The organism is Caulobacter sp. FG121 (assembly GCF_057809815.1).
In genome coordinates this window covers 597,551-825,378 of record NZ_JBMDKR010000001.1, presented here as the reverse complement: position 1 = coordinate 825,378, position 227,828 = coordinate 597,551, and the positions used below count along the sequence as shown (strand labels likewise).

214 protein-coding genes, 1 tRNA gene and 2 pseudogenes (2 of these 217 running past the window's edge) are annotated in these 227,828 nt (G+C 67.1%); 143 read left to right on the top strand and 74 right to left on the bottom strand.

The annotated features are described in order from the left end of the window. From ACODSL_RS04260 to ACODSL_RS04185, 16 genes are all read left to right on the top strand, one after another. Positions 1–1,563, top strand: the 3' portion of a protein-coding gene (locus ACODSL_RS04260; RefSeq protein WP_488899388.1) for a GMC oxidoreductase. It extends 129 nt beyond the left edge of the window; only the last 1,563 of its 1,692 coding nucleotides appear in the window; its start codon lies beyond the left edge, outside the window; the stop codon is at positions 1,561–1,563. Positions 1,564–1,568: 5 nt separating this feature from the next. After that, positions 1,569–2,297, top strand: a complete 729-nt coding sequence (locus ACODSL_RS04255) for a sugar phosphate isomerase/epimerase family protein (protein ID WP_488899387.1) — start codon at positions 1,569–1,571, stop codon at positions 2,295–2,297. A gap of 341 nt (positions 2,298–2,638) precedes the next feature. Further along, the gene (locus ACODSL_RS04250) at positions 2,639–3,118 is read left to right on the top strand and encodes a hypothetical protein (protein ID WP_488899386.1); all 480 of its coding nucleotides are present in this window, start codon (positions 2,639–2,641) and stop codon (positions 3,116–3,118) included. A 580-nt stretch (positions 3,119–3,698) separates the two neighbouring features. Next, positions 3,699–5,339, top strand: coding sequence for a methyl-accepting chemotaxis protein (locus tag ACODSL_RS04245; protein ID WP_488899385.1), 1,641 nt, complete (start codon positions 3,699–3,701; stop codon positions 5,337–5,339). Further along, a complete protein-coding gene (locus ACODSL_RS04240; RefSeq protein WP_488899384.1) occupies positions 5,339–5,623 on the top strand; it encodes an STAS domain-containing protein in 285 nt (94 codons plus the stop codon). Before ACODSL_RS04245 ends, ACODSL_RS04240 begins: the two co-directional genes overlap by 1 nt. Beyond that, complete coding sequence (locus tag ACODSL_RS04235; RefSeq protein ID WP_488899383.1) at positions 5,623–5,988, top strand: response regulator; 366 nt, start codon at positions 5,623–5,625, stop codon at positions 5,986–5,988. Before ACODSL_RS04240 ends, ACODSL_RS04235 begins: the two co-directional genes overlap by 1 nt. 10 nt (positions 5,989–5,998) lie before the next feature. Then, on the top strand, positions 5,999–8,203 hold the full coding sequence (locus ACODSL_RS04230) for a chemotaxis protein CheA (protein ID WP_488899382.1): 2,205 nt from the start codon (positions 5,999–6,001) through the stop codon (positions 8,201–8,203). 4 nt (positions 8,204–8,207) lie between these two features. After that, positions 8,208–8,675, top strand: coding sequence for a chemotaxis protein CheW (locus tag ACODSL_RS04225; RefSeq protein WP_488899381.1), 468 nt, complete (start codon positions 8,208–8,210; stop codon positions 8,673–8,675). After that, complete coding sequence (locus ACODSL_RS04220) at positions 8,672–9,544, top strand: CheR family methyltransferase (protein WP_488899380.1); 873 nt, start codon at positions 8,672–8,674, stop codon at positions 9,542–9,544. The genes ACODSL_RS04225 and ACODSL_RS04220 overlap by 4 nt, the downstream gene beginning before the upstream one ends. Then, entirely contained in the window at positions 9,541–10,569 is a 1,029-nt protein-coding gene (locus tag ACODSL_RS04215) for a protein-glutamate methylesterase/protein-glutamine glutaminase (RefSeq protein WP_488899379.1), read from the top strand. Before ACODSL_RS04220 ends, ACODSL_RS04215 begins: the two co-directional genes overlap by 4 nt. Before the next feature lie 3 nt (positions 10,570–10,572). Further along, positions 10,573–10,962, top strand: coding sequence for a response regulator (locus ACODSL_RS04210; RefSeq protein WP_488899378.1), 390 nt, complete (start codon positions 10,573–10,575; stop codon positions 10,960–10,962). Next, entirely contained in the window at positions 10,959–11,498 is a 540-nt protein-coding gene (locus ACODSL_RS04205) for a chemotaxis protein CheD (RefSeq protein WP_488899377.1), read from the top strand. Before ACODSL_RS04210 ends, ACODSL_RS04205 begins: the two co-directional genes overlap by 4 nt. A gap of 10 nt (positions 11,499–11,508) precedes the next feature. Continuing rightward, entirely contained in the window at positions 11,509–11,859 is a 351-nt protein-coding gene (locus ACODSL_RS04200; protein WP_488899376.1) for a DUF8776 family protein, read from the top strand. Positions 11,860–11,866: 7 nt separating this feature from the next. After that, the gene (locus tag ACODSL_RS04195) at positions 11,867–12,475 is read left to right on the top strand and encodes a response regulator (protein WP_488899375.1); all 609 of its coding nucleotides are present in this window, start codon (positions 11,867–11,869) and stop codon (positions 12,473–12,475) included. Continuing rightward, entirely contained in the window at positions 12,472–12,939 is a 468-nt protein-coding gene (locus ACODSL_RS04190; protein ID WP_488899374.1) for a chemotaxis protein CheE, read from the top strand. Before ACODSL_RS04195 ends, ACODSL_RS04190 begins: the two co-directional genes overlap by 4 nt. Before the next feature lie 52 nt (positions 12,940–12,991). Then, on the top strand, positions 12,992–13,126 hold the full coding sequence (locus ACODSL_RS04185) for a hypothetical protein (RefSeq protein ID WP_488899373.1): 135 nt from the start codon (positions 12,992–12,994) through the stop codon (positions 13,124–13,126). 50 nt (positions 13,127–13,176) lie between these two features. Here the strand turns inward: ACODSL_RS04185 and ACODSL_RS04180 are convergent, their stop codons facing one another. Then, on the bottom strand, positions 13,177–13,401 hold the full coding sequence (locus ACODSL_RS04180) for a hypothetical protein (protein WP_488899372.1): 225 nt from the start codon (positions 13,399–13,401) through the stop codon (positions 13,177–13,179). 141 nt (positions 13,402–13,542) lie between these two features. Here ACODSL_RS04180 and ACODSL_RS04175 point away from each other — a divergent pair, with 141 nt between their 5' ends. Further along, complete coding sequence (locus ACODSL_RS04175) at positions 13,543–14,742, top strand: CaiB/BaiF CoA transferase family protein (protein WP_488899371.1); 1,200 nt, start codon at positions 13,543–13,545, stop codon at positions 14,740–14,742. Positions 14,743–14,751: 9 nt separating this feature from the next. Here the strand turns inward: ACODSL_RS04175 and ACODSL_RS04170 are convergent, their stop codons facing one another. From ACODSL_RS04170 to ACODSL_RS04140, 7 genes are all read right to left on the bottom strand, one after another. Further along, positions 14,752–15,954 carry a hypothetical protein gene (locus ACODSL_RS04170; protein WP_488899370.1) on the bottom strand — a complete coding sequence of 401 codons (1,203 nt, stop codon included), beginning with the start codon at positions 15,952–15,954 and terminating at the stop codon, positions 14,752–14,754. After that, the gene (locus tag ACODSL_RS04165) at positions 15,935–16,795 is read right to left on the bottom strand and encodes a phosphate/phosphite/phosphonate ABC transporter substrate-binding protein (RefSeq protein ID WP_488899369.1); all 861 of its coding nucleotides are present in this window, start codon (positions 16,793–16,795) and stop codon (positions 15,935–15,937) included. The genes ACODSL_RS04170 and ACODSL_RS04165 overlap by 20 nt, the downstream gene beginning before the upstream one ends. Positions 16,796–16,860: 65 nt before the next feature. Continuing rightward, the gene (gene trhO, locus ACODSL_RS04160) at positions 16,861–17,823 is read right to left on the bottom strand and encodes an oxygen-dependent tRNA uridine(34) hydroxylase TrhO (RefSeq protein WP_488899729.1); all 963 of its coding nucleotides are present in this window, start codon (positions 17,821–17,823) and stop codon (positions 16,861–16,863) included. Positions 17,824–17,981: 158 nt separating this feature from the next. Further along, a complete protein-coding gene (locus ACODSL_RS04155) occupies positions 17,982–20,033 on the bottom strand; it encodes an alkaline phosphatase D family protein (RefSeq protein ID WP_488899368.1) in 2,052 nt (683 codons plus the stop codon). A gap of 271 nt (positions 20,034–20,304) precedes the next feature. Beyond that, the gene (locus ACODSL_RS04150; protein WP_488899367.1) at positions 20,305–21,072 is read right to left on the bottom strand and encodes an SDR family NAD(P)-dependent oxidoreductase; all 768 of its coding nucleotides are present in this window, start codon (positions 21,070–21,072) and stop codon (positions 20,305–20,307) included. 15 nt (positions 21,073–21,087) lie between these two features. Further along, entirely contained in the window at positions 21,088–21,858 is a 771-nt protein-coding gene (locus ACODSL_RS04145) for an SDR family NAD(P)-dependent oxidoreductase (protein WP_488899366.1), read from the bottom strand. Further along, complete coding sequence (locus tag ACODSL_RS04140; protein ID WP_488899365.1) at positions 21,855–22,796, bottom strand: VOC family protein; 942 nt, start codon at positions 22,794–22,796, stop codon at positions 21,855–21,857. Before ACODSL_RS04140 ends, ACODSL_RS04145 begins: the two co-directional genes overlap by 4 nt. A gap of 168 nt (positions 22,797–22,964) precedes the next feature. On the opposite strand from ACODSL_RS04140, the gene ACODSL_RS04135 reads away from it, so the two are divergent. After that, complete coding sequence (locus ACODSL_RS04135) at positions 22,965–23,588, top strand: TetR/AcrR family transcriptional regulator (RefSeq protein WP_488899364.1); 624 nt, start codon at positions 22,965–22,967, stop codon at positions 23,586–23,588. Positions 23,589–23,758: 170 nt separating this feature from the next. After that, positions 23,759–25,003 (top strand): alpha/beta hydrolase family protein, encoded by a 1,245-nt coding sequence (locus ACODSL_RS04130; RefSeq protein ID WP_488899363.1) that lies wholly within the window; start codon positions 23,759–23,761, stop codon positions 25,001–25,003. On the opposite strand, the gene ACODSL_RS04125 is transcribed toward ACODSL_RS04130, so the two are convergent. After that, complete coding sequence (locus tag ACODSL_RS04125) at positions 24,969–25,856, bottom strand: alpha/beta fold hydrolase (protein ID WP_488899362.1); 888 nt, start codon at positions 25,854–25,856, stop codon at positions 24,969–24,971. The two genes, ACODSL_RS04130 and ACODSL_RS04125, sit on opposite strands and share 35 nt — an antisense overlap. Before the next feature lie 224 nt (positions 25,857–26,080). Between ACODSL_RS04125 and ACODSL_RS04120 the strand changes: the two genes are divergently transcribed. From ACODSL_RS04120 to ACODSL_RS04100, 5 genes are all read left to right on the top strand, one after another. After that, on the top strand, positions 26,081–28,459 hold the full coding sequence (locus ACODSL_RS04120) for a TonB-dependent receptor (protein ID WP_488899361.1): 2,379 nt from the start codon (positions 26,081–26,083) through the stop codon (positions 28,457–28,459). A gap of 167 nt (positions 28,460–28,626) precedes the next feature. Beyond that, positions 28,627–30,072, top strand: coding sequence for an MFS transporter (locus ACODSL_RS04115; protein WP_488899360.1), 1,446 nt, complete (start codon positions 28,627–28,629; stop codon positions 30,070–30,072). 68 nt (positions 30,073–30,140) lie between these two features. Further along, a complete protein-coding gene (locus ACODSL_RS04110; protein ID WP_488899359.1) occupies positions 30,141–31,106 on the top strand; it encodes a phytanoyl-CoA dioxygenase family protein in 966 nt (321 codons plus the stop codon). 23 nt (positions 31,107–31,129) lie between these two features. After that, a complete protein-coding gene (locus ACODSL_RS04105) occupies positions 31,130–32,095 on the top strand; it encodes an aldo/keto reductase (RefSeq protein ID WP_488899358.1) in 966 nt (321 codons plus the stop codon). After that, positions 32,089–32,874 carry an alpha/beta fold hydrolase gene (locus ACODSL_RS04100; protein WP_488899357.1) on the top strand — a complete coding sequence of 262 codons (786 nt, stop codon included), beginning with the start codon at positions 32,089–32,091 and terminating at the stop codon, positions 32,872–32,874. Before ACODSL_RS04105 ends, ACODSL_RS04100 begins: the two co-directional genes overlap by 7 nt. 65 nt (positions 32,875–32,939) lie before the next feature. Here ACODSL_RS04100 and ACODSL_RS04095 read toward each other — a convergent pair whose 3' ends face one another. Both ACODSL_RS04095 and ACODSL_RS04090 read right to left on the bottom strand, forming a co-directional pair. Continuing rightward, positions 32,940–34,355: a mannitol dehydrogenase family protein gene (locus tag ACODSL_RS04095; RefSeq protein ID WP_488899356.1), complete on the bottom strand. Its 1,416-nt coding sequence runs from the start codon at positions 34,353–34,355 to the stop codon at positions 32,940–32,942. Then, the gene (locus tag ACODSL_RS04090) at positions 34,352–35,836 is read right to left on the bottom strand and encodes a UxaA family hydrolase (RefSeq protein ID WP_488899355.1); all 1,485 of its coding nucleotides are present in this window, start codon (positions 35,834–35,836) and stop codon (positions 34,352–34,354) included. Before ACODSL_RS04090 ends, ACODSL_RS04095 begins: the two co-directional genes overlap by 4 nt. Before the next feature lie 110 nt (positions 35,837–35,946). Here ACODSL_RS04090 and ACODSL_RS04085 point away from each other — a divergent pair, with 110 nt between their 5' ends. The 5 genes from ACODSL_RS04085 (at position 35,947) to kduD (ending at position 40,769) form a co-directional block, all read left to right on the top strand. Continuing rightward, complete coding sequence (locus tag ACODSL_RS04085) at positions 35,947–37,008, top strand: LacI family DNA-binding transcriptional regulator (RefSeq protein ID WP_488899354.1); 1,062 nt, start codon at positions 35,947–35,949, stop codon at positions 37,006–37,008. Positions 37,009–37,034: 26 nt separating this feature from the next. Beyond that, positions 37,035–37,658, top strand: a complete 624-nt coding sequence (locus ACODSL_RS04080; protein ID WP_488899353.1) for a Type 1 glutamine amidotransferase-like domain-containing protein — start codon at positions 37,035–37,037, stop codon at positions 37,656–37,658. An 80-nt stretch (positions 37,659–37,738) separates the two neighbouring features. Further along, positions 37,739–39,151 carry a glucuronate isomerase gene (uxaC, locus tag ACODSL_RS04075; RefSeq protein ID WP_488899352.1) on the top strand — a complete coding sequence of 471 codons (1,413 nt, stop codon included), beginning with the start codon at positions 37,739–37,741 and terminating at the stop codon, positions 39,149–39,151. 17 nt (positions 39,152–39,168) lie between these two features. Then, the gene (kduI, locus tag ACODSL_RS04070; protein WP_488899351.1) at positions 39,169–40,017 is read left to right on the top strand and encodes a 5-dehydro-4-deoxy-D-glucuronate isomerase; all 849 of its coding nucleotides are present in this window, start codon (positions 39,169–39,171) and stop codon (positions 40,015–40,017) included. Next, positions 40,014–40,769 (top strand): 2-dehydro-3-deoxy-D-gluconate 5-dehydrogenase KduD, encoded by a 756-nt coding sequence (gene kduD, locus ACODSL_RS04065; protein ID WP_488899350.1) that lies wholly within the window; start codon positions 40,014–40,016, stop codon positions 40,767–40,769. The genes kduI and kduD overlap by 4 nt, the downstream gene beginning before the upstream one ends. Before the next feature lie 81 nt (positions 40,770–40,850). Here the strand turns inward: kduD and ACODSL_RS04060 are convergent, their stop codons facing one another. Then, on the bottom strand, positions 40,851–42,068 hold the full coding sequence (locus ACODSL_RS04060) for a pectate lyase (RefSeq protein ID WP_488899349.1): 1,218 nt from the start codon (positions 42,066–42,068) through the stop codon (positions 40,851–40,853). Positions 42,069–42,461: 393 nt separating this feature from the next. Between ACODSL_RS04060 and ACODSL_RS04055 the strand changes: the two genes are divergently transcribed. The 3 genes from ACODSL_RS04055 to ACODSL_RS04045 all read left to right on the top strand — a co-directional run bounded on the left by ACODSL_RS04055 (position 42,462) and on the right by ACODSL_RS04045 (position 47,333). Further along, positions 42,462–45,449 (top strand): TonB-dependent receptor, encoded by a 2,988-nt coding sequence (locus ACODSL_RS04055; protein WP_488899348.1) that lies wholly within the window; start codon positions 42,462–42,464, stop codon positions 45,447–45,449. A gap of 103 nt (positions 45,450–45,552) precedes the next feature. Beyond that, the gene (locus ACODSL_RS04050) at positions 45,553–46,230 is read left to right on the top strand and encodes a bifunctional 4-hydroxy-2-oxoglutarate aldolase/2-dehydro-3-deoxy-phosphogluconate aldolase (RefSeq protein ID WP_488899347.1); all 678 of its coding nucleotides are present in this window, start codon (positions 45,553–45,555) and stop codon (positions 46,228–46,230) included. Next, complete coding sequence (locus tag ACODSL_RS04045) at positions 46,227–47,333, top strand: PfkB family carbohydrate kinase (protein ID WP_488899346.1); 1,107 nt, start codon at positions 46,227–46,229, stop codon at positions 47,331–47,333. Before ACODSL_RS04050 ends, ACODSL_RS04045 begins: the two co-directional genes overlap by 4 nt. Before the next feature lie 95 nt (positions 47,334–47,428). Here the strand turns inward: ACODSL_RS04045 and ACODSL_RS04040 are convergent, their stop codons facing one another. From ACODSL_RS04040 to ACODSL_RS04030, 3 genes are all read right to left on the bottom strand, one after another. Then, positions 47,429–47,671, bottom strand: coding sequence for a hypothetical protein (locus ACODSL_RS04040; RefSeq protein ID WP_488899345.1), 243 nt, complete (start codon positions 47,669–47,671; stop codon positions 47,429–47,431). A 76-nt stretch (positions 47,672–47,747) separates the two neighbouring features. Continuing rightward, positions 47,748–49,025, bottom strand: coding sequence for an MFS transporter (locus ACODSL_RS04035; RefSeq protein WP_488899344.1), 1,278 nt, complete (start codon positions 49,023–49,025; stop codon positions 47,748–47,750). Between the two features lie 15 nt (positions 49,026–49,040). Then, complete coding sequence (locus ACODSL_RS04030) at positions 49,041–49,886, bottom strand: 2-keto-4-pentenoate hydratase (RefSeq protein ID WP_488899343.1); 846 nt, start codon at positions 49,884–49,886, stop codon at positions 49,041–49,043. Positions 49,887–50,015: 129 nt separating this feature from the next. Between ACODSL_RS04030 and ACODSL_RS04025 the strand changes: the two genes are divergently transcribed. Next, positions 50,016–51,386 carry a pectate lyase family protein gene (locus tag ACODSL_RS04025; protein WP_488899342.1) on the top strand — a complete coding sequence of 457 codons (1,371 nt, stop codon included), beginning with the start codon at positions 50,016–50,018 and terminating at the stop codon, positions 51,384–51,386. A gap of 3 nt (positions 51,387–51,389) precedes the next feature. On the opposite strand, the gene ACODSL_RS04020 is transcribed toward ACODSL_RS04025, so the two are convergent. Continuing rightward, the gene (locus tag ACODSL_RS04020) at positions 51,390–52,934 is read right to left on the bottom strand and encodes a carboxylesterase/lipase family protein (RefSeq protein ID WP_488899341.1); all 1,545 of its coding nucleotides are present in this window, start codon (positions 52,932–52,934) and stop codon (positions 51,390–51,392) included. Between the two features lie 308 nt (positions 52,935–53,242). On the opposite strand from ACODSL_RS04020, the gene ACODSL_RS04015 reads away from it, so the two are divergent. From ACODSL_RS04015 to ACODSL_RS03990, 6 genes are all read left to right on the top strand, one after another. Further along, positions 53,243–54,217 carry an NHL repeat-containing protein gene (locus ACODSL_RS04015; protein ID WP_488899340.1) on the top strand — a complete coding sequence of 325 codons (975 nt, stop codon included), beginning with the start codon at positions 53,243–53,245 and terminating at the stop codon, positions 54,215–54,217. Positions 54,218–54,633: 416 nt separating this feature from the next. Further along, on the top strand, positions 54,634–54,822 hold the full coding sequence (locus tag ACODSL_RS04010; RefSeq protein WP_488899339.1) for a hypothetical protein: 189 nt from the start codon (positions 54,634–54,636) through the stop codon (positions 54,820–54,822). 321 nt (positions 54,823–55,143) lie between these two features. Further along, complete coding sequence (locus tag ACODSL_RS04005; RefSeq protein ID WP_488899338.1) at positions 55,144–55,746, top strand: TetR/AcrR family transcriptional regulator; 603 nt, start codon at positions 55,144–55,146, stop codon at positions 55,744–55,746. Continuing rightward, positions 55,743–56,933: an efflux RND transporter periplasmic adaptor subunit gene (locus tag ACODSL_RS04000; protein WP_488899337.1), complete on the top strand. Its 1,191-nt coding sequence runs from the start codon at positions 55,743–55,745 to the stop codon at positions 56,931–56,933. Before ACODSL_RS04005 ends, ACODSL_RS04000 begins: the two co-directional genes overlap by 4 nt. Continuing rightward, entirely contained in the window at positions 56,930–58,132 is a 1,203-nt protein-coding gene (locus ACODSL_RS03995) for an ABC transporter permease (RefSeq protein WP_488899336.1), read from the top strand. The genes ACODSL_RS04000 and ACODSL_RS03995 overlap by 4 nt, the downstream gene beginning before the upstream one ends. Beyond that, on the top strand, positions 58,125–58,832 hold the full coding sequence (locus ACODSL_RS03990) for an ABC transporter ATP-binding protein (protein WP_488899335.1): 708 nt from the start codon (positions 58,125–58,127) through the stop codon (positions 58,830–58,832). Before ACODSL_RS03995 ends, ACODSL_RS03990 begins: the two co-directional genes overlap by 8 nt. Positions 58,833–58,952: 120 nt before the next feature. On the opposite strand, the gene ACODSL_RS03985 is transcribed toward ACODSL_RS03990, so the two are convergent. Next, complete coding sequence (locus ACODSL_RS03985; protein ID WP_488899334.1) at positions 58,953–59,327, bottom strand: limonene-1,2-epoxide hydrolase family protein; 375 nt, start codon at positions 59,325–59,327, stop codon at positions 58,953–58,955. A gap of 114 nt (positions 59,328–59,441) precedes the next feature. On the opposite strand from ACODSL_RS03985, the pseudogene ACODSL_RS03980 reads away from it, so the two are divergent. Beyond that, positions 59,442–59,693: pseudogene (locus ACODSL_RS03980) on the top strand (transposase); the annotation flags it as partial. Between the two features lie 23 nt (positions 59,694–59,716). Here ACODSL_RS03980 and ACODSL_RS03975 read toward each other — a convergent pair. Further along, on the bottom strand, positions 59,717–60,793 hold the full coding sequence (locus ACODSL_RS03975; protein WP_488899333.1) for an AraC family transcriptional regulator: 1,077 nt from the start codon (positions 60,791–60,793) through the stop codon (positions 59,717–59,719). Positions 60,794–60,874: 81 nt separating this feature from the next. On the opposite strand from ACODSL_RS03975, the gene ACODSL_RS03970 reads away from it, so the two are divergent. From ACODSL_RS03970 to ACODSL_RS03930, 9 genes and pseudogenes are all read left to right on the top strand, one after another. Next, a complete protein-coding gene (locus ACODSL_RS03970) occupies positions 60,875–62,272 on the top strand; it encodes an acyl-CoA dehydrogenase family protein (RefSeq protein ID WP_488899332.1) in 1,398 nt (465 codons plus the stop codon). A 6-nt stretch (positions 62,273–62,278) separates the two neighbouring features. Next, positions 62,279–63,502, top strand: coding sequence for a thiolase family protein (locus tag ACODSL_RS03965; protein ID WP_488899331.1), 1,224 nt, complete (start codon positions 62,279–62,281; stop codon positions 63,500–63,502). Positions 63,503–63,514: 12 nt separating this feature from the next. Continuing rightward, positions 63,515–65,137 (top strand): AMP-binding protein, encoded by a 1,623-nt coding sequence (locus tag ACODSL_RS03960; protein WP_488899330.1) that lies wholly within the window; start codon positions 63,515–63,517, stop codon positions 65,135–65,137. A 33-nt stretch (positions 65,138–65,170) separates the two neighbouring features. Continuing rightward, on the top strand, positions 65,171–66,286 hold the full coding sequence (locus tag ACODSL_RS03955; RefSeq protein WP_488899329.1) for a saccharopine dehydrogenase family protein: 1,116 nt from the start codon (positions 65,171–65,173) through the stop codon (positions 66,284–66,286). Positions 66,287–66,355: 69 nt separating this feature from the next. Beyond that, positions 66,356–67,045, top strand: a pseudogene (locus ACODSL_RS03950) (IS5 family transposase); the annotation flags it as partial. 216 nt (positions 67,046–67,261) lie between these two features. Next, positions 67,262–69,772 carry a TonB-dependent receptor gene (locus ACODSL_RS03945; protein ID WP_488899328.1) on the top strand — a complete coding sequence of 837 codons (2,511 nt, stop codon included), beginning with the start codon at positions 67,262–67,264 and terminating at the stop codon, positions 69,770–69,772. A 16-nt stretch (positions 69,773–69,788) separates the two neighbouring features. Then, on the top strand, positions 69,789–71,219 hold the full coding sequence (locus ACODSL_RS03940; protein WP_488899327.1) for an MFS transporter: 1,431 nt from the start codon (positions 69,789–69,791) through the stop codon (positions 71,217–71,219). A 39-nt stretch (positions 71,220–71,258) separates the two neighbouring features. Further along, positions 71,259–72,299, top strand: a complete 1,041-nt coding sequence (locus tag ACODSL_RS03935) for a DUF7064 domain-containing protein (protein ID WP_488899326.1) — start codon at positions 71,259–71,261, stop codon at positions 72,297–72,299. Positions 72,300–72,397: 98 nt separating this feature from the next. After that, positions 72,398–73,066 carry a TetR/AcrR family transcriptional regulator gene (locus ACODSL_RS03930; protein WP_488899325.1) on the top strand — a complete coding sequence of 223 codons (669 nt, stop codon included), beginning with the start codon at positions 72,398–72,400 and terminating at the stop codon, positions 73,064–73,066. Between the two features lie 25 nt (positions 73,067–73,091). Here ACODSL_RS03930 and ACODSL_RS03925 read toward each other — a convergent pair whose 3' ends face one another. Then, the gene (locus ACODSL_RS03925; protein WP_488899324.1) at positions 73,092–73,499 is read right to left on the bottom strand and encodes a ribonucleotide reductase subunit alpha; all 408 of its coding nucleotides are present in this window, start codon (positions 73,497–73,499) and stop codon (positions 73,092–73,094) included. 99 nt (positions 73,500–73,598) lie between these two features. Here ACODSL_RS03925 and ACODSL_RS03920 point away from each other — a divergent pair, with 99 nt between their 5' ends. The 6 genes from ACODSL_RS03920 (at position 73,599) to ACODSL_RS03895 (ending at position 78,860) form a co-directional block, all read left to right on the top strand. Further along, on the top strand, positions 73,599–73,907 hold the full coding sequence (locus ACODSL_RS03920; protein WP_488899323.1) for a DUF2249 domain-containing protein: 309 nt from the start codon (positions 73,599–73,601) through the stop codon (positions 73,905–73,907). A 506-nt stretch (positions 73,908–74,413) separates the two neighbouring features. After that, on the top strand, positions 74,414–76,117 hold the full coding sequence (locus tag ACODSL_RS03915; RefSeq protein WP_488899322.1) for a phytoene desaturase family protein: 1,704 nt from the start codon (positions 74,414–74,416) through the stop codon (positions 76,115–76,117). 45 nt (positions 76,118–76,162) lie between these two features. Continuing rightward, complete coding sequence (locus tag ACODSL_RS03910) at positions 76,163–77,812, top strand: phytoene desaturase family protein (protein WP_488899321.1); 1,650 nt, start codon at positions 76,163–76,165, stop codon at positions 77,810–77,812. Beyond that, the gene (locus tag ACODSL_RS03905) at positions 77,809–78,132 is read left to right on the top strand and encodes a hypothetical protein (RefSeq protein WP_488899320.1); all 324 of its coding nucleotides are present in this window, start codon (positions 77,809–77,811) and stop codon (positions 78,130–78,132) included. The genes ACODSL_RS03910 and ACODSL_RS03905 overlap by 4 nt, the downstream gene beginning before the upstream one ends. Beyond that, positions 78,129–78,491 (top strand): hypothetical protein, encoded by a 363-nt coding sequence (locus ACODSL_RS03900; protein WP_488899319.1) that lies wholly within the window; start codon positions 78,129–78,131, stop codon positions 78,489–78,491. The genes ACODSL_RS03905 and ACODSL_RS03900 overlap by 4 nt, the downstream gene beginning before the upstream one ends. A 39-nt stretch (positions 78,492–78,530) precedes the next feature. Next, entirely contained in the window at positions 78,531–78,860 is a 330-nt protein-coding gene (locus ACODSL_RS03895) for a 2Fe-2S iron-sulfur cluster-binding protein (RefSeq protein WP_488899318.1), read from the top strand. An 87-nt stretch (positions 78,861–78,947) separates the two neighbouring features. Here ACODSL_RS03895 and ACODSL_RS03890 read toward each other — a convergent pair whose 3' ends face one another. Beyond that, positions 78,948–81,659: a nitrate/nitrite transporter gene (locus ACODSL_RS03890; RefSeq protein ID WP_488899317.1), complete on the bottom strand. Its 2,712-nt coding sequence runs from the start codon at positions 81,657–81,659 to the stop codon at positions 78,948–78,950. A gap of 244 nt (positions 81,660–81,903) precedes the next feature. Here ACODSL_RS03890 and ACODSL_RS03885 point away from each other — a divergent pair, with 244 nt between their 5' ends. Further along, positions 81,904–82,176, top strand: coding sequence for a hypothetical protein (locus ACODSL_RS03885; RefSeq protein WP_488899316.1), 273 nt, complete (start codon positions 81,904–81,906; stop codon positions 82,174–82,176). On the opposite strand, the gene ACODSL_RS03880 is transcribed toward ACODSL_RS03885, so the two are convergent. The 4 genes from ACODSL_RS03880 to ACODSL_RS03865 form a co-directional block, all read right to left on the bottom strand. After that, on the bottom strand, positions 82,173–83,270 hold the full coding sequence (locus tag ACODSL_RS03880) for a tellurite resistance/C4-dicarboxylate transporter family protein (RefSeq protein ID WP_488899315.1): 1,098 nt from the start codon (positions 83,268–83,270) through the stop codon (positions 82,173–82,175). The genes ACODSL_RS03885 and ACODSL_RS03880 overlap by 4 nt on opposite strands. A 400-nt stretch (positions 83,271–83,670) precedes the next feature. Beyond that, the gene (locus ACODSL_RS03875) at positions 83,671–86,793 is read right to left on the bottom strand and encodes an efflux RND transporter permease subunit (protein WP_488899314.1); all 3,123 of its coding nucleotides are present in this window, start codon (positions 86,791–86,793) and stop codon (positions 83,671–83,673) included. After that, positions 86,790–87,962: an efflux RND transporter periplasmic adaptor subunit gene (locus tag ACODSL_RS03870; protein WP_488899313.1), complete on the bottom strand. Its 1,173-nt coding sequence runs from the start codon at positions 87,960–87,962 to the stop codon at positions 86,790–86,792. Before ACODSL_RS03870 ends, ACODSL_RS03875 begins: the two co-directional genes overlap by 4 nt. 5 nt (positions 87,963–87,967) lie before the next feature. Beyond that, a complete protein-coding gene (locus tag ACODSL_RS03865) occupies positions 87,968–88,621 on the bottom strand; it encodes a TetR/AcrR family transcriptional regulator (protein WP_488899312.1) in 654 nt (217 codons plus the stop codon). A gap of 453 nt (positions 88,622–89,074) precedes the next feature. Between ACODSL_RS03865 and ACODSL_RS03860 the strand changes: the two genes are divergently transcribed. From ACODSL_RS03860 to ACODSL_RS03840, 5 genes are read left to right on the top strand one after another with little or no spacing between them, the layout of a single operon-like run. Further along, positions 89,075–90,280 (top strand): acyl-CoA dehydrogenase family protein, encoded by a 1,206-nt coding sequence (locus ACODSL_RS03860; RefSeq protein ID WP_488899311.1) that lies wholly within the window; start codon positions 89,075–89,077, stop codon positions 90,278–90,280. Between the two features lie 29 nt (positions 90,281–90,309). Next, on the top strand, positions 90,310–91,545 hold the full coding sequence (locus tag ACODSL_RS03855) for a thiolase family protein (protein ID WP_488899310.1): 1,236 nt from the start codon (positions 90,310–90,312) through the stop codon (positions 91,543–91,545). 9 nt (positions 91,546–91,554) lie between these two features. Then, positions 91,555–93,231 (top strand): AMP-binding protein, encoded by a 1,677-nt coding sequence (locus ACODSL_RS03850; protein WP_488899309.1) that lies wholly within the window; start codon positions 91,555–91,557, stop codon positions 93,229–93,231. 36 nt (positions 93,232–93,267) lie between these two features. Continuing rightward, a complete protein-coding gene (locus ACODSL_RS03845) occupies positions 93,268–94,101 on the top strand; it encodes a nitroreductase family protein (RefSeq protein ID WP_488899308.1) in 834 nt (277 codons plus the stop codon). Positions 94,102–94,112: 11 nt separating this feature from the next. Further along, a complete protein-coding gene (locus tag ACODSL_RS03840; protein ID WP_488899307.1) occupies positions 94,113–94,454 on the top strand; it encodes a 4Fe-4S dicluster domain-containing protein in 342 nt (113 codons plus the stop codon). A gap of 75 nt (positions 94,455–94,529) precedes the next feature. Here ACODSL_RS03840 and ftrB read toward each other — a convergent pair whose 3' ends face one another. From ftrB to ACODSL_RS03815, 5 genes are all read right to left on the bottom strand, one after another. Then, a complete protein-coding gene (gene ftrB, locus ACODSL_RS03835) occupies positions 94,530–95,243 on the bottom strand; it encodes a transcriptional activator FtrB (RefSeq protein ID WP_488899306.1) in 714 nt (237 codons plus the stop codon). A 355-nt stretch (positions 95,244–95,598) separates the two neighbouring features. Beyond that, a complete protein-coding gene (locus tag ACODSL_RS03830) occupies positions 95,599–96,084 on the bottom strand; it encodes a molecular chaperone TorD family protein (RefSeq protein WP_488899305.1) in 486 nt (161 codons plus the stop codon). Then, positions 96,081–96,632, bottom strand: coding sequence for a DOMON domain-containing protein (locus tag ACODSL_RS03825; RefSeq protein WP_488899304.1), 552 nt, complete (start codon positions 96,630–96,632; stop codon positions 96,081–96,083). The genes ACODSL_RS03830 and ACODSL_RS03825 overlap by 4 nt, the downstream gene beginning before the upstream one ends. Beyond that, entirely contained in the window at positions 96,629–97,669 is a 1,041-nt protein-coding gene (locus ACODSL_RS03820; RefSeq protein ID WP_488899303.1) for a 4Fe-4S dicluster domain-containing protein, read from the bottom strand. Before ACODSL_RS03820 ends, ACODSL_RS03825 begins: the two co-directional genes overlap by 4 nt. Further along, positions 97,666–100,605, bottom strand: coding sequence for a molybdopterin-dependent oxidoreductase (locus ACODSL_RS03815; protein WP_488899302.1), 2,940 nt, complete (start codon positions 100,603–100,605; stop codon positions 97,666–97,668). Before ACODSL_RS03815 ends, ACODSL_RS03820 begins: the two co-directional genes overlap by 4 nt. A gap of 123 nt (positions 100,606–100,728) precedes the next feature. Here ACODSL_RS03815 and ACODSL_RS03810 point away from each other — a divergent pair, with 123 nt between their 5' ends. Both ACODSL_RS03810 and ACODSL_RS03805 read left to right on the top strand, forming a co-directional pair. After that, positions 100,729–101,379 carry a TetR/AcrR family transcriptional regulator gene (locus ACODSL_RS03810; RefSeq protein WP_488899301.1) on the top strand — a complete coding sequence of 217 codons (651 nt, stop codon included), beginning with the start codon at positions 100,729–100,731 and terminating at the stop codon, positions 101,377–101,379. A gap of 60 nt (positions 101,380–101,439) precedes the next feature. Continuing rightward, positions 101,440–102,018: a DUF2478 domain-containing protein gene (locus ACODSL_RS03805; RefSeq protein ID WP_488899300.1), complete on the top strand. Its 579-nt coding sequence runs from the start codon at positions 101,440–101,442 to the stop codon at positions 102,016–102,018. Between the two features lie 71 nt (positions 102,019–102,089). Here ACODSL_RS03805 and ACODSL_RS03800 read toward each other — a convergent pair whose 3' ends face one another. Beyond that, positions 102,090–103,883 (bottom strand): pyridoxal phosphate-dependent decarboxylase family protein, encoded by a 1,794-nt coding sequence (locus tag ACODSL_RS03800; protein WP_488899299.1) that lies wholly within the window; start codon positions 103,881–103,883, stop codon positions 102,090–102,092. Between the two features lie 266 nt (positions 103,884–104,149). Here ACODSL_RS03800 and ubiT point away from each other — a divergent pair, with 266 nt between their 5' ends. From ubiT to ACODSL_RS03750, 10 genes are all read left to right on the top strand, one after another. Then, positions 104,150–104,623 (top strand): ubiquinone anaerobic biosynthesis accessory factor UbiT, encoded by a 474-nt coding sequence (ubiT, locus tag ACODSL_RS03795; RefSeq protein ID WP_488899298.1) that lies wholly within the window; start codon positions 104,150–104,152, stop codon positions 104,621–104,623. 45 nt (positions 104,624–104,668) lie between these two features. Then, entirely contained in the window at positions 104,669–105,619 is a 951-nt protein-coding gene (ubiU, locus tag ACODSL_RS03790) for a ubiquinone anaerobic biosynthesis protein UbiU (protein ID WP_488899297.1), read from the top strand. Further along, positions 105,616–106,521 carry a ubiquinone anaerobic biosynthesis protein UbiV gene (ubiV, locus tag ACODSL_RS03785; protein ID WP_488899296.1) on the top strand — a complete coding sequence of 302 codons (906 nt, stop codon included), beginning with the start codon at positions 105,616–105,618 and terminating at the stop codon, positions 106,519–106,521. Before ubiU ends, ubiV begins: the two co-directional genes overlap by 4 nt. Positions 106,522–106,653: 132 nt before the next feature. Continuing rightward, positions 106,654–108,357, top strand: coding sequence for a thiamine pyrophosphate-binding protein (locus ACODSL_RS03780; protein WP_488899295.1), 1,704 nt, complete (start codon positions 106,654–106,656; stop codon positions 108,355–108,357). Between the two features lie 96 nt (positions 108,358–108,453). Continuing rightward, on the top strand, positions 108,454–109,677 hold the full coding sequence (locus ACODSL_RS03775; RefSeq protein ID WP_488899294.1) for a phosphopentomutase: 1,224 nt from the start codon (positions 108,454–108,456) through the stop codon (positions 109,675–109,677). After that, on the top strand, positions 109,674–110,381 hold the full coding sequence (gene deoD / locus ACODSL_RS03770; protein ID WP_488899293.1) for a purine-nucleoside phosphorylase: 708 nt from the start codon (positions 109,674–109,676) through the stop codon (positions 110,379–110,381). The genes ACODSL_RS03775 and deoD overlap by 4 nt, the downstream gene beginning before the upstream one ends. A 124-nt stretch (positions 110,382–110,505) precedes the next feature. Next, on the top strand, positions 110,506–111,471 hold the full coding sequence (deoC, locus tag ACODSL_RS03765; protein ID WP_488899728.1) for a deoxyribose-phosphate aldolase: 966 nt from the start codon (positions 110,506–110,508) through the stop codon (positions 111,469–111,471). An 11-nt stretch (positions 111,472–111,482) separates the two neighbouring features. After that, positions 111,483–113,858: an aldehyde dehydrogenase family protein gene (locus ACODSL_RS03760; protein ID WP_488899292.1), complete on the top strand. Its 2,376-nt coding sequence runs from the start codon at positions 111,483–111,485 to the stop codon at positions 113,856–113,858. Then, positions 113,859–115,211, top strand: a complete 1,353-nt coding sequence (gene deoA, locus ACODSL_RS03755) for a thymidine phosphorylase (RefSeq protein ID WP_488899291.1) — start codon at positions 113,859–113,861, stop codon at positions 115,209–115,211. A 9-nt stretch (positions 115,212–115,220) separates the two neighbouring features. After that, positions 115,221–115,625, top strand: coding sequence for a cytidine deaminase (locus ACODSL_RS03750; RefSeq protein ID WP_488899290.1), 405 nt, complete (start codon positions 115,221–115,223; stop codon positions 115,623–115,625). A 244-nt stretch (positions 115,626–115,869) separates the two neighbouring features. Here ACODSL_RS03750 and ACODSL_RS03745 read toward each other — a convergent pair whose 3' ends face one another. Then, positions 115,870–116,922, bottom strand: a complete 1,053-nt coding sequence (locus ACODSL_RS03745) for a dipeptidase (protein ID WP_488899289.1) — start codon at positions 116,920–116,922, stop codon at positions 115,870–115,872. 529 nt (positions 116,923–117,451) lie between these two features. Between ACODSL_RS03745 and ACODSL_RS03740 the strand changes: the two genes are divergently transcribed. Beyond that, positions 117,452–117,706, top strand: coding sequence for a hypothetical protein (locus ACODSL_RS03740; RefSeq protein WP_488899288.1), 255 nt, complete (start codon positions 117,452–117,454; stop codon positions 117,704–117,706). Next, a complete protein-coding gene (locus ACODSL_RS03735) occupies positions 117,703–117,945 on the top strand; it encodes an RHS repeat-associated core domain-containing protein (RefSeq protein WP_488899287.1) in 243 nt (80 codons plus the stop codon). Before ACODSL_RS03740 ends, ACODSL_RS03735 begins: the two co-directional genes overlap by 4 nt. A 20-nt stretch (positions 117,946–117,965) precedes the next feature. On the opposite strand, the gene ACODSL_RS03730 is transcribed toward ACODSL_RS03735, so the two are convergent. Further along, positions 117,966–118,181, bottom strand: coding sequence for a hypothetical protein (locus ACODSL_RS03730; RefSeq protein ID WP_488899286.1), 216 nt, complete (start codon positions 118,179–118,181; stop codon positions 117,966–117,968). 457 nt (positions 118,182–118,638) lie between these two features. Between ACODSL_RS03730 and ACODSL_RS03725 the strand changes: the two genes are divergently transcribed. The 5 genes from ACODSL_RS03725 to ACODSL_RS03705 are packed head-to-tail and all read left to right on the top strand — an operon-like array spanning position 118,639 to position 123,094. After that, entirely contained in the window at positions 118,639–119,517 is an 879-nt protein-coding gene (locus tag ACODSL_RS03725; RefSeq protein ID WP_488899285.1) for a hypothetical protein, read from the top strand. Next, positions 119,517–120,938: a site-specific DNA-methyltransferase gene (locus tag ACODSL_RS03720; protein ID WP_488899284.1), complete on the top strand. Its 1,422-nt coding sequence runs from the start codon at positions 119,517–119,519 to the stop codon at positions 120,936–120,938. Before ACODSL_RS03725 ends, ACODSL_RS03720 begins: the two co-directional genes overlap by 1 nt. After that, positions 120,938–121,402 carry a DUF5681 domain-containing protein gene (locus ACODSL_RS03715; protein ID WP_488899283.1) on the top strand — a complete coding sequence of 155 codons (465 nt, stop codon included), beginning with the start codon at positions 120,938–120,940 and terminating at the stop codon, positions 121,400–121,402. Before ACODSL_RS03720 ends, ACODSL_RS03715 begins: the two co-directional genes overlap by 1 nt. Further along, positions 121,386–122,813 carry a phage terminase large subunit gene (gene terL, locus ACODSL_RS03710; protein ID WP_488899282.1) on the top strand — a complete coding sequence of 476 codons (1,428 nt, stop codon included), beginning with the start codon at positions 121,386–121,388 and terminating at the stop codon, positions 122,811–122,813. The genes ACODSL_RS03715 and terL overlap by 17 nt, the downstream gene beginning before the upstream one ends. A gap of 53 nt (positions 122,814–122,866) precedes the next feature. Then, positions 122,867–123,094: a hypothetical protein gene (locus ACODSL_RS03705; protein WP_488899281.1), complete on the top strand. Its 228-nt coding sequence runs from the start codon at positions 122,867–122,869 to the stop codon at positions 123,092–123,094. Here ACODSL_RS03705 and ACODSL_RS03700 read toward each other — a convergent pair. Continuing rightward, positions 123,085–123,354 (bottom strand): helix-turn-helix domain-containing protein, encoded by a 270-nt coding sequence (locus ACODSL_RS03700; protein WP_488899280.1) that lies wholly within the window; start codon positions 123,352–123,354, stop codon positions 123,085–123,087. The genes ACODSL_RS03705 and ACODSL_RS03700 overlap by 10 nt on opposite strands. A gap of 102 nt (positions 123,355–123,456) precedes the next feature. Between ACODSL_RS03700 and ACODSL_RS03695 the strand changes: the two genes are divergently transcribed. From ACODSL_RS03695 to ACODSL_RS03665, 7 genes are all read left to right on the top strand, one after another. After that, the gene (locus ACODSL_RS03695) at positions 123,457–124,314 is read left to right on the top strand and encodes a hypothetical protein (protein ID WP_488899279.1); all 858 of its coding nucleotides are present in this window, start codon (positions 123,457–123,459) and stop codon (positions 124,312–124,314) included. Positions 124,315–124,401: 87 nt separating this feature from the next. Next, the gene (locus ACODSL_RS03690; protein WP_488899278.1) at positions 124,402–124,593 is read left to right on the top strand and encodes a hypothetical protein; all 192 of its coding nucleotides are present in this window, start codon (positions 124,402–124,404) and stop codon (positions 124,591–124,593) included. A 112-nt stretch (positions 124,594–124,705) separates the two neighbouring features. After that, positions 124,706–124,951: a DUF3489 domain-containing protein gene (locus ACODSL_RS03685; RefSeq protein WP_488899277.1), complete on the top strand. Its 246-nt coding sequence runs from the start codon at positions 124,706–124,708 to the stop codon at positions 124,949–124,951. 4 nt (positions 124,952–124,955) lie between these two features. Beyond that, a complete protein-coding gene (locus ACODSL_RS03680; protein ID WP_488899276.1) occupies positions 124,956–125,099 on the top strand; it encodes a hypothetical protein in 144 nt (47 codons plus the stop codon). Continuing rightward, positions 125,096–125,566 carry a DUF2924 domain-containing protein gene (locus ACODSL_RS03675; protein ID WP_488899275.1) on the top strand — a complete coding sequence of 157 codons (471 nt, stop codon included), beginning with the start codon at positions 125,096–125,098 and terminating at the stop codon, positions 125,564–125,566. Before ACODSL_RS03680 ends, ACODSL_RS03675 begins: the two co-directional genes overlap by 4 nt. Beyond that, a complete protein-coding gene (locus tag ACODSL_RS03670) occupies positions 125,566–127,152 on the top strand; it encodes a recombinase family protein (protein ID WP_488899274.1) in 1,587 nt (528 codons plus the stop codon). Before ACODSL_RS03675 ends, ACODSL_RS03670 begins: the two co-directional genes overlap by 1 nt. A gap of 271 nt (positions 127,153–127,423) precedes the next feature. After that, positions 127,424–131,593 carry a DUF5979 domain-containing protein gene (locus ACODSL_RS03665; RefSeq protein ID WP_488899273.1) on the top strand — a complete coding sequence of 1,390 codons (4,170 nt, stop codon included), beginning with the start codon at positions 127,424–127,426 and terminating at the stop codon, positions 131,591–131,593. A gap of 382 nt (positions 131,594–131,975) precedes the next feature. On the opposite strand, the gene ACODSL_RS03660 is transcribed toward ACODSL_RS03665, so the two are convergent. The 3 genes from ACODSL_RS03660 to ACODSL_RS03650 all read right to left on the bottom strand — a co-directional run bounded on the left by ACODSL_RS03660 (position 131,976) and on the right by ACODSL_RS03650 (position 134,011). Next, positions 131,976–132,065: transfer RNA gene (locus ACODSL_RS03660), tRNA-Ser, on the bottom strand. A gap of 57 nt (positions 132,066–132,122) precedes the next feature. After that, positions 132,123–133,091 carry a hypothetical protein gene (locus tag ACODSL_RS03655; protein WP_488899272.1) on the bottom strand — a complete coding sequence of 323 codons (969 nt, stop codon included), beginning with the start codon at positions 133,089–133,091 and terminating at the stop codon, positions 132,123–132,125. Then, positions 133,061–134,011 (bottom strand): tetratricopeptide repeat protein, encoded by a 951-nt coding sequence (locus ACODSL_RS03650; RefSeq protein WP_488899271.1) that lies wholly within the window; start codon positions 134,009–134,011, stop codon positions 133,061–133,063. Before ACODSL_RS03650 ends, ACODSL_RS03655 begins: the two co-directional genes overlap by 31 nt. 117 nt (positions 134,012–134,128) lie before the next feature. Between ACODSL_RS03650 and msrA the strand changes: the two genes are divergently transcribed. After that, positions 134,129–134,782 (top strand): peptide-methionine (S)-S-oxide reductase MsrA, encoded by a 654-nt coding sequence (msrA, locus tag ACODSL_RS03645; protein ID WP_488899270.1) that lies wholly within the window; start codon positions 134,129–134,131, stop codon positions 134,780–134,782. Continuing rightward, positions 134,779–135,120: an MmcQ/YjbR family DNA-binding protein gene (locus tag ACODSL_RS03640; RefSeq protein WP_488899269.1), complete on the top strand. Its 342-nt coding sequence runs from the start codon at positions 134,779–134,781 to the stop codon at positions 135,118–135,120. Before msrA ends, ACODSL_RS03640 begins: the two co-directional genes overlap by 4 nt. 6 nt (positions 135,121–135,126) lie before the next feature. Here ACODSL_RS03640 and ACODSL_RS03635 read toward each other — a convergent pair whose 3' ends face one another. From ACODSL_RS03635 to ACODSL_RS03615, 5 genes are all read right to left on the bottom strand, one after another. Further along, positions 135,127–135,837: a DUF599 domain-containing protein gene (locus ACODSL_RS03635; protein WP_488899268.1), complete on the bottom strand. Its 711-nt coding sequence runs from the start codon at positions 135,835–135,837 to the stop codon at positions 135,127–135,129. A gap of 6 nt (positions 135,838–135,843) precedes the next feature. After that, a complete protein-coding gene (locus tag ACODSL_RS03630) occupies positions 135,844–137,175 on the bottom strand; it encodes an MFS transporter (protein WP_488899267.1) in 1,332 nt (443 codons plus the stop codon). A gap of 68 nt (positions 137,176–137,243) precedes the next feature. Further along, entirely contained in the window at positions 137,244–137,399 is a 156-nt protein-coding gene (locus ACODSL_RS03625; RefSeq protein WP_488899266.1) for a DUF3309 domain-containing protein, read from the bottom strand. Positions 137,400–137,464: 65 nt separating this feature from the next. Then, on the bottom strand, positions 137,465–137,641 hold the full coding sequence (locus ACODSL_RS03620; RefSeq protein WP_488899265.1) for a YegP family protein: 177 nt from the start codon (positions 137,639–137,641) through the stop codon (positions 137,465–137,467). 91 nt (positions 137,642–137,732) lie between these two features. After that, positions 137,733–138,107: a DUF983 domain-containing protein gene (locus ACODSL_RS03615; protein ID WP_488899264.1), complete on the bottom strand. Its 375-nt coding sequence runs from the start codon at positions 138,105–138,107 to the stop codon at positions 137,733–137,735. Between the two features lie 419 nt (positions 138,108–138,526). Between ACODSL_RS03615 and ACODSL_RS03610 the strand changes: the two genes are divergently transcribed. The 6 genes from ACODSL_RS03610 (at position 138,527) to ACODSL_RS03585 (ending at position 145,867) form a co-directional block, all read left to right on the top strand. Further along, on the top strand, positions 138,527–140,056 hold the full coding sequence (locus ACODSL_RS03610) for a L,D-transpeptidase family protein (RefSeq protein ID WP_488899263.1): 1,530 nt from the start codon (positions 138,527–138,529) through the stop codon (positions 140,054–140,056). After that, a complete protein-coding gene (locus ACODSL_RS03605; protein ID WP_488899262.1) occupies positions 140,053–140,709 on the top strand; it encodes a peptidoglycan L,D-endopeptidase MepK in 657 nt (218 codons plus the stop codon). Before ACODSL_RS03610 ends, ACODSL_RS03605 begins: the two co-directional genes overlap by 4 nt. Positions 140,710–140,723: 14 nt before the next feature. Next, the gene (locus ACODSL_RS03600) at positions 140,724–141,047 is read left to right on the top strand and encodes a hypothetical protein (RefSeq protein WP_488899261.1); all 324 of its coding nucleotides are present in this window, start codon (positions 140,724–140,726) and stop codon (positions 141,045–141,047) included. A gap of 148 nt (positions 141,048–141,195) precedes the next feature. Beyond that, complete coding sequence (locus ACODSL_RS03595) at positions 141,196–142,980, top strand: FAD-dependent oxidoreductase (protein WP_488899260.1); 1,785 nt, start codon at positions 141,196–141,198, stop codon at positions 142,978–142,980. Then, the gene (locus ACODSL_RS03590) at positions 142,977–144,815 is read left to right on the top strand and encodes a 2-oxoacid:acceptor oxidoreductase subunit alpha (RefSeq protein ID WP_488899259.1); all 1,839 of its coding nucleotides are present in this window, start codon (positions 142,977–142,979) and stop codon (positions 144,813–144,815) included. The genes ACODSL_RS03595 and ACODSL_RS03590 overlap by 4 nt, the downstream gene beginning before the upstream one ends. Beyond that, on the top strand, positions 144,812–145,867 hold the full coding sequence (locus ACODSL_RS03585; protein WP_488899258.1) for a 2-oxoacid:ferredoxin oxidoreductase subunit beta: 1,056 nt from the start codon (positions 144,812–144,814) through the stop codon (positions 145,865–145,867). The genes ACODSL_RS03590 and ACODSL_RS03585 overlap by 4 nt, the downstream gene beginning before the upstream one ends. Before the next feature lie 197 nt (positions 145,868–146,064). Here ACODSL_RS03585 and ACODSL_RS03580 read toward each other — a convergent pair whose 3' ends face one another. From ACODSL_RS03580 to lgt, 7 genes are all read right to left on the bottom strand, one after another. Beyond that, a complete protein-coding gene (locus ACODSL_RS03580) occupies positions 146,065–147,210 on the bottom strand; it encodes a glycoside hydrolase family 130 protein (RefSeq protein ID WP_488899257.1) in 1,146 nt (381 codons plus the stop codon). 50 nt (positions 147,211–147,260) lie between these two features. Then, a complete protein-coding gene (locus ACODSL_RS03575; RefSeq protein ID WP_488899256.1) occupies positions 147,261–149,678 on the bottom strand; it encodes a glycosyltransferase family 4 protein in 2,418 nt (805 codons plus the stop codon). A gap of 123 nt (positions 149,679–149,801) precedes the next feature. Next, positions 149,802–150,875 carry a mannose-1-phosphate guanylyltransferase gene (locus ACODSL_RS03570; RefSeq protein ID WP_488899255.1) on the bottom strand — a complete coding sequence of 358 codons (1,074 nt, stop codon included), beginning with the start codon at positions 150,873–150,875 and terminating at the stop codon, positions 149,802–149,804. A gap of 22 nt (positions 150,876–150,897) precedes the next feature. Next, positions 150,898–151,845: an alpha/beta fold hydrolase gene (locus ACODSL_RS03565; protein WP_488899254.1), complete on the bottom strand. Its 948-nt coding sequence runs from the start codon at positions 151,843–151,845 to the stop codon at positions 150,898–150,900. Between the two features lie 77 nt (positions 151,846–151,922). Next, positions 151,923–152,699, bottom strand: coding sequence for a peptidoglycan editing factor PgeF (gene pgeF, locus ACODSL_RS03560; protein WP_488899253.1), 777 nt, complete (start codon positions 152,697–152,699; stop codon positions 151,923–151,925). Beyond that, positions 152,696–153,760 carry a class I SAM-dependent methyltransferase gene (locus tag ACODSL_RS03555; RefSeq protein WP_488899252.1) on the bottom strand — a complete coding sequence of 355 codons (1,065 nt, stop codon included), beginning with the start codon at positions 153,758–153,760 and terminating at the stop codon, positions 152,696–152,698. Before ACODSL_RS03555 ends, pgeF begins: the two co-directional genes overlap by 4 nt. Then, a complete protein-coding gene (gene lgt, locus ACODSL_RS03550) occupies positions 153,760–154,602 on the bottom strand; it encodes a prolipoprotein diacylglyceryl transferase (protein WP_488899251.1) in 843 nt (280 codons plus the stop codon). Before lgt ends, ACODSL_RS03555 begins: the two co-directional genes overlap by 1 nt. A gap of 116 nt (positions 154,603–154,718) precedes the next feature. On the opposite strand from lgt, the gene ACODSL_RS03545 reads away from it, so the two are divergent. From ACODSL_RS03545 to proC, 3 genes are all read left to right on the top strand, one after another. Further along, complete coding sequence (locus tag ACODSL_RS03545) at positions 154,719–154,988, top strand: accessory factor UbiK family protein (RefSeq protein ID WP_488899250.1); 270 nt, start codon at positions 154,719–154,721, stop codon at positions 154,986–154,988. Between the two features lie 125 nt (positions 154,989–155,113). Beyond that, the gene (locus ACODSL_RS03540) at positions 155,114–155,623 is read left to right on the top strand and encodes a type III secretion system chaperone family protein (protein ID WP_488899249.1); all 510 of its coding nucleotides are present in this window, start codon (positions 155,114–155,116) and stop codon (positions 155,621–155,623) included. Positions 155,624–155,633: 10 nt separating this feature from the next. Then, positions 155,634–156,431, top strand: a complete 798-nt coding sequence (proC, locus tag ACODSL_RS03535) for a pyrroline-5-carboxylate reductase (RefSeq protein WP_488899248.1) — start codon at positions 155,634–155,636, stop codon at positions 156,429–156,431. Positions 156,432–156,544: 113 nt separating this feature from the next. On the opposite strand, the gene ACODSL_RS03530 is transcribed toward proC, so the two are convergent. Genes ACODSL_RS03530 through ACODSL_RS03520 form a run of 3 tightly spaced genes read right to left on the bottom strand, consistent with a single transcriptional unit; the run spans position 156,545 to position 159,070 of the window. Beyond that, positions 156,545–157,891, bottom strand: a complete 1,347-nt coding sequence (locus tag ACODSL_RS03530) for an ATP-binding protein (RefSeq protein ID WP_488899247.1) — start codon at positions 157,889–157,891, stop codon at positions 156,545–156,547. Continuing rightward, positions 157,891–158,583 carry a response regulator gene (locus tag ACODSL_RS03525; protein WP_488899246.1) on the bottom strand — a complete coding sequence of 231 codons (693 nt, stop codon included), beginning with the start codon at positions 158,581–158,583 and terminating at the stop codon, positions 157,891–157,893. The genes ACODSL_RS03530 and ACODSL_RS03525 overlap by 1 nt, the downstream gene beginning before the upstream one ends. A gap of 1 nt (position 158,584) precedes the next feature. After that, the gene (locus tag ACODSL_RS03520) at positions 158,585–159,070 is read right to left on the bottom strand and encodes a MarR family winged helix-turn-helix transcriptional regulator (protein WP_488899245.1); all 486 of its coding nucleotides are present in this window, start codon (positions 159,068–159,070) and stop codon (positions 158,585–158,587) included. An 80-nt stretch (positions 159,071–159,150) separates the two neighbouring features. Between ACODSL_RS03520 and ACODSL_RS03515 the strand changes: the two genes are divergently transcribed. Then, positions 159,151–160,038, top strand: coding sequence for a branched-chain amino acid aminotransferase (locus ACODSL_RS03515; RefSeq protein WP_488899244.1), 888 nt, complete (start codon positions 159,151–159,153; stop codon positions 160,036–160,038). A 42-nt stretch (positions 160,039–160,080) separates the two neighbouring features. On the opposite strand, the gene ACODSL_RS03510 is transcribed toward ACODSL_RS03515, so the two are convergent. The 5 genes from ACODSL_RS03510 to ACODSL_RS03490 all read right to left on the bottom strand — a co-directional run bounded on the left by ACODSL_RS03510 (position 160,081) and on the right by ACODSL_RS03490 (position 162,789). Further along, positions 160,081–160,470 (bottom strand): hypothetical protein, encoded by a 390-nt coding sequence (locus tag ACODSL_RS03510; protein ID WP_488899243.1) that lies wholly within the window; start codon positions 160,468–160,470, stop codon positions 160,081–160,083. 135 nt (positions 160,471–160,605) lie between these two features. After that, positions 160,606–161,001: a hypothetical protein gene (locus ACODSL_RS03505; RefSeq protein ID WP_488899242.1), complete on the bottom strand. Its 396-nt coding sequence runs from the start codon at positions 160,999–161,001 to the stop codon at positions 160,606–160,608. Positions 161,002–161,061: 60 nt separating this feature from the next. Next, a complete protein-coding gene (locus ACODSL_RS03500; RefSeq protein ID WP_488899241.1) occupies positions 161,062–161,493 on the bottom strand; it encodes a hypothetical protein in 432 nt (143 codons plus the stop codon). 131 nt (positions 161,494–161,624) lie between these two features. Beyond that, positions 161,625–162,002, bottom strand: a complete 378-nt coding sequence (gene folB, locus ACODSL_RS03495; protein WP_488899727.1) for a dihydroneopterin aldolase — start codon at positions 162,000–162,002, stop codon at positions 161,625–161,627. A gap of 40 nt (positions 162,003–162,042) precedes the next feature. Further along, positions 162,043–162,789: an SDR family oxidoreductase gene (locus ACODSL_RS03490; RefSeq protein WP_488899240.1), complete on the bottom strand. Its 747-nt coding sequence runs from the start codon at positions 162,787–162,789 to the stop codon at positions 162,043–162,045. Between the two features lie 169 nt (positions 162,790–162,958). On the opposite strand from ACODSL_RS03490, the gene ACODSL_RS03485 reads away from it, so the two are divergent. The 4 genes from ACODSL_RS03485 (at position 162,959) to ACODSL_RS03470 (ending at position 167,771) form a co-directional block, all read left to right on the top strand. Further along, complete coding sequence (locus ACODSL_RS03485; RefSeq protein ID WP_488899239.1) at positions 162,959–163,432, top strand: NUDIX domain-containing protein; 474 nt, start codon at positions 162,959–162,961, stop codon at positions 163,430–163,432. A gap of 34 nt (positions 163,433–163,466) precedes the next feature. Next, on the top strand, positions 163,467–164,414 hold the full coding sequence (locus tag ACODSL_RS03480; RefSeq protein ID WP_488899238.1) for an SMP-30/gluconolactonase/LRE family protein: 948 nt from the start codon (positions 163,467–163,469) through the stop codon (positions 164,412–164,414). A 103-nt stretch (positions 164,415–164,517) separates the two neighbouring features. Next, positions 164,518–165,957 carry an aldehyde dehydrogenase family protein gene (locus ACODSL_RS03475; protein ID WP_488899237.1) on the top strand — a complete coding sequence of 480 codons (1,440 nt, stop codon included), beginning with the start codon at positions 164,518–164,520 and terminating at the stop codon, positions 165,955–165,957. A 242-nt stretch (positions 165,958–166,199) separates the two neighbouring features. Beyond that, the gene (locus ACODSL_RS03470; RefSeq protein ID WP_488899236.1) at positions 166,200–167,771 is read left to right on the top strand and encodes a long-chain-fatty-acid--CoA ligase; all 1,572 of its coding nucleotides are present in this window, start codon (positions 166,200–166,202) and stop codon (positions 167,769–167,771) included. A gap of 4 nt (positions 167,772–167,775) precedes the next feature. On the opposite strand, the gene ACODSL_RS03465 is transcribed toward ACODSL_RS03470, so the two are convergent. Further along, positions 167,776–168,048 carry a type II toxin-antitoxin system RelE/ParE family toxin gene (locus ACODSL_RS03465; RefSeq protein ID WP_488899235.1) on the bottom strand — a complete coding sequence of 91 codons (273 nt, stop codon included), beginning with the start codon at positions 168,046–168,048 and terminating at the stop codon, positions 167,776–167,778. Then, positions 168,036–168,227 carry an antitoxin gene (locus ACODSL_RS03460; RefSeq protein WP_488899234.1) on the bottom strand — a complete coding sequence of 64 codons (192 nt, stop codon included), beginning with the start codon at positions 168,225–168,227 and terminating at the stop codon, positions 168,036–168,038. Before ACODSL_RS03460 ends, ACODSL_RS03465 begins: the two co-directional genes overlap by 13 nt. A 143-nt stretch (positions 168,228–168,370) precedes the next feature. Here ACODSL_RS03460 and ACODSL_RS03455 point away from each other — a divergent pair, with 143 nt between their 5' ends. The 3 genes from ACODSL_RS03455 to ACODSL_RS03445 all read left to right on the top strand — a co-directional run bounded on the left by ACODSL_RS03455 (position 168,371) and on the right by ACODSL_RS03445 (position 172,366). Beyond that, positions 168,371–169,336 carry an alpha/beta fold hydrolase gene (locus ACODSL_RS03455; RefSeq protein ID WP_488899233.1) on the top strand — a complete coding sequence of 322 codons (966 nt, stop codon included), beginning with the start codon at positions 168,371–168,373 and terminating at the stop codon, positions 169,334–169,336. 202 nt (positions 169,337–169,538) lie between these two features. Beyond that, positions 169,539–171,401 carry an AMP-binding protein gene (locus tag ACODSL_RS03450; protein ID WP_488899232.1) on the top strand — a complete coding sequence of 621 codons (1,863 nt, stop codon included), beginning with the start codon at positions 169,539–169,541 and terminating at the stop codon, positions 171,399–171,401. Between the two features lie 11 nt (positions 171,402–171,412). Then, the gene (locus tag ACODSL_RS03445; protein ID WP_488899231.1) at positions 171,413–172,366 is read left to right on the top strand and encodes an alpha/beta hydrolase; all 954 of its coding nucleotides are present in this window, start codon (positions 171,413–171,415) and stop codon (positions 172,364–172,366) included. Positions 172,367–172,559: 193 nt separating this feature from the next. On the opposite strand, the gene ACODSL_RS03440 is transcribed toward ACODSL_RS03445, so the two are convergent. Together ACODSL_RS03440 and nhaA are read right to left on the bottom strand one after the other, a co-directional pair. Further along, positions 172,560–175,103 (bottom strand): TonB-dependent receptor, encoded by a 2,544-nt coding sequence (locus ACODSL_RS03440; RefSeq protein WP_488899230.1) that lies wholly within the window; start codon positions 175,101–175,103, stop codon positions 172,560–172,562. A 186-nt stretch (positions 175,104–175,289) separates the two neighbouring features. Continuing rightward, positions 175,290–176,480: a Na+/H+ antiporter NhaA gene (gene nhaA / locus ACODSL_RS03435; RefSeq protein ID WP_488899229.1), complete on the bottom strand. Its 1,191-nt coding sequence runs from the start codon at positions 176,478–176,480 to the stop codon at positions 175,290–175,292. A 118-nt stretch (positions 176,481–176,598) separates the two neighbouring features. Between nhaA and ACODSL_RS03430 the strand changes: the two genes are divergently transcribed. The 4 genes from ACODSL_RS03430 to ACODSL_RS03415 all read left to right on the top strand — a co-directional run bounded on the left by ACODSL_RS03430 (position 176,599) and on the right by ACODSL_RS03415 (position 180,081). Further along, positions 176,599–177,162: an RNA polymerase sigma factor gene (locus ACODSL_RS03430; protein ID WP_488899228.1), complete on the top strand. Its 564-nt coding sequence runs from the start codon at positions 176,599–176,601 to the stop codon at positions 177,160–177,162. Further along, positions 177,149–177,532, top strand: coding sequence for a DUF6768 family protein (locus ACODSL_RS03425; RefSeq protein ID WP_488899227.1), 384 nt, complete (start codon positions 177,149–177,151; stop codon positions 177,530–177,532). Before ACODSL_RS03430 ends, ACODSL_RS03425 begins: the two co-directional genes overlap by 14 nt. A 105-nt stretch (positions 177,533–177,637) precedes the next feature. Continuing rightward, positions 177,638–178,609: a calcium/sodium antiporter gene (locus tag ACODSL_RS03420; RefSeq protein WP_488899226.1), complete on the top strand. Its 972-nt coding sequence runs from the start codon at positions 177,638–177,640 to the stop codon at positions 178,607–178,609. Between the two features lie 50 nt (positions 178,610–178,659). Beyond that, positions 178,660–180,081 (top strand): protein adenylyltransferase SelO, encoded by a 1,422-nt coding sequence (locus ACODSL_RS03415; RefSeq protein ID WP_488899225.1) that lies wholly within the window; start codon positions 178,660–178,662, stop codon positions 180,079–180,081. On the opposite strand, the gene ACODSL_RS03410 is transcribed toward ACODSL_RS03415, so the two are convergent. After that, positions 180,078–181,505, bottom strand: a complete 1,428-nt coding sequence (locus tag ACODSL_RS03410) for an amidase (protein WP_488899224.1) — start codon at positions 181,503–181,505, stop codon at positions 180,078–180,080. The genes ACODSL_RS03415 and ACODSL_RS03410 overlap by 4 nt on opposite strands. Positions 181,506–181,674: 169 nt before the next feature. On the opposite strand from ACODSL_RS03410, the gene ACODSL_RS03405 reads away from it, so the two are divergent. The 3 genes from ACODSL_RS03405 (at position 181,675) to ACODSL_RS03395 (ending at position 185,081) form a co-directional block, all read left to right on the top strand. Beyond that, positions 181,675–183,156 carry a flavin-containing monooxygenase gene (locus ACODSL_RS03405; protein WP_488899223.1) on the top strand — a complete coding sequence of 494 codons (1,482 nt, stop codon included), beginning with the start codon at positions 181,675–181,677 and terminating at the stop codon, positions 183,154–183,156. Positions 183,157–183,251: 95 nt separating this feature from the next. Then, positions 183,252–183,494 carry a hypothetical protein gene (locus ACODSL_RS03400; RefSeq protein ID WP_488899222.1) on the top strand — a complete coding sequence of 81 codons (243 nt, stop codon included), beginning with the start codon at positions 183,252–183,254 and terminating at the stop codon, positions 183,492–183,494. A 90-nt stretch (positions 183,495–183,584) separates the two neighbouring features. Continuing rightward, positions 183,585–185,081 carry a sulfatase-like hydrolase/transferase gene (locus ACODSL_RS03395; protein ID WP_488899221.1) on the top strand — a complete coding sequence of 499 codons (1,497 nt, stop codon included), beginning with the start codon at positions 183,585–183,587 and terminating at the stop codon, positions 185,079–185,081. A gap of 5 nt (positions 185,082–185,086) precedes the next feature. Here ACODSL_RS03395 and ACODSL_RS03390 read toward each other — a convergent pair whose 3' ends face one another. From ACODSL_RS03390 to ACODSL_RS03375, 4 genes are all read right to left on the bottom strand, one after another. Then, positions 185,087–185,443, bottom strand: a complete 357-nt coding sequence (locus ACODSL_RS03390) for a thiol-disulfide oxidoreductase DCC family protein (protein WP_488899220.1) — start codon at positions 185,441–185,443, stop codon at positions 185,087–185,089. 42 nt (positions 185,444–185,485) lie between these two features. Beyond that, positions 185,486–186,694, bottom strand: a complete 1,209-nt coding sequence (locus ACODSL_RS03385; RefSeq protein ID WP_488899219.1) for an amidohydrolase family protein — start codon at positions 186,692–186,694, stop codon at positions 185,486–185,488. A 105-nt stretch (positions 186,695–186,799) separates the two neighbouring features. After that, on the bottom strand, positions 186,800–188,497 hold the full coding sequence (locus tag ACODSL_RS03380; RefSeq protein ID WP_488899218.1) for a class I adenylate-forming enzyme family protein: 1,698 nt from the start codon (positions 188,495–188,497) through the stop codon (positions 186,800–186,802). A gap of 97 nt (positions 188,498–188,594) precedes the next feature. Beyond that, positions 188,595–189,035 (bottom strand): PaaI family thioesterase, encoded by a 441-nt coding sequence (locus tag ACODSL_RS03375; protein WP_488899217.1) that lies wholly within the window; start codon positions 189,033–189,035, stop codon positions 188,595–188,597. Positions 189,036–189,270: 235 nt separating this feature from the next. Here ACODSL_RS03375 and ACODSL_RS03370 point away from each other — a divergent pair, with 235 nt between their 5' ends. The 7 genes from ACODSL_RS03370 to ACODSL_RS03340 all read left to right on the top strand — a co-directional run bounded on the left by ACODSL_RS03370 (position 189,271) and on the right by ACODSL_RS03340 (position 194,494). Further along, positions 189,271–189,933 carry a helix-turn-helix domain-containing protein gene (locus ACODSL_RS03370; RefSeq protein ID WP_488899216.1) on the top strand — a complete coding sequence of 221 codons (663 nt, stop codon included), beginning with the start codon at positions 189,271–189,273 and terminating at the stop codon, positions 189,931–189,933. Between the two features lie 58 nt (positions 189,934–189,991). Further along, positions 189,992–191,173 (top strand): sensor histidine kinase, encoded by a 1,182-nt coding sequence (locus ACODSL_RS03365; protein WP_488899215.1) that lies wholly within the window; start codon positions 189,992–189,994, stop codon positions 191,171–191,173. Next, positions 191,166–191,771 carry a response regulator FixJ gene (gene fixJ / locus ACODSL_RS03360; protein WP_488899214.1) on the top strand — a complete coding sequence of 202 codons (606 nt, stop codon included), beginning with the start codon at positions 191,166–191,168 and terminating at the stop codon, positions 191,769–191,771. The genes ACODSL_RS03365 and fixJ overlap by 8 nt, the downstream gene beginning before the upstream one ends. 55 nt (positions 191,772–191,826) lie before the next feature. Then, complete coding sequence (locus tag ACODSL_RS03355; protein WP_488899213.1) at positions 191,827–192,234, top strand: response regulator; 408 nt, start codon at positions 191,827–191,829, stop codon at positions 192,232–192,234. Between the two features lie 53 nt (positions 192,235–192,287). Then, entirely contained in the window at positions 192,288–192,413 is a 126-nt protein-coding gene (locus tag ACODSL_RS03350) for a hypothetical protein (RefSeq protein WP_488899212.1), read from the top strand. Positions 192,414–192,510: 97 nt separating this feature from the next. Then, positions 192,511–193,620, top strand: coding sequence for a ferritin-like domain-containing protein (locus tag ACODSL_RS03345; protein WP_488899211.1), 1,110 nt, complete (start codon positions 192,511–192,513; stop codon positions 193,618–193,620). Positions 193,621–193,846: 226 nt separating this feature from the next. Next, entirely contained in the window at positions 193,847–194,494 is a 648-nt protein-coding gene (locus ACODSL_RS03340; RefSeq protein WP_488899210.1) for an OmpW/AlkL family protein, read from the top strand. Here ACODSL_RS03340 and ACODSL_RS03335 read toward each other — a convergent pair. Then, complete coding sequence (locus ACODSL_RS03335) at positions 194,491–195,237, bottom strand: Crp/Fnr family transcriptional regulator (RefSeq protein WP_488899209.1); 747 nt, start codon at positions 195,235–195,237, stop codon at positions 194,491–194,493. The two genes, ACODSL_RS03340 and ACODSL_RS03335, sit on opposite strands and share 4 nt — an antisense overlap. Before the next feature lie 81 nt (positions 195,238–195,318). Here ACODSL_RS03335 and ACODSL_RS03330 point away from each other — a divergent pair, with 81 nt between their 5' ends. Further along, positions 195,319–195,768 (top strand): hypothetical protein, encoded by a 450-nt coding sequence (locus ACODSL_RS03330; RefSeq protein ID WP_488899208.1) that lies wholly within the window; start codon positions 195,319–195,321, stop codon positions 195,766–195,768. Here ACODSL_RS03330 and ACODSL_RS03325 read toward each other — a convergent pair. After that, positions 195,765–196,025: a hypothetical protein gene (locus ACODSL_RS03325; RefSeq protein WP_488899207.1), complete on the bottom strand. Its 261-nt coding sequence runs from the start codon at positions 196,023–196,025 to the stop codon at positions 195,765–195,767. The genes ACODSL_RS03330 and ACODSL_RS03325 overlap by 4 nt on opposite strands. A 124-nt stretch (positions 196,026–196,149) precedes the next feature. Here ACODSL_RS03325 and ccoN point away from each other — a divergent pair, with 124 nt between their 5' ends. The 12 genes from ccoN (at position 196,150) to ACODSL_RS03265 (ending at position 210,132) form a co-directional block, all read left to right on the top strand. Continuing rightward, on the top strand, positions 196,150–197,793 hold the full coding sequence (ccoN, locus tag ACODSL_RS03320) for a cytochrome-c oxidase, cbb3-type subunit I (protein ID WP_488899206.1): 1,644 nt from the start codon (positions 196,150–196,152) through the stop codon (positions 197,791–197,793). Between the two features lie 10 nt (positions 197,794–197,803). Then, positions 197,804–198,547, top strand: a complete 744-nt coding sequence (ccoO, locus tag ACODSL_RS03315; protein ID WP_488899205.1) for a cytochrome-c oxidase, cbb3-type subunit II — start codon at positions 197,804–197,806, stop codon at positions 198,545–198,547. Positions 198,548–198,559: 12 nt separating this feature from the next. Next, entirely contained in the window at positions 198,560–198,715 is a 156-nt protein-coding gene (locus ACODSL_RS03310) for a cbb3-type cytochrome c oxidase subunit 3 (RefSeq protein WP_488899204.1), read from the top strand. Continuing rightward, positions 198,712–199,581: a cytochrome-c oxidase, cbb3-type subunit III gene (ccoP, locus tag ACODSL_RS03305; RefSeq protein ID WP_488899203.1), complete on the top strand. Its 870-nt coding sequence runs from the start codon at positions 198,712–198,714 to the stop codon at positions 199,579–199,581. Before ACODSL_RS03310 ends, ccoP begins: the two co-directional genes overlap by 4 nt. Before the next feature lie 7 nt (positions 199,582–199,588). Further along, on the top strand, positions 199,589–201,094 hold the full coding sequence (gene ccoG, locus ACODSL_RS03300; protein ID WP_488899202.1) for a cytochrome c oxidase accessory protein CcoG: 1,506 nt from the start codon (positions 199,589–199,591) through the stop codon (positions 201,092–201,094). After that, positions 201,091–201,576, top strand: a complete 486-nt coding sequence (locus tag ACODSL_RS03295; RefSeq protein ID WP_488899201.1) for a FixH family protein — start codon at positions 201,091–201,093, stop codon at positions 201,574–201,576. The genes ccoG and ACODSL_RS03295 overlap by 4 nt, the downstream gene beginning before the upstream one ends. 8 nt (positions 201,577–201,584) lie before the next feature. Next, positions 201,585–203,747, top strand: coding sequence for a heavy metal translocating P-type ATPase (locus tag ACODSL_RS03290; protein ID WP_488899200.1), 2,163 nt, complete (start codon positions 201,585–201,587; stop codon positions 203,745–203,747). After that, a complete protein-coding gene (ccoS, locus tag ACODSL_RS03285; protein ID WP_488899199.1) occupies positions 203,744–203,908 on the top strand; it encodes a cbb3-type cytochrome oxidase assembly protein CcoS in 165 nt (54 codons plus the stop codon). The genes ACODSL_RS03290 and ccoS overlap by 4 nt, the downstream gene beginning before the upstream one ends. Before the next feature lie 62 nt (positions 203,909–203,970). Then, a complete protein-coding gene (gene hemN / locus ACODSL_RS03280; RefSeq protein ID WP_488899198.1) occupies positions 203,971–205,353 on the top strand; it encodes an oxygen-independent coproporphyrinogen III oxidase in 1,383 nt (460 codons plus the stop codon). 132 nt (positions 205,354–205,485) lie between these two features. After that, on the top strand, positions 205,486–207,225 hold the full coding sequence (locus ACODSL_RS03275; protein ID WP_488899197.1) for an N-acyl-D-amino-acid deacylase family protein: 1,740 nt from the start codon (positions 205,486–205,488) through the stop codon (positions 207,223–207,225). 37 nt (positions 207,226–207,262) lie between these two features. Continuing rightward, on the top strand, positions 207,263–208,267 hold the full coding sequence (locus ACODSL_RS03270) for a zinc-dependent alcohol dehydrogenase family protein (RefSeq protein ID WP_488899196.1): 1,005 nt from the start codon (positions 207,263–207,265) through the stop codon (positions 208,265–208,267). Positions 208,268–208,362: 95 nt separating this feature from the next. Further along, positions 208,363–210,132, top strand: coding sequence for a carboxylesterase/lipase family protein (locus ACODSL_RS03265; RefSeq protein ID WP_488899195.1), 1,770 nt, complete (start codon positions 208,363–208,365; stop codon positions 210,130–210,132). A 9-nt stretch (positions 210,133–210,141) separates the two neighbouring features. On the opposite strand, the gene ACODSL_RS03260 is transcribed toward ACODSL_RS03265, so the two are convergent. Then, on the bottom strand, positions 210,142–211,101 hold the full coding sequence (locus ACODSL_RS03260) for a LysR family transcriptional regulator (protein WP_488899194.1): 960 nt from the start codon (positions 211,099–211,101) through the stop codon (positions 210,142–210,144). A gap of 153 nt (positions 211,102–211,254) precedes the next feature. On the opposite strand from ACODSL_RS03260, the gene ACODSL_RS03255 reads away from it, so the two are divergent. From ACODSL_RS03255 to ACODSL_RS03240, 4 genes are all read left to right on the top strand, one after another. Next, positions 211,255–212,334 carry an HlyD family secretion protein gene (locus ACODSL_RS03255; protein WP_488899193.1) on the top strand — a complete coding sequence of 360 codons (1,080 nt, stop codon included), beginning with the start codon at positions 211,255–211,257 and terminating at the stop codon, positions 212,332–212,334. Then, positions 212,331–213,866, top strand: a complete 1,536-nt coding sequence (locus ACODSL_RS03250; RefSeq protein ID WP_488899192.1) for a DHA2 family efflux MFS transporter permease subunit — start codon at positions 212,331–212,333, stop codon at positions 213,864–213,866. Before ACODSL_RS03255 ends, ACODSL_RS03250 begins: the two co-directional genes overlap by 4 nt. A gap of 4 nt (positions 213,867–213,870) precedes the next feature. Then, positions 213,871–215,307, top strand: a complete 1,437-nt coding sequence (locus ACODSL_RS03245) for an efflux transporter outer membrane subunit (RefSeq protein ID WP_488899191.1) — start codon at positions 213,871–213,873, stop codon at positions 215,305–215,307. 100 nt (positions 215,308–215,407) lie between these two features. Then, on the top strand, positions 215,408–216,286 hold the full coding sequence (locus ACODSL_RS03240; RefSeq protein WP_488899190.1) for a hypothetical protein: 879 nt from the start codon (positions 215,408–215,410) through the stop codon (positions 216,284–216,286). A gap of 3 nt (positions 216,287–216,289) precedes the next feature. Here ACODSL_RS03240 and ACODSL_RS03235 read toward each other — a convergent pair whose 3' ends face one another. Further along, complete coding sequence (locus tag ACODSL_RS03235; RefSeq protein WP_488899189.1) at positions 216,290–217,573, bottom strand: tyrosinase family protein; 1,284 nt, start codon at positions 217,571–217,573, stop codon at positions 216,290–216,292. Between the two features lie 308 nt (positions 217,574–217,881). Here ACODSL_RS03235 and ACODSL_RS03230 point away from each other — a divergent pair, with 308 nt between their 5' ends. After that, entirely contained in the window at positions 217,882–218,340 is a 459-nt protein-coding gene (locus ACODSL_RS03230; RefSeq protein WP_488899188.1) for a hypothetical protein, read from the top strand. A gap of 88 nt (positions 218,341–218,428) precedes the next feature. Here ACODSL_RS03230 and ACODSL_RS03225 read toward each other — a convergent pair whose 3' ends face one another. Further along, positions 218,429–218,899: a hypothetical protein gene (locus ACODSL_RS03225; protein ID WP_488899187.1), complete on the bottom strand. Its 471-nt coding sequence runs from the start codon at positions 218,897–218,899 to the stop codon at positions 218,429–218,431. Positions 218,900–219,158: 259 nt separating this feature from the next. On the opposite strand from ACODSL_RS03225, the gene ACODSL_RS03220 reads away from it, so the two are divergent. Further along, the gene (locus tag ACODSL_RS03220; protein ID WP_488899186.1) at positions 219,159–220,763 is read left to right on the top strand and encodes a flavin-containing monooxygenase; all 1,605 of its coding nucleotides are present in this window, start codon (positions 219,159–219,161) and stop codon (positions 220,761–220,763) included. Positions 220,764–220,768: 5 nt separating this feature from the next. Beyond that, entirely contained in the window at positions 220,769–221,695 is a 927-nt protein-coding gene (locus tag ACODSL_RS03215) for an oxygenase MpaB family protein (RefSeq protein WP_488899185.1), read from the top strand. A gap of 3 nt (positions 221,696–221,698) precedes the next feature. Here the strand turns inward: ACODSL_RS03215 and ACODSL_RS03210 are convergent, their stop codons facing one another. Continuing rightward, positions 221,699–222,502, bottom strand: a complete 804-nt coding sequence (locus tag ACODSL_RS03210; protein ID WP_488899184.1) for an enoyl-CoA hydratase/isomerase family protein — start codon at positions 222,500–222,502, stop codon at positions 221,699–221,701. 152 nt (positions 222,503–222,654) lie between these two features. Between ACODSL_RS03210 and ACODSL_RS03205 the strand changes: the two genes are divergently transcribed. Beyond that, positions 222,655–223,710: a phosphotransferase gene (locus tag ACODSL_RS03205; protein ID WP_488899183.1), complete on the top strand. Its 1,056-nt coding sequence runs from the start codon at positions 222,655–222,657 to the stop codon at positions 223,708–223,710. Between the two features lie 24 nt (positions 223,711–223,734). Then, positions 223,735–224,508 (top strand): SDR family NAD(P)-dependent oxidoreductase, encoded by a 774-nt coding sequence (locus ACODSL_RS03200; RefSeq protein WP_488899182.1) that lies wholly within the window; start codon positions 223,735–223,737, stop codon positions 224,506–224,508. 9 nt (positions 224,509–224,517) lie between these two features. On the opposite strand, the gene acuI is transcribed toward ACODSL_RS03200, so the two are convergent. Genes acuI through ACODSL_RS03185 form a run of 3 tightly spaced genes read right to left on the bottom strand, consistent with a single transcriptional unit; the run spans position 224,518 to position 227,237 of the window. Further along, positions 224,518–225,504, bottom strand: coding sequence for an acrylyl-CoA reductase (NADPH) (acuI, locus tag ACODSL_RS03195; protein ID WP_488899181.1), 987 nt, complete (start codon positions 225,502–225,504; stop codon positions 224,518–224,520). Positions 225,505–225,545: 41 nt separating this feature from the next. Beyond that, positions 225,546–226,616 carry a phosphotransferase family protein gene (locus ACODSL_RS03190; RefSeq protein ID WP_488899180.1) on the bottom strand — a complete coding sequence of 357 codons (1,071 nt, stop codon included), beginning with the start codon at positions 226,614–226,616 and terminating at the stop codon, positions 225,546–225,548. 3 nt (positions 226,617–226,619) lie between these two features. After that, on the bottom strand, positions 226,620–227,237 hold the full coding sequence (locus ACODSL_RS03185) for a glutathione S-transferase family protein (protein WP_488899179.1): 618 nt from the start codon (positions 227,235–227,237) through the stop codon (positions 226,620–226,622). A 178-nt stretch (positions 227,238–227,415) separates the two neighbouring features. On the opposite strand from ACODSL_RS03185, the gene ACODSL_RS03180 reads away from it, so the two are divergent. Further along, a protein-coding gene (locus ACODSL_RS03180) for a saccharopine dehydrogenase family protein (protein ID WP_488899178.1) crosses the window boundary here: on the top strand, positions 227,416–227,828 show its 5' end (the start). 745 nt of this gene lie beyond the right edge of the window; only the first 413 of its 1,158 coding nucleotides appear in the window; the start codon lies at positions 227,416–227,418; its stop codon lies off the right edge, out of view.

The window sequence follows — 227,828 nt, the reverse complement described above, 5'->3', positions numbered from 1 at the left end:
CACGATCTGGCGCTCAAGCTCCGCCGCCGGGACGACCAGATCCCCGAGGCCGAGCGGAACCTGCACTATCCCTATCACGTCGGGGTCTCCTACGCCTTGTTCAACTCCAACAAGGCCCTCTGGGCCAGCGATCACGACCACCCCTACGAGACCGTTCCCGGCAAGCCCTATCGATGGATCCGCGGCTATCAGCTGGGCGGACGGTCGCTGACCTGGGGGCGGCAGTCCTATCGCTGGGCGCCGCAGGACTTCCTGTCCAACCTGCAGGACGGACACGGCGTCGACTGGCCGATCCGCTACGAGGACCTCGAGCCCTGGTACGATCATGTCGAGGCCTTCGCCGGGATCAGCGGCGATTACGACGGCCTGGAACAGCTGCCGGACGGCGACTTCCTGCCGCCGTTTCCGTTCAACGACGTCGAGCTGGCCGCCAAGGCGCGGATCGAGGCGGACTACCCCACGCGCCGGATGATCATGGGCCGGACTGCCAATCTCAGCCGTATCGCCAAGGCCCAGATGGACGTCGGCCGCAAGCGCTGCGAACAGCATGTGAAGTGCCACCACGGCTGCCCGTTCGGCGCCTACTTCTCGAGCCAGGCGGCCACCCTGCCGGCGGCGCTCAAGACCGGCAATCTGACGGTCCTCACCGACCGGGTCGTCGAGAGCGTGATCCATGACCCCGCCACCGGCCGCGTCACCGGCGTGCGGACGATCAACCGGCTCGACAAGACCGGCGAGATCTTCGAGGCGCGGATCGTCTTCCTCAACGCCTCGGCGATCAACACCGCCGCCCTGCTGCTGAACTCGAAGTCCGAGGCCTTCCCACGCGGCCTGGCCAACGGCAGCGACCAGGTCGGCCGCAACCTGATGGACCATGTCAGCACCAAGCCGATCGTCGGCAGCATCCCCGGCTTCGGCGACGTGCCGTTCCAGAACGATCGGCCGACCGGCATCTACATCCCGCGCTACGCCAACGTCACCGAGGCGGACAAGCCCTACCTGCGGGGCTTCGGCATGCAGGGGGGCGCGGTCCGCTCACGCAACACCGAGGGCGCCGTTCAGGGTGTCGGCATCGGTGACGAGGACGAGGGCCACCGGGGCTGGCGCTTTTCGCTCCTGCCGTTCGGCGAGGTCCTGCCCGATCCCGAGAACCGGGTGACCCTGTCGACCACGCGACGGGACAGCTGGGGCGTTCCGGTGCCGATCATCGGCGCGACGCACGGGTCCAATGAATACGCCATGATGCGAGCGGCGGCGCGCGATGCGGCGGAGATGCTGGCGGCCGCCGGCTGCAGCGACATCACCGACTGGGAAGCGGCCAGCGAAGAGCTGACGCCCCCCGGCGACCGCATCCACGAGATGGGTACGGCGCGCATGGGCCGCGATCCGGCGACCTCGGTGTTCAATGGCTGGGGGCAGGCGCATGAGGCGGCCAACCTGTTCTGCTCCGACGGCGCCGTGATGGCCTCCAGCGCCTCGATGAACCCGTCACTGACCTACATGGCGCTGACCGCGCGCGCGGCCAACCACGCGGCTGATCTTCTCGAACAGGGAGGCCTGTGAGCCCCATGCGACCCATCGGTCTTCAGCTCTACACCCTGCGCAAGCCGTTCGCGGCCGATCCTCTCGGTACGCTCTCGCGCATTCGCGAGACCGGCTACGACGCGGTGGAATTCGCCGCGCCGCTGACGTCCGATTTCGCCGGTTACGCGGCGCACATGAAGGCCATCGGGCTGGACTGTCCCTCGGCCCATGTGGGCCTGGCCGACATGGCGGAGCAACCGGACGCCGTGTTGGCCATGGCCCGGACGCTGGGCTGCCGCTATCTGGTGATGCCGTTCGTGATGCCTGACCAGCGCGACTGGATGTTGGTCATTTCGACCCTGGGCGTCTTCGCCAGGCGGGCGCGGGAGGAGGGGCTGCGCGTCGCCTACCACCACCATGATTTCGAGTTTGAGGCGACCGATGGCGTCCGGCCCTTCGACCGTCTGGTGAGCGAGACCGATCCTGACTTTGTCGACTTCGAACTCGACGTCTACTGGCTGAAGAAGGGTGGCGAAGACCCCAAGGCCTTCATCGAGAAGATGTCCGGACGGGTGAAACTCATCCACCTCAAGGACATGGCGCCCGATGGCGGGATGGCCGATGTCGGATCAGGGACCTTCGATTTCGCGGCTCTGATCCAGGCGGCGGACGCCGCCGGTGCCGAGCACTATTTCGTCGAGCACGACTTCCCGCCGGCCCCCGGTTGGCCGAGCGTCGAGGCTAGCCTGGCGCATCTGCGGACCCTCGGCTGATCTCGGCAGACGACGTCTTCGAGACGTCCGCCAACGGCGATGCCCGGGGCGAGGCGCAGCGCGCCCACGCCCACACAGGCCGCGCCGGACGCAACGTCATCAAGTCGCCCCTTCACGTTAGGAACGGCGGGACCGGCGCGGCAGGAGGGTCGTTCACATAGAGGCGCCGCGCCGCGCGCTCAGCCCGGGTCTATTGCCCTCAAAGCGAGGGGCAACCGATTTGGGCCAAGAAATGACTGATTAGATTGATAAAAATCAATGTCGGCCAGGCCGGCCTCGCGTCATGGTTTCTGACGGGCCTGACTTTTCGCGTCCGAACCAGCCCGTGGTGCTTCGAGCGCATGTTGAATCAGACCAAGGTCAGCCACCTGTCGCCACCGGTGTCGGCCGTCAATTCCGTCGTGCGCGCCTCGGAAGGCTATTTCCTTCAGTTGGTGAAGCTGCTCAGCGAAATGACCGACGGCGATATCGTGAAGGGCGTACTGCTGGTCACGATCGTCTACGCCAACACCGAGATTATCCGGCGCATGGATGGCAATACCCATGCCTTTGCCTCCATCGACGAGATTCCGACGGACGACATGCGACAGCCCGTCAGCGTCTATGCCCTGTCGAAGAGTCTGGGCACGCCCTACGAAACCACACGCCGCTACGTGAACCAGATGGTTGAAGACGGGCTCTGCGAAAAGGCAGGGGCCAAGGGAGGGGTCATCGTCCCCGCCCGCGTTCTCTCCAGCGCCAGGGCCAGAGCGATCTCGACGCGGCATTTCGCGCAGTCGATGAAGTTCGTCGATCGGGTCAACGAGCTCTCCGGCCGCTGAACCCCGGCACGCGCAGCGTCCAGAAAGACCCTGCTCACCGTCCGCTTCCATACGGCGTCAGGTCCACCGGACGGTCTGGTTCCGGATGCACACGCTCAGATAGATCGCTGCGGCCCCTGAAGTCATGCCGGCGTGCCGCGTGAGTCCGGTCGGGAGCGTGCCGAGGGCCATTCAGGCGCTCGGCTCCTGAGTAAGGCAACCCCTGTAAACAATAGTTTTCCCGAGATGGCGCCTTGTGCTGCCAAGATGTCGCACCGGTCAATGTATTGGCCCGGACGCGACATATGAAATAAACGCGTTTCTGAGGGAAATTCTGTTCTTCCAAGGTCATCAGGGTCGGACATGGTTCCGCAGTGTCGGTCATTCAATCTCATTATTATAAACCCGGATTGGGTGCACTAAGCGCAAGGTGTGACCTGCGGTAACCCTTGGTTGCGCTACCCCCGCGCAGAAGGACTCGACTGGAGCGAAATCCGGCCCCTCGAACGGCGGTGAAGCCCTTTGGCCGATCCGCTCAACGAGCCCGTCAATCGCTTCCTGCAAGGCAATGGCCCGCGCCAGCTTTCGATCGGGGATTCCAATGGCAGACGACTACGCGCTCAATGAGAGGCTGAACTTCTCCAGACTGGACGGGCCGGCGCGGGAGACGCTGCGGTCTCTTCGTCCGCTGATCCAGCGAGAGATCAGGCCGGCGCTCGATGCCTTCTACAATCAGATGCGGAATTTCCCCGAACCCCGGAAGTTCTTCTCCAGCGACAGCCACATGTCGTCGGCGGCTGACCGCCAGTCCCAGCATTGGGATCTCATCGCGTCCGCCGACTACGGGGACTCCTATGTGCGCGGGGTACGCGCCATCGGCCAGGTCCACGCGCGGATCGGCCTTGAGCCACGCTGGTATATCGGCGGCTACGCGCTGCTGACGGAACATCTGACCAAGGCCATCATAAAGCAGGCTTGGCCGAAGAGCTTCGCGTTCGGAAAACAGACGACCGCGGAAGAGGCGGGCCAGCAGGTCGCCAGCTTCATGAAGGCGGTGCTGCTGGATATGGATTTCGCCATCTCGATCTACATCGAGACGATCGAGGCGAAGCGACAGGAAGAAGAGACAATCCGGCTCGCCGCGGAGGCGCAGCAGGCCCAGATTGTCGAAGCGCTCGGCCGGGCGCTGGCGGTGCTCTCGGACGGCGATCTGGTCTCGCGGCTCGACGCGGACGTTGCGCCGAACTTCCAGAAGCTCAAGGACGACTACAACGGCGCCATTGATACGCTGCAGGAAACGCTGCGCGCCGTGGCGGCCGCCACCGACGGCATTCGAACGGGCACCGATGAGATCGCGCTGGCGTCGGACGATCTCTCGCGGCGCACGGAGCAACAGGCGGCCAGCCTTGAGGAAACGGCCGCGGCGCTGGATGAGCTGACCGCCACCGTCAAGAAGGCCGCCTCCGGCGCGCGCCAGGCCTCGGAACTGGTGACGACCGCCCGCGGGGAAGCCGAGCACTCGGGGTCGGTCGTCCGCGAGGCTGTGTCGGCCATGGGGCAGATCGAGAAGTCCTCCAACCAGATCGCCCAGATCATCGGCGTGATCGACGAGATCGCCTTCCAGACCAACCTCCTGGCCCTGAACGCCGGGGTCGAGGCCGCCCGGGCCGGCGACGCGGGACGAGGCTTTGCGGTGGTTGCGTCCGAAGTGCGCGCCCTGGCGCAGCGGTCAGCGGAGGCCGCCAAGGAGATCAAGGCGCTGATCTCCGCAAGCTCGAGTCAGGTCGGCGAAGGCGTGAAGCTGGTCGGCGAGACCGGCGACGCGCTGCGACGGATCGTTGAACGGGTCGGCGAGATTGACGCCCTGGTGTCCGAGATCGCCGCGTCCTCGGCGGAACAGGCCACCGGCCTCAACGAGGTCAATACCGCCGTCAATCAGATGGATCAGGTGACGCAGCAGAACGCCGCCATGGTCGAGGAGAGCACGGCGGCGACGCATTCGCTCAAGTCCGAGACCGCCGAGCTGGCCCGTCTGCTTGACCAGTTCACGATCGGTGGCGGCTCGGGTCGGCAGTCCGCTCCGATCGCGCGGCCAACCCCCGTGTCCCGGTCACCTCAGTCCGCGCCAGCGGCAAAGCCGGCGGTGCTGGCGGCGCGAGAGCGGCTCAATGCCTTCCTCAAGCCCCGGACCAGCGGCGCGAACGCCCTGAAGACCGACGCTGAAGGCTGGGAGGAGTTCTGATGAACCCGGCCTGCATCGCACTTCCACAACAACTCGACGGGACGTCCGCCGCGTCGCTCCGCAACTCGCTGCTCGACGTCCGGGGGACACCGGTGGTGCTCGACGGCTCCGGCGTGACGCGTTTTGGCGCGCTGGGACTTCAGGTCCTGCTCGCCGGCGCGCGCACCTGGGCTGACGACGCCTGCAGCTTCGACCTCGTTGAGCCTTCACCGGCGCTCGCGCAGGGGCTGCGGCTGCTCGGGGCGACCTTCGCGACGGGCGCTGTCACGGGAACCGAAAGCTGATGACCCAAACCGTTCTCACGGTCGACGACTCCCGGACCATGCGGGACATGCTGCGGCTGGCGCTCGTCACCGCCGGCTATCGGGTCATCGAGGCCATCGACGGCGTCGATGGACTGCAGGTGCTGGCGGGCGAGACGCCCGACATCATCATCACCGATATCAACATGCCCAATCTCGACGGCTTCGGCTTCATCGAGGCGGTCCGGTCGGATGCGGCCTGGAAGGGCACGCCGATCCTCGTCCTGACCACGGAAAGCGATCCCGAAAAGAAGATGCGGGCGCGCGAGGCGGGTGCGACGGGCTGGATCGTCAAGCCGTTCAGTCCGGAAAAGCTCGTCAACGCCATCCGCCGCGTAGCCGCCTAGGGGATCCGACGTGGACGAAATGGAAGCCATCAAGGCGACCTTCTTCCAGGAATGCGAGGAACTCCTCGCGGACCTGGAGAGCGGTCTGCTGGCCCTGCAGGGCGGCATCGCCGACGATGACACGGTCAACGCGGTGTTCCGCGCCGTGCATTCGATCAAGGGCGGCGCCGGCGCCTTCGGGTTCGAAGGGCTGGTCCGCTTCGCGCACGTATTCGAGACACTGATGGACGCCGTGCGGTCGTCGAGGATGGCCGTCACGCCGACACTGGTGGCGGCCCTTCTGCGCGCCGCCGACATTCTGGCCGATCTGGTCGAAGGTGCGCGGGGCGGCGGTGGCGAGGGCGATGATCCCCGAACGCTCGACATGGCCGCCGAGCTTGACCAGCTGATCTCGGGAGGCGTGGAAGCCCGCGCGCCAACGCCGGTGCTTCCGGAACCGGATTTTGGTTTCCGCCCGCTCGCGGGTCCGCTGATCGACATCGAATTCTCGCCGCCAGCGACTGGGCTCTGGTCCATCTCCTTCACGCCCCGCCGTGCGCTGTTCGTGAACGCCAATGAGCCGGCGCTGTTGATCCGGGAGCTCGAGCGGCTGGGTCCGGTGGAAACGACGCTGGATGACTCGGCCATCCCGGGCCTGGAAGATCTCGACCCGGACGAGGCCTACCTGACCTGGAAGATCACCCTGACAACGAGCCAGGGTGAGGCCGCGATCCGTGATGTCTTCGACTTCGTCGACAGCGATTGCGACCTCACGGTTGCGCCGGGGGAAGCGCCGGTGGCGCCCGCCTTCGATTTCGCCGCCCTGATCGCGTCGGTCCAGGCGGAGCCGGTTGTTGAGTCCGGGGCGCCTGCCCCTGCGGCCTTTGTCGTCATGCCCGCCGTTGCGCTGGACCTCCCGGATGCGCCCCTTGTCCAGGTCCCGGCGTCCACGCCTTCCCCGGCTCCGCCTGCCAGGCCGGTCAACGCGCCCCAGCCGGAGCGCGCGGAGGCTCAGGGGTTTGCCCCGGCGGCGACGATCCGCGTCGACCCGGAGCGCATTGACCGCCTCATCGATCTGGTCGGTGAGCTTGTCATCAACCAGGCCATGCTGGCCCAACGGGTGTCCGAATCCGGACTGCCGCCGTCCAGCGCCGTGTCGGTCGGACTCGATGACCTTGAGCAGCTGACCCGGGAAATCCAGGAAAGCGTGATGGCCATCCGGGCCCAGCCGGTGAAGTCCGTGTTCCAGCGGATGCCGCGCCTCGTGCGCGAAACGGCGTTGATGACCGGAAAGCAGGTGCGCCTGACAACCGACGGCGAAAACACCGAGGTGGACAAGACGGTGATCGAGCGTCTCGCCGACCCGATCACCCACATGATCCGCAACGCCATCGATCACGGTCTCGAAACGCCGGAGGCGCGGGTTGCCGCCGGAAAGCCCGTCGAAGGTCACGTCAGGCTGGCGGCGCTGCACCGTGGCGGGCGGATCGTCATCGAGGTCAGTGACGACGGCGCCGGCATCAACCGCAAGCGCGTCCTCGCGATCGCGATCGAGAAGGAACTGGTGGCCGCCGACGCCCAGTTGACGGACGAGGAAATCGACAACCTGATCTTCCTGCCGGGCTTCTCGACCGCCGCGGCGGTGTCGGACGTGTCCGGCCGTGGCGTGGGCATGGACGTTGTCCGTCGGAGCATCCAGGCCCTCGGTGGTCGCATCTCGATCGTGTCCCGGCCGGGTGAGGGGTCCACCTTCACGTTGAGCCTGCCGCTGACGCTGGCCGTCCTCGACGGCATGGTCGTGGACGTTGCCGGCCACACCCTCGTGGTGCCGCTCACGGCGATCGTCGAGAGCCTCAGGCCGAGGCCCGACGAGGTTCGGCCGCTCGGGCCGACCGGCATGGTCCTGGCCGTCCGGGACGAGCATGTTCCGCTGCTGGATATCGGCTGTGTGCTCGGGTTCCGCACTATCGCGCCCCCGCCCAGTGAAAGGGTGGTCCTGCTGATCGAGACCGAGGACGGCGCGCGCGCCGCCCTCGTCGCCGACGCGATCCAGGGTCAGCGGCAGGTCGTGATCAAGAGTCTTGAATCCAACTATCGCCAGGTGCCCGGCATCGCCGCCGCCACCATCCTCGGCGATGGCCGTGTCGCCCTGATCCTCGACGTGGACGCCGTGGTGTCCATGCGCAGGCGTGATGCGAGCCGCCTCGTCGATTCATCCCTCATCGCTGCGGAATGACCCCATGACTGACCTCGTCACCCAGGTGAGCCACGACCAGATCGAGCTGATTTCCTTCCGCATCGGCGATCAGGAGTTCTGCGTCGACATCATGGCAGTCCGCGAGATCCGCGGCTGGGCGCCGGCCACCCCCCTGCCGCAGACACCACCCTACATGCGGGGCGTGATCAATCTGCGCGGGGCGGTCCTGCCGATCCTGGACCTTGCGGTTCGCCTCGAACTGCCCGCGACCGAGCCCTCTGCTCGCAGCGTGATCATCGTCATCAACGCGGACGGGCGGCTGGTCGGCCTGCTGGTCGACGCTGTCTCGGACATTCTGAGCGTCTCCCGGGATGCGATCCAGCCGACGCCGGACGTCGCCTGCGACCGTGTACGGAGCTTTGTCCGTGGTCTGATGTCGATCGAGGGGCGGATGATCAGCCAGATCGCCATCGATCGGATCATGCCCGATATCGAGGTGATGGCGGCATGAGCGCGCTGGCCCGGGCCGAGACCACCGACGTTCTGGTCAATGGCGAGTTTCCCTTCACGCGGACGGACTTCAGGACCGTGGCGTCGCTGCTCTACGGCATGGCGGGGATCACGCTGCCCGACAGCAAGGCGACGCTGGTCTATTCCCGCCTCGCCAAGCGCCTTCGCGTGTTAGGGCTGCCGTCGTTTGACGCCTACTGCGAGCTGGTGGCCAGCGACCGCGGGCTGGAAGAGCGCCAGTCGATGCTGGCGGCCCTGACCACCAACGTGACCCGGTTCTTCCGTGAACCGCACCATTTCGACCATCTGAGGTCAAAGGTGCTTGAGCCGCTGGCGTCCGCCGTAAGGGCGGGCAGGCGGCTGCGGATCTGGTCCGCCGGCTGTTCGACAGGCCAGGAGCCGTACACGATCGCCCTGACGGTTCTGGACGTCATTCCCGAAGCCGCAAAGCTCGACGTCAGGATCCTGGCGACCGACATTGATCCCAACGTGATCGCCACGGCGCGAGAGGCCGTCTATGCCGACGACCTGATTGAGGGCGTGCCACCGGCCCTGCGCAATCGCTGGCTGGACCGGCGCCCGGACGGGGCCTGGGCGGTCAAAACCACGGCGCGTGGTCTGGTCACGCCCAAGGTCCTGAACCTCATGGAGCCCTGGCCCATGAAGGGGCCGTTTGACGTCATCTTCTGCCGCAACGTCGTGATCTATTTCGACGAGCCCACGCAGGAGCGCATGTGGAGCCGGTTCGCGCCGCTGCTGGCCCCCGGCGGCCGTCTCTATGTCGGACATTCGGAACGGGCGGGCTATCCTGGGTCGACCCTGGCCAGCGACGGTCTGACCACCTACCGGGCCCCGGGAGAGCTGGCGTGAGCCGGGTCCGGGTCCTTGTGGTCGATGACTCCGCCACGATGCGCGGGTTGATTGGCGCAACGCTGAAGCGCGATCCCGGGATCGAGGTCGTCGGCTACGCCGCTGACCCGCATGAAGCGCGCGCCGCGATCAAGGCGCTGAATCCGGATGTGATCACCCTCGATATCGAGATGCCGAACATGAACGGACTCGAGTTCCTCGAGAAGGTCATGCGGCTGCGGCCGATGCCGGTTGTCATGCTGTCGACGCTGACCCTGGCGGGCGCCGACGCCACGCTTCGCGCGCTTGAGCTCGGCGCGGTGGACTGCATCGCCAAACCTTCCGGCCCAGCCCAGGGCGGAGACGCGCTCGGGGAGCTGGCGGCCCGCGTGCGGGCGGCCGCTGGCGCACGGGTTCGGCCGATCGGCCAGCCGGGGGCGACCCGGCCGGCCCCCGCATCCTACCGCCCCAATGGCGACCTGGTGGCGATCGGGTCCTCGACCGGTGGGGTCGAGGCCCTCCTGACGATCATTTCGTCCTTCCCGAAGGACTGCCCCCCGACCGTCATCACCCAGCACATGCCGTCCACCTTCACCCCCGGCTTCGCCGCCCGCCTGGACCGTTGCACCGACGCGAGCGTGGCTGAGGCCTGGGACGGAGCGCCCATCGAACCGGGCCGCATCTGGCTGGCCCCCGGCGGGAGCGCCCATCTCGAAGTCACAGGCTCGAACACGCTGCGATGCCGTCTCCGCGCCGGCGACCTGGTCAATGGCCATCGTCCGTCCGTGGATACGCTGTTCAGGTCCGTCGCCGCGACGGCCGGCGCGCGATCGGTGGGCGTGATCCTGACCGGCATGGGCCGCGATGGCGCGGACGGGCTCAAGCAAATGCGCGCCGCCGGGGCGAGGACCCTGGGTCAGGACGCCGACAGCTGCGTGGTCTACGGCATGCCCCGTGTCGCGTTCGAGATTGGCGCCGTCGAGCGTCAGTGCGGCCTCGACCGCATCGCGGAGTCCATCCTCGATCTTTGTCGGGCAGGAGGCTGAAGCATGCCCGCCGCCGCCGCCATCAAGACCCTGGTCGTCGATGATCAACTGACGATGCGCGCCCTGGTTCGCAACGGGTTGCAGCAGATCGGCTTCACGCAGATCGAAGAAGCCATCGACGGGGAGGACGCGCTGCGCAGCGTCATCCAGCACCCGGTCCACCTCGTTGTGTCCGACTTCAACATGCCAAAGCTCGACGGGCTCAGCCTGTTGCGGGCGCTTCGGTCGCACGAGCCGACACGACAGGTCGCCTTCATCATGCTGACCGGCCGGGCCGACGACGATCTCGTGCGGCGGGCCGCCCAGTTCGGCGTCAACAACTACCTCGTCAAACCCTTCACCGTCTCGACGCTGAAGGAAAAGATCGAGGAAGTGTTCGGGAGCCTGACATGATCGTCGGCCTCGAGCGACCGGTCACCAAGGTTCACGTGATCCAGGGGGAAAGCCATGTGTCGGCCGACCCGAACGTCCTGCTGACCACGGTGCTCGGATCCTGCGTGTCCGCCTGTCTCCACGACCCGGTCGCGCGTCTTGGCGGGATGAATCACTTCCTGCTCGCCGATGCCGGTGAGCGCGGGGACTCCGAGGCGGTGCGCTACGGCGCGTTCGCCATGGAACTGCTGATCAACAGCCTGCTGAAGATGGGCGCATCTCGCGCGCGGCTGCAGGCCAAGGTGTTCGGCGGCGCGCGCATGTTCGACGGCCTGTCGGACGTAGGAGCCGGCAATGCCAGCTTTGTACGGCGCTTCCTCGGCGTGGAGGCGATCCCGATCGTCAGCGAAAGCCTTGGCGGCGTGGCCGCCAGGCGCGTGGAGTTCTGGCCGGAATCCGGCCGGGCCCGGGTACGCGCGGTGTCGTCCCTGCCATCGGAGCTGCCGGTCTCGCGGCAACCCCAACCTGCCTTGTCCGGCGATGTGGAGCTGTTCTGAGATGTCTGCCATGGCCTGCCCCGACAACGTGCTTCTGCGTCACCTCCTGATCAGGATCGGCAATGCGATCAGTTCAGCCGCCGTCCTGTCCGACGACTGTCAGCGCTACGTGGGCGACCTGATTGATGGCGATGAGGCGGTGCTTGGCGACCATCATCGCCTCCAGCAACTCGATCTGCTCAGCCAGACGCTTCACGACCTGACCTGCGTTATCGGCAAGACGGCGGCGCGGGTTTCGCCCGACGTGATGATTGATCTCCCGGCGGTGCTGTCCTCGGTGGGGCTCCATGCGCTGGCCAGCAATCTGGCGGGCGTCGACTCCCTGCAGGCCCAGGCGGCCGGCGATCTGGACCTCTTTTGAGACCGTCATGACCCCGCGCGCCAACATGTTGCCGAGCGTCAGGATCAACCTGGAAAAGCTTGTCGTCATGCTTGTCGACGACAACCCGCAGTCTCTCGACATCCTCGGCCAGGTCGTAAGCGGTTTCGGCGTGCGCAGTGTCGTGCGCTGCAACTCCGGCGAGGAAGCGCGCATCCAGCTGTCGAAGGGCCAGTTCGACCTGGTCATCACCGACGCCTACATGCCCGAAATCGACGGCTACGCCCTGACGAGCTGGATCCGCCGGGAGGCGCCGGAACAGAACCGCTTCGTCCCGATCATCCTGATAACGGCCCACACCCGAAAGACGGACGTCACCAAGGCCAGGGACTGCGGCGCAAACTACACGATCGCCAAGCCGATCCGCCCGAAGACGGTGCTGGAACGGATCTACTGGATCGCCAAGGAGGACCGGATGTTCATCGAGGTGGACAGCTATGCCGGCCCCGACCGACGCTTTCGGCGCGAAGGACCACCGGCGGGGATGGACGGCCGGCGCGCCGAGGACCTGTCCGCCCACGTTGGCCAGGCGACGATGCCGAACCTGTCACAGGACCAGATCAACGCAATGATGAAACCCACCAAGGTGGCCCTGTGACCGTCGTCAGGCGATTCCGGGTCCGCAATCGCCTGCGGGCCGCGATGTTCGACGGCGGCGGCAAGCTGGTCGTCGAGGCGCTGGCGAGCGCCGACGCCGCCCTCTGCAGTCTGGCCGAGGTGTGCAACGCTTCAATCCGGACCAAGCTGGCCCAGATCGATGCGGACTACGGGCCGGCCGCGGCGGGCCGCGGCGTCAACGGTCCTCATGGCCTCTACAAACTTGTCATGCAGATTATCGATGCGTCGGTGTGCGATCCGCGCCAGGGTTTCCCGGAAGCCTGTGCGAGTTTCTGCGACCTTCTTGATCATTGCGCCGAGAAGGGCGCCTGGGACTGGCCCGCCGTCGATGTCCACGTGGCGGCGCTGCACTGCCTGCACGTCGACCAGACGATGAGCAACGCCGACCGAATGAGGGTGGTCGATGGCCTGGTGCGCCTGCGCGGGCACAGGGAACATCCTTAGGTCCGGGCAGCCATCCCGGACCCATGGGGTCGTCTAGCGTGCGACCGCCGCCGTGCTCACCGACGTGTTCGATGAGATCGGCGTCGATGTCTTCAGGGCTTTATGCGCCTTCGAAACGGCGCTCGACCGCCGCCCCCTGCTGGGCAGGCTGATCGACCAGCGCGACGTCGGCGGGTCGGGCGGGTGATGCTCTGTCAGGCCGTCATGACTGGATGGCGGCCGCGCGGGCATCCCAAGCTAATGCGAGGTGTCGGCTTCCGGGTCCATCGACCCAAGGAACGCAAGTGAACGCCCCTTGAGCGGTACCAATTCGCCGGTCTTCGCCGCCCGCGAGTCATTCAAGGCCTCAAACAACAGGAAATCGCTTTTGTAGAGATGACGGATCTTCCGTTCGCTCTCCGGCGATATGGCCACCGGCGTTCTCGGGGTGCCATTGATATGAGGGATTTGACTGGTGTCCATGATGGCGGTCAGGCCTGTTGAAAAGCCGTGGCTCTTGGAGAGACCCGGGTCGCCGTCGGAAAGTCTTGCCCTCCGAAGGGCATTGCGGGAGGGGTGGCCGAGGCGCCAGTCTCGGGCCAGCAGCAGCGATTGGACCCCACCATGACTGACAAGACCTCGACCGATGGCGTCCGGCCCGGACCGCTCGCGGGGGTCCGGATCATCGACCTGACGCAGTTCGTGCTCGGTCCCTACGCCACCCAGACGCTGGGCGATCTGGGCGCGGACGTCATCAAGGTCGAGGAGCCTTCAGGCGATCGCCAGCGCAATTCGGGCAAGGCTCCGAACTCGAAGGAAATGGGTCCCGGCTATGTCGCCTTCAATCGCAACAAGCGGTCGGTGAGCCTGGATCTGAAGACGGACGAGGGGCGCGAAACGCTCCGGAAGCTGGTCGCGACCGGCGACGTCTTTATCCACAACATGCGCCCCGCCGCAGTGGCCCGGCTGGGCTTTTCCTACGAGCAGGTCGCGGCCATCAAGTCTGACATCGTCTACGTCGAGGCGATGGGCTACGACGAGGCGGGCCCCTACGCCGGTTTGCAGGCATTCGACGACCTGATCCAATCGGCCAGCGGCGCCTGTGGTCTCGGGCAACTGGTGGACCCGGAGGCCGAGCTGCGGCCCCTGCCGTCGTTCCTGGCCGACAAGACCTGCGGCCTGTTCGCCGTGATCGCCACCCTGGCGGCCCTGCGTCACAAGGAGCAGACCGGCGAAGGCCAGTATGTGGCCGTACCGATGCTGGAGACCTTCACCGGCTTCCTCATGGCCGAACATCTCTATGGCGAGACCTTCATCCCGCCGACCAGCAGCTTCGGCTTCACCACCGCCATCACGCCCCATCGCAAGCCGATGAAGACGAAGGACGGCTATCTGACGGTCATGCCTGCGAATGCCGGCCAGTCCGCGAAGTTCATGGAACTGGGCGGCCTGCCGGGCGCCTACGAGAGCGAGCGCTTCACGTCGAAGACCAGCGGCAGGGAAAAGGTCGCCGAATACTACGCCATGATGGGCGAGGCGGCGGCCAGCCATACGACCGACGAATGGATGGCGCTGGGCGCCGCCAATTCCATCCCGGTCATGCGGGCCAATACGCCGACGATGATCTTCGAGGACGCCCAGCTCAGCCAGACCCTGTTCGAGGAGCGTACGTTGGCGGGGGAGGGGACCTATCGGGCGATGAAGCCCGGCCTGCGGTTCTCGAAAACGCCCGCCGCCATCCTGCGCGACCCGCCCCGGATCGGTCAGGACACGGACGACGTGCTGGCGGAACTCGCGGACTGGCCGGCGACCGCCAAACCCTGACCGCCCCGCCTACATGAAGTTGCGCGTGTGCATGTCGGCCAGGCGTTGCGCCTCGTCCACGCCGAAGCCCAGCCGCAGCAGGCGCGCTTTTCGCCCGGCGGCCATGTCGAGCTTGAGCTGCTGAACAGCTGCATGGCCCCGCGCCACGGCGGCGGGCGTCAGATCGCCGGCGGCCAGCAGAACCAGGGAGTCGAACACCTCCTCGTTCAGCCCGGCCGTCGGCGCCAGCTCTTCGTGCCTTTGCTCGACCGCATTCTGAAGGCGGGTCTGGTAGTCGGGCTGGGCAGTCAGCCGGTGCTCCAGATGGGCCATGGCGAAGGCCACGTGCCGGGCTTCGTCCCGCGCGGCGAGGCGGCAGATCTGGGACGTCACGGGGTCCGGCGCATGGGCGTGCAGGAAGTTCAGCAGCGTGATGAAGCTGCCCTCGCCGAGCACCGACAGCAGAAAGGTCGCCGACGAAAAGTCCGGCGCCTGCAGGAGGGTGTTCAGCGACGCCTGACCGCCGGCCGTGGAGAGCATCGGCTCATGCCCGCGCAGGCCGAGCCGCCGCGTGAAGACCTCGATGTGTCGGGCCTCGTCGGCGCATTGCAGGGCCAGGAACTGCTGCACTTCGCGGAAGTGCGGGTGGACCTGGCCCAGATGCCTGGCCGGGACCACCAATGCCGCGTTCTCGTTCTCGACCAGATAGGTCATGACCTGAACCACCGCCGCCTCGATGGCGGGGGGCAGGTCGAACGGCGCGTCCCAGTCGATCGCCGTCTGCGGGTCCCACTGGGCGGCGGCGGCCTGGCGGTAGAGGTCGCCGGCGGTTGCGGCCCAGAGATCGTCGCGGCGGCTCAGGCCGAAGCCGATCAACGGCCCGCCCGCTTCCACGGTCGCGCCGCGCGCGGCCAGGCCCCAGGCCGCGTCGGCGACCTCGGCCGGCAGCTCATCGTCAGCCAGCCGGGAATGACCGCTCCCGAGGGCATTTCGCCAGCGGCCCTCGGCCCAGGGGCCGCGCGTTACCACCGCCTCGACATCGCCGCTCGTCAGGCGATGGATTTCGACGTCATGACCTTGCTGCCGGCACCAGGCGGTCAGGTGCAGGTCCCATCCGGGCGGTCCCCCGCGCACGCGCAGGCTCTCGCCGGCGGACAGGTCCGCCAGCGCGCGCCGGACGAGCAGCAGGCCGCCGTCGTCCAGGCCGAGCCCTTCAATATCGATAGTCGGCACGGAGAATGCTTCCATCGGGGCCATAGAAGCCCTGCTCGTCCACGGCTTCGGCCAGGGCCGGATAGAACTCGGTGCGACCCGGCTTCCACTTCTTCAGGCCTTCCAGCTCCAGCAGAGGTCGCACCTGCGGATCGTCCCACTGCATCGCCAGCAGCAGCGCGACGAACCGGTCGATGGCTGCCTGCGGCGCGTCGGGGCTGGTGGTGAAGTTGCAGTGGTCGTAGGGCTCGGTGCGGGCAACGATCCGTGTCGCGCCCGAGGGCAGCGTACCGTCGAGACCGAAGCCCAGGTGGTTGCCGTCGATCATGCAACAGGCGTCCACCTCGCCGGCCATCAGGGCCTTCGCCGCGTCGCGCTCTCCGCCAATATGGTCGCCGTGCTTGCCTGACAGCACGTCGAAGCGGCGCACGGTGAAGTCCTCTCCCCCGACCAGCCCGGCCCGCCGCAGATGATGCAGCGGCAGGAGCGTGGCCTGCGGCGAGTCGATCGCGCCCACGCCCAGGGTCCGGCCGCGCAGGTCGGCTTCGGACTGGATCGGGCTGTCATCCCGCACGACGATCACTGAGCGCAGATTGCAGTCGGTGTTGCGCATGGCCACGGCCTGCACCGACTGTCCCCGGCTGCGCGCGATCCGGTCTGCCCGCACCCACGCCAGCGGCGAGTTCCACGCGAGGTGCAGGGTGCCGTCGAACTGCGCCTCCACCTGCGCCTCGTAGTTTGAGTAGAGGACGTAGTCGAAGGCGAAGCCCTGCTGGCCGAACCAGGCTTTGAAGCCCTCCCAGATGGTGACCACCTTGGGGGCGTAGGCGACGGCGCCCATGATCAGCGTCGGTTCGGTCAACGGGGCTTCCCTGAAACACTGGCGGGCATGAGCGGCCCATTTGACGCGGCTATAGCACGGGGGAATCAATCCCCGGCGTCAGTCTTCGCGGCGGGGACGACGCCGAGGTGTTCGGTCCCGCGCGCTGTGGCCAGGGCGACCTGGCGTTGACGCTCGGCATAGCCGGCCCTCTGTCCGGCGTCCCGGTGGTCATGACAGGCAGGGCAGCTCACGCCGGACTCGAAGAGCGGCGAGGCCTGCTCGGCCGGCGTCACCGGCATGCGGCAGCCGTGGCACAGGACATGGGTTCCCGGCGCAAGGCCGTGGCCGACGGAGACTCGCTGGTCGAACACGAAGCATTCGCCCTGCCAGAGGCTCATCGGCTCGGGGACGGTTTCGAGGTATTTCAGGATGCCGCCGTCGAGATGAAACACCGCGTCCAGTCCCTCGGCCTTGAGGAAGGCGGTGGACTTCTCGCAGCGGATGCCGCCGGTGCAGAACATGGCGATCTTCGGCGCCGTCTTGCCGGCCAGCAGCGTCTCGCGATTGGCGCGGAACCAGTCGGGGAATTCGCGGAAACTGGCCGTCTCCGGATTCACGGCGTTGGCGAAGGTGCCGATCCGCACCTCGTAGTCATTGCGGGTATCGATCACGACCGTGTCGGGGTCTGTGATCAGGTCGTTCCAGTCGCCTGCCGCTACATAGTGCCCGGCGTCGGTCAGGGGATCGATGCCCGGCTGCCCCATGGTGACGATCTCGCGCTTTATGCGGACCTTCATCCGGTAGAACGGCATCGTCTCGGCCGAGGACAGTTTCACCGACAGGTCGGCGCAGCCCGGCAGGGCGCGGATGTGCGCAAGCACCGCCTCGAGTCCCTCCGGCGATCCAGCGATCGTTCCGTTCACGCCCTCGGGCGCCAGCAGCAGAGTGCCCTTGATCCCGTGCGCGGCGCAGACCCCCTGAAGTCCGCCCCGCAGGCTCGCGCAGTCGTCGAACGACGAGAACCGGTACAATGCGGCGACGCGGACGGACGGACGGCTTTCGATCATGACGCCGGCGGTGATGATCGGGCGCGGCGGCAGGATCAATCGAATTCTCGGCGCGAGGCGGGCAGGCGACGTCTGAAGACCGACGATGCTCCGGCGGCGAAGATCGCGTTCAGGCGCCACAAGATAGCGTCCCGGAATGCTCGACCGCGCACTTTCCGTCAGATGGAGAGACCGGGATCGCCTTCGAGAATGTCCTGCCTGAGCAGAGGGGATTCCCCCGGCTTCCAGAGCGAAACGCGGTGACTCACCCGATAGCGCAGCGGGCCGCCATCGTCCGTTTCACTGCGTTCCAGCGGTATCGGAATGCAGACGAATTCGGCCTCCAGCTCATGCGGCGTCGCGCGCACCGTCGTGTAGCCGTGTCCGGCGTAGTCCAGGAACTTGAGATGCGGCGCCAGTTCCGGATTGCTCGCCGCGCGCGCCTGGGCGGGGTCACCGGTCTCCTTCAGGACGAAGGAAGACTTCACCCCATGCAGCAGGGTCATGTTCCAGCTGGTCTCCATCGAGCCGTCGGGCTTGTCATGGATATTGAGGGGCCGCAGCGGGCGATCCTTCGGCATGGTGAGTTGCTGCACCTCGCCCAGGGTCTGGGCCGAAATCGAGCCGGTCACGAATTCGACGCCGACCGGATCGAACGCGCGAGGCGGCAGCGTCTTCGAGGGATAGCCGGCCCAGAACGCATGTCTGTCGCCCGCCAGGATGGTCAGGCCGGTGATCCCTTCCGCGCGGACCATGTCGAAGATCTCGCTGTGCTCAAGGCGATAGGCGCCTGTGGTCACGCCATATCCCCCACCGGCCGGCCACAGGCCCGCGAACGCTGGTGGCAGGTTCTGGGGATCAGTGCGTCCGGTGAGCGTGCCGAACGAATGGCCCCAGATCTTCCACGGCGCCTTTGCCGTGCGCAGACGGTCCTTGAACCAGGCCATCTGCTCGAGGCCAAGATAGGCCTCCGGCGGCGCGTCCTTGTTCGGATTGGGAAACTCGAGTTCGCCCAGGCGGATGGTGGCCGGCGGATGGCCGCCGTCATAGGCCTGGCCCTGGTCGAGAATCTCGAGCATCGCGTCGGGCATGGCCGGGAACTTGATATCGGGAAGCCCGCTGTAGTCGCCACCCGGTGAGATGAAGGACCGGTTGTCCGTCAGGATCATGTCGACGTTCTTGCCATACCGGAACGACCGCTGGATCTTCAGCGCGTTGATGGCGGCAAGGTTGTTCGGCTCCTGCCCGACGCCCCGCGCATCGAAGTCCTCGACGGGCTTGTTCTCGACCACCGGGGCCTCGAAGACGTCGCCGGTGCCGGCCTTGAGGACCCGCGCGGGCTGATACTCGTACCAGGCCTGACTCGCCGCGACCTTGAGCTTCTGCGCCGGACGGATTGCGCCGTTGATGATCTGCTGGCTCTGGTAGGATCGCCAGTTGAACTCGTGGTTGTCCCACACCGGAACGAACGGCCATTGGGCCCGGGCGTCCTGCAGATCAGGGTCGCTGAGGTAGCCGCGATAGGCCGTGCGGTAGTCGTCCAGATCCGTGGGGATGTGGAAGGTGGTGACCTTCTCGCCGTGCGGGTACCGCACATTGCCGCGCAGGCGTCGGCCCCGCTCCATGCCGCCCGGTCTTTCCTCGGGATACCAGACCAGTTCGTAGATGAAGTCGCCGAGGTGCAGGACGAAGCCCAGCTGTTCGTCACGCGGTCGGCGGGCGTCCTCATGGAGCATGCGCCGGTAGGCGTTCATGGCCCCCTGGGTGACGTCCTGACAGCTGACGAAGGCGAACTTGACCGCGCGATCATCGTTGTCCGCGGGCGCCGTCAGGGTTCGACCGACCCGGCTCGTGTTGCCCGCCTCGTCGACAAATCGGTACCAGTATTCCCGCGCGGGCTTCAGCCCGGCCGCAAGGAAGCGACAGGTCCAGTCCGTCGCCGCGGTGACCGCGACATCGCCCCGCGCGATCATCTTGCCAAACTTCGGATCGCTTGCGACTTCAACGGTCAACCGGTGTGAGGCGACGCCGCTGTCCGGCGCCCGCCGCGTCCAGAGGATCACACTGTCCGGACGGGGATCACCCGAGGCGACACCCTGCGGAAACAGGTCGCGACGTTCGTTTCGCGCCGCAGATGTCGCCTGCGCTGGACCCGATCCGAACGCGAGCGCCGCGCCGAGCGCGGCGGCCTGGGCGGCGAAGGCCCGCCGCGACAGTGCAGACTTGTCCATGGCCCATCCCTCCCGAACTGACGCGCCCTGCCGAGGCGTGTCGCGCCATCGTTCCCGCCAGGTCGCGGGCGACTGGGAGGATTTCGGACGCCTTTCAGCCCTGGGCCGCAAGTTAACTTTCGTTCAGGCGCGCGCCGTCAGGACCAGGACTATGCCGCAAGGTCGACCGGCGGCCGGGCGGCCAAGGACGACGCTATGCGCTCAGGCCGCGACCCCCAAAGCCCGTCTGCGCGGTCAGGTCCTCCAGTGTTTTCGGGAAGGGGAAGGGAGTCTAGAAGTTCGCCGTCTTGACCATGCCGCCGTCGACCCGGAGGTTCGCGCCGGTGATGTAGCTGGCGAGCGGACTGGCGAGGAAGGTGACGGCGTCGGCCACTTCCTGTGGCGTGCCGTGGCGGCTCAACACCGACCGTGCGGCGGCCGACTCGAACAGAGCCGGATGGTGGATCCGGACCTGGTCCCAGAAGCCGCCCTCGAAGAAGATCGGGCCGGGGGATACGCAATTGATCCGGACGCCGCGTCCGCCGTGACGGTTTGCCAGTTGGCCGGCATAGTTGATCAGGGCCGCCTTCATGGTCCCGTAGGCTTCCTCGCCCGGCGGCAGCTGGGTGAGGACGCTGGCGATCGACGACACGAAGGTCAGGGACGATCGGCCGTTGTCGAGCAGGTAGGGCATGGCCAGTTCAGCGACCCGGACGTGCTGAAGCAGGTCGGTCTCGAAAGTCTCACGCCACATCTCGTCACCGGCTGTGGTCGGGCGGGTCGAGACATTGCTGACCACGACATCAACGCCGCCAAGGCCTTCAACGGCCTTTGCGAACCAGGCGGAGAAGGCCGCGTGGTCGCGGACGTCGAGCGCGTCCCCGATCACCACGCCGCCGCTGGCCCGCGCCTCCGTCTGGAGCCTGGCCAGGCCGTCTTCGCCACGGGCGCAGGTGGCGACGGCGCATCCCTCGCGCAGGAGGCCGCGAACGATCTCCAGACCGATGCCGCGCGTGCCGCCGGTCACAAGGGCGCGCATGCCCTGCATTTTCAGATCCATGAGGTGTCTCCTTGGCTAGCGGGCGCAGGCGCCGCCATCGACTGGCAGCGCGACCCCGGTGATGAAGCTCGCCGCGTCGCTGGCGAGAAAGACGATGGCGTCCGCGATTTCCGGGGGCTCGCCGTAGCGGCCCAGCGGGATGAACTTGGCGAAATCTTCCGGGAAGCTGTCCGGGTCGTCAGGACGCATTTGACGTGCGAGGGCCAGGGTCATGTCGGTGCTTGTCGGCGCCGGGCAGACAGCGTTCACACGCACGCCCGTGCCGGCGAACTCCATCGCCGCCAGCTTCGTCATGCCGACGACCGCATGCTTGCTGGCGGTGTAGGCGATCGTGTTCCGACCGCCGCCGAGACCGGAAATCGACGATACGTTCACAATGGCGCCGCGCCGCTCGATGAGTGAGGCCGCGGCATGCTTCATGCCGAGGAAGACGCCCCGGGTGTTGACTGCCTGAACTCGGTCAAACGCCTCGACGGAGCAGTCGACCAGCGGCCCGATAGGCCCCGAAACGCCGGCGTTGTTGACCAGGATGTCGAGCCGGCCAAATGCCTCGCGGCATCGGGCGATCGCCGTTTCCCAATCCTGTTCGCTCGAGACGTCTCCCTCAAGAACGACGGCCCGACCGCCGTGGGCGGACACGAGCGTCGCGGCCTCGCCGAGCGGTGAACTCGGGAGATCAACCAGCACGATGTCCACGCCTGAACGGGCCAGGGCGTTGGCCGTGGCCAGTCCGATCCCGCGGGCGGCGCCGGTGACCAGGGCGACCCTGCGCTCAGGTGAAGTCATGACTTGGCGTCCGCGGCGGCTTTGAGGTGGAGATCGAAGTCCGCGGCCACCGCCGCCAGGATGTCGGGCGCCGAAAGGTCGGCGAGACGGCAGCCGTTCGCCTCGACGCCCCATTCGATCAGCTTGATGAGATTGCCGTCCGGGTCACGGACCAGCGCTTCGCGCCAGGGGCCGACCTGCCTCGCGGGCTCGACTTGCCGGGCGCCGAGGTCGAGCGCCTGGGCCACGCCGGCTTCCAGCTCCTCCACTTCAAACCCGACATGAGCGTAGCCGGGCGCTTCCCGGGCACGGTCCGAGGTGCGGGCGGTGGTCTCGGGGTTGAGGTACTGCCAGAACTCGAGCGCGAAGTTCGCGCCGCGCACCCAGGCCGCCAGGACGTCGACGTCCGTCAGACCCGTCACCCGGTCATAGTCGGCGTTGTTTCTGAGCCGGGGGCTGTACTGGACAGGCGCCCCGAGCAGTTTCCCGTAGAAGCCGGCCAGCCGCTCCAGATCGTGGGTGGCGTAGGCCACATGCCCGATCCAGCTTGCCGGTTGAGCGCGCGCGAAGGGCGCGCCCTCGGCTTCGAGAACGGATCCTTCTCCGGATCGGCCATAGGCGTAGAGGAAACCCGTTTTCAGATCGACCGGTGGGTCGGGAAACGAGAATCCGTCGCCCTGGAGGCCCTGGATGACGTCGTCAATCGACCGTCCCTGGACACAGAAGTGGGTAATCCCGGCTTGGTTGACCGGCGGGTACTCCGGGGTTTGATCCGACGATCCCGGATAGCAGCCTAGTTCCAGATAGCCGTTCACGCCCTTCATCAGGGCGCACTGCGCGCCGGTCGCCGGATCCTTCCAGCGGGCGACTTCAGCAAGCCCTGCGGCAGACCTGTAGCCACGAACCGACCCGTCGAGGTCGGCGACTGAAATTCCGATCTGATGGACGCCTCTGATCATTCCGGCCTCGCTTGCGATGCCGACCTATCTCGCTATTATACAATCAGTCAATAGTGTTGACACGGCAACGGCCTCTCACGCCTGCACGGAGTGACATTGTCGTGCAGCCCGGGCGTTGCGCCGGCCGCGCATTGAGGGATGATGGCGGTCTCGCGCCGGATGATCTGAATGACGCTCGCTGAACCTCGCAAACGCACCCGCCTGGCGCCGGAAGTCCGCCGGTCGCAGATCCTCGACTTCGCCGCCCGGCTCATCCTCGACGAGGGATTGACGGCCGTGTCCATGGAGCGGCTGGGGCGCGAAAGCGGGGTCAGCAAGGCCCTCGTCTATAACTACTTCCCGAGCCGCGAAGTCCTGCTTGCCGCCCTGCTGCACCGGGAACAGGCCGACCTCGACAGTCGGGGCATGGAGCGGGCGCTTGAGGCGAAGACCTATGAGGACCTCATTCGCCAGACCACGCGCGTGTACCTTGAGCACACCAGCGAGCGGGGAGCCCTGATTCAGACTCTTGTGGCGGACCCTTCCGTGGCCCGGTTGATGGAGGCCGCCTCCGCCGAGGGTCTTGAGCGCACCGTTCGCTACTTCGTGCGTGAGACGCGCCGCGAGTATGGCTTCAGCCGTGAGATGGCGACACTCGCCGTCCAGATGCTGATGGCGATGACGGACCGCGCCGGAAAGCTGGTCGCCGAAGGGCAGGTCGATATCCCGACCGCCGAGGAAATGTGCGTCCAGATCATAACCGGCGGTGGCAAGCAGCTGGCCGCGTGGCTCGGCTCCACTATTGACGAATAATATAATAGTTGACGACGCCTGCCCGGGCTAGCAACCTGTCGGACGTGATCGGGAGCGCTGGCGCCAGCCGGGGTCTCCTTCTCCTGTCCTCGATCCGCCTTGCGCAAAGGCTCTTCGCCCCGGCCTCGCGCCGGGGCTTTTTTTGACGATTGCTCGCTGGAGGCGCACCCATGCACGGCTTCCTGTCGCCCCTTCTGGCGACGCTCCTGCTCGCTGCCGCGACGCCGGTGATTGCGTGCGAGGCGGCGGTGGATGCGCCGGAGTTGGCCCGGTCCGGTCCCAGTCCGGTCGGAGTCACGGTTGTCCCGGTGGTGGTCGCTGAACGGCCGGACCTGCCGGCGTCGAACCAGATGACCGGGCGGATCGCCAGGACCGACCGGACGCTCAGGGTTGCAGTCTGGTATCCGGCTGTCGCCGGGACTGGGGCCGGGAAATCATACGAAGGACGGGTCCGGCGTCCGGGAGAAGCCGACGCCGCGTTCGAGATTCCCGGCTGCGCGCGAGAGGGTGCGGCGGCCGAGAAGCACTCCGGCCCGCTGGTGGTGATTTCCCACGGCTACGGCGGCTGGGCGACCTACACGGCGGATCTGGCGGAGACCCTGGCGTCGCGCGGATACGTCGTTGCGGCGATCGACCATGACGATCCACCGTTCAGGGACGCCGGCGGCTTCGCGCTTTCCTTCGCCCATGTCGCGGCCAACCGGGCCCGTGACCAGCAGGCCGTCATCGCCCGCCTCCGCGTCCTTGCCGGCGCCTCCGACTTCGCGCTGGCCGGTGCGTATGATCCCGACCGGATCGCCCTGATCGGCTACTCGATGGGCGGGTTTGGCGCCCTTGCCACCGCCGGCGCGGGCTACAATTCATCCGGCGCCTTCTACCGCCGGATCCCCGGCGGGCTGCTCGCGGAACAGACCGAAGGCCGGGCCCTGCCGGCGGACGGTCTGAAAGCGCTCGTGCTTATCGCCCCATGGGGTGGCCAGGCCGGGAACGGGAGCTGGACCGCCGCCGGTCTCGCGAATGTCAGAACACCCACCCTCGTGATCGCCGGCGACCACGACGATGTCGCTGGCTATGTCGATGGCGTGCGGGCGATCTATGACGGCCTGACGGGCTCCGACCGCCGCATCCTCGTTTTCGCCAACGCCCGCCACAATCTTGTCGGCGCCGACGCGCCGCCTGCCGCGCGGGCCGCGTTCGAGACCTTCGAGGGCTTCGAGGAACCTGTCTGGCGCAAGGATCGCCTGCGCGCTATCAACGCCCACTTCATCGTCGCCTTCCTCGACCTGACGCTCAAGGGTGACGCGGGTCGGGCCGGGTATCTCAGGCCATTGCCGCCAGATGGGGTCGCCAGGGGGTTCCCCAAGCGCTGGTCGCTGGGCTTCAGCCTGGGCCATGACCCGCCTGCCGGACCGTAAAGACACGGTCGGCGAAGGCGGCGATCGCCTCGCTGACGGCCTCGGCCCTCTCGCGCTGCAGCCAGTGGCCTGCGCCTTCGTACATCCGGATTCGGAGGTCCGGCGCGAGGACGCGGTGGCGCTCGGCCAGACTCGGCAGGAGCGCGTCATCCTGATCCCCCCACAGCAACTCGACCGAGCAGGTGACGGGCCCCTCGGCGCCGGTCGGCGCGCCGTCCTCGACGGGATTCGCGCGATACCAGTTCAGCGCGCCGGTCAGGGCCCCCGGGCGCGACATGGCTTCGATATAGGCCACCTCATCAGCAGCGTTGGACAGTCCGAGCTCCTTGAGGCGATCGAGCATGCCGCGGAGGGCCTGGTAGTCGTCGGCCTCGAAATGCGCTTCGGCGCCTGCGGCCCGGAGGCGTGGCATGTAGGCCGACGCCTGTTTCTGAGCCGGGTCGTCCCGGAGCGCCGCCGCAAGGACGGCAGGGTGGGGCGCGCTGAGCACGCAAAGGCCTGCGAGTCGGCCCGGGCGCGCGGCGGCGTAGGCCCAGGCCACGGCGCCGCCCCAGTCATGGCCCACAAGCAGCGCGGGCCCGTCGCCGGCCTGGCTGTTCAGGATATCGTCGATGTCGGCGGCCAGCCGCTCCAGCCGATAGGCTGAGAGGTCCCGAGGCTTCCCGGACAGATTGCAGCCCCGTCCGTCGGGCGCGATCACGGTGAAGCGCCGCGACAGGGTCTCGATCTGCGCCTGCCACCCGCGCCAGTAGTCCGGAAACCCATGACAGAGCACGATCACCGGGCCTGACCCGCGCCGCATCAGATGCAGGGGACAGCCGTCCGAAGCCGTGATCACGAGGCTGGTTAGCAAGGCAGGCGGCTCCCGGAGCGTTGTTCAATCTACCGTCAATAGGGAACGATTCAAAGGCCGCGTTGACCAACGAGGCTCCCGGCCAGGCGCCCGTTATCAGGCACATCACTATTGACGATATGAATAATAAAGCTTGACGCCTTCGCGCCGGCGTGGCTAGTGTTATTGACGAAGAATATAATAGAGGGCGTGACCAGCGCTCAACGAAAATGGGGAGGGAACCAATGAACACCTGGACATCGCGTTCAAAGGCCATGCTGGCCGGCGCTTCGGTGGCCGCTCTGTGCGCGGCGGTGATTGCCGGACCGACGGCCGCGTCGGCTGTCGAAGCTACGCCCGCGGCGACGGGGGTCGAAGCGATCATCGTGACCGCGCAGAAGCGGGAGCAGGCCCTTCAGGATGTGCCGCTGGCCGTCAGCGCCTTTTCGGAAGCGACGCTTGATCGGGCCCAGATCGAAGATGCGACGGACATCCAGTTCTCGATTCCCAACGCCGTCCTGACCGGCAACGACCGTTTCACGCTGCGGGGCATCGGCACCAACGCGCTCGGTTCGTCGGACCTGGGCGTGCAGTCGTTCGTCAACGGCGCCGCCATCGGCTACCTTCCGCAGAACGAATTCTTCGACATGGCGCGCATCGAGGTGCTGCGCGGCCCCCAGGGCACGCTCTACGGCCGGAACACGACCGGCGGCGCGATCAACCTGATCACCAAGCGTCCGGGTAGCGACTTCGGCGGTGACTTCAGCGTCCAGCTGGGCAACTTCTCCAACGTGCGCATCGGCGGCGCCGTCGATATCCCGCTCGGAGATCGGGTCGCGGTGCGTCTGGCGGGCTACAGCCTCAAGCGCGACGGCTACACCGAGAACCTGGGCACCGGGAACGACATTGACGGTCGCGACCAATGGGCGTTGCGCGGGACCGTGACCTTCGATCTCGGCGAGAATACCGACGCCACCCTGATCGTCGGCCGCTACGACGAAGACAGCACCCGCGCCCGCGAGGGCAAGCGGCTCTGCAAGGCGCATCCCGTGCTCGGGTGCGATCCGCGGCAGCTGGGCTTCGATTCTCCAACCGCCAGCACGACGATTCTGCAGACCCTGGCCCGGTTCTTCACGCCGTTCCCGGTCGGTGGAAACATCTATGCCGGCGCGCCAAACCCGCATGATCTGCGCAAGGTCCAGGCCGACACGGACCCCAGGTACCTGCTGGACCAGGACTTCGCGACGTTCAACCTGGACCACGACTTCGGGCCGGTGAAGCTCTCGACGGTCCTGGCCTATTCCGAAGGCTCGTCGGAGCAGAACACGGACTGGGACAACGCCGACCTGCCGTTCCGCTTCACCGCGCCGATCACCTACAACAAGGACCGCAATACGGTGGTCACCACCGACCGGTTGCTCACCACCGACAGCTTCACGACCCGCAGCACCACGACGACGGGCGAGCTGCGGCTGGCTTCCGACTACGACGGCGGGTTCAACTTCCTGATCGGCGTGTTCGGCCTCAAGGGGACCAGCTCGGGCGGGTTCGAGACCTGGCACCCGGCGATCGAGTATTTCCAGCGCGCAAATGGCCGGCCGGCTGAAACCTGGCACGTGTCCGCCCTGTCGCGGAACGGCAAGAACGAAACCTGGGCGCTGTTTGGCGAGACCTATTTCACGCTGTCGGACACGCTGCGCCTGACCCTGGGGGCTCGCTACACGGACGAGCAACGCTCCGGCGAGTCGCGTTCGATCGTTCTGACCGGGCTCGTGCCCTGGACCTACTCGGAGTATTCCGGGAACAAGATGACCTACAAGGCGGCGCTGGACTGGACGCCGGACCTGTCGTTCACCGACACCACGCTGGTCTACGGCTCGGTCGCCACCGGCTACAAGGGCGGTGGTCTGAACAACAGCGGAACGGTCCCGACCTACGGCCCCGAGACGGTCACGGCCTACGAACTGGGCGCCAAGAACACCCTTCTCGGTGGCCGGATGCAGGCCAACTTCGCGGCCTTCTACTACGACTACTCGGGCCTGCAGCTCGGCCAGCGTATCAACGGCGGCGTCGTGACCCGTAACGCCGACGCCACCATCTACGGCTTCGAGGCGGAGTTCGTGTATGCGCCGGACGACCACTGGCTGTTCGACGCCAACCTCTCGACGCTCAACACCGAGATCGGGACCTTCTTCAGTGAGGACGCCGCCAATCCGGCCCAGAGCCTGACGGCGACGACCCCGACGGTTCAGGTGAATCTCGCCGGCAACGAGCTGCCTCACTCCCCTCCGGCCAAGATCAAGTTCGGTGGCCAGTACACGACGGGCGCGATCTGGGGGGACTGGACGTCCACCTGGCGCGTGGACGCGGTCTGGCAGGACTCCTATTTCGCCCGCGAATACAACACGCCCACGGATCGCATCGACTCCTGGGGTGTGATCGACCTGCAGGCGCGGTTCCGCAACGACACGACCCAGACGGAGGTGCGCTTCTTCGTCAAGAACGTGACGGACGGCGACAACATCACCAACATCATCATCGAGGACGCGCTGATCGGCCGGTACCGCAATGCGCGTCTGCTCGAACCGCGGACCTTCGGCCTGATCGTGTCCAAGGCCTTCTAATCCGGCAAACTCCCTGACGACCTCATGACTGGCGCCGGGACCCTCAGGGGCCCGGCGTCTCTTCTTCCACGGCGGGGTCGGCGGGTTAGGATGCAAGATCGGTGTTCGCCGTCAGGCGAGTCGCGAAGAGGCGGAAGACATCCGCCCGGACCATGGGGGAAGTAGTTTTGACGACCGTTGCATCGCCAGTCGCAGAGTCGCCGCTAAAGCCGCCGGTTCTCGTGAAGCTCGCCTACAGTCTGGGACAGGCCGCCCAGAATGGCGGCTTCGACGCCGCCATCGGTTTCATCTTCTTCTACTATTCGGCCGTCCTCGGCCTGTCCGGCGCGCTCGTCGGGGCCGCCCTGGCGGTCAGCCTGGCCTTCGATGCGGTGGTCGATCCGATCGTCGGGTCCTGGTCGGATAACCTGAAATCGCGGTTCGGGCGACGCCTGCCGCTGATGATCCTCGCGGCGCCGCTGATCACCGTGTCGATCGGGCTGCTGTTCTCGCCGCCGTCGGGCCTCGGGCAGATGGGCCTGTTCGGCTGGCTGGCGGTGATGTCCGTCGCCGCCCGCAGCGCCATTTCGCTGTTCAATGTTCCCTACATCGCGCTCGGGGCCGAAATGGCGACCGACTACGGCGAACGCACCAGCGTCGTCATGTACCGCGCCTTCGCCGGGATCGTGTCGGCGGTGATCATCACCGCCGTCGGCTATTCGGTGTTCTTCGCCAACGGCGGACTGCAGCGGCCCGAGGGCTATCCCGGCTTCGGCTGGTCGGTGGCGGGCTTTCTGCTGGTCTGCATGGTGCTCTGCTGTCTGGGCGTGCGCCGCTACGCCGCGAGCCTGCCGCAGCCGGACCAGGTGCCCTCGACCATGTGGAAACGCCTGCCGGGGGAGGTCGCGGAGATCTTCGCCAACCGCTCGTTCCGCCTGCTGTTCATCTCGGCGGTGGTGCTGTTCACGGCCCTCGGGCTGAACGCCAGCCTGAACAACCATGCCTTCGTGTTCGTCTGGCGTATGAAAAGCGAGCTGATCCAGTTCATCGGCTACGCCTATCTGGTCGGCATTCTGCTGGGCGTAACCGCCGCACCGGCGCTCCAGAAGGTGCTGGAGAAGAAGGTCGTCGTCGTCGTCGGGTTCGGTCTGCTGATCGCCAACTGGCTGGTGCTGCAGGGCGCCATGATCACGGGCGTCTGGCTGCCGCTCGGCGACGCCGCGCTGCTGCCGATGCAGATCAACTCGTTCGTCGCCGGGATCGGCACCGGGTTCGTCTCTGTCGCCTATCCCTCGATGATGGCCGACGCCGCCGACGAGCATGAGCACCTGTTCGGCCGCCGGCGCGAGGGGCTCTACTTCGCCGGCCTCGGGTTCGCCAACAAGGCGGCGACCGGTCTGGGCGTGATGGTCGCGGGCATGGCGCTGGATCTCGTCCAGTTTCCCAAGGACGTCGGGCGCACCGTCGGCGCTGTGCTGCCGCACGAGATGCAGATTCGCCTCGTGATGATCTGGGGTCCCATCGCGGCGGTCATCGCGGTCGCGGCGCTGATGATCTTCGCGTCCTACAACATCAGCCGCGCCCGCCATGCCGAGATCGCGGCGGCGCTCGGACGAGGCCCGGGGCCCGGCTGATCCGACGGTCTTTGCTTCCAACCCGTCGTTCCGCGCGGACGGCGGTCAGTACGCCACGGAGGGTCGAGATGACCTATGACACCCCGACCGCAACACCCCTGACCGACCGGTCGCTGGATACCCCCGAGGTCGCCGCCCTGCTCGCGCATCTGGAGGCCAACAACGGCATCAAGGGGCTGGACATCCTGAAGCCCGGCGACACCGCCCGCGCGGTCGAACTGTTCCGGCGCGACGGTTTCGTGGTCATCGCCGACGTCCTCAACAGCGAGCAGGTCGACGTCCTTGCCCAGGGCTGCAACGCGGTCATCGCCGACATCCTAGCGCTGGACCAGGACCGCGCCGGCAACCGGGGATCGCATCGCTATTCGTTCGGCGGCTCCAGCCTGACCCGTAGCCAGCTGCACCGGCCCGAATGGCAGATGCTGCTCGATATTCCGGCGGTGACCGAGGTGGTCAGCGCGATCTTCGGCTCGCCCGACTATTCGCTGCGCGCGGCGAGCGGGGACTTCTGCCTGCCCGGCGCGGTGGAGTACCAGCCGCTGCATTCCGATATCCGCGACTGGCAGAGCAACAGGACCACGCCCTTCAGCGCCTTTCATGACCCGCGCGGCCAACTCACGATCCGCGATCTGCCCTGTCCCTATGTCTGCGTGAACTTCCTGCCCCAGGAGGTCACCCGCCTGAACGGTCCCACCCGCCAGATTCCCGGCACCCAGCATTCACGCACGCCGATCCCAGGCCTCGACGCCGAGCCCGAATGGATGCGGCTGAGCACTGTGTGTCCGGCGCCCGCGGGCGCGATCATGGTGCGGGACGTGCGCGCTTGGCACGGCGGCACGCCGAACATCTCCAATGCCATCCGCGCCATCCCGAACCTCGAGTTCTACGCGCCCTGGTTCCGCGAGCCGATTGTCCCCGGCATCAGCTATCGCGATGCCCGGCGCCTCTCCGAACACGCCCAGCGGCTGGTCCGCTACTGTGTCGCGGATTCGAGCGAAACGCTGGTCACCGGTCCGACCCTGCGCGCGCCCTGACCCCGACGTCCGGAAGAGATCCCATGAAGTACCGCCGACTTGGCCGTTCCGCGCTGCAGGTGAGCGAACTGTGCCTCGGCACGATGAACTTCGGCCCGCGTACATCCGAACAGGAGAGCTTCGCGATCCTCGGCGCGGCGGTCGCCAACGGGATCAACTTCATCGACACCGCCGACCAGTATGGCGGTCATCTGGGCGTGGGCGCGACGGAGACCCTCCTGGGCAAATGGTTCGCCGAGGACCGTGGCCGGCGAGACCGGATCGTGCTCGCCACCAAGGTCCACGAGCCGATGTCCGATGACATCAACGATCGCGGCCTTTCGGCACGCCACATCCAGATGGCGTGCGACGCAAGCCTGCGCCGGCTCGGGGTCGATCACATTGACCTGTACCAGCTGCATCACATCGATCGCACGGCGCCGATGGAGGAGATCTGGCAGGCGACCGACAGGCTCATCAGCCAGGGCAAGATCACCTACGTCGGCTCCAGCAACTTCCCCGGCTGGAAGATCGCCCAGGCCAACGAGAAGGCGGCCGCGCGAGGGCGACTGGGTCTGATCTCCGAACAGGGCCTCTACAACCTCCTGGAACGCCGGGCCGAGCTGGAGGTGATCCCGGCTTGTCTGGAATACGGCCTCGGTCTCATCCCCTGGAGCCCGCTCGCGGGCGGTCTTCTGGCGGGTCCCTCGCCGGACGCCGGGGGGCGGCGCCAGTCGGCTGACGCCCGGGCGACCGCTTCGGCCCGGTCGGAACAGCTGTCGCGCTTTGATGACCTCTGTCGCGCGCTCGGTGAACAGCCCGGCGCCGTGGCGCTGGCCTGGCTGCTGCATCAGGATGGCGTGACGGCGACGATCATCGGGCCGCGCAGCCTCGACCAGCTGACCTCGGTCCTGCATGTTCCGGGCATCCGCCTCGACGACGAAGCGCTGGCGGCGATCGACGCGATCTTCCCGGCCTGTGGGCCAGCGCCGGAGGCGTATGCATGGTGATCGACAACGGCCTCATCCCGGTCACCGGCGGCCATCTGGCCTACCATCGTACGGGTGGTGACGGCCCCGCGCTGGTGCTGTCCCACGGCCTGACGGACAACGGCCTGTGCTGGAACCGGCTGGCGGCCGCGCTCGCGCCGGAGTTCGACATCATCATGCTGGACGCGCGCGGGCACGGCGGCAGTTCGCGCATCGCCGGCGCGCCGCCGGACTACGCAGGCCGCGATATCGCCGAGGCGATCGATGGTCTGGGACTGCGGTCGCCGATCGTGATGGGCCACTCCCTGGGCGCCCGGGCCACCGTCGACTTCGCCGCAGCCTGGCCCGGCAAGGCGTCGAAGCTGGTTCTCGAGGATCCGCCATTCATGCCGGTCGCCGATCCCGGGGCGGCTGCAACCCGCCGGCGGAAGTTCCGCGAGCAGGTGGAAGCCTTCGAGGCCATGTCTGACGCCGACATCACCGCGCTGGGCCGGAAGACCTCCCCCGACTGGCATGACGACGAGTTTCCCGCCTGGACAGCCGGCAAGCGGCAGGTCGATCCGGACGCCATGCCGAACTATCGCGTGGCCTGGCAGGATGCGATCAGACCCATCACGGAATCGACCCTGCTGATCCACGGCGAGCCGGCGCGAGGCGGCATCGTCACACCCGGGATCGCCCGGGAGGCGATGGCCATCAACCCGAACATTTCCGCGGTTCAGATCGACGGCGCCGGCCACAACATCCGCCGCGAGAACTTCCCGGCTTTTCTGGCGGCGGTGCAGGCCTTCCTGTCCTGACGCCGGTCCGACCTCCGCGAAGCCACGCCATTGGAAGGCAAGCGAATGGCATGAGTTTCGTCCGTCTAGGTTCCCAGCCTTTCAGGCAAATTGATCCAGGCTTGGGTGACTGCGGCGCGGAATGCGGGAGTGGCGGCCAGCGTCGGTGGGAACACCGCCTCCAGCGCCAGGAAGGGTGCGGGATCGGCTTCGTCGCCGTGGCGGGCAAGGGCCGCTGATCGCAGTACGTCCGCCATCGGGTCGGTGATGGGCTCGCCGGTCGCTGTGCGGGCGACGACGAACCGCATCCAGGCCGCCACGGGGACGGCCAGCCGATCAATTGAACCGTCTGCCGCTAGTCGGTCGGCAAGGGTCGACAGAATGCGGATAGGCAGCTTCTGCGAGCCGTCCCAGGCGATCTGGGAAAGGTGATGGGCGATGGTCGGGTTGCGGAACCGCGCCAGCAGCGCCTCGACATAGGCCGGCACGTCGAGTCCGGACGGCGCGCGCAGGGTCGAGGCGACGTCTTCCAGCATCATAGCCCGGACGAAGGCGGCCAGCGGCGAGTCGGCCATTGCGTCGCGAACGGTCTGGTGGCCCCGTAGCAGGCCGACATAGGCTAGCGTGGAATGGGCGCCGTTGAGCAGGCGCAGCTTGGCGCTTTCCCAGGCCTCGACATCGTCGGTCAGGGTCGCGCCGACCGAGGCGAGGTCGGGCGCGTCGGGGCCCAGATCATCCTCGATCACCCACTGGGTGAAGGTCTCGCGCTGGATCGGCCAGGCGTCCTCGAGATCCGTCTCTGCAAGAACCCGGGCGCGCAGGGCGTCGTCGGTCGCGGGCGTGATGCTGTCGACCATCGAACAGGGGAACCGCGCCCCGGCGGCGATCCAGGCCGCAAGGTCGGCGTCGCGCACCGCCGCGAGCCGCACCACCGCCGCCTTCAGCCGGCGGCCATTGGCCGGGAGGTTGTCGCAGCTGAGCGTCACGAACGGCCCCAGCCCGGCGGCCCGGCGTTGCGCCAGCCCCTCGGTGAGCCAGCCGATGACGCTGACCGGATGCTCCGGCCGCGAGAGATCGTGGCGGATGTCCGGATGATCGAGATCCAGCGACCCGTCTGCCGTGAGGCAGTAGCCCTTCTCGGTCACGGTCAGGGTCACCAGTCGTGTGTCGGGCGCCGCCAGCCGCCGGGCGACATGGGCGGCGTCCTCGCTGGCGACCAGCAGTTCGCCGATCGCGCCGATCGTGCGCAGGCGGGTCGTCTCGCCCAGCTCGACCAGGGTGTAGAGGCCGCCCTGCGGCTCCAGCGCGTCGCGCACGCCCGGCGTCTTCAGCGCTACGGCGCAGATCGCCCAGCGCGGATCGACCGCCAGCAGGTCATCGAAATAGGCCGCCTGGTGCGCACGGAAGAAGGCGCCCGGGCCGAAATGCACCACGCCGATGGTTGTCCTCGCGCGGTTGTAGGCCAGGGGCTGCGGCAGGGCCGTCATCGACAGCCGGGTCACAGGGTAACGCCTCGCTTCCAAAGGGCGATCTCGCGTTCGCTGTTCTCTTCCGACTTCGTCGGCAGGCCCGAGGCGGTCGCCAGCACCAGCTCCATCAGCGCGTCGCCGGCGTCCGTCATGGAGACGCCCTGGAGCACCACGCCCGCGTCAAAGTCGATCCAGCGCGGCTTTCGCTCTGCGAGCGCGCTGTTGGAGGCGATCTTAAGGGTCGGGGCCGGAAAGCCCAGCGGCGTTCCCCGGCCGGTGGTGAACAGCACGATGGTCGCGCCCGCCGCCACCAGCGCCGTCGAGGACACGGCGTCGTTGCCGGGCGCCTCCAGCAGCGCCAGCCCCCGGTCCCGCGTGCGCTCGCCATAGGCCAACGCCTGGGTCAGCACCGCGTGGCCGGCCTTCTGCACTGCGCCGAGGGACTTTTCCTCAAGGGTGGTGATGCCGCCGGCGATGTTGCCGGGCGAGGGATTCTCGGAGACGGGCTGGCCGTTGTCGAGGAAGTGCCGCTTGAAGCCATTGATCAGCGATGCCGCCCCCTCGAAGGCCTCGCGGCTGGCGGCGCGGGCCAGCAGCAAGTGCTCGGCGCCGAAAATCTCAGGAATCTCGGTCAGCACCGGCGTGCCCCCGGCGTCCGCCACCGTGTCGGCGATGTAACCCACCAGCGGATTGGCGGTCAGGCCGGAAAAGCCGTCGGAGCCGCCGCACTTCAGGCCGACGACCAGGTCAGACACGGAGCAGGGCACGCGGCGGTCTTGTTCGGCGACAGCCACGAGATCGGCGATCGCCGCCAGGCCGGCCTCGATCTCGTCGCCTTCGCCCTGGGTGGTGAAGGCGCGAATGCGGCTGCGGTCGCCGATGTAGGCCAGCAGGGCGTCCAGCTGGTTCGACTCGCAGCCCAGCCCGAGGATCAGCACGCCGCCGGCGTTCGGATGCTGGGCGAGCGAAGCCAGCATGCGCCGGGTCGCTGAGAGGTCGTCGCCCAGCTGCGAACAGCCGAACGGATGTGGGAAGGCATGGATGCCATCGACCCGGCCGGCGAAGTCCCTGCCGGCGATCTCCGCCAGCCGTCGCGCCGTGTTGGCCACGCAGCCCACGGTGACGAGGATCCATATCTCGTTGCGCGTGCCGGCGCGGCCGTCGGCGCGGCGATAGCCCTGGAAGGTCCGGTCGTCAGCGACCGGGGCCGGTCGCGCGGCGGCGGCGTCGAAGCGGTAGGCGATCTCGCCGGTCAGGCCGGTGGCGAGGTTGTGGCTGTGGACGTGGTCGCCGGGCGCGATGGCCTGAGACGCCAGCCCGATCGGAAAGCCATACTTGCACACGGGCCGGCCCGCCGCGACGGCGCGGACCGCGACCTTGTGGCCGCGCGGCGCGGCCATGCGGACCGTCAGATCGCCCACCGTCTCACCGGCCGCGAGGTCGCGCAGGGCCGTGGCGACATCGTCGTCGGGATGGACGCGATGCAGCGCCGCGGTGGTCGGGTCGTCAGCCATGGGTGAGGAGTGGTCCGGGAGGACACCGGTGTCAACGTCCCTGCGCCAGCGGGTGGCGCCTCGCGGGACAGCGCGGTATCACAGGGGCGCAGGACACAGCGGAGCCTCCCTTGAGCCCCAGGACGCCGAAAGCTTCGGACGATGCCGCCCTCGAAGGCGGCCGGCGCCGGGCCACGATCAATGACATCGCCCGCCTGGCCGGCGTCTCCAAGAAAACCGTCTCGCGGGTCATCAATCGCTCGCCGTCGGTGCGGCCGGAAACGCGCGAAAAGATCGACGCGGTGATCGCAAAATACGGCTACGCACCAGACCCGCAGGCGCGCGGCCTGGCGTTCCGGCGCTCGTTCCTGATCGGGCTGATCTACGACAACCCCAATCCGCAGTACGTCGTGAACATGCAGCTGGGCCTGCTGGACGGCATGCGCGGCTCGGGCTTCGAGCTGGTCGTCCACCCCTGCGACCGGGGCAGCACGACCCTGGTCACCGACATCCGCGGCTTCATCGAGCGGCAGAAGCTCTATGGCGTGGTCCTGACCCCGTCGGTCTCCGAAGACGAGGGCGTGGCGGAGATGCTGCGCGAGACGGGCTGCGAGTTCGTGCGGGTCGCCTCGGTGGCCGTCGACGGGCCGGACCATTCGATCGTCACCCAGGACCGCCACGGCGGCCTGCTGGCCGGGCGACATCTGGCCGAACTGGGCCACAAACGGGTCGGCTTCATCAGCGGGCCGCTGACGTTCCGCTCGTCACACGAGCGGCGCGGCGGGTTCGAGGACGGCCTGGCCGAACACGGCCTGACGCTCGATCCGGCTTGCGTCGGGGATGGGGCCTATACCTTCGAGTCGGGCCTGGAGGGCGCGGCGAAGCTGCTGGCTCTGCCGAACCGGCCGACCGCCATCTTCGCCGGCAATGACGAGATGGCCGCCGGCGTGCTGCACGCGGCCCGCCATGCCGGCCTGTCGGCGCCCGAAGACCTGTCGGTGATCGGCTTCGACGACTTTCAGATCGCCTCGCGCGTCTGGCCGCCGCTGACGACGGTGCGCGCGCCGACCCGCGAGATTGGCCGGCTCGCCGCTGAAAAGCTGATCGGCCAGGCCGAACCGGACAAGCGCGACCCGGCGGACCGCCTGCCGTCGCTGGTGGTGCGGGAGTCGACGAGCCGGCCGAAGGGGTAGAGTCCAGCCGACGCAGAGGAGGTCGCGTGCAGTTTTATCTATCCTCCTACCGGCTGGGTGACCGGCTCGATGATCTGCAGGCCGCGCTGAAGCCCGGCGCAAGCGTCGCGGTGATCTCCAACGCCGCCGATTTCATACCGGCGGCGGATCGCATCGCCTACGCTGCTTCCATCTTTGATCCGATCCGCGAATTCCGCAGTCTGGGGTTCGCCGCCCGCGATCTGGATCTTCGCACCTGTTTCGACGCGCCCGATCTCCTGCGGGAGGCGCTCGCCGGCGTCGATCTCGTCTGGGTGAACGGCGGGAATGTCTTTCTGCTTCGGCGGGCGATGCGGCGCTCAGGCTTCGACGCGCTTGTGCGCGAGCTGCTCGCCGAGGGGGACCTGATCTACGGTGGCTGGAGCGCCGGCGCTGTCGTCGCTGGTCCCAGTCTGAGAGGCCTGGAGTTGATGGACGATCCGGACCAGACGGCGGAAGGATACGAGGCGGAGACGCTCTGGGATGGGCTTGGCCTCGTGGATTTCAGCGTCGTCCCGCACTTTCAGTCGGATCACCCCGAGGCCGCAGCGGCGGAGCAAGTCGTGGCTCGGCTCATATCCGAGGGACGCCCCTTTCGCGCGGTGTCGGACGGTGACGTGATCATACTTTAGGTGAGCCCGCTCGCATCTACACTCTCCCGCCGCCTTCGTGTCGGCTTGCCCGAAGTGATGACACCGGTTACCTAACCTCCATGTCCACCCCGCTTCACCTTCACGAGGACCGCCTGTTTCCCGCCGAGTCGTCGGTGCGAGGGATCGCGCGAGAGCTTTATGGCGAGGTGAAGGGGCTGCCGATCCTGAGCCCGCATGGGCACACCGACCCGGCCTGGTTCGCCACCAACGACGCGTTCGGCAACGCGGCCGAACTGCTGCTGCGGCCGGACCACTATCTCTACCGCATGCTCTACAGCCAGGGCGTGACGCTCGAGGCGCTGGGGGTGCCGGCGCATGGCGAGCCGTCGGACGCCGATCCGCGCGAGGCTTGGCGGATCTTCGCGGCCAACCAGCATCTGTTCCGCGGCACGCCCTCGGCGATGTGGCTCGACCATGTCTTCGCCGAGGTGTTCGGCTTCGCCGAGCGCCTGACCAGCGACACCGCCGACGCCCATTTCGACGCCATCGGCGCGGCCCTGTCGACCGACGCCTTCCGGCCGCGGGCGCTGTTCGAGCGGTTCAACATCGAGCTGCTGGCGACCACCGAAGGCCCGCAGGAGGACCTTGTCCACCATCGCGCCATCCGCGATAGCGGCTGGGCCGGCAGGGTCGTCACCGCCTATCGCCCGGACCCGGTGATCGACGCCGAGCACGAGCAGTTCTCACGGGCCCTGGAGGGCTTCGCGGGCCTGACCGGGCAGGACGTTTGCAGCTGGACCGGATACCTCCAGGCGCATCGCGTCCGGCGGGCGGCCTTTGCCGCGCTGGGCGCAACCTCGACGGACCACGGCCATCCGACGGCGGCCACCGCCGATCTGACGCAGGTCGAGGCGGAGGCCCTTTTCAACATCATCATCTCCGGCAAGGCCTCGCCCGCGCAGGCCGAACTGTTCCGCGCCCAGATGCTGACCGAGATGGCCCGCATGAGCCTCGACGATGGGCTGGTGATGCAGATCCACCCTGGCAGTTTCCGCAATCACAACCGCCTGCTGTTCGAGGGCTATGGCCGCGACAAGGGCGCCGATATCCCGACGTCGACCGACTATGTCCGGGCGCTCAAACCCCTGCTCGACGCCTTCGGCAACGATCCGCGCCTGTCGGTGATCGTCTTCACGCTCGATGAGACCGCCTACAGCCGCGAGCTGGCCCCGCTGGCCGGGCATTATCCCTGCCTGAAGCTCGGGCCGGCCTGGTGGTTCCACGACAGCCCCGAGGGGATGCGCCGCTTCCGTGAACAGACCACAGAGACGGCCGGCTTCTACAATACCGTCGGCTTCAACGACGATACCCGCGCTTTCCTTTCCATTCCGGCCCGTCACGATGTGGCGCGGCGGGTGGACTGTACGTTCCTCGCCCGGCTGGTTGCCGAGCACCGCCTTCCCCTCGACGACGCCCGCGAGGTCGCCGTCGATCTGGCCTACACCCTGCCCAAACGGGCCTACAAACTCTGACGATCCGGAGCCGCGACATGTTCAACAAGACCTATCACGCCACCCATCCCGACATGATGGAGTGCGTCGACAACGACCAGCTGCGCGACCGGTATCTCGTGCAGGACCTGTTCGTCGCGGGCGAGGTGATGCTCAACTATTCGCACAACGAGCGGTTCGTCATCGGCGGCGCGGCTCCGACCACGGGTCCGATCAGTCTGCCCGACCAGACCGAGCCGGCCTCGGCCGCTGGTCATCCGTTCCTCGAGCGGCGCGAGCTGGGCCTCATCAACGTCGGCGAGGGCGCGGGCAAGGTGACGGTCGACGGCGTGGCCTATGATATCGGACCCAAGGACGGCCTCTATGTGCCGATGGGTGTGAAAAGCGTCGTGTTCGAGAGCGTCAGTCCAGCCAATCCAGCCCGCTACTATCTCGCCTCGACCCCGGCCCATGTGGCCTGCAAGGTTCAGAAGATTTCCATCGCCGACGCTACGCCGCTGGAGCGCGGCTCGCTGGAGACCTCCAACGAGCGGACCATTTACCAGTACGTCATTCCGGGCGTCTGTCAGTCGGCGCAGCTGCTGCTGGGCCTGACCATCCTGAAGACCGGCAGCGTGTGGAACACCATGCCGCCGCACCTGCATGACCGCCGGTCCGAGATCTATTTCTATTTCGGCCTGAAACCCGACGAGCGGGTGTTCCACTTCATGGGCGAGCCCGACGCGGCGCGTCACATCGTCGTGGCCAACGAGGAGGCCGTGATCAGCCCGCCCTGGTCGATCCACATGGGTTCGGGCACCGCCAACTACGCCTTCATCTGGGCCATGGGCGGCGAGAACCTCGACTACACGGACATGAACGTCCTCGACATCTGCCAGCTGAAATGACCCACCCGTTCGATCTCACTGGCAAGACAGCCCTGGTCACCGGCGCCAACACCGGCATCGGCCAGGGCATCGCGATCGCGCTGGCCGCGGCTGGCGCTGACATCGCCGCCGCCGGACGGTCCGCGCCGGTCGAGACGCAGAAGGCCGTCGAGGCTCTCGGCCGCCGGTTCGTCTCGATCCAGGCCGATTTCGGCTCGACCGAACCTGTCGCGCGAGTGGTCCAGGAGGCCGTTGCGGCGCAGGGCGGGATCGACATCCTGGTCAACAACGCCGGCATCATTCGCCGGGCGGACTCGATCGACTTTTCCGAGGACGACTGGGACGCGGTGATGAACACCAACCTCAAAACGGTGTTCTTTCTCACCCAGGCCGTGGCGAAGGTCATGCTCGCGAAGGGCGGCGGCAAGGTGATCAACATCGCCAGCCTGCTCAGTTTCCAGGGCGGCATCCGGGTGCCCAGCTACACGGCGTCCAAGAGCGGCCTGGCCGGTCTGACCAAGATCCTCGCCAACGAGTGGGCGGCGAAGGGTATCAACGTCAACGCCATCGCGCCGGGCTACTTCGACACCAACAATACCGAGGCGCTGCGGGCCGACGAGAATCGCAACCGATCGATCCTCGAACGCATTCCCGCCGCCCGCTGGGGCCAGCCCCGAGACATCGGTGGGGCGGTGGTGTTCCTGGCGAGCGCGGCGAGCGACTACGTCCACGGCGTGACCCTTCCCGTGGATGGCGGCTGGCTGGCGCGGTAGGTTGTGGGGACACGTACCGAACGTACGTGTCCTCTAGCCCGGAAGCTCGATTGGGGGAAACGAACCTGCGGTACATGTCCCCTAGACCAGCCCGCTCAGCCAATCCTCCAGGTTCGTGAACCCATCCCCGTCGCGATCCTTCGCGCCGTCGGCCCCGTCCTTCGGGTCAAACCCATGCGCGCGCTCCCAGGCATCCGGCATGCCATCGCCGTCGCTGTCGACCCAGGCCGGGCCGCTCTTCAGGTTCGGCCAGGCGCCGACATCGGTCTGGCTGTTGATCAGACGGCTGGAGCGGTCGCGAACGCCGGCGACAATGCGAAGGTCGACCGCGTCCCGCACCCGTGACGCGCCGGCTCCGGCCAGCACCCGCTCGTAGGCGACCGCCGCCGTGTCGGTCACGATCCCGGAGTCGGCCAGCGGGACAGGGGAGCGGTAGCCTTCCGGCGGCGCGCAGCCGACAAGACTCCAGGGATCGGCCGGAACCACTCCGTTCATGGCGTTGTCGGCGAAGAACGCCCGGGCGAAAGGATCGTCCTCGCAGAAGGCCAGGGCGCCTTCGCTGTCGGGCCCGGCCTCGTACCAGTTGGCGATGAAGTCGTAGCCGGAACGGCTGTCGGTATCGGCGTTGTAGCCCGAGCGGCCGGCGCCCCAGTTGTAGAAGACGTTGTTGCGGAACTCGAACAACGGTCCTTGGGAGTCGAGCGCGGCGCTGTTGTAGTTCCCCGGTCTTGGCATCCGGGCCTGATGATCAGCCCAGAGGTTGTGGTGCCAGGAGAAGCGGGCGCCGTAGCCGCCGCGGATGAGACTTCCGTAGCCGTGCTTGCCCTTGAGATGCACCGAGGTGTTCAGGGACTCGGCGATCAGCGACCACTGGACCGTGAGGTCGTAGATGCCTTCTTCGGGCGGATTGTAGCGGCTTCCGGCCGAGAGGGTCTCATCGATCGACCAGCTGGCCGAAACATGGTCGACCATGATCCGACGGCCGCGGGTGATCGACAGGGCGTCGTCCTGGACCCTGGTTTCGTCGCCGAGCCGGGCGCGAATGTAGCGGACAACGACATCGTCGGCGGCGATCACCAGGGGCTGGCCGCGCAGAGTGATCCCGTCGCCCGGCGCGGTCTGGCCCGCGATCGTGATGCTCGCCTGGCTGATCTTCAGCGGCGCCTGGAGCACAATCGTACCGCCGACGTCGAAGATGACCGTGCGGGGCCCCTTGGCCTCCACGGCGGCGCGCAGACTGCCGGGGCCCGAATCGGCCAGCGTGTAGACGTGAAAGACCGCCCCGCCACGCCCTCCCACCGAGAACCGCCCGTGACCTTCCGCACCGGGAAAGGCGATTGGGGGCGGTGTCCGCGCTGCCGCGTTCATGGATACGACGCAGGCAAGCAACGTAGCGACAGCCGCAATGGGCTTGAGACGCAACGCGTTGCGATGGGAAAGGGGCGGCGCCTGGGGGAGAAGTTCGCTCATGGCGAGAAAGTGACGATCCTGTGTCGTGAATGGCTTGTCAGCCACGTGGCTCTTACGGTATCCATCGCAATGATACCGGTGTCAAACGGATCAGGTCTGGAAATGACACCGGTGTCACATGGGTCGACGACAACGAGCGCGGTCGACGATCCGGACAGGCGAATGACAAATACCGGTGACGCAGATTCCGGGGAAATCGCGCCGTAGGGGAGGGAGTTGAACGTGTCGACCATCATCCGTTCGCGGCATGCGAGCCTGCGCCTTGGCGCGTCACTGGCGGTCATCGCCATCAGTCTGGCGGCAGCCGGCGCAGCCACGGCTCAGGACTCCGCCGCGCCAACCGCGACCGCGGGCGGCGACACAGAGGTCGAGGCCGTTGTCGTCACCGGCTTCCGCGGAAGCCTCGCGAGCGCCCTGTCGGCGAAGCGCCAGGAAACAGCCATCATTGACGCCATCAAGGCGGAAGACATCGCTGACTTCCCTGACGCCAACCTCGTCGAGGCGATTCAGCGCATTCCGGGCGTGTCGATCGATCGTGACGCCGGTGAGGGCCGTACCCTGACGGTCCGCGGCCTCGGTCCCGACTTCACCCGCACCCGCATCAACGGCATGGAAGGCCAGGCCACTACCGGCGGCACGGACAGCTCCGGCGGCGCCAACCGCGGCCGCGGGTTCGACTTCAATGTCTTCGCCTCGGAGCTGTTCAACAGCGTCACGATCCGCAAGACGGCCTCGGCGGAAGTCGAGGAAGGCTCGCTCGGCGCGACCGTTGATCTGCGCACCAGCCGCCCGTTCGACTACAGCGGCTTCAAGCTCGGCGGATCCCTGCAATATGGCTACAACGACCTGTCGCAGGAATGGGACCCCCGGGCGGCCCTGCTGATCAGCGACACCTTCTTCGACGGCAAGGTTGGCGTGCTGGCCTCGCTCGCCTACAGCGAGCGCAGCCTTCTCGAAGAGGGTTTCAGCGCCGTTCGCTGGGAGCGCGCCACCGACAACGGGGGCTTCTGCAGTCCGCTCGGCTTCGCGCCCCAGAACCCGACCAACAGCGGGTCAACCGGCAGCAGCGCGGCCAACTGCGCGACGGGCGTGCCGCGCGGAGCCAACACCGCGTCGAACAACACCGCCTACACCACGGCCAACCAGGCGTCGGTCTTCATTCCGCGCCTGCCGCGCTATGGCCGTCTGGTCCACGAACAGGAGCGCATCGGTTTCACCGGCGCGATCCAGTACCGTCCGACGGACTCGACAACCGTGAGCTTCGACGTCCTCTATTCGGATCTGAACTCGAGCCGTCAGGAGAACTTCCTCGAGTCCCTGTCGTTCAGCCGCAACGCGGCGGCGGCCGGCAAGACCCAGATCAGCGTTGTCGACGCCTTCGTCGACGCCTCGGGCCAACTGGCGCGCGGCACCTTCAACAACGTCGATGTCCGCAGCGAGCAACGCTACGACGAGCTGGAAACCAAGTTCACCCAGTACACCCTGACCCTCGAACACGATTTCGGTGACCGGTTCAGCATGCGGGCCTTCCTGGGCACCTCGGAATCCGACTTCCAGAACCCGATCCAGACCACCGTCACCTTCGATCGCCAGAACACCCAGGGCTACTCGTGGGACTTCACCGGCCATAACTCGACGCCGCTGATCAACTACGGCTTCGACGTCGCCAATCCGGCCAACTGGTCCTGGCGGGATGTAAGTCTGGGCACGGCGACCGCCGCCTTGCCGCGGTCGGAAATCCGCATGCGGCCCAATGGCGTGCTGACCTCCTACGACGCGGCGCAACTCGACTTCAAATTGGAGGCGACCGACTCCCTGAGCTTCAGGTTCGGCGTCAACTACAAGAAGTTCGACTCCGACTCGTTCGAGAACCGCCGTGCGGATGAGACCATTGTGCCGGTGCTACCGGTGGGCACGACGATCGCCGACATTTCCACGGTCCTGACCGGCTTCGGCCGCAACCTCGGCCAGCCGGGCGCCAACGCCACGCAGTGGGTGGTGCCGGATCTGAACGCCATCTCGGCGCTGTTCAACATCAACTGCAACTGCAACACCGGCGTCGCCGGCGGCGACTTTACCCTGACCGGGATCACCAACGGCAACGCCCGCGGCGGTAACCGCTTCATCAGCGAAGAAAGCCGCGGCTACTACCTGCAGGCCGACTTCCGGACCGACATCTTTGACATGCCGTTGCGCGGCAATGTGGGCTTCCGGCAGGTCGAGACCAACCTCTATGCCGAGGGCTACAGCTCGACCGGCGGCGGGACCAAGGTCTGGGGCAGCCACAAGTATGAGAACACCCTGCCGTCGCTTAACCTGGCGCTGGAAGTGACCGACACCTTCATGGTCCGCTTCGGCGCCGCGAAGATGATGGCGCGTCCCCAGATCGGCAACACCCTCGCGGGCACCAACTACCTGGTGCCGACGACGTCCCTGGCCGCCAGCGGCCCGAACTTCACCGCCAGCATCGGCAACGTCGATCTCAACCCGTTCCTGGCCAACACCTACGACCTCAGCTTCGAATGGTATTTCGCGCCGGAGTCGCTGATCTCGGTGTCGTTCTTCAAGAAGGACATCAACAGCTACATCCAGATCATCCGCCAGGATCTGCAGTATCAGGAGCTGACGGCCCTCAATCCGGTCGCCTTCGCCCCGGGCCTGTGCACCGGCGCCTGCTCGCCGACGCAGGTGTTCCAGCTGACCAGCGCCGTGAACACCGATGGCGGACCGCTGACCGGCTTCGAAATCGCCTTCCAGGCGCCGTTCAGCTTCCTGCCGGCGCCGTTCGACCGGTTCGGGGTCCAGGCCAACTACACCCAGGTGAAGTCCGAGATCGACTACTGCTCGAACACCACCTGCACGACGTTTGTCACCGACGATCTGGTGAACCTGTCACCAGCCGCCTTCAACGCTACCCTCTACTACGAGGATGACCGTTTCAGCGCCCGGGTGTCGGCGGCCTACCGCGACGGCTACCTGCAGAACATCCCGGGTCGCAACTCCAATTCCCAGGAGGGCAAGCTCGAGACATTCAACGTCGACGCCGCGGCCTCGTACAAGTTCAGCGACCAGCTCAGCCTCACCTTCGAGGGCCTGAACCTGACTGACGAGTTCAACCAGCAGTGGGTCGGCGACCAGGACCGCCAGTCGACCTCGGTCTACCACCACACTGGCCGCCAGTTTAACTTCGGCCTCAAATACACCTTCTAGCTTAACCTCCTTGCGCGACTGGGCGCCGGCTCACCCCGGCGCCCTTCTTTTTTCCACCATCCGGCGTATGGCTGGGTCAGGCGCAAGGACGTGAGAGATCCGCATGACCAAAGACCGCATGGCCGTTCTGGCCGCCATGATCGATCAGGGGGTCATCCCCGTCTTCTATCACCCCGACGTCGAGACCTGCGTCAACGTCATCCAGGCCTGCGCCAACGGCGGGGCTCGCTGCATCGAGTTCACCAACCGCGGTGAGTTCGCGGCTCACACCTTCCTCGATGTCACCCGGCATTTCGCCAAGGCCGACCCCGGCGTGATCATGGGCGTTGGCAGCATTGTCGATGCGCCGACCGCTGGCCTCTACATCGCCAATGGCGCCCGGTTCGTCGTCGGCCCGATCCTGAACGCCGAGGTCGCCCGCGTCTGCAACCGCCGCATGATCCCCTATTCGCCGGGCTGCGGCAGCGCGACCGAGATAAGCTACGCCCAGGAGCTGGGCAGCGAGATCGTCAAGGTCTTCCCCGGCGAGAGCGTGGGCGGCCCGACGTTCGTCAAGAACGTGCTGGGGCCGATGCCCTGGTCCAAGATCATGCCGACCGGAGGGGTCGACCCCGACGAGGCCTCCCTGCGCGAATGGTTCGGCGCCGGCATCGTCGCGGCCGGTATGGGCAGCAAGCTGATCACCAACGACCTGCTCAAGGCGGGCGACTGGAAGGGCATCGAAGCCCGCGTGCGCAAGACCGTGGATCTCATCGCCAAAATCCGGAGAGAGCTCGCTTGAGCGACACCATTCTGAATATCCGCACTGCCAGCGAGACCCGCTGGGACTGCGCCTCCTTCGGCGAGGTGATGCTGCGCTTCGACCCCGGCTTCGGCCGTGTTCGCAACGCCCGCCAGTTCAACGTCTGGGAAGGCGGAGGCGAGTACAATGTCGCCCGCGCGATGCGCAAATGCTGGGGCAGGCGGGCCACCGCCGTCACCGCCCTGCCGGTCAACGACCTTGGCTGGCTGGTCGAGGACCTGATCATGCAGGGCGGCGTGGACATGAGCCACGTGGTCTGGCGCGAGTTCGACGGACTTGGTCGCAACACCCGCGTCGGCCTGAACTTCACCGAGAAGGGCTTCGGCGTCCGCCCGGCCTTGGGCTGCAGCGACCGTGGTCACTCCGCCGCCTCGCAGATCCGTCCCGGGGAGGTGAACTGGGAGAAGCTGTTCGGCGAGGAAGGCGTGCGCTGGTTCCACACCGGCGGCATCTTCGCGGCCCTTGCCAGCAACACCGCCGAGGCCGTGATCGAGGCGGTCGAGGTCGCCCGCAAGTACGGCACGGTCGTCAGCTATGACCTGAACTACCGGGCCTCCCTGTGGAAGAGTCAGGGCGGCAAGCCGGGCGCGCAGAAGGTCAACCGCGAGATCGCAAAGTACGTCGACGTGATGATCGGCAACGAGGAGGACTTCACCGCCTGCCTCGGCTTCGAGGTCGAGGGCCTCGACGAGCACATCAGCGAGATCGACCCGGCCAACTTCAAGACCATGATCGAGACGGCCGTGAAGCAGTTCCCGAACTTCAAGGTGGCGGCTACCACCCTGCGCAATGCGAAGACCGCCAGCGTCAACGACTGGTCGGCGATCCTCTACGCCGGCGGCCAGTTCTATCAGTCGATGATGCGCGAGAATCTGGAGATCTATGACCGTGTCGGCGGCGGCGACGGCTTCGCGTCCGGGCTGGCCTACGGCTTCCTGGAAGGGAAGGGGCCCCAGGCCGCCGTCGAATACGGCGCGGCCCACGGCGCCCTGGCCATGACCACCCCCGGCGACACCTCGATGGTCCGCGCCGCCGAGGTTGAGGCGGTGATGAAGGGCAAGGGCGCTCGGGTTATCCGGTAGGCGGCAGGCCCCGCGACGACTTCGCGGCGCGTAGCTGTCCTCTGTCTCCGGCTTGATGATCGGGGTCCTTCGGGAGAAGGGACCGCGCTGACTGCCTAACCCTGCACCCAGGGCAGATCGAGGCCTGGCAACTGCCCTTCGGCCAGCACGCTCGCGCCATAGAGGGTGATGAGGCCGAGCATGAAGACGTAGACCCAGTAGAGCACCGGATTGTCCCGCCGGTCCGCGTAGCGATGGCGGAAGAAGGTGCGCGTCACCGGAACGCGTCCCGTGACCAGCGCCACGACGAAAAAGAGGCCGAAAATGACGACCGCGATCACGGTGAAGGCAGACGGCATGGGCGCTCCGATCGAGGCGCGAGCCTGAGCGTAACGCCAAGCCGCGACAAGCTTCTTTGACGGTGCGACCTTCGCCCTAGACCTCGACCGGCTCCATCTTCGGGCTCAGCAGGTGCACCGCCAGGATGGCCGCCAGGTAGATGAAGGCGCAGACGGCGAAGATCGCCGGATAGCCCAGCGTCGTGGACAGGGCCTTGCCGACGCCCTTGGCCATGATCATCCCGCCGATGCCGCCCACCATGCCGCCGATGCCGATCACCGAGCCCACGGCTTTCCGCGGGAAGACGTCGCCCGGCAGGGTGTAGAGGTTCGCCGAGAAGGCCTGGTGCACGGCGGCCAGCCAGCCGACGATCAGGATCGCGCCCCACAGATGGTGGACGTGCGTGACCAGCAGGTAGGGCAGGGCGCTGACGGCGAGGACCAGCATGGTCGTCTTGCGCGCCCGGTTGATGCTCCAGCCCATCTTCATGAACCGCGAGGACATCCAGCCGCCGCCGACGCTTCCGACGTCGGAGATCAGGTACACGACCGCGAGCGCCGTCATATAGAGGATGTCGGTGGTCTTGAGCTGGAAGGTCTTGTTGAAGAAGTCCGGTAGCCAGAACAGCAGCATCCACCAGACCGGATCGATCAGGAACTTGCCGATCGCGTAGGCCCAGGTCTCCCTTTTGCCCAGCACGACCAGCCAGCCGACCTTCTTTTCCGTGTCGGCCGGATCCTGTTCGATGTGGGCCAGTTCGGCGGCGTTGACGTGCTTGTCTTCACGCGGGTTGCGGTAGACGACCACCCAGGCGACCAGCCACAGCAATCCGACAACGCCCGTGGTGATGAAGGCGGCCTGCCAGCCCCACAGGGCCATGATCGCCGGGGCGATGATGGGCGTGACGACGGCGCCGATATTGGAGCCGGCGTTGAAGATGCCGGTGGCCAGCGCCCGTTCCTTCTTCGGGAACCAGTCCGTGACGGCCTTGATGCCGCCCGGGAAGTTGCCGCCCTCGCCGATGCCCAGGGCCACGCGCACGGCGAAGAACGAGCCCAGTCCGGACGCGAAACCGTGGGCGATGTGGGCCAGCTGCCAGAGCAGGAAGGCCACGCCATAGCCGATCTTGGCCCCGACCCGGTCGACGATGGCGCCGAAGGCCAGGTAGCTGAGCGCGTAGGCAGCCTGGAAGTAGAAGACGATGTCGGCGTAGTTCTGCTCGGTCCAGCCGAGCTCCTTGCCCATGGCGGGCTTCAGCACGCCGAGCATCTGGCGGTCGACGTAGTTGATCACCACGGCGGTGAACAGCAGGGCGCAGATGACCCAGCGCCGGCGGCTCATCCGCGGCTCGGACGCGGTAGCGGCTTCCACCATGACGGTGTCGTCTCCCTAACGGGCGGCCGGTCTTGCGATCTCTGCGGCACAGAGAATCTCGCCGAACTCACCAAAGCTGATGCGGGCGGACTGGCCCGCGGAAATCTCGTGGATGCCGGTGGCGGCTCCGGTGGTCACGTACATGCCGGCCTTCAGCGGCAGGCCCCGCGAGGCGCAGTGGCCGAGCAGGAAGGCCAGGGCCGGCGCGGGCCCGCCCGGCACCGACGCGGCCGTGCCGACGCCGACGGACCGGCCGTCGATGAAACTCTCGCAGGTCAGGCTGGTGTCCGGGCGGTCGCGCCAGCCGGGGATCTCGGGACCGACGATCAGGCCCGCGTTGTTGCCGAAGTCGGAGGCGACGACGGTCGAGCCCAGGTCGTTAATGGTCTTCAGCGGGCTGCCCGCGAATTCGACGCCGACATGGAGGGCGGCTACGACGCCGAGCGCCTCTGCCGGGGTCCAGCTGATCTTGTCTGCCGGCGCATCGACGGCCAACCGGTAGATGAACTCGCCTTCAACCGCCGCGAACCCGCCCGGGATGACGGACAGGGTGACGGTTTCACCCTTGTGCGGGCGTCGCAGGGCGGCGGTGAACGTCGGCCCGGCGACGCGCTCTTCGCCGAGGCGGGCCTGCAGTTCGGCGGGCACTCTGCCCACCTTCCAGCCGGCGACGGTGTCGGGCACGAGGGCCAGCGCGGCGTCCTGAACAAGGTAGGCTTCGGCCAGTGTGGCGGGGACCACACCGGGATAGCCGGGCAGGGCGAGGGCGGCGCGGCGCGCCGAAACGAAGGCGGCGGCGATCTCGCCAGGCGCGGTCGCCAGCGCGACCGGCGTCGTGGATGCACTTGCCCCTGACGTCACGCCCCTTGTCCCCCCAACAGTTTGGCCCCAGTTTCAGGGTCTCGATTGTGTCTAGAGGAAACCGGTGTCATTTTCAACGGCGCGCGGCGCGAAGATCCAGAATAGCGTCCGGACAAGGGAGTGAAACCGGTGTTCCGATCCATGCTTGTCGGCCTTGGCGTGAGCCTGGCCATCGCCACCACGGCGCTCGCGGCCTGGCCGCTCGGCCGGTCCGCGCCGGCGCCAACCGCCTCGTCGGCCCCGCCGCTGGCCTTTTCCGGCGCGCAGGGTTGGGCGGCGGCCACGCCGGGCGGCCGGGGCGGGCAGATCCTGCGGGTCACCACCCTCGCGGCCGAGGGCCCCGGTTCCTTCCGCGAGGCGGTCGACACGAAGGGCCCGCGCATCATCGTCTTCGAAGTCGGCGGCGTGGTCGACCTGGGCGGCAAGACGTTGACGATCCGAGAGCCATTCCTGACGATCGCCGGTCAGACGGCTCCGTCGCCCGGCGTAACCTTCATCCGCGGCGGCATCGACATCACCACCCACGACGTGGTCATCCGGCACATCCGCGTCCGGCCCGGCGACGCCGGCTTCGCGAAGAAGAGCGGCAACGACTTCGACTCCATCTCCACCCAGGGCATCGCCTACAACGTCATCGTCGACCACTGCACCCTGACCTGGGGCACGGACGAGAACCTGTCGGCGTCAGGCAAGCGATTCGTCGGCAATACCCCGGACGAGTGGCGCGCGGGCACCTCGCGCAACATCACCTTCTCCCAGAACATCATCGCCGAGAGCCTGCGCTACTCGGTGCACATGAAGATCGAGCACTCCAAGGGAAGCCTGATCCACGACAACGTCACGGGCATCCTGATCTGGGGGAACCTCTACGCCCACAACTACGAGCGCAATCCGCTGTTCAAGGGCGGCGTCTACGGGGTGATCGTCAACAACCTGATCTTCAATCCCGGCCAGCGCGCCGTGCACTACAACCTGATGGCCGAGGAGTGGGGTTCCAACCCCTGGCAGGTCGGCAAGATGGTCGCCGTCGGCAACGTCTTGCGGGCGGGCGAGGATACGCCGGAAGGGCTGCCCTTCCTGATGATCGGGGGCTATGGCGACCTCGAGTACTACGGCCGCGACAACACGGCGGTCGACCGGTGGGGCAACCCCCTGCCGATGTTCGGCCGCTACACGACCACGCCGGCGAAGATCATCCTGCTGGACAAGGCGCCGTTCTGGCCGACCGGGCTGGTCGCGCTGCCCGCGACCCAGGTGCAGCAGTGGGTCCTGCAGAACGCCGGCGCCCGCCCGTGGGACCGCGACGCCAACGACGTGCAGCTGATCTCCGATGTCGCCGAGGGGCGGGGCAACATCATCGACTCCCAGGACGACCTGCACGGCTATCCGGTGGAAAAGCCCACCAGCCGGCCGTTCAACCCCGCGGACTGGAACCTCGACGACATGTCGCCGAAGCGTCCGGAACTGCTCGACGCGGGCGCGAAGGCGAAGGGAACCTGACGGCTAAGTTCCGGGCTGGATATACGGCACGCGCGCGAACAGCACGCGCTCGGCGCCGCGCGGATCGTCGGCCAGGCGCGGCGTGACATCGAAGATCATCGTCTGGCGCCGGGGAAGGGTGTAGCCCGGCCAGCCCGGGTCGCCGGTCCGGGCGAAGGCGATAAAGGCGTCCTGCATCGCGTCGGACACTGCCTGGGCGTCGGGCGCGGTTCCGGTAATCGAGCCGGGGGCGTCCAGCGTGTCGAACACCAGAGGGATATCGAGCATGTGCGGCGCCCCCCACCGGCCGCCGTCCGTCGGGCTCTTCCAGTCCAGCTGGTAGACAAAGGCCGGCGCGCCCTGGGCCGCGCGGGCCTCCGCCTCGATGACGGCCGCCCGCCAGGACCTGGAGGCCGTGCTGGCGGCAAAGAACACGTCGCTGGCGCTCCAGGCCTGATAGAGCCGGCGGTATTCCGCGATGACGGTCTCCGGACTGATGTCGACGCGCAGTTCGGGCGCCAGCCGCGCCGGAAGCTCGTCCCAGGTCAGGGCGTGGTTGCGCGGGTCGCCGCCGAGAAAGGCGCGGGTCTCGTCGTGGGTGTTGCCGATCATCATCGGGATTGCGGCCGACTGGACCGGGGCGTCGGGCCAGAAGGGGTGACGGGTCAGCGAGCGGTCATCGAGGACAGGCCCGAAATGGAGCGCGCCGGACGGGAGAATGGGGTCCTTGGCCGCCATCGCCTCGACCAGCCGGGCGACTGGCAGGGTGGCGAGTTCACCGCTGCGACCGGCATCCAGTCCGAGCGCGGCCAGGAAGGTCTCGGCCCGCTGTTGGGCATGCAGGGGCCCGGACGCGGTGACCTGCTGTCCGCTCATGGTCGCCGCCCTGTGGAACAGACCCTTCGCTGCGGGCATGGCCATCAGGGTGGCGATCTTGGCGCCGCCGCCGGACTGGCCGAACAGCGTGACCTTGCCGGGATCGCCTCCGAAGGCGGCGATGTTGTCCCGCACCCACTCCAGGGCGAGGACCAAATCCAGCTGCCCGACATTGCCGGAATCGGCCCAGCGCCGGTCGCCGAGCCGGCCGAGCGAGAGATAGCCGAACGGCCCGAGCCTGTGGTTCAGCGTCACCACCACGACATCGCCACGCGCCGCGAGTCGGGTCCCGTCATAGAGGGGGCTCGACCCCGAGCCGGTGCTGTAGGCGCCGCCATGGATGTAGACCATGACCGGCCGGTGGGCCGTGTCGGCGCCTGGCGTCCAGACATTCAGGAACAGGCAGTCTTCCGAGGTGTTGGCTTCATCACCCCGCTGCGGCGATCCCGGACCGAACGCCAGCGCGTCCCGGACGTCAGTCCAGGGCGCGGGCGGGACAGGCGGCTGGAACCGAAGCGGGGCAGTGTCCGCGCCGTAGCGTACGCCCTTGAAGGTCAGGAGCCCCGCCGTCCGCTGACCGCGAACGGGCCCGTGGGTGGTCCGCACCACTGCATCGGACGGGCGCGCCACGGCGGTCCCGGCGACCGCCGCGACGGCCACGCCCAGTCCGAAAGCCCGCCGAGTAAGCCGCATGGGTCACCGCCTTGACACCGGTGACATAGCGCACGCTGGCGTCCTGGAGAAGCGGTAGGCGCCGTCAGCTGACGACGGGCTGTCTCGATCTGGAAACAATGGCGGTCCGGGCAGGCTAGCGCCAACCCTTCTCCACCCAGGGCCGCCGGTCTGACCCTAGGTGTCTGTCCTTCCTCCCTCGAGGTAACGGGTTGACGGTGTCAGCGGGCTGATATGGGGTCTCAGGTCCTGCGCGACGCACCTGGCTGGCTCGCGAGCCCAATGCCGGGCCTTCGACCGCCGGAACCGCTGCTTAGAAGGATTTGCGCGTGATCTTCAGGACTAGCATCTTCGGATTGTGCGCTACCCTCCTTGCGGGGTGCGGCACGGTGCTGTCATCCGGCCTCCCGGCCGAGATATCCATCCCCGGAGACCGCCTCTTCACTGAAAGCCTGACGTCGTCACGTGACGGCGCTGTCTACGTCGGCAGCTATGGAATCGACGGCTATGGCGGCCGCACGATTTATCGTGCATCGCCAGGACGCGCTGTGGCCGAAGTCTGGATAGCGCCACCGAGCGAGACGTCTCCGGGCTACCTTGGGGTGCTCGCGGACGACAAGACACATACATTGTGGGCCTGCGTGCTACCCGTTCGCATGGCGGCGGGCGAACCGCAGACGACGCCTTCGATCCTGCGCGCTTTCGACCTCACTTCGGGCGCGATCAAAGCGAGCTATCCGCTCCCGACGCCGGGGGGCGTCTGCAATGACATCGCGATCGCCGCGGACGGCGCGGTGTTCGTCACCGATACCGAGAACATGGAAATCCTTCGCTTGGGGGCGGGCGCTTCTGCGCTCGAGGTGTGGTCCGGCAACGGAGCATTCGGCCCCAAGGGCGGCATTCTCGACGGTATCGCGATCCTCGGGGATCGCCTGTTCGTCAATACGCTCGCGACGAACAAACTCTTCGCGGCTGCGATCCTGCCGGATGGCGCTGCGGGGCCCGTCTCCGAGATCGCCTTGAGCCGTCCCATCCTTGCGCCCGACGGAATGCGCAGTTTCGGGCAGGATCTGCTGCTGGTGGAGAGCGGCGGTCCGGGGAGGTTGTCGCGGGTGACTGTGTCCGGAAATTCCGGCGAGGTGGTGACGTTGAGCGAAGGCTATCCGGGTGGCGCTGTGGCCGTCACGGTTGTCGGGACAAACGCCTACGTGCTGGAGGCGCAATTCGCCGCCGAAGAGACGCTCCCGAAGATGCCGACAAAGCCTTACAAGGCCGTCGCTGTGGATGTCGGCCCGCGGCCCTAGTCCAATAAGACGTTTGCTTCACACCGACGATGGCCATGCGGATACGGGCGGGGAGTTAGGGGCCTGGAGCGCCCTCATGTTGGCAACAAGAGGCGCGACTCGCGTCTCCGATCCGCCGCAAGCGACGGTGAAGCCGGGGGTATTTCGGGGAGGTCCCGGAAACGGGATTCAGCGCGTGACTGGATGGCGGTGCTGGCAGGTGAGAGCAGCCCTTCTCTGTGCCAAATTCCCTGTTCCGGCCCGATAAACAGGGAATTCTCCAGGAATCGGAGAGTCATTCTCTCCGCCAGTATTCTCCGATCGCCTTCTCCACAAGGCTTCTCCGCGGATTCTCCGGTAACCGGTCGGCCGGCCGGCAGGGAATTTAGCAGGGAAACTTCTCGGACGGCCGACAACGCCATCGCAGGCGCCGATCCATGGTGTTTGGGGCCGGCGGGGGCAAGATTGGCGATCAAGTGCTACTCGATGTCTATCTAAATAAAATGGGCCGGCTAACGCCCCTTCAGCTCACCAAGAGCGATAACGATCTGCTCCAGCTGGGTGCGCAGGCAATCGAATTTGCCAACAACCAGAAGCTCGAATTTTCTGGACCGTCGCCAAAGTGACGCCTCCCCCTGGCGAGGATTGGTTGCGGCCCGACTGACTGGGCGAGGTGGAGGCAGTCTGGCGCGAACTCTGCCCCACCTCCCGCCCTAGGTGTGCAATTGTTCAGTGTCCCAATGCCTTTTTGAGGCTTCTCGCGTCAGGGTGGAATGGGGGCCGCTACAACTCGCCTGCGGAGTCTTTTCTGCAACAGGCGGCGGCTTTGGCAGGGGGCGCCACCCCCTTTCACCCCGGCGCCCCCGCGTTGACGCCTTATCGACCCTGCTGAACGGAAGGCGCGGAAAGATAGTGACTGATCACTATCTTTTGTCTATATGGTTACCATGGCTCGCCAAAATCTCCCTGCTGCGCAACGCCGTGAAGTGACCGTGGAAGCGGTCGTCGACCTCGCCGCTACACGCAATCCCGCCGAAATCACGACAGGCCAGATCGCTGAACATATGCAGCTGACCCAAGGGGCGCTGTTCCGCCATTTCCCGACCAAGGACGCGGTCTGGGACGCGGTTATGGTCTGGACGGCCGACCAACTCACCCGACGACTCGATCAAGCCGAGGCAAGAGGCTCGTCGCCCTTGTCCGCGCTTGAGCAGATGTTTCTGGCGCACGTCGATTTCGTCGTGGCCCGCCCTGGCGTCCCCCGCATCCTGTTTGGGGAGCTGCAGCGCACCGGCGATACGGCCGCGAAGCGAAGCGCACGGGCGCTGATCAACGGGTATCGAGCGCGTTTGGTGAAGCTTCTCGATCATTGCAGAGCCAATGGCGATCTGCCCGCCGATCTCGATACCGAAGCCGCCGCGACGCTGTTTGTCGGGACGATCCAGGGTCTGGTGATGCAAGCCATGATGGCCGGGGATTTCGCGGCGATGCGGGCCATGGCCGGCCGGGTGTTCAGCATCTACCTCAAGGGTATCGGAGGAAGGCCATGAAGCTCTCCCTGCCAGGTAATCGGCGGACATGGCTGTTGATCGCGGTCCTGACGCCGCTGATCCTAGTGTTCGCCTATGTGGCGGTGCGCTCAGGCCCGCTTGCGCCTGTGCCGGTCACCTTGGCGACGGTGGAGGAAAAGGCGATCTCCCCGTCGCTCTTTGGCATCGGCTCGGTCGAAGCGCGTTACACGCAAAGTGTCGGTCCCACCACCGCGGGGCGCGTGCGCGCGGTGCTGGTGGATGTGGGCGATCACGTCGTTACGGGCCAGCCGCTCGCTGAAATCGACGCGATCGACCTCGACGAACGCATTGTCGCGCAAGAGGGCGCGGAGGGGCGGTCCTTTGCTCTTGAGCGCGCCGCGCAGGCAGAGCTTGCCGACGCACAGGCGCGAGCGCGGCTGGCCCGGACGCAGGCCAGCCGAGCCGAACAGCTTCTCAAGGGGGGCTGGGTGACGCGGGCGGCCGTCGATGTGCGGCGTCAGGAACTGCAAGTGGCCGAAGCTGGGACGGCGGCGGCTCAGGCCAACCTCGCGGCGGCCTTACAGGACCGTCGGCGCACCGGCGCGGAACGCGCGGCGCTCGTCCGCCAAAAAGCCAACCTGCTTCTCGTCGCGCCGGCCAGTGGACTTGTCGTCCGCCGCGCGGTGGAACCTGGAACCACCGTGGTCGCCGGACAAGCGGTCGTGGAAATCATCGACCCCGCTAGCCTGTGGATCAATACGCGCTTCGACCAGCTTCAATCGACCGGCCTTCAACCTGGACTGCGCGCCCAGGTATTGCTCCGGTCGCGCGCCGGAGCCCCGCTGGCGGGGCGCGTCATCCGCACCGAGCCGCTGGCCGACGCGGTAACCGAAGAAGTGATGGCCAAAATCGGGTTCGAGACCCGGGACCTTCCGCCCATTGGCGAACTGGCGGAGGTGACGGTGACCCTCCCGCCGGCCAGGAGGTCACTCACCGTGCCAAATGCCGCCATTCACCGGGTCAAGGGCAAGTCCGGCGTATGGGTCGTTGAGAACGGGAAGCTCCGCTTCCAGCCTGTCACGACCGGGGCAACGGATCTCAATGGGACGGTCCAAGTCTCGGGCGGGCTGAAACGGGGCGCACGCGTCGTGGCCTATAGTCAGCGCAGTCTGACCGCCCGCACCCGCATCCGGGTCGTCGACCAGCTCGCCGGCGGCGGACAATGATCAGCCTTGCTGGTCGCGACATCCTCCATAGTTGGGGGAAGTTCGTTTTCACCGGCATCGGCCTGGGGCTACTGATCGGCGTCACCCTGACCATGGCCGGAGTCTATCGCGGCATGGTCGATGACGCCCAGGCGATGCTGGACAACAGCGGCGCTGACCTCTGGGTGGTGCAGAGAAACACGCTCGGTCCCTACGCCGAGCCGTCGAGCATCAATGACGATGTCGACCGATCAATCCGCGCCATGCCGGGAGTCGCGCGGGCGGCCAATGTCACCTACCTGACAATGCAGATCGGTCACGCTGGACGCGACGTTCGGGTCATGGTGGTCGGCATCAAGGCCGCGTCACCGGGGGAACCCGGCCAGCCACCCCATCTTATTGCCGGGCGCCAGATCGTGCGCGCCCACTACGAGGCGGTCGCCGATGTGAAGACCGGCTTTCGTCTGGGCGACGTCGTGCAGGTGCGGCGCAACCGATACAAGATCGTGGGGCTGACCAGCCGCATGGTGTCGTCAGGCGGCGACCCGATGCTGTTCATCCCCCTGAAGGACGCCCAGCAGGCCCAGTTCCTCAAGGACAGTGACGCGATCGTCCGTCAGCGGGCTCGCACGGCGCGGAATCCAGCGCTCAATCCGCCCGGCAATCCCGGAATGATCGACGCCGTGACCGCCTCCCAGACCAGTAATCCCTACGTGAATGTCGTTCTGGTGCAGATCAAGGAGGGTTTCAGTCCTGACCAGGTGGCCGAGCCGATCCGTCGCTGGCAACGGCTCACGGTCTACACCCGGGCGGAGATGGAGGAGATTCTGATCGACAAGCTGATCGCTACATCCGCGCGTCAGATCGGCATGTTTCTCGTCATCCTCTCCATCGTCAGCGCGGCGATCGTCGCCTTCATTATCTACACGCTGACCATGGGTAAAATCCGGGAAATCGCGGTGCTGAAGCTGATCGGCACACGCAACCGGACCATTTCGTTCATGATCCTGCAGCAGGCCCTTGGACTCGGCCTGATCGGCTTTATCGTCGGCAAGATCGCCGCCACCTTCTGGGCCCCGATATTTCCCAAGTACGTTCTGCTGCTGTCCAGCGATTCCGTGCGCGGCTTCATCGCGGTCATGGTGATCTGCGCGATCGCCAGTCTGCTTGCCATCCGCGCCGCGCTTCGGATCGATCCGGCGGAGGCCATCGGTGGCTGACGGCATCCACATCGAAAATCTCGTCAAGACCTACGGGGAAGGCGAAACAGCGGTCCGTGCGCTGCAGGGCGTGGACATGCATGTCGCGCCCGGAGAGGTCGTCGGCCTCATTGGACCGTCGGGATCGGGCAAGAGCACCCTGCTCAAATGTCTGGGCGCGGTGATCGAGCCAACGTCCGGGCGGATGACCATCGGTGAGCAGACCATTTACGACAACGCATGGAAGATTCCTGATCTTCGGGCGCTGCGTCGCGACCGGATCGGCTTCATTTTTCAGTCGCCCTATCTGATCCCGTTTCTCGACGTCACCGACAATGTCGCCCTCCTGCCGATGCTCGCCGGCGTGACCAACGCCAAGGCCCGCGCCCGTGCGGTGGAGTTGCTGACGGCGCTCGATGTCGTTCATCGCGCCAAGGCCATGCCATCGCAGCTTTCAGGGGGAGAACAACAGCGTGTCGCCATCGCCAGGGCGCTGGTGAGCCGTCCCCCCGTGATCCTTGCCGACGAGCCGACAGCGCCGCTTGACGGGGAACGGGCCCTGGCGGTGGTCAAGATCCTGAATGACATGGCGGCGCGCTACCAGACCGCGATCATCATCGTCACCCATGACGAGAAGATCATCCCGACCTTCAAGCGCCTCTATTACATTCGGGACGGCCGGACCCATGAGGAAGGCGGTCGAGCGGAGTCGGCATCTTGATCTCGACCAGGCGGCCACTGCGCATATGTCGCCGCGCCCTTGTGACCGGTCGGTCGCTGCACTCTGAGATCACCGGCGGAAAGGCGTGGTGGCCAGCCCCAGTCGCGGCGCGTCGCCCGATCAGACCTTCAGGGCTGACACGTAGGTTCCCATGTCAAAGTAGTCCCGCCAGATCTTGATGCGACCATTCTGCATCTCAAATACGCCGCAACAGGGAAGATTGACCGGCTTGTCTCCCACCATCGTGCGGTCCAGACGCTCGGCGATCACGACGTTGCCTTGAGCGATCAAGGTCAGCACATCCCATTCAGTCGAGCGCCAGCCCTTCAGAAAGGCAGCGATGAACTGGCGGAGTGCGGCATGCCCGGCCACCGGCTTTGTCGGCATGTTATGATAAATCCCATCCTCGCAGAAGAACTGGACCAGCTCTTCGACGTCCAGCCGCGACCACGCCGCGATGAAGTCACGAATCACCTGTTCGTTGCCAACCGCCATTGTTCGCTCCTTCAATCGCCGTACGCCGCATTATTGCACGTCCCGCCTGTGCCGTACGCGCACCATCAACAACATGCGCGATGTTGCATCCAACTGTAGGAGCCTGACTCATAAGCCTACCCCCGCGCGAGTCGGCTGATGGACAAGGCTGCCTACCTCGACTTCGTCATCGAGGTCATCCGGCGATCCGATGACCAGAAGGGCTTCCAGGTCCTGCCCCGCCGGTGGGTGGTCGAGCGCACCTTCGGCTGGATGACAAGATGGCGGCGTCTCGACCGCGACTACGATGCCCGCATCGACGTCTCCGAGGCCATGATCCTCGTCGCCATGGGCGGCAACCTCCTACGTCGGAACGTTCACCCATGAGTTTCCAAACGGACTCTTAGGTGTCAGCGCCTCTTGGCCAAGACCGGCTCGTCCTGCGCGCGATGGCCGTGGATGGATGCGGCGAGCCTTCGAAAGGATGACGGACTCTCGCCCGACCAGCGGGTGAACGCACGGGTGAATGCGGCCAGTTCAGAATAGCCCAGGGCCTCGGAGACCTGTTCGAGGTTCATCTCGGTGGTCTGCAACAGCTGCTGGGCCTGATGATAGCGGACGTGGTCGAGCAGGGTGCGGTAGGATAGGCCGCGCTCGGTTAGCTGGCGCTGCAGGGTTCGCTCTGACATCGACAGGGACTCGGCGAGCTGTCGGGCGCTGTGATAGCGCCCGGCGCTGCGCACGAGGGCGTCGAGGCACCGGCGGACCAAGGGGTGCTCGCTGCGGCAGCGGGTGATGATCTCGGCGCATTGGCGCTCATAGGTCTCCTCGCAGACCGAATTGCCCATGGGCAGGGCCACGTCCTGCAGGGCCTCGGGCCACAGCCAGGCGCTGCGCTCGGCGCCAAAGCGCACCGGCGCGTGTAGTTCGCGCTCGAACAGGGCGCGTTCCTTTGGCTCAGGCAGGGTCACTTCGATGCGGGTGAGCGGGAAGGGGCCCTGCCAGATGTCGTGCAGGATGGTGGTGACCGAGCCCAGGGCCCGGTACATGGAAAATTCCCGCAGGGCCTCGGGGATCGGCGAGGGGTCCATGCCGATGCCGATCAGGCCCCCCGGCGCTGCGACATTGGTGTAGCTCATCAGGGAGTAGTGCAGGTCGCCGAAAAGACTGGACAGCTCGAGCGAGCGGCGAAGGGTGCGCGCGGTCATCATCACGAAGCCGTAGGGGCCGTAGCACAGCATGCGGTAGCGCAGGCCCGTGCGAAACCAGACCTCGGGCGAGTGGCCGGTTAGTCCGATATAGGCGTGCTGGAAGTCCAGCTCCTGGCGGCCGCTGATCCGGCCGTTGGGGTCGTCGATCAGGGCCCGGTCGACCCCGGCCGCCCGGATCGCCGGGGCGCTGTCTAGGCCCAGCTCCTCCAGCATCGAGCACATGATGCGGATGCTTAGATTGGGAAAGCCGATCCGATCCAGCGTCTCCAGGCGCATGCCTGCTCGCTCCAGCCTGCCACGATGCCGCTGGCGCAAGGCCGCGCCGTTTGGCGGGAAATGTCAAGCTAATGGCGAACGGTGTCATTCAAAACAGGGGTGATCAGCGAGAAGGTGGTGGTGCGAAATTCCGCCGCAGAGCGGAAAACCGCTGAGGAACACGCGACCGATCAGGAACAGGCCAGCGCCATGAACGCTCCGCTCAAGGGCTCTCCAGCATTCTTCCCGCACACGCCGGGCCTGCCCGCGCGGCCGGCCTATCTGGAGCTGCCGCAGACCGGCTTCGAGGAGCCGATGGGCGAGGTCAAGCGCCAAGTAGTCGACCTGGCCCGGCGGTTCGCCGAAGAGGTGATGCGCCCCGCCGGCGCCGCCCTCGACCGTCTGACCCCCGAAGAGGTGGCCGCGCCCGGCTCAGCCTACTGGACCACCTTGGCGCAGTATCGTGACCTGGGCTTCGACCAGGCCGACGCCCTGGACCTGTCGCCGGGCGATCTCGTCGATCTCAAGGCGATGCTCTACGAGGAGATGGGTCGCGGCGATTCCGGCCTGGCCATCGCCATCGGCGCCGGCGGTCTCGGCCACCTGATGGCCAAGCGCTGGGGCCGCACCGACCTCGTCGAGGCCTTCCCCACCTCGATGCTCGGCTGCTGGGGCATCACCGAACCCGTGGGCGGCTCGGACATGCTCGACTGGGACCGCCATGCCGGATACCCGGGCGGCGTCGATGAGCGCCCGTCCCTAGTGGCCACGCTGAAGGGCGACACGGTGGTGCTTAACGGCCAGAAGTCGGCCTGGGTCTCCAACGGGATCACCGCCGAGTTCTGTAACCTGTTCACCACCTTCGACCGCGGCCAGGGACGGGAAGGGGTCAATATCTATGTGCCCCTGAACCTGCCCGGCGTCACCCGCGGCAAGCCGCTGGACAAGCTTGGCCAGAGGGCCCTGCCCCAGGGCGAGATCTTCTTCGACAATGTCGAGGTTCCGGCCCGCCTGATCGCCGCCGGCCCCGACCAATACGCCGATGCGGTCTATGACATCCTGTGCGAGGCCAACGCCGGCATGGGCCCCTGTTTCGTCGGGGTGGCGCGGGCGGCCTATGAATACGCCCTAGCCTACGCCCACGAACGCAAGCAGGGCGGCGTGCCGATCATCCGCCACCAGAATGTCCGCTACCGCCTGTTCCACATGCTGCGCCGCATCGAGGCGGCCCGCGCCCTGACCCGCCGGGTCTACCGGTTCAACGAGCTGACCGGCCTGAGGGCGCTGCAGGCCTCAATCTCCTCCAAGATCACCGGCACTCAGCTGGCCTTCGAGGTGGCCAGCGAGGCGCTGCAGATCTTCGGCGGCAACGGCGTGACCCGCGCCTATCCCCTCGAGAAGCTGCTGCGCGACGCGCGTGCGGCGATGATCGAGGACGGCTGCAACGAGTTCCTGGCCATCAAAGGCGGCAGCCTTCTGGCCGATCCGGAGAGGCTCTGAATCTGCATGAGTAACAATGTCTATGTGATCGGCGCGGCGATGACCGCGTTCGGCAAGCACGCTGATCGCGGGCTGAAATCCCTGGGCGCAGAAGCAATCAATGGCGCCCTGAAGGACGCCGGCCTCGGTCCCGAGGCGCTGCAGGCGGCCTATATGGGCAACGCCGCGGGCGCGGTGATCACCGGTCAGGTGCTGATCCCCGGCCAGGTGGTGCTACGCGGCATGGGCATCGGCCGCATCCCGGTGGTCAATGTCGAGAACGCCTGCGCCACCTCGGCCACCGCGTTCCAGCAGGCCGCCGAGATGGTGCGGCTGGGTGCCTATGACACGGTCCTGGCGGCCGGCTACGAGAAGCTCTACCACCCGGACAAGACCAAGACCTTCTCGGTGTTCATGGGGGCGGTCGATGTCGAGAACCTGCCGCAGCTGATCGCCGGGCTGAAAGCCGCTGGCGGCGACGCCGAAGGGGGCCGGCCGCGCTCGCTGTTCATGGACGTCTACGCCCAGATGGCCCGCCAGCACATGGAGCGCTACGGCTCCACCGCGCGGCATTTCGCGATGATCTCGGCCAAGAACTCGCAGCACGGGGCGCTCAATCCCTACGCTCAGTTCCGCGATGTCCTGACCGTCGAGCAGGTGCTGGACGCTCCGATGGTGGCGTCGCCCCTGACCCTGTCCATGTGCTCGCCGATCGGCGACGGCGCCGCGGCCCTGGTGCTGGCCTCGGAAGCCAAGGTTCGCCAACTGGGCCTGATGGACCGGGCGATCCGGGTGCGGTCCTCGGTCCTGGCCTCCGGCTGGGACTATGTCGAAGAGGGCGAGGAGACCGTGCCGCAGTACGCCGCGCGGCTGGCCTATGAGACCGCCGGCCTGGGCCCCGCCGACCTGGACGTGGTCGAACTGCACGACGCCTCATCCCCTGCCGAGCTCGTCTATTACGAGCATCTGGGCCTAGCCGCACCGGGCGAGGGCATAAGGCTGGTCGAGGACGGCGTGACCTCCTTGGGCGGGCGCACGCCGGTCAATCCGTCGGGCGGGCTGCTGCGCAAGGGCCATCCCATCGGCGCATCGGGCGCCGGCCAGATCTATGAGCTGGTCACCCAGCTGCGCGGCGAGGCTGGCGCGCGCCAGGTGGCCGGCGCCCGCACGGCCCTGGCCGAGAACGGCGGCGGCGCTCTGGGCGGCGACGTGGCGGCGATCGTGGTCTCGATCCTGACCCGGGAAGGCTGAGGCGGTCTGGCCATGTCCCGCAATGAACTGATCCTCGCCGACCTGATCGCCCTGCGCGCCGAGCAGCAGCCGGATCTCGACGTGCTGACCTTTGTCCGGGTCGCGCGGGACGGGCGGCTGGCGGACGAGGTGCGCACCTATGGCGACCTATGGCGCCACGGCAACCGCATCGCGGCGGCTCTGGCGTCCAGGGACTGCGTCGACGGCGCCAGCTTCGCCATCATGATGCGCAACCACCCCGCCTTCGTGGAGGCCATGGTCGGCGCCTCGATCACCGGGGCGGTGTTCGTGCCGATCGATCCCCGGGCCGCGGACGACAGGCTGGCCTTCATGCTGCGCCTCACCGCCTGCCAGGGCGTGGTAGTCGGCGACTATGCGCTGGACGCGCTGCTGGCGGTGCGCGAGCGGCTGCCGGCGCTGAAGTGGATTTGGGTGCTCCAGACCGGCGAGCCGCGGGCCCTGCCGTCCGGCGTTGAGCCGCTGGCCGAGGTGATGGCCTCGTCGCGCCCCGACATCGCCTGCCGGGTCTCTGATCCAGACCAGGTTCAGCAGTTGCTGTTCACTTCAGGCACCACCGGCGATCCCAAGGCCATCGTCTCGCCCTTCCGCCGCATGGGCGACGCCGGCCGCATGGCAGGGATGTTCGGGCTGGGGCCGCAGGATCGGCCCTATACCGGCCTGTCCCTGACCCACGCCAACGCCCAGATGATCACCGTGGCCGGAGCGCTCCACGGCGGGCTGCGGGCGGTGGTCAGCGACCGGTTCACCAAGTCGCGCCTGCTGGACATCGCCCGGGCCTATGGCTGCACGGTGTTCACGGTGCTGGGCGGCATGACCACCGCCCTCTATGCCGAGCCGCGCCGGCCCGACGATGCCGACACCACGCTGCGGCTGGTAATCTCAGCCGGGATGCCGGCTGCGATCTGGCGGCAGTTCGAGCAGCGCTTCGGCGTCCAGATCTATGAATTCTACGGTGCGGCCGAGGGCGGGCTGTGCGTCAACCCTCCGGAGATGGGGCCGGTGGGCTCGGTGGGCCGGGCGCCGCCGGGCATGGTCCTGGCCATTCTCGACGAGCAGGGCCGCGAATGCGCGGCCGGCGAGGCCGGCGAGATCTGTTTTCGGGGCGCCGACGCGGGGCCGATGCGGGTCGATTATCTCAACAACGACGAGGCCTCGCGCGACAAGGTCGCTGGCGGCTGGCTGCACATGGGCGATATCGGCCATGTGGACGAGAACGGCTGGCTGTTCTTCCACTATCGCAAGGGCGGGGCGATCCGGCGCAACGGCGAGTTCATCGACCCGGCCCGGGTCGAGACCGTTCTGGCCGAGCATCCCCAGATCGCCGACGTCTTTGTCTATGGCGTCGCCGCCGCCTCGGGAGCCCCGGGCGAGAAGGACGTGGTCGCCGCCGTGGTCCCGGTCGACGATCAGGCCTTCGATCCGGCCTCAGTGCTGGACTGGTGCGGCGCCAATCTTGAGACCAACAGCCTGCCGGTGGCGCTGCAGGTGGTGGCCCAGATCACCAAGACCGCCTCGGGAAAACCCCAGGAGCGCTTCCTGGCCGTCGATCTCGCGGCCGGCTCCGGGCGCATCGTCTGGACCAGGGACATCCCGCAAACTCGGGCCGCGTCATGAGGCAGGCCCCTAACAGCAATCAGGAGCGATCCAATGGCTGAAGACCCCAAGGTCGTCGTCTATGGCGCGAGCGGCTACACCGGCAAGCTGATCGCCGAATTCCTCGCCAGAAGCGGCATTCGCTTTGTCGCCGCCGGACGCAGCGGCGAACGGCTGGAGGCGGAGATGGCCGGCGTGCCCGGGCTCAAGGCCTCAGACTACGAGGTCCGCGCCGTTGCCCACGAGGCCGGCGCGCTCGCCGCCCTGTTCCGCGGGCGCTCCGTGGTGATCAATGTCACCGGACCGTTCATGCAGATCGGCGAGCCCGTGGTGCAGGCGGCCCTGGCCGAGGGCTGTCACTACCTGGACACCACCGGCGAGCAGGACTGGGTGATCTTCCTGCGCGATCGCTACGGCAAGGACTTCGGGGCCAAGGGCCGGCTGCTGTGCCCCGCCAACGCCTTCATGTGGGCGGCGGGCCAGCTGGCCATCGAGACCCTGCTGGAGACCCCGGGGATCGACTCCTTCGACTTGGTCTACGCCCCCAACGGCTTGCCGACCGTCGCCTCGACCCTGTCCTTCCTGCGCATGTGCACCCAGCCCCAGTACATCCTGTCCCACAACGTTATGGAGACCTGGCCCGCGGCTTCGTACATCCAGGTCTCGGCCCCCCATACCCACGAGATACTGCGCGGACTGCCCTGGGGCGGGGGCTGCGAGCCGATCTGGTACCAGGCCGATCCGCGGGTGCGCAGCGTGCGGGTCTGCGTGGCCTTCCCCAACTCGCCCTTCGTCGACTGGATTCTGGAGCGGATGCGCGAGTTCGCCAGCCTGGCCCCTGGGCTCAGCTCGCAGGAGGCCGAGGAGCTAACCAACAGCTGGGGCCGCCAGATCGCCATGACTCCCCCGCGCGAGATCGAGGACGTCAATCGCTGCGTCGTCTCGGCCCGGGCCCGCGGGCGGCTGGTCGGCAAGAACCTCGCCCTCTACGCCACCTCGCCCTATCTGCAGACCGGCGCCCTGGCCGCGACGGCGACTGGCCAGCTGCTTGAGGGCCGCCAGGCGAAGGTAGGGTTCGCCTCTCCCGCAGCCGCCTTCGGCCATCACAATCTGATCGCGGCCCTCAATGGAGCGGGTCTGCACTGCGCGATCGAGGAAGCCCTGTTCTAGGTCGTAGGGACGATTTAGGATTCCCATGAATCGGCGGGTCTGATTCAAAGCTGCTTTTTGGAGGCGGTTTTGGAAGGCGAGGTTCTTCGAGACGACCAGTGGGAGCGGATCTAGCCGTTCGTGCCGGGGGCCGAAAGGGCAAGCGGGGTCCGCGCAGCAACGGGCGGCTATTTGTCGACGCCCTGCTTTGGATGGTGCGCTCGGGCGGCCTGTGGAAGGATCTGCCGGAGCGCTTTGGGCCCTTCGAGCGGGCCAAGAAGCGCTACTATCGCTGGATCGAGATGGGCGTGCTGGATCAGGTGTTCGACCCGGTCGCGGCCGAGCCCGATCTTGAGTGGGTGATGCTGAACGCCACCGTCATCCGGGCCCATGCCCAGGCCGCCGGCGCGCGGCGAAAAAGGGGGGCCGGACGCCCAGGCGCTTGGCCGCTCTCGCGGTGGCTTCGGAACCAAGCTCCATGCCTGCGTAGACGCCCTGGGCCTGCCAGTCCGTCTGATCCTGGGCCCGGGCCAGCAGAACGACATGGCTCCGGCCTGTGACCTGATCGACGGCGTGGCCGCCGAGAACGCCCTGGCCGACAAGGCCTACGACGCCGACAGGCTCTATGTGAAGATCATCGACCAGGGCGGCGACCCGGTCGTCCCGCCCAGGCGACATCGCAAGCGCCAACACGCCTACGACAAGGCTCTCTACAAGGAGCGCAACCGCGTCGAGCGCTTCTTCAGCCGCATCAAGCAATGCCGGCGCATCGCCAGACGCTGATGGCGGACGGTGGACGCACCGTGCTTGTAAAATCACATCAAAATGATTTATCTATTGCAATAGAATTATAGGCCGCTCTACAGTCACCAAAGGGCTGGCCATCGGTCCATTTGGGGGATCGCAGCTCCGCCGAACCGGCGCGCCCCTCGTGAGGCCGCCCGAGCGGCGCGAACAAAAAACCGGCGAATGACCGGCAGGGGTGAGGAGACGATAATGGGTTTCAAGAACGCACTCATGGTGTCCGCGGGCATTCTGGCGGTCGCTGGCGCGGCAAGGGCGCAAACGCCGGAAACTCCGACGGTTGAGGAAATCATCGTCACCGCTGAAAAGCGAAGTGTAAGCCTTCAGGACGTGCCGGTCGCGGTTTCGGCGTACACGGCCGAGACGCGCCAGATGATCGGCCTCGACTCCCTGCAGGAATTCACGAACTTCACGCCCGGCCTCAGCTTCTCGGCGGCCGATGATCGCGTGTTCGTCCGCGGCGTAGGTCGGCAGACCAACACCAATGGCAGCGATCCAGGCGTGGCGACCTATAGCGATGGCGTCTACAACGCCGCCACCTCCTCGGCTGGCGTCAGCGACTTCTTTGTGGACCGGGTTGAAATCCTCCGCGGTCCCCAGGGCACCCTCTATGGCCGCAACTCCATCGGCGGCGCCATCAACGCCATCTCCAAGCGCCCGACCAGATCACTGTCCGGCGAGGTGCGCGCGACGGTCGGCGACTATGGGGTGGCGAACCTTGAGGCGTCAGCCTCGGGCCCGCTAACCGAAGGGCTCCGGTTCCGCCTGGCCGGGGCCCGCTATAATCAAGAAGATGGCTATTTCACCAACGCGGCGGGTGGTCCCAGCGAAGGTGGCGCAGGCGAGCGCCGTAACGTCGAACTCCAGGTCGAGGTCGATCTGGGCGAGAATCTGAATGTCTGGGCGAAAGTGTTCGCCAGCGACGCGGACCTTCGGCCGCGCAGCCGCAACGTCGCCGGCGCCTATGACTACGCGACCTATCCGACGAACTTCATCGCGCCGGGTTCAGCGGTTGGCTACACGACCGTCGGGTACACGGCCCTCGGGTCCGAGACCACCAATCCAGGCGCGCGCGATATTCGCCGGTTCAGCACCGACAGCGTTCAGCGCAACCGACTGCACGATAGCGGCGGCCTGGCCGTCGAGGCAATCTGGAGTCTTCCCGGCGTCGATGTGAAGTACATCGGAGGCTATCAAGAGTATGTCTATGATCTGAGCTATGATTACGACAATACCAGCGTGCTATCTTATAATTTTCCGCTCGATGCGGGTTTCTCGGTCTGCAATTACATTCCCGGTTGCACGCCGCTTCAGGTTTTCCCCTCTCAGCTGTTCAACTTCCGCGAAGATAAGTCCTTCGGCAGCAGCGAGCTGAATCTCAGTTCGAATGATGAGGGTCCGGTTCAATGGATCGTCGGGATCTACCGCTACACCGAAGCGCTTGATCAGCAGAGTCACTTCAACGCGCCCGACCAGCCGCAGCTGCGCGCGCCGGCGAACGGTCCGGCCAATCCGCTCGGCGATTTTGTCTTCGCGGGCTCGACTCTTGAGTCGCGCTCCTCGGCCGTGTTCGGCCAGGTCGACTGGAGTCTGACCGATACCCTCAGCCTGACGGCCGGCCTGCGCTATACCCACGATGAGAAGGACGGCTTCGAGCGCCTCCGGATTCTCTGCTTCAGCTGTGGCGGCTATGAGCCTGGGCAGTACGGGTCCTATGCGCCGGCGTTGGATATCACGGCGGCCTTTGTCTCCTACGCGCCGGCGCCGGGCGTCGCGTCGGCGGTCGCCATCGACCCGGTCACCGGCATGGCGCGGCGCGACCTTTCCGGTAGCTGGAACGCCACCACCGGCACCCTGGGCGTCCAGTGGAAGCCCGATGACGACACCCTGGCCTTTGCCCGCTACAGCCGCGGCTACAAGGCGGGCGGTTTCAACGCCGGCGGGATCTCGGTCCTGCCGCAGACCGACCCGGAGAAGATCGACGCCCTCGAGTTTGGCTACAAGCGCACGTTCGGCTCGCTGCAGGTCAACACCGCGCTGTTCCACTACAGCTACGAAGGCCTGCAGATTCCGCTGACGGTGACGATCCCCGGGGGGGCCAGCCTGACGGAGTTCTTCAATCTCGACAAATCGACGTCCTGGGGCGCCGAGGTCGAGGCGGTCTGGCGTGCGACGGACGCCCTGCAGCTGATGCTCAGCTATGGCTACGGCCATTCGGAGATCGAGGAAGCCTGCTGCTTCGTCGACGGGGCCGACCCCCGCGCCCTCCAGCCGGGCGCGCTGCCTGTCGGCGCCCCGGTGGCGGGTCAACAGCCGCAAAGCCTCAAGGGCCAGGATCTGCCGCAGACGCCGCCGCAAAAGATCGCGTTGAACGCCAACTACCGCTTCGACTTCGACGCCGGCTCGCTGGTGCTGTCAGGGAGCTATGTGTGGAAGGCCGAGACGTATCAGAGCGTCTTCAACCGGTCCTACAATCTCTCGCCGTCCTACGATCAGGTCGATTTGCGGGCGGTCTGGACGGCCTCCAGTGACCGCTACCGGATCATCGGATTCGTGAAGAACGTGTTCGACGAGGTGGGCTATGACAACGCTTCTGGCACGTTGCTGGCGTCGCCGCCGGCGGCCCCCGAGACGGTCTCCACCACCTATGGCCTGACTCCGCCCCGAACAGTCGGCGTTCAGTTCCAGTATCGTTTCAACTAGCGGGAAGGACACGGGCATGCCCGAGGCCAGCCCCCGCGGCCGATTGCCGTTCCTGACCAAGATCTTCTATGGTTCCGGGACGATCACGTTTGGAATCAAGGATCAGGGCTTCAGCGCCCTGTTGATGCTCTACTACAACCAAGTGATCGGTTTGCCGGTCATCTGGGTGGGCGGCGCGTTGATGGTCGCCATGATCGTCGACGCTCTGTTCGCGCCCTTGCTGGGGCAGTTCTCCGACGATCTTCGATCCCGTTGGGGGCGGCGGCATCCATTTATGTATGCCGCCGCCGTCCCGATCGCGCTGGCCTACTTCGCGTTGTGGATGCCGCCCCACCTGTCGCAGCCAGCCCTGTTCATTTACCTGCTTGTGGTGGCGACGATCGTGTTGGGATCGATCAGCCTCTACGAGATCCCTTCGACGGCGCTGCTCGCCGAGTTCACCAACGACTACGACGAACGCACGTCCTTGGTCTCCTACCGCTTCTTCTTCGGCGTGGTGGGCGGAGTTGTCATGAATGTCGTGACGTTCAAGTTCTTGTTGCGCCCCGACGCCGGCCATTCCGTGGGGCATCTCAATCCGGCCGGCTACGCGACCTACGCAGCCGTGGCGGCCTTGGTCATGTTTGCCTCGGTTGTGATCTCCAGCGTCGGCACCCATCGGCAGATCGCCCGGCTCCAGCCACCGCCGGCGACGCAAAGGGTGTCACTGGGAAGGACTGTCCGCGACATGGGCGCGGTTCTTTTGCATCCGACCTACGCCGCAATCTTGCTTGCGACCCTCTTCTTCGCCATGACCGCAGGCCTCAACTCGACGCTGAACGTCTACTTCACCACCTATTTCTGGGGGCTCAGCGCAGCCCAGATCGCCACCGTGACCACCAGCGCCCTGGTTGGTATCGTCCTGGCCTTCATCGTGGCGCTGCCGCTCTCGGCGCGTTTCGGCAAGAAGCACATGGCAATGGCGCTATTCGGCCTGTCGTTGGTCGCGGGCTCCACCCCGCTGCTGCTCCGCCTGCTGGGCCTCTTCCCGGCGAACGGTGACCCGATGCTGGTCCCAATCCTGATGGCGCAGCTGACCTTCACGGTCATGTGCATCAGCGCCGGCACAGTCCTGGCCGTGTCGATGGTCGCCGACGTAAGCGAGCAGATTCAACTGACCACAGGGCGCCGCGCGGAGGGGCTGATGTTCTCCATCGCAGCCATGGTCAACAAGGGGGTTTCCGGGTTGGGGGTCTTCGTGTCGGGCCTGGTGCTCACCGCCGTAAACTTCCCCGCCAACGCCAAACCGGGCGCCGTCGACGGGGCCGTCCTCAGCCATCTAGCGTGGATATTCATCCTGTCGACCGGCGGTCTGTCGATTCTAGCCATTCTCTGCCTGGCCTTCTACCCGGTTACCCGGGCTCATCACGTTGAGTCCGTCCGTCTCCTCGGCGAGCGATCCGCCTGATCGCGTGCTGTCATTTTCCTGGACTGAAGGGACCCGACCATGAGCAAGCCCGCCGCCGGCATGAAAGTCCGCCTCGACCCCGTTGATGAGTTCCCGCACGAACCAGGGGATGCGAGGAACTACAATGAAAGCATGTATTTCAACCTGTTCGACCCGGTGAAGCTGACCGGCGGCTGGTTCCGCATCGGCAATCGCCCCAACGAACAGTACGCGGAGGTCAGCGTCTGCCTCTATCTCGCCGACGGGCGGGTCGCCTTCATGTTCGGGCGGCCCGCCATCACGGGAAACGAGCGGATGGAGGCTGGCGGCCTCAGTGTCGAAGTGGTCGAGCCCTTCAAGTGGCTGAAGGTCCGCTACAAGGGCGATGTTCTGGTGCTGGCGCGCCCTGCCGAGATGGCCGATCCAAAGGCCGCATTTCGCAATAATCCCAAACTGCCCTGCTCCATCGAGCTCGACTTCGAGGGCGTGTCGCCGATGTTCGGGGGCGAGACGGTTCACGAGGATGGCTCGCCGCTCGACATCAATCCCGAGACGTCCTTCGCCAAGGCGCATTACGAACAGCACTGCGCCGGGCGGGGGGTGTTCACGATTGGCGAGGAGCGCTTCGAGATCGAAGGCTTCGGCCTGCGGGACAAGTCCTGGGGGCCGCGCCACTGGCAGGCCCTTGACTGGTACCGCTGGTGTCCGATGAACTTCGGACGCGACTTTGGCATGATGCTATCGACCATCGGCGACGGCAAGGGCGGCGTGCGCCAAGGCGGCATGGTCTTCCGCGATGGTGTCTACGACCTGATCACCGAATGCGAGATCCACAGCGACTGGGACGCTGACGGTTACCAGACGGCCCTGCGTTCCCAGGTCAAGACCGCGGCCGGCAAGACCTATGAGGTCACCGGCGAGGTGATGTCGCTGATCCCGCTTCGCAATCGCCGCGCCACCGCCGATGGCGTCGAGCTGCAGACCCGCATCACCGAGGGCATGACGCGCTACCGGTGCGGCGACATGGTCGGCTACGGTCTAAGCGAGTATCTTGATCAGATTATCGATGGCCAGCCGAGCGGCAAGCTCGCTGGCTACTGAGTCGTCGTGCTCACGCGGCGTTCCTGTGCGTCGGGTGAATGATAGAGTCGTCCCGAATCCTGTGGGGCCAGCCCCTTGTTGATGAGCGGACGAGACCTTTGACGACGACTTCAGGCGCTTTGACGGATAACCGCGACATCCAGCGCGAACGCTTCCCCCGACGCACCCTGCGCCGCGAGCAGACGCGCGCCCGGATTCTGAAGGCCGCGTTGAAGCTGTTCAGGCAGGTCGGGTACGGCGCGGCCACGATGAACGCCATTGCCGATGCGGCCGACGTCCATGTCACGACGCTGTTCACCCACTTCAAGAACAAGCGGGATCTGGCAGTCAGCCTGTATGACACGTCCATCGAGCGCCTGGAACAGATGGTGACGGAAGCCCAGGGGCAGCGGCCGTTCTTCGAGTTCTTCCGTGCGGTGACCCTGAATGCGGCCAGGGCCATCGAAGGGGAGGCCGACCCGACGATGACGCACTGGCGCGAGTTGCTGAGGGATCCGGAGCTGACCTATGCTTGGTTCCTCTACGAACAACGGCAGGTCGCGCTGCTGGCGGGTTATATCGCCCACGACTACGGCCTTGACCCCGCGACCGACTATCGGCCGGACCTCGCGTCCAATCTGCTGGTCATGAGCGGCTGGGTTTCGCATCGTCGCTGGTGCGACGCCCCCCAGACGCTCGATCTGGAAGGCGAGACCGTAAAGGCCCTGGATATCGCCGAGCGCATGGCATTGTCGGTGCTGGCCGGGGCGCCCTCGACGTCGCGCTGAAGGCCGGCCGGTCTGCTGCCGCCGTTCAGCTGAACAAGACCGGCCCGCCCGCTGGGCCGTAGGCGGCGAAACGGCTCACGCCGCCCAGGCGCACGGCGTCCACCATCGATTGCAGCGCCGCCTCAATCTGTGACTTGGATGGCGGCCGGCCCGCCCGCCCCGACAGCGCGGCGGCGAATACCACCTGCCATGGCGGTCCGGCGAGGCGAGATTCCGCCAGCAGGGCCTCGAAGTCCGCCAGTTCGGCCGGCGCCTTGTCCACGCACATCAGTGGCGTCAGCGCACCGCCCTGGCCCTCACGGAAGCGTTCACGCTGCGCGGGGGTCGCGTCGGGAGGCAGCTCGGCCACGGCGAACACGAACAGCAGTCGTTGCGGCTCTGGCTGCGCGGCGGCGGCGTGGAGGAGTTGCTGGAAATGAGAGCTTTGATTCATGGCGCGCACCTTGGCGGAAAGTGTGGTCCGGGGACTTGAGCCCCATCAATCAGGTTTGGCCCGAGGTGTCGCAATATTCGACGCGAAGGACACCGGACCATGACCCTGAACGATCCGACCCAGAACGCCCCAGAGTCGTCCGACACGGATCGGGCGCAACATGCACAGCCGAGTCCGAACGCCGTCTACACCTTCGACGCGCGCGGCGTGGCCAAGCGTTTCCGACACGCCGCGATTTTCGCTGCGCTTGAGGCCCTCACGCCTGGCGAAGCGATGCGTTTCGTCAACGACCACGATCCCCTGCCGCTGCTGCGCCAGATGGAGGCGCACTTCGGCGAGACGGTCACTGTGGAGTACCGCCAGCGTACGCCCGAGCGGGTGGTGATCGACTTTGTCAGGCAAGGCTGAGGTCGCCGTGATCGTTCGGTCTCGCTTCCGTGGTTCGGCGCTTCAGGCGCTGTCCGGAACGGGCCGCGAACGGGTCCGCATGTCCCGGCGCCGTCAGGGTCCTGGCGGATGAGAGCCTGGCCTCGGGGACGGGGCGGGAGGGCGGATCAACGGCGGCTGGTCTCGGTTTGGCGCGGCCGCTGCCCGGCGTTGCGGGCGCCCCCGCGCTGACGGCAACCGCAATGGCTCTCCGGAGCGCCCATAATTCAAACCAGACGCAAGATAGTTGTTGGCAGGATAACAACTATGAACTAGCAATGTTGAGCCGCTTCGTCGCCGCCGACGATCGGCCAGGACATCGAGAGGGCCGCGCAGATGACGTCAGTTCCCAGGAAATCCTCCGACGCCGCGCTTGACGCCCGGGTCTCGCCCCCGCCGGGCGGCGGGCGCCTTTGAACAGACGCTATCCCTTCGAGAACACGACAGTTTCAGCGACGCGCTGGAACAGCTGAGGAGAGGCAACGCAGATGACGAGTCCGAAATCGGAATATGACGTGATCATGGTGGGGGGCGGGATAAACGGCCTCGCCACCGCCGCGTATCTGCAGAAGTCGGGTCTGAGCGTCGCGGTCTTTGAGCGCCGGGACGAGTCAGGAACTTTCTGCTCGACCGAGGAGGTCCTCCACCCCGGCGTGAAACTGAACATGCACGCCTCGCTCCTCCTCACCCATTTCGGCCCCGCCTATATGGACCTGGAGCTCGAAAGGTTCGGGCTGGAACTGCTTCGCCCCCCCGGCGCCGCGTATGCCTATTTCTATCCGTTCCTGGACGGCAACGCCGTGCTGTTCTCCGGGCGCGACGCCAGGGAGACCTATGAGGCGTGGAAGCGGATATCGCCGAAGGACGCCGAAACCTATCGAACGATCGTCAACTTCTTCGGCCCGATGATGCCGGCGATGTTCCAGGCCGGGTACGGCGAAAAGAACACCGACGAGAGCTTCCTCGCCATGCTCGAGGCCTACGAAAAGCTCCCGATCTTCCCCAAGGACTGGTTGTGGATGACGGGTGTCGAGTTCGTTGACTGCATCTTTGAAAACGAACAGATCAAGGTGGCGGTGCTGAGCTATCCGGCCACCTCGGGCATCGAGGGCATCGGCAGCCGCCTCACCGGACCGCTCGCGGTGCTGAATTTCCTGCTCATGTTCACGGCCGATGGCGGCTACACGGCGCGCGGCGGCAGCCATGGTCTGACCCACTCACTGGTCCGCTGCTTCGTCCACCATGGCGGCAAGATCTTCTACAATTGTCCGGTCGATAAGGTCACCATCGAGAACAACCAGGCCAAGGGCGTCGTCCTGTCGAAGCTGGCCTGCTACCCGGAGGCGGTCTTCAAGGCCTCCCGGGCGGTGATCAGCGATCTCAGCGCCAAGCCCACCTTCTTCGGCCTGATCGGCGAGGAAAACCTGCCAGTGTCGGCGAGGGCCTCGCTCAAGCGCTTCGACTACCGCGGCTCCACCCTGTTCACCAACTACTACGTCATGAGCGAGAAGCCGGACTTCGCCTGCTCGGCGAAGTTCCCCGAGGTGAACAACACCTTTGTCTACAATTTCGGCGCGGAGACCATGGACGATGTCTCCCGGCTGATCGACGGCTGCCTTGTCCGGGACCTTCCGCCGGATCCGCCGATCGTCTGGGGCGCGGCCTTCAACTACTGCATCGCCGACCCCACCCAGGCCCCCCCGGGGCAGTACACGCTGCTCGCCTGGGCCATGGTTCCCTACGACATCAAACCCCTGGGCGGCCCCCAGGCCTGGGACGACCTGCGGGAGTCCTATGCGGACAAGGTCGAGGACGTGATGGTCCAGTACCTGCCCAATCTGAAGACCGCGAAGGTGGCCCGCTACGTCAACACCCCGCACGACTATGTGCGCCGGAACCCGCATTGCGGCGGCAACATGCACCCGAGCGGCTCGGTCAACGAGGCCCAGTTCTGGAGCTGGAAGCCGTTCGCCGGTTGTGGCGCGCCCAAGACCCCGATCGACAGCTTCTACATCTGCCAGTCAACCGGCGCGGCGAACTACACCAACCTGGGCGCCGGCTATGCGGCGGCCTGCGAGGTCATCAATGACCTCGGCCTCGCTCGGCCCGAGTGGTGGAAAGCAAAAGCCTTTGACGGTGCGACGGAGCTCTTGAGGCGGCAGGGCGTCACCCAGCGATTCACCGTCGACTAAATTCGCCCCGAAGAAATTCCTGATTGCGCTGTCGGAGAGACAACAATGTCCGAAGATAAACAGTACGACGTGGTCGTGGTCGGTGCCGGCCACAACGGCCTGACCGCCGGGGCCTATCTGTCCAGGGCCGGGGCGAAGGTGCTCGTCGTCGAGCGGCGCCATGAGACCGGCGGGGCGCTGGTGACGGAGGAGTTCTCCGGCTTCCGCTTCAATCTGCACGCCAACTACATGCTCATGCTGGACGTGGCGCCGCCGTACGCCGATCTCGAACTGGAGGCGGACGGTTGCGTCTACATCCGTCCCGAGGTCGAAGCCGCCCTGCTGAAGAAGAACGGCGAGGCGATCACCCTCTATGCCGACCTCGAAAAGACCGTCGAGTCGATCAGGAAGATCTCCGCCCGGGATGCCGAGCGTTATCGGGAAATCTATCTCGACTACAAGCAGATCGCCGATGAATACCTGATCCCGTCGACTTATGGCCGGCCGGTCGGCTCGGCGCAGCTCGCCGCCACCTACATGGAAAGCGAACTGGGCCAGAAGATCCTCAAGGTGTCCGAAATGACGCCGTACGAGATCTGCCAGAGCTGGGATTTCGAGACGCCGGAGTTGGGCGCCCTGCTGCTCTATCTGATCTGCATGTGGGGGATCGATCCGGAAGAAACGAACTCAAGCTATCTGGTTCCGCTGTATTTCAACCGCATCCTGAACGCCACGCTCGTGCGCGGCGGGTCGCACAGGCTGTCCTCCACGCTGCAGAAAGCCGGCATCCTGGCGGGCATGGACGTCATGGAGAACCATGAGGTCAAACGGTTCATCGTCGAGGACGGTGTCGCGAAAGGGGTCGAGATAGTTCCGACCGGCATGGATGGCCCGATCGTGCGGATCGACGCCAGGGCGATCGTCACCTCCACCGACCCCGTCACCACCTTCGGGGCGTTCATCCCTGAAGCCGAGGTCCTTAAGCGCTCCAAGCTTTGCCTCAACACCGCGCGCAACTGGGAGTGGGAGCAGAGTTCATTCTTCCTGTGCCATCTCGGCCTGCGGAAGAAGCCGCGCTTCAAGGCGGAAAGCTTCGACCCCGGCGTGGAGAACGCCTTTATCAGGGTCTTTGGCGTCGAAACGCCCGAAGACGTCGTCACCCATCTGAAGGAGGTGATGGAGGGGCGGCTGCTCCATGCGATCGGCCACGTCACCTTCACCACGGACCTGGATCCCAACCAGGCCCCGAGGGAAATTGACCCCGACAGTGCGGTCTGCCGCATCGAGGCCTGCGTCCCCTACGCGCCGGCGGAGGGGGAATGGTCCGAAATCTCGGCGCGATACGGCGACCGCCTGATCGCCAAGCTCGCCGAATACATGACCGACTTCGACAGCGCGGACATCGTGCGGCGCTATGACTACACGCCCGTCTATATCGAAATGAAAATCCCCCAGATGAAGCGCGGCTCGATCAAGCACGGAGCCTACGTGATGACGCAGATGGGGTATTCGAGGCCGAACGTTCAGTGTTCGTCCAACAAGACGCCGATCGATAATCTCTACGTCTGCGGCGCCAGCACATTTCCGGGCGGGATGATCACGTTCGGCGGTGGCTACAACGCCGCCAAGGTCGTGGCCGAAGACCTGGGCCTGAACGTCTGGTGGAAAGAGCCGGAATCGGTCGGCGCGGCGCGGGAAAGGGGCTTCCTGCTATGATCGTCTGGTCGAAAGGTCTTGGAAAGCAAAGGCTCCCGCTGGAGCTTGTGGACGCGACATTGAGTGTTCATCCGACGTATCTGGCGATGGAAGGGACGATCGAGCCCGTCTGCTGGGAATACTCGATCAAGCTGTCGCCGAATGATCTTCGGGATTTTCTGAAGCTGTTGGCCAAGCCCCAGACGGCCGAATTCCTCGCGGAAAAGGGAGGGATATTGATCCCCTTCGTCTTGAGGCTCCTGGTGATCGCCCCGGGCCTGTTGCTGACCCTTGTGGTTCAGAGGGTGGCTGGACTGTTCAACAGGGGTGTCACCTCATGAATTTCTGGTCGGAAGGACTGGGTGATCGAGAGCTCGTCATGGGCCTCGACCGGGCGAAACTGGACCGCAAGGGCGAGCATATCGTGCTGACCGGGATCGTCGATGCCCCCGCCCCCTGGGAGTACGAGGTCAAGATCCAGTACCAGGACTGGACCACGATCCTGCGAACCGCGACGAGCAAGGAGGCCTGCGGGTTCATCGCCTCCGCTGTCGGGATCGGGACGATCGCGAGCATGGCGGTTTCCATCGTGAAATTCGTCGTCTTGCTGGGCTACTTCCGCCTGGCGCGCCTGTTGGGTCTGTCCCGTGAGCATCTCGCCCCCGGTGACGCGACAAGCAATGCGGCGTCGAAGGGTTAGTCGTTACGGGGGCGGAACCGGGGCGGTTGGAGTGAGTGCATGTCGGTCAAGGTGACCTATGTCAGTTCGAGTGGGGCCCCACGTACGCTTGACGTGGAGCCGGGCGTTTCGGTCATGCAGGCGGGCATGCGCAACGGCCTGGCCGAGATCGAGTCGGATTGTGGCGGCGCCTGCTCCTGTGCGTCCTGCCATGTCTATGTCGATGCCGACTGGCTCGACAGATTTCCACCCATGACCAAGATCGAGAATGCGCTTCTGTCGATGCTTGACGTGCGGGGGCCGAACTCCCGCCTGTCCTGCCAGCTCAAGGTCACCGAAGACCTGGATGGACTGACGGTCCACACGCTGGATCCCGTCGCCAACGAGTGAGGGATCGACATCGCTGACTTCGAGCGGGGTCGCTTTGCGTTCGAGACTCCAACCCGTTCATCCAGGGCCGATCCGCCCGCGGCCTCTTCACGACGGCGCCGTAGGCCCACGGCTTTCGACGGCGTGCAGCAGGCCGCCGGGTCGGACGTAGACGGCGAAGGTCAGCATCGCGCAGCAGACGTAGAAAATCAGGAACCCCCAAAGCGCCGCGTCCGCCGAGCCTGTGCCGGCGATCGAAGCGCCATAAGCCTTGGGAATGAAGAACGCGCCGAATGCGGCGATGGCCGAGGTGAAGCCGATCACCGCGGCGGCCTCGCGATCCGCCTGGCCGGGATCGCTCGCCCCTCGACCCACGGTCTCCCGCCAGATCGCCGGGATCATCTGGAATGTGGAGGCGTTGCCGACGCCGGTGAAGAAGAACAGCAGCATGACCGAAGCGAAGAAGCCCCAAAAGCTCCCGGCGTTGAGGAACCACAGCGTGCCACCCACGGAAGCAATCATGCCGATGAACACCAGCAGGGTAATGCGCGCACCGCCGAACCGGTCGGCGAGCCAGCCTGTCGCCGCCCGCGAAACGGCGCCGACCAGGGGGCCGATGAACACGTATTTCAGGGAGTCCACTTCCGGGAACGAGAGTCGGGCGAGCAGCGGAAAGCCGGCGGAGAAGCCGATGAACGAACCGAAGGTTCCTGTGTAGAGCCAGCACATCAACCAGGTGTGTCGGCGTTCGAAAATGGCCGCCTGGTCCGCGAACGAGGCCTTGGCGCTGGCCAGGTCGTCCATGCCGAACCAGGCGAGCACCGTTCCCAGCAGGATGAAGGGCACCCACAGAAAGCCGGCGTTTTGCATCCATAGCGGCGCCCCGGCACCGCCCGCCTGCGGCTCGCCGCCCAGCGCGCCGAAGATCGCCACGGAAATCGCCAGGGGCACGATGAACTGCATCAGGCTGACGCCGAGGTTGCCGAGACCGGCGTTGATGGCCAGCGCGTTGCCCTTCTCCGCCTTGGGGAAGAAAAAGCTGATGTTGGCCATCGAGGAGGCGAAGTTGCCGCCACCCAGGCCGCAGAGCAGCGCCAGGATGACGAAGATGAGGTAGGGCGTCTGCGGATTCTGCACCGCGTACCCGACGCCGAAGGCGGGAATGAGCAGGGACGCCGTCGAGATCGCTGTCCAGAGCCGGCCGCCAAACAGGGGCACCACGAAGGAGTAGAAGATGCGCAGCGTGGCTCCCGAGAGACCCGGCAGGGCCGCCAGCCAGAATAGTTGGTCCGGGGTGAAGCTGAACCCGACCGCCGCGAGCCGCGCCACGACGACGCTCCAGACCATCCAGACCGCGAAGGCGAGCAACAGGCAGTAGGTGGAAATCCACAGGTTGCGGCGCGCTACGGGCCGGCCCACCGTCCGCCAGAATTCAGCGTCTTCCGGCCGCCAGTCGGCGATGAGGGGCCGCCTCGACGAGCCGGCCCTGGCGCCCTGCTCGAGAGCGGCCTCGCGCGCGCCGTGGGCGGCGTGCATGGAGGCCATTTCCGGCAGTTCAGGAAACTGTTCGGAGGTCGCGCTGACCGGCCTTTCCATCCGTTGGATGGCGAGGTGCATCCAGGCCAGCGCGGTGAGGCAGAGAAGGAAGAGCAGGAAGAACGCGCTCGTCGAGACACCGGTCAGGTCGTCAAGCACGCCGAACGCCAGCGGCAGGAGAAAGCCTCCCAGGCCGCCCACCATGCTGACGACTCCGCCGACCACCCCGACATGCTCGGGGTAGTACATCGGGATGTGCTTGAACACGGCCGCCATGCCGATGCTCATGAAGAATCCGAGCGCCACCAGGCTCACCAGGAAGGGCGCCAGGCTCATGGAGGTGGAGAAGGCGATCGGAGCCTGGATCCCGTGGATGACATAGTCGGTCGGCGGGTACGACAGCATGAAGGAGAGAAGCGCCGCCGCGCCGAAGGCCCAGTACAGGACGGCGCGGGCTCCGACGCGATCGGAAAGCCGGCCGCCATATATCCGGAAGAGACTGGCCGGGATCGCGAAGGCCGCGGTCATCAGGCCCGCGAGTTTCACATCCACGCCATAAACGCTGACCAGGTAGCGCGGCAGCCAAAGCGTCAGCCCGACGAAGGCCCCGAAGACGACGAAATAGTAGAGCGAGAATCTCCAGACCTGAAGGCGCCTCAGGGGGCGCAACTGCTCGATCAGCGTGGGCGTGGCTGCGCCCCCCTCCCGCCCCGGCTCGTTCCTGGCCAGAAAGAAGAAGATCAGCGTAACCGCGAACAATCCAGCGGCCCAGACCTGCGCCGCGCCGCGCCATCCCAGCGCCAGCATGGCCGTGGGCGCCAGGAGTTCCGTGACCACCGCCCCCACCGACCCCGCGCTGAATATGCCCAGCGCCGCGCCCTGGCGGCGGGTGGGAAAGAACTTCGAGGCGTAGCTGACGCCGACGGCGAACGAACCGCCGGCCAGACCAACGCCGAGCGCCGCCAGGAGAAGTCTGAAATACGATCCCGAGAACGACATGAGCAGGGTCGATGCGGTGGCGAGCAGCATGACGATCAGAAAGGTGCGACGCCCACCATAGCGGTCTGACAGGATGCCCAGCGCCCCGCGGCTCAGCGAGCCCGTCAAGATCGGCGTGCCGACAAGCAGGCCGAACTGGGTCGCGGAGAGATGAAACTCCTCCTGGATGCCAAGCCCGAGGATCGCAAAGAGGGTCCAGACCGCGAAACATGCGGCGGAGGCCGCGGTACTGACCCACAGAGCTCGTCCAGCGCCTGCGGCGGGTTCGGTCACAGATGTGTTCATGTCACAGCCTCTTCCCGATCGGTAGTGTTCAGGACAGCCCTTGCTTGAGGCCAAGTCAACACTCACGCGGACCAAGGTGGACCGCGAAGAATTCGCGAGGCCTATAAATACGTGATACGTGAGTCCTAGCCATTGGGAACTGGAATTGGGCCGCCAACCGCCAGAACCGCCATCCTCGCGATGGCGCAAATTTTTTGCGGTCGCATTCGGCCCGCAGATCAGCGCCTGGCGCGGCGAGGCCCCCTTGGCCCACGTCTTCTGGGGCCAGGGCGTGTTCGTCAGCGTCGCCCTGATCCTGGTCTATATCGACGCCCTCTACCGGCATGATGAGATCACCGAGCAGATCGCGCTGACCGTATTCCAACTTTATTCCCTATGGGTTCTGGTCGCCATCTGGCGCTGTGCGGCCAAGGCGACGCCGCCCTGGGGCGTGATCGTCCGGCTTCTGACCATCGCCTGGGCCGTCAACACCATGTTGGTGGCCGGCTTTCTGCAACTCGGGCTGATATTCCGTTAGGTGTCCGGGCCTTGCGCCGCGCGTCCTGGCGCGCGCATGGCGCCGCGCAAGTCCGCCCAGACGGTGCGGCCGAGACCGAGCGCCGTGGCGGCCCAGGCGGCGAGCGCGACCCAGACCATCGTCCGGGCGACGGCGTGCAGCGGCGGGAATTCCGCCGCCAGGGACAGCCGCAGGCTTGCGAGGGCGTACATCCCCAACGGGAAGACCAGACTCCAGAGCATCGGCGTGTAGCCCAGCGGAACCCGCCGGACGCCATGCTTCCACAAACCGAACAGCACCAGCAGCGGAATCCACCAGGTGGCCCAGGCCCACATGATCAACGTCACCCCGTCGATAAACGGCCGCATGGACACAAGGAACGGCACGCCGCTGTCGGTCAGGATGAGCGTCGAGCCCGCATTCGCGCTGATGGCGGCCGCGCCCATGACCACCCACAGGAGCGGTGTGATGTCGTCGGGTCCGATATCGAAGAAAAAGATCCGGTAGGCGAACAGCGTGATGAAGATGCCATAGAGGGCCAAACCTACCCCCCACAGCATATGGATCAGTACGAACAGCAGGGGAGCCATCGCCTCCTGGTGCGGGGCGATCATGGTCCCGAGAATGACGAGCGACTCGGTACCCACGATGGCGATCAGCCAGCCGCCGTGCACGACGTTCGCGTTGTGGGCCGAGTTGAGGAACGTCAACACCGCGAAGCTGAAGTAGATGAGGAAAAGCCAGGCGGCGAGCGCGAAAAGCCACAGCGCCAGGGCGATATCGGCCAGACCCCTCATGCCCATGCCCAGCCCCAGCACGTCGCCCGCCGCGACGACGGTGAAGAATGAGAAGACGAGCCTTGGATTGGTAAGATCTGTCCAAAGCGCTCCGGGATACCGCGCCACCCGCAGGACGGTCAGCAGCAGAAGCCAGGGAAAGGCCACGACGTTGAGGCCGAACAGGATGTTGGACAGGACGTGGAAGCCCTCGAGATGGAGCGTGTTGGAGATGATTCCCGTCGCCATCACCAGCGCGAAGTAACCAGGAAAAAGCCTGGCTACCTGGCTGTCTTGCCAGACCGCGAGCCTCTGGACCCATGCGAAGAATGTCGCCAACGCCCCAACCCCTCGATGTGCCCGGGCCAAGGAGGGCCGGATGTGGCGCTCCCCACAGGCAGCGACGTTTAAAAGCTTAGCGAACGAACATCCCCGGGGCCACTCCTCCCGACGACGGTACGGTCATCCGTCCGGCCTGTTTCCACGGCGCCAATGTCCGCTGGCGCTGATGCAGTCCGCCGATCAGGTCCCTGTCAGGCTATCGGGCACGAAGCTCCGCCAGCACCTCGGGGCGCCTCAGCCCGCGGTCGCGTGCAGATGGTCACCATCATCCCTTGCGAACCTTTGCGGTTGTGAGCGGCGGCGGCCGGGCCGTCGCGATCTCGGTCAGGCTACCGTGGCGGAGAGCGTCCTGACGGCGATGCTGCCAATGCCCGGTAGGACCCTTCTCAACCCGTCGTTACCTTGACTGGACATGGGAGCCATCCACAGATGACCCGACCTCGCTTGGCGGCGGGTCTCGGCGCACATTGTAGGCGGCCGCGTAGAGTGCGGGCAGGAAGAACAGGGTCAGCTGGGTGGCGCCGACCAGGCCGCCCATGATCGACCAGGCCATCGGGCCCCAGAAGACCGAGCGCGTTAGCGGGATCATCGCCAGGATCGCGGCCAGCGCCGTGAGGGTGATCGGCCGGAAGCGGTGGACGGTAGCCTCGACGATGGCCTCGAAGGGCTGGCGCCCCTCCTGCTCCAGCAGGGTGATCTGTGACACGAGGATCACCGAATTGCGGATCACCATGCCAAAGAGCGCCAGTGAACCCAGCAGGGCCACGAAGCCGAACGGAACGCGCATGGCGCTGAGGATCAGTGCAACCCCGATGAGCGCAAGCGGACCGGTAAGGACGATCAGCAGCATCTTCTTGCTGCTCTGGAGCTGGATCATCAGCAGAAGAAGGATGACCAGCACGGCGACGGGCAGGGCTTTGAAGACGGAGGCCTGCGCCTTCGACCCCCCTTCCAGGGCGCCGCCAAACTCCAACGCGGCGCCGTCGGGCAGGCTGTCTTTGATCGCCTGAAGGGATTGCTTCCAGTCGGCGACGACATCGGCCGGTTGCCCTCCCACTACGTCGGCCAGAACGGTGATGGTGGGGCGTCCGTCGCGGAGGTTGAGCTCCGCGGCCTGAAAGGTCGGCTGAAGGTGCGCGACCTGCGATATGGGCACCGACTCGCCCGTCACGGTCTTCACCTGGGCGTAGGCGAGGCGATCGATGCTGTTGCGCTCCGACGCCTCAAGTCGCGCCATCACCAGGATGGCGTCGTCGCCCTCGCGATAGATGGTCACGGGCGCGCCGCTGATCGCGCTCTGCAGGCTCTGCTGCACCGACAGGGTCGTCACCCCAATGGCGCGCGCCTTGTCCTGGTCGAGGACGATCCGGACGGACTTGAGCGGTTCGCCATAGTCCTTGTTGACGTCCCGGACGCGGGGATCTCCGTGCATGAGAGCTTCAAGTCGTTCGGCGGCAGGAGCGATGGCCGAAAACCGGTCGCCGGTGACGCGGATCTGGAGCGGCTGGCCCACCGCCGGCCCAAGTTCCAGGGTGCTGACCCGACCTTGCGCCTCCGGGAAGCGAGCGCCCAGGAGTCCTTCGATCTTTTGCCGGACACGCTCTCGGGCCCGGCCGCCCTTGGTGTTGATCACGATCTGAGCCGTCGCCTGGCTCGCCTTTACCGTGGCAAGCGCCAGAAAGAACCGTGGCGTGCCGCCGCCGACATAGGTGGCCGTGGAGGTGATGTCGGCGTCGCCCCTCAGGGCGGCTTCCATGCGCTTCGCCACCGCCGATGTCCGCTCGAAGCTGGTGTTCTCGGGGAGCCTTAGTTCGACGAGCAACTCCGGACGATCCGACGTCGGAAAGAACTGTTTGGGCACGGCGACCCCGAAAAGGACCAGGGATCCGACGAACAGACCCGCGGTGATCGCCAGCACCGTGCGACGCCGATCGAGGGCCCAGGTCACCGCCCTGCGGAAGCGCTGGTAGAATGGACTTTGAAACGCGTCGCCATGCAGCGGGTTCTGGTCGGCGACCGGGCGCGCGGGCGTCGCCTGGGCGGGCAGGAGCCAGTTGGCGAGAAAGGGAGTGATGAACACCGCCACCAGCCAGGGCAGGCCCAGGGAGATCGCGACCACCTGAAAGATCGAGCGGGTGTATTCGCCGGTGGACGACTGGGCCAGCCCGATGGGCAGGAATCCCGCCGCGGTGATCAGAGTGCCGATTAGCATCGGCTGGGCGGTCACTTCGTAGGCGGAGGTAACCGCCCGGACCTTTTCCCACCCGGACTTGAGGTTGGTCTCAATCTGTTCGACCACGATAATGGCGTCGTCGACCAGGAGGCCCAGCGCAATGATCAGGGCGCCCAGGGAGACCCGATGCAGCGGAATGCCCGTTAGCAGCATGCCGGCGAAGGTGAGCGCCAGAACAATCGGGATGCAGAGCGCCACCACGATCCCGGGGCGCCGGCCCAAAGCCAGGAAGCTGACGCCAAGCACGATGGCCACCGCCTCGGCCAGGGAGCGGCTGAATTCGCTGATCGACTCCCGGACGATCCCGGGTTGATTGGCCACGGCGCCGATCGTGATCCCCACCGGCGCCTGCGCCTGGAACGACGCCACCAGACGGCTCAAGTCCTTCCCCAGACGGTTGCTGTCGCCTCCGCTCCGCAGGCTCACCAGCAGACCGACCGCATCTTCGCCATTGAACCGCATGCGAAAGCCCGGGGGATCGGCCAGGCCGCGGGTCACGGTGGCCACGTCGCCGAGGCGCAAGCTTCGACCACCGACGGCCATGCGCATTTCGCGGATCGCCTCGACGGATCCAAAACTGCCGCTGACCGCGATGCGCACTCGCTCGCCGCCCAGATTGATTTCGCCGGCCGGAGCGACGACGTTGGTCGCCTGCACGGTCTGAACGATCTGCTGCGGGTCTACCCCCAGCAGGGCGAGCTTGGCGCCGCTGTATTCGATGTAAATCCGCTCATCGACGGCGCCTGTAATGTCCGCCCGTCCGACGTCAGGGAGTGCGCGGACCTTGTCTCGCAGGGCTTCGGCGAACCCGTTGAGCTGCGTCAGGCTGAAGCCGTCACCGGTGAGCGCGTAGACGTTGCCGTAAGTCTGGCCGAGGTCGTCATTGAATTGCGGCCCCTGAAGGTCCCCTGGGAGCTCCAAGCGGTGATCGGAGACCCTTTGCCGTATGCGGGTCCAGGTTGATGCTATGGCCGCTGGGGGTACATCGTCGTGCAGCTTTACGGTGATGACGACCACGCCGGGCCGGGCGCTGGTCAGGACGCTGTCGACCTCCGCCAATGTCCGCATCGTCCGCTCGATAGGCGCCCCGACTTGCTCGGCCATCTGGGCCGCGTCGGCGCCGGGCCAGGCGGCGGTAATCAGCATCGTCTTGATCGTGTAGTCCGGGTCTTCCTGCCGTCCGAGCGCGCCGTAGGCGTAGATCCCGGCCAGGGCCGCGACCACGATGAGGAAGCGCATCATCCCGCGGTGATCGAGCGCCCACGCCGAGAGGTTGGGGCCCTTCATTGAAGAACAGGCGCGGTGGACGGAACCGGACGAACCACCTCATTCGGAAAGAGGCGGTTCACACCGGCGGTGACCACACGCTCACCCGGACGAACGTCGCCCGTCACCAGGACCGCGTTCTGCTGGACCTGGACCACTTCGACGTTGCGGGCCGAGACCCGCGCCGGCGTTCCCGCGACCACCCAGACGATGGGGTGGCCGGCGCGCTCGCTGAGCGCGGAGACGGGCAGGCGCATGGAGGTTCCCACGATGGGCGTGGTCGCGGTCACTTCGGCCGTCGAGCCGACCGCCGCGGCGCCCGGCGGCGCGCTGAAGGCGATGCGAGCCTCGAAGGTGCGGGTCTGCATCGCCGCCGCGGGCGATATCATGCGAATGCGTCCAGGATAGCTGACTTTGGGCGCCGACCAGGTGCGCACCGCCAGGGTCGAGCGGCGGAAGGCTTCGGATTCGCCCTCCGGAACGCTGATCGCCGCTTCGATCTCGCCGGGCGTGGCGATGGTGGCGACGGTTTCGCCGGCCTGGACGACCCGTCCCGGGTCCGCGGCGAAGTCCGCCACCACGCCATCGCGCGCAGCCCTCAGGATGGTATAGTCCACCTGACGGATGGCGCCGGCCAGTTGCGATTGAGCAAGGCGCCATTGCTCCTGCGCCTGGTCGGCGCCGACCACCTTGCGATCATACCCGGCCTGCGAAATGAAGCCGTCGGCCAACAGGCGTTGCGCGCGGGCGAGGTCGATCGCCTGTTGGCGGGCGGCGCTCTCCGCGGCGGCGACCTGCGCCCGGGCGCCGACCACCGAAAGCTCAGCGTCCGCCGGGTCAAGCCGCGCCAGGATCTGCCCGGCGGTGACCGGCTGACCAACCTCGACAAGCTTGGCGACGAGCCGGCCCGAAACACGGAAGGCGAGGCGGCCATCGTAACGCGACAGAACCTGGGCCGGATAGACCGCGACGGTGCCCCCCTGTGCGGGCGCCACAACAACGGTCTCGACGGCGCGCGGTCCCGCGGCCGGCTGCTCCTCCGGGGCGCAACTCCATTGTGCGATCATCAGGGCCGCGGCGCCCGCCAGGGCGATCCTCCTGGAAACGGTGGCGCGTTGCGGGTCGGGCGTCAGCGCTCCGCGGAGCGATCCAGGACAGGGGCCAGGGTATGTGGCGAAAACCTTGTCCATGATCGTCAATCCGTTCCGGCGCGGCTCTGCGTTGCTTGCGCGATCTCCGCGGATACGGAATGCATGAGCGCGCCGGCGAAGGTCGCCGTCAGGTCCCCGGCGTCGAGCGTGTCCGGCTCCATGAGGCTCTGGACCTGATTTCCATCGTGGATCGCCAGGAGCAGCCGCGAGACCTTGTCGCGATCGGCGGTGAGGCGACGGCCGTGGCGGGCGAGGAACTCCTCGACAATCGAAATGAGGGCCTCCCGCAGCGCCCGATGGTGTGTCGCCAGGCGCTGCGCCACCGAGGGCTGGCGCACGGCATAGAGGTTGAACTCCGTGCTGAGCAGGTACCAGTCGCGCTCCAGCTGACCCTGGTAGAATTTTCGCAGCGCCGCCTCAAGGGATCCGCTCGCGACGGTGACCTGCGCCAGCGCCGCCGAGAGTCGGTCGCGGAGGCGCGCCGACATGAGGTCATACAGCGCCAGGAACAGGTCCTCTTTCGACTCGAAACTCGAATGGAACGCTCCGCGGGTGAGGCCCGCGCGCGAGGCGATGTCATCGATCGTCGCGCCGTGGAAGCCTCGCTCGGCAAAGGACGCCGCAGCTCCCTCAAGGATACGCTCGCTCGTCTGTGCGCGAGTTGGGCGAACTCTCTCCCGACGCCTGACCATCGCCATCCTCATTGATATGAAGTGACATTCAATACGAATTTGTATTGAAATGGCAATGGTCTGGTGGACCGGACGGGCGCGAATTGGGCTTCGCAAAAGTCCGCTATTCGGAATAGCCCGTCTCGGACAGGTGGGGGCAACTACGAGATGACCTGCTGCTGGACGCTCAAGTTCGGCCCTCAGCTTGCCCACGACCTGCGCCGCCCGCCCGGCCCACGCGAACCTTCAACATTGATCTAGCGCAATGACGGGCCCGAGACCGGGCCTGCAGGCTCAATTCGACCCGAGCATCGGTTCATTCCGATGCGGGGAGGAAACGACAACAACAATACTGAAAATGCCATTGGCCTTGCAGGCGTGGAGCGGGTTTCCGCGCCTGATTTCGGTTGGCTGTAAGCACGCGAAGTCGGCGGATCGAACGGACACAAGACCCATAGGCAACCTTGGGAAGGGTGTGACATGGCGATGCTTGCGGTCGATATGGATCCTGACTTCACGGGGGCTGAACGGGCGGCCTGGGAAACGGCGCACCGGTTCGCCCGGGACGTGATGCGTCCCGCGGGCGAGAGTCTGGACAAGCTGCCAGCCGGAGAGGTTTTCGGCCGCGACTCGATTCTCTGGGACGTTTTCCGCAAGCATCGCGAACTGGGCCTGGAGCTCTTCGACATGCAGTCGGACTCCTCTCCCCACGATCAGGCGCGCCTGCGCGCCATCATCGGCGAGGAGCTGGGCTGGGGCGACAGCGGTCTGGCCATCAGCCTGGGCGTGGCCGGCTTTCCCACCATGATGGCCCAGATGTCCGGCAATCCGGCGCTGATGGAACGCTTCCCTCTGGGGACCTTGGGCTGCTGGGCCATCACCGAGCCCGACCATGGCTCGGACCTGATCAATTTCGACGGCGCCCTGAGCCACCCGGGCGGCCGCGACGCCAAGCCCAACTGTATCGCGCGACGGGACGGCAACCAGTTCGTGATCTCGGGGCAAAAGTCCGCCTGGGTGTCGAACGGCACCATCGCCGAGGCCGCGGCGCTGTTCTGTACGGTCGATCTTGGCGGCGGCCAGACGGGCGGCGGCGTGTTCGTGGTGCCGCTGAATGAAGGCGGCGTCACCAAGGGCAAGCCCACCGAAAAGATTGGTCAGCGCGCCCTCAACCAGGGTGAGATCTTCTTCAACGACCTCAAGGTTTCCGCCGATTCCATGGTCGTCGGGCCGGACCAGTACCAGGCGACGGCCGATCGCACCCTCTGCCTGGCCAATGGCAGCATGGGCACGACATTCGTCGGTTGCGCCCGGGCGGCGTTCGAACTCGCCACTGACTACGCCAAGGCGCGCGTCCAGGGCGGCGTGGCGATTTTCAACCACCAGAGCGTCAAGTCGCGCCTGTTCAAGATGTACCGGCAGGTCGAGGCGGCCCGGGCGCTCAACCAGCGGGTCCTGCGCATCAACGCCGCCCGCGAAACGCCGTTACTGGAGTTGGCCATCGCCTCCAAGGTGACCTCGACCCAGGCCGCCTTCGACGTCTCCAGCGAAGCCATGCAGGTCTTTGGCGGCGCGGGGATCTCGCGGGACTGCCCGATCGAGAAGATCTTCCGCGATGCGCGCATCTCCATGATCGAAGACGGCTGCAACGAGGTTCTCGGCATGGTCGCCGCCAACCGTTTCTGACCTGACCGCACAGCCTGGGAGACCTGACGATGAAGATGAACGCCTATGTGGCCGGGGTCGGGATGACGAGCTTCGGGCGGATGATGGACCGGGGCATGAAGTCCACCGGCGGCGAGGCCATCGAGGCGGCGATCGCGGACGCGGGGCTTGAAAAGGCGGACATCCAGGCGGCCTGGATGTCCAATGCCGCGGCCGGCGTGCTGACGGGCCAGGAGTGCATCCGCGGCCAGGTGGTCCTGCGTGGCGTCGGCATGGGCGAGCTGCCCGTCGTCAATGTGGAGAACGCCTGCGCCAGCGCATCGACGGCCTTCAACCAAGCCTGCGCCATGGTCACCGCCGGTGTCTATGACGTCGTCCTCGCCTGCGGCGTCGAGAAAATGTACTTCGCCGACAGGGCCAAGGTCTTCGGCGCCTTCATGGGCGCGGTTGACGTGGACCAGCTGAAGGAGATCCTTGCGGGTCTGCAGGCCTCGGCCGCCAGCAGCGGGGCGACGGAGGCGTCCAGCGGCGCCGGCCAGAACCGCTCCATGTTCATGGACATCTACGCCGCTGCGGCCCGGGGGCACATGGCGCGCTACGGCACGACCGTCGAGCAGTTCGCCATGGTATCGGCCAAGAACTCCTATCACGGCTCGCTCAATCCCAGGGCCCAGTTCCGTGAGGCGATGACGATCGAACAGGTGCTGGCCTCGCCGATGATCGCCGAGCCCCTGACCCGGCCGATGTGCTCGCCGATCGGCGACGGCGCGGCGGCGGCGGTGATCGTCAGTGAACGGAAGAGCCGCGAGCTTGGGCTGACCGCGCCGGTCCGGGTGCGCTCAAGCGTCCTGCGTTCGGGTTGGGATCACCCCTCGGGCAGCGATGGCCTGTCGGAGGTGTGCAGCCGCGAGGCTTTCGAGGAGGCGGGACTGGGGCCGAGCGATCTCAGCCTGGTTGAGCTGCACGACGCCTCCGCCCCGGCCGAGATCATCGGCTATGAGTCCATCGGCCTTTGCCCCAAGGGGGAGGGCGGCGGCTTGGTGGCCTCGGGCGCCACCCGGCTGGGCGGCCGGATTCCAGTCAGCACCTCCGGCGGCCTGCTTCGCAAGGGTCATCCGATCGGCGCCACCGGCCTCGCTCAGGTGGTGGAGATCACCGAGCAGATTCAGGGCCGCGCCGGCGCGCGCCAGGTCGCCGGGGCCAGGATCGGCCTCTGCCACAACGGCGGCGGCAACATCGGCACGGACGCCGCCGCCCAATGCGTCACCATCCTCGCGGCAGGCTAGGGCGGTCCGATGCGCACCCTCAACGAGATGGTCCTGGCCGACCTGATCGCGGCCCGGGCGGAGGCCAGGCCGGATCTCGACGTCGTCACCTTCGAGGCCGGCGAGACGGGCGTGGAGGAGGTGCGCACCTACGCCCAGCTGTGGGCCAATGCCAATCGCCTGGCCGCGGGCCTGCTCGCGCGCGGCATGGACTATGGCGATCGCTTCGCTATCCTTCTGCGCAACCATCCACAGTTCATCGAGCTGATGACCGCCGCGTCCCTGACGGGTCTGGTGCTCGTGCCGATCGATCCGCGCACGCGTGGACAAAAGCTCGCCTACACGCTGAACGATTCCGGCTGCCGCGGCATCGTGTGCGCCGACTATAACCTGGCCCAGGTGGCCGAGGTTCGTGGACAGATCCCCTCCCTGGACTGGGTCTGGGTCCTTGATGCCGGCGAGGAGGTCGGCGCCATGCCCATCGGCGGGCTCGCCGGCGCGACCAGCCTTTTTGAAGTGCTCGACGGTCCGCAGACCTGGGTCGACATGCGTCTGCGCCACCCGGACGATGCCATGCAGATCATCTACACCTCGGGCACCACCGGCGATCCAAAGGGGGTGGTATTCGGCAACGCCCGCTACGGCGGCGCGACCATGCTGTCGGCCCTGCTGGGCATAGCCGACGACGAGCGGCCCTATACCGGACTGTCGCTCACCCACGGCAACGCGCAGCTCATGACCCTGGCCTCGGCCCTGCGCGTTGGCCAGCGCGCGGTGTTCAGCCGCAAGTTCACCAAATCGCGGCTGTGGGACATCACCCGCCAGTACGGCTGCACCTTCTTCAACCTGCTGGGCGGGATGGCCACCGCCATCTACAGCGAACCGGCCAGGCCGGACGACGCCGACAATCCGGTGCGCTTTGTCCTCAGCGCCGGCATGCCGGCGGCCATCTGGGAAGCCTTCGAGCGGCGTTTCGACGTCAAGGTCCTGGAAGCCTACGGGGCGGTCGAGGGGGGCATGGCCTTCAAGCCCATCGGCGTCGGCCCCATCGGCAGTTTCGGCAAGCCGCCGCCGAACCTGGAGATGCGGATCGTTGATGAGGCTGACCAGGAATGCCCTCCCGGCGTGCAGGGCGAACTGATCAGCCGGGCGGTGACCGGCGAGAGCGCCGTGGTCACCTATTTCAACAACCCGAAGGCTTCGGACAGCAAGACCGCCGGCGGCTGGCTGCGCAGCGGCGATATCTGCCATCGTGACGCCGAGGGCTGGCTGTTCTTCGACTATCGCAAGGGCGGCGGCATCCGGCGAAACGGGGACTTCATCAATCCCGGCTTCGTCGAGGCGGCCCTGGCCGAGGATCCTCAGGTCACCGACGTCTATGTCTACGGGATCCCCTCATCCAACGGCTCGCCGGGCGAGAAGGAGGTCGTCGCCGCCGTGGTGGTCGACCGTTCGCGGTTCGATCCGGCCAGCCTCTACGCCGCCTGCCGCCGCTCGCTTGAGCCGAACTTCATCCCGAGCTTCCTGCAGGTGGTCGACGAGATTCCCAAGACCGCGTCCGAGAAACCTCAGGACCGTTTCCTGGTCGAGGCGCTGCGGTCTCCCGGGGCGGAAGTCTACCAATTCCAGGACGGCCGTGTGGCGAGGGTCGATCCGGCCCGGATCGCGAGCGCGGAGATGACCAGGCCTCGGAGCGCGCAGGCCTAGGCGGACGCCTCCCGGGGCAGACAGCGGAGATCGACGATGAGCGAGACACTCGACCTTGAAGATCTTGAAGACCTCAAGGACCTTGAGGACCTTGACTGTGACCTGGAGGTGGACACGACCCGGTCCGAGCGCACCGCCCTTCGTCGTTCGGCCATCCACGATATCGAGCCGGGGGCCGACTGGAACGATGTCGAGCACGCCATCCTGACCCGGCGGAGCATCCGCAAGTTCAAGGGGCGCCAGCCGCCAGCCCACATGATCCGGCGCATCCTGGAAATGGGGCGTTTCGCGCCTTCCCAAGGCAACTGCCAGCCCTGGTCGTTTGTCGTCGTGCGTGACAAGGCGATGATCGCCGAGATGGAGCAGTACGGCGTCGCGGTCTGCAAGGGGATGACGGCGAGCATCGACTACACGAACTATGCGCCCGGGACGGAACAGCGGTCCGCCATCCTGCAGAATACCCAGCAGCTCAATCGCCAGAGCCCGAACACCTTCCACCCTGTGCCCATGACGGCCATCAAGGCGATCGCCAACGGCCGGTTCGCCCTCTTCCACAAGGCGCCGACCGTGATCCTGATCCTGGTGGACCGGCGCGGCGTGGGGGTTCCCGAGGTCGATGTCGGCGTCGTGGGCACCAACATCGTGCTCGCGGCCCAGAGCCTGGGCCTGGGAACCTGCTGGGTTGGCTTCTCCAGGCTGTTGAGCAGCAACGCCGCCCTTCTGGAAAAGCTGGGCGTCGCCCCGCCCTTCGAAATCGCCGAGGCCATCTGCGTCGGCTATCCGATCGGCAACCCCACCCAACAGACCATCGCTCGCCAGACCCATCAGATCACCTGGTGGGAAGACGGGGAAAAGCAGGTCCTGTACTAGGAGATCGCGCCATGACCGACGAAAGCGTGGCCAAGGCCATTGTCGACCCCGACCATCTTCCCATCTGGGACGACCCGCGAGAGGCGCTCTATCATCGGGTGACGATCGAACTGGACAAGTGCGACGGCTGCAGGCTGTGCGTGGTGGTCTGCCCGGCCAATCTCCTTGAGCTGTTCGGCCCGAAGGACAACCTCAAGGCCCGCCTCAAGGCCGACGCCACCGGCTGCATGAGCTGCAACAACTGCTACGCCGTGTGCGCGGGACGGGGGGTCTACGCCACCGAGCCCTATGATTTCGCCGGCTATTACGAACAGAAGGCCATCGGCGCCTTCTCCCCGCCGCGAAAATTCTGACCCGCGTCGGCGCGAGGCTCCTGTCCCGCGGCTTCACGGCGCGGGAAGCCCCACATGCCGGTCAGGCTGACCGCACTAGGTGGACGGCCGCAGGTGGCTGTCGATCAGGCGGTCCGGCTTGGCGAGACGATCCAGAACGGCGGGCCGGTGGATCGAAACCTCGGGGCCATTCACCTCGACACCGTAGTCCGCCAGGTTGAAGAAGGCCCGCGAGAGGTTTTCCGGCGTCATGCCGAGAAGCGAGGCCAGCACACGCTTCTCATGCGGAAGAACCAGGGTGGCGCCTCCGCCCTGGCTGATCTGCTCGGCGAGAAGATAGTTGGCCAGACGCTCCGACGCGCCGCGCAGCTTCTGGTTTTTCACGGTCCGGACCAGGCCGCGATAGCAGCCCGAAAGCTCCTCGGCGACGGCCACGGCGAACGCCGCGTCCTCCTTCATCGCGCGGCGCACCGCCTCACCCGAGATCATCAGAATGTCGGATCGTTCGATCGTGCGCGCCGTCATCAAGGCGTCGATATCGAGCACCACGGCGGCGAGAATGAAACTCGAGACCGGACGCAGGACGGCGATGGTCGTTTCCTTGGCGTTCCAGGTGCCCTGCAACTCGGCGAGGCCGTCAACCAGGACATAGAGGAAGTCGACGGGGTCGCCCTCCATCAGCAGGGCCGTGCCCGCGGGGAACTTTTGCAGAAACCCGCCCGTGATCAGGGAGTCGAAAGTGTCCGGCGCCGCTCCGGAAAAGAGCGCCAGGGCCCTCACTCGCTCAATATCGACGCTGCGCATGGACATACCCGCGTTCCCCGATCGTGCAGGCGGAGCTCTCGTGTTGATGTGGATCACTCAATGGCCAGCAGGCAAGGCCTGCTTGATAACGATCAAGTCAAGGCGAGGCGGGCTGTCAGTCGAACGCCAACCCTACGCCACCCCCGGCCGAAGCGTGCCGGGCGTGGCTGGCGATGGATTTTCGGCATGCGGACTCTTGAAGCCCGGCGCTTCGGGGCGGTGGCGGACACGCAGCGCAACGTTGGCGATGTTACCCCCCGTCGAAGGGCGCCGCCGGCGTCGGACCATTCCAGATGGCTGTCCTTGCCAGTGAGCGCCACGGGTCATCGGCCGTTCAACGCGCCAGGTAGGGCCTATCCAGTCAGGCCGCTTCCAACGCCTCGCGGAATCCCTCGACGATCACCCCGAACCGCGGATCCTCGCCCGACAGACGTCGCGCCGCAGCGTCGCACCAGGGCAGCAGGTAGCGCGAGCGGAGTTCGTGGACGATCAGGTCCTCGCCCCGGGCGACGGCCTGGGCGAAGATCTCGCAACAGATCGCCAGGTGATCGGGCGGCAACACCTGGTCGCCCGGCTTGAGGGCCATGTGCGACATGACCCGCATCCAGTCCATCCGCACGACATCGCCGGGCTGGTTCAGGGTCGCGTGCAGGAGCAGCGAGACGCGCGGCGCCGGGACCCCGACATGGAAGAGACTGCAGAATTCCATGTCCCGCAGATCCGGGTCGTCCGGAAGCCGCAGGGCTTGCCAGGCCTCCTGGAACCATTCCACCGGGACCATGGGGCTCCACACCCGCGCCCAAGCGATCAGGACGAGGCTTTCGGTCGAGACGGCGAGCCTGGTCATGCGGTCACCGGAATCCAGTCGGCGCAGACGGACTTCAGCCCCGCGCGTTCGCGTCCCGCTCCCTGCCAGATGGCTATGCCCAGGAGCTTGCGGGCCGCCAGGGCGGGCCAGTCCGGAATCTCGAAGCGGGCGGTCCTGACGCCGTCCTTCCAGGTTCCGTGCGCACTCCAGCCGGCCGGGGCCGGATGACGCGCCACTGTCCCGAAGCCTTCGGCGACAATCTTGACCGGAGCGGCCCAGTCCGCCCGCCACAGCACACCCTCGACCGGAACGTCCGGAGCGCCCATGGAAATCATCGGCGTGTCTTCCAGCACGGGCGCGAGCAGCGCCGCGGCGTCGGCGAAGCGGTCGGTGTCTGACTTGATCTCGTCGACCGGCTTGGCGCAGGGCCAGGCCAGATGCACGATCCAGCCGCGGGCGCCGTTCCGGTCGACCATGAGGATGGCGCTCGGGGTGAGCGGGGGGCCGGCGTCAGGATAGGCCGCAGGCACATAGCCGCCGGGCTGGATCATCGTCGGTGCACGGACCAGTTTGATCGTCTGTTTCACTTGAACACCTCGCGCGCGCCATGGTCGAGCTTGAAGTTGTTGTTCCAGTCGTAGGCGATCAGCAGCTCCATGAGCTCGCTGGCCTCGCCCCGTTTGCGCTTGGCCCGTTCGGCGCGCAGCACGTCGAGCGCGGGCCCCACCGCGTCGCCGAACAGGCTCTTGAGATAGTCGAGCGGGATGCGGTCCTCAGCCATGGCGCGGCCGCCGGGGCCGATCTTCGGCGGGCTGACGGGGGGCACGTAGAACACGTTGGGCTCCAGCCCGAATTCCGGGTGCAGCGGAATGGCCACCTTCCATTTGTTGACCAGCTTCCAGATCGGGCCTTCGGGATCGTCGCGATAGCCGACGAAGCGGAGGCGGCCGGGGCACTGCCGCGCGCAGGCCGGCGCGACGCCCTTCTCCACCCGCGGCAGGCAGAAGATGCATTTGGTCGAGACCGACCGTTCCGGATCGAAGAACACCTTCTTGTAGGGGCAGGCTTCGACGCAGAAGCGATAGCCGTGGCACCGGTCCTGGTTGACCAGGACGATTCCGTCCTCCGAGCGCTTGTAGATCGCTCCCCTCGGGCAGGCGTCCATGCAGGCCGGATGGGTGCAGTGATTGCACAGCCGGGGCAGGTAGAAGTGGTGGTTGGTGGCGGGGTATTCGCCGGCGCCCTCGTCCTCGTCCCAGTTGGGGCCCCAGTCCGGAGCTTCCGCAGGGCGCAGCCACTCCTTGCCCTTGTTGGAGTCCGAGTTGACCACCCGCTGGTGATTAAAGGTCCAGGGCTCGCCGTAGCCGGTCTTGAGGTCGGGGGTCTCGCCCCGCTTGACCGATCCGTCCGCGGTGCGCCCGCCGGTCACCCGCCAGTCTTTCGGATACCCCTTCCCCGGCCGGGTTTCGACGTTGTTCCAGTAAGCGGAGGCGGTGCCTGAATCGGTGTTCCAGAGCTTCTTGCAGGCGATAGTGCAGGTCTGGCAGCCGAGGCATTTGTTGAGGTCAAGAACCATCGCGAGCTGGCGCGGAGGCCGGGCGGATGGCGAGGCTTTGGCGGTCACGTCGCGGTCTCCCTTCTGGGCGTGGGTTCAACGTCACGCCACGGCGCGATGGCGACTCGCGTGTCCTGCACATGAGTTCCCGGCTCGAAGTGGCCGAAGAAGAAGCCCAGCTGCCCGCCTTCGCCGCCGGCGAAGTGCAAGGGGTTCATCAGTCCCGGGGTCAGGAACTTGTAGCTGCGGTGGTCGGGGAACTGGTGCGGCTCCCAGGCGTGGAAGTAGTAGGCGACCTTGGGGCGAACCATGGTCGAGTATTTGATCCGCATACGGATTTTGCCGTAGTCGTTGCTGATCTCGCCCCAGGCGCCATCCCTGACGCCGATGGCCTTGGCGTCGGCGGGATTGAGATAGAGTTGCGGCTCGCCCCGCTGAAGCCGCAGCAGCATGGGCGTGTCGCGCCAGACGCTGTGGATGCTCCAGCGCGAATGGCAGGACACCATCTGGAAGGGGTGGTCGCCGCCGGCCTTGGGGCTGTCGATATGGGTGGGCAGAGCCTCGCCCGCTTCGAGGAACCAGGGGTGATCGATGTAGTACTGCTGGCGACCGGTCAGGGTCATGTAGGACGCCTTGTGCCGCACGAAATCGGTCAACGCCTGGAGGATGCCCTCGCCGTCCCAGTCCGAGTTGTAGAGATTCTCCTGAATGCCCGTGCCGCCGGAATTTTCGAATTTGGCGATGCCGTTCTTCTTCAGGGCCTTCAGCTTCACGCCTTTGGTCGAGGAACTCTTCCTGATAATGGAGTCGGTGACCTTTCCGGCGTCATGCGGGCCGTGCTTGCCGCCGGAGGTGAAGCGATCGCCGATGGTCCGCAGGTCGACGGCCTTGCCGCCGCACCCTGACAGGGCGCGCGTCCGACGCTTTTTGGCGATGCGCTGAACTTCCAGCGCCAGGAGATAGAAGATCTCCCATTCGTCCTTCGATTCCCCGACGGGTTTCACCGCCGCGCCGCAATATTGCAGGTAGGGGATATAGGCCACGGCGTACTTGATGCCCGGCTTCTCATAGTAGCCCGCGGCCGGAAGCAGGTAGTCAGCGTGGAGACCGGTGAAGGTGTTCTTCTGGTTGATGTCGACCACCAGGTCGAGTTTCGGCCAGACATGTTCGAGGAAGCGTTGCGGCATGTTTGATCGCCGCAGCACATTGCTGCCGCCGGTGATCCAGGCGCGCGGCGGCTTGTTCGGCGCCGGGCAGACGGGCACCCAGCCTTTGTCCTGCGATTCCCCCACATAGGCGGCGAGCGGCCGCGGGTAGAGGTGATCCTCCTCCTTGGCGAGGATCTCCTTGATGCCCTGGTGATTGTAGTTCTGGCTGCCGGAGTTGGTCAGCGTCGCCGCGGAGGACACGACGCTCTTGGCGATGCGATGCTCCACTTGGGCCGCGGACTTTCGCCCGGCGATCTTGTCGACGATGAGGTCGAATGTGTAGGAGTCGCCGAGGATCGCCGCCCAGGTCTTCACGCCGCCGAAGAACCCGGAGGTTCCTTCGCTGACGGCCGCGTTGAATCCGCTCATGCCGATCCAGCCGGTGGAATGATAGCCGGCGCCCTTTTCCTTGCCGATCGCGCCCTTCAGCGACAGGCAAAGCAGCTTCGCGCGGTTCATCTGGTCGGAGTGCAGGTAGCGGTTCGATCCCCAGCTCGACAGCACCATTGGCCGTTTGGCGGCCGCGAAGCCTTCCGCGAATGTCCTGACCGCTTCGACGCCCAGGCCGGTCAGGGCGGCCGCGCGTTCGAAGGTCCAGGGGGCCAGATGTTCCTTGACCAGGGCGCCGACGGGAACGACCTGGACCTTGGCACCGCCCTTGAGCTGGACCTCGAAGAGGCCCTCGATGGGCGGGACCAGGTCGCCAAGCCCGATCTTGGCCGTGCGGTCGCCTTCGCAGCCGGGGGCTGAAACCGCCGCCTTCGTCTTGGGGTCCCACATATAGAGAATGTTGTCCTTGCCGCCTTCCTCCAGATCGCTCTGACGCAGGAACCGGCCGGTATCCAGGCGCACCAGGATGGGGAAGTCGGTCTGCTCGCGGACATAGTCGAGGTCGATGCGGCCGGTCGCCCAGATGTGCCGCGCCGTGGCCAGACCCAGACCCGCGTCGGTGCCCGGCTTCAGCGGCAGCCAGTGATCGGCATGGATCGCGGTGGCGCTGTAGATCGGGTCGATGACGGTGAGCTGGGCGCCGTTGTAGCGCGCCTCGAAGAGGAAATGCGCGTCGGGAATCTGGGTCACGGACGGGTTCATCATCCAGACCACGAGGAAGTCCGACAGGAACCACTCGTCGCTCGACCCGCCGATGTGGGGCATGCCCAGGGTCAGGGTGGCGCCCATGTTGAGATCGCCAATCTCGGCCCAGTCGTCGGGCATCGCGGCGCCCATCAATCCGAAGAAGCGGTTCCGGGCAACGGTGGTCGCGCCGTAGTCGAAATGCGGGCCGAGGTCCTGGACGATGGTCTCCGGGCCATCCTTTTCGGCGATGTTCACCAGCTTTTCCGCGATTTCGTGGATCGCCTGATCCCACGAGATCCGCCGCCATTTCCCCTCGCCCCGGGCGCCGGCCCGCTTCATCGGCACGGTCAGCCGGGTCGGGCCGTACATGACTTCCGTGTAGCAGCCGCCCTTCTGGCAGCCGCGCGGGTTGAAGTCGGGGACGCCGTCCTCGGAAGCCTCGTAATTGGCCGTCTGCTCTTCACGGACGACGACGCCGTCCTTGACGTAGAGGTCCCAGTTGCAGGCGCTGCGGCAGTTCAACCAGCCGTGGGAGCCCTTGGTCACGCTGTCCCAGGTCCAGCGCTGACGGTAGAGATCCTCCCAGGACCCCAGTTTGGCCCCCGCGTCGCCGGCGGCGGGCGTCGAGGGTTTCAGATGGCAGGAAGGCAGCCCAACCGACAGGGCCGTCAGGCCCGAAAGGTTGAGGAACACGCGTCGGTCGAACTTGGTCGTGGTCATGCCTGGAATCCTTCCCACCTGGGGTCGAAGACGCATTGGGCGCGGGGCGGTACAATGAGGCGTGGAACTGGCGTTTCCGCACGTAAGTTGCTATCATGGTAACAAGTAACAGGGGAATTGCGTATGGACAAGCCACTCCCGATGCTCGCTACCGTTTCGCCCCGTCCCCGGCGCTCGCAGGCCGAGCGCAGGGCGGAGTCGGAGAAATCCCTGCTTGAGTCGGCCGCGGCGCTGATGTCGGAGCAGGGCTATGGCGCCACGACGCTGGAGCAGATTGGCCAGCGGGCGGGCTATAGCCGTGGCTTGGTCACCCAGAGGTTCGGATCCAAGGAAGGGCTGGTCGCCGCGCTGGTGGAAGTTCTCCACCGCGGCTTCGCCATGGCCACATTCGAGAACCCGGCGCATCACCAGACGGGTCGGGCGGCGATCCTCAGCGCCGTCGACTACTACATGGCGCATATGACGGACGATCTGGTGCCGGTGCGCGCCTATTTCGTGCTGATGTCGGAATCGATCGGCGTGATCCCCGAGATCCGCGGTGCCTTCGTCGCGGCCAACCGCCAGTTCCACGCCCATTTGCGACAGAAGGCGCTGGACGGTCAGCGGGATGGCTCGATCGCCGCCGATGTCGACGCGGGCAAGCTGGCGACCATCTTGATGAGCCTCGTCACCGGCCACACCCTGATCTGGCTGGTTGATCCAGAGATCGCCACCCCTGAACAGGCGAGGCAAAGTATCGTCGCCGCGACCGAGCGACTGCTGGGCGGAGCCTGATCAAATGGTCTGTGAACGAGCACGCGGGGGCGTTCAATGGTAGCGGGGTCTGTCGATGTGATGACGCCAGATGAAGCCCAGGGCGCGATCCGCGCCCTGCCGCTCGGCGTGCTGGTCTACGATGACGACCTGGATATCGACGGACTGCTGGCTCAATGCGCCCAGACCCTGGCGCGGCTTGGATACAGGCTCGGTGGCGTCGTTCAGTCGAACCCTCCCCGGCCTGGCCGCCGCAAGTGCGATATGCAGCTGACGGACCTGTCGAGTGGCGAGACCGCGCTGATCTCCTATGATCAGGGTGACGGGGCGAGCGGGTGCAGGCTTGATCTCGCCGCCCTGGCGCGCGCGGCGTTCTGGGTCGAACAGGCGGTGTCGGCCGGTGTCGATCTGGTGATCATCAACAAGTTCGGCAAGCAGGAAGCGCGGGGGCAGGGGCTTCGCTCGGCGATCACCGAAGCCTTGTTGTCCGGCACGCCGGTGGTTTTCGGTGTTTCCCGACTCAATCTCGACGCCTGTCTCGAATTCGCCGGGGGCCAGTTCACCCAGCTTGAATCAGATCCGGAGGCCGTCGTCGCCTGGTGCCGACGAACCGTTGGCCGAGACCCGCCAGGCGGGGGCGATCACGATGCCGCAGTTTGAGTTGACGCGAGCTCGCCCTTGCCGACTTTTGCCTGCCCAGGCGTTGGCCGCCCTTTCCATGCGGGGGAGATTCAGTCGTCCGGTCTGCCATCGGTCGTGGTCATCAGCAGGTCGCCGTCGGCGAAGCGCTTCAGGCGTTCAATGAACTCTGGAATGAGGTGATCGCGGAGTGTGGGGGCGGCCCAGTAGGGGTTCATGAACACGCAGCGGATCATGGTCACGCTCTCTTCGTCGGCTACTCCGCCGTAGGCGGCGACGTGACGATCAACCTGCGCGACGTAGTCGGCGCCCAGCCTGGTCCTCGACACGGCAAAGGCTTCGGAGGTCCTGAACGCCTGGAACAACGCTTCAGTGCGCCGATTGGAGGATGACAACGCCTCGCCGTCGTCGGCCACCGAGAAGCAGACGATGTTGGCGTCGCTGGGCTTGAGGAAACGCACGAATGGCAGCGCTCGCGAGACCGCCGTCTGGAACTGACGGCGCGAGCGTACCGTCTCCGCCAGTAACGCCCCGAGGCCATCTGGCCCGAATCCCAAGGTCTTGCCGGTCAGCCAGACGGCCGCCGCGCCACCGGCCGAGCGTGACCCCTCCAGTGTGGACGACCATTTGTCCTGACCGAGCTCTGGCCTGTCGAGATAGGGAGCATCGAACGCGGAGACCACGTAGCGGCGGGCGTCGCGGGTCAGAAACGCGCCGCAGGCATAGGGGACGTAGCCCAGCTTGTGCGGATCGATGGTGATGGAGTCCGCGCGACCGATGGCCTTCAGCGCACGCACGAGGCCTGCTCCGAGGACAACCTCGTCCGCCCCGCCGAGGAGGCTGCACAGGAACCCGCCGTAAGCCGCGTCCACATGACGCCAGATGCGCCAGCCGCGCTCCTGTTCCCACCGCTCCAGCAGATCGTGCAGGCCGTCGATCGGATCGATCTCGCCAGTCTCGGTCGTGCCGGCGACGCTGACCGCCATCAGCACCGGCCTGCCCTCGGCCTCCGCCTTCAGGACCAGATCCTCGAACGCGGTCAGGTCCAGTCGTCCCTGGTCGTCGAGCGCGATGCTCCAGAATGACTCCTCGCCCAGGCCAAAGATACTGGCGGCCTTCCGCCACGAGTAGTGTTTGTTGCCCGGAACCAGGACCACCGGGCCGAGGTAGTCGCGACCTGACGCCTTGCTGATCCGGCGGAATACGCCCGCCGGATTGCTGGCCACGGCGCTGTAGCGCCGCAGCACATCGTCGGTCAGTCCGTGGGCGGCCCACAGGGCACGGAAGCGGTCCCAGCCCATGTGCGCGGCGGCGAAGACATCAAGCGGCTCGCCGGTTGTCTCGCTGACGAACAGCGCCAGGCTCAGCCAATGGTCCAGACGGTAGCGGGCCCGCCAGACGGCCTCGAAGTTGGCGACGGTGCCGCCGGAGGTGAAATGCCCCTGTGCCTGGTCCCGATCATAGCCCAGCATGTCGGCGAGCATGCCGATCGCCTCGCGTTCGATGAGGGTGCCGACCTTGCTCGATTCCCGAGTCGTGTTGTTGGGGTTGTGCAGGGTCGCGGCCAGCCAACCCAGCAGCGCCGGCAGGGACAGTTCCGCCTTCATGTGGCCCATGGACCGGGGCGAGTAGCTCGGCGTTTCCGCCGTCAACGCGTCGCAGAGCTCATTCAGCCGCCGCGACAGCAGCTGACGTTCGCGCGGCGGGACTTCCGCGCTCTGGCCGGGCAATGGCGCGATGGTCGGGTCTGTCGCGAACAGTCCCTTGCGCCAGGCAAACCAGCCATCGAGAACCGCCTCGACTTCAGCGCGCACCCAGACCTCGTTCTCCGACAGTGGCCCGGGAAAGTAGGTCGCGACGATGGCGGCAGGGGTCAGTTCGGTCATGGCCGGTCCAGGAACGGGGACCGGCGACGCTAGCCGAACCGAGGCCGGCCTCGATTGTCACAGGTCAATTGCCGATCTCCTGGCCCTGCGGCGTCGATGTCAGCGGCCCGTCAATGGGTCAACCCACGACCTGACGGACGTCATTCGCGCGCCGTGCGGGCCCGCCTAGCCTCGGCTGACAAGGAGCGGGCATGCGCAGAAGACGAACTCGACCGTACATCGCGGCCCGTGAGCCCGGGTCAAACGATAGCGTGCTGGCGAGCGCAATGTTTGCCTTGCGCGGCCCGGTCGAGGCCCTGCTGACTCTCTCGCTCCGCAGTCTCGCCCGGCGGTGTCCGGGCGCCTTCGGGCGGTTGGGCGACTATCAGGCGTCGACCTATCTGCTCTCACCCGCGGACATGCCGGTGGCGTTCGTCCTGGCGCCGCATCCGGAACAGGGCGCGGTCCGGGTCGTCCGCCGGGACACGCCCGGGACCTATGTCGCCAGGGTGTCGGCGCCGCTGGCCGATCTGCTGGCTCTGTTCGACGGGTCCCTGGACGCGGACGCGGCCTTTTTCGCCCGATCGATCCAGGTCGAAGGCGATGTCGGCGCGGTCATGGCCCTGCACAACGCGCTGGAGTCCGCCGACCTGCGTCTGGTCGATCTACTGCCGCTGCCGGCGGGGCATAACGTCGCCAACGCCATTCTGGCTCGCCTGGTGCGGGCCGCCCGCCGCCGCCCGGCGTCCAGTTGGGCCTGAGGGATGGGCTCCATTGAACTGGTCTGTCCGGCGGGATCACCCGCCATGCTGCGCGCCGCCATCGAGGCGGGCGCCGACAGCGTCTATTGCGGACTCCGCGACGAGACCAACGCGCGCAACTTCCCAGGGCTGAACTTCGACCGAACGGAGATGATCGAGGCGACCCGGTGGGCCCATGAGCGGGGCGCCAAGGTGCTGGTCGCCATCAACACCTTCGCCCGCGCCGGCCAGACGGACCTCTGGAAGCGCTCCGTCGACACCGCCGTCGCCGCGGCGGCGGACGCGATCATCGCCGCCGACCTAGGCGTCCTGGCCTATGCGCGCGACACCCATCCGCGGGCGCGGCTGCATCTTTCCGTCCAGGCCGCCGCCAATTCTCCGGACGCCATCCGGTTCTACGCGGAGGCCTATGGCGTAAAGCGGGTGGTCCTGCCCAGGGTGCTGTCCGCCCCGGAAATCGCCGCGCTGATCAAGGAGACGCCGGTCGAGATCGAGGCGTTCGTCTTCGGCGGCCTCTGCGTCATGGCCGAGGGGCGCTGCGCGCTGTCCTCCTACGTCACGGGTCGGTCGCCCAATCTGTCGGGCGTTTGCTCGCCGCCGGAAGCGGTGACCTTCGACCGGTCGCCGCAGGCCCTCACCACCCGGCTGGGCGGGCTGGCCATCGATCGGCTCGGGCCGGGCGACAGCGCCGGCTATCCGACGCTGTGCAAGGGCCGCTTCGACGCTTTCGGACAGACCGACTATCTGTTCGAGGAGCCGGTGAGCCTGAACGCCATGAGCCTCCTCGCCGCTCTGCGGTCGGCCGGCGTGCGCGCGGTCAAGGTCGAGGGCCGCCAGCGGGGCAAGGCCTATGTGGCCCGGGTCGCGGCGGCCTTCCGCGCGGCGATCGACGCCCTCGACCGGGGCGAGGACACCACGCGCTTCGAGCGCCAGCTCGCCGATCTGGCCGAAGGCGGCCGTGAAACCGCCGGCGCCTACCGGAAGACCTGGCGATGAGCGACATGCCGATCGAACTGTCCCTTGGGCCGCTACTGTTCAACTGGCCGGCGTCGCGGGTCGAGGCCTTCTATGCCGGCATCGCCGAGACGTCCTGCATCGACCGCGTCCATCTGGGCGAGGTGGTCTGCGGCAAACGCGCCCCGTTGCTCGCCGAGACGCTGGCCCGGTCGGCGGAAGGCCTCGTCGCCGCCGGAAAGACCGTCGTCTGGTCATCCATGAGCCTGCCCACGAACCCGCGCGAGCGCAGGGCCGGGCGGACTCTGGCGGCGCTGGACGACTTGGTGGAGATCAACGACATCTCCGCCCTCGCCGACCGCGCCCCGGGCGCCCCGTTCGTCGCCGGCCCCCTGCTGAACGTCTATAATGAGGGCGCCGCGCGCGAGCTCATGGCGCGGGGCTGCGTTCGCCTGTGCGCCAACGTCGAACTGCCGCTGACCTCCATCGCCAGTCTTGCCAGGGCTTGCCCGACCCTCGAACTGGAGGTGTTCGCCTTCGGGCGGTTACCGCTGGCCCTGTCAGGCCGCTGTCACCATGCCCGCGCGCACGGCCGTCACCGGGACGCCTGTCAGTACGTCTGCGACCAGGACCCCGACGGCATGGCGGTCCGGACCCTCGATGGCCAGGCGTTCCTGGCGGTGAATGGCGTGCAGACCCTCTCCCATGGCGTCCAGGTCGTTGATCTTGAGCCGGCGGTGCTGCGCGAGGCCGGCGTCCAGGCGCTGCGGCTGTCGCCGCACAGCTGTGACATGACGGCCGTAGCCGCCGCCTTCCGCCGCTTCGCCGATGGGGAGACCGACGCCGCCGAGCTGCGCGCCGCCGTTCGCGAGACCAGCCCGCCTGGCGCGCTGGTCAGCGGCTATCTGCGCGGCGGCGCGGGCTTGCAGGCGGCGGAAGGATGACGGGCGATGCCTGGGTGAAGCCGCTGATCTCCGACGCCGCCGGCATCGGCGTCAGATCAATGCCGCACCCCCCTTAAGGGCGTCTGATTCAAACCTGCGGAAAAGCGGCGACCAGATAGCGGAGGAGGGCCCATGACCCAGTTTGTGCACGACCGAATGCTTGAGCTGATGGAAGCTGAAGGTCTCAAAACCCTGTTTGGCATCCCCGATCCCAGTTTCGCGGCGATGTTCATCGCCGCCGAAGCGCGCGGCTGGCGCGTGATCGCACCGCACCACGAACAGGCCGGCGCCTTCATGGCCGACGGCATGTGGCGAGTGACCGGAATTCCGGGCGTCGTGGTGGGCAATCAGGGACCCGGTGTCGCCAATCTCGTCGCCGGGGCCATCTGCGCGGCCAAGGAGAATACCCCGACCCTGTTTATCGCCGGCCAGCGGCAAAGGGTCTTCGAGCATCGCGTCCGCAAGGGGCGTTTTCAGTACACCCGCCAGCCGCGCTATTTCGAGGAGGCGATGAAATATGTCGGGGTGATCGAGTTCGCCGAGCAGGTGGACGAGATCTTCCACGAGGCCTTCCGGCGCGCCCTGTCCGGAACACCCGGCCCCGTCTACATTGAGTATCCGATGAGCGTGATGCAGACTCCGCTGGAGCTGGGTGACGCGCCCAGGCCGGACAGCTATCGCCTCACCCGGCAGGCGGCGGACCCCAGCCGGCTCGCCGAAGCGGTCTCGCTGATACGGGCGGCGACCTCGCCAATCCTGCTGGTCGGGCAGGGGGTGTTCGTTTCCCGCGCGCATGACGCGGTGGCCGAGCTGGCGAGGGTTCTTGAATGCCCGGTCATCCAGACCCCGGGCGGCGCTGCGGTGCTGCCGGGCCTTGAACACAGGACCTTTCCCTACGCCTCGCCCATGGGGGTGGAAGCGGTCGCGCGCGCCGACCTGGTCATCGCCGTCGGCACCGAGATCGGCGAGCCGGTCCACTACGGCGTCGGCCGCCACTGGGCCAGGGGCGATACGGCGCGCAAATGGATCTATATCGAGCGGGACCCGCTGGCGATCGGCGTCAACCGGCCGATCGACGCGCCTCTGGTGGGCGACCTGCGCGATGTCGTTCCGCAACTGGTCGCGCCGGTCCGGGCGCTGAACCGCAAGCCATCGCCCGCGCTTCTCGCCGCGGAGGCGGCGTTCCGCGACTTCAAGGCGCTGCTCCTGGCGTCGGCGCCCTCGACATCCTCGCCGATTCATCCGGCGCGGTTCGCCATCGAGGCGACCCGGGGACTTCCCGAGGATGCGGTGATCGTTCGCGACGGCGGCTCGGTCAGCATCTTCACCGGCGCCTACGGCCAGATCGCACCGAAGGATCTGCTATGGTGCCAGAACTTCGGACACTTGGGTACGGGTCTGCCTCACGCGATCGGCGCCCAGATCGCGGTCGGCGACCGGCGGCGCGTGGTGTTGATCACCGGCGATTCCTCGTTCCTGTTCCACATATCGGAGCTTGAGACGGCGGTTCGGAAGCAGCTGCCGATCGTCTGCATCGTCGGTTGCGACTATTCCTGGGGCCTTGAGGTCGCCGTCTACAGGGGCGCCTTCGGGCCACAGTCGCCCGAGACCGAGGCTCACTGGGGCGACCAGGTGCGGCTGGACAAGGTCGCCGAAGGCTTCGGCGCCTACGGCGAATTCGTCGAGCGGGCCGAGGACATCGGACCGGCGGTTGAACGCGCGCTCAAGAGCGGCCGGCCCGCGGTCGTTCAGGTTCCGATCGACGCCCTGGCCAACGCCACGGAAGTTCCCGGCTTCGACGAGTTCGCGTCCTGGTACGGTGATGGCGGCTATTGAGGTGGCGCATCGACCGGGTCGCCGAGGTGGTCCCGTATCGGTACACTTGGCAATATCCATTCTCCGGCCAGTGCCGCTGTCGCAACCGGGACGTCCATGCCACGAGCCGTATTGCTGATCCTCGATTCGCTCGGCGTTGGCGCCTTGCCGGACGCCGCGCAGTTTGACGACGTGGGCGCCGATACTCTGGGTCATATCGCCGCGCGGTGCGCGCAGGGCCGCGCCGACGTCGATCGCCGTGGACCCCTGCGGACTCCGAACCTGGAGCGGCTCGGCCTGGGTCTGGCCGCGCGACTGGGCAGCGGCGACCTGCCGGCGGGCTTCGCCTCCGATATCCGCGCCATCGGCGCCTGGGGCGCGGCGCGTGAACTATCGACGGGCAAGGACACCACATCCGGTCATTGGGAAATGATGGGTGTGCCGATGCTGGAGGAGTGGGGCTATTTCCGCGAACGGGAAAACAGCGCGCCCGCCCAACTGCTCGACGCTCTGGCGGCGCGCGCGGGCATTCCCGGCTGGCTCGGAAACCGCCACGCGCCGGGCACCACGATCATCGCCGAGCTTGGCGAAGAGCATGTCCTCAGCGGCAGGCCGATTGTCTACACCTCCGCCGATTCAGTCCTTCAGATCGCCGCGCACGAAACCGCGTTCGGGCTGGAGCGATTGTACCGGCTGTGCGAGATCGCCCGCGAGTTGGTGGACGACTATCGTATCGGACGGGTGATTGCCCGGCCCTTCGTGGGCCATGACGCAGGCAGTTTTCGGCGCAGTCACAATCGCCGCGACTATTCGGCGCCGCCGCCGTCGCCGACGCTGCTGGATCGGTTATGTGAAGCCGGAGGCGCGGTGCACGGCATCGGCAAAATTCCCGACATTTTCGCTCACCGCGGCATTTCGCACGCGGTCAAGGCGCATGGTATCGACGGCCTGTTCGACGCCACGCTACGGACACTGACGAACTGCGCCGACCGCGGCTTGGTGTTCACCAACTTCGTCGACTTCGATTCCGAGTACGGCCATCGCCGCGATGTCGCCGGCTATGCCGCCGCGCTGGAATATTTCGACCGGCGCATCCCCGAGCTGCTGGCGGCGCTGGCGGCGGACGACCTGCTGATCCTCAGCGCCGACCACGGCAACGACCCCACCTGGCCGGGCAGCGATCACACCCGCGAACATGTGCCGATCCTCGCCTGCGGCGCCGGCGTCCCGCCCGGCGGCATCGGCATTCGCGACAGCTTCGCCGATATCGGCCAGAGCCTCGCGCAGCACTTTGGCCTTTCGCCTTTGCGGCATGGCCGCTCGCTTCTGGAGCGCCCATGAGCACGCCTCACATCGACGCTTCCGACGGCGCCTTCGCGGCCACCGTGCTGTTTCCCGGCGATCCGCTCCGCGCTCAGCACATCGCCCGGCGGTTCCTGACCGACGCGGCGCAGGTGACCTCGGCGCGCAACATGTTCGGCTACACCGGCGACTATCGCGGCCGGCGCGTTTCAGTCATGGGCTCGGGAATGGGCATCGCCTCCAGCTCGATCTACGCGACCGAGCTCATTCGTCATTACGGCGTAAAACGCATCGTGCGCGTGGGCACCTGCGGGGCGGTGAGCGACGACCTCGCGCTCGGCGACCTGGTGCTGGCGCTGTCGGCCAGCACGGACTCCAACGTCAACCGGCTGCGTTTCGCCGGGATGGATTTCGCCGCCGGCGCCAGCTATCCGCTGCTGCGCCAGGTGGCCGATCAGGCCGAACGCGCCGGGGTTCCCGTGCATGTCGGCAATGTCTTCTCCACCGACCTGTTCTACTCCCCGAACCCGAACATCTCCGACAGGCTCGCGGCAATGGGAATTCTGGCCGTGGAGATGGAAGCGGCCGGCCTCTACGGTCTGGCCGCCGAGTTCGGCGCCCAGGCGCTGGCCGTGCTGACCGTGTCGGACCACCTGCGCCGCGACGCGCACATGGATGTCCACCAGCGGCAGACCGGCGTCGACGCCATGATCGAACTGACACTCGACGCGCTGTGTGCCTGACCACCGGATGGAAGGCCCCATCGGCGTCGGGCCCATCTCGCTTGATTCATGACAAGGTCGAAGGCCGGCAAATGGACGAGAATTTTGGGATCACGGTTCCCTTCACCATGGACCACCGCGCGTGATGACGAGCTCCCGGCCGCCAAATCCGCGGCGCAACGACGGCTGCGCCCTTGATCTTGACTGGCTCGGCGGCCTGCGCGTCAACCGTAACGCCGCCGATCGCCGCGCGGCCAGCCTGATGGCGCGGCGGTCGGTGAAGAAGGCACACCAGGCGGCCTGGCTGGTCCAGGCGATCCAGTGCATGGACCTGACGACGCTCAGCGGCGACGACACGCCCGGTCGAGTCGACCGGCTGTGCCGCAAGGCGCTTCGGCCGTTGCGCGCCGATATCGCCGAGGCCCTGGGCGTCGACGGCGTGCAGGTCGGGGCCGTGTGCGTCTATCACGAGATGATCGCGCCGGCCCTGCGCACGCTGGGCGACGGCGGCCCGCCCGTCGCCGCGGTGTCCACGGGCTTCCCGGCCGGCCTGTCGAGCTTTGAAACCAAGCTGCGCGAGGTGGAACTCTCGGTCGCCGCCGGCGCGCGCGAAATCGACATCGTGATCACCCGCCAGCATGTGCTCACCGGGGACTGGCAGACGCTGTACGACGAGATGCGCGCCTACCGGCGGGCCTGCGGCGAGGCGCACGTGAAGGCGATCCTTGCCACCGGCGATCTGCTGACGCTGGAGAACGTCGCCAGGGCCTCATGGGTCTGCATGATGGCGGGGGCCGATTTCATCAAGACCTCGACCGGCAAGGAAGCCGTCAACGCGACCCTTCCGGTGGCGCTGACCATGCTGCGGGCGATCCGCGAATATGGCGAGCGAACCGGCTTCCAGGTTGGCTTCAAGCCGGCCGGCGGGGTCGGCACGGCCAAGGCGGCGTTGCAGTATCTGATCCTGATGAAGGAGGAGCTGGGCGTCGAATGGATGCGGCCCCGGCTGTTCCGGATCGGCGCCTCCAGCCTTCTGACCGACATCGAACGCCAGCTCGAGCACTTCGTCACCGGCCACTACTCGGCGGCCCACCGCCACGCCATGCCGTGAGGAAGATCACCGTGACCTCCATCAACGAGATTCTCGCCGCCATGGACTACGGACCGTCGCCGGAAGACGCCAGCGAGGCGCGGGCCTGGCTTGATCGCCATGAGCGTCGTTTCGGCCTGCTCATCGACAATCAATGGAGCGAGCCAGCCGCCCTGTTCGCCTCGCGCAATCCGGCCGGCGATGAGCTTCTCGCCGAACTGACACAGGCGAGCGCGGCCGACATCGACCGTGCGGTTGCCGCGGCGCGACGCGCTCAGCCGGGCTGGGCGGCGCTCGGCGGGCATGGTCGGGCCCGGTTGCTGTATGCGCTGGCGCGGCTGATCCAAAAGCACGCCCGGCTGTTCGCCGTGCTGGAGACACTGGACAACGGAAAGCCGATCCGCGAGACCCGCGACATCGATATCCCGCTCGCCGTGCGGCATTTCTATCATCACGCCGGCTGGGCGCAGCTGCTGCCCTGGGAGTTTGCCGAACATCGCGCCGTGGGCGTGGTCGGGCAGATCGTGCCGTGGAATTTTCCGCTGCTGATGCTGTCGTGGAAGATCGCGCCGGCGCTGGCCTGCGGCAACACGGTGGTGTTCAAGCCGGCTGAATTCACCTCGCTGAGCGCGCTGCTGTTCGCCGAACTGTGCCAGCAGGCGGAACTGCCGGCCGGCGTGGTCAACATCGTCACGGGCGACGGCGAGGTCGGCGAGGCTATCGTCGCCCATCCCGACATCGACAAGCTGGCTTTCACCGGCTCCACCGAGGTCGGCCGGCTGATCCGCCGCGTCACCGCCGGCAGCGGCAAGAAGCTGTCGCTGGAGCTGGGCGGCAAGTCGCCGTTCATCGTGTTCGAGGACGCCGACCTGGACGCCGCCGTCGAAGGGCTGGTCGACAGCATCTGGTTCAACCAGGGGCAGGTCTGTTGCGCCGGTTCACGGCTACTGGTGCAGGAGTCGGTGGAGGCGCGATTCCTGGCCAAGGTGCGCGCGCGCATGGCCAAGCTGATCGTGGGCTCACCGCTGGACAAATCCACCGACATTGGCGCTTTGGTCGATCCGATTCAGCGGCAGCGTATCGCCAGCCTGGTGCAAACCGCTCGTGACGAAGGCTGCACGGTGTGGCAGCCGTCGGGCGCGCTGCCTGAACAGGGCTGCTTCTATCCCCCCACCCTGATCACCGACGCATCGACCTCGGCCACCGTGGCGCGGACCGAGATCTTCGGGCCGGTCCTGGTGGCGATGAGTTTCCGCACGCCCGTGGAGGCGGTGCAACTGGCCAACAACACCGTCTATGGCCTAGCCTCCTGTGTGTGGACCGAGTCCATCAGCCTGGCGCTGGACATCGCGCCCCAGATCAAGGCCGGGGTGGTGTGGATCAACACCGCTAACCAGTTTGACGCCTCCTGCGGTTTCGGCGGCTATCGCGAATCCGGTTTCGGGCGCGAGGGGGGCCGGGAAGGCCTGCTCGAATACCTGACGCCCCGCGCCGAAGACGCCCGCCCGCCCGCGCCCGTGGCGGTCGCCGCCGCCCCCCGTGTCCCGGATGCCCCCCCCGCCGCCGGTATCGATCGCACCGCCAAACACTACATCGGCGGCAGGCAGACGCGCCCGGACGGCGGCTACAGCCGGCCCGTCCATGGCGTCGATGGCCGCCTGCTGGGCGAAGTGGCGGACGGAAACCGCAAGGACATTCGCGACGCCGTGGAAGCTGCGCACAAGCAGTCCGGCTGGGCTGGCGCCAGCGGCCACAACCGCGCTCAGGTGCTGTACTTCATCGCGGAGAACCTGGCTGCCCGGCGCGCCGAGTTCGCCGCTCGGATCGCCGCGATGACCGGTTCGGCCGACGCCGAGCGCGAGGTCGACGTCAGCATCGAGCGATTGTTTACCTACGCCGCCTGGGCCGACAAATACGACGGCGCGGTGCATCAACCGCCGATGCACGGCATCACCGCCGCCCTCAACGAACCGATCGGCGTGATCGGCATGGTCTGCCCCAATGAATCGCCGCTGCTCGGCCTGATCTCGTTGGCGGCGCCCGCCCTGGCGCTCGGCAATCGGGTGATCGCCGTGCCGTCGTGCGTCCACCCCCTGTCGGCCACCGACTTCTATCAGGTGCTCGATACGTCCGACCTTCCCGGTGGCGCGTTCAACATCGTCACCGGAGACGCCGATGACCTGGCGCGGGTGTTGGCCGGGCACGCCGATATCGATGCGGTGTGGCGCCACGACGGCTCCGCCGCGGGCTGCGCCGAGGTCGAACGGTTATCGGCGGACACCCTGAAACGCACCTGGGTGAGCGGCGGGCGAGGTCGGGACTGGTTCGATGAGGAACAGTCGGCGGGACGCGCCTTCCTGGCTCACGCCAGCCAAGTCAAGAACATATGGATTCCCTACGGGGTCTGAATGGGGCAGTTGCCGCTACCACAGGAAATCATCCGCAGGAAACGCGACGGCGCGGCGCTGAGCCGTGCGGAAATAGACTTTTTCGTGCGGGGCATCGCCGACGGCGCCATTGGCGACGGCCAGATCGCGGCACTGGCGATGGCCGTCTACTTCAACGACATGGGCCTCGACGAACGCGTCGCCCTCACGCGGGCGATGTGTGACTCCGGCCAGGTGCTGGACTGGCGCGCGCTGGACCTGCCCGGTCCGGTGCTCGACAAGCATTCCACCGGGGGCGTCGGCGATCTGGTCTCGCTGCTCGTGGGACCCATGGTGGCGGCCTGCGGGGGCTTCGTGCCGATGATTTCCGGACGCGGCCTCGGCCACACGGGCGGCACCGTGGACAAGCTCGAAACGATCCCCGGGTATCAGGTCGCGCCCGACCTGGCCTTGTTGCGCCGCGTCGTGCGCGACGTCGGCGTGGCCATCATCGGCCAGACCGCGCAACTGGCCCCGGCCGACAAACGCCTGTACGGCGTTCGCGATGTCACCGCCACGGTCGAGTCGATCGCCCTGATCACCGGCTCGATCCTGTCGAAGAAGCTCGCGGCCGGGCTCGATATGCTGGTCATGGACGTCAAGACCGGCTCCGGCGCGGTCATGCCTACCTGGGACCAATCGATGGCGCTGGCCCAGAGCATCGTCGCCGTCGGCAACGGCGCCGGCATGAAGACCGCCGCCCTGCTGACCGATATGAACGAGCCGCTGGCGCCCTGCGCCGGCAACGCCATCGAGATCCGCTGCGCCATCGACTATCTCACCGGCGCTTCACGTCCGCCGCGGCTGCACGACGTAACCCTGGCCTTGGGTGAGCAGATGCTGTTGCTCGGCGGCTTGGCCAGAGACGCCGCCCAGGCGCGCGGCAAGCTGCTGGACGGGCTGGAGTCGGGGCGCGCCGCCGAACGCTTCGCCTGCATGGTCGCGGCGTTGGGCGGGCCCGTTGATTTGGTGGAACAGCCCGGGCGTCATCTGGCCTGTGTCGACACGGTGCTGGCGGCCCCCGCGCAGTGCTCCGGATTTGTGCAGGCCTGCGACTGCCGCGCCCTGGGTCTGGCGGTGGTTGGTCTCGGCGGCGGTCGCCGCGATCCGGCCGCGCGCATCGACGGCTCGGTGGGACTGAGCGGGTTCGCGCGGATCGGTGACTCCGTCATGGCCGGACAGGCGTTGGCGCTCGTGCATGCGCGCGACGCGGATGCCGCCCAGCGGGCCAGCGAAGCGGTTCAGGCCGCCTTCGTGATCGGAGATGACGCGCCGGCCCCGCGCGCGCTGATCCATGGCTGTGTGCCCCCACCAGCCGATCTTCCGCGGGTATAGAGACGACCGATGGACCATGCGAAGTTGATCCAGGAAGCCCTCATCGCGCGCCGCGCCGCCTACACGCCCTATTCGCATTTCCAGGTCGGCGCCGCTGTGCTCTGCAGCGACGGCCGAGTGTTCCACGGCTGCAATATCGAGAATTCGTCCTACGGCCTGTGCAATTGCGCCGAACGCACCGCGCTGTTCAGCGCCATCGCCGTGGGCTACGCGCCTGGCGACTTCAGCGCGCTGGCGGTGGCGGGTCCGTCCGAGGGACCGATTTCACCCTGCGGCGCCTGTCGCCAGGTGATGCTGGAGCTGGGCGGCGCCGACATGCTGGTGATACGGGCCAATTTGGTCGGGAGTTCCTGCGTCAGCAGCGCGAGTGACCTACTTCCGGATGCGTTTCACGGCGCCCGCGCGGCAACCTGACCGCCGACGATGACGTTCCTCCACGATAGCGACCGGCTCGTGGCCGAATACGCCGCCGTCGGCCCGGCGCCGCAGCGCTGTGCGCATGGCCCCGGCGCGATGAACCGCTGGCCTGGTACGAGAGCGCCGGAACCGCCGACCGCCGCTGGCTGCACCAGGACCGACAGGGAAGCGTGATCGCCTGGTCGAGCGGCGCGCGCGGCTCTCAACATCGCAACAACACAGCGCCGGAAAAGGCGGCTGTTCACACGCGCCTCCCCTCTCGAACCGCCTCGAACACCCGCAGGAAATTCCCGCCGACGAACTTCACGACGTTGTCCTCGCCATAGCCGCGACGCAGCAATTCCGACACCAGGAGCGGCATCTGCCGATAGCTGGTGAACACGGGCTTGTAGTTGGCGTCCATGTCGGTGCCCATCGCGACATGGTCGGGCCCAAGCGCCTCGCTGAGGTCGAATATGCGATCCACGTAGTCGTTCATGGTGGTCGCGCCGATTCCGGCGGGCCAGGCGCCAATCACGCCGTCCCGCTCGGTGATCGCGCGCGCCAGTCCCTCGCTCAGAAAGCGGGGGTTCGTCGCGCCGTGACCTTGTAGGTGCGTGTGCGAGCACATCATCGGGCGCTCGCCGACTTTCAGCGCCATGGAGACGACCGGCTCGGCGGCGTGTGCGAGATCCACCACCATGCCAAGGCGATCCATCTCGCGGATGACTTCGGCGCCGAATGGCGTCAGCCCCCGACGCACCGTTGGCGCGGTTTGAATGTCGCCCACCTCGTTGGGGCGATAGTGGACCAGTGTTATCGAGCGAACGCCGTCCGCGAACGCGCGGGTGACGTTGGCGATATCGCCGCCGAGGAAGTCCGCGCCCTCAACCGTGATGAGCACGGCCACGCCGCGCCCGCCTTTGATCCGCGCGAAGTCCGACGGCTCGGCGACGATCATGGCCCCGTGTTCGGCCACCGTGGCGCGGAGGTTCGCGAGTTGTCGTTCGTAACTCGCGCGAGCTTCCCCGGGGGCGAATTCACGCGTCGAAGCGAGCCCTTCCCCTTGAAGATCGAGCGTTTGGAAATCCGCGACCAGCGAGAAGCTGCCGCCACAGACCAGCCCTTCGCGCATATCCTTGAAGGCCGCGTCCTCAGAGGTTCCACGGATGGAGAACGCCATGAGCGCCGGGCTCAAGCCGGTCGCCCCGCGAATGAACGTACGGCCCGGATGGGCGTGGACATCGATGGCCGGATTTTGGCGCAAGAGCGCGCGGGCCCGCTCGACGAAGCGCTCGTCGGGTTCGAAACCCAAAGGCGCTACGTCCGGGCGCAAAACGCGCATGCCCGCGAACACGGCGCCCGCGGTCGCCAGCGCCGCAACGCCGCCGATCAGGAAATATCTGCGTCTCATATCCGCGCCTCGCTTTGGGGCGATCCCCGTCTGACATAGACTCATCGCAGATACTCCGACACCGCAAACCTAATCGTGTTGCGATAACCGGTAGGGTCCGCCCATACACTCTTTTGACCTCGCGCCGACCGGCCCACGGCCTTGGAGGGGGAAGGCGTGGGGACCTCCTGCGACCAGGCATTCGGGTTCAGCTGGAGCCCGGCCAGTCAGCTGCTGACCCGCACCGGCTCCAACGCCCTCTACAAGCGGCCGACCCCGACGCCGGCGACCATGGCCAACGCCTATGATGGGCTCAACCGCGACTCAGCCATCGTCACCGCCGGCGGCTATGATGCGCGGGGCAACCTGACCGCCGATGGGACGCGGACCTTCACCGTGGCCTGTCCTCGGGCCGGCCCTTCGGCCGGATCCGGGGGACGTGGAGAACCGCATGCTGACCGCAGTCAATGGCGCCACGACGGTGACCTTCACCTACGACCCGATGGGGCGGCTGAAGACCACCACGGTCCCGACCTCGACGACCTTCCTCTACGACAGCGACCGGCTGTCGGCGGAATACAACGCCACTGGGACCCTTCTGCGGCGCTATGTGCATGGTCCGGGCGTCGACGGGCCGCTGGTCTGGTATGAGGGCGCGCGACCAGCTGGCCGCAGTTCCTGCACCAGGACCGCCAGGGCAGCGTGATCGCCTGGTCGAGCGTCAATGGCTATGTCGACGCCCCGCGCATCTACAAATACGGCCCTTGGGGCGAGCCGAACGACAGCTGGGCGTCCGGCGCCTCCAGGTTCCGCTACACCGGCCAGATCGCCATCCCGGAGGCCAAGCTCTACCACTACAAGGCGCGGATGTACGACCCCGCGACAGGGCGGTTCATGCAGCCACTCGCGAAGCGCGCCCACGACGCTGCGTCATCGCGGAGATAAGCTCTGCGCACCGGGTTGGTTCAGGTCAAGATCTCCAGCTTGTTCACCTCCTCATGGTATTCGCTGCCCGTGCGCGCCTTCACCACGCGGGCGGTGTTTGACCTGGCCGAGGACCACCTCCGCCGTCGGCGGCGATGAGGGGGCAAGTTTGCGAACGCCGCGTGATCGTTCGTCGCTCTCAGAATGAGGGTGGTAAGGTCCGGCGCGGCGCGATGCTTTTCGACGGCCTTGGCCATGTCAGGCAGGCCCAGGGCGATCAGCTGTTCATGGGTGGAATGTGCGATGGCTGGCAACGCGCTCGCCCTTGCGATAAGCCTCTACCGTCACGGTCGGCGATGCGCACATCGAGGTTCAGCCGGTGGGGAACCAAGTACCAGCAGCCATCGATCTCGACGTAGGCTCCCGCTCCTGCGCCAGCCATAGGCCGGGGACCGGGTAAGGCGCGACGCCGCGAAGCATCTCGCGGGTCGCCACCTCGCAAATGAAAGTTCAGCGGCGGCCTTGAAAATCGCGAGTCGGCGCGGATATAGTATGACCACTGGGACGCCGTTCCAGCTTCACGTCCAGGGATCGTCGATCCCTCTCACAGAAAATTTTGACTGCCGAAAGGCGCGACATCTCGTCGTGGCCGATTGGTTCAAGCTGTGGGGTCTAAGGATGTTGGAGTTGCAACGCGGAAGACACGGACGTGGGTTGACGGCCAATCGCCGCTTCCCCGTAAAGGTCAAGTTTGGTCCGGTTCAATTCACCAGACCAACTGGCTCTCGTCGCCTTCCTATCGATGACGGGTTCGCGGTCTACCTCCGAGAACAAACAGCCCTGCGTGGGACCAACCCGGCCGCTCGTACTTGGCGGACGCTGGATGGCTCTCGGTTCGTCGAACAGAAGCTCTGCCGCTGCGACGGCAAGATCATCGCGGGGGCCGACGTCTCCAGGGAAACAGCCATTCCCTACCGCGACGTTGAGGTCATCCACGTCCAGAGCCTCGGCGACGATGCCCTCTTCGACTACATCGGCGCGATCACGCGCTACGCCGGCCGACATGGCCGTGGCGACGCCTTCATTCGCGACAATCTCTATGAAATCCCCGATGTTCTCTATCTTCGCGGGCTTGGGGACCGGGCTTGTCGGGAACTGGGGCGAGACCATCCCGCATCCCCAGGGCCAATGCAGCCCCTGTGGGCGATCAGGGCGCGCGCCAGGACAGCCTCCCTCTTCCGCAGGATGGGCATCGAGGCCAACCCCGATTGGCGACCACCGACCTGGTGGGTCCGCGTCTGTGCTTGGGCCATGCCGCATTTGCTTCTGGATGAGACCCAATGGCAGGCTTGGGAGTTCATCCGCTATGTCCGCCAGGGCTGGCGGCCCGATCTAGCGAACCTCTCCGCCGACGACCTCTCCCGGTACCCACAGATCCTGGCCTGGCTCGAAGGCCGAGAGCCGCCGCCATTATCGGCGATGGCCACGCGGAGCGACCTGCTCTGGCTGACACTGCATTTCTGGGCCGAGAACGGCATCTATCGCCCCCGCACCGTTCAAGCCACCCGCTCTGAACTCAAGGAGCTCCTCTAATGGCGGTCCACCTTCCCCCGCCCGCCGACGGGTTGCCCCGCGCCGTCCGTCGGCGCCTCGCCAATCAATTGCTGGAGATCGCCTACGTCCCTGTCGGCGACATCAAGCCAGACCCCAGACCACAGCGAAAGCATGGGGACAAGCAACTCGCCGCCTTGATGGGCTCCCTGTCGGCCTTCGACGTCGTCAGGCCGTTGCTAGTGACGGGCGACCTGGTCGTCGTCGATGGCGACGCCATTCTTGAGGCGGCCAAGCGCCTCGGCATCGAGACCCTGCCGGTCATCAAACTGGAGGGCTTTACACCGACCGAAGTTCGCGCCCTGAAGATGGCGCTCAACCGGATCGCCGAGCATGCCACCTGGGACCTCGATGTCGTTCAGGCCGACTTCATCGCCCTGCAGGCCGATCCGGAGATCGAGTTCTCCTTCGACCTGACCGGTTTCGATCAGGTGTTCATCGACACACTGACGCTGGAGGCGGTTGAGGAAGCCGAGCAGGACGACATCCCGGATGTTGACGAAGGGTTCGTCACCAGCCGTTTGGGCGATCGATGGCTTTGCGGTCGCCATGTCATCGCCTGCGGCGATAGCCGTGACCCAACGAACTATCGGGGCCTGATGGCCGGGTTGCTGGCCCAGATGGTGTTCGGCGACGTGCCTTACAACGTCAAGATTCGCGGCAACGTCTCGGGGTTGGGCAAGGTCGTCCACGAAGAGTTCGCCATGGCGTCGGGGGAGATGTCGCAGGCCCAGTTCGTCGCCTTCCAAACCGTCATCTTCAAGAACTGCGCTGACGCCAGCGCGGACGGCGCGCTGCACTACTATTTCATCGACGGACGCCACGTGGGCGAGCAGATCGCGGCCGGCAAGGCCGTCTTTGGGGACATGAAGCAGCTCGTCGTCTGGGTGAAGCCAGCCGGCGGCATGGGTGGGTTTTACAGAAGCCGCCATGAGCTGGTGACCATCTGGAAGGTCGGTGACGCAGCCCACATCAACAACTTCGGACTGGGCGGCACCGGCCGCTACCGGACTAATGTCTGGGAATACCCAGGCTACGCCAGCTTTGGCGCGGGCCGGGACGAAGCGCTGTCATGGCATCCGACTGTCAAGCCGGTGGCGATGATCATGGACGCCATCCTGGACGTCACGCGGCAGGACGACGTCGTCCTGGATCCGTTCGGCGGATCGGGAACGACGCTGATCGCGGCGGAGCGAACCAACCGGGTGGCGAGGCTGATCGAGATCGACCCCCAGTACGTCGATGTCACCGTGAAGCGGTTCATCGCGCTGACCGGCGAGGAGCCTGTGTTGGCCCAGACCGGCGAGACCTTCTCTCAGGTTCAGGCGCGACGCGGTGGCGAGGGGCCGGGTGCGCTGTCCCCAAGCGGGGCCGACGATGCGGCCGATTGGGATATCGCCTGATGGCCAGGATCAGACCGCCCCGTCCGCTGACCGTTGAGCAGAAGGCCGCCGTGGCCGCGGCCGAGTACAGCAAGGGGTTCGCCAAGCCGCCGCGAGAGCGTCAGTTCCCACCTGGCGAGTCCGGCAACCCAAGCGGTCGCCCCCGGGGCGCACGGTCCATGCGCACCCTGTTGGACGAGATGCTGGAGAACCCCGTGACCATCAGCGTCAAGGGCGTCCAGCGCCAGGTCAGCGCCAAGGAAGCGGTGCTGAACCGTCTGCTGATGATGGCCCTGACCGGCAAGGCCCAGGACGCCGACCTTCTCGTCCGGCTCATCAAGCATGCCCTGCCCGAGCAGTTCGCCGAGGAGGCGAGCGACGAACTCAGCGTCGAGGAAGCCGACCTGATGGAGCAGGTCGTCAACAAGGCGATCAGGGCCCGCGAACAGGCCAGGAAGGACAAAGCCGATGGTGATCCGGCCTAGATTCACGCGCGCCGAATATGACGCCGTCATCCCGTCGCGGCTGATCAACTACTTCTACTGGGCGTTTGGCCAGCTGCATCCGGGCCTGAAGCTGGTTGGCGGCTGGCATCTCCATGCCCTCGCCGCGGCGCTTACCAAGTGCGCCACGGGTGAGACCAAGCGTCTGATCATCAACATCCCGCCACGCAATCTCAAATCCGAGTTCGCGTCGGTGGTCTTTCCCACCTGGCTGCTGGGCCAGGATCCCTCGCGAAAGATCATCAACATCACCTACTCCGAAGCCCTGACCCGGGACTTCGCCCGTGGGTCAAAGGCGATCATGGAGGCGGCCGACTACAAACGCTTCTTCCCCGGCGCTCGCATCAATCCGCGCGCCAGCGCCGACACTGACTTCACGATGACCAAGTACCGGGGCCGGCGGTTTGGAACGACGGTGTTTGGGCCGATCACCGGGTTTGGCGGTAACTTCATCATCATCGACGATCCGATCAAGCCGGAGGACGCAAGGTCGGACGTCGTCAGGACCCGGGTCAACGAGTGGTTCGAGAGCACCGCCCTCTCGCGGCTCGACCGCAAGGAAACCGACGTCATCATCGTCATCATGCAGCGGCTGCACGTGGACGACCTGTCGGGCCGGCTCCTGGAAGCGGGCGGTTGGACCCATCTGAACCTTCCGGCCATCGCGACGGAGCGTCAGATCATCGATATCGGCGATGGCCTGACCTACACTCGGGAAATCGGGCAGCCATTGAACGCGGCCTTCGAGTCCCTGGACACGCTGCTGGCCCTGCGCGCCAACATGGGCGAGGACTTCTTCCAGTCCCAGTATCAGCAGTCGCCGGTCATGCCGGGTGGCAACATCATCAAGCTGGAATGGCTGCAACGCTACACCACGCCAATCGGGGCGAAGGGCAAGGCGCATGTCGTTTTCAGCTGGGACACCGCGTTTGGCACCGGCGACAGCAACGACTGGTCGGTGGGGACGGCCTGGCTCGTCCAGGATGGACACTACTACCTCGTCGATGTCGTGCGTGGCCGGTTCAATGGCGGCGACTTGATCAAGGCCATCACCGATCTCTGGGCCAAGTACGCTGTCTCCGAGCGGACCATCCTGCTGGAGAAGATCAACGGCATCGAACTGATCGCCAATGGCGTCGAAGCGGCCACGGGGACCGAGCCGGAGCTGGTGGCGCCCATTCACAGCAAGGTCTCGCGGCTCTGGTCCCTGACCCCGATCTTCCAGCGCGGGGACGTCTACCTGCCTGACCAAGCCCACTGGCTGGCCGAGTACGTCAAGGAACTGACGGCCTTTCCACGCGCCAAGCATGACGATCAGGTCGACGCCACCAGTCAGTTCCTCACCTGGATCATAACGCGGCCGGATCAGTCCGTTCGGCAGTCCTGGGTCTGAGGAACTATCGCGCGCCGCTGGACTTGGGGCCGGAAGGAAGCATTGCTGGGGCCATGACGCGGTCAGCAACATTCCAGGCCCCCAGCGCCGAACTCGCCGCCAGCATCGCGCGGTGCGACGCGATCGTTCGCGACATCGGCCAACGCAACTGGGCGATGGCGCGGGCCGAACTGGCCGACCTCGAACGGGTGGCGGCGGCGCGGCGATACCGCGGCGCCGTGAACGGTCAGGTTCAGGCTATCTTGGCGGCTGCCCTGGGCTGGTTCGCCGCTCAGCGCTGAAACCGCGGCGGCTCCGTCACCAGCAGCGGATCGTCCTTGGGACGCAGCAGCTCGTAGGGCGCGATCTTCAGCGCCGTCGCCAGCTTCTCGATGTTGTCGAGCGAGATGTTCCGCTCCCGGCGCTCAACGGCGCCGACGAACGTGCGGTGCAGTTGGGCCTCATCGGCGAGCGCTTCCTGGCTGAGGCCCAGGTTGGCGCGAAACCGGCGGAGGTTGTCCGCCAGCACCGTTCGCAATGCGTTGTCCGCCTTCGCCGCCATGGACGAAGGCTCGCGGGATGCCGCATTTAAGGCGACAGCGTTTACGTAGCATTATGGAAGCTTTGGTTAAGGTTCTCCCGCATGCCGAAAAGGGGTGAAGGGGTGAGAACCAGGACGTCATGGCTGATCGGCCCGCTCGCCGCCCTGTGCTTGGCGGGCTGCGCGTCGCGCGAAACCATGGTGGCGCTGCAGCGCCCGCCCATCGCCGGCGCCCGGGCTTTCATCGCGCCAGCGGACCATCCGCTGACCGGCGCGGTGACCATCGACTACATCTCGGGCATGTCCCAGCATTCATTCTTCTTCGCCGAGGCCAATCAGAACGCCTTTCGCCCGATGCTGGGCGAGGCGCTGGCAAGCTCCGGTCTGATGGCGCCAACACCAGTGGCGGCCCGATATGGCCTGCAGATCGAGTTCCAGGATCTGCGGGGCGCTTTTGTCGGGGTTGATCTGAAAAGCCGCAGTCGGGCGACCTATCGGATCGTGGAGCGGGCCACCGGACGGGTGGTGTTCGAGCGCACCGTCGATGCCGCCTTCCTCGCCCGCTATCGAGGGCCGACCGAGGATGACGCGGTCGCCGCCACGCTGGTGGGCCCGCTCGCGCCGCTCGGCGTCCTGTGGCCCGGCAACTTCATCGCGCCGGGCAACTTCATGGGCCAGGACGCCAATGTGAGAGCACGGGGCACGCTGACGGGGGATCTGGCGGCCGAAGGCGTTGGCGCCAGGGGCGGCTTCGCCCGCGCCAAACAGGCCGACTATCAGATGATGCGCCAGTCGATCGCCAAGTTCCTGATCGGCCTCTCCGAGGATCAGGCCATTGAGATGACGACGATCATACCGTGCAATGCCAGGGACGAGGTGCGCGGCGTACTCATGGCCCAGGGCGCCCCATGGCGAACCGACAACTGCCTAGCCTACCCGAGGGTTACGACCGTCTCGGCGCCGGCCCGCGTCATCGAATAGCCCAACTCCAGACCAGCGCCCGGCGCGACCTCAGTAACGCCACTGCTCTGTCTGGACTTCGTCCGCGAAGGAAGCGGTGCTCCGGCCATGACCGCGGGCCGCTCCCTCAGCGCAGATGCCGAACGCAACCTGGCGCGTCTATGGCGCCTGTTGGAGCAAGCGCAGGCCCTCGCCACCCGTTCGGATGCGACGGAGAACATGGAACAGGTGGCGCGTCTCTGTGAGGACGCTGGCGCCGTGGCGCTCAGCCTGACCGTGACGGATGGCGACCAAGCCTAACGTCTTCACAAGGCTGCCCTTTTTCTTCCAGAGGCCTGCTCCTTCCGCTCGACTTCCCCGCCAAAGGAAGCGTTCGTCCACCAGCGCCGCAGGGGCGCCAGGAGACGAAAACATGAGCGATAACAAGAAGAAGGCCGCCGCGAAGGCCGAGAAGCAGGTCCGGGTCACCAAGATCGACATCGTGCTGAGCATGCTGCGCCGGCCGGAGGGCGCAGACGTGACCGCGCTCTCGGAGGCGACCGGCTGGCAGGTCCATTCGGTCCGTGGCGCCATCGCCGGCCAGATCAAGAAGAAGCTTGGCCTGACGGTCACCACCGAGAAGGTCGACGGCAAGACCATCTATCGGGTGGAGGCCTAGACCGATGGCGAAGTCCAAGTCTCCCCGGCTTACGGCTCTGGAGCTTGAGTGGCGGCGGCGGTTCGGTGGACCGCCGCCGATCACCACCGGCGCCGCGTTGCTGGCCAGGATCCTGCGGGAATGCCCAAGCCAGGAGCAGGTCCGATGAGCCCTACTGACCGCGTCCGCCTATCGGAGACCTTGGCGTCGGACCTTCAGTCCATCTCCGGGGCCAATGTTCAGCAGCTTCGCGGTCTCTGGAGCGCGCGGCTGGGCGAAGCGCCGCCGTTGATGCGCTCGCCGGAGATCATGCGCCGCATGCTGGCCTACCGACTGCAGGTCATTGTCCATGGTCAGCTGTCGCTTGGAGCGCGCCGCAGCCTTGAGAGGATGGAGGCGGCGCGGGCGGCGCCGGCGATCAAGGCGCCGCCCACGCCGGTTCGCCTCAGCCCCGGAACCACGCTGGTCCGGGACTGGAAGGGCCGACGCCATGAAGTTCGCGTGCTGGTGGACGGCTTCGAGCACCAGGGTCAGACCTACAGGTCCCTCTCCGAGGTCGCCCGGGCCATCGCCGGCACGCGCTGGAACGGTCCGCTGTTCTTCGGTCTGCGTGACAAGATGAAGGATGTCGCCTGATGTCCGTGATCAAGCGCCTACGATGCGCCATCTACACGCGCAAATCCTCGGCCGAGGGGCTCGAACAGGGGTTCAACAGCCTCCATGCCCAGCGCGAGGCCTGTGAGGCCTATGTGCTCAGTCAGGTGGGGGAGGGCTGGACCGCCCTTTCCACCCTCTATGACGATGGCGGCTACTCCGGCGGCAGCATGGACCGGCCCGGCCTCAAGCAGCTCCTATCCGACGTGGAGCGGGGACTGATCGATGTCGTGGTGGTCTACAAGATCGACCGCCTGACCCGCTCCCTGACCGACTTCGTCCGCATCGTCGAAATCTTCGACCAGCGTGGGGCGTCATTCGTGTCGGTGACCCAGGCGTTCAACACCACCTCGTCCATGGGACGGCTAACCCTGAACGTCCTGCTGTCGTTCGCCCAGTTCGAGCGCGAGGTCACTGGCGAGCGGATCCGCGACAAGATCGCCGCCTCCAAGGCCAAGGGCCTCTGGATGGGCGGCAACGTCGCGCTCGGCTTTGACGTGCCAGACCCAGGAAGCCGCGTCCTCAAGGTCAATCCTGAAGAAGCTGGGATCGTGCGGTTCATCTTCCAGCGCTACCTGGAACTGGGCACGGTCCGCCGGCTGGCCGAGGACCTGCGCCTGCGGGGCATCACCACCAAGCAGCGGCTCGCCGGCTCTGGACGCCTCCTGGGCGGCGGTCCCTGGCAAGAGGGACCGCTGCACTACTTCCTCAAGAACCGCATCTATCGCGGCGACATCGTCCACAAGGGCAAGGTCCACCCCGGCCAGCATGACGCCATCGTCGATGACGAGACGTTCGAGGCCGTCCAGCGGCAGATCTCCGCGGCCTCGGTCAAGCGGGGCGGGACGCGGCGCGCGGCGGCCATCAGGAGCCCACTGACCGGCAAAATCTTCGACGACCACGGCCATCCCATGTCACCGGTCATCGCCCGAAAGGATGGCCGGGTCCATCGCTACTATGTCAGCGCGGCGGTCATCCGTGGCGATCGGGGCGCGCCAGGCTCCTTGCCCCGCATTCCAGCCGAGCCGACAGAGGCGCTGGTTGACCGCGAGCTTCAGGCCCGGGCCGATCCGGCCAGGGTCGATGGCGATATCCTGGCGGCATTGACCCGCATGGTGGTCTCCGATGGCGGCGTGGAACTGACCTTGGATCCGGCCAAGCTGAAGGTTGGCGTCATCAATAGCGATGACCAGGCCGCCCCGGTCACCCTCCGCATCCCGGTGATCCTCAAGATCTTTGGCGGCGCCAAGCAGATTGTTGATGGCGCCGGCGCGTCGGTGCGGCCCCTTGGTCCAGACGTCACGCTTCAGAAGGCGATCGCCCGGGCGCGGCGATGGGCTGATCAGCTGGCTTCAGGAGAGATGACGAGCGTGGCGGCCATCGCGCGGGCCGAGGACCTGCACCCGGCATACGTGGAGAAGGTCCTGCGCCTGGCGTGGCTGGCGCCGGACCTGACCCAGGCCATCCTCGGCGGCGCCCGGCTGCGGGATTTTGGGCTCACCGACTTGATCGAGGCCCAGGTGCCGGCCGACTGGGACAAGCAGCGGCGGATGATGGTGCTGGTGTGATGCCGCGCCGGCATGCCTGAAGAGGCGGCTGAGTGTCGGTCCCGTGGAATGAGGTCAGTCGCGAGCCTGTCTCCGGAATTCGTGCTGATCTCGATACCGCGTCCATCGACAGCCAAGGTCGCGGAGTTGCGTTCTCCGGTATTCACCCGGCGCGTGATGACCTTGGCCTGCGGACGAGATGTTTGACTCTATCAGCGCGTAAGCGCCTGTTCCGAGCAGGCGGGGTCTTTCCACAATGCGTGTGTTCGGACGGTGGCTTCTAGCGAGCATCTTGCTGTGTCTGGGCCTGTGGGGCGCTAGCGCGCTCGCGCAGGTCCGGATCGACATCCCCGGCGGCCGGGGGAGCCCCGACGACGGACCCAATGTCGGCCAGATCGTCGGCGGCCTGCTCGCCCTGAAGGACGGCTACGACCGGTCTCGTCGGGGCTTCATCTGTGTCCAGACCTACAACGACGCCAACGCCAACGGTGCGCGCGACAACGGCGAGGGCCCGCTGCCCGGCTGGAATTTCACCATCGTTTCCGCGGCGGGCGCCCCTGCCGGCCAGGGCCAGACCGACGCCAAGGGTCGGTTCTGCAACGAGCGGCGGCTGCCGCCCGGGGTCTATCGGGTCGGTCAAGCGTCCGGCGCGGGCTGGGTGAACACCGAACCGGGCGCGCCCTCGCAGAATACCAAGAGCGTCACCTTGCCGGCGGACAGGTCGGTGGTCGTTCTGTTCGGCAACTGCGCGGGTGATCGCTGCGGCCGGGCCAGCGGACCGCCGCCCCGGCCCGGGCCCGGGCGGGGACCGCCGCCGCCCACGCCCCAGGCCGGAACCGAACTACGCTTCCACAAGGTGGTGCTGAGCAATGCGCCGGGCGGCGGCTATCCGCTCACCGGGCTGACGTTCGGCACAATGTTCGAGATTTTCCACAGCTGCGTGTTGGGTGGCCAGAGCTATACCAATGTGACGGACGTACTGCCGAACGCGACGTTCCCGATTCCGGGCCACGTGAACATTCCGGTCAACGCCGTCTGCACGTTCACCGAGACCCCGCCGCAAGGCTCTCTCGCCTGGACGCCCTGTCCTTCGGGCGCGGGGCAATGGGCGCCGCCGGTCATCTCGCCGCAGCCGCTAGTCATGGCGCCCGGCGTGAATGTCGTCACAGTGACCAACAAGTTCGTCTGCAACGCGCCCCCGCCGACAGCCAGCATCTGCGTCACCAAGTACCATGACCTGAACGGCAACGGCCTGCGCGACCCCGGCGAGCCCTTACTGCCCGGCTGGATCTTCAGTGTGAAGACCAGCGCCGGGGCCATGATCGCGTTCGGGACCACCAACGCTCAAGGCAAGTTCTGCACGCCCTCGGCCCTGGCGGCCGGCGGCTACTCCATCTTCGAGACGCCAAAGCCTGGATGGACCAGCACCAGCCCCGGCGGCGCCTTGCCCACCAAGGCCATCACCCTTGTGGCCGGCCAGGCGGCCAACGTGGATTTCGGCAACCGCACGCCGGGCGTCTGCGTCACGAAATACAATGACCTGAACGGCAACGGCGTGCGCAACACCGGTGAGCCGGCGCTGCCGGGCTGGGCCTTCAGCGTGAAGAACGCGTCGGGGGTCGTGATCGACTCCGGCGTGACCGACGCCCAGGGCCTGTGGTGCACCACCCAACCGTTGCCCGTGGGCGCGGTGACGGTTGCCGAGACCCCGCAACCCGGCTGGTTCAACACCGATCCCGGCGGCTCCACGCCGACCAAGGCGCTGAGCCTGGTCGCCGGCCAGACCGCGAACGTCAAGTTCGGCAACCGGATGCCGCCATCCACCGGCAAGATCTGCGTCGTCAAATACCGGAGCATGGGCAACAGTAGCGGCGGCTTTGGCGCGCCCTTGCTTGCCAGCTGGCAGTTCACCGTCACCGGACCGTCAGCGCCGCTGACCCTGACGACCGGGGCGAACGGCAAGGCTTGCACGCCGGCCACCCTGGCGGCGGGAACCTACACCGTGGTCGAGACCATGCAGGCCGGCTGGACGAGCGTGACACCCGGCGGGGCCACGCCCCAGCGGACGGCCGTGGTGATGAGCAATACGGTGAACCTGGACTTCGGCAACGCCCTGGCCCAGGCTCGTCAGGTCTGCGTCAACAAGTATCATGACCTGGACAAGAACGGACGCTGGGACGCTGGCGAACCGACCCTGCCGGGCTGGACCTTCGAAGTGCGCAACGGCACCGGCGTGCTGGTCGCCACCGCGACCACGGACGCCCAGGGACGCTGGTGCTCGGCGGCCAATCTTCCGACCGGCGCCTACACCGTCACGGAGATGGTGCAACCTGGATGGGTGACTACCGATCCAGCGGGGCCGCCGAACGCGTCGCCGCCCTATGACAAGACCGCGTCCGTTTCCCCGACGCTCGGCGCCGATCTCCACTTCGGCAACATGAGGGCCGGCCAAGCCTGCGTCACCAAATACAACGACCTGAACGGCAACGGACAGCGCGACCCCGGCGAGCCGCCCCTGGCCGGTTTCACCTTCCGGTTCCAGGGGACGTCCTCGGCGACCATCTGGGATGTGACCCTGACCACGGACGCCTCGGGACTGGTCTGCGTGGACCTGCCCCCGAGCAATCAGCACATGGTGCTGGAAACGCCGGTCCCCGGCTGGATCAATACTGATCCAGGGACGCCGGGCGCCTTCAAGTATGAGATCTTCACCATCGTCGAAGGGCAGACAAACAACCTGCTGTTCGGCAACCGCCAGACCACGCCGACGTACGGGCGCATCTGCGTGGTCAAGTTCAACGACCTGAACGGCGATGGCGTGAAGCAGGCCGGCGAGCCGCTGCTGGGCGGCTGGCAGTTCAGCATCGTCCGGCCCAACGGAACCCAGTCGGGCTTCACCGCCGCCGGGACGGGCCAGTGGTGCACGCCGCAGAACTATCCGCCGGGATCCTACACGGTCACCGAGACGCTGCAGCCGGGCTGGGTCAGCACCACCCCGGGCGGGACCCCGCCGCAGAGGCTCACGGCCGTCACCGGCGGCCAGACCACCACGGTCACCTTCGGCAACCGTCTCGCCCCGCCGACGCCGGGCGGAATCTGCGTGGTCAAGTTCAATGACCTGAACGGCGATGGTGCAAGGCAGACGGGCGAGCCGTACCTCGGCGGGTGGCAGTTCAGCCTCGCCGGTCCCTCCGGCCCCCTGACGGGGAGCACGAATGACCAGAATGGCCAGTGGTGCACACCCAAGACCTTGACCCCCGGGACCTACACGATCTCCGAGACGATGAAGCCCGGCTGGGTCAGCACCACGCCCGGCGGAACCGTCCCACAGGTCACGGTCGTCGTGGCCAGCGGTCAAGTCGCCCTGGTCGCCTTCGGCAACCGCAAGACCACGCCGCCGACCGGCCAGGTTTGCGTGACCAAGTACAATGACCTGAACGTCAACGGTCAGAAGGACGTCGGCGAGGCGCCCATGGCCGGCTGGCAGATGTCCATCCGCAATGGCGCCGGCGCGGTCATCGCCCAGGGAACCACCAACGCCAGTGGTCAGGTCTGTTTCACCCTGCCGCCCGGCGCCTACCAGGCTTTCGAGGCGCCGCAGACGGGCTGGAGCAATTCCGATCCGGGCGGTCCCAGTCCGCCGCACAGGCCGGTCACGGTCGTCAACGGCCAGACGACGAACGTGGTCTTCGGCAACTACCAGCCGACGAAGCTACGGTTCCGCAAGGTGGTGCTGAGCAGCGCGCCTGGCGGCGGCTTCCCGCTGACCGGACTGACCTTCGGCAATGCGTTCACGGTCAACCACAGCTGTGTTCTGGGCAACCAGACCGGCGGCGGCCCCACCTATGTGCCGGCCAATGGCATCGCGCCGATCGCGGGATACACCGGCAGTTCGGTGGGCGCGGTCTGCACCACGACGGAAACGCCGCCGCCGGGGATCATCGCCTATGCGCCCTGTCCGACGGGCGGGGGACACTGGGCGACGCCGATCATCTCACCCAGTCCGCTGACGCTCGCGCCGGGGATGAACGAGGTCACCGTGACCAACCAGTTTGTCTGTGAAAAGGCGGCGGGGCCCAGTCTGTCGGTCGAGAAGTTCGTTGATCTTGATTGCGGCCCGGTGGCGGGGATCACCAACCCCTGCGTGTTCCGTATTCGCATAAGGAATATCGGCACGGCCGCCTATTCAGGACCGGTCACCTTCACGGACTCGGTAAACTTCCAGGGCCTGCCGCAGTTTCCGGGGGCGACGGTGCTGATCGCGCCGTTGCCGGCGGGATGGGGCTGCACCGGAACCAGCGCGCCGATCACCTGCACGGGCAATGTGAGTCTCGGCGTGGGCCAATGGGTCGATGTGGTGCTGACCATGAACCTCGCCCACGCGGTGATGCCGTCGGCGAACTGCGCCCGCCTCACCGCGCCGGTGGCCGCCGGACCATCCTGCGTGCCGATCGACGGGTAGGAGTGTGGGTCGGTTGCAATCGCTCTCGACCACACTCCTGCGCCGCCGGCTCATCCAGGACATGGAACGCCGCTCGGCTCGCGGCCCATACGGGAGGTGGCCAGCCAATGAAGCAGCCCCGGGTTATGGCTGCCCGCCCAACCAGGGTTGGTCGCGAATGGCCGCCTGGCGAGCTGGATTCAACCGCTCTCCCGCGGACCCATGGTCTCGAAAAACCTACTGCGGTATTTTCAGGCGGAGAATGGGCGTTGGATGGCGGCCCAAAACGGCCTCTCCGAGGCGACGGAGAAGGCCGGTTTGGGGCTTCCAGTTCGCGTAACCGACGGAAGTTCCGTGACTATTCACGGGTCTAAAAAGCCAATGAAAACAAGCACTTAATGGCTGGCGGTGAGAGTGGGATTCGAACCCACGGTAGGCGTTAACCTACACACGCTTTCCAAGCGTGCGCCATAGACCACTCGGCCACCTCACCAGCACCATCGGTCAGGGGCTGGTCAAAGCCCCCGGCGCAGGAAGGCGCGGAATATACTCATCGACCCCCCTCAGGCAAGCGCGCACTGGCCGCGAGGCGCTTTGGATTGAAAAGGGAGCGCGGCGCATCCCAGTTTAGCGTGCGCCAGACGGCAGCCGACGCCGTGAACCAGTCGCCGATCCGCCCGTCGGCGGCGGGGTCATGATTGCGGATCAGGGTCTCGATATCGGCCAGGTCCGCGCTGGCCTGGTGTAGAGCGGTCTGGCTGCGGGCAAGGCCGGCGTACCGCTCATCGAGCCGGCCGAGACGGGTGCGAGCCGCGTCCAGCATGGCGATCGCCGTGGCCTCGTCCCGTTTTGCGAGGGTCTGCCTGGCGGCCACGACGGCGCGATAGGCGTCAAGGTAGTAGTCGTAGGCCGTGAGCGGGCCCGGCTCCGCCTCGCAGGCGTCCGGGTCGATGGCCCGGATGTAGTCGGCGAGGCCTTTCAGGACAGCGGGCGAGGGCTCTGGCCCGTCGAACTCCTCCGTCACAAGGCCGTGGAGGAAGGTCTCCAGAGCGGGAGACGCTGGATCGCGGGACACCTTTCGTCCAGATCGGGGGCCGCCCAGGTCGGGGATGGGCCTCGGATCGTCGACGCCATTGCCGCGGTGGGAGCTGAACAGGGACGAGGTCACGTCGGCCGTGCCGGGCGCGCCCGACACGCCCGGGAACTGGAACAGGGTGTTGGTGCGGCCGTTGCGGTGGCAGGTCTCGCAGGACACGCCGGCCCGCGCCGCCTGGCCGCCGAGCGTGAGGGGTGAACGAAAGGCCGCGCGGCCAATTTCGACGCTGAGGATCGCGTCGAACACGCCTGGTCCGCCAGGTCCGCCGGCAAGGCATTCCGAAGGCTGCAGCCCGAGCATCGTGATCGCCCCCGCGCCGGGCGCCAGCCAGCGCATCTCGGCCAGCGGCGGGGCGTCCGACGCGGCGAGGCCCCCGAGGGCGAGCGCGATGACTAGAGCGGCTGTCCGCCGGCCTCGATCCAACGGCGCAGCTCCTCAGCTTCCGGGCAGCCGTAGACGCACTGCTTTTCCAGACGGGACAGCATGACCTTCGCGCCCGGGATATCGCCCCGCAGCACCTTCAGCTCACCGTAGTATTCGGTGGCGCCGCGATGGGTCGGGGCGATGGCCAGGGCGGCCTTGTACCAGCCCTCCGCGGCGTCCAGCTGACCCATGCGGCGCAGGACGTAACCCCGATAGGTGAAGATGTCCGGGTGCGGGCCCACCGCGCGGCCGGCCTTGTCCAGGGCGGCGAGGGCGTCGGTCCAGCGGTGCTCGTTGATCAGGCTGACGGCGGCGACATAGGCGCGGTCGCCCGACGCCGGATCGCCCAGCAACAGCGACGAGGTCGCGGCCGGCGCCGGGGCTGCGGCGGCGGCCGGGCTGGCGACGGCGGCCATGGCCGCCTCGACCCGGGTGACGGCGGTCTTCAGCGCGGCGGCTTCCGGGCACTTTCCTGCGCAGGATGCGTCGCGCGCCTTCAGGGCCGTGAGCTCGGCGCTGGCCTTTTCGGTGTCGCCCAGTTTCACCAGCGTCAGCGCCAGTTCGCGGCGCGTGTCGATGTCGTCGGGCTTGAGCTTGGCGGCCTTCTCGTAGGCCTTGCGGGCGCCCTTCAGGTCACCCTGGCCGGCCTTGGAAAAACCGAGGAGGAACCAGCCCTCCGGCGCCTTGGGGGCTGCCTCGGTGACGTGCTGGAAGGCGCGTTCGGCGTCCTTCCACTTGTTCGCCTGGAGGGCGGCGACGCCTTTTTGGTACTCGGCGACAGGATCGTACTGCGGGCCGGAAGAGCCCATGTCGCCGCCGCCCCCGCCGCCACCGCCTCCGCCGCCCGAGGCGAGCGCGCCGCCCGCGACGAACGACAAGGCGATCGCGCCGATCAGGGCGACATGTCTGAAACGGACCATCGTTGTTCCTCCGCGTGATCTCGTCTTTTGAGCCTGACATAACAATGATTGTCCGTCAGGTCGTGAAATTGGACTCGCCTGTCCCTATCTTGGGGACTTCAGATCGCCGAGGACGCCATGCTGTTCGCCAAGAAGACCCTGGAAATCCCCACCGCCGCCGACGCCCTGCCGGGCCGGAGCCAGGAAATGCCCACCGCGCGGGCGCATTTCGTCAATGGCCATCCCCTGAAGGGCCCATGGTCCGAGGGCCTGGAGCAGGCGGTGTTCGCCATGGGCTGTTTCTGGGGTGTCGAGCGGATCTTCTGGCAGATCCCCGGCGTCTGGAGCACAGCGGTCGGCTACGTCGCCGGCGCCACGCCCAACCCGACCTACGAGGAGGTCTGCTCCGGCCGAACGGGCCACACCGAGGCCGTGCTGGTGGTCTTTGACCCCAAGGTTGTCAGCTACGAGACCCTGCTCAAGGCCTTCTGGGAAAACCATGATCCGACCCAAGGCATGCGCCAGGGCAACGACATCGGCACCCAGTACCGCTCGGGCGTCTATACGCTGAACGAGGCCCAGGCCGCCGCGGCGACCGCGTCGAAGGCGGCCTATGAGCAGGCGCTGGCGCGTGTACGCATGGGGCCCATCACCAGCGAGATCGCTCCGGCCGGACCGTTTTACTACGCCGAGGAGTATCACCAGCAGTACCTGGCCAAGAACCCGAACGGCTACTGCGGCATCGGCGGCACGGGCGTCACCTGCCCTATCGGCGTCGGCGTCGGGGCGTGACGCCGGCGGCCTTCGACAAGGTCTGCCGCGCCCTGCCGGGCGTGACCATGGATCATCCGTGGGAGGAACACGACGTCTACAAGGTCGGCGGCAGGATGTTCGCGGTCTACAGCCCCCCTGACGACACCTTCAGCTTCAAGGCCAGCGACATCGCTTTCGAGGTGCTGACGCAGACGGGGCCGGGCAAGCCGGCGCCCTATCTGGCGCGGGCGAAATGGGTCTGGTTCGCGGACCTCGCCGCCCAGGACGAAGCCGAGGTGACGGGCTGGCTGCGGTCGGCCCACGGCCTGATCGCCGCCAAGCTGACGAAGAAGCTTCGGAGCGAGCTGGGGATCTAGGGACTGCTAGTCCTGCCCCCGATTCTCCCGCGCTTCCAGCACGGCCCGCAGCTTGCGGATGGCCCGGGCGGCCGGTGACCGGCTCTGACGCCAGACCAGCAGACCGACGGCGCCGACCGTGGCGATGGTCAGCGGGATCGGGCCGAACATCCAGGCCGCCGCCGCCAGCGCGAAATAGTAGCCGCGCACCCCGGCGTTGAACGCCGAAAGGGCCGGATTGAGCACAGCGCCGCCGGCCTCGGCGAAGGCGTCGCGCAGGGCCGGATCGGCGTTCTGGTCCTCTGGCGTCGCGCCGAAAATGGTCAGGCAGTAGTTCATCTGGCGGATCGACCAGATGAAGGCCAGCAGACCCCGCGCCAGCACCAGCACGATCACCGCCATTTGCAGCTCGAACAGCATCCGGCTGGAGGTCTGGATCAGCTGCAGGCTCGAGACCTTGGCGAAGGAGCCTTCTCCGCCGAACAGCACCCCCGCCGCGGCCGCGATCAGCAGCAGGTTGGACGAGGCGAAAAAGCTTCCGGAATTGAGGGCGTGGCCGAGCAGCTGGCCATCCATGAACCGGCTCTCGCGCCGCGCCATCTGGGCCATCCAGGCGCCGCGAATGATGGTCATGTCGCTGTTCAGAACCCCGCCGCGCGAGACCATCTTCAGCAGCGGCTCATAGAACAGCCAGCAGACGGCGAAGAAGGCCAGGGCGGCGATGTCGGCGGCGGGCATGGCGGATCAGTCTTCCTTGATCAGGCTGGCCTTGCGGGTGTCGGGCATCAGGATGACCGTGAGAAGGCCGACGGCGAGGATGACGCTGACATAGAGGTAGAACCGGCTTTCATGCCCGGCCGCCTTGAAGCCCAAGGCGACCGACTCCGCCGACCCGCCGAACAGCGAGTTGGCGATGGCGTAGGGCAGGGCGACGCCGAGCGCGCGGATGTGGGCCGGAAACATCTCGGCCTTGAACAGGCCGGAAATGGCGCTGTAGCCGGACTGGAAGGTCAGGGCGACCATGATCAGGCCAAAGGCCGTCCAGACGCTGGTGGTTCCGGCGATGGCGGTCATCAATGGCCAGGTGGCGAGCATTCCGCCGCCGAACGCGAACAGCAGCAGGGGCTTGCGTCCGACCCGGTCCGACAGCAGGCCGAACAGCGGCTGCATCAACATGAAGCAGAACAACGCCCCCAGCATGATCTCGCTGGCGACGGCCTTGGAGAAGCCCGAGGTGTTGATCAGGAACTTCTGCATGTAGCTGGTGTAGACATAGTAGGCGAGCGAGCCGCCGGCGGTCAGGCCCATGACCATCACGGTCTCGCGCGGGTGTTTGACGAACAGCAGCATGGTCCGGCCGCGGTTCTCGCCCTCGGCCTTCGCGTTCTCGAATCCCTGGCTCTCGTGGATGCCGCTGCGGATCCAGAACACCACCACGGCCAGCACGGCCCCGATAAAGAACGGGATCCGCCAGCCCCACGCCTTCAGGTCCGCTTCCGGCAGGACGTTCTGCAGCAGCACGACCATGCCCTGGGCCGACAGGGAGCCGGCGATCAGCGTCACGTACTGGAAGCTGGACCAGAAGCCGCGCCGCTTCGCGCCGGCGACCTCGGACAGGTAGGTGGCGCTCGCGCCATACTCGCCGCCGACGGAGAGCCCCTGCAGGATGCGGGCGCCCAGGAGGATCGCCGGCGCGAGGGCGCCGACCTGGGCATAGGTCGGACACAGGGCGATGATCAGGCTGCCCAGGCACATCATCGCGACAGACAGCGTCAGGGCCGCGCGGCGACCGGCGCGGTCAGCGTAGGCGCCCATGAGCCACGCCCCGAGCGGTCGCGCCAGAAAGCCCACGGCCGATACCGCGGCGGCCTTGAACAGCTGCGCGGTCTGGTCGCCGGCGGGGAAGAAGTGGCTGGCGAAATAGACGGTGAAGAAGATGTAGGTCGACCAGTCGTACCACTCGACCAGATTGCCGGCCGAACCGCCGAGAATGGCCCGCAGGCGCTGGCCGGCCGTCATCGGCGGTGTGGGGCCCTTGGGCGTCTCGTCCAGGACCCCTGTTTCCGTCACCGCCATGCCGTCCCCCGAACCGTTTCCGGTCCGGAGGTTAGGCGGGGTGTGGGTTCAGGGAAAGGCCGCTGAGCCTAGAGCCGGCCCATCAGATACAGGATGATGAGGATCACCAGCACGAGGCCGAGACCGCCGCTGGGGAGATAGCCCCATGACCGCGAGTGACCCCAGGTCGGCAGTGAGCCGATCACAGCGAGGATAAGGACGACGATGAGAATGGTGCCGAGCATGGGAAGTCTCCTGAACAGCCGTTGTTTCAGGAACACAATCCTTGGAGGCGGCGCCGGGTTCCAGCCTAGCTGTTGTCCTCGGTCGGGGCATCGGGGCCGTTCTTCTTGATCGAGGCGATGGCGTTCTGCGCGGCGGCCTTGGAACTGTAGCCCTCGGTCGAGAACATCACCTCGTCATTGTACTTGAACCGGACGCGGAACTCGCCGGCCTTGTCCTTGTAGATCTCGAATTTGTGGGCCATCGGGCGCGCTCCATTGCGGTCGGTCCGGCCAGCTTCCGTGCCCCGGCCGGGCGGGTCAATCTGGCCCGCGGCCACAAACGCGTGAGGAAATCTATCCGTGCGCCGGGGCCGGGCGGATCGCCCAGAGCGCGCCGACGAAGGCGCCCTTGATCCGCGGGAGCAGGGCCAGGATCAGCGCCGTCAGCCCGCCCAGTGCGGCCGGAACGATCACCCAGGGCGACGCCTCCCACATGAAGCGGAAGAAGAACATCGGCGCCACGACGAGGTGTCCGACCAGCAGGATGGTGAAATAGGCCGGGCCGTCGTCGGCCCGATAGGCGCTCAGGTCATGACCGCAGGCCTCACAGGCCGGCGCGATCTTGAGGTAACCGCGGTAGAGCTTGCCTTCGCCGCAGTTGGGGCAACGATGGCGCAGCCCCCGCAGGAGGCCGGTCATGAGCGGGCGCGTCGGGGCGGTGTCGGTCATGCCGACCATATGGGCCATGTCTCGCCGTATTGCGAGACTCCCGGGACGGATAATCCCGCGACAAAGGCGCATGGCAACAGGACAGGCTGGGCGGCGTTGTCATCAGGGGCGGCAAGGCCTCTCCCCCTCCCGCGCCGTCGGGCTACAGTAGGTCGCAGAAGGATGGATGCGCGTTGCGTCAGTCGGGTCAGAACATGCCGCTTCCCGCGCTACCGAGCGCAGACGCCGTTCCGGAAGGGTCGATTGCAGCCCCTGGGTGGGCCGCCGACCCGGCTTTGAGCCGGCGATCGCCGATCCTCGCTACAGACGAGACTGCAACACCCGCGATCTCTTTTCGTGTCAGGGGCGACAACGATGCGCGAACCGTCAAATGCTCTGCTAGGGTTCGGTCGCTGGGAACGAAGGGACGTACGGGCTCGATGTCGCATCTGACGCGCAGGATCGCCACGGCTGGTCTGGTCGGAGCCTTTATCGTGGGCGCGCTGTCGCCTGCGCTGGCCCAGTCGACGTCACCGGCCTTTGCGCGGCCGACGCCTGCACCGGCTTTTTCCCCCTCGGCGCCGATCACCCTCACGCCGGCCCAAGCCGATTTGCTGCGGCAGGCGTTGGCCGACTCCGACCGCCATGGCTTCGAGCCCGGCGAGTTCGCTCCGGGCGGATCCGGCGATGCGGCGCTGATCGACGCGACGCTCCGTTACGCCAGGGCGGTCCGCACCGGCCGCCTCGCGGCTTCCGGATTCCGCGATGACTGGGGCCTGAGGCCGCAGCCGTTCGACGCCCGCGCCGGCCTTGCCCGCGCGGTCTATGACAACCAGGTCGACGCCTGGCTGAAGAGCCTGCCCCCCGACTATCCGGGCTACGAAACCCTGCAGAAGGGCCTCGTCACCTATCGCACCATCCGCGAGCGCGGCGGCTGGCAGATCCTGCCCGCGGGGCCGGACCTGAAGGTCGGCTCCACCGGCTTCGCGGTTGAGGCCCTCCGCGCCAGGCTGGCGATCGAGGATCCCGCGACTCCGGCTCAGGTCGCGCGGACCCCGGCCGTCCCCGCGGCCCCGGCGACCCTCGCCGCGCCGACCGCGCCCGGGCAGCCGCCGGCGCCGGTTTCCGCGGTCGTTCCGGGACAGCCGCTCTTTGACGAAGCGCTCGCCGACGCGGTGCGTCGCGCCCAGAAACGTATGGGGCTGGAGCCGTCCGGCGTGGTGGGCGAGGCCACCCGCGCCGCGCTCAACATTCCGGTTCAACGCCGCATCGACCAGATCGTCGCCAATATGGAGCGCTGGCGCTGGCTGCCGCGCACCCTGCCGGCGGATCGGGTCCAGGTGAACGTCGCGGCGGGCGTCCTGACCCTGTTCAAGGGCGACCAGCCGACCCTGTCGATGCGCGCGGTGACGGGCAGGCCCAACGGCGGCGAAACGCCCCTGCTCACCTCGACCATCGACAGCATCGTGCTGAACCCGCCGTGGAACGTCCCGGCCGGCATCGCCGCCAAGGAACTGATGCCCAAGGGCCGCGCCTACCTCGCCAGCGCCGGCTTCCGCATCCTGCCTGGCGGCGGCCTGCAGCAGCGGCCGGGCCCGGGCAGCGCTCTGGGGCTGATCAAGTTCGACTTCCCCAATCCCTACGCTGTCTATCTGCACGACACGCCCAGCAAGGGTGGCTTCTCTCGCTATTCGCGCACGGCCAGTCACGGCTGCGTGCGGCTTGAAAGGCCGCTCGCGCTCGCCCGCGCGATCATGGAAGGCGACCCTGTCTGGACGCCCGAAGCCATCGACGCGACCATCGCCGGCGGCAAGACAACGCGCGCGCCGGTCGCCCGGCCGGTGGCTGTATTTCTGCTGTACTGGACCGCTTACGTCACGCCGGACGGGCAGGTGAACTTCCGCCAGGATCCCTACGGATGGGACACCCTGCTGATCCAGCGGATCGCGGCCCAGGGGCGCATCGCTTGATCGGGCGGCGCGCGCTGCTGTCGCTCGGCGTCGCCGGGCTGACCGCCGGCGCGGCCGCCACCTCCCGTGCGCAGGATGCGCCGGCCTCCGCCGATCCGGCCCCGGCAGGCCCGCGCGACGATCCGGAAGACGCCTATCCGGACTTCCTGTTGTCGCCGGTCCCGCTGACGCCGCCGCCGCCCGGTCCGCGTCACCTCAAGTTCCACCACCTGCATACCGGTCAGAACCTCGAGGCGGTCTACTGGGAAGACGGAAGGTATGTCTGGGACGCGCTGACGGCCATCAACCAGCACCTGCGCGACTTCCGCTCGCTGGAGGTCCACCCGATCGACGTGCGGCTGCTGGACATCCTGTTCACGCTGCAGTCGCTGACCGGCTCGAAGGAGCCGTACCGGATCATTTCCGCCTTCCGTTCGCCCGAAACCAATCAGATGCTGAGCGATCAGAGCGCGGCGACCAACGGCTCCACCCAGGTGGCGAAGAAAAGTCTTCATATGGAAGGCAAGGCGATGGATGTTCGTCTCAACGACGTATCGTTGACCGGCTTCCGCGACGCCGCGCTGGCCTTGCAGGGTGGCGGCGTCGGCTACTATGCCGACTCGGCGTTTGTTCATGTTGATATCGGCCCGGTCAGGACCTGGCAGGGCACGTAGGGGGATCAAGGATCATGGCTCAGAAATCGGGGGGTAGCTGGTTCTGGCTGCTGGTGGGCTTGCTGCTCGGCGTCGCCCTGACGCTCGGCGCTCTGCTGTTCCTCAACGCGGGCTCCGGCGACGGCGCCGACACCCGAACGGTGGCCGACGACGCGGCGACCACGGCCGCCGCGGCCGATCCGGCTGCGCTGCCGGCGCCGGCCGCACCGGCGCCGAAGGCGGTCGCGGTTCCTGCCGGCCATGATGCCGGACTCGATCCGGCCACGGACGACCAGATGGCCGACGATGCAGCGGCGTCCGGCATGACGTCCCGCGCTCCGGCGCCCTCCGGCGAATAATCGCCGCGAGAGGCTGGATAGGCCACGCGACGCGGGTTAAAACAAATGTTCGAGCATCTTGTGCGGGCGTAGGGCGGAGCAGTCCCTCAGTAGCAGGGACGGCCTTTCTCACTCAGACACGGGAGCGGGGGGAGAGGAGTTCTACGCGTTGGAGCCTACGAACACCGAGGCGCCGGAATACTTCCACAAGGTCGTCGATTGTCAGTGGGCCTGTCCGGCCCATACGCCTGTGCCCGAGTACATCCGTCTTATCGCCCAAGGCCGTCACGCCGACGCGTACATGGTCAACTGGAAGTCCAACGTCTTTCCGGGGATCCTCGGACGGACCTGTGACCGACCCTGTGAGCCGGCCTGTCGCCGCGGCCGGGTCGACGAGGAACCGGTGGCCATCTGCCGCCTCAAACGGGTCGCGGCCGACAACAAGGGCGATGTGGCCGCCCGCATGCCGAGCGCGCCGACGCAGAAGATCGGCAAGAAGATCGCCTGCGTCGGGGCCGGCCCCGCCGCCATGACGGTGGCCCGCGACCTCGCCCCCCTCGGCTACAGCGTCACCGTCTATGACGCCGACGCCAAGGCCGGCGGCATGATCCGCAGCCAGATCCCGCGCTTCCGCCTGCCGGAAAGCGTGATCGACGAAGAGATGGGCTTCATCACCGACCTCGGTCTGAAGATGCGGCTCGGCGAGCGGGTCGAGAGCCTGGGCGCGCTGCTCAAGGAAGATTACGACGCGATCTTCGTCGGCACCGGCGCCCCGCGCGGCCGCGATCTGGATGTCCCGGGCCGGCAGGAAGCCGCCGCCAACATCCACATCGGCATCGACTGGCTCTCCAGCGTCTCGTTCGGTCACATCGACCAGATCGGCAAGCGCGTCATCGTACTCGGCGGCGGCAACACCGCCATGGACTGCTGCCGCACCTCGCGCCGCCTCGGCGGCGAGGACGTGAAGGTCGTCGTCCGCTCCGGCTTCGCCGAGATGAAGGCCTCGCCCTGGGAGAAGGAAGACGCCCAGCACGAGGGCATCCCGATCCACGACTTCCTCGTCCCCAAGGCCTTCACCCACGAAAACGGCAAGCTGACCGGGGTGACCTTCGAGAAGGTCGGTGCGGTCTATGACGAGAAGGGCCGCCGCTCGCTGAAGCCGACGGGTGACCCCGACCAGCATTTCGAATGCGACGACGTCCTGGTGGCCATCGGCCAGGAGAACAGCTTCCCCTGGATCGAACGCGACATCGGCCTGACCTTCGACGAGTGGGGCATGCCGGTCGTCGACGAGGCGACCTTCCAGTCCAGCCTGCGGAACGTCTTCTTCGGCGGCGACGCCGCGTTCGGGCCCAAGAACATCATCTGGGCCGTGGCCCACGGCCATGACGCGGCGATCTCGATCGACCATTTCTGCCGCGGTACGGACCTGCGCCTGCGGCCGCCGCCCGGCGTGCTCGTCTCCTCGCAGAAGATGGGCATCCACGAGTGGAGCTACGACAACGACGTCTCCCCCGAGGACCGTCAGAAGGTGCCGCTGCTGCCGATCGCGGAGGCCCTGGCCGACGTGAAGGCCGAGGTCGAGCTGGGCTTCGATGGCCCACGCTCCTGGGCCGAGACCCAACGCTGCCTGAACTGCGACGTCCAGACCGTGTTCGCCGAGCCGCTCTGCATCGAGTGCGACGCCTGCGTCGACATATGCCCGACGGACTGCATCACCTTCACCGTCAACGGCGAAGAGGAGGAGCTACGGCCCCGCCTCAAGGCTCCGGCGCTCAACCTGACGCAGGACCTCTACATCTCCGGATCCCTGCCGACCGGCCGGGTGCTGGTGAAGGACGAGGACGTCTGCCTCCACTGCGGCCTCTGCGCCGAGCGCTGCCCGACGGGCGCCTGGGACATGCAGAAGTTCGTCATCGAAATGACCCACGCGGGCGGGGGGTGCTCGAAATGACCCGTCAGATCCAGGCCACGAACGACTTCGTGGTCAAGTTCGCCAACGTCAACGGCTCGGGCTCGGCCTCGGCCAATGGTCTGTTCGTCAAGGCGATCCTGCGCATGGGCGTGCCGGTGGCGGCCCGCAATATCTTCCCGTCGAACATCCAGGGCCTGCCGACCTGGTACGAGATCCGCGTCAGCGGCAACGGCTGGCTCGGCCGTCGTGGCGGCGTCGACCTGATGGTCGCCATGAACCCGCAGACCTGGGACCGCGACATCGCCGAGATCGATAGCGGCGGCTACCTGTTCTACGACTCCACCAAACCGATGCCGGCCAGCAAGTTCCGCGAGGATATCACCGTCGTCGGCATCCCGCTGACCGCCCTGTGCAACGCGGCCTATGTCGAGCCGTCAAAGCGCAAGGTGTTGAAGAACATCATCTATCTCGGCGCTCTGACCTATCTGCTGGGCATCGAGCAGGATGTCGTCGAGGCGCTGCTGGCCGAGGAATACGCCTCCAAGCCAGCTCTGATTCCGGCCAACATCGAGGCCATGAGCATCGGCTTCAACCATGCCAAGGCCAACCTGAAGCCGCTCGGCCTGCAGCTGAAGCGCGCCGACGCCGTGGGCGACCGTATCTTCGTCGACGGCAACACGGCCGCGGCCCTCGGCGCGGTCTACGGCGGCGCGACGGTCTGCGCCTGGTATCCGATCACGCCCTCGACCTCGCTGGCCGAAGGCTTCATCGACTACTGCAAGAAGCTGCGCCACGACCCGGACACGAAGGAAGCGCGCTACGCCATCGTCCAGGCCGAGGACGAAATCGCCTCGATCGGCATCGTCGTCGGCGCCGGCTGGAACGGCTCGCGGGCCTTCACCTGCACCTCGGGCCCCGGCGTCTCGCTGATGCAGGAGTTTATCGGTCTCAGCTACTTCGCCGAGATCCCCGCGGTGATCTTCGACGTCCAGCGCGGTGGCCCCTCGACCGGCATGCCGACCCGCACCCAGCAGTCGGACATCCTCTCGGCGGCCTACGCCAGCCACGGCGACACCAAGCACGTGCTGCTGCTGCCGGAAGGTCCGAACGAATGCTTCGAGATGGGGGCCCAGGCCTTCGACCTCGCCGACCGCCTGCAGACGATGATCTTCGTCATGCTCGACCTCGACATGGGCATGAACGAGTGGCTGATCGATCCCTTCAAGTGGGATGACAGCAAGGTCCTCGACCACGGCAAGGTCATGACGGCCGACATGCTCGAGGCCGGCGCTGACTTCGGCCGCTACAAGGACGTCGACGGTGACGGGATTCCCTGGCGCACGCTGCCGGCGACCCATCCGTCAAAGGGCGCCTATTTCACCCGCGGCACCTCGCGCGACCCCTACGCCCGCTACAGCGAGGAGGGCGCCGTCTATGTCGACAACATGGAACGGCTGCTGCGCAAGTTCGAGACGGCCAAGTCGCTCGTGCCGGCCCCGGTCCTGAAGAAGGCCTCGAAGCAGACCGCCTACGGCGTGATCTACTATGGCTCGACCTCGCCGGCGATGGACGAGGCTCTGGCCGGGCTCGAGGCGCGCGGCCTGGCAGTCGACGCAATGCGGGTGCGCGCCTTCCCGTTCCCGGGCGAGGTGTTCGACTTCATCGCCGGCCACGAGCTGGTGTTCGTGGTCGAACAGAACCGCGACGCCCAGCTTCGCTCGCTGCTGATCAACGAAGGCGGCGTCGATCCGGCGCGGCTGGTGAAGGTTCTCAATTACGACGGCTCGCCGATCACGGCCCGCTTCATCCAGGCCGAACTGGCCAGGGGTATGGGCGCGGTCGATGTGAACGCCGCCGGGGAGATGGCCCAATGACCTACATCGTCAAGCCGCAGTTCCATCACCCGTCCCTGTCGACCAACAAGCTGGGCTTCACGCGGCGCGACTACGAGGGCCGGGTCTCCACCCTGTGCGCCGGCTGCGGCCACGACTCGATCAGCGCCGCCATCGTCCAGGCCTGTTTCGAGATCGACCTGGAGCCGCACCGCCTGGCCAAGCTGTCGGGCATCGGCTGTTCGTCCAAGACGCCTGACTATTTCCTCAGCGCCAGCCACGGCTTCAATACCGTCCACGGTCGGATGCCGTCGGTGCTGACGGGCGCCAACCTGGCCAATCGCGAGCTGATCTACCTTGGCGTCTCCGGCGACGGTGACAGCGCCTCGATCGGCCTGGGCCAGTTCGCCCACGCCATGCGGCGCGGGGTCAACATGGCCTACATCGTGGAGAACAACGGCGTGTACGGCCTGACCAAGGGCCAGTTCTCGGCCACGGCCGACAAGGGCAGCAAGTCCAAGAAGGGCGTCGTCAACTCCGACAGCGGCATCGACCTCGTCGCCCTGGCCCTGCAGCTGGGGGCCACTTTCGTCGGCCGCAGCTTCTCGGGCGACAAGGACCAGCTGGTGCCGCTGATCAAGGCGGCCCTGACCCACAAGGGCGCGGCCTTCATCGACGTGCTGAGCCCCTGTATCGCCTTCAACAACCACAAGGGCTCGACCAAGAGCTTCGACTGGGTGCGCGAGCACAACGAGGCGGTCAACAAGCTTGACGTCCTGCTCGGCCGGGCGCCGATCACCACCTCCTACGAGCCGGGCTCGCTGGTCGAGGTAGCCCAGCATGACGGCTCGACGCTGCTGCTGCGCAAGGTGGCCGCCGACTACGACGCGACCGACCGCGTCAGGGCGATGTCCTATCTGCAGGAGCGCCAGGCCGTCGGCGAGATCGTGACCGGCCTGCTCTACGTCGACCCGGAGGCCGAGGACCTGCACGATGCCCTCAACACCGTGCATCGCCCGCTGAACGCGTTGTCGAACAGCGAACTTACGCCGGGTTCGGCTGCCTTGGACAAGGTCAACGCGGCGCTGCGGTAGGGTAGGTCTTGCAGGCCTTCCAAACCGCCGTCTTCCTCGCGCTCGTCGCGAGGACCCATGCACACGATAGGGGCCGCTCAGGGGCTTGAATCGTCGAGTTCATGGGTCGTCGGAACAAGTCCGGCGATGACGGGTGTGGCGCTTCCCACTCCACCACCCTTCGGGTGGTCCCCCTCTCCCAAGAGGGAGAGGAAGATTTAGACCAGCTCCGCCACCAGCTCGTTGATGTCCACCGAGCAGAAGGCGATCGAGCTGTCGGCGACGCCGTAGGGGATCAGCAGCCGCCGGCCGATCGCCAACGCCCCGCAGGTGTAGACCACGTTCGGCACATAGCCTTCGCGGTTCTCGTCCGATGGCGAGATCAACGGCGCGGTCATCCGGCCCAACACTTTGGTCGGATGCTCCTTGTCGAGCAGCACCGCGCCGATCGAGTACTTGCGCATGGCCCCGACGCCGTGGGTCAGCAGCAGCCAGCCCTCGTCGATCTCGATCGGCGAGCCGCAGTTGCCCATCTGGACCAGTTCCCAGGGAAAGCGCGGGGAGATGATCTTCTCGCCGCCGTTCCACTCCAGCAGGTCATCGGAGCGCAGGAACCAGATGTTCTCGCCGTCCTGCCGACCGATCATCGCGTACTGGCCGCCGATCTTGCGAGGAAACAGGGCCATGCCCTTGTTGCGCGCCGCGGAGCCGCGCATCGGCATCAGCTCGAACGTCCGGAAGTCGCGCGTGACCAGCATCTCCGAGGCGATCGCCGTGCCGCTGTAGGCCGTATAGGTGCCGTACCAGACAGGCGCTCCGCCTTCGTCGGTGAACCGGACCAGTCTCAGGTCCTCAAGACCGTTCCGCTGCGCCTGGGTGAAGGGAAAGATCACCGTGCCGGACAGTGAGGCCTCGTCGTAGCGGGTCGCGCAGATCGGCCCCTCGGGAATGCCCTCGGGCGGCGGATTGCAGGCGTGGGCCGCCATGGCCACGCGCGGCTCCGCCAGCAGCTGGATTCCGCCGTCGGGTGTCACAATCCCTTCGCGGAAGGCGATCGAGGAGATGTGCCCCTCGCCGACGGCCCGCATCGACAGCACGATCCGCACCGCGCCGCCGATCAGACCCGACTGGTCCGGATGAGGCGTGATGCTCGGATTGGTCAGGGCGGCGCTGGCGTAGCTGTACTCATGGCAGAAGTACGCCCCGATCAGCGCCTTTCGCGTCTCGCGCAGGCCGGGCTTCAGGCCCAGCAGGGCCTTGATCTGCCCATACCGCTCCAGATGGACGCCGCGCGTCTGCCAGTGCCGGTCGCCGAAATCCCGGTTCACCAGCGCCAGTTCGGCCTCGCAGGTGCGCATGTCCATGGCCAGCACGGCGTCGACGATGCGGCGGGGCCGGGAGACCGCGCCCGGCGCTAGCGGTCCGGACTCTGGAGCGATGTGGAACGGGCGGATAACGACCCGCGCCGGGTTGGGGGGGAGTCGAAGGTCGCTGTGGAGGAGGTTGGGCATCGTTCAGCAGGCTGGCCTTCTGTTTGGGCTTTGGCGGCGGGGCGGGGTCCCGGCCGGGCGACGGTCTCAAGCGCCAGCATGGCGCAGGCGGCCAGCTGGAAGGACAGAACCGACTCCGCCCCCCGATTGAGGTTGGGTCCTGTCGGGGTCAGGCCGTCGTAGCAGTCGCCCGTGAGCGGATCGCCGAGCGGTACGCCCAGGTCATTTCTGCCGAGGAACCAGTCGAACGCCCGCCGCGCCTCGCTCACCCAGCGGGAATCCCCGCTCGCCGCAAAGGCCGCCGCGCAGGCGTCGACCGTGGCGGCCGCCTCGAGGGGCTGCTGGTCGAACGGAGCCTCGACGGTGAACGGCTTGCCGAAATTGGCCGTGCCGACGGCGCGGAAGACGCCGTTGACCCCCGTCTGCATGGCGCACAGCCATTCGAGGGACCGGAGACCGGCCGTGACCAGGCGCTCGTCGTCGAGAACCTGCCCCGCCCGCAGCAGGGCTTCGGGCAGACGCGCGTTGTCGTAGGTCAGGCCGTCCTCGAACCAGCACCAGTCTCCGGCCTCCCGTCCGTCAAGCACGCCGGCCAGGCCGCCCGCCAGCCGCTCCAGCAGTTCGCGCTCGCGGCCCAACGAAGGTTCCGCGCGCACCAGGCTCGCCAGGCCCAGGACGAGAAAGGCATAGGTGCGCAGGGCGGTGAAGCTGTCGAGGTGGCCGGTGATGCGCAGCGCCAGCGCCCGCGCCCACTGGCGCAGAGCTGGGGAGCCGGCCTCGGAGGCGGTGACGGCCACCGACCACCAGGCGCGGGCGACGCTGTCGTCCGACCCGACGTCCTCGAGCCAGGTCCGGTCATAGCCCATGAAATTGCGGAACCGCCCCGCACCGTCATTCCAGGCGTGCTGGACGAAGGCGGCGTAGGTTTCGGCCAGGGCATGGGTCTCGGCCGTTTGGATCCCAACAGCCCTCAACCGGTGCATCAGCAGAAGCGCCCGGGCGTTGTCGTCGACGCAGTAGCCGTGGTTCCGGTCCGGCACGTCATGGATGCTGTGCTGGAGCATGCCCACGCTGTCGGTCATACGGCGAACGCCGCCGAGCGCGGGACGCGGGAGAGCCTGCGGCGCGAAACTGCGCGGTTCGGCGCTGGCGGCGCGGGCCGGCGGACGCGTCGCGCGGGCGTCGCTGAAGACTTCAAGGTACCGCTCGGCGAGCCGGCTCCAGAGCGTCTCTCGCCCGGCCTCCCAGGCGCGCTGCCGCAGGGCGTTCAGACGCTCGGGGTCTTCAAGCAGGGCGACGGCCGCCGTCGCGAGGGCGTCCGGGTCGTTGAAGGGGGTGAGCACGCCACGGCCATCGGCCAGTAGTTCCTGGGCATGCCAGTAGGGCGTGGAGATCACCGCCTTGCCAAGGGCCACGGCGTAGGAGAGCGTCCCCGACGTGATCTGCGCCTCGTTGAGGTAGGGCGTGACATAGAGATCGGCCGCCGACAGCCAGTCGAGCAGCAGCGGCGTGTCGACGTACTGGTTATGGAACCGTACGTGATCGCCGACGCCCAGCCGCCGGGCCAGGTCGAACAGGCCCTCGCGATAGGCCTCGCCTTCCCGGGCGATCAGATGAGGATGGGTCGCGCCGAGGATCACATAGAGGGCGTCGGGGCGGGATTTGACGATCTCGGGCAACGCCTGGATCACCGTTTCCAGGCCCTTGCCCGGCGAGAGCAGGCCGAAGGTGAGCATCACCTCACGGCCATCGAGGCCAAGGCGGGCCTTGGGGGCCGCGGTGTCGATCAGGGGGCGGTCCGGCGCGCCGTGAGGCGTGACGACGATCTTCGACAGCGGCACATTCCAGACGTCGGTGAGAATGGTCCGGCCACGCTCCGCCATGACGATGATCCGGGCTGATCGCTTGATCAGACGATTGAAGACCCGGCGCTGGTCGGCGTCCGGGTGGGTCAGCACGGTATGAAGGGTCGTCGTCACCGGCGCCTGGACAGCATCCAGCATCAGCATCAGGTGCTCGCCGGCCGGGCCGCCGAACAGACCGAATTCGTGCTGGACACAGACCGCGTCGGGCGCGGCCTCGTTGATCCGCCGCGCGGCCTCGAGATAGTCAGCCGCGCTGTTCTGGCGAACCTGCAGCATGACGTCGCGGCCGTAGTCGTAGGCCTGACCCTCATCGGTCATGGCCACGACCTGGCAGTCGATACCCGGCGCGGCGGCCTTCAACGCCTCATGTACATCGCAGGTGAAGGTCGCGATCCCGCAGCGGCGGGGTGGAAAGCTGCCGATCAGCACGACGCGTTTCACTCCGGCGGGGTCGCCGGCCGGCGTGAGGGGAGGCATGGGAACAGTCGAACGATACATGGCGGATCCCGGAGACAGCGGCCCGTCCGCCGCCCGTTCATACCGCAACGCAAAAGAGCCCCGGTTGGATGCGCCGCATCCGCTCACGGTTGCGTGGTCGGGTTAGCTCACCAGGAGCGGGCCGGGCGCCGGCAGGCCCATCTGCGAGGCGCGTTCGACAGCGGCTTTCAGGCCGTCGGAGGAGTCGAGATCGCAGACCATCACCGCTTCCCGGTCTGCGATCACCGCCAGGTTTCGGCCGCCCACGACCACAACGGTCATGCCCTGGCCCGCACGTACCAGACATCCCTCGACGTTCTCGAGCACGACTTCGCCGGCCGCGCTGTTGCCGCTGGCGTCACGTTCGGAAGCCGCCAGAACCGCGTTCCAGGCGCCGAGATCCGACCAGGCGAAACGCGCCGGCGCGACCAGGGCGCGGTCGGTCTTTTCCATCACCGCGTAGTCGATCGAGATCTTCGGGGCCCTGTTGAATGCGCCACCCAAAGTCACCTGATGCGCCTCGTGGTCGCCCTGTTCGACGGCCAGCCGGGCGGCGTCATTGACCTCGGGAGCATGCTGCTCGAGCTCGGATATGAAGGTGTCCGCGCGCGTGATGAACATGCCGCTGTTCCACAGATATCCGTCCCGGAGGAATTGCTCGGCGTTGGCGAGATCCGGCTTTTCGACAAAGGCCGCCACCCGGTGGATGCCGCCCAGCGCGTCACCAGGACGGATATAGCCATAGGCGGTCGATGGACCGTCCGGCTGGACGCCCAGGGTGACGATCCAGCCATCACGGGCATGCCGTTCCGCGAGGCCAACGGCTTCGGCGAAGGCGTGGCTGTCAGGAATGTGGTGGTCCGCAGCGAGGAACAGGATGACCCCTTCCGGGTCCCCGGCCGCAATCAGATGCGCTGCCGCGGCCATGGCCGGCGCGGAGTCACGGGCCTCGGGCTCCAGCACCAGCAGACCGCCGCCGCCCGCCCGCTGCAACGCCCGCCGGATGGCCGGCGCGTGCGCGCGGCCGGCGACGACCGTCACCGGCGCGGCGTCGGGCAAAGCCTGGCTGCGGTCCAGCGCCTCATCGAAGGTGGAACGCGTGCCCACCAACGGAATGAATGGCTTGGGGAAATGGGGACGCGACGCGGGCCAGAGACGCTGGCCGGACCCGCCGCTCATGATCACGGGATAGAGCATTGGTCACCCACTCAAGCCGCCCTCACCCGGTGCGGGTGATCAGGCGAGATACATTTAAAGGTATAGTCGACGAAAAGTTCAACCATGAAGTCGCCACGCTCGCTCGCAGCCGATCGAGCGCTGTCGGCGCGGGCAGGCACTCTTCCAGCAGGGCGATCAGCGCTTCCGGCGGGCCGTCGTTGAGGAAGTGGTCGGCGCCTGGAACACGCCGGAACCGCGCCCTGGCGGTGCGGTGCGCCCCGAGGCGATCATGGAACCGCTCGGCCGTTTCAATCGGCGCGAAGTCGTCGGCGTCGCCGTGCAGGATATGCAGCGGTACCCGCACGCCATCGAGCGCCGCATGGAGATGCTCGAGCTGGGCGCGCTGACCAGCGACCTCCCGGACGGCGTTCTTCAGGTCGCGGGGGATGAACGGCAGAAGCTTGGAGCCCCAGTCGACCAGCCATCTGGCGGTCGGTCCGGACTCGCCGAAATAGCCGGACAGCAGGACCAGACCCTTGAGCGACTTCGGGGCGGCGGCGGCCATGAGGGCGGCAATCGCGGCGCCATAGGACTGGCCGACGAGCAGGATCTTTTGCCCTGGCGCGGCCTCCAGCAGCGGCGCGAGCGCGGCGGCCTGGACACGGATGTCACCGACGTACTCGACCGGTTCACTTCCGGCGAACCCGGGGCGGTCGACGACGATCATCTCGCGATCGGCGGGCAGTGCGGCCAGCAGCGGCGCCCAGTATTCGGCCCAGCTGGGCGCGCCGGTGACGACGACGATCTTCCACGGCGCAGGCTTGTCGCGTGGCGTGGTCAGGGCCGAGATGCGCCAGCCGTGGCCGCCGCCGGCTTCTATGTTGATGCGGCGAACGGTGTCCTCGGCGTAGCAGACATGGATCGGCACATGCTCGAAGCGGCCGGTGGCCGCGGATTCGAAACAGGCCCAGCCGATTTCCAGAACGCCTTTGGGTCGCTTGCGCGCCAACGTGATCTCCACATATCCGTCTCGCCACGGCTAACGCGCGAGTGCGCCGCCGGTTCAGGACATGTGGGGACGATCGTTCAGCCCACCATGATGGCGGACATCAAACGTCCGTAATCGGGCTCGCCCTGCTTGAATGCGCGGCGATTGGAGAAGAACAGGTCCCCCTCGGCGCAGGTGTCGCGGCCGATCCATTCAACCTTCGCCACCCCGGCTTCGGCCAGGCGGTCGAGAACGAAGCCCGGCAGGTCGAACAACCGCTTGTCCGCCGTCTCGCCCGGGGCGAAGAACCGGGCGGATCCGGGACGGGCGGCTTCAAACCGGTCGAGGAACTCCAGCCCCACCTCGTAGGACGACTGGGCGATACAGGGACCGACGGCGGCCAGGATGCGCGACCGCTCCGCGCCCAGCGTCGTCATGGCGCTGATCGCCGCCTCGACGACGCCGTTCAGCGCACCCTGCCAGCCGGCATGGGCGCCGCCGACGATGCGGGTCTCCGGATCGACGAACAGCACGGGCGCACAGTCGGCCGTCAGGATGCCGCAGATGACGGACGCCTCGCCGGTGACGACAGCGTCGCCTTCGGGCAGCCGGCCACACCAGGGTCCGTCAGCAGCGACGGCCGTGGCCGAATGGATCTGGTAGCAGGTGTTCAGGGCGTCCGGCGTCTGGCCGAACCAGTCGGCGACGCGCCGGCGGTTCTCCAGCACGTCATCGGCGTCGTCGTTCGAGCCGCGCCCGACGTTGAGGCCCCGATAGATGCCTTTCGACACGCCGCCCTGGCGGGAAAAGAAGCCGTGCTTCACACCCGGCACGGCGGCCAGCAGGCCGCTCTGCAGGGGCGCGAGGCCGCTCACGTCGAGGCCTCGAACCCCGGCGGGATCAGTTCGGCCGAGTGGATGCAGGCGACCTTGAACAACTCGCCCATCTCGTCGGGCGAGACCAGCCGGATCAGTTGCCTGTCGATGACCTCGGCACGGTCGGGACGGGCGGCCTTCAGGGCTTCGGCCCGATGCTGGATGCCCAGCATGCCGAGGAACAGGCCCTGGGCGATCGGGTCGGTCGCTTCGGCCCCGGCGGCCCGGGCCGCGTCACGCACGGTCGGGAAGTCGGCGTAGACAGTCAGGTCGGACTCACCGGGGAAGGCGAGCGGGTCGACCTTCTCGTGGGCCCGGATGGCCTGCAGGGTGTCGCCGAACTCGGGACCGCCGCGACCGTAGTCGATCAGCAGGGCCGCGCCGCCTTCCCGGGCGATCAGGGCTCCGAGCTCCGCGCCGAGGGCCTCCTGCGCGGCCGAGACTTCAAGGATCGGACTGTCGGGCGGGGGTGTCGCGCCGGTCGGGGAGGGGGCGAGGCCGAACGCCAGACCGCCGTCCTCGCCGAGGCCGACCAGCCGTTCGATCCAGCCTTCGCCGGCATGGACGAACTGCCGCGCGGGCAGGCAGTCGAGCAGCTCGTTGGCGATCAGGATCACCGGCAGGCCGTCCGGCAGATTGCCCAGCGACCCGGTCCAGCTGGGTTCCGGGGCGGCGTCGGCCAGCTTCGCCTTCTGCACCGCACGCAACGGCCAGGACGTTTCGATCATCCAGACCTCCGCGGCGGCCACGAAGTCCGGCGCGAGCCGCACGGTGCGCAGCAGGTCGCTCATCAGCGTGCCGTCGCCCGGGCCCATCTCGACCAGCCGGAATGCCTCCGGCTTGCCCATGCGGGTCCAGGTCTCGACCGCCCAGACGCCCAGCAGCTCGCCGAACATCTGGCTGATCAGGGGCGCCGTGATGAAGTCGCCGGCTTCGCCCAGCGACGGGCGGGTGGCGTAGTAGCCGTCCTGTGGGTCGTTCAGGCAGCGGTTCATGTATTCGGCCACGGTGATCGGGCCGGTCTGCGCGATCTCGGCGCGCAGGCGTTCCATCAAGCGCATCAGCCTTCGACCTGCTCCGCCTTGACGGCTTGCGCCGGGGCAGGCTGGGACAGCGATCGCCAGATCAGCCACAGGCCGAACAGCAACATCGGGATCGACAGCAGGGTCCCCATGGTGATCACGTCGCGCAGGAACGGCAGCATCTGCGCGTCCGGCTCCCGCACGCTTTCCAGCGAGATGCGAAACAGGCTGTAGCCGACCATGAACAGCCCGGCGACCGCGCCGCGCCGCTGCAGCCACAGAAGTCGGTGGGTGGCGAAACGCAGGATCAGGAACAGCAGAAGGCCTTCAAGGGCTGCTTCGTAGAGCTGGCTCGGGTGCCGGTACTCGATGCCGGCCTGCGGAAACTGGATGGCCCAGGGCACGCTGGTCGGGCGGCCCCACAGCTCGCCGTTGATGAAGTTGGCGATGCGGCCGAAGAACAGTCCGATGGGCACGGCCGGCGCGACCAGGTCGCCCAGCTTGAACATGTCGATGCGGTTGCCGATCGAGAACAGGATCACCGCGGTGATTACGCCCATGAAGCCGCCGTGGAAGCTCATGCCGCCCTTCCACACCTGGAAGATTTCCAGCGGATCGTCCCAGACGAGGTTCGGTGCATAGAACAGGATATAGCCGATCCGCCCGCCCACGATGATGCCCAGGGTGATCCACAGGATCAGGTCATCGATCTGCTCGGCGTTGGCCACCGGCGTCTGGCCGCCCCACAGGCGGGTGTTCTTGATCAGGCCGACGGCATAGCGCCAGCCCAGCAGGATGCCCGCCACATAGGCCAGCGCGTACCAGCGGATGGCCAGCGGACCGATATGGAAGATGACGGGATCGAAGTTCGGAAACTGCACGTCTCTCTCCGTGTGGGAGTCTTCTTGCCCCTGATAGCGGTGATCCCCTTCGCTTTCACCCCCGGTTTCCCATATTAGGGGGATGGGCGCGCCATTTCGCGTCCGACAGGGCCCCTATGCAGACCAAGAACCCCTTCCTCGACGAGATCGCCAAGTTCACGACGGCGGCGGCCGGTGTCGCCCAGGCCGCCAGTGAAGAGGCGAAGACGGCGTTCCGCGCCCAGGCCGACCGGATGGTCGCCGAGATGGATCTCGTGCGGCGGGACGATCTCGATGCCCTGAAGGCCGAGATCGCGGCGCTGCGCGCCGAGGTCGATGCCCTGAAAAGCGCCAAATCCGCCGCCAAACCCGCCCCGAAGGCCAAACCGGCCAAGAAGGGCGAGTAGGGCTCGCGCCCGGCAAGAACCCCCCTTACGCCCGCCGCGAAGCAGTCTAGGCTCCTTGTTCAAGGACGCTGCTTCCGCCGGGCGCTTCCCCGCTCGGCCACAGGTCGGAGGGATACAGAGGCCCCATGGACACGCCCCATCCCGAAGAAGACGACGCCCTGCTGGCGCTTGATCCGCTGGAAGTCGTCGAGCATGTGCTCGCTGCCGAAAACCTGACCTTCGACCGCACCGACGACGGCGATCTCGCCTTCGCGCTGGCCGGCGACTGGAAGGACTACGAGCTGTGGTTCGCCTGGCGGCCGGAGGCCGATTGCCTGCAACTGTGCCTGTCGATCGGCATGACCACGCCCAAGGCCAAACGCGCCTCGGCCTACGAACTGCTGTCGCTGATCAACCAGCGCGTCTGGCTCGGCCACTTCGAGGTCTGGGCGGATGACGGCGAGGTGGTCTTCCGCCACGCCCTCAGCCTGCCGGGCGGCGAGCGGCCGACCCTGGCCGCCGCGGCCTCGATGATCGATGCAGCGGTGGAGGCGGCCGACCGGTTCTATCCGGCGTTCGACTTCCTGCTGGCCGGCGCCAAGTCGCCGGACGAGGCGATGGCCGCCTGCATGTTCGAGACCGTCGGCGAGGCGTAAGCTCGCGACCATGACCGCAACGACAGTCCTTCTGCTCGGCGCCGGCCGCATGGGCGGCGCGATGATCGACGGCTGGGCCGCCTCCGGTCCCGTCGCCGCCGGCGACCTGCTGATCCGCGATCCGTATCCCGGCGCCGAGGCGAAGGCCGCCGCCGACAAGGGCGCGCGCCTCAATCCGCCCGACGACGCGCTTGCAAAGGCCCCGACCGTCATTCTGGCGGTGAAGCCGCAGATGTGGCGCGAGGTCGCCACGGCGGTTGCACCCTATCTGGCGCCTGACGCGGTGATCGTCTCGATCGCCGCCGGCGTGTCGATCGCCTCGCTGGCCGAGGTATTCGGCGACCGGCCTATCGCCCGCGTCATGCCGACCACGGCCGTGGCCATCGCCCGGGGCACGGCCAGCATCGCCGCGACGTCGGACGCCGCCCGCGCCACGGCCCACCGACTGTTCGACACCATCGCCCGCACGGTCGATCTTGAGGACGAAGGCCTGATGCACGCGGCCACGGCGGTGTCCGGGTCCGGGCCCGCCTACCTCTACGCCTTCGTCGAGGCGCTTGAAGCAGCTGCGATCCGCGCGGGCCTTCCGGCGGATGCGGCGGCGACGCTGGCGCGATCGACGGTCGTCGGCGCGGCCGCGCTCATGGCCACCAGTGAAGCCTCCCCCGCGGATCTCCGCGCCCAGGTCACCTCCCCCGGGGGCACGACCCAGGCGGCGCTAGAGGTGCTGATGGGCGAGGGCGGCTTGCGGCCCTTGCTCGACGCGGCGGTGGCGGCGGCGATCCGGCGGTCGCGGGAGTTGGGGTGATCCTCCCCATCGGGGGAGGTGGCCCGAAGGGCCGGAGGGGGTCACCCGAAATCTGAGCGGACCCCCTCAGTCGTCGCTACGCGCCGACAGCTCCCCCGATGGGGAGCATCTTTCTACCCCGGCAACCGAATCACCGCTCTCAGCCCCCCCATCGGCGACCGGTCGAGGCTCAGCTCCCCGCCATGGCTGCGCGCGACGTCGCGGGCGATGGCGAGGCCGAGGCCCACACCTTTCTCGTTCTGGTTCCGCGACTCGTCGAGGCGGTTGAAGGGCCGGAAGGCCTCCTCGTAGCGGTCCGCCGGGATGCCCGGGCCGTTGTCGTCGACGGTAATCTCGGCCCCGCCCGCCGGGGTCTGGCGCGCCGAGATCAGCACCCGCTCGCCGTGCACGGCGGCGTTCATCACCAGGTTAGACAGGGCCCGCTTCAGGGCGTTGGGCCGCACCGCCAGCACAAGGGCCGGGTCCGCGTCGATCGAGACCTCCGCTCCGGCCCGCGCGGCGCCCTCGCTGACCTCCTGAATGAGATCGCGCAGCGCGGTCATCTCGACGGTTTCGCCGCCCTCGCCGCGGGCGAAGGCGAGGTACTCGTCGATCATATGCTCCATCTCGGAGAGATCGGTCTTCATCGCCTCGACGCGCTTCGAAGGCTCGGCGAGGGCCAGTTCCAGCTTCAGGCGGGTCAGCGGCGTGCGCAGGTCATGGCTGACCGAGGCCAGCATGGCCGTGCGCTGCTCCAGATGGCGCTGGATGCGGCTCTTCATGGCCAGGAAAGCCTGGGCCGCCTGACGCACCTCGCGCGCGCCATAGGGTTTGAAGTCGGCCACGTCGCCGCCCTTGCCGAAGGCTTCAGCGGCGGTGGCCAGCCGCTCGATCGCGCGCACCTGGTTGCGGATGAACAGGATGGCGATCGCCGTCAGCAGCAGGGTGGTGATGATCATCCAAAGGACGAAGATGCCGCCCTGCGTCGCCCAGGCCCGGTCGGAGGGCGCGATGATCCGCATGACCTGGCCGCCAACCTTGACGCGGATGTCGACGTAGCCCGGGAAGCGGACGGTATCGAACCAGTACGGGACCTCGAGATGCTCGGACAGCGCCCGGTCCAGCGACCGGTCGAGCGCGCCGAACACGGATGTCGGCCGGCGCGGCGGCAGGGTGCGGATCGGCGACAGGGCGATCGACAGCGACATCGAGTCCTGCGCCCGCTCGGCGATGCGCGCGAGGGAGTCCGGCCGGGGATCGTCCTGGTAACTCTCGACGGCCCATGCGATGTCGCCGGCCAGTCCGTCGGACAGGCGGCTGGTCACGGTCTGCCAATGGGCGTCGAAGAACACCCAGGTCACCGCGATCTGCATCAGCGCGATCGGCAGGATGATGATCAGCAGACTGCGGCCGAACAGGCTGGTCGGCAGCCATCGCTTGATCTGCCGGGGAATGATGATCTTGAGCGCGCGGAGCTTCATCAGTCGGGCGCCAGGCGATAGCCGACGCCGCGCACAGTCTGCAGATACCGGGGATTCTTCGAGTCGACCTCGATCTTGCGGCGCAGGCGGGTGACCTGCACATCGACGGCCCGGCCGGTGATATCGGCGGTGTCACGCGCCAGCTCCAGCCGGTCGACGGGTGCATTGGCCGATTTCGCGAGGCGCCGCATCAGTTCGATCTCGGCCTCGGTCAGTCGGATCTGGGCGCCGTTGCGGGTCAGCTCCCCGCGCTCGATGTCGAAGGCGCACTCGCCCAGGGACAGGCTGCTGGGCCCGACCTCGCGAGGCCCGGCACGGCGCAGGATGGCCTCGATGCGCAGCAGCAGCTCGCGCGGCTCGAACGGCTTGGCCAGGTAGTCATCGACTCCGGCTGTCAGACCGTCGATCCGGTCGTTGGCCTCGCCGCGGGCCGTCAGCATCAGCACGGGGGTACGTCCAGGCTGGTCCGTGCGGGCGCGCAGGCGGCGCGTGAACGCAACGCCGTCCTCGCCGGGCATCATGAAGTCCAGCACGATCAGATCGAAATCGAACGCCTCGACAAATCGCCAGGCCGAGGCCGCATCAGCGGCGCTGGTCACACGGAATCCGGCGCGCCCGAGGAATTCGCGCAACAGCTCGCGGATGCGGTCGTCGTCGTCGACCACCAGCAGGTGTCTGTCCGGCTGGCTCACGTCACGTCTCCCCGCGTCGAAGGCCGACGCCCGTGCGGGGCCCGGCCAGAGCCGCCAGAATCCGCCTTGCTCCGGCCACCCCGTCAAGCCCGCCCGTGCGATAGGCGCGACCCAGCAGGGCCCGCAGAGGTTCGGCGACCCGGTCCTCGAAGGCGCGGCCGGCGTCGGTCAGGCGCGCGGGCCGGCGGCGGCCGTCCAGGTCCCCCGCGTCGGTTTCAGCGAGGCCAAGCCGGACCAGATCGGCGAGCGTCCGGCTGGCGGCCTGTTTGGACAGGCCGGTCAGTCGCGAAAGGTCCCGCACGCCAAGGCCTGGCCGCCGCCGCAGCAGGAAGGCCGCGCGCCAGTGCGGCCGTCCCAGGCCGGTCTCGACCTCGAGCGCAGCATCGACCGCCGCCCACAGACTCGCCTCGGCCAGGAGCATCACCTCAAGGCCTTGGTCCAGCTCCTCATCGCGAAGGATCAGCCGCGGATCGGCGGGGACGGTCACTGCACTGCACCATTTTGTTTGACGCCAAAGGGCCCCGGGCGTCTAAGGTCGCGGTTCCCTTGAAAGGAGGGTTGCTCCCAATGTCTATCGTTCCCTTCGATGATCGCGACGGATGGATCTGGCTGGATGGCCGGTTCGTGGCCTGGCGCGAGGCGAAGGTACACGTACTGACACACGCCATGCATTACGCCTCGTCCGTGTTCGAGGGCGAGCGCATGTACGGCGGGGAGATCTACGAGCTGACGGCTCATACCGAGCGGCTGTTCAAATCTGCTGAAATCCTGGACTTCAAGATCCCTTACACGGTGTCGGAGATCGATGAGGCCTGCAAGGCGACCTGCGCGAAGAACGGTCTGACGGATTGCTACATTCGTCCGATCGCCTGGCGCGGGTCCGAGATGATCGGCGTCTCGGCCCAGAACACGAAGATCCACGTGGCGATCGCCGTGTGGGACTGGCCGAGCTACTACGATCTCGAGCAGAAGAAGAAGGGCGTCCGTCTGGCCTGGGCCAAATACGATCGCCCCTCACCGAAGACCGCGCCCACCGCGGCCAAGGCAGCCGGCCTCTACATGATCTGCACCATCTCCAAGCATCTCGCGGAGAAGGACGGCTACTCCGACGCCCTGATGCTCGACTACCGCGGCTATGTGGCCGAGGCGACGGGCGCGAATGTGTTCTTCGTCAAGGACGGCGTACTCCACACCCCGACGCCGGACTGCTTCCTGGACGGCATCACCCGCCGCTCCGTGATGCGTCTGGCGAAGGCGCGCGGCTATGACGTGATCGAGCGCCACATCAAGCCGGAAGAGATGGCCGGCTTCAGTGAGTGTTTCATCGTCGGCACCGCCGCCGAAGTCACTCCCGTGGCAGAGGTGGGCGAGTACCGCTTCACGCCCGGCCAGATCTCGTTGACGCTGATGGACGATTACGCCCGCCTCGTGCGCCGCGAACTCGTCGACGCCTGAAGGTCTCCGCCCTCCCCGGATCCGGGGAGGGCGGGCCATTTCCTACCAGAGCGCTGAAGGTCGGGGCGATCCCGATGACGAAACGTGGTGACCATGGTCGTCCCCGTGCGGCCTGTGGTCGTGATCATCTTCGTGATGCGGATCGTCGCCGTGATGCCCCGGGTCCTCGTGATGATCCAAAATGGACGCCGCGTTGAAGTCGACGACCGGCGGCGCCTTGCGCTTGGGCCTGGACTTGGGCGCCACCGCCGAGAGCAGCGCGGCGATCCCCAGCGCCAGCAAGCCCCAGCCGATGAAGACCCTGTGCCCTTCGAACATCCCCAGATCGAGCGGCGGAATCCGCGATGCGGCGGGCCCCTTGGGGTCAACGATGGCCCAGCCGATCGAGCTCAGCATCAGCCCCAGCAGCAGGCTCAGAAAACGCGCGACCATGGACTTTCCCCCGTCATTCCTCGACGCGACCCGACCGTTCGACCTGGAACCGGCCGGGTCAAAAGCCTGCAACCGTCAGGGGAGGGACCGACCGGAAGCCGTTCGTTCGTTGGGCAGAAGGGGGGCTGACTGCCTCTAAAACAACCACGCGTCGGGGCGCGGGTAGGGCTGGTCCTGCACCAGATAGATCAGGCCTACGGCCACCCGGACATAGAACCAGATGTGCACGGCGGCCAGGATCAGGCACCCGGCGATCAGGACCGGTATGCCGATCAGCAGCACCGAGAAGATGCCGCCGACGATGACGGCCACCACGCCGATGACGGCCCACCAGATCGACTTCCAGAAGGTCTGGATCAGGAACTGGTAGTGAGTCGCCATGCGGGATCCCGCGTGCTCGCGGTTCGCATAGGCCAGAACCAGGCCGATCAGCACGGCTACCCATACGGAAGGGATGCTGAGCAGGTAGAGGCCGTAGACGACGGCGGGAAGGACGCGGTCTTCGTGGGGTCGATCAACGGTGTCGGTCATCATGGCCTCCCGAAACCCCGATGCTGGACGGTTTTGCCCTCACTGGCAAACGGTGCGGGGTCACGCTTCCGGGAGCAGGTCGCGCGGGATGGCCCGGGGCTCGAACGTCGCGCCTCCACCCTTGAGCCAGGGCATGGCGGCCAGCATCAGGATCAGCACAAAGACCAGCCTGGCCGCCAGGGCCACGCCGAGGCCGGCGGCGCCAGCGCTGACCGAGGCCGCAAGGAGCACGATCGCGCCGAGGCCGAGCAGGCCCATGGTCCACAGGAAGGCTTCCCCTATCTCGAGACCGGCGGTCGCGAACCGCGCGCGCGGCGCGACTTCGGCGGCTCGTTCGGCCAGGGTACGGACCAGCGGGGCGAAGGTCTCCATCCGGTCGTCGAACCGGCCGGGCCCGCGCCAGCTATGCGAAGGCACGACGCAGCGACCCTTCGCGAATTGAAGGACGACCGCGCGGCGCGGGCTGCCGGGCAGGCCCGCCAGCCGCAGCACGCGAAGGTCGGCGAAGGCCAGCCGCCGCGTCTTAGCACCGGCGACTTCGACGAGCGCGTCGCCTTCAAGCGTCCAGACGGTTTCTGGCCTCAGCGGGGCGAGGCGGGCGGCATGGGATGGGCCGGTCCCGGTCAGACCCGGACCGCCGTGATCTCGACCCCGGCCGCTTCGGCATGGGGCGCGAGCGCCATCGGCTTTTCGACCCGCACCCGGGCGCGTGTGACACGCGGATCGGCCAGGCAGCGCTCGGCCAGCCGTTCAGCGAAAGTCTCGACCAGTTCGATATGGCCCTCGGCCGCCAGATCCCGGGCGTCGTTGGCGATCGTCTCGTAGTTGACGGTCTGGGACAGGCGTTCGGCGTGGACCGTGGTCACATCCAGTTCAACGTCAACGATCAGGGGCTGCGTCTTGCCGTGCTCATGGTCGTAGACCCCGATCTCGGCCTCGACCTTCAGGCCGCGCACGAAGATCTTCGCCACCACGATGCGGGCGGCGGGCGCGGGGTCCAGGGGCGTTTCGGGAAGGGTGGCGGCCACGTCTCTCAGCAGGTCAGGGATGAATGATGTCGGGTGTGAGCCAGCCCAGATGCTGGCCGCTGTCCACGGCGATCATCTGACCGGTCACTGACGGAGCGTCAATCAGATAGCGCATCGCCGCGGCGATCTCGTCGGGGTTGACGCTGTGGCCGAGCGGGGTGCCGGCCGCTTCCCGCTCGAATTCACCGGGCGCCTGGTGCACCGAGCCGAGCGTCGGGCCCGGGCCGATGGCGTTGACCCGGATGCGGGGCGCGAGCGCCTGGGCCATCGTCTGCGTGGCATGCCAGAGCGCCGCCTTGGACAGGCTGTAGCCGAAGAACTGTGGATTGGGCCGCCAGACCCGCTGGTCGAGGATGTTGATGACGGCGCCGGTCGCGCTGTCGGGCAGCCGGGCGGCCATGGCCTGGGCCAGCAGGGCGGGCGCCCGCAGGTTCGTCACCATGTGGGCGTCGAAGGTATCCACGTCGAAAGACTGCAGACGATCGTCGATGAACAGGGAGGCGTTGTTGACCAGCAGGGTCACAGGGCCGAGGACCGCCTCAGCCCGACCGATCAGGTCGCCGGCGTCGGGGGCCGCGAGGTCGCTGGCCAGAATGCAGGCCCTGCGACCTTCGGCGCGGACGAGATCGGCCGTCTCTTCGGCCTCGTCGGCCGAGTCGCGATGGTGGACGGCGACGTCATGGCCCGATCGGGCGGCCTGCACGGCCAGAACCCGGCCGATGCGCCGGGCCGCGCCGGTGATGACAGCCGCGCCGCTCAAGACGGGATCAGTCGGCCCGACCGAACTCGAACAGGTTCAGGGCGATCAGGGCGATGATGAAAATCGAGATGACGCCGATGGCGGCCATGACGCGGCTCCGGATTGAAAAGACGCCCCGGCTTTAGCCGCCGCTCTCGCGCCGGGCAAGCGGCCGTTCTAGGCTGGCGTCATGTCCCGCTGGAAACGCCTTCTCGAACCCCGCCTTCGGCCGGTCTACCAGATCATCATGCGCCAGATGCGCGGCCTGACGCTTGGCGTTCGGGTGGTGGTCTTTGACGAGGCCGGGAGGGTGCTGCTGATCGAGCACAGCTACACACCCGGCTGGCACTTTCCGGGCGGTGGCGTGGAAAAGGGCGAGACGGTCGAGGAGGCCGCCGTCCGGGAGCTCGAGGAAGAGGCCGGCGTGCGGGCCCTGTCCCGGCCGCGACTGGTGTCGATGCACTCCAATGGCGGCGCCTTCCGGGGCGACCATGTGCTGGTCTACCGCGTCGATCACTGGGAGATGGCCACCGCCACCTCGCGCGGCGAGATCCTGCGCGTCGACTGGTTCCACCCCGAAGATCTGCCCGAGGGCGCGACGCGGGGCACGCGCAAACGTCTGGCCGAGACGCTGGACGGCGGCCCGCCGGACCTGTTCTGGTAGAGCCAATCAGAAAACCAACACGGGGGAAACGCGCATGCCGAACTGGATGGTCCCGCAGGACTTCAGCAAGATCGCCGTCGGCATCGACCGGCCCGAGGATGTGGTCGTCGGCAAGGACGGCCGGGTCTTCGCCTCGGACCATCAATGCGCGGTGGCCGAGATTCATCCGGACGGGTCCTTCACCCGCATGGGCCCGAAGGGCGGCGCGCCCAACGGCATCAACATGGACCTGCAGGGCCGGGTGCTGATCGCGAACTTCGGCATCTACGACAGGGAAGAGGGGCCGCTGCAGCGGTTCGACCCCGCGACCGGGAAACACGAATCTCTCGTCGCCGAAGTCGGCGGCAGGCGGCTGACCAGCGCCAACTATCCGGTGCTGGACCGGGACGGGAACATCTGGTGCGCCAACTCCACGCACGCCGAGACCTGGCCCCAGGCGCTGGACGGCCGGCCGGACGGCTTCATCTTCGTGCTGCGGCCCGACGGCTCCACCAGCATCGTCGCCGAGGGGCTGAAGTTCCCCAACGGCCTGGCCCTGTCGGCTGACGACCGCTGGCTCTACTGCGCCCAGACCAGCGGCGCCGACGTCCTGCGGTTTGAAATCCTGCTTGGCGGCAAGCTGGGGCCGGGCGAGCGCTACGGCCCGGTGCTCGGCCGGCTGGTCGACGCCTCGCAGGTCCAGGCGGAGGCGGATGCCGCGCATCATCCGGACGATCTTGGCTACACCGACGGCGTGGGCATGGACGCCAACGGGGTGCTGTGGGTCTGCTTGCCGGCCGCCAACAAGATCGTCGCGATCCGGCCTTCGGGCGTCGTCGAGACCGTGGTCCACGACCCGTCCGGCGAAATCGTCAACCACCCGACCAACATCACCTGGGGCGGACCGGACCTGAAGGACCTCTACATCGGCTCGATCCGCGCGGGGTACGTTCTGAAGGCTCGCAGCCCGGTCGCCGGCCAACCGCAGGCGCATCAACGTTGAAGCTTGATGCATCAACTTTGAACTCGGCCCTTTCCGAGGTGATCGGCGGTAACTAAACTAGCGTTTGAAGAGGCCGTGCGGCGGCCCGCAGGGAGATGACGTGATGCGCGACTACACGAAGTTTTACATCGACGGCCAATGGGTCCAGCCCACCGGCGTCACGACGCTGGACGTCATCAACCCGGCCAATGAAGAGGTCTGCGGCAAGATCTCGCTGGGTACGGCCGACCACGTCGACCAGGCCGCCAAGGCCGCCCGCAAGGCGTTCGAGACCTTCTCGCTGACGACCGTCGAGGAGCGCATCGACCTGCTCGAGCGCATCGTCGTCGAATACCAGAAGCGCTACGGCGACATGGCCGACGCCATCACCGAGGAAATGGGCGCCCCGGCCTCGCTGGCGCAACGCGCCCAGGCGGCCATGGGTCTCGCCCACACCCAGACCGCCATCGGCGTGCTGAAGAGCTTCAAGTTCGTCGAAGACCGCGGCCCGACCCGTCTGGTCAAGGAACCGATCGGCGTCTGCGGCCTGATCACTCCCTGGAACTGGCCGGTCAACCAGATCGCCTGCAAGGTCGCCCCGGCGATCGCCGTGGGCTGCACCATGGTGCTCAAGCCGTCCGAAGTCGCGCCGTTCTCGGCCTACATCTGGACCGAGATCCTTCATGCCGCCGGCGTGCCGGCCGGTGTGTTCAACCTGGTCAACGGCGACGGCCCGACCGTCGGCGCCGCCCTCTCCAGCCACGCCGAGATCGACATGGTCTCCTTCACCGGCTCGACCCGCGCCGGCATCGAGGTGGCCCGCAACGCCGCCCCGACCGTCAAGCGCGTTGCCCAGGAGCTGGGCGGCAAGAGCCCCAACATCATCCTCGATGACGCGGACTTCCAGGCGGCCGTCACCGGCGGCGTGCGCTCGGTGATGATGAACTCGGGCCAGTCCTGCAACGCCCCGACCCGCATGCTGGTCCCCGGCAAGCGCATGGACGAGGTGATCGCCATCGCCAAGGCGGCGGCCGATTCCACGACGGTTGGCGACCCGAAGGGCAACGCCCAGATGGGTCCGGTCGTGTCCGAGGTCCAGTTCAACAAGATCCAGAAGCTGATCCAGGCCGGCATCGACGAGGGCGCGACCCTGGTCAGCGGCGGCGTCGGCCGCCCGGACGGCATCGACAAGGGCTACTTCGTCAAGCCGACCGTCTTCGCCAACGTCACCAACGACATGACCATCGCCAAGGAAGAGATCTTCGGCCCGGTCGTTTCGATCATCGGCTACAACAGCGTTGATGAAGCGGTGAAGGTCGGCAACGACACCGAGTACGGCCTCGCGGCCTACGTCTCGGGCACCGACGTGACCCAGCTGCACGCGGTGGCCAGCAAGCTGCGCGCCGGCCAGGTCAGCATCAACGGCGGCGGCGGGGACCTGATGGCTCCCTTCGGCGGCTACAAGATGAGCGGCAACGGGCGCGAGTGGGGCGACTACGGCTTCCACGAGTTCCTCGAAACCAAGGCCATGCTCGGCTTCAACCCGGCGCAAGCCGCGGAGTAGAGTTTGCGTGGTTCGAGACGCGGACCCGATGGTCCGCTCCTCACCATGACGATCAGGAGTGCGACCCACCTCTCTTCGTCATCCTGAGGAGCGAGCTTCAGGCGAGCGTCTCGAAGGACGCAATATGGCTCAGCCCATCAAAGGGCCGTCGGATCGTTCCGGCGGCCCTTTTTCTTTGGTCCGTCCTTGTGCATCTTCGCATCGCCAGCGCCCGTCAGAGGCGCGGCAGGACAGGAAGCAGCATGACCCTACTCGCCGACATTCAATCCGTGGCCGACGTGCCGCGCGTTCAGGCCCGGCTTCGCCCCGACGCGGAGGCCATCTGGTTCGAGGGCCGCGTGACCACATTCGGCGATCTGGACCGCGCCTCGAACCAGTGTGCCCAGGCGCTGCTGGCGCTCGGCCTCAAGCCGGGCGACCGGGTCGGTGTGCTGGCGAAGAACATCGACGACTTCTTCGTGCTCTGGTTCGGCTGCATCAAGGCACGTGTGACGCTTGCTCCGGTCAACTGGCGCCTCGCGCCACCCGAGATCGCCTTCATTCTCAAGGACGCGCGGGCCAAGGTGCTGGTGGCCGGCGAGGACTTCGGCGGCGTCGTCGACATGATCATCGGCGGACTCCCGGACATCAAGAATCTCATCCAGTTCGAACCGGGCCACCCGCGCTGGCCGGGCTTCCGCGACTGGATCAGCCGCTACGCCTCAAGCGATCCCCGACTGCCTGCCCGGGCCGACGATGACGTCATCCAGCTCTACACCAGCGGCACCACGGGGCTGCCCAAGGGCGTTCAGCTGACCCAGGCCAACTTCCTCAGCCTGTTCCAACTGGCGCTCGAGGCCGGCTGGGCGAAGTATGATGCGGGCAAGACAAACCTCGTCGTCATGCCCCTGTTCCATGTGGCCGGGACCAACTGCGGCCTGCTGGCCCTGCTGCAGGGCGTGCGCAACATCCTGACCCGCGAGGTCAGCGCCACCGAAATCCTTGACCGGCTGCAGGACAAGCAGGTCGCCTACGCCTTCCTGGCCCCGACGATCATCAACATGCTGCTGCAGACGCCGGGTGTGGAGCATGCGGACTTCCGTCGGCTCGAGCGCATCTTCTACGGCGCCTCGCCGATCTCCGAGGCCGTGTTGCGCCAGGCCCAGGAACGGTTCGGCTGCGACTTCACCCAGCTCTACGGCCTGACCGAGACGATCGGCGGCGCGACCTACCTGCCGCCTGAGGACCATGCGCCCGAGCGCGACAAGCTGCGCTCCTGCGGCAAGCCCTGGCCGGGCTTCGAGGTGCGGGTCCTGACGCCCACGGGCGAGGCCGGCAAACCCGGCGAGGTCGGGGAGATCCAGATCCGCGCCAAGGGGGTGATGAAGGGTTACTGGAATCGACCCGAGGCCACCGCCGACGCGATCTGCCCCCAGGGCTGGTTCTCGAGCGGCGACGCCGGCTATTTCGATGACGAGGGCTACCTCTACATCTACGACCGCGTGAAGGACATGATCGTGTCCGGCGGCGAAAACGTCTATCCGGCCGAGGTCGAGAACGCCCTGTTCAGCCACCCCGCCGTGGCCGACGCCGCCGTCATCGGCGTGCCGGACGAGAAATGGGGTGAAGCGGTCAAGGGCATGGTGGTGCTCAAGCCCGGCGCGACCGCCACGGCCGAGGAGATCATCGCTCACACGCGCGCACGGATCGCCGGCTACAAGGCGCCCAAGAGCATCGACTTCATCGAGGTTCTTCCGCGCAACCCGTCGGGCAAGGTGCTCCGCCGGGAGCTTCGTGCGCCGTTCTGGGAGGGGCGGGAGCGGCTGGTGGGTTAGGGTCTCACCCCGGCCGTCGCGCAGCGTGCCGGACTTCGAGGATGGTGACCTGATCGCCCTCAATGCGATATCGGATCAGGTATGGCGGCAAGATGACGAGTTCCCTCCTGCCGTGAGAAATAGCTCGCCCCCGACCCGGGAATAGATCCAGACGGTTGCCGTTATCTAGTAGTTCTTCCGCGATACGGGCGGCGGTGAACGGCTTGTCAGCTGAAATCCAGCCGACGATCTCGACGACGTCGGTGATCGCCTGGTCTGTCCAGATTACTTTCGCCACGAGTAAGGCGGGAGCTCAGGCTTTCCGTCGATGATCGATTGCAGCCATTTCGCCACCACCTCGTGCGGCACGACCCGTCCTGCAGCCGCATCCGCGTCGGCGGCGGCCGAGCGTTCGTCGTAGTCCGCATCGAATGCGATCGGCGCTTCTTCGAAGCCGGGAGGTTTCTCATCGCTCATTTTGAAAGCTTATCACGGATCGAGGCAAAAACAAGGGTGTTAGATAGAAATACCCGTTAAGGTAGCATTTCTTCTCGCATCCGTTGACCCTTGCCTGCCCCGACGTCGCCCGTGATGATTTCGGGGCAAAGCGGGGAAACGCCATGACGACCTTCACCACCATCCCGACCAACGGGATCAACCTGCGCGCTGTTGTCGAGGGTTCGGGGCCGCTGGTCGTGCTGGTGCACGGGTTTCCGGAGAGCTGGTACAGCTGGCGTCACCAGATCGCGCCGATCGCGGCGGCCGGGTTCCAGGTCTGCGCCATCGATGTGCGCGGCTATGGCGGCTCGGACAAGCCTGGGCGGGTCGAGGACTACAGCCTCGAACAGATCACCACCGACGTGGCCGGGGTCATCGAGCATCTGTCGCCGGATGAGAAGGCCGTGGTCATCGGCCACGACTGGGGGGCGCCGATCGTCTGGAACACGGCGCTGACGCGGCCGGACCGGGTCCGCGCGGTGGCGGGTCTGTCGGTGCCCTACACCGGCGTGCCGGCGGTGCAGTTCATGGACATCATCAAGGCCGTCTTCACGGACAACGGCCGGTTCTTCTACCAGGTCTATTTCCAGGACGTCGGCCCGGCCGAGGCCGAACTGGGCAGCGATCCGCGCGCGGCGATCCGCAAGTTCTATTACGCCATCAGCGGCGACGCGCCGGACGGGACCTGGCCGGCGGACAAGCCGCACGGCGAACGCCTGCTCGACCGGCTGCCGGATCCCGTACCGTTCCCGGCCTGGCTGACGAAAGAGGACGAGGACTATTTCGTCGCCGAGTTCCACCGCTCGGGCTTCTTCGGGCCGCTCAGCCGCTACCGCAACCACCAGCGCGACTTCGACTGGCTGCAGGGGTTCAAGGACCGCAAGATCGAGCAGCCATCGTTCTTCATCGGCGGCGACCGGGACCTGGTGCTGAAAATGATCCCGGGCGTCAATCCGCTCGACATCATGACCCCGCACCTGCCGAACCTGCAGGGCGCCCAGGTGCTCCCCGACGTCGGCCACTGGACGCAGCAGGAGGCGCCGGAAGCGGTGACGGGCCTGCTCGTGGAGTGGTTGAAGGGGCTGTAGCGTCCTTCGAGACGCTCGCTTGAGGCTCGCTCCTCAGGATGACGGGCGCAGGTGTTCGTCATGGCGAGGAGCGGACCCTCAGGTCCCCCCGGATCAAGTCCGGGGCTCGAACCACGGAGCACGCCCCAACGCCTGTTTGACTCCCCTAGGGTCAGGAATAGTCTCAAGGGAACAACGATAACAAACGCTCCAGGAAACGCCCATGACCCCCGCTGACGGTGCGACTTCGGCTGCGGTGAAGCCGGCTTTCAAGCCATTGCCCCAGAAGGGGCCAGACGTGACGGTCGAGCGCCGCGCAGACGGTTCGATCCTGCTTCGCTCCAACCATGCGCCGGGCGAAGGTCCGCGCTCCATCGCCCACCTGATCCGGGACAAGGCGCAGGCCCACCCCGACCGCCCCTGGATGAAGCAGCGCGAACCCGGTCACGGCCCGTGGCGCCAGGTCACCTACGGCGAGGCGGTGCGCGCCGCCGAAGGCATCGCCCAGTGGCTGCTGGACCGCGGCCTGACCGGCGCCGACAGCGTCATGGTGCTGTCAGCGAACTCCATCGAGCATGCGCTGGTCATGATCGGCTGCTACACGGCCGGCGTTCCGGTCGCGCCGATCAGCCCGGCCTACAGCCTCATTTCCACCGACCACGCCAAGCTCAAGCACTGCGTGGAGACGGTGAAGCCGCGGGTCATCTTCGCCCAGTCGGGCGTGATGTTCGAACGGGCCATCGCCACCCTGCGCGCCTACGATCCGACGCTGGTGTTCGTGACGGCTGACGGCACGGGCGAGGGCGCCATTCCGCTGTCCGAACTGACCGGAACCGAGCCGACCGCCGCTGTCCATCAGGCTCGCGAGACGCTCGGCCACGAGACGGTCGCCAAATACCTGTTCACATCCGGCTCGACCGGCATGCCCAAGGGCGTGCCGCAGACCTTCGGCATGATGGCCGCGACCATCGCCGGCGGCGAGGGGCTGCGGTCGGAAGCGGTCGACCCCGACGTCATCCCCCAAAGCCTGGAGTGGATGCCCTGGAGCCACATCAGCGCCGGCAACATCGGCTTCAACGGCGTCCTCTGGGGCGGCGGCACGGTGCACCTCGACGAGGGCAAGCCGATCCCCGGGATGTTCGAGACGACGATCAGGAACCTCTACGAGGTCTCGCCGGTGGTGTTCGGATCGGCGCCGATCGCGTTCGGCATGCTGGCCGAGGCGATGGAACAGGATCCGGTCCTGCGGGCGTCGTTCTTCAAGAACCTGCGCTACATGGGCTACGGCGGCGCGACCCTGTCGAACGACGTCAATGACCGGCTGCAGGCGCTGGCCGTCGCCGAGACCGGCCAGCGTATCCCGCTCACGACCATGTATGGGGCCACGGAAACCCAGGGCGTCACGGTGACCCACTGGGCGACCGAACAGGTCGGCCTGGTTGGCCTGCCGGTGCCCGGCGTGACCATCAAGCTCGTGCCGAACGGGACCAAGCTCGAGGTGCGGGTCAAGGGGCCGACGGTCACCACCGGTTATCACAACGACCCGGAAAAGACGGCTGCCGCCTTCGACGAGGAAGGCTTCTACAAGCTTGGCGACGCGGCGAAGTTCGTCGACGACAACGACCCGGCCCAGGGGCTGGTGTTCGACGGCCGGGTGACCGAGGACTTCAAGCTCGACAGCGGCACCTGGGTCAGCGTCGGCACGCTGCGGCCGGATCTGGTCGCCGCCGCCAGCCCCTACGCGATGGACGCCGTGATCGCCGGCCAGGACAGGCCGTTCATCGGCGCGCTGTTCTGGCCCTCGATGGCCGGGATGCAGGCGCTGGCCGCCGATCCGGGGCCGGGCTCGCCGATCGACAAGCTGACGGCGATCCTCAAGGACAAGCTCGCGGCGTTCAACGCCACGGCGGGCGGCTCCTCGCGCCGCGTCGGCCGCTTCGTGATTATGACCGAGCCGCCCTCGATCGACGCCGGAGAGATCACCGACAAAGGCTATGTCAATCAGCGCGCCACGCTCGAACGTCGCGACGCCCTGGTGCAGGGCCTCTATGCCAATCCGCCCGCCGCCGGCGTGGTCACGGTCTGAAGGAACGAACGATGACGATGGATCCCGGATTCCGCGCGCTGCTCGACGCGACCAATGCGGTCGAAATGCCGCCGCTCAAGACCCTGCCGCCGGCGATGATCCGCGAGGGCTACCGGTCCCAGCGGGTCGATGCCGACGCGCCGACCGACCTGGACGTGCGCGACCTCGAGGTCGCGGGCGGCGCCGGGCCGATCAAGGCGCGGCTCTACACGCCCAGGGGCGCCCCGGCCGTCGGTCCGGGCCTCGTCTATTTCCACGGCGGCGGCTTCGTCATCGGCGACCTCGACAGCCATGACGGCTTCCTGCGCCGGCTCGCCGCTGCGTCCGGCGTTCGGGTGCTGTCGGTCGACTACCGGCTCGCGCCCGAGCACGAGTTCCCGGCGGCGCATGACGACGCCTTGGCGGCGCTGAAGTGGACCTTCGACCATGCGGCCGAAATCGGCGTTGATCCGGCCCGTATTGCGGTCGGCGGCTGCTCGGCGGGCGGCAACCTGTCGGCCGTGGTGGCGCTGGAGATCAAGGACGACCCGAAGCGCCGGCTGGCCTTCCAGCTGCTACTCTATCCGGCCACGGCCATGGAGCAGGACACGAAGTCCCGCAGTGATCTCGCTACCGGCCACCTGCTCACCGCCGAGGTGATGGACTGGTTCGGCGACCACTTCGGGGTCAATCGCCACCCCGACCGCAAGCGCGCCGAGCCGAAGTTCGCTGACCTCACCGGCGTCGCCCCGGCCCTCGTGGTCACCGCCGGCTTCGATCCGCTGAAGGACGAGGGCAAGGCCTACGCCGCCGCGATCAACGCCGCCGGCGGGAAGGCCCGGCACGTCGAGTACAGCGCGTTCGTCCACGACTTCTACACGCTGGCCCCGTTCAGCCCGGCTGTGCCCGCGGCGATCGAGGAAACGGCGGCGGCGCTGAAGGCGGCGCTGGGCCGACATCCTGCGTGGTTCGAGACGCGGGCCTGATGGCCCGCTCCTCATCATGACGGGCTTTTGTGCAAGCCACCCCTCTTCGTCATCCTGAGGAGCGAGCCCCAAGCGACCCCGGACTTGATCCGGGGCTCGAAGGACGCACAGGGCCTCCCCGACAAAAAGAAAAAGGGCGGCCCGGGCTTCCCCGAGCCGCCCTTCACTTTTCAGCTCAGTGCTGTCCGCGAGACTAGAACTTGCCGCGCAGGGTAACGCCCACTGTCCGGGGCGCGCCCAGGAAGGTGTCATACGTCGAAACGTTGTTGTCCGCCGCGGCGCTGTAGGGGTTGGACGTATCGACCTGGAACGGGCCGTTGAACGCGACCTGCAGGTAGTCCTGGTCGAACAGGTTGTTCGAGAATAGTTCCACCGACCAGCGCTCGTCCTGCGAGCCGATGCCGATACGGGCGTTCACGAGAGTGAAGGCGTCCTGTTCCTTGACGGGGTGCAGGTCCGAACCGGTGTTGTAGCGCGAGGTGTACTTGGCCGAGACGTTGGTGCGGAACACCAGCGAGTCGCTGATGTCACGCTCGTAGGTGGCCGAGACCGACGACGACCAGCGCGGCGCGAACGACACCTGCGAACCCGGCAGACGGAAGACGCTGTTGAAGCGGCTCGGGTCGGTCAGGTCAGCGGCGGTGAAGCTGCCGAACTGGGTTTCGGCGTAGGTCACGCCGCCTTGCAGGGCCAGGCCGTCGACAGGCGTGAACCAGACGAAGTCGGCGTCGACGCCCTTGGAGATCACCTCGGGGATCGACTCGACCACGAAGGCCGTGCCGATGAAGGTGTTCAGCTGGAAGTCGGTGTAGTCCTGATAGAAGACGGTCGCGTTCAGCAGCAGCGAGTTGTTGAGCCACTTGGTCTTGATCCCGATTTCGTACGAGTCCGCGAACTCGGCGCCGAAGCTGGTGTCCTTCAGGACGGCATAGTCCAGGCAGCCCGACGCCACGGCGCAGTTGGAAGCCGTGTTGAAGGGCAGCGGCGAGCCGAACGGCGTGATCCGGGCGCTGCTGGTGCGGTCGAGGTTGAAGCCGCCCGACTTGTAGCCCCGAGCGGCGGACGCGTAGGTCATGATGTCGTCGGTGACCTTGTACGCCAGCTTGATCGTGCCGGTCGTTTCTTCTTCGCTCTTGGTCTGGGTGAAGTGACCCAGGGCGTCGAAGTCGTTGTTCTGAGCGTTCAGGCACAGACCGCCGACGACGGCGCGGGCGGTCGGGACGCCGGCGAGACCGGCCAGGGTCGCGTAGGAGGCTTCACCCTGGTCGCACGAGGCGCCGGTGGTGGAGTAGGTCGTGCCGAGGGACTTGTCGCTGCTGGAGTAGCGCAGGCCGACGGTCAGCTTCAGGGCTTCGGTGATTGACCAGGTGTTGTCCGTGAACAGGGCGAAGGTCTTGTCGGTCTGGGCGTAGCGGTCGTCCGAACCATTGCCTTGCTGATGGATTGCGGCCGAGGACAGGCCGAGCAGGGCCGGCACGTTGCTCAGAACGCGCTGGTCGAAGTAGCCGTAGAAGTCCTTGCCGTAGAGCAGGACCGAACGGGCATCGAGGTCTTCCTTGGCGTAAAAGGCGCCGACCAGCCAGTCGAGCGAACCTGTCGTGCCCGCGAACCGGAGTTCCTGCGAGAACTGCGTGAACTCGGTGAAGTTCGATCCGTCGTTCGGACGATAGGCGATGTCAGCGGCGGTGAAGTCCGAGTCCTGACCGGTTTCGGCCCGCCAGTTCCGCCAGGCGGTGATCGACGTCATGGTGATGTCGTCGGAGATGTCCCAGTCGGCCTGCAGCGAGAAGCCGGTGTCGACGATGTACTGGCCGGTGTCGCGGTTGGCGTAGGCGTTCCGTTCGAACGGACGCTCGGTCGTGTCGATCGAGCCGGGGCGCGTGGCGTTGATCAGGTTGGCGCGCGAGTTGGCGGCGTTGCCGACCACCAGCTGGGTGGCGAGGCAGCAGGACTCGTCGCGCTGGGTGTAGTCGCCGATGACGCGGATCTTGAGGGCGTCGTTCGGAATGATCAGCAGCTGGCCGCGGGCGGTCCAGAAGTCCTGGTTCACGTCGTCCTTGGCTGTGCGCGGGCCGGCCGTGCCGGTGACCACGTCGAGGTAGCCGTCACGCTGGCGCGAGGCCACGAACAGGCGACCGGCGACCGTGTCGTCCGAGGTGAGCGGGCCGGTGATCGAGGCCGACACGCCGCGCGAGCCGTAGTTGCCCACGGTGACTTCGCCGTTCGCGCCGAAATTGAACGAGGGTTCGACGGACAGGATGTTGATGACGCCGGCCGAGGTGTTCTTGCCGAACAGGGTGCCCTGCGGGCCCTTCAGCACTTCGACGCGCTGCAGTTCGCCGAGGTCGCCGAACGACACGCCGTTGCGCGGACGATAGACGCCGTCGATCACGACGCCGACCGAGGATTCCAGACCGGGGTTGTCGCCGACCGTGCCGACGCCGCGGATGCGGGCGGTGGTGACCGTTTCGTTGGAGGTCGAGGTGACCGTCAGGCCCGGGGTCAGGATCGTCAGATCCTTGATGTCCTTGACGCCGGCGTCCTGCATCAGCTGGCCGCTGACGGCGGTCACGACGACCGGCACGTCCTGCAGGCTCTGCTCACGCTTGGTGGCGGTGACGATGATGGCGTCGACGGTCGACGCTTCCTGCTGGTCCTGCGCGTAAGCCGCGCCAGCGAAAACGGCGGAGAGCACGGCGGCCGAGGCCGACGCGCGAAGCAACTGTGAAAAACGCATTTCCTGTCCTGAGATTATTGGCGCGGTCGGGGAGGAGCCGCGCGGTTATCGACACTTGAAAGCCTGACGGCTCCGTCAAAGTTGACGGCGATCATCTACGGCGCGCGGGGAAACCTGCACAAGCGTCAATCCCTTGAAAATAAGGGGAAAACCACTGTTCGTGGCGCATATGTAACAGCACAGGTGTCAAAAATCAGCGTTCGCCTGAATTGGCACGGCGGGCTGCGCGAACCGCAGCGTAATGACCCCCACCAGCACCGATAAAACCGAGCCGGCGACGACTCCCAGCTGGACCTGGGCGGCGGCCGCGCCGTCGTGAAACGCCAGGCCGCCGATGAACAAGCTCATCGTGAACCCGACTCCGCAGAGCATCGAGACGCCAAGCAACTGAAGCCAGGTCGAACCTGTGGGTCGCTGGCCGAGCTTGAGGGCGGACGCCAGGGCGGTCGCGCCCAGCACGCCGAGGGGCTTGCCGAGCAAAAGGCCGGCGGCGATGCCCAGCGGCAGAGGAGAGAGTAGTCCGCCCGCCGGGAAGGCGTCGAATGCGAAGCCGGCCGCCACGAAGGCGAAAAATGGCAACACGCCGTAGGCTACGTAGGGGTGCAGAGCGTGCATGTAACGCTTCAGTTGCCCATTCCCACCCTCCTTCATTCCGCCGATGGGAACGGTCAGGGCGGCGGCGACGCCCGCCAGTGAAGTGTTGACCCCGGATTTCAGGGTAAAGGCCCAGACGGCAAGGAACATCAGAGCGAACAGAACGGTCGGATCGCTCTTCCAGCGTCCGATCCATGCCATGACAGCGAGCCCGGCGGCGGCGGCGGCCAGAGCCGCAAGGTCGATGTGATTGCTGAACAGCACCGCGATCAGGGCCACCGCGCCCAGGTCGTCGGCGATGGCCAGGGTCAGCAGGAACACCCGTAGCGACGCTGGCAGTCTGGGTGCGGCCATGGCCAGGGCTGCGAGGGCAAAGGCGATGTCGGTAGCGGTGGGGATCGGCCACCCGCGCGGCGAGCCGCCGTCTCCGAGATTGAAGGCAAGGAAGATCAGGGCGGGAACGAGCATTCCGCCAACGGCTGCCAGTACCGGCGTCGCCAACTTTCGCGGATCCGACAGTTCGCCCCTCAAGACCTCGTACTTGATCTCAAGGCCGACGACGAAGAAGAACACGGCCATAAGGCCGTCCTTGGTCCATTTGAGGACGGATTTCGTCTCCTCCCAACCGCCGATCTGCAGCGTCAGTGGAGACTTCACGAAGGCGAAATACGCCTCCCGCAAGGGCGAGTTGGCCAGCACAAGCGCCGCGAGCGCCGCGAGCGCCAGCACGAGGCCTGATGCGGCTTCAGTCTTCAGGAAGTCGAGGGTGAACCGGCGCGCCATGCCTTGCGCTATCATGGAGGGCGGGAGCGCCCAATCGAAACCGGAAAGACCGCCCGCTTTTCGGCGACCGCATGAACCGTATGCCTCTGGCAGGCGACTATATCGCTGAGGTGGGCAGATGAAGCGAAATGCCGCAACCGTTCTGGATGAGTACCTGGTGCTGGCGGCGCAGCAGGGGTCGGCCGAGGCGTTCCGCCGCCTGGTCATTCGCTGGACGCCCGGACTGCGGAGGCACGCCGGCAGGGTCCTGCTGGACGCGGACGCCGCCAGCGACGCCGTGCAGGACGCGTGGCTCGCGATCGCAAAGGGGTTGCGGCGTCTGGACGATCCGACGCGCTTTCCCGCCTGGGCCTTGGCGATCACGACGCGCAGGTGCGTCGACGAGGTGCGTCGTCGCCAACGGCGGCGTGACGTGACCAGGAGCGTGCTCGACGACCGGTTGGTCGCGGCCGCGAGGGTCACCCGGGACGATCCGGAGCAGACTCTCGACCTTGTCGAGGCGGTCGCGACCCTCCCGGCGGACCAGCGACTGCTGGTGAGTCTCTACTACGGCGAAGGCCTGTCGATCGGGGAGATCGCCGACGCCTTCAGGATTCCCGCAGGCACGGTCAAATCGCGCCTGCACACGATCCGGCTTTCCCTGAAAGCCCGACTGGAAGGAGAAGACCATGTCCCAGTTTGACCAAGCCCTCCGCCGCTCCCTGTCTCCGGAGGACCTTCGACTGCTCGATGACCTCAGCCGCGAGGAGCCGTTGATCCTGCAGGCCCTGCATGCCTTTCAGAACCAGCACCGGCTTGTCGGCGTGCTGGGTTGGGTCGGCGGCTTCGGTCTGTTCGGCGTCGCCTGCTATTTCGCCTGGCGGTTTGTTCAAGCTCCCGATCTTCGCACGATGATCCTCTGGGGCGCCGCCGCGGGCCTGGCGGTAGTGGCCTTCACCATGATCAAGCTCTGGTTCTTTATGGAGATGCAGAAGAACAGCATCCTGCGCGAGGTGAAGAGACTGGAGTTGCAGGTCGCCAGTCTGCGGGTCACGAGCGCCACGGACGCCTGATGAGCGCGACATCCGTGCGATCAGCAAGGCTTCGGGGCGGCGGCCCCGGCTTTTGTCCCCAAGGTTGAGAATCCTGTAGTGTCGCCAAAACAGTGAGGTGATCTCGTGTCACTCTGGCTTGGCATTCTGGCGGGCTTGGCGATGCTGGCGGTGGGGGGCGACCTGCTGGTGCGGGGCGCCTCGAGCGCCGCGAGGCGGTTGGGGGTCAGTCCCCTTCTGGTCGGCCTGACCGTGGTCGGCTTCGGCACCTCGACCCCGGAACTGGTGACCAGTCTGCAGGCGGCGTTCGCCGGTTCGCCCGGGATCGCCGTCGGCAACGTGGTCGGCTCGAACATCTCCAACAGCCTGCTCATCCTCGGCCTGACGGCTTTGATTTCACCGCTGGTGGTGGACCGTCGGGCGTTCCGGCGGGACGCAATCGCGCTGCTGGCGGCGACGGCCGGGCTGACCTGGGCGATCCTGCAGGGACGTCTCACCCGCGACATGGGTCTGGTCGGGCTCGGCGCCCTGCTGCTTTACATCCTCGTGGTCTGGCTGATGGAACGGAAGTCGCCCGACGTCGAAGCCGAGCGGATCGAGGACCAGGCCGAGGAGCCGTCAAAGGCCGCGCCAAGCTTGTGGATCGCCCTTCCCCTGGTTGCCGCGGGAATCGCGATCACCATCTACGGCGCCCACCTGTTGGTCGGCGGCGCGATCGAACTGGCGCGAGGCCTGGGCGTGTCGGACACTCTGGTGGGCCTGACTATCGTGGCCCTCGGTACATCGTTGCCCGAGCTGGTGACGAGCGCCGTGGCCGCCCTGCGCAAGCAGGGCGAGGTGGCGCTGGGCAATGTCATCGGCTCCAACCTCTACAATATCCTTGGGATTCTGGGCATCACAGCCGTGGTCAGGCCGGTTGATGTCCCGGCCGAAATCGCCCGGCTGGATGTGTGGATCCTCGTGGCCGCGACAACCCTGATGGTCCTGCTCGCCAGACGCCGGGGCAAAGTGACCCGTGCGGAAGGGCTCCTGATGGTGACGGCCTACCTCGCCTACATGGCGTGGCTGGTCTGGGGTTCGGACCTTCAGGTCGTCTGAATCCGGGATCTGGCCTTGCGCCAGGCGCTGGCCGCGGTCATCTGCGGTGCATGCCCGTCTCGTCCGACTACCGCCCTGATCCCCGCTTCATGACGCTCGGCCCGGAGTTTTCCGACCCGGTGACGGCGGCCGACTTTCCCGAAACCGTCCTGCGCCACCGGAACCAGAGGGCCGCCGCCAGCGTCGGGCTGGCCGACCTTACCGACGCCGAGTGGATCCGGCACTTCGGCCGGTTCGCGCTCCTGCCGGACAACCAGCCCGGGCCGCTGGCCATGCGCTATCACGGCCACCAGTTCCGCACCTACAATCCGGACCTCGGCGACGGTCGCGGCTTCCTGTTCGCGCAGCTGCGCGAGGCAGGCGAGGGGCGTCTGCTGGACCTCGCCACCAAGGGATCGGGCCAGACGCCCTGGTCGCGGCGGGGCGACGGCCGCCTGACCCTGAAGGGCGGCGTGCGCGAGGTGCTGGCGGCGACGATGCTCGAGGCGCTGGGCGTGCCGACCAGCCGCTGCTTCTCCCTGATCGAGACGGGCGAGGACCTGGACCGCAACGACGAACCCAGCCCGACCCGCTCGGCCGTCATGGTCCGGCTGTCGCACAGCCACATGCGCTTCGGCACCTTCCAGCGGCAGGCCTACCTCGAACGCGCCGACAACATCGGCGTCCTGGTCGATCACTGTATCGACGCCTACTACCCGGAGCTGGCCGACGCCGCGGACCGGCCCGCCGCGCTGCTGGCCGCCGTGGTCGTGCGCACCGCCCGGCTCGTGGCCGGCTGGATGGCCGCGGGCTTCGTCCATGGCGTGCTCAACACCGACAACATGGTCGTGACGGGCGAAAGCTTCGACTACGGCCCGTGGCGCTTCCTGCCGCGCAATGATCCCAACTTCACCGCCGCTTATTTCGACGAGACCGGGCTCTACAGCTTTGGCCGCCAGCCGGAGGCGGCGTTCTGGAACCTTCAGCAGCTGGCCGGCTGCCTGTCGCTGGTGGCGGAGTCCGACGGGCTGGTCGCGGCGCTGAACGGCTTTACCCCGGCCTACCGCGACGCCATGCGCGAGGCGATGCTGGCGCGGCTGGGCGTTCGCTCACGCGGCGCGGATCCGGACCTCGACCTGGTCAACGCCGCCTTCCGGGCGCTGGCCGAGGGCGGGGACCGCCTGCGCTGGGAGCCGTTCTTCTTCGACTGGTTCTGCGGCGACGAAACCCGCGCCCTCGCCGGTCCGCGCGCCGACCTCTACGGCGGCGAGGCGTTCCTGGCGTTCCGCGCGGCGCTGGCCGAGGCCGAGCCCGACCGACCCGAGCGGCTGGCGAACCCGATGTTCGCCGCCGCCGAGCCCGAGGAGATGCTGGTCGACGACGTCGAGGCGCTCTGGGCGGCTATCGCCGAACGCGACGACTGGGCCCCGTTTCAGGCCAAACTGGCGGGGCTTGACCAGGCCCGCCAGGCGTGGGGGCTGTCTCTGACCTAGCCGTTGAAGGCGGGTCGGCGTCCGGCCCAGGGGCGCGCAGCCTCCAGCTGTCCGGCCAATCTCAGCAGCCCCGCGTCGTCTCCGGGGCGACCCATGAACTGGATGCCGATCGGAAGCCCGCCGGCGCTCCAGGCCAGCGGCACGCTCATCGCCGGCTGCCCGGTCAGGTTGGCCAGCTGGGTGTTGGTCATGAAGGCGAACAGCCGGTCGGCGTAGCCGCGCAGGTCGAGCGGGTCGCCCCGGAGCGAGCCTTTCGGGATCGGCGGCTGGCCCATGGTCGAGCACAGCAGGACGTCGAAGGTTTCCTGCGTCTTCGCCATCTCGCGGCCGGCTGCATGGGCCGCCTGCATGGACTGGACATAGAGCGCGCCGGAGACCTTCTGGCCGCGGCGGTACATGGCGGCGGTAACGGCGTCGATCTCGCCGTCCTCGATCGGACGACCGCGGCGGGAGATCTCGGCGTCCAGCGTCGCGGCGATACTGGCGGCGATCACCGACCCGGCCCCCTCGCGCATGGCCGGGAAGTCGACGCTGAGCGTTACCGACTCCACGTCGTGGCCGAGCGAGGCGCAGAGCCGGGCCACGTCAGCGACGGCGGCCGAGCACTCGGCGTCAATCGTTTCACCGGCCACGCCGCCCGGCAGGACGCCGATGCGCAGCTTGCCGGGGTCGCGGCCGACCTCGGCGGCGAACGGCGTCGCGGGCGGCTCCAGCCAGTAGGGATCGCCGCCGACAGGCCGGCAGACCAGGTCCAGCAACGCGGCGCTGTCGCGGACCGTGCGCGTTACGGCATGCTGGATCGAGAACCCGCCCCATCCTTCGTCGGCCGGGGCGAAGGAGACACGGCCCCGGCTGGGCTTCAGGCCGAACAGGCCGCAGCAGGAGGCCGGCATGCGGATCGACCCGCCCCCGTCGCTGGCGTGCGCGGCCGGCAGGATACCCGCCGCAACGGCCGCCGCCGCGCCGCCGGACGAGCCGCCCGGCGTGTGATCGAGGCTCCAGGGATTGAGGGTCGGGCCGAACAGTTCCGGCTCCGTCACCGGCTCCAGCCCGAACTCCGGCGTGTTGGTCTTGCCGAAGATCACCAGTCCGGCCTGGCGGTAGGCCGTGACGATGGCGCTGTCGGCCGCCGCGACATTGTCCTTGAACAGCCTGGACCCGCTGGTGGTCGGCGTTCCCGCGACCTGGGCGCTGATGTCCTTGATCAGCCAGGGCACGCCGCCGAGCGGCCCGGCCGGCGTTCCGCCGGCGACCTGCGCGCGGGCCTGATCTTCCAGCGACAGGATGATGGCGTTGAGAGTCGGGTTGACGGCGGCGGCCCGCGCGAGCGCCGCGTCCAGCACTTCGGCCGCGCTCACCTCCCGTTTCGCGATGAGGGCGGCAAGGCCCGTGGCGTCCTGGGCCTGATAGTCGTCCTGGTTCATCGCCGTCTCCCCGCGGTCTGTTTCGCCGATCCGATCACAGACCGCGCGCGCCGCCAAGGCGGCCGGGGCGCAGAGGGTGATCGTTGATCAGTTTCTCGAAGACAAACATCTGTTTGATCGGCACAATAACGTCGGGGAATGACTCTCAATCTCAGGAACAGGGCGCAGCATGGCGACCGAGCATTTTGACGTGGTGATCGTGGGCGCCGGCCTGTCGGGTGTGGGCGCGGGCTACCACCTGCAGGACAAGGCGCCGGGCCGCAGCTACGTGATCCTCGAGGGTCGCGACACCATGGGCGGCACCTGGGACCTGTTCCGCTATCCGGGCATCCGCTCGGACTCGGACATGTACACCCTGGGCTATTCGTTCCGGCCCTGGACCGACGCCAAGGCCATCGCCGACGGCCCGTCGATCCTCAAGTACGTCAAGGACACCGCCGCCCACTACGGCATCGACAAGCACATCCGCTACGGCTGCATGGTCAGGCGCGCCAGCTGGTCGACCGAAGAGGCCGCCTGGACCGTCGAGGTCGAGAAGGGCGGCGAGGCGCTGACCTTCACCTGCAACTTCCTGTTCCTGTGCGGCGGCTACTACAGCTACGTCGAGGGCTACACCCCCGACTGGGCCGGCATGGACAGCTTCAAGGGGCGTATCGTCCATCCGCAGAAGTGGCCCGCCGACGTCGACTACAAGGGCAAGAAGGTCGTCGTGATCGGCAGCGGCGCGACCGCCGTGACCCTGGTGCCGGAAATGGCCCGCGACGCCGGCCATGTGACCATGCTGCAGCGCTCGCCGACCTATGTCGTGTCGCGCCCGGCCGAGGACTCGATCGCCAACTGGCTTCGCACCAAGCTCTCGCCGATGGCGGCCTACGGCGTGACCCGCTGGAAGAACGTGCTGCTCAACATGGTCTTCTACAATCTCGCCCGGAAGAATCCGGCGAAGACCAAGGAGCGACTCGTCGCCATGGTCCGCGAGCAGATGGGCCCGGACTACGACGTCGCGACCCACTTCACGCCCAGCTACAATCCCTGGGACCAGCGCCTCTGCCTGGTGCCGGACGCTGACCTGTTCGACGCGCTCAAGAGCAACCGCGCCTCGGTCGTCACCGATCATATCGAGACCTTTACGCCCACCGGCCTCAAGCTGAAGTCGGGCGCCGAGCTCGAGGCCGACGTCATCGTCACGGCTACTGGCCTGAACCTGCAGGTATTCAACGGTCTGGAGCTGGTCGTCGACGGCCAGGTCATCGAGCCGGCGCAGACCTTGTCCTACAAGGGCATGATGTACAGCGACGTGCCCAACCTGGCGTCTTCGTTCGGCTACACCAACGCGTCCTGGACGCTGAAGTGCGACCTGACCTGCGAGTACGTCACGCGGCTGCTCAACCACATGAGCCGCACCGGCCAGCGTCAGTGCACGGCCCGCCGCAACGATCCGACGATCCAGGAAGAGCCGTGGCTCGATTTCTCGTCGGGCTACGTCCAGCGCACGATCGGCAAGTTCCCGAAGCAGGGCTCCAAGGCTCCGTGGAAGCTGCACCAGAACTACGCCCGCGACCTGATGGCGCTGAAGTTCGGTTCGGTGACCGATGAGGTCATGGTGTTCTCCAACCCGGCGCCGAAGACCTCGGTGAAGAAGGCGGCCTGAAGCGGCGCCGCCTTTCGCGGCGTTTGCGTTCCTGTCACAAGGCTGAGCCCGGTTCGTGCTAGCGGACCGTCTCTCGCCGTGACGTCTGTGACCCCATGACCGATGCCCCCCGCCGCCCGATCCTGAGCCTGAAGTTCCCGCCGCCGCCGAAGGCGCTACCGCCGCCTCCCGCGAAGGAGTCGCGGTGGAAGTGCAAGCCCTGCGGCGCGACCGTCGTGCTGACCGGCGCCGAGCCCGAGGCCCAGGAAATCCGCTGCCCGGCCTGTAACGCCAAACTCGGCCTCGCGGGGCAGTTCCTCAGCGACCCGCCCAGCCCGAAGATCCGCGCGCGTCGCTGATGGGTTGATTGACCCGAACGGTCCACGGTCGGACACTCCCTCCCTTCGGAACAGCGCGTCGCAGTGCGCGCACCGACGGGGGAGGCTGGAATGAACAACCGCTTGATCGGGATGCTCGCGGTCGCATCCGTGCTGTTCGGGCTGACGGCCTGCGTTGGCGGCGGCGCGCACGGGCTGAAGTCCGCCAGCCGGCAACCCAATGTGATCGTCATCCTCGCCGACGATCTCGGTTACGGCGACACCTCGGCCTATGGCGGGGCCATTCCGACGCCCAACCTCGAAGCCCTGACGGCCTCCGGCGTGCGGTTCACCAACGCCTATGTCGCGGCCGCGGTCTGCGCGCCATCGCGGGCCGCCCTGCTCAGCGGTCGGTCGCCGACGCGGTTCGGCTTCGAGTTCAACCCGGTCGGGCGCGACGAGCAGACGGGTCTGGCGTTGAGCGAGACCACGCTGGCCCAACTGATGAAGCGCGCGGGCTATGCCACCGGCATGGTCGGCAAGTGGCATATCGGCCAGGCCGCCGGCTATCATCCGCTGGATCGGGGTTTCGACAGCTATTTCGGCATGCTGGGCGGGGCCACCGAGTACATCACCAATCCCGCGGACGGCGACATCTCCGCCAAGGTCTATGGCGACGCCCAGACGACGCGCGCGGCCTTCCCGGTGTTCCGGGGCCGGCAGCCCGTCAACGAGTCCCGCTATCTGACCGAGGCCTTCACCGACGAAGCCCGCGGCTTCATCCGGTCCAACAAGGACCATCCGTTCTTCCTCTATCTGGCCTACACGGCGCCGCACACGCCCCTGCAGGCGACGAAGAAGTACGCCGACCGCTTCCCGAACATCGCGTCGCCCTACAAGCGCACCTACGCGGCTATGGTGTCGGCCCTCGACGACGGCATCGGCGCCGTCATGGCCGAGGTCCGCGCCCAGGGGCTGGAGCGCGACACGGTCATCATCTTCCTCAGCGACAACGGATGCGCCGGCTATATCAACGGCGGCTGCACGAACGCGCCGCTAGAAGGGGCGAAGGCAACCCCCTGGGAGGGCGGAATCCGCGTGCCCTTCGTGATATCCGCGCCGGGTCGCCTGCCGGCCGGCCGGGTCGAGGACCGGATGGTCTCGAGCCTGGACATTCTGCCCACCGCGGTCCGCCTGGCCGGCATCGCGCCGCCAGCGTCGGCGGAAGGCTTTGATCTCCTGCCGGCCGTGACCGGAGCCCGTCGGGGAGACATCCACCCGGCGCTGCTGTGGCGTATGGGGCCCAACCACGCGGTGCGGGAGGGGCGCTGGAAACTGCTCGTCGTCAACAAGTCCGAGGTCAAGGATGACCTCAGCCGCATCCTCGGATCCCCCGTTCCCGATGGCGTCCAGGCGACGATCGGCCCGCTGGGCCAATGGGTCCTGCTGTTCGACCTCGAGACCGATCCGGGCGAAACCCGCGACGTCGCCGACCAGCATCCCGATGTGGTCAAGCGTCTGGCGGGCCGGTTCGATGCTTGGGACCGGAGCAATGTCGCGCCGATGTTCACCAGTCGGCGTCAGGTGCAGACGGAGATCGGCGGCCGGGGCGTCCAGCTGTTCAACTAGATCGGCTAGCCGCTGCAGGCGCGTTGCGCCGGCGTCGACGGGCGCAGCCTGAGAAACAGCCGATAGAGGCGTTCGAGGACGGCCAGGATCGTCGGATGGCGGGCGATCAGGCCGAGGGGTCGGAGCAGCGGCAGAACCCGCCACATGGCGGCGAACGCGGCGGCGCCGGACAGCATCGGGCCATGGTCTTCGCGGGCATGGAACCGGTTCAGGAGGTCGGACCGGTCGATCGGGCAAGCCCCGTCGCCGGTTCCCACGTCGATGAAGTCGACGGCCGCGTCGCGGTCCAGCCGCCGCAACAGCGCAACTTCGCGCCGACAGAGCGGGCAGGATCCATCGAACCAGACGGTCACCTTGGTCATCCCGCGGGACCTAGGGCGTGCGGCGTCGATCTCAAGCCGGCGTCACGCCGTCGCGTCCGCCACCCGCGGCGCATCGACCCGCGCGCCCGGGAAGATGCGCAGGAAGTTCTCGGCGTAGAACTTCTCCCGCACCGTCTCGCCGCGGTCGCCCAGCGACGCCTCGAACCGGCCGATCGGATTCCGCCCGCCCTCGATGTGCGGATAGTCGCTGGAGAACAGGTAGAGGTCCGGGTTCGACTGGTCGATAAAGTTGCCGACCTCCTCGAAGACGAAGGGGGTGAAGGCCAGCTGCTGGGTGATCTGCTCCGACGGGATGCGGCTCAGGCCCTGCAGATTGGCGTCGTTGCGGCTCCAGTGCTTCACCACCCAGTCGAGTCGGCGCAACAGTTCGGGAACCCATCCCGCGCCGAGTTCGACGCTGGCGCCTTTCAGGCCCGGGTGCCGCTCCAGCACCCCGTCCAGCACCATCATGGTCAGGAAGGCTTCCGGTCCCTCATGCAGCAGGGCCACGTCCTTGGTGCGCAGGTTCTCGCCGCCGCCCAGCCAGTCCTTGGTCGGCGGGCGGCCATTGTTCATCCAGGCCTTGGCGAGCTGCAGCGGCGCGCCGCCCACATGCAGGAGGAAGGGCAGGCCGGCTTCGGCCAGGGTCGCCCAGAAGGGGTCGAGGTCGACGTGCCCGGGTGAGCGGTCGCCGCTCGGCCGGTGTGGAATCCAGACCGCCTCGAGGCCGCTGGTCAGCACCTGCTTCAGCTCGGCCATGGCCAGGTCCGGATCGTCGAGCGGAATGATGGCCACACCCATCAGCCGGTCGTCGGCGCCGCAGAAGTCGGCCATGTGCCGGTTGTGCGCCCGCGCTCCGCCATAGCGCAGACGGGGATCGATCTTCGAGCTCGGCGAGAAGGGCATGGCCACGCTGTGGGTGGCGAACACCAGCTGTTTGCGGAAACCCAGCAGGTCCATGGCCTTGCTGCGGTCGGCGCTGTTGAATGCCCCCAGCGCCTGGATTTCCTTCGACGCCTCGATCAGCCGGTCGCCCAGGGCGATCTGGGCGGCGACGTGGTCATCACTGTGCCGCCCGCCCTGGTCCATGATCACCGCCACCTCCTCGTCAGTGACGATCGAGGCGGAATAGCTGACCTCCGGGATCTCCTCCCGCAGCGCCGGATCGGCGTACCGCTTCAGGAAATCCGGCAGCTCCATGATGTGGCTGTCGGCGTCATAGAAAGCGCGCGTGGCGGGGGCGTAGGTCATGCTTCTCTCCCGGACGTCCGCCCCGATCCTGCGCCGGTGAAGGCGGGCGGGGCGTCACGTCCGGGGAGTATTCAACGCCTCGGGCGTGGAGTCACCCGTTCCCGGTCAGGCGGCGTCCTCGACCTTCAGGCTCTGACGCAGGTCCTTCTTGAGGAACTTGCCGCTCGCGTTGCGGGGCAGGGACTCCTTGAGCAGCCAGACGTAGCGGGGCGCCTTGTGCTTCGCGACCAGGCTGACGCAATGCTCGCGGATCTGGTCGGCCGTGAGGGTCTCGCCCGGCCTGAGCACGATGGCGGCGCCGACCTCCTCGCCCAGCCGCGCGTCGGGCACGCCGAACACGCAGCATTCGGCGATCGCGTGATGCTGGTGCAGCGTGGCTTCGACCTCGGCGCAGTAGATGTTCTCACCGCCGCGCAGGACCATGTCCTTCTTGCGGTCGACGAGGAAGATGAAGCCTTCCTCGTCGAGCCGGGCGACATCGCCCGTGTGCAGCCAGCCGTCGGTGATCGACTCGGCGGTGGCGTCGGGGCGGTTGATGTAGCCCTTGATCACCGAGGAGCCGCGCACCCAGAGCTCGCCGGGCTGGCCCGGGGGCAGGGGATTGCCGGCGTCGTCGACGACCCGCGTTTCGAAGCTCGGCATGGCGCGGCCGCAGCTGGCGGGCTTGTCGACAAAGAAATCGCCGCTGATCGAGGTGATGATCCCGCAGGTCTCGGTCATGCCGTAGCCGGTGTTGGGCCGGGCGGTGGCCACGGTGTTCTCGATCTTCTCGACGAGATCCGGCTGGATCTGCGCGCCGCCGCCGCCGACGGTCATCAGGCTGGAGGTGTCGTACTTGCCGAAGTCCGGGTGGGTGACCAGTTCGCGCGCCATGACCGGCACGCCGCTGACGCTGCTGATCTTCTCGCGTTCGATCAGCTTGAGCGCCTCGCCGGCGTCCCAGCGGTACATCAGCACCATCTTGCCGCCCGCCGCCGTGGTCGCGTAGGCGCCGCAGTTGTTGGCCGTCACGTGGAAAAGCGGCGTGGTCACCAGGGTGGCCGGGACCGGAACCGGCGCGTCGGGGTCGGGCATGACGCCTGTCCCGTGCGCGGTCGCGAGGGCCGTGACCTGACCAGCGAACATCATGTTGAACAGGTTGCTGACGCAGCCCCGGTGGGTCAGCTGCGCGCCCTTCGGGAAGCCTGTCGTGCCGGAGGTGTAGAAGATGCAGGCGTCGGCGTCGGGATCGATCTGGACGTCCGGCAGGTCGCCGCCCGTGGCGACGATCGCTGCCCAGGGCGTGGCCCCGACAGGCGCATCGGCGCGCACCGCCACCAGGGTCGCGTCCCCCAGCATGGCCGGGTCCTCGTTGATCCGGGCGATTCGCTCCTCGTCGGCGAACACCACCTTCGGCGCCGAGTCCTTCAGGCCATAGGCCATCTCCGGCGCAGTCCACCAGGCGTTCATCCCGACCACGGCCACGCCGATGCAGCAGGCGGCCCAGTAGATCAGCATCCATTCGGGATAGTTGCGCATGGCGATGGCGACCCGGTCGCCGGGCTTCACGCCTTGGGCCAGCAGCCAGTTGGCGATCGACGCCACCTGGGCATGGGCCTCGCCATAGGTGATCCGCTCGCCCTCGTAGACGAGGTAGTCGCGCTCGGCGAAGGGCAGGGTGGACAGCCAGACCTCACGCACGCTCGGCGGCGCGTTCCTGAACGCCCGGATCGTCGATCCGCGGACCTCGATCTCGGTGATTTCAAAGGGGGCGCCGGGCGCGGTCAGTTCCGCCCAGGCGTCGTTCAGTTCCGCGTAGTGCATCCTGTTCCATCCCTGTCTTGAACAGCGCCGACTTCTGATGGCCGGCTGCTTTGTGTCGTCATGGCGCCGGACCGGTTGGTCGCGGCGAAAATCATTGTCAGGTCGGCGCGGCGGCGGCGCGGCTAGCGCTCTCGACCTTGGCGCGATCAACCATCTGCAGGGTCGAGCTGGCCTTGGCCAGCACCTTGCCGGCCGGATCGAGCAGCCGACCTTCGAAAAAGCAGGTCGTGCGACCGCGTTTCTCGACCCAGGCCTCGGCGATCACCCGGCCGGGGCGGGCAGGCGCGAAAAAGCTGACCTTGAGCTCGAGGGACATCGGGACCGTCCCGGTTCCAAGCATGGCGATCGCCGCATGGGCCATGGCCGCGTCGATCCAACCGGTGACAAAGCCACCCTGCACCACGCCGCCCGAATGGCACATGTGCAGGCCGGCTTCGTATTCGAGCACGGCCCGGCCTTCGGGGTTCATCTCGATCCGCCGCACCAGCCCGAGCGTGCGGTTCAGGTCTTCAACGCCGGACGGCTGGAGGTCGGACATGGTGGCTCCTGGCGACTGTACCGGCGATGTCTAACCGGTTGCCGCAACGGCGCCTCAACGGGTTTTACCGGCCAGCAGGTCGGCGACCGCGCATGTCGCTCGAAATTCGAAGCCGCGCAGCCTCGGGAAACGCCGTTCGACGAAGGCCTACGTAGTTATCCTTAAGCGCAGACCCTGAATTTCAAGCCCTCGAGGCGCGGCCTAATCCTCCAGCATCAATCCTGGGGAATTGGTCATGATCGCCTCCACGACAGCATCGCATCGCTCCGCCGCGGCTCCGTACGAAGGTGCGCCCGAAGCCGCGCTCGACGCGCTCGCGCGGCTGGGTGTTCGCGACACCTATGGCAAGGATGAAGAGATCTATGGCCAGGCGGAACCGGTCGAGCGGATCTACTGCGTTGTCAGCGGCGCCGTTCGCACGACCCGCCTGATGTCGGACGGCCGTCGCCAGGTCGGCGAGTTCTACTTTCCGGGCGACGTCTTCGGGCTTGAGACGGGCCCCGACCATCGGTTCTCCGCCGAGGCGCTTTGCGATTCCGTGGTCCTTTCGGCGCGGCGCGCGATGCTCCGCGAGACCGATGCCGCCGAGACCTTCGACCTGATGATCCGTGACGCCACCGTCCGGGAGCTGGACCGCTCCCAGGATCACGTGCTCATGCTCGGTCGCAAGACCGCGTCGGAGCGGGTCGCCAGCTTCCTGCGGGGGGTCATCGCCAGGACCGGCGGCGCCGGCGATCTGCCGATGACGCGCCAGGACATTGCCGACTATCTGGGCCTGACCATCGAGACCGTGTCGCGCATGCTGAGCCAGCTGCAGTCGACCGCCGTCGTCGAGTTCGACGCCCTGCGTCACTTCCGCGTCCGCAATCCCCAGGCGCTCGAGCGACTCGCCGCCTGAGCGAATTTGTCACGCCTCGACCGCTATGCCCGGATGGGTATAGTCGGTCCGGGCGACCATGACAGACATCCGCAAATCCTATGATCCGGCAGTGGGACCCGAAGAAGCGCTTGAGGCGCTTCGGGAGCGGGAAGCCCACCTGCGGTCGATCCTGGACACCGTTCCGGATGCGATGGTGGTCATCGACGTTCGCGGCATCATCCAGTCCTTCAGCGCGACCGCCGAGCGGCTGTTCGGCTGGTCCGCCGAGGAGGTGATCGGGCGGAACGTCAGCATGCTGATGCCGCAGCCGTACCACGACGCACATGATGGCTACCTGGAGCGCTATCTCTCCACCGGCGAGCGCCGGATTATCGGCATCGGCCGCGTTGTCGTCGGTGAACGTCGGGACGGGTCGACGTTCCCGATGGAGCTTTCCGTGGGCGAAATGGTGTCCTCGGAGCGTCGCCACTTCACTGGCTTCGTCCGAGACCTGACCGAGCGCCAGGAGACCGAGCGGCGCCTGCAGGACCTGCAGTCCGAGCTGGTCCACGTCTCGCGCCTCACGGCCATGGGCGAGATGGCCTCGGCCTTGGCGCACGAACTCAATCAGCCGCTCTCGGCCGCCGCCAACTACCTCAAGGGGTCGCGGCGCCTCATCGAATCCGACACGCCCGATCTGCCGCGCCTTCGCGACGCTCTGGAAAAGGCTGCCGACCAGACTCTTCGGGCAGGGCAGATCATCCGGCGGCTGAGGGACTTCGTGGCCCGCGGCGAGTCTGAACCCCGGATCGAAAGCCTGCCCAAGGCAATCGAGGAAGCCGGCGTGCTGGCCCTGATCGGAGCCATTGAACGGGGAGTCCGCGTTCAGTACCGCCTCGACCGTCGGGTCGACCTCGTCCTTGCCGACAAGGTCCAGATCCAGCAGGTCCTGGTGAACCTGATGCGAAACGCCATCGAGGCGATGCAGGTGTCCGATCGCCGCGAGCTGACGGTCTCTGCCGTGCCCTTCAAGGGCGGCATGGTTGAAGTGTCGATCGCCGATACCGGGCCCGGCATCAGTCCGGACATCGCCGAGCGGCTATTCCAGCCCTTCTTCACGACCAAGTCGCAGGGTATGGGTGTCGGGTTGTCGATCTCGCGCACCATCGTCGAGGCTCACGGGGGCCAGATCCGCGTCGAGACCAACGACAAGGGCGGCGCGACCTTCAGGTTCACCTTGAGGGCGGTCCGTCCCGAAGATCTGGGTGACGATGACTGATTTGCTCGTTCACATCATCGACGACGACGCGGCGATGCGGGACTCGCTGCTGTTCCTCCTGGACACGGCGGGCCTCAGCGCCGTGGGAAGCGCTTCGGCGGCCGAGTTCCTGGCGACCATTCCCGATGCGACCCTCGGCTGTATCGTCACCGATATCCGCATGCCCGACATGACCGGCCTGGAATTGATCAAGGCGCTCCGCGCGGCGGGGCACGACTATCCGGTGGTGGTGATCACTGGTCACGGCGACGTTCCGTTGGCGGTGGAGGCGATGAAGGCGGGTGTTGTCGACTTTATCGAAAAGCCGTTCGACGACGAGACCCTCCTGGATGCGATCCGGATCGCCTTCCGGGACCGTTCGGCGCCCTCCGGGGTCAATCCGGAGCGGCAGGCGATCAAGGCGCGCATGGACGAGCTCTCGCCGAGAGAGCGCGACGTGCTGGGAGGCGTGGTCAGCGGAAAGCCTAACAAGATCATCGCGCATGACCTCGGCATCAGCCCCCGGACCGTCGAGGTCTATCGCGCGAACCTGATGACCAAGATGGGGGCCGGCAGTCTGTCGGAACTTGTCCGGATGGCGCTCGTCGCCGGCTACTGACGCGTTTTGAGGCAGATCAAAGTCCGGCCCGGACGAACGGGTCAGACTGCATGCCATGCGCCCTGAAAGCGGAACATCGGCCACCGGCCAGCCGACCGCGATCATTGTCGACGACGATGAGCATCTGCTGGCGGCGCTGCGCTTCTCGCTTGAGCTCGACGGCCTGCTGGTCGAGACGCACCGATCCACCGACACCGTCGATATGGCAGGGCTGCCTGCGGCCAACGCCTGCCTGGTTGTCGACTACCGTCTGCCAACCGCGAACGGGCTCGATTTGCTGACGGGGCTGCGCGCCGGCGGAGTCACCTTGCCGGCCATCCTGATCACCAGCCATGCCAGTCCGCTCGTTCGGGACGCAGCGCGCGCCGTCGGGGCGACCCTGATCGAGAAGCCCCTGCTCGGCGACACGCTCGTCCGCGCGATCCGCGCGGCGCTCTCCGCGAGGAATGATCCAGGTCAATGATCGCCTGCTTTCGGGCGAGGCCTACTGGCCTCCGAACCGAAAGGAGACACGCGATGCTCGAAACCCTGTCCGCCCTGCCGCCCGCGCACCAGGCCTATCTGATCATGGTCATTGTCGGCTTCTGCACGTTCGGCGTGACGCTCGGGACCGTGTCCACCTGGGTTAACCTGACGAAATAGAAGCCCGGACGCCGGCAGGGCTGCCCCGCCGGCGTCTTTCACAATCAAAAAATGACGCCCCCGTCATCGTTGAGGGGCCAGAAATCGGGAGACGGAAATGCTCAAAGTCACGCTGGTCGACGGCCCGCCGCAGGACGTCCGGGAGTTCGACGACGAACTGACCCACAAGCTGACGTCCGAGGACGTGGAGGTCATCCGCGAGATCTTCCGGACGCCCCTGACCGGGTCCTACAACTGGGACTACCAGGACGCCAACGCACGCATCCGCAAGCTCTACGAGCTCGGCAAGCGGTTCAACTGGGACGCCCAGATGGACGTCGACTGGGACGTTCCGTTCTCGCGCGGCGAGACCCCCAACGATCCGACGATGAACGCCTTCGCCGGTCACCCGAAGTATGAAGCGCTGACGCCGCAACAGAAGCTGGACTTCGCCTGGCGCAGCCATGCCCAGACGCTGTCGCAGTTTCTCCACGGCGAGCAGGGCGCCATGCTGGTCGCCAGCCAGCTGGTCAGCTGCGCCCCGACCTATGACGCCAAGCTCTATGCGTCCTCCCAGACCTTCGATGAGGCGCGCCACGTCGAGGTGTTCCACCGCTACCTGACCGAGCGCTGCAAGATCGTCTACCCGATCAACCCGAACCTGAAGCTGCTGCTCGACAAGGTGCTCACCGACGAGCGCTGGGATCTCAAGTTCATCGGCATGCAGGTGCTGATTGAAGGGCTGGCGCTCGCCGCCTTCCAGTCGATGACCCAGAGCACCCGCGACCCGCTGCTCAGGCAGATCCTTGAACTCGTGCAACGCGACGAGGGTCGCCACGTGGCCTTCGGGGTCAACTACCTCGAGGACTGGATCCGCGCGCTGCCGCAGCACGAGATCGAGGAACGCGCCCAGTTCGCCTACGAGGCCTGCGTGATCATGCGCGAGCGGCTGTTCAGCGTGGAGGTGCCGCAGGAGTACGGCTTCACCCTGGAAGAAGCCCGCGAGATCAACCACAAGGCCATGGCCGGCGGCGCATTCCGCGACTTCCTGTTCGCCCGGATGATCCCGAACCTGAAGCGGATCGGCCTGCTGACCGAGACCGTGCGTCCGAAGTTCGAGGCGCTTGGCGTTCTGCGGTTCGAGGATGAAGTCCACGACGGCCTGATCGACTGGGCGACCCTCGAGAAGCCTCTTCCGGTCACGCCTCGCCAGATGGCGGCCGAATAGCCTTCTACCCTCTGACACACTCCCTTTCGTCCAACTTCAGGCCCCCGGCTCCTCCGGCGCGGGGGCCTCTTTCTGTCTGGAGCTCGGCGGTGCCTTCAATTGATCCATGTCAATCGACTTGATGGAGCCACAATTGATCCACGTCAGGGCCCCTGGGTCAGGATCGATTATTGATCAGTTGTCCGGAGCAACTGACACCCCGGCCCAAGAGCAAGGGGATACCAGAATGAAAACCATGATCGCCACTGCGGTAGTCGCCGCTGCCCTGGCTGCCGCGGGCGCTGCTTCGGCCGAAGACTTTCAGCCCAAGACCGCCGGAACATGGCTGGTGGACGTGCGCGCCACGTCGGTGGCCCCTGACGAATCCGGCGCGATCTTCACGGCGGGCGGTGTCGACACCGGCCTGGACGTCAAGATCAACAACGACACGATCCCGTCGCTGGGGATTTCCTACTTCCTGACCGACAAGGTCGCCGTCGAACTGATCCTCGGCACCTCGAAGCACACCATTTCGGCCACGACCGCGCCGACCGACACGCCCGTCCATGACACCTGGGTCCTGCCGCCGGTTCTCTCGGTGCAGTATCACCCGCTGCCCGCGGCGCGCTTCAGCCCCTACGTCGGCGCCGGCATCAACTACATGATCTTCTACAAGGGCAAGGACCGGAACGGCTTCACGGTCGATTTGGACAACGGCTTCGGCTACTCGCTGCAGGCTGGCGCGGACATCGCGCTCCAGGGCCCCTGGTCGCTGAACGTGGACGTGAAGAAGGTCTTCTTCGACACCACCGCCAACATCAACAGCGGCGCCCTGCATTCGGACGTGACCATCGACCCGATGGTCGTGTCGGTCGGCCTGGGACGCAAGTTCTAGGCGGCGTCGCCGGAATCGAGACCGGCCAGCTCGGCGAGCTCGGCCGGTCGCTCGATACTCAGACTATGCAATGACAGGAGCCGGATCACCCCGCGGGTCTTCAGCCGCGATGTGACCCGGCTGACTGTTTCGGTGGTCAGACCCAGATAGTCGGCGATCTCGGCCCGGGTCATGGGCAGCTGGATGATCCGCCCGCCACCGCCCGCGCGCCGGTCGCGCGCGGCCAGATCGGCGAGAAACGACGCCAGGCGCTCGACCGCCGTCTTGCGCCCCAGCAACAGCATCTGATTGTGCGCGGCCTGCAGTTCGTGCGAGGCGCGGTCCAGCAGGGCCGCCTCAAGATCGGGCTGCTCGACCAGCATCTTGCGATAGGTCTTCTTCTGGAACCGGCAGGCCGATCCGGCGGTCAGCGCCTCGGCCGAGAACGCGTAGCGATCCCCCGTGGCCAGGCCGAGGAAGTCCCCCGAAAAAAGAAAGCCGACAATCTGCCGCCGGCCGTCCGGCAGCAACTTGTAGACCCGCACCGAGCCGGCCGTGATGTTGAACAGGTTGGTCGCGGGGTCGCCCTCGCGGACGAGGATCTCCCCGGGCGTGAAGGTATGGTGATCGGATATGCCGGACAGCTGGCGCAGGCCATCTTCGGCCAGCACGTTGCAGACGCTCAGATGGCGCGCGGCACAGACGCTGCACGGATCGACCCGACCGGTTCCGGCGCAGGCCGCGGCTTCGATGGTTCCGGTCATGCTGTTGGATTCCCCCAGATTCTATAGGCTTGACGCAGATCAACGATCCGGACGGGCGAGGCTGCGAGCCTTGCACCCACGATGGACAAGCGTCTGAACACTGTTGTTGTCACCCGGCTCTCGACCGATGAGATCGACGAGGCGTTTGGCTTGGCGAGGCTGACTTTTCCGGGGCTGACGCCCGGACGCTGGCGCTCGACCGCGCGGCGTTGGACCGCCCATCCGGGCGGCGCGACCGGGGCCTTGGTGGCCAGGGACGGCGCGGGGCGGCTGAGCGGGCTGGCGCCCTTCGCCGTGCGCAGCAATCTGCAGGCGGGGCGCAGCCTCTGGGTCGAGCGCGTGGCGTCGTTTTCGCTGCTGGACGGACGTCCGATCATAGCGGCGCTGGCCGATGGTCTGCGCGAAATCGCGCGCTCACAGGGTTGCCGGGGTATGACCGTGCAGATCGAAACGGGCGACCGGGCGCTGCTCGCGGCGCTTGGCCGCAAGCCGGGAAGCGCCCGGTCCACCCTGGTCAGCGCCACGCTCTAGGCGCGTCCGGTGTCGCGGCCCAGCAGGGTCGCCGCGCCTGCGAAGGCCATGATCGTCAGAGCCGCCGCCGGGAAGCACAGCGGGCAGTGCCCGAACAGCGCGGCCGTTTCTCCGCAGATCCGACCGTAGGCGGTCAGCTGCGGCCACTCCCGAATCACGATGCCGATCCAGAGCACGGCAGCCCCCAGGGCGCTGTGCAGGGTGATGAGCTCGAGCCGGGCCGTGTTGCCCAGCGTGGTAAGCGCGCGAACTTGCATCTTCGACTCCCCATTTAGCACCGCATTCTTTTCCTTGGTGCGGGCTCGCGGGGCCTTGATGCAGATCAACGCGACGACTCCCGGGCGGCCCTAGCTGAACCGTAAGACAGCTTGGGGCTTCAACATGACACAGGTATCGAAACCGGGCGGCGGATCGCTCGACGGGCCGATCCTACTGATCGGCACAATTCTCGGCGGGCTTCTGTTCGCCGTGGCCGCGGCGATGACGGACGATCCGTTGTTCCGCCTGCAGGCCTATATCTTCGTCGCCGCCGCGGTTATCGGCGGGTTTGCGCTCAACGCCGCGATGAGCGGCGGGCTGCTGAACAACGACTCCTCGAAATACATGGACGGCGTCGTCAAGGCAGGGGTCATCGCGACCATGTTCTGGGGCGCCGTGGGCATGCTGGTCGGCGTGGTCATCGCGTCACAGCTGACCTGGCCCAACATCTTCTATTTCCCGGACTTCGGCTTCCTGAACTTCGGTCGACTGCGTCCCCTGCACACTTCAGCAGTGGTGTTCGCGTTCGGCGGCAACGCCCTGATCTGTACGTCCTTCTACGTAGTCCAGCGGACCTGCCGGGCGCGCCTGTTCGGCGGCGTCCTGCCCTGGTTCGTGTTCTGGGGCTACCAGCTGTTCATCGTCGCGGCGGCGCTCGGCTACGTGACGGGCATCACCCAGAGCAAGGAATACGCGGAGCCGGAGTGGGTCGTCGACCTGTGGCTGACCATCGTCTGGGTCGGCTACCTGTTCACCTTCCTGGGCACCCTCTGGAAGCGCAAGGAACCGCACATCTACGTGGCCAACTGGTTCTACCTGGCCATGATCCTGACGGTCGCCGTGCTGCACATCGTCAACAACCTGGCCCTGCCGGTCGGGCTGCTGAACCACAGCAGCGTGCCGCTGTTCGGCGGCGTTCAGAGCGCCCTGACCCAGTGGTGGTACGGCCACAACGCGGTGGGCTTCTTCCTGACCGCCGGCTTCCTTGGCATCATGTACTACTTCGTGCCCAAACGGATCGGCCGGCCGATCTACAGCTATCGCCTGTCGATCGTGCACTTCTGGGCCCTGATCTTCATCTACATCTGGGCCGGTCCGCACCACCTCCACTACACGGCTCTGCCGCAGTGGGCGCAGACCCTGGGGATGACCTTCTCGATCATGCTGTGGATGCCCAGCTGGGGCGGCATGATCAACGGCCTGATGACCCTGTCGGGGGCCTGGGACAAGCTGCGCACGGACCCGATCGTCCGGATGATGGTCGTGGCCATCGCCTTCTACGGCATGTCGACCTTCGAAGGTCCGGTCATGTCGATCCGGGCCGTCAACGCGCTCAGCCACTACACCGACTGGACCATTGGCCACGTGCACTCCGGCGCCCTGGGCTGGGTCGGCTTCATCAGCTTCGGCGCCATATACTGCATGGTCCCCTGGCTGTGGAAGAAGGACCGGCTGTTCTCGAACGCCCTCGTCGAGTGGCACTTCTGGATCGCGACCACCGGCATCGTTCTCTACATCTGCGCGATGTGGGTTTCCGGGATCATGGAAGGCCTGATGTGGCGCGAATACACGCCGCAGGGCTTCCTCGCCTGGAGCTTCATCGAGACGGTCTCGGCCAAGCACGTCGAGAACATCATCCGGACCCTTGGCGGCCTGATGTTCCTCTCGGGCACCCTCATCATGATCTACAATCTCTGGCGCACGGTCCGGCTGCCGTCCGTCGAAACCAGCGACGCGCTTTCCGCGCCGCTCCCGGCAGCCGCCTGAGGACCGCGCCATGAACCTGTGGAAACATCACGGCAAGTTTGAGCGGCACTCGCTGCTGCTCATCATAGGCATCGTCCTCGTCGTCTCGATCGGCGGCCTGGTCGAAATCGCCCCGCTGTTCTGGATCAAGAACACCATCGAGAAGGTGGACGGGATCCGTCCTTACACCCCGCTTGAGCTGGCCGGCCGGGACATCTACATCCGCGAGGGCTGCTACACCTGCCACTCGCAGATGATCCGCCCCCTGCGGGACGAGGTTGAACGCTACGGCCACTACAGCCTCGCCGCGGAGAGCATGTACGACCACCCCTTCCAGTGGGGTTCCAAGCGCACCGGGCCTGATCTGGCGCGCGTGGGCGGGAAGTATTCCGACAGCTGGCACCGCGATCACCTGTTCAATCCGCGGTCGGTGGTGCCGGAATCGGTGATGCCTCCCTACGCCTTCCTGGCGACCAAGGACCTGCAGACGCGGGACCTTCAGGCCAGGGTTCGGGCCATGACGGCGGTCGGCGTGCCCTACACCCAGGAGCAGATCGACAAGACGCTGGTGGACGCCGAGGCCCAGGCCGATCCGTTCTCCTCGGACGCGCCGGACCTGCGGAAGCGCTACGGCGCCAAGGTGGTCAACCGCGACTTCGACGGCAATCCGGAACGGCTGACCGAGATGGATGCGCTGATCGCCTACCTGCAAATGCTCGGCACGCTCGTCGACTTCAGCACCTACCAGGCCGATGCGCCTGCCAACCAACGCTAGGGAGCGCGGACGATGACCTACGAATTCGCCGCACGCTTCGCCCAGCAGGGAGGGCTCATCTACTTCGGGCTGATCTTCCTGGCGGGCTGCGCCTACGCCTTCTGGCCCAAGAACCGGGACGAGTTCGTCCGCGCCGCAAACCTGCCTCTCGAGGAGGATGACCAATGACGGACAAAGTCCCCGAAGTTGACGACCACAGCGGCGTCAACACCACCGGCCATGAATGGGACGGTATTCGCGAACTGGACAATCCGCTGCCGCGCTGGTGGCTGTGGGTCTTCTACGCCTGTATCGCCTTCTCGATCGGCTACTGGGTGCTGATGCCGGCCTGGCCGGGTCTCAACAACTACACCCACGGCGTGCTCGGAAAATCCGACCGCGCTGACGTGGCCAAGGCCCTGGACGACCTCGCCACCGTGCGGGGCGCGGGCGCGGCGAAGCTCAAGACGGCCTCGCTGGCGCAGATCGAAAGCGACCCGCAGCTGCAGGCCTATGCCCTGCAGGTCGGAACCTCGATCTTCGGCGACAACTGCGCCACCTGTCACGGCGCAGGCGGCGGCGGCGGCAAGGGCTACCCCAACCTGCGCGACGACGTCTGGCTGTGGGGCGGGACGCTGGAGGATATCCAGCAGACCATCACCTACGGCATCCGTTCGGGCGATGATCAGGCGCGCATGTCGCAGATGCCGGCCTTCGGGCGGGATGGTCTGCTCCAGGCTCCGCAGATCGCGGACCTGACGGAATACGTCGTCTCGCTGTCGGGTCGTCCGGCCAATCCGGCGGCTGTCGCCCGGGCGACGCCGGTGTTCGTCGAGCAGTGCGTCAGCTGCCATGGTCCCGCCGGCAAGGGGACCCAGGCGCTCGGCGCACCCGACCTCACGGACGGCGACTGGCTCTATGGGTCAGATCGGGCCTCGATTTCCGGTCAGATCCAGAACGGCCGCGGCGGCGTGATGCCGGCCTGGGGCCACCGCTTCAGCCCGGAAACCGTCAAGGCGCTCGCCGTCTATATCCACGCGAACTCAGGTCAATAGTGCAATCATGACCGTTGTAATTGACCGGACCACGCCCCCCAGCGCGGCCAAAAGCCCGGGTCCGGTCAGTGCCGCCGCTCTGGCCCGTCGCAAGGCGGATCAGGGCGGCGGTCTCTATAAAAAGCGCGTCCCGATCTACCCCAAGCTGGTTCACGGCAAATGGCGGACGATCAAGTGGGCGATGCTGATCGCCACCCTGGCGGTCTACTACGTCGTGCCGTGGATCCGCTGGGCCCGGCCGGGCGCCTTGCCCGACCAGGCGGTGCTGGTCGATTTCACGGGCCGCCGGTTCTACTTCTTCTTCATCCAGCTATGGCCGCAGGAGGTCTATTTCATCACCGGCCTGCTGGTGATGGGAGCCCTGGCGCTGTTCCTGGTCACGGCGCTGTTTGGCCGGCTGTGGTGCGGCTACACCTGTCCGCAGACGGTCTGGACCGACCTGTTCATCGCCGTGGAGCGATTGTTCGAGGGGGACCGCAACGCGCGGATGAAACTCGACGCGTCGCCGATGTCGTTCAACAAGCTCTGGCGCAAGGTCGGCAAACACGCCGCCTGGCTCGGCATCGCCTTCGCCACCGGCGGGGCCTGGATCTTCTATTTCCACGATGCCCCGACGCTCATTCGCCCCTTCTGGATCGGTCAGGCCCCTCTGACGGCCTACATCTCGTGCGGGCTGCTGACGGCGACGACCTATGCCCTCGCGGGCACCATGCGCGAGCAGGTCTGCACCTACATGTGCCCCTGGCCGCGAATCCAGGGCGCGATGCTCGACGAGCATTCGCTGCAGGTGACCTATCTGAGCGACCGCGGCGAACCGCGCCGCCCCCACAAGAAGAACGAGTCCTGGGAAGGCCGCGGCGACTGCGTCGACTGCAACCAGTGTGTCGTGGTCTGTCCGATGGGGATCGATATCCGCAACGGCTCGCAGCTTGAGTGCATCAACTGCGGTCTCTGCGTCGACGCCTGCGACGCGATCATGGACAAGATGGAGCGGCCGCGCGGCCTGATCGCCTACGATACCGACCACGCCGTCGTCAGCCGCAATGCGCAGCAGAAGGTGGTCTACAAGCCCATCCGCGCCCGGACCATCTACTATGCGGTGGCGCTCACCCTGGTCAGCTCGGTCATGCTGTGGGGCTTCCTGCAGCGTACGCCGGTCGATCTGCACGTGCTGCGGGACCGCAACCCGACCTTCATCCGGCTGCACGACGGGTCCATTCGCAACGCCTACACCCTGAAGATCACCAACCGCAGTTTCGAGCCGCAGACCTATGAGGTCGCGTTCTCGGGCATCGCGCCGGTGACCCTCAAGACCCCCGGCGAGTCGGCCTCGGCCCAACGCCTGACGGTGCTGGTCCAGCCTGACGAAGTCCGGGCCATGCGGGTCTTCGTCAACGCCCCCGCGGCGTCGCTCAATGCGACGAGCATGCCGGTGATTTTCTCGATTAGATCAAAGTCGGTCTCGACCGAGACCCGTACGGTATTCCTCTCAGGAGAGGCGAACGCACGATGACCCAGCTGGCCGACACCCCCGGATTCACCATCAAGGGCTGGCACGTCCTGCTCGGCTTCATCGCCTTCTTCGGCATCGTCATCGCCGTCGATGTCAGCTTCGCCATGGCGGCCTACAAGACGTTTTCCGGCGAGGCGATCCACGACCCCTATGAGGCCGGCATCCTCTACAACAACACCCTGGCCCAGCGTCATCGCGAGGCGCAGCTGGGCTGGAAGGCGACCATCGCCGAACAGGGCGACGTCGTCGTGGTCCGTGTCGCCGATCGGACGGGCAAGGCCATCGAAGGCCTGAGCGTCTCCGGCGTGCTGGTCCGGCCCGCGACGGTGAAGGGTCAGAAGACGCTGCGCTTCACCGCCGACGGATCGGGCGGCTATCGCGCCGATACCGCTTCGCTCGACGGCGCCTGGGACCTGCATGTCATCGCCAGGGGCACGGCAGGGGCCGTATTCGAGGCGGATCGGCGGTTGGTGCGGCCGTGACCATAGCCTTGGCTCCGCGTGATCTTTCGGCCTTCGTCACCCAGGACGACGCCGACCACGGGCGGGTCGAACTGCTGGTCACGGGCGCGCGTTGCGCCGCCTGTATGGCGAAGATCGAGCGGGTCGCGGCGGCCGCGCCCGGCGTCGCCGCGGCGCGATTCAATCTGACGACCGGCAAGCTGGCCGTCCGGTTCCTCGGCCCATCCGGCGATCCGGGCCTGATCATCGACGCGCTGGAGAAGGAAGGCTATCCGGCCACGCCTTTTGATCCGGGCAAGGCCGAAGCGGCGCACGACAAGGAGGGCCGGATGCTGGCCCTGGCGCTGGGCGTCGCGGGATTCGGCGCCGGCAACGCCATGATGTTCACCGTGCCCGTCTGGGCCGGCATCTTTGGCCAGGAGATGGATCCGTCCACGCGCCAGCTGATGTACTGGTTCGCGGCGGCGGTCGCGACGCCCTGCGCGCTGTTCGCCGGCCAGCCTTTCTTCCGGTCGGCCTGGGCCTCGCTGCGCAAGGGCAAGGCGAACATGGACGTGCCGATCTCGATCGGCGTTATCCTGACCCTCATCGTCAGCTTCTCCGAAACGATCCAGAACGGCCCGCACGCCTATTTCGACGCGGCCGTCACGCTCCTGTTCCTGCTGCTGATCGGCCGCTATCTCGACCACAAACTGCGGGCGAGGGCGCGCAGCGCGGCCCGCGACCTGCTGGCGCTCCAGGCGCCGGTGGCCACGCGTATCGATGACCTGGGCGTCGAACGGACGATCCCGGTCGGCGAGGTCGAGGTCGGCGACTCTCTCGTGGTCGCGCCGGGCGACCGGATCCCCGTCAACGCCATAATCGAGGCCGGCGGCTCCGATCTCGACAACGCCCTTATCACCGGTGAAACGGCCAGCCTGATCGTTGGACCGGGCTCGGTGGTCAACGCCGGCGCGCTGAACCTCTCGGGCCGGCTGGTCCTGCGGGTTCTGGCCCGCTCGGAGGACTCCGCCATCGCCGCCATCGCGCGGCTGATGGAAGCCGGCGCCCAGAGCCGCTCCAACTATGTCCAGCTGGCTGACAAGGCCGCCGCCCTCTACGTCCCGGTCGTCCATACCCTGGCGGCCCTGACCTTCGCGGGCGGCTGGGCTCTTGGCCTCGAACCGCGTGAGGCGCTGCTGCGCGCGGCCGCGGTGCTGATTGTCACCTGTCCCTGCGCCCTCGGGCTCGCGGTTCCAGCCGTCCAGATCGTCGCGTCCGGCCGACTCTTCCGCAAAGGCGTGCTGGTCAAGACCGGCGCGGCGCTCGAGCGACTGGCCGAGGTCGACCACGTGGTGTTCGACAAGACGGGCGTGCTGACCGAAGGCCGGCCGATGCTGCTGGACGCCCCACCGCAGGTGCTGGCCATGGCCGCGCCGCTGGCCCGCGCCTCGCGTCACCCGCTTGCGCGTTCGCTCGCCGAGGCCGCCGGCTGCGGCGACGTGGCCACCGAGGTCAACGAGGTCGCGGGTATGGGTGTCGAGGGCGTCATTGACGGCCGCCGCGCCCGTCTCGGCCGCGCCGCCTTCCTGGGTGTTGAGGCCCGCCACGCTGACGAAACGGAGCTGTGGTTCGGCTTCGACGGCGACACCCGGGTCCGCTTCACATTTGAAGACCGACTGCGGCCCGACGCAGCGGCGGCCGTCGCACAGCTCAAGGCCATGGGTCTGACGGTCGAGGTGCTGTCCGGCGACGTCGCCGGTCCGGTCCTCCGCGCCGCCAACGAGGCAGGGATCGATCTCTGGAGCGCCGGCCTGACGCCGTTCGACAAGGTCGCCGTGCTCGATCGCCTGAAACAGGAAGGCCGCAAGGTCCTGATGGTCGGCGACGGCCTCAACGACGCCGCCGCCATCGCACGCGCCCACGCCTCGATGGCGCCCGGTTCGGCGGTCGACGCCAGCCAGAATGCCGCCGATCTGGTTTTCTCGGGCAAGCTGCTCGACGCCATACCGTTCAGCGTCCGGGTGGCCCGCGCGGCGCGGCGCCGGGCGATGGAGAACTTCGCCTTCTCCGCCCTCTACAATGTTGTGGCGGCCCCGGCGGCGATGTTCGGCTTCGTCAATCCGCTGGTGGCGGCTGTGGCCATGTCCGGCTCGTCCCTGGTCGTGACGCTGAACGCCCTGCGCATGAATCTGACGGGAGGCCGCCGATGACCATCGTCCTGCTGCTGGCGCCGTTCTCGCTTTTGCTGGCGCTCACGGGTCTGGCCGCGTTCTGGTGGACGATCCGGTCGGGCCAGTACGACGACCCCAAGGGCTCCGCGGCGCGGATTCTCGATGATCACCTGATCGACGGGCCTGATCAGGAAGTTTGACACAGATCAGGGTGAGATCGGCCCCGCACGGCACATTGGCGCGACTCTCACAGGATGCCGCCATGTCACTGGCCGACTCGACGCTGACCTTCGATTCCCGTCGCCAGCATCTGCTTGAGCGCTACGACGGCAGCGTGCCGCGCTACACCAGCTATCCGACGGCGGTGGAGTTCTCGAACGCGGTCGACGAGGACATGGTCGCCGGCTGGCTCGGCGAGGTGTCGCTTGAGGAGCGGTTGTCGGTCTATGTCCACGTCCCGTTCTGCAAGCGGCTGTGCTGGTACTGCGGCTGCAACACCCGGGCGGTGCGCAATACCAGGCTGATCAGCGACTACATCGCGTTTGTCGGGGAAGAACTGGCGCTGCTCGAAAAGGCCCTGCCGGGTCGCCCGCATGCCGGCGCGATCCATCTGGGGGGCGGCACGCCCAACATGCTGTCGCGTGAGGACATGGGCAGCCTGTTCCGCGCCCTGCGTCACGTCTTCAAGGTTTCGCCCGGCGCGGAGATCGCCGCGGAGCTGGATCCGTCGGTGCTGACCCGCGAGTGGGTGACTGCCGCGGCCTTCCACGGCCTCACCCGCGCCAGCATTGGCGTCCAGGACCTGTCGCCGCATGTGCAGCAGGCGGTCAACCGGATCGAGTCCTTCGAGATCGTCGAGCGGGCCGCCGGCTGGTTGCGTGAAGCGGGCATCGCATCGATCAACCTGGACCTGATGTACGGCCTGCCGCGCCAGCGGACCGAGGACGTGCTGAACACCCTCGACAGGGTTCTGACGCTGCGTCCGGAGCGTCTGGCCCTCTTTGGTTACGCGCACGTGCCCTGGGTGAAGCCGCACCAGAAGCTGATCGATCAGACTGAACTCCCGGGCGCCGCGGAGCGGCTGGACCAGAGCGAGGCCGCGGCGGCGAGGCTCGAGTCCGAGGGCTATGTCCGGATCGGCCTGGATCACTTCGCACTGCCGGACGATCCCCTGACCATCGCGCTGAAGAAGGGCGCCCTGCGTCGCAATTTCCAGGGCTATACCGCCGACCCGCACATGACCCTGATCGGTCTGGGCGCTTCCTCGATCAGCAGTTTGCCGCAGGGCTACTACCAGAACGATCCGACCGAACTGGGCTGGCGCCGCCGCCTGCAGGAAGGCCGGCTCCCCGTGGTGCGCGGCATCGGGCTGACCGACGAGGACCGGTTCCGCGGCGACATCATCGAGACCCTGATGTGCCGCAAGACTGTCGACCTGAACGCGGTCTGCGCCAGCCACGGCCGCTCGGTCGGGGAACTCCGGCCGGAACGGGAAACACTGGCCGCCATGGCCGCCGACGGTGTCGTCGCCCTGTCCGGCGATACGGTCGCGCTGACGCCCCTGGGACAGCCCTGGCTCCGGTCGGTGGCGCGGGTTTTCGATCTGCGCAGCGGATCGCAATCCCGATTCTCGCGGGTGCTCTGAGCCGCTGGCCGCGATTGTCGCGGCGTCGTGACGTCGGGTCATACTTTCCGCGCACGTAAGACACGTTCATGATCCGCCTCAACAAGGGTCGCCCGGGCCATCACCCGAGACCGGCCTCGACGGGAGTTGGACATGCACGATCTGGTCATCCGCAACGGGCGGGTCATCGACGGCGCCGAGACGCCGGCCTTCACCGCCGACATCGCCATCGACGACGGTCGCATCACCGCCGTCGGCGTGGTGTCGGGAAAGGGTCGCCGCGAGATCGACGCCGCGGGCAAGATCGTCACGCCCGGCTGGGTCGACATCCATACCCACTATGACGGCCAGGTGACCTGGGACCCCTACCTCTCGCCCTCCAGCTGGCATGGCGTGACCACGGCGGTGATGGGCAACTGCGGTGTCGGCTTCGCCCCGGTGAAGCGCGACCGGCATGACTGGCTGATCGAGCTGATGGAAGGCGTCGAGGACATCCCCGGCTCGGCCTTGGCCGAAGGCATCAGCTGGGATTGGGAGACCTTTCCCGAGTATCTTGACAGCCTCGACGCGCAGGCGCGGGTGCTGGACGTCGCGACCCAGGTGCCGCACAGCGCGGTGCGGGCCTACGTCATGGGCGACCGCGGCGCGCGAAACGAGGACGCCACGCCGGACGATATCGCGGCCATGTCGGCCATCGTCGCCGAGGGCGTCGCGGCCGGCGCGCTGGGCTTCTCCACCTCGCGCACCGTGGTCCACACGACCAAGGACGGCACGGTGATGCCGGGCACCACGGCGGCGGCTGACGAACTCCTTGCCATCGGCAAGGCCATGGCGGCCGTCGCGCCCGGCGTGTTCGAAATGTCCTCCGACATGAACCCCGCCGACCGCGAGTTCGAGTGGATGCGCGCCATGTCGATCGATACCGGCGTGACCGTGACCTACAGCCTGCTGCAGTCGCCTCTGCAGCCGGGCAACTGGATCAAGCTGCTTGAACTGACGCGCCAGGCGCGGGCCCAGGGCGCCAGCATCGCCGCCCAGATCGCCTGCCGCCCGACCGGCCTTGTGCTCGGCTGGCAGAGCACGATCCATCCCTTCGTCGGTCGCCAGACCTATCGCGACATCGCCGCCCTGCCGTTCGAGGAGCGCCTCGAGAAGCTGAAGGATCCGGCGGTGCGCGCCGCCATCCTCGCCGATCCGAGCCGCAAGATGGGCCCGCTCGGCGCCATCATGACCCAGGGCTTCGACCGCATGTTCCGGCTGCAGCAGCCGGACGGCGGCCTCGACTACGAACCCCGCGCCGAGGACTCGATCAAGGCGCTCGCGGAAGCCAGCGGCCAGGCGCCGGATGCCGTCGTCTATGACATGCTCATGGAGAACGACGGCCGCGGCTACATCTACCTGCCGCTGCTGAACTACACGGAGTTCAACTTCGACCACATCCACGCGATGATGCACGATCCGAACACCGTGCTGAGCTTGTCTGACGGCGGCGCACATTGCGGCGTGATCTGCGACGCCAGCTTCCCGACCTACATGCTGACCCACTGGGTTCGCGACCGGAAGCGCGGGCCGACCTTGCCGCTCGAGAAGGTGGTCGCCATGCAGACGCGCGACACGGCCCGGCTGTACGGCCTCAACGACCGCGGTGTTCTCGCCGTCGGCATGAAGGCCGACGTCAACGTCATCGACTTCGAGCGGCTGGCGATCCAGCCGCCGGAGATGGTCTTCGACCTGCCGGCCGCCGGGCGGCGGATGATCCAGCGGGCGGAAGGCTACGTCGCCACCATCGTCAGCGGCGTGGTCACCTACGAGAACGGCGAGGCTACCGGCGCGATGCCCGGCAAGCTGATCCGTGGCCGGCAGGAGCCTGCCCTCGCCATGGCCGCCGAATAGACACCTCATTCTTCAACCGATCACATCGAGAACACCCATGAAGGTCGCCGCCGTCAAAGCCCCGGGCGGGCTGCAGAACATCGCCATCGAAGAGCGTGACCGGCCCACGCCGGGACCGGGCCAGATCCTCGTCCGGGTCCGCGCCAGTTCGCTGAACTTCCACGACTTCGCCGTCGTCGCGGGCATGATCCGCGTGCCGGACGGCCGGATCCCGATGTCCGACGGGGCGGGTGAAGTCGTCGAGCTTGGCGCCGGCGCTTCGCTGTTCAAGGTCGGCGATCAGGTCCTGTCGACCTTCTTCCCCAACTGGGCCGGCGGCGGACCGACCCTGCCGCGCCTGCTCGGCGTGCCGGGCGACAGCGCCGAAGGCTTCGCGGCCGAGTATGTGGCGATGCCCGAAACGGCCTTCACCCGCATCCCGAAGGGCTGGACCCCGGCCCAGGCGGCGACGCTGCCCTGCGCGGCGCTGACGGCCTGGCGCGCCCTGGTGGTCGAAGCCGGCATCAAGCCCGGCGATATCGTCCTGACCCAGGGCACCGGCGGCGTGTCGATCTTCGCTCTGCAGCTGGCCAAGGCGGCCGGCGCGACGGTCATCGCCACCTCATCCTCGCCCGAGAAGCTGGCGAAGCTGAAGGCGCTCGGGGCCGACCACCTGATCAACTACAAGGAAGAGACCAACTGGGGCGCGGCCGCCATGGCCCTGACCGGTGGACGCGGCGTCGACGCGGTGGTCGAGATCGGCGGGCCCGGCACCATGGGTCAGTCGATCCAGGCCTGCCGGATCGGCGGGCACATCTCGCTGATCGGCGTCCTGACCGGCGTCTCGGGTGACATCCCCACCGCGCTGGCCATGTCCAAGAACGTCTGCATCCAGGGCATCACCGTCGGCTCTCGCCAGGACCAGGAAGAGATGATCGCGGCCATCGAGGCCAACGGCATCGTGCCGGTGATCGACTCGACCTTCCCGCTGGACCAGATCGCGGCGGCCTTCGCCCACCAGATGTCGCAGAAGCACTTCGGCAAGATCTGCCTCGAGTTCTGATCGACGAAACGCGCCGGACGCCGCTGCCCCGAAAGGGCCGGTTGGCTGTCCGGCGAAGTCGCTCTATCTGATGCGGCGAGACTTCGGGGGCTACCATGAACCGCTTCGTCCTGCTTCTGGCCGTCCTGGCCCTGTCCGCCTGTTCCACGGCCACCGGCAAGGCTGCCGCCGCGCCGCCGACGACGGATCCGGCCACCGCGCGCGCGCTGACAGAGGGCGGCGTGATCGGCTATGTCGACGCCCCGACCGGCGCCCATGTCTGGCGCGCCATTCCGTTCGCGGCCCCGCCTGTCGGCGATCTGCGCTGGCGCGCGCCGCGCCCGCCGGCGTCGTGGACGGCCCAGCGCGTGTCGACCAAGGCGGCCCCCTGGTGCCCGCAACAGCTCAGCGCCCTCGACGGCGTGCCCAAGGAGAAATGGGGCGACATCGTCGGCCAGGAGGACTGCCTCTATCTCGACGTCTACGCCCCGCCGATGGCGGCTGACGCGGCAGCCCAGGCAAAGTTGCCGGTGATGATGTGGATCCATGGCGGATCCAACACCTGGGGCCGGGCGGAACAGTATGACGGCGCCGCCCTGGCCGCCCGCTACAAGGTCGTGGTCGTGGTGATCCAGTACCGCCTGGGCGCCCTCGGCTGGATGGCGATGGATGCGCTGCGCCAGGGCGGGACCTTGCCGGAAGACGCCTCGGCCAACTTCGGCACGCTGGACCAGATCCGTGCCCTGGAATGGATCCGCCAGGACATCGGCGCCTTCGGCGGCGACACGAGCCGGGTGACCATCTTTGGCGAGAGCGCCGGCGGCCAGAACGTCGCGACCCTGCTGACCAGCCCCCGCGCCAAGGGCCTGTTCCAGCGCGCGATCATCCAGTCGGGCTCGTTCCGCTCGACGCCGATCCAGGAAGCCGAAGGGCTCGAACAGTTCCCGCGCGCCGAGTCCGGCGTCACGCTGGCGCCGAAGATCGTCGGCGAGGGGAATCCGATCACCGGCGCGGCCCTGCGCGCCGCGCCGGTCAAGGCGATCTACCAGGCCTACAAGACGCCTGACGAGCAGCTCGACCCGATCCGCATCATCGCCGACGGTGTCGTGGTGCCGGCGGGCGGCGTGGACTCCGTGCTGGGCGATCCGGCGGCGTTCAACGCCGTCCCGGTGATCACCGGAACCAACCGCGATGAGCTCAAGCTGTTCAACGTGCTCAACCCGACCTTGGTGAAGATGGTCCTCGGCAAGCTGCCGATGGCCCGCAAGCCCGGCTTTTACGACGCGATCTCCAGCTATCCCAGCCGCATGTGGCGGGTGAACGCGGTCGACACGCCGGCGGCCCGGATGACAGCGGGCGGTCTCCCGACGGTCTGGGCCTATCGCTTCGACTGGGACGAGGAGGGCAGGGTGCTGGTCAGCAACCTCGGTCGCCTGCTCGGCGCCGGCCACAGCATGGAAATCCCGTTCGTGTTCGGCCACTTCGAGCTGCTCGGGGCGTTCGACAAGTTCGCCTTCACCAAGCACAACGCGCCCGGCCGCATCGCGCTCTCGGATGCGATGATGAGCTACTGGGTCAACTTCGCCGCAACGGGTGCGCCGGGCCGGGGCGTCGACGGGACTCTGCCGGAATGGAAGCCCTGGTCGAACGCGCCCGCGGCGGAGCGGCTGATGATTTTCGACAGCCCGAAGGGCGGCGGCTGGCGCATGAGCAGCGACCGCGAGACCAGCCAGCGCATCGTCGCGGACCTGCTGGCCGACAAGCGCGTCAAGACCCAGGCCCAGCGCTGCGATATCCTGACCCGCGTGGCGCGGGACAATCCCGAGCTCGGGCCGGTCATGGCCGCCCGCTGTCCGCGTGGACTGGAAGCCGGCCCGCCACACTGACGGCGGGCGTCAGATCGTCCGGGCCGTCTCGGCGGCGAGCGCCAGCAGCCAGGCGACCGGGCCCGTGTCCTGTTCGCCCTGGCGCACCACGGCGCCGATCTCGAACGCCTGCGGCGGCGTAGCGGGTTCCACGACCACGACCCGGCCCTTTTCGACGGCCGACTGCGCGAACCGGCGCGGGAGCAGCGCGGCCATGTCCGTCTGCACCACGATGCTGAGCGCCGAATAGGAGTCCGCCACGGTCACCGGCCCGTCGAAGTCGCTGATGCTGGTGGAGCCCAGGGCATAGTCCTCGCTCCAGGCGGAGATGCGCAGGAGGTGCAGGTTGCGCTGGTCGGCGCGTGGATCCCGCACCGGCTGACCCGGCGAGACCAGCAGATGGGGCAGCCCGATGATGTCGTCGACCGACATGCCCGGCCGGGCCGCCGGGTGCCCTGACCGGACGACCCAGACGCCCTGTTCGCTGAACAGGGGACGATAGGCAAAGCGCTCCGGCACATGTTCGAACCCGGCGATGACCATGTCGATGTCGCCGCGGTCGAGCGCCGCGGTGACCGGCGCCTCGATGTTGCGGATGCGCAGGCGGACGCCCGGCGCCGTCTGCAGAACCCGCCCGACCAGGGCCGGCATCAGCACGGCCCCGGTGTAGGGGCCTGCGGCGATATTGAATCGCCGCTCCGTGGTCGCCGGGTCAAACACCGGCGGCGACACGGCGGCCTCCAGCAGCTTCATCGCCTCCCGGACAGCGCCGCCCAGCTCCAGCGCGCGCGGCGTCGCCTGCAGGCCCGTGGGACCACGCGCGAACAGCTCGTCGTTCAGGGCCAGGCGCAGTCGCGACAACGAGTGGCTGACCGCGGACTGGGTCAGACCCAGGCGGTGCCCGGCCCGTGTCGCGTTGCCTTCGGCCAGCAGGGCTTCGAACACCCGCAGCAGGTTCAGGTCGAGGGATTTGAAATGAACGTCATTCATGATCGGCGTGACAACATATCATTTTGATCATGTGGCGGGCGAGAGGTATTGCAGGGGCCCTGCCTGCGCCTCCGCGACGCGGGTCACCGGACATCGAAAGAGTCGTCACGGCGCCCTTGTTCGGGATCGCCGCGCATGGACGTGGAGCGACGAGTGAGCGACGCCGAAGGATACCAGGCCATCGCGGACGCCGACGAGGCCGCTGCCGCGAAGGAGCACCGTCGCGACCTGACCGACCGGCTTCGGCTGCCGCTGATGATCGGCGGACCGCTCATCGTGCTGGCCATCGTCGCCTGGTTCATCCTGACCGGCGGCCACTACCAGTCGACCGACAACGCCTATGTCCAGGTGGCGCGCACGCGGATCAGCTCCAGCGTCGAGGCCCGGGTCGTGGAGGTGGCCGTCCACGAAAACCAGTATGTCAAAAAGGGTCAGGTCCTGCTGCGGCTCGACTCGGCCGAACTGGCGGTCTCCGAAGCGGAAGCCCAGGCCGCGCTGGCCACGGCCCGGCTCCAGGCCCAGAGCGCCGAAGCGGTCTACCGCCAGCGGCTGATCGACCAGTACGCGATCAAACAGACCGTCGCCTATACCGGGCGTGAAGCGCGCCGCCAGCAGGACCTTGCCGCGATCGGCGCCGTGACCCAGGCCCAGGCCGCCGAAGCCGTTCACGCCTATGACACGGCCCGCTACCAGCAGGCCCAGGTCGAGCAGACCCTGGCGGTCGCGCTGGCCGAGATCGGCGGCCGTCCGGGCCTGCCGGTCGACCGTCAGCCGCGTGTGATGAGCGCACGGGCCGTCGTCGACCGCGCCCGCCTGAACCGGGGCTACGCCGTCATCGTCGCCCCGGCCGACGGCGTGGTGACCAAGGTCGAGCAGATCCAGGTCGGCGACCGCGTCGCGCCGTCGCAGTCCCTGTTCTGGCTGATCTCCGGCCAGCCGTGGATCGAAGCCAACTTCAAGGAAAACCAGCTGGCTCACATGCGGGTCGGCCAGCCGGTGACCATCACCGTCGACGCCTGGGATCAGAAGCTCACCGGCCATGTCGCCAGCTTCTCGCCGGGCACGGGCTCCAGCTTCGCCCTGTTGCCGGCCGAGAACGCCACGGGCAACTGGGTCAAGGTGGTCCAGCGCCTTCCCGTGCGCATCGAACTGGACGGACGGTTCCCTCGCCTCAGCGCCGGCCTCAGCGCCCGGGTCAAGGTCGACGTCCGCGACCGGTCCGCGCCGCGATGAGCGCCGCCCGCAACGGGCGGGACGACGCCGGTAACCGGGGACCCATCACCGTCGCCATCATGCTGGCGACGATCATGACCTCGCTGGACACGACGATCGCCAACGTCGCGCTGCCGCACATCCAGGGCAGCGTCTCGGCTTCGGCGGAGCAGATCACCTGGGTTCTGACTTCCTATATCGTCGCCTCGACCATCATGACGCCGCTGACGGGATTCCTCGCCGACCGGCTGGGCCGCAAGATGCTGCTGATGGTCTCGATCATCGGCTTCACCGTGGCCTCTATGCTGTGCGGCGTGGCCAACAGCCTGATCGAGATCGTCCTGTTCCGGCTGCTGCAAGGCATCTTCGGCGCGACCCTGATCCCGCTGTCCCAGGCGGTGCTGCTCGACATCAATCCGCCCGAGAAGCACGGCCAGGCGATGGCCGTCTGGGGCGCGGGCGCGGTGCTCGGCCCGGTCATGGGACCCGTCCTCGGCGGCTGGCTGACCGACAATCTCGACTGGCGCTGGGTGTTCTTCATCAACCTGCCCATCGGCCTGCTGGCCTTCGCGGGCGTGTTCCTGTTCCTGTCGGAGAAAAAAGGGCTGGTGAAGAACAAGCTCGACATTCTCGGCTTCGCGACCCTGTCGCTGGCCATCGGCGGCTTCCAGATGATGCTCGACCGGGGTCCCGGCCAGGACTGGTTCGGCTCGGCGGAGATCTGGACCTATCTGGTCATCGTCATCATCACCCTTTGGATTTTCGGGGTGCAGATCGCGACGGCGAAGAAGCCGTTCGTCGACCGGGCCCTGCTGAAGGACACGAACTTCGTCATCTGCTGCGTGTTCGGCTTCTTCACCGGGGTGCTGATGTTCAGCGTCCTGGCCCTGTTGCCGCCGATGATGCAGACGGTGCTCGGCTACCCTGTGGCCTATGCGGGCCTGATCAGCATGACGCGCGGCATCGGCTCCTTCCTCTCGATGATGTTCGTCGGCCAGCTGATCGGCCGGGTGAACATCCGCGCCATCCTGGTCTCCGGCCTGGCGATCAACACCATCGCGCTCTGGCAGATGGCCCATTTCTCGCTGGGCATGGACTCGGGTCCGATCGCGATTTCCGGCTTCCTGTCGGGTCTCGGAACGGGCCTGATCTTCGTGCCCCTCAGCACCATCGCCTTCGCCAAGGTCGAGCCGCACCTGCGGGCTGAAGGAGCCGGGGTCTACACCCTCGTGCGCAACATCGGCTCGGCGGCCGGCATCTCGATCATGCAGGCGCTCTATGTCAGCGGCATCGAGAAGCACCATTCGGCGATGGTCGAGCACGCCCGGCCCGACAACCCCCTCTACCAGGCCTACCGGCCGGAGATCTTCAGCTCCGAGGCCGCGATCGCCGCCTTCAATGGCTTCATCGGCCAACAGGTGCGGATGCTGTCCTACATCGACGACTTCCGCCTGATGGTCGTCCTCAGCCTCATCTGCGCGCCGTTGATCCTGCTGATGCGCTCACCCCGCAAGCCGCCTTCCGGAGAAGCCAGCCATGCCGCGATCGACTGACGCCATGAGACGCCTCCTTCTCGCCGGCGCGGCAAGCCTGGCCCTGACGGGCTGCGCCACGGTCGGCCCGAACTTCGTCCGGCCCGTCGCGCCGACGACGACCGGATACGCCATGTCCGGCGACGCGCCGGTCGAGGGCGCCCGGGCGGTCTCGCTGGCCGACGGTCGGGGCGCCTGGTGGTCGGCCTTCAACTCGGCCGATCTGGACCGGATCATCCGCCAGGCGCTGGCGGACAGCCCGACCCTTGCCGAGGCCGACGCCCGGCTGGCGGCCTCCCGCGAGGCCCTGGCTCAGGCGCGGGGCGGCGGCCTCCCGCAAGTCGATGCCGTGGCCGGGGTGAAGCGCCAGCGCGCCAATCTCCAGTCGTTCGGGTTTTCGGACTTCGGCGGTGTTTCCGTCAGCAATCCGACATTCAGCCTCTATTCGATCGGCGGCGCGGTCCGCTACGACCTCGACCTGTTCGGCGGCGAGCGTCGCCGGGTGGAGGGGGCGACGGCCCGGGTCGAGGCCGAGGCGCGGCGGGCGGAGGCGGCCTATCTGACGCTGACGGCGAACGTCGCGCTGCAGGCGGTGACCATCGCCACGCTCGACGAGCAGATTGCCGCCACCCGGCGGATGATCGAGGCGGATCAGGCCAGCCTCGACCTCGTCCACCGCGCCATCGCGCTTGGCGGATCGACCTCGGGAGCCCGGGTCGAAGCCAGCAAGCAACTGCTGGAGGATCAGGCCTTGCTGCCGCCGTTGCAGGCCGAGCTTGCGGCGGCGCGCCATGCGCTGGCGCAGCTGGTGGGCAGGGCGCCCGGCGACTGGGCGGCGCCGGGCTTCAGTCTCGACGGCTTTGCCCTGTCCGGCCCCGTGCCGGTGGCCTTGCCGTCGGAACTTGTCCGTCAACGTCCGGACATTCTCGCGGCCGAGGCCGATCTGCACGCCGCGACCGCCGACGTCGGGGTCGCGACAGCCGACCTCTATCCCAAGCTCAGTCTGACCGGGTCGTTCGCCCAGGGCGCGCTCAAGCCGATGGACCTGTTTTCCTATGACGCCAGCGGCTGGGACTTCGGCGCGGGTGTGACCGCGCCGCTGTTTGACGGCGGCGTGCTCCGGTCACGCAAGCGCGCGGCCCAGGCGACAGCGCTCGCGGCCGACGCACGGTATCGCCAGACGGTGCTGGCGGCCTTCGTCCAGGTCAGCGACGCGCTGCAGGCGCTGGCCGCGGACGACGCCGCGATCGCGATCCAGCTGCGCGCGCAAACGGATGCTGACGACAACCTTGGGCTCGTCCAGCAAGCCTACCGGCGCGGGGGCGATACGCTGGCAGGCGTCCATGAGGCCGAGCGACGTCGCGGCGAGGCGGCCGCCGATCTTGCCCGGGCGCGCGGCCGGCGTCTGGCTGACGTGGTGCGGCTTTTCGCGGCGACCGGCGGCGACTGGCGCGCTGACTGAACGGGTGCGGATTTCGCCTGTCAGCCGAAACTCCGCCAACCTGACCGTGAAACGGTGTTCAGTGGAACAGGGTTAACGGCGGAACGGGGGCCGACGACAGATGCGCGGGTGGACACCGATCCTCGGAGCGACCTCCGCGGCCATGATCGCCGTCGCCGTGCTCGGTGGTGACGCCGCGCGCGCGGGCGGCGGCGAGGACTGCCCGCCCAACCCCGTGCCGGGCCAGTGCTACGAAAAGGTTCTCGTGCCCGCGCGCTACCAGACCTACGCCCAGCAGATTCTCGACGTCCCGGCGCGCAGCGGCGTGCGCACCGTGCCCGCTGTCTACGGCGAGGAGGTTCGCCAGGAAATGGTGCGGCCCGAGCATGTCGAGACCTGGACGGTCCCGGCGACCTACCGGACCGTCTACGACACCGTCGTCGTGCAGCCGGCGTCATACCGGCTCGAGACGGTTCCTGCGGTTTACGACACCGTCACCGAGCGCGTGCTGATCCGCGCGGCCCATACCGAATGGCGGCGCGGCGAGCTGATCGAGAACCGGCCGACGGCGCCGGACGCGACCCGGGTCCTGCCGACCGGCGAGGTGCTGTGCCTGATCGAGGTGCCGGCCGAGTACGGGCTGGTCTCGCGGCAAATTCTCAGAACACCGGCGCGCACCGTGCGGGTCGAGGTCCCGGCGATCACGCGCACCGTCGCAAGGCAGATCATCGACTGCCCGGCCCATGCCGAAAGCCGCGTCGTAGCCGCGGAATACCGCCTGGTTCGCGTACGGGTGCTGATCCAGCCGGAGCGTCAGGAGGCCTGGTCGACCCCGGCGGTCTACCGGACCGTCACCGCGCAGAGGATCGTCAGCGAAGGCCGTTTCGAATGGCGGGTCATTCGCTGCGAGGACGGACGACCCGTCACGCCCCGCCCTTACGCGGGAGCCGGATCGCCCCCCTACAGCCCGACGCCGCAGGGGTACAACGGCTACCCCTGATCCCTATTCGGTGAAGGCCAGGTCCGCGTCCAGGATGAAGTCGACGAGGGTGGTCGGCATCGGGCTGGATTTCCGCCCGGCCAGCGGCGCGACGGTGATCTCGAGCCGGATTCCGCCGCTGTCCGAAGCGCGCCAGATGTTTTCGAGCTGGATGCGGAAACGCTGCGACTCCATGGAGTGACCGCCCATCGGGACGAGGAAGATCGCGTCCTTGAACACCTCGGTCCCGTCGCGGCGGGTCCGCGCGGAAAACTTGACCATCGACGCCGCGTGCGGGTCGGGGATGACTTCCAGATAGCCCGTCGCCGCTTCGGCCCTTGCGTTGGCGAGCGCCGCGGAAATGTCGACGAACGCCGACGCCGGCCCCATCTGCTGCATGGACCAGCTGTAGGACTTGCGGCGCAGGATCGGTTTACCGGGGCCGACCGCGAAGGCGAGCGGCGGCGTCGGATCGAACTGATAGCCATAGCCGAACGGGGCCGTATCGACGGTTGTCTGCGCCAGGACGGCAGGGACGGGCTGTCCCATGGGGTCGAGGAAGCCGCCGAGCGACTCGTTGCGCCAGGCCTTGGGATAGACCTGGCTGCCGTGCTTCTCCCGCCAGAGCGTCCAGATGCGATCGATGTTGGCGTGATGCATCCAGAAGATCGGATCGTTCGGCGACCGGTCCAGCTGGCCCATGTCGCCGCCCACGAAGCCGTGGATCAGGTTGTGGCCGCCCCATTCGGCGGACCCGGAGAAATAGCGGCGCCCCTGATTGCCGTCGGTCTGGTCCCTGAGGCCGCGGGGCCTGCCGAAAAAGGTTCCGAAGTCGTCCGTCAGGCGGCCGTTGAGCCACTGTCCGTTCTCGGTCAGGAAGTGGATGATGGTGTCACCGGCCAGCGCCTCCCGGCCCGGCACGGAGAAGACGGGGTCGTTCAGGAACAGATCAGGGATACGGTCGTCGTCCCAGTCCCAGAAGGGCAGGGCGAAATTGGCCCGGCCGCTGATCTTCGCCACCTGCCGTTCGAACCAGACCAGTTGAAGCCGGTGCCAGGGCAGGAAGCGCCAGGAGGAATGGTGCCGGTGCCGCATGTCGGCATGCAGCGCGATCTGGGCGTCCCAGGCCCCGGTTCTCCGCATCACGGGGATCGCCCGACGCAGCGCCTCGATATCGGGGTCGTTCCGGCTCAGTGACGATACGGGCTTGCGCATCCGAAGCGCCTGGGCGGCGGCGGGGCGCGCGGCGCCCGCGACCAGCCCCGCGGCTCCCATACCCCGCAACACGGTTCGACGATCAAGACCCATGGAAGCCACCCCTTTGCGCGACATTCGTCAGGGGAGGGGCGCCCATGTCAAACGGCATCGCGCGCAGGGTGAGCCACGACAGCGCTCGTCGACCCTGGAGGCGGTGATCATTCCCCGCTTTCGGGGATTGATCGCGCCTCCGGGGTTTTCACAGGATCATTATTCCCCATTCAGGTGCATTCACACCAAGGCCGCTTGACCGATCCCCTATGGTTAATCATCGTTACCCGAGGCTGGACCTCGTCCGTGCGTTCTCGCAGGCGGGTAATGGAAACATTGGGTCGAAGACCCGTTTGAGGGGTGCTGACGTGAAGAACAAGATTATCGCAGGCGTAGTCCTGGTGCTTGCTACCGCCGCCGCCGGGGGCGCATTCGCCGCCAACCCGTACGGCCCGCCGCCGCCGCCGCCCGGTGGTGGCTATGGTCCCCCGCCGCCCCCGCCGCCGCCGAGCTCGATCGACTGCCTCTGCACGCGGTCGGTTGTGTTCTACGGCCCGTCGGCCTCCTGGGGCGACATCCGCGTCCGCGCGCCGGGCGTCCGCGTCTATGGCACGCCGGTTGAAGTGGCCACCGGCCGCATCGACATCCAGGGCCCGCCCGTCTACGTCGACGCGCCCCCGATCCACATCCAGGCGCCGCAGATCTACCTGCAACGTCCGCAAGTGTACGTCCGCCCGTCGACCGTGACTGTCGATGCGCCGGAAATCCACTTCTCGGGCTGCGCCGAAGGCGAACGCTGCGAGCCGGCGCCGGCTCCGCACCCCTAAGGGGTCGCGACAGCGACAAGACGACGGATCGGCCGGGCCAACGCCCGGCCGATTTCGTTTGGGCTATCGGTTGAAAGCGGCCGCTTGGTCAGCGGGTGCAGAAGTCGCGGGTTTCCCGGGCGAGTGGAAGGTCGCCGCCGGCGAGCGCCGTCTTGACGGCCTCATCGCATTTCTTCTCGCTGAGCAGGCCCGTGACCTTTACGCGCAAGGCTTTGCGGACCTCCATCTCGGCACGCAGTCGCCGGGCTTCCTTGCGGTCGGCCGGCAGACAAATCGACAGCCAGTTGGCGTCGGCGCAGCTGGCGATCAGCTTGGCCTGGCGCGCCGCTTCAGCCTTTTCGACTTCGCTGGCCGGTGCGACGGCGGGCAAGGCCGGCGGCGCGACCACCGGCGGCGTTGTCGTCACGGGGGCCTTGCCATCCGGTGTGACCAGCAAGGTGACCGACGGCATCTGGTAGTGGCAGACCCAGCCACTCGGCGTCATCTCGCACGATTGCAGGGCCGCCTGACTTTCGGCGGCGGCGGGCTCGGCGGCCAGGGCCAACAGGAGCGCAATCATCGTCAACCTCGAGGGCGAGTATCGCCCTGCCCGGATCATATCGCCGTTCATCGTTCACGCCGAAACCTTTCTGCCTGCGGGCGACGGGAGAAAGTCCGACGGAGCACCGCGCAGTCGCGGGCCGTCGGTAAAATTGTCGTTCAGGGACGCTAGGGAACCCTGCGGCGGCGCTTGAATCCCTAGCGGGTATTGCCGACGATGGCCCGGAACGAGGGGCCGGCCACGTCAGTCGCGCCTCCGCAGGATCAGGGACGAACCAATGACCTCAGCGCCTTCTCCGGAAGCCGCCCGGACCGTCGACGCCGTGGTCGTCGGCGCGGGCTTCTCCGGCCTCTACATGGTCCACCGCCTCCGCGAGGCCGGCTTCAGCGTCCAGGGTGTCGAGGCGGCGAAGGACGTCGGCGGCACCTGGTACTGGAACCGCTATCCCGGCGCCCGCTGCGACATCCCCAGTCTCCTGTATTCCTACACCTGGTCCGACGAGCTTCGCGAAACCTGGCGCTGGAGCGAGAAGTACGCGACCCAGCCGGAGATCCTCGCCTACGCCGAGCATGTCGCCGACCGCTACGACCTGCGACCTGCCTTCCTGTTCGAGACGAAGGTCGTCTCGGCGGTGTTCAACGCGGAGACCGGCCGCTGGCGGGTCGAGACGGACCAGGGCCAGGTGTTCGACGCCCGGTTCTGCATCATGGGCACGGGTTGCCTCTCGGTTCCGCGCGTGCCCGACATTCCTGGCGCGGCCAGCTTCAAGGGCGAGGCCTACGTCACCGGCCAGTGGCCGCACGAGGGCGTCGACTTCAAAGGCAAGCGCGTGGCCATCATCGGCACCGGCTCCTCGGCCATCCAGTCGATGCCGCTGATCGCCAATGACGCGGCCCAGGTGACGGTATTCCAGCGTACGCCCAACTTCAGCCTGCCGGCCCTCAATGCGCCGCTCACCGACGAAGAGATCGCCGCCTTCAACGAGGCCTTTCCGATCTACAAGGCGCTGCTGGAAAGCGGTGAGCCGGGCCTGCCGCTGCCACCGAAGGGCTGGGTCCCGACCGACGCCGAGCTGGCCGCCCTGGTCGAGCAGCTGTGGAACGGCGGTGGGCTGATCTCCGCTGTGATGATCCCCGACCTCGTCAAGAACGAGCGGATCAATGACGCCGCCGCCGACTTCGTCCGGGCCAGGATCCGCGAGATCGTCAAGGATCCGGTCCTGGCCGCGAAACTCAGCCCCGACAGCTTCCCGCTGGCGACCAAGCGCGCCTGTGTCGATACCGACTACTTCGCCAGCTACAACCGCGACAAGGTCACCCTCGTCGACCTGCGCGAAACCCCGATCGAGGCGATCACCGAAACCGGCGTTCGCACGTCCGACGCGGAATACCCGGCGGACATCATCGTCTACGCCTTGGGCTTCGATGCCATGACCGGGGCGCTGCTGAACATCGACATCCGCGGCCGCGACGGCCTCGCCCTGCGGGACGTCTGGCGGGACGGGCCGAAGACCTACCTCGGCGTCGCCGTGGCCGGCTTCCCCAACCTGTTCACCGTCACCGGTCCCGGCAGTCCTTCGGTGCTCAGCAACATGCTCAACTCGATCGAGCAGCACGTCGACTGGATCTTCGACGCCATCCAGCATGTGCAGAAGACCCAGTCGGCGCTGATGGAAGCTACGCCCCAGGCCCAGGACGACTGGGTCGCCCATGTGAACGATGAGGCCGAGAAGACGCTCTATCCGCGGGCGGCGTCCTGGTATGTCGGCGCCAACGTGCCCGGCAAGCCGCGCGTGTTCATGCCCTACGTCGGCGAGGGCTACAAAAAGCGCTGCGACCAGATCGCCGCCGACGGCTACGTCGGCTTCGCCCTCAGCCGGTGAGCGTCATGGCCATCCTCGACATGGAGTCCTACCTCGGCTGGAAGATCGACTTCCGCCATCCGGACGGCGAGCCCGCGCTGGTCGGGCCGGGCTCCATGCACTGGCGCGTCTACAAGAACCCCATCGCGCTGGCGATCGGCGGCGTGGCGGCGGTGCTGCTGGAGTTCGCCGACGCCCGCATCCGCTCCGGCGTCTGGGATCACTCGACCTACAAGGTCGATCCGATCGGCCGGTCCAAGCGGACAGGCGTCGCGGCCATGGTCGGGGTCTATGGTCCCCAGAGCGCCGCGCGGCGGGTGATCCAGGGCGTGACCAACATGCATTCCCGGGTAACCGGCGAGACACCCGCGGGCGAGGCCTACAGGGCGCTCGATCCGGACCTGCTCGACTGGGTCAGCGCGACCGCCGGCTATGGCTTTCTCAACGCCTACGACCGGTTCGTGTCGCCCCTGACCGAAGCCGAGAAGACCCGCTTCTACGAAGAGGCCGGCCCCGTCGCGCGGCTGTACGGCGTGCAGCGTTCGCCGGCGTCGACGGCCGATTTCATGGCGATGATGAACGGCCTCGTCGACCGCTTCGAACCGCACCCGATCGTCGGCGAATTCCTGGCCATCATCCAGTCGGGCCAGGCTGCGCCCGGCACGCCGAAGATGCTGCATCGGGCCCTGGCGCGGGCGTCTGTGTCGCTGTTGCCCCCGATTGTCCGCCAGAAGCTGGCGCTGGGCCGTGAGTATGATCTGTCGACCACCGACCGCATCGCACTGAAACTGGCCGGCGCCCTGGCAGAGCGGGTCGCGATCCCCGGCTCGCCGCCCAGCGACGCCAGCCTGCGCCTCGGCCTGCCGGCCAATTTCCTCTACCGGAGCAAGGCGGAGCAGACTCGGCTTCTGGCGGCGCGCACCGCGACCACGCTCGAACCCGCTACGGCCTGACCGCTACCGCCCGGTGAAGACCGGGGCGCGCTTTTCGAGGAAGCTCGCGACGCCTTCCTTGTGATCCTCGGTGCCCATCAGGGCGCGGATCGTCTCGATGGCCCAGCCTCCGAGGTCGCGCGGGTCGCCGTAGGTCCCGCGCCGCAGCCCTTCCTTCATGTAGCGCAGGGCCAGCGGGGGGTTACAGGCGATGCGGGCCGCCATCGCCCGGGCGCGGGTCATCAGGTCCTCATGCGGCGTGACCTCGCTGACCAGCCCGATCCGCAGCGCCTCGGCGGCGTCGATGATGTCGCCGGTGAACAGCAGTTCGGCCGCCTTGGCCGGACCGACGATCGAGGGCAGGCGGTAGAAGCCGCCGACATCGCAAACCAGGCCGCGCTTGATGAACATCTCGCTGAAGCGGGCCTTCTCCGAGGCGATGCGGATGTCGGCGTAGAGCGCCAGTTCCATGCCCCATCCGACGGCCGCGCCGTTAATCGCCGCGATCACCGGCTTGTCGCATTCGAGCGCCGCCATGGCCGCGGGGGTCGGCTTGTGACGCACCACCGGCGAGCGATCCTTCGACACAGCCCTGGGCCCGGCCATGATCTCGCGCACGTCGTCGCCGGAGCAGAAGGCCGGGTCCGCGCCCGTGACGATCACGCACCGCACGTCGCTGTCGGTCACGGACCGGCGGAAGGCCGCCTCCAGCCGGTCATAGGCGTCAAAGTTCAGCGCGTTGCGCTGCTCGGGCCGGTTCAGGGTAATGGTCGCGACGTGATCGGCGACCTCATAGGTCACGCTCTCGGCGGCGGCGGACTGGCTCATCTTCGTTTCCCCACGCCGGTTTGCGGCCTTGTTGGGAACAGGATGCGCGCCCGCGCGGCCCGTCTCAATCGGGAAAATCGGCTGTCCCGACGTAAGGGCTTGTGGCGCCGGAAGGGAAAGCGGCCATGGTGCGGGCGCAAGAGGATTCCATCATGACCGCCACCGCGCCCCCCGTCCGCGACGTGACCCCGGCCCACTACTTCGACCCGGCTCCGCTGGAGGCGTGGCTGCGTCGCGAGGTCGAGGATTTCGGCGACGCCATGATCGTTCAGCAGTTCCAGGGCGGGGCCTCGAACCCGACCTTTCTGCTGACGACTCAGACGCCGGACGGTCCGCGCCTCTACGTCCTGCGCAAGAAGCCGCCGGGCGTCCTGCTGGCCAGCGCCCACCAGGTGGACCGCGAGTACAAGGTGATGAAGGCGCTCGACGGCCTCGTGCCCGTGCCGAAGATGCGCGCCCTTTGCCTGGATGAGGCGATCATCGGCACGGCCTTCTACGTCATGGACTATCTCGAGGGCCGCATCTTCCGCGACGCCATGCTGCCCGGCATGGAGCCCGCCGAACGCGCGGCGATCTATGACGACCTCAACGCAACGCTGGCCAAACTTCACAAGGTCGACTTCGTCGCCGCCGGCCTCGGCGACTTCGGCAAGGCCGGCGGCTATTTCGAGCGTCAGGTCAGCCGCTGGACCAAGCAGTACCGGGGCGCCGAGAGCGAGCTGATTCCGGAGATGGAAGCGCTGATAACGCAACTGCCCGGGCGCATCCCGAAGGATGACCCGATCTCCATCGCCCACGGCGACTACCGGCTCGAGAACGTCATGTTCCACCCAACGGAGCCGAAGCTGATCGCGGTGCTGGACTGGGAGCTGTCGACCATCGGCAATCCGCTGGCCGACATCGCCTACAACGCTTTCCTGTGGCGCTCTCACGGGGCGTCGTGGGGCACGCTGCAGGGCGTGGACTTCGAAACCAGCGGCATCCCGAGTGAAGCGGACTACGTGGCCGCCTACTGCAAGCGCATGGGCCGGGGGCCGATCGAGGACTGGCCGTTCTACATGGCGTTCTCGATCTTCCGCCTCGCCTCGATTTCACAGGGCGTCTACCGCCGGGTGCTGGCCGGTAACGCCGCCAGCGAGCGTCCCGCCGAGAACGGCACGCCCCATCTCGCGAAACAGGCACTCGAAATCCTCGAAGGCCGCGACTGATCTTCAGACCCTGAAGGACGCCCCATGACCTACCCGATCCCCAACGTCTCCACCGACCTGACCGGCCAGGTAGCCCTCGTCACCGGCACCTCCTCGGGCCTCGGGGTGCGGTTCGCGAAGACCCTCGCCAGGTGCGGCGCCAAGGTCGTGCTGACCGCCCGTCGGCTCGACCGGCTGGAAGCCCTGGCCGCCGAGATCCGAGCCGATGGCGGCGAGGCCCTCGCGCTGGAGCTGGATGTGACAAACGCCGACCAGCTGCTGGCCGTCGTCGGCAAGGCGGAAGAGGCCTTCGGCACGGTGACCATCCTGGTCAACAACGCCGGCATCCCCGACGCCCAGAGGGCGACCAAGATGTCCGTCGACCTGATCGACCGGGTCATCGGCGTGAACCTGCGCGCGCCCTACATCCTCTGCTGCGAAGTCGCCCGGCGTCTGATCGCGGCGAAAAAGCCAGGCCGGATCGTCAACATCGCCTCGGTCGCCGCCTTCCAGTACAACGGCAACGGCGCGGCCCTCTATGCGATCACCAAGTCAGCGGTGGTGCGCATGACCGAGGCCCTGGCCGTCGAATGGTCCAGCGCCAACATCAACGTCAACGCCATCGCGCCCGGCGCCTTCGCCTCCGAGATGATGGACGGCATGCTCTCGCGCGTCGGCGACATCAGCCAGCACTTCCCGCGCAAACGCCTCGGCGATCCCGCGCAGCTGGACAGCGCACTGCTGTTCCTCGTTTCGCCGGCCTCTGACTTCGTGACCGGGTCGTGCATCCGCGTCGATGACGGCCAGAGCGGGCGGTAGGGGTCTTTCTTACCCGTTCACATCCACCACGGTCCGGCCGCGCACCTTGCCTTCGAGAATGGCGCGGCCGACAGCGGGGACCTCCGCCAGGCCGACCTGCGTTACGGTCGTCGCCAGCTTCGTCAGATCCAGATCGGTCGCCAGCCGCGCCCAGGCCCGGGCGCGGGCCTCGAAGGGCGCATTGACCGAGTCGATGCCGGCCAGGGTCACGTTGCGCAGGATGAACGGAAACACCGAGCCGGGAAGATCGACACCCTGGGCCAGGCCGCAGGCGGCTACGGCGCCGCGGTAGTCAGTCTGCGCGAGGACGTTGGCCAGCGTGAAGGATCCGACGGAGTCCACGGCGCCGATCCACTTCGGCGCGGCGATCGGCGGGCCGGCTTCGGACAGCGTTTTGCGGTCGACGATCTCGGCGGCGCCCAGGGCCGTCAGGTAGGGAGCTTCTTCCGGGCGGCCGGTGGAGGCGATCACGCGGTAGCCCAGTCGCGACAGGATCAGGATCGCCACCGAACCCACGCCGCCGCCGGCGCCGGTGACGAGCACGGCACCCCGGTCCGGCGTGATCCCGTTGTGCTCCAGGGCCAGGATGGCGAGCATGGCGGTGTAGCCGGCGGTGCCGATGGCCATGGCGTCACGGGTGCTGATGCTGTCCGGGAGTTTCACCAGCCAGTCGCCGTTGACCCGCGCCTTCTGGGCATAGCCGCCGTGGTGGGTCTGGCTCAGGCCCCAGCCGTTCAGCACCACTCTGTCGCCAACGGCGTAGCCGGCATGGGACGAGGCTGTGACCGTGCCGGCCAGGTCGATGCCGGGCACGAGGGGGTAGGTCTGGATCACGCCCGGTCGCCCGGCCAGCGCCAGCCCGTCCTTGTAGTTCACCGTCGAGAAGTCGACGTCGATGCTGACATCGCCGGCCATCAGCTGGTCTTTGGCCATGTCGATGAGATCAACGGAGACCGCACGGTCAACGCGGGTCGCGAGCAGCGCCTTGAAGGTCATGATCAGGTCCGGTCAGCAGGAGGGGAGGAAGAGGGAGATCGTCATACGCCCAGGCCGCGGTTGACCCACAGCAGGGCGCGTTCGAACAGGCCGACGGTGCTCGCGTGAAGCCGGTCTCCGGTGGCCTTGGGCGCCTTGCCGGCGCAGGCCCGGGCGTGGGTGCCTTCCAGGATAATGCCCAGCTTGTAGCAGGCCAGCACCGCGTACCAGTCGAGGTGGGCGAGGTCGCGGGACGTGCGCGGCCGATAGTGCGCGACCAACTCGGCGCGGGTCGGGAAACCGTCCCACGGCGTGACGCCGACCGCACCGGCGGCAGGGCCTTCATCCGGCCAGGTGGCCATCAGCCAGCCGAGGTCGAGCAGCGGGTCGCCGATCGTCGTCAGTTCCCAGTCGACGATCGCCGCCAGTTCGGGGCTGTCGGGCCGGAACAGCACGTTCGACAGGTGGTAGTCGCCGTGCAGGATACCGGGCTGGAAGCTCGGCGGCCGGTGCTCTTCCAACCACTTCCCGACGATCTCGACACCGGGAATGGCCGACGGCCCGGGCCATTCGGCGAAGGCCGCGTAGCTGTCGAGCTGCGACCGCCAGCGTGCAACCTGCCGCTCAAGGTAGTTGGCCGGCTTGCCGAAGTCGGCCAGGCCCACCGCCACATGGTCGATGTCGCCGAGGGACGCGATGCCCTCGACCATTGCCAGCCCCATACGTCGTCGCACGGCCGGATCGCCCGCGTGGAAGGGCGGCAGGCCGGTGGTCGGGTTGAAGCCGTCGATCGGCTCCATCAGGTAGAAGGCCGCGCCGATCAGGGTCTCGTCCGGACAGGCGGCGATCAGGCCGGGATGCGGCACGTCGGAGCCGGCCAGCGCCGCCAGCATCCGCGCCTCGCGTCGCATGGTCTCGTTGGAATTGTCGCGCAGGTGCCGCGGCGGCCGGCGCAGCACATAGGGCCGGCCGGCCCGCTCGAATTTCAGCAGCAGATTCTGCGTCCCGCCCGCAAGCGCCTGCGCCTGTTCGATCGGGCCGGCGCCGAGGCCCTGACCGTCCATCCAGCCTTCGAGGACGGCCAGATCGACCATCCCCGACCAGGCAGGCTCCGGCGCGGCGGGACTGCCCATGGATCAGGCCGCCGCGGATGGCCGGGCGGCGATGCGCGCGAACCAGGCCTTCACCCAGGTCGCCTCATCCGGGATCGGCTGGCCCACCTGGGCGCCGAAGCCGAGGAACACGAACAGCAGGATGTCGGCCAGGCTGAACCGGTCGCCGCAGACGAACTGGTTGTCGCCCATGAGCCCGTCGAGCCACAGGATCTTGTCCTTCGCGATAGCCTTCAACTCGGCCGCGCCCTCCAGCCCGACCAGCTTCATGCGCGGCGCGAACAGGCCCCGGCCTTCAGAGGCGCGGAAGCCGGTGGTCAGCGGCTCACAGATGTTCAGGTCGATGCGCCGGGTCCACATGCGGGTCTCGGCCCGCTCTTCCGGCGTCGCGCCGATCAGGACCGGGGAGGGGTGCTTTTCCTCGAGGTATTCGCAGATGACCGTGATCTCGGTGATGATCTGGCCGTCCTCGAGCACCAGAGCCGGCGTCTGGCCGGCCGGATTGACCTTGCCCTGATAGTCCGGTTGGCGGTTCTCGCCGCCCATCAGGTCAATTTCGACCGTCGGCAGGGTCAGACCCTTTTCGGCCGCGAACATGCGCACGACGTGCGGGTTGGGGCCGACGGAGTTGTAGAGCTTCATGAGCGGCTTCCTCTGGGCGTTTCTGATTTTGCCGTGACTTGACCGGTCAGGGGGCGGGGTCGTCAAGCCGGACCCCACGTAAACGGCGTGCTGAAATTTCACCCGCGCCCGCTGCGATCACCTCTGGATTTACGCCGTATGTCAGGCAAGGGTGCGCGCCGCGAACAGGAGCTGCGCCATGAACCCCAAGGCTGAATTCGACATCATCGTCTATGGCGCGACCGGCTTCACCGGACGCCTCGTGGCCGAGTACCTCGCCGGCAAGTACGGCGTGGGCGGGGCGGTGACCTGGGCCATGGCCGGTCGCAGCGCCGACAAGCTTGTTGAGGTGCGCGACGCGATCGGCGCTCCGGCCAATACGCCGCTGATCGTCGCCGACGCCGCTGATCCGGACTCGCTGCGCGCGATGGTCGGCCGCGCGAAGGCCATCCTGACCACGGTCGGCCCCTATCAACTGTACGGCTCCGACCTCGTGGCCGCCTGCGCGGCCGCTGGAACGGACTATCTGGATCTGTCGGGCGAGCCGAACTGGATGGCCGAGATGATCGGGGCGCATGAGGCGGCGGCGAAAGCCTCCGGCGCTCGAATCCT

Coding starts and splice junctions, on each gene's coding strand:
- ACODSL_RS03600 (WP_488899261.1), top strand. CDS start 140,724: ATGGCTCAGAAATCGGGGGGTAGCTGGTTCTGGCTGCTGGTGGGCTTG.
- ACODSL_RS04035 (WP_488899344.1), bottom strand. CDS start 49,025: ATGGTGGAAGCCGCTACCGCGTCCGAGCCGCGGATGAGCCGCCGGCGC.
- ACODSL_RS03860 (WP_488899311.1), top strand. CDS start 89,075: ATGGCGATGCTTGCGGTCGATATGGATCCTGACTTCACGGGGGCTGAA.
- ACODSL_RS03815 (WP_488899302.1), bottom strand. CDS start 100,605: ATGACCACGACCAAGTTCGACCGACGCGTGTTCCTCAACCTTTCGGGC.
- ACODSL_RS04245 (WP_488899385.1), top strand. CDS start 3,699: ATGGCAGACGACTACGCGCTCAATGAGAGGCTGAACTTCTCCAGACTG.
- ACODSL_RS03650 (WP_488899271.1), bottom strand. CDS start 134,011: ATGGTCCGTTTCAGACATGTCGCCCTGATCGGCGCGATCGCCTTGTCG.
- ACODSL_RS03450 (WP_488899232.1), top strand. CDS start 169,539: ATGACCCCCGCTGACGGTGCGACTTCGGCTGCGGTGAAGCCGGCTTTC.
- ACODSL_RS03400 (WP_488899222.1), top strand. CDS start 183,252: ATGACCGATGCCCCCCGCCGCCCGATCCTGAGCCTGAAGTTCCCGCCG.
- ACODSL_RS03840 (WP_488899307.1), top strand. CDS start 94,113: ATGACCGACGAAAGCGTGGCCAAGGCCATTGTCGACCCCGACCATCTT.
- ACODSL_RS03245 (WP_488899191.1), top strand. CDS start 213,871: ATGAGACGCCTCCTTCTCGCCGGCGCGGCAAGCCTGGCCCTGACGGGC.
- ACODSL_RS03355 (WP_488899213.1), top strand. CDS start 191,827: ATGCGCCCTGAAAGCGGAACATCGGCCACCGGCCAGCCGACCGCGATC.
- ACODSL_RS04150 (WP_488899367.1), bottom strand. CDS start 21,072: ATGGATCTGAAAATGCAGGGCATGCGCGCCCTTGTGACCGGCGGCACG.
- ACODSL_RS03555 (WP_488899252.1), bottom strand. CDS start 153,760: ATGCGCTTGATGGAACGCCTGCGCGCCGAGATCGCGCAGACCGGCCCG.
- ACODSL_RS03895 (WP_488899318.1), top strand. CDS start 78,531: ATGTCGGTCAAGGTGACCTATGTCAGTTCGAGTGGGGCCCCACGTACG.
- ACODSL_RS03740 (WP_488899288.1), top strand. CDS start 117,452: ATGCTGACCGCAGTCAATGGCGCCACGACGGTGACCTTCACCTACGAC.
- ACODSL_RS03545 (WP_488899250.1), top strand. CDS start 154,719: ATGCAGACCAAGAACCCCTTCCTCGACGAGATCGCCAAGTTCACGACG.
- ACODSL_RS04100 (WP_488899357.1), top strand. CDS start 32,089: ATGGTGATCGACAACGGCCTCATCCCGGTCACCGGCGGCCATCTGGCC.
- ACODSL_RS03430 (WP_488899228.1), top strand. CDS start 176,599: ATGAAGCGAAATGCCGCAACCGTTCTGGATGAGTACCTGGTGCTGGCG.
- ACODSL_RS03510 (WP_488899243.1), bottom strand. CDS start 160,470: ATGGTCGCGCGTTTTCTGAGCCTGCTGCTGGGGCTGATGCTGAGCTCG.
- ACODSL_RS03325 (WP_488899207.1), bottom strand. CDS start 196,025: ATGCAAGTTCGCGCGCTTACCACGCTGGGCAACACGGCCCGGCTCGAG.
- ACODSL_RS03415 (WP_488899225.1), top strand. CDS start 178,660: ATGCCCGTCTCGTCCGACTACCGCCCTGATCCCCGCTTCATGACGCTC.
- ACODSL_RS03805 (WP_488899300.1), top strand. CDS start 101,440: ATGACGCCAGATGAAGCCCAGGGCGCGATCCGCGCCCTGCCGCTCGGC.
- ACODSL_RS03570 (WP_488899255.1), bottom strand. CDS start 150,875: ATGCTCTATCCCGTGATCATGAGCGGCGGGTCCGGCCAGCGTCTCTGG.
- ACODSL_RS03680 (WP_488899276.1), top strand. CDS start 124,956: ATGGCGAAGTCCAAGTCTCCCCGGCTTACGGCTCTGGAGCTTGAGTGG.
- ACODSL_RS03335 (WP_488899209.1), bottom strand. CDS start 195,237: ATGACCGGAACCATCGAAGCCGCGGCCTGCGCCGGAACCGGTCGGGTC.
- ccoS (WP_488899199.1), top strand. CDS start 203,744: ATGACCATCGTCCTGCTGCTGGCGCCGTTCTCGCTTTTGCTGGCGCTC.
- ACODSL_RS03275 (WP_488899197.1), top strand. CDS start 205,486: ATGCACGATCTGGTCATCCGCAACGGGCGGGTCATCGACGGCGCCGAG.
- ACODSL_RS03440 (WP_488899230.1), bottom strand. CDS start 175,103: ATGCGTTTTTCACAGTTGCTTCGCGCGTCGGCCTCGGCCGCCGTGCTC.
- ACODSL_RS03810 (WP_488899301.1), top strand. CDS start 100,729: ATGGACAAGCCACTCCCGATGCTCGCTACCGTTTCGCCCCGTCCCCGG.
- ACODSL_RS03690 (WP_488899278.1), top strand. CDS start 124,402: ATGACCGCGGGCCGCTCCCTCAGCGCAGATGCCGAACGCAACCTGGCG.
- ACODSL_RS03445 (WP_488899231.1), top strand. CDS start 171,413: ATGACGATGGATCCCGGATTCCGCGCGCTGCTCGACGCGACCAATGCG.
- ACODSL_RS03910 (WP_488899321.1), top strand. CDS start 76,163: ATGTCCGAAGATAAACAGTACGACGTGGTCGTGGTCGGTGCCGGCCAC.
- ACODSL_RS03685 (WP_488899277.1), top strand. CDS start 124,706: ATGAGCGATAACAAGAAGAAGGCCGCCGCGAAGGCCGAGAAGCAGGTC.
- ACODSL_RS03900 (WP_488899319.1), top strand. CDS start 78,129: ATGAATTTCTGGTCGGAAGGACTGGGTGATCGAGAGCTCGTCATGGGC.
- ACODSL_RS03905 (WP_488899320.1), top strand. CDS start 77,809: ATGATCGTCTGGTCGAAAGGTCTTGGAAAGCAAAGGCTCCCGCTGGAG.
- ACODSL_RS03480 (WP_488899238.1), top strand. CDS start 163,467: ATGCCGAACTGGATGGTCCCGCAGGACTTCAGCAAGATCGCCGTCGGC.
- ACODSL_RS04155 (WP_488899368.1), bottom strand. CDS start 20,033: ATGGACAAGTCTGCACTGTCGCGGCGGGCCTTCGCCGCCCAGGCCGCC.
- ubiV (WP_488899296.1), top strand. CDS start 105,616: ATGAGCGACATGCCGATCGAACTGTCCCTTGGGCCGCTACTGTTCAAC.
- ACODSL_RS03350 (WP_488899212.1), top strand. CDS start 192,288: ATGCTCGAAACCCTGTCCGCCCTGCCGCCCGCGCACCAGGCCTATCTG.
- ACODSL_RS03210 (WP_488899184.1), bottom strand. CDS start 222,502: ATGAGCCAGTCCGCCGCCGCCGAGAGCGTGACCTATGAGGTCGCCGAT.
- ACODSL_RS03365 (WP_488899215.1), top strand. CDS start 189,992: ATGACAGACATCCGCAAATCCTATGATCCGGCAGTGGGACCCGAAGAA.
- ACODSL_RS03705 (WP_488899281.1), top strand. CDS start 122,867: ATGACGCGGTCAGCAACATTCCAGGCCCCCAGCGCCGAACTCGCCGCC.
- ACODSL_RS03425 (WP_488899227.1), top strand. CDS start 177,149: ATGTCCCAGTTTGACCAAGCCCTCCGCCGCTCCCTGTCTCCGGAGGAC.
- deoC (WP_488899728.1), top strand. CDS start 110,506: ATGACGAGCTCCCGGCCGCCAAATCCGCGGCGCAACGACGGCTGCGCC.
- ACODSL_RS04255 (WP_488899387.1), top strand. CDS start 1,569: ATGCGACCCATCGGTCTTCAGCTCTACACCCTGCGCAAGCCGTTCGCG.
- ACODSL_RS03330 (WP_488899208.1), top strand. CDS start 195,319: ATGGACAAGCGTCTGAACACTGTTGTTGTCACCCGGCTCTCGACCGAT.
- ACODSL_RS03580 (WP_488899257.1), bottom strand. CDS start 147,210: ATGGACATGCGCACCTGCGAGGCCGAACTGGCGCTGGTGAACCGGGAT.
- ACODSL_RS03890 (WP_488899317.1), bottom strand. CDS start 81,659: ATGAACACATCTGTGACCGAACCCGCCGCAGGCGCTGGACGAGCTCTG.
- ccoO (WP_488899205.1), top strand. CDS start 197,804: ATGAACCTGTGGAAACATCACGGCAAGTTTGAGCGGCACTCGCTGCTG.
- fixJ (WP_488899214.1), top strand. CDS start 191,166: ATGACTGATTTGCTCGTTCACATCATCGACGACGACGCGGCGATGCGG.
- ACODSL_RS03965 (WP_488899331.1), top strand. CDS start 62,279: ATGAGTAACAATGTCTATGTGATCGGCGCGGCGATGACCGCGTTCGGC.
- ACODSL_RS03615 (WP_488899264.1), bottom strand. CDS start 138,107: ATGACCGACACCGCCCCGACGCGCCCGCTCATGACCGGCCTCCTGCGG.
- ACODSL_RS04105 (WP_488899358.1), top strand. CDS start 31,130: ATGAAGTACCGCCGACTTGGCCGTTCCGCGCTGCAGGTGAGCGAACTG.
- ACODSL_RS03620 (WP_488899265.1), bottom strand. CDS start 137,641: ATGGCCCACAAATTCGAGATCTACAAGGACAAGGCCGGCGAGTTCCGC.
- ubiT (WP_488899298.1), top strand. CDS start 104,150: ATGTTTGCCTTGCGCGGCCCGGTCGAGGCCCTGCTGACTCTCTCGCTC.
- ACODSL_RS03700 (WP_488899280.1), bottom strand. CDS start 123,354: ATGGCGGCGAAGGCGGACAACGCATTGCGAACGGTGCTGGCGGACAAC.
- ACODSL_RS03780 (WP_488899295.1), top strand. CDS start 106,654: ATGACCCAGTTTGTGCACGACCGAATGCTTGAGCTGATGGAAGCTGAA.
- ACODSL_RS03955 (WP_488899329.1), top strand. CDS start 65,171: ATGGCTGAAGACCCCAAGGTCGTCGTCTATGGCGCGAGCGGCTACACC.
- ACODSL_RS03390 (WP_488899220.1), bottom strand. CDS start 185,443: ATGACCAAGGTGACCGTCTGGTTCGATGGATCCTGCCCGCTCTGTCGG.
- ACODSL_RS03800 (WP_488899299.1), bottom strand. CDS start 103,883: ATGACCGAACTGACCCCTGCCGCCATCGTCGCGACCTACTTTCCCGGG.
- ACODSL_RS03235 (WP_488899189.1), bottom strand. CDS start 217,573: ATGGGTCTTGATCGTCGAACCGTGTTGCGGGGTATGGGAGCCGCGGGG.
- ACODSL_RS04050 (WP_488899347.1), top strand. CDS start 45,553: ATGACCAAAGACCGCATGGCCGTTCTGGCCGCCATGATCGATCAGGGG.
- ACODSL_RS03670 (WP_488899274.1), top strand. CDS start 125,566: ATGTCCGTGATCAAGCGCCTACGATGCGCCATCTACACGCGCAAATCC.
- ACODSL_RS03515 (WP_488899244.1), top strand. CDS start 159,151: ATGTCTATCGTTCCCTTCGATGATCGCGACGGATGGATCTGGCTGGAT.
- ACODSL_RS03250 (WP_488899192.1), top strand. CDS start 212,331: ATGAGCGCCGCCCGCAACGGGCGGGACGACGCCGGTAACCGGGGACCC.
- ACODSL_RS04205 (WP_488899377.1), top strand. CDS start 10,959: ATGATCGTCGGCCTCGAGCGACCGGTCACCAAGGTTCACGTGATCCAG.
- proC (WP_488899248.1), top strand. CDS start 155,634: ATGACCGCAACGACAGTCCTTCTGCTCGGCGCCGGCCGCATGGGCGGC.
- ACODSL_RS04005 (WP_488899338.1), top strand. CDS start 55,144: ATGGCTCGCCAAAATCTCCCTGCTGCGCAACGCCGTGAAGTGACCGTG.
- ACODSL_RS03925 (WP_488899324.1), bottom strand. CDS start 73,499: ATGAATCAAAGCTCTCATTTCCAGCAACTCCTCCACGCCGCCGCCGCG.
- ACODSL_RS03850 (WP_488899309.1), top strand. CDS start 91,555: ATGCGCACCCTCAACGAGATGGTCCTGGCCGACCTGATCGCGGCCCGG.
- ACODSL_RS03190 (WP_488899180.1), bottom strand. CDS start 226,616: ATGGGCAGTCCCGCCGCGCCGGAGCCTGCCTGGTCGGGGATGGTCGAT.
- ACODSL_RS03455 (WP_488899233.1), top strand. CDS start 168,371: ATGACGACCTTCACCACCATCCCGACCAACGGGATCAACCTGCGCGCT.
- ACODSL_RS03540 (WP_488899249.1), top strand. CDS start 155,114: ATGGACACGCCCCATCCCGAAGAAGACGACGCCCTGCTGGCGCTTGAT.
- ACODSL_RS03830 (WP_488899305.1), bottom strand. CDS start 96,084: ATGACCAGGCTCGCCGTCTCGACCGAAAGCCTCGTCCTGATCGCTTGG.
- ACODSL_RS04120 (WP_488899361.1), top strand. CDS start 26,081: ATGAACACCTGGACATCGCGTTCAAAGGCCATGCTGGCCGGCGCTTCG.
- nhaA (WP_488899229.1), bottom strand. CDS start 176,480: ATGGCGCGCCGGTTCACCCTCGACTTCCTGAAGACTGAAGCCGCATCA.
- ACODSL_RS03750 (WP_488899290.1), top strand. CDS start 115,221: ATGGACCATGCGAAGTTGATCCAGGAAGCCCTCATCGCGCGCCGCGCC.
- ACODSL_RS04180 (WP_488899372.1), bottom strand. CDS start 13,401: ATGGACACCAGTCAAATCCCTCATATCAATGGCACCCCGAGAACGCCG.
- ACODSL_RS03865 (WP_488899312.1), bottom strand. CDS start 88,621: ATGGCGATGGTCAGGCGTCGGGAGAGAGTTCGCCCAACTCGCGCACAG.
- ACODSL_RS04250 (WP_488899386.1), top strand. CDS start 2,639: ATGTTGAATCAGACCAAGGTCAGCCACCTGTCGCCACCGGTGTCGGCC.
- ACODSL_RS03385 (WP_488899219.1), bottom strand. CDS start 186,694: ATGACCTACGCCCCCGCCACGCGCGCTTTCTATGACGCCGACAGCCAC.
- ACODSL_RS03375 (WP_488899217.1), bottom strand. CDS start 189,035: ATGTCCGACCTCCAGCCGTCCGGCGTTGAAGACCTGAACCGCACGCTC.
- ACODSL_RS04135 (WP_488899364.1), top strand. CDS start 22,965: ATGACGCTCGCTGAACCTCGCAAACGCACCCGCCTGGCGCCGGAAGTC.
- ACODSL_RS04225 (WP_488899381.1), top strand. CDS start 8,208: ATGACTGACCTCGTCACCCAGGTGAGCCACGACCAGATCGAGCTGATT.
- ACODSL_RS03505 (WP_488899242.1), bottom strand. CDS start 161,001: ATGACCGACACCGTTGATCGACCCCACGAAGACCGCGTCCTTCCCGCC.
- ACODSL_RS03470 (WP_488899236.1), top strand. CDS start 166,200: ATGACCCTACTCGCCGACATTCAATCCGTGGCCGACGTGCCGCGCGTT.
- ACODSL_RS03635 (WP_488899268.1), bottom strand. CDS start 135,837: ATGCCCGCCGCCGACATCGCCGCCCTGGCCTTCTTCGCCGTCTGCTGG.
- msrA (WP_488899270.1), top strand. CDS start 134,129: ATGCTGTTCGCCAAGAAGACCCTGGAAATCCCCACCGCCGCCGACGCC.
- ACODSL_RS03940 (WP_488899327.1), top strand. CDS start 69,789: ATGCCCGAGGCCAGCCCCCGCGGCCGATTGCCGTTCCTGACCAAGATC.
- ACODSL_RS03585 (WP_488899258.1), top strand. CDS start 144,812: ATGACCTACATCGTCAAGCCGCAGTTCCATCACCCGTCCCTGTCGACC.
- ACODSL_RS03240 (WP_488899190.1), top strand. CDS start 215,408: ATGCGCGGGTGGACACCGATCCTCGGAGCGACCTCCGCGGCCATGATC.
- ACODSL_RS03340 (WP_488899210.1), top strand. CDS start 193,847: ATGAAAACCATGATCGCCACTGCGGTAGTCGCCGCTGCCCTGGCTGCC.
- deoD (WP_488899293.1), top strand. CDS start 109,674: ATGAGCACGCCTCACATCGACGCTTCCGACGGCGCCTTCGCGGCCACC.
- ACODSL_RS03460 (WP_488899234.1), bottom strand. CDS start 168,227: ATGAGCGATGAGAAACCTCCCGGCTTCGAAGAAGCGCCGATCGCATTC.
- ccoP (WP_488899203.1), top strand. CDS start 198,712: ATGACGGACAAAGTCCCCGAAGTTGACGACCACAGCGGCGTCAACACC.
- ACODSL_RS03410 (WP_488899224.1), bottom strand. CDS start 181,505: ATGAACCAGGACGACTATCAGGCCCAGGACGCCACGGGCCTTGCCGCC.
- ACODSL_RS04240 (WP_488899384.1), top strand. CDS start 5,339: ATGAACCCGGCCTGCATCGCACTTCCACAACAACTCGACGGGACGTCC.
- ACODSL_RS03935 (WP_488899326.1), top strand. CDS start 71,259: ATGAGCAAGCCCGCCGCCGGCATGAAAGTCCGCCTCGACCCCGTTGAT.
- ACODSL_RS04195 (WP_488899375.1), top strand. CDS start 11,867: ATGACCCCGCGCGCCAACATGTTGCCGAGCGTCAGGATCAACCTGGAA.
- ACODSL_RS03775 (WP_488899294.1), top strand. CDS start 108,454: ATGCCACGAGCCGTATTGCTGATCCTCGATTCGCTCGGCGTTGGCGCC.
- ACODSL_RS03205 (WP_488899183.1), top strand. CDS start 222,655: ATGACCGCCACCGCGCCCCCCGTCCGCGACGTGACCCCGGCCCACTAC.
- ACODSL_RS03720 (WP_488899284.1), top strand. CDS start 119,517: ATGGCGGTCCACCTTCCCCCGCCCGCCGACGGGTTGCCCCGCGCCGTC.
- ACODSL_RS04200 (WP_488899376.1), top strand. CDS start 11,509: ATGGCCTGCCCCGACAACGTGCTTCTGCGTCACCTCCTGATCAGGATC.
- ACODSL_RS03610 (WP_488899263.1), top strand. CDS start 138,527: ATGTCGCATCTGACGCGCAGGATCGCCACGGCTGGTCTGGTCGGAGCC.
- ACODSL_RS03875 (WP_488899314.1), bottom strand. CDS start 86,793: ATGAAGGGCCCCAACCTCTCGGCGTGGGCGCTCGATCACCGCGGGATG.
- hemN (WP_488899198.1), top strand. CDS start 203,971: ATGTCACTGGCCGACTCGACGCTGACCTTCGATTCCCGTCGCCAGCAT.
- ACODSL_RS03920 (WP_488899323.1), top strand. CDS start 73,599: ATGACCCTGAACGATCCGACCCAGAACGCCCCAGAGTCGTCCGACACG.
- ACODSL_RS04090 (WP_488899355.1), bottom strand. CDS start 35,836: ATGGCTGACGACCCGACCACCGCGGCGCTGCATCGCGTCCATCCCGAC.
- uxaC (WP_488899352.1), top strand. CDS start 37,739: ATGTCCACCCCGCTTCACCTTCACGAGGACCGCCTGTTTCCCGCCGAG.
- ACODSL_RS03310 (WP_488899204.1), top strand. CDS start 198,560: ATGACCTACGAATTCGCCGCACGCTTCGCCCAGCAGGGAGGGCTCATC.
- kduI (WP_488899351.1), top strand. CDS start 39,169: ATGTTCAACAAGACCTATCACGCCACCCATCCCGACATGATGGAGTGC.
- ACODSL_RS03265 (WP_488899195.1), top strand. CDS start 208,363: ATGAACCGCTTCGTCCTGCTTCTGGCCGTCCTGGCCCTGTCCGCCTGT.
- ACODSL_RS03270 (WP_488899196.1), top strand. CDS start 207,263: ATGAAGGTCGCCGCCGTCAAAGCCCCGGGCGGGCTGCAGAACATCGCC.
- ACODSL_RS03730 (WP_488899286.1), bottom strand. CDS start 118,181: ATGGCCAAGGCCGTCGAAAAGCATCGCGCCGCGCCGGACCTTACCACC.
- ACODSL_RS03975 (WP_488899333.1), bottom strand. CDS start 60,793: ATGCGCCTGGAGACGCTGGATCGGATCGGCTTTCCCAATCTAAGCATC.
- ACODSL_RS03870 (WP_488899313.1), bottom strand. CDS start 87,962: ATGGACAAGGTTTTCGCCACATACCCTGGCCCCTGTCCTGGATCGCTC.
- ACODSL_RS04220 (WP_488899380.1), top strand. CDS start 8,672: ATGAGCGCGCTGGCCCGGGCCGAGACCACCGACGTTCTGGTCAATGGC.
- ACODSL_RS04000 (WP_488899337.1), top strand. CDS start 55,743: ATGAAGCTCTCCCTGCCAGGTAATCGGCGGACATGGCTGTTGATCGCG.
- kduD (WP_488899350.1), top strand. CDS start 40,014: ATGACCCACCCGTTCGATCTCACTGGCAAGACAGCCCTGGTCACCGGC.
- ACODSL_RS03295 (WP_488899201.1), top strand. CDS start 201,091: ATGACCCAGCTGGCCGACACCCCCGGATTCACCATCAAGGGCTGGCAC.
- ACODSL_RS03845 (WP_488899308.1), top strand. CDS start 93,268: ATGAGCGAGACACTCGACCTTGAAGATCTTGAAGACCTCAAGGACCTT.
- ACODSL_RS03995 (WP_488899336.1), top strand. CDS start 56,930: ATGATCAGCCTTGCTGGTCGCGACATCCTCCATAGTTGGGGGAAGTTC.
- ACODSL_RS04145 (WP_488899366.1), bottom strand. CDS start 21,858: ATGACTTCACCTGAGCGCAGGGTCGCCCTGGTCACCGGCGCCGCCCGC.
- ftrB (WP_488899306.1), bottom strand. CDS start 95,243: ATGTCCATGCGCAGCGTCGATATTGAGCGAGTGAGGGCCCTGGCGCTC.
- ACODSL_RS03185 (WP_488899179.1), bottom strand. CDS start 227,237: ATGAAGCTCTACAACTCCGTCGGCCCCAACCCGCACGTCGTGCGCATG.
- ACODSL_RS03945 (WP_488899328.1), top strand. CDS start 67,262: ATGGGTTTCAAGAACGCACTCATGGTGTCCGCGGGCATTCTGGCGGTC.
- ACODSL_RS03915 (WP_488899322.1), top strand. CDS start 74,414: ATGACGAGTCCGAAATCGGAATATGACGTGATCATGGTGGGGGGCGGG.
- ACODSL_RS03590 (WP_488899259.1), top strand. CDS start 142,977: ATGACCCGTCAGATCCAGGCCACGAACGACTTCGTGGTCAAGTTCGCC.
- trhO (WP_488899729.1), bottom strand. CDS start 17,823: ATGATCGAAAGCCGTCCGTCCGTCCGCGTCGCCGCATTGTACCGGTTC.
- ACODSL_RS03855 (WP_488899310.1), top strand. CDS start 90,310: ATGAAGATGAACGCCTATGTGGCCGGGGTCGGGATGACGAGCTTCGGG.
- ACODSL_RS04235 (WP_488899383.1), top strand. CDS start 5,623: ATGACCCAAACCGTTCTCACGGTCGACGACTCCCGGACCATGCGGGAC.
- ACODSL_RS03575 (WP_488899256.1), bottom strand. CDS start 149,678: ATGCCTCCCCTCACGCCGGCCGGCGACCCCGCCGGAGTGAAACGCGTC.
- ACODSL_RS03985 (WP_488899334.1), bottom strand. CDS start 59,327: ATGGCGGTTGGCAACGAACAGGTGATTCGTGACTTCATCGCGGCGTGG.
- ACODSL_RS03625 (WP_488899266.1), bottom strand. CDS start 137,399: ATGCTCGGCACCATTCTCATCGTCGTCCTTATCCTCGCTGTGATCGGC.
- ACODSL_RS04010 (WP_488899339.1), top strand. CDS start 54,634: ATGGTGTTTGGGGCCGGCGGGGGCAAGATTGGCGATCAAGTGCTACTC.
- ACODSL_RS04130 (WP_488899363.1), top strand. CDS start 23,759: ATGCACGGCTTCCTGTCGCCCCTTCTGGCGACGCTCCTGCTCGCTGCC.
- ACODSL_RS03630 (WP_488899267.1), bottom strand. CDS start 137,175: ATGGCGGTGACGGAAACAGGGGTCCTGGACGAGACGCCCAAGGGCCCC.
- ACODSL_RS04140 (WP_488899365.1), bottom strand. CDS start 22,796: ATGATCAGAGGCGTCCATCAGATCGGAATTTCAGTCGCCGACCTCGAC.
- ACODSL_RS03380 (WP_488899218.1), bottom strand. CDS start 188,497: ATGCACTACGCGGAACTGAACGACGCCTGGGCGGAACTGACCGCGCCC.
- ACODSL_RS03715 (WP_488899283.1), top strand. CDS start 120,938: ATGGCCAGGATCAGACCGCCCCGTCCGCTGACCGTTGAGCAGAAGGCC.
- ACODSL_RS03200 (WP_488899182.1), top strand. CDS start 223,735: ATGACCTACCCGATCCCCAACGTCTCCACCGACCTGACCGGCCAGGTA.
- ACODSL_RS03345 (WP_488899211.1), top strand. CDS start 192,511: ATGCTCAAAGTCACGCTGGTCGACGGCCCGCCGCAGGACGTCCGGGAG.
- ACODSL_RS03225 (WP_488899187.1), bottom strand. CDS start 218,899: ATGATTGCGCTCCTGTTGGCCCTGGCCGCCGAGCCCGCCGCCGCCGAA.
- ccoN (WP_488899206.1), top strand. CDS start 196,150: ATGACACAGGTATCGAAACCGGGCGGCGGATCGCTCGACGGGCCGATC.
- ACODSL_RS03405 (WP_488899223.1), top strand. CDS start 181,675: ATGGCGACCGAGCATTTTGACGTGGTGATCGTGGGCGCCGGCCTGTCG.
- ACODSL_RS03260 (WP_488899194.1), bottom strand. CDS start 211,101: ATGAATGACGTTCATTTCAAATCCCTCGACCTGAACCTGCTGCGGGTG.
- ACODSL_RS04040 (WP_488899345.1), bottom strand. CDS start 47,671: ATGCCGTCTGCCTTCACCGTGATCGCGGTCGTCATTTTCGGCCTCTTT.
- ACODSL_RS03395 (WP_488899221.1), top strand. CDS start 183,585: ATGAACAACCGCTTGATCGGGATGCTCGCGGTCGCATCCGTGCTGTTC.
- ACODSL_RS03215 (WP_488899185.1), top strand. CDS start 220,769: ATGGCCATCCTCGACATGGAGTCCTACCTCGGCTGGAAGATCGACTTC.
- ACODSL_RS03675 (WP_488899275.1), top strand. CDS start 125,096: ATGAGCCCTACTGACCGCGTCCGCCTATCGGAGACCTTGGCGTCGGAC.
- ACODSL_RS03475 (WP_488899237.1), top strand. CDS start 164,518: ATGCGCGACTACACGAAGTTTTACATCGACGGCCAATGGGTCCAGCCC.
- ubiU (WP_488899297.1), top strand. CDS start 104,669: ATGCTGCGCGCCGCCATCGAGGCGGGCGCCGACAGCGTCTATTGCGGA.
- ACODSL_RS03370 (WP_488899216.1), top strand. CDS start 189,271: ATGATCGCCTCCACGACAGCATCGCATCGCTCCGCCGCGGCTCCGTAC.
- ccoG (WP_488899202.1), top strand. CDS start 199,589: ATGACCGTTGTAATTGACCGGACCACGCCCCCCAGCGCGGCCAAAAGC.
- ACODSL_RS04110 (WP_488899359.1), top strand. CDS start 30,141: ATGACCTATGACACCCCGACCGCAACACCCCTGACCGACCGGTCGCTG.
- ACODSL_RS03220 (WP_488899186.1), top strand. CDS start 219,159: ATGACCTCAGCGCCTTCTCCGGAAGCCGCCCGGACCGTCGACGCCGTG.
- acuI (WP_488899181.1), bottom strand. CDS start 225,504: ATGACCTTCAAGGCGCTGCTCGCGACCCGCGTTGACCGTGCGGTCTCC.
- ACODSL_RS04210 (WP_488899378.1), top strand. CDS start 10,573: ATGCCCGCCGCCGCCGCCATCAAGACCCTGGTCGTCGATGATCAACTG.
- terL (WP_488899282.1), top strand. CDS start 121,386: ATGGTGATCCGGCCTAGATTCACGCGCGCCGAATATGACGCCGTCATC.
- ACODSL_RS03530 (WP_488899247.1), bottom strand. CDS start 157,891: ATGAAGCTCCGCGCGCTCAAGATCATCATTCCCCGGCAGATCAAGCGA.
- ACODSL_RS04020 (WP_488899341.1), bottom strand. CDS start 52,934: ATGCGGCTTACTCGGCGGGCTTTCGGACTGGGCGTGGCCGTCGCGGCG.
- ACODSL_RS03960 (WP_488899330.1), top strand. CDS start 63,515: ATGTCCCGCAATGAACTGATCCTCGCCGACCTGATCGCCCTGCGCGCC.
- deoA (WP_488899291.1), top strand. CDS start 113,859: ATGGGGCAGTTGCCGCTACCACAGGAAATCATCCGCAGGAAACGCGAC.
- ACODSL_RS04175 (WP_488899371.1), top strand. CDS start 13,543: ATGACTGACAAGACCTCGACCGATGGCGTCCGGCCCGGACCGCTCGCG.
- ACODSL_RS03485 (WP_488899239.1), top strand. CDS start 162,959: ATGTCCCGCTGGAAACGCCTTCTCGAACCCCGCCTTCGGCCGGTCTAC.